Origin of the sequence: Pseudoalteromonas mucoides, assembly GCF_049257175.1 — a bacterium.
Lineage (GTDB): Bacteria > Pseudomonadota > Gammaproteobacteria > Enterobacterales > Alteromonadaceae > Pseudoalteromonas.
The window spans coordinates 1-184,331 of the sequence record NZ_JBMMUC010000011.1 but is presented as its reverse complement, the minus strand read 5'-3'; the positions used below and the strand labels follow the sequence as shown (position 1 = coordinate 184,331).

135 protein-coding genes and 4 pseudogenes are annotated in these 184,331 nt (G+C 40.6%); 56 read left to right on the top strand and 83 right to left on the bottom strand.

Features of this window, described 5'->3' with window-relative positions:
• Window positions 1–310 precede the first annotated feature (310 nt).
• From AAEU30_RS13605 to AAEU30_RS13595, 3 genes are all read right to left on the bottom strand, one after another.
• Window positions 311–2,227, bottom strand: coding sequence for an arylsulfatase (locus AAEU30_RS13605; RefSeq protein ID WP_421960954.1), 1,917 nt, complete (start codon window positions 2,225–2,227; stop codon window positions 311–313).
• A gap of 809 nt (window positions 2,228–3,036) precedes the next feature.
• A complete protein-coding gene (locus AAEU30_RS13600) occupies window positions 3,037–3,828 on the bottom strand; it encodes an IclR family transcriptional regulator (RefSeq protein ID WP_421960953.1) in 792 nt (263 codons plus the stop codon).
• Between the two features lie 110 nt (window positions 3,829–3,938).
• Window positions 3,939–5,180, bottom strand: coding sequence for an acetylxylan esterase family protein (locus AAEU30_RS13595; RefSeq protein ID WP_421960952.1), 1,242 nt, complete (start codon window positions 5,178–5,180; stop codon window positions 3,939–3,941).
• A 652-nt stretch (window positions 5,181–5,832) separates the two neighbouring features.
• Between AAEU30_RS13595 and AAEU30_RS13590 the strand changes: the two genes are divergently transcribed.
• The 4 genes from AAEU30_RS13590 to AAEU30_RS13575 all read left to right on the top strand — a co-directional run bounded on the left by AAEU30_RS13590 (window position 5,833) and on the right by AAEU30_RS13575 (window position 13,289).
• Window positions 5,833–7,401: a sulfatase-like hydrolase/transferase gene (locus tag AAEU30_RS13590; RefSeq protein ID WP_421960951.1), complete on the top strand. Its 1,569-nt coding sequence runs from the start codon at window positions 5,833–5,835 to the stop codon at window positions 7,399–7,401.
• Between the two features lie 144 nt (window positions 7,402–7,545).
• Complete coding sequence (locus tag AAEU30_RS13585; protein ID WP_421960950.1) at window positions 7,546–8,940, top strand: TolC family protein; 1,395 nt, start codon at window positions 7,546–7,548, stop codon at window positions 8,938–8,940.
• A gap of 1 nt (window position 8,941) precedes the next feature.
• Window positions 8,942–10,183, top strand: coding sequence for an efflux RND transporter periplasmic adaptor subunit (locus AAEU30_RS13580; RefSeq protein WP_421960949.1), 1,242 nt, complete (start codon window positions 8,942–8,944; stop codon window positions 10,181–10,183).
• Window positions 10,173–13,289, top strand: a complete 3,117-nt coding sequence (locus tag AAEU30_RS13575) for an efflux RND transporter permease subunit (protein WP_421960948.1) — start codon at window positions 10,173–10,175, stop codon at window positions 13,287–13,289. Before AAEU30_RS13580 ends, AAEU30_RS13575 begins: the two co-directional genes overlap by 11 nt.
• A gap of 849 nt (window positions 13,290–14,138) precedes the next feature.
• Here AAEU30_RS13575 and AAEU30_RS13570 read toward each other — a convergent pair.
• The 12 genes from AAEU30_RS13570 to AAEU30_RS13515 all read right to left on the bottom strand — a co-directional run bounded on the left by AAEU30_RS13570 (window position 14,139) and on the right by AAEU30_RS13515 (window position 35,193).
• Window positions 14,139–15,611 (bottom strand): tetratricopeptide repeat protein, encoded by a 1,473-nt coding sequence (locus AAEU30_RS13570; protein ID WP_421960947.1) that lies wholly within the window; start codon window positions 15,609–15,611, stop codon window positions 14,139–14,141.
• Between the two features lie 236 nt (window positions 15,612–15,847).
• The gene (locus tag AAEU30_RS13565) at window positions 15,848–15,970 is read right to left on the bottom strand and encodes a hypothetical protein (protein WP_421960946.1); all 123 of its coding nucleotides are present in this window, start codon (window positions 15,968–15,970) and stop codon (window positions 15,848–15,850) included.
• A 23-nt stretch (window positions 15,971–15,993) separates the two neighbouring features.
• Window positions 15,994–16,293: an EF-hand domain-containing protein gene (locus tag AAEU30_RS13560; RefSeq protein ID WP_421960945.1), complete on the bottom strand. Its 300-nt coding sequence runs from the start codon at window positions 16,291–16,293 to the stop codon at window positions 15,994–15,996.
• Window positions 16,294–16,906: 613 nt separating this feature from the next.
• Window positions 16,907–18,808, bottom strand: coding sequence for a sulfatase (locus AAEU30_RS13555; RefSeq protein ID WP_421960944.1), 1,902 nt, complete (start codon window positions 18,806–18,808; stop codon window positions 16,907–16,909).
• Window positions 18,809–18,861: 53 nt separating this feature from the next.
• Complete coding sequence (locus AAEU30_RS13550) at window positions 18,862–21,321, bottom strand: hypothetical protein (protein WP_421960943.1); 2,460 nt, start codon at window positions 21,319–21,321, stop codon at window positions 18,862–18,864.
• Between the two features lie 232 nt (window positions 21,322–21,553).
• On the bottom strand, window positions 21,554–23,986 hold the full coding sequence (locus AAEU30_RS13545; RefSeq protein WP_421960942.1) for a glycosyl hydrolase family 95 catalytic domain-containing protein: 2,433 nt from the start codon (window positions 23,984–23,986) through the stop codon (window positions 21,554–21,556).
• 336 nt (window positions 23,987–24,322) lie between these two features.
• Window positions 24,323–25,516, bottom strand: coding sequence for a putative glycoside hydrolase (locus tag AAEU30_RS13540; RefSeq protein ID WP_421960941.1), 1,194 nt, complete (start codon window positions 25,514–25,516; stop codon window positions 24,323–24,325).
• A 168-nt stretch (window positions 25,517–25,684) separates the two neighbouring features.
• Window positions 25,685–26,026, bottom strand: a complete 342-nt coding sequence (locus AAEU30_RS13535) for a hypothetical protein (RefSeq protein ID WP_421960940.1) — start codon at window positions 26,024–26,026, stop codon at window positions 25,685–25,687.
• Between the two features lie 684 nt (window positions 26,027–26,710).
• Complete coding sequence (locus AAEU30_RS13530) at window positions 26,711–28,357, bottom strand: sulfatase family protein (RefSeq protein ID WP_421960939.1); 1,647 nt, start codon at window positions 28,355–28,357, stop codon at window positions 26,711–26,713.
• A gap of 128 nt (window positions 28,358–28,485) precedes the next feature.
• A complete protein-coding gene (locus tag AAEU30_RS13525; protein ID WP_421960938.1) occupies window positions 28,486–30,414 on the bottom strand; it encodes a sulfatase in 1,929 nt (642 codons plus the stop codon).
• A gap of 296 nt (window positions 30,415–30,710) precedes the next feature.
• The gene (locus AAEU30_RS13520) at window positions 30,711–32,387 is read right to left on the bottom strand and encodes a VCBS domain-containing protein (protein ID WP_421960937.1); all 1,677 of its coding nucleotides are present in this window, start codon (window positions 32,385–32,387) and stop codon (window positions 30,711–30,713) included.
• A gap of 70 nt (window positions 32,388–32,457) precedes the next feature.
• On the bottom strand, window positions 32,458–35,193 hold the full coding sequence (locus tag AAEU30_RS13515) for a TonB-dependent receptor (protein ID WP_421960936.1): 2,736 nt from the start codon (window positions 35,191–35,193) through the stop codon (window positions 32,458–32,460).
• A gap of 364 nt (window positions 35,194–35,557) precedes the next feature.
• Between AAEU30_RS13515 and AAEU30_RS13510 the strand changes: the two genes are divergently transcribed.
• Window positions 35,558–36,334, top strand: a complete 777-nt coding sequence (locus AAEU30_RS13510; RefSeq protein ID WP_421960935.1) for an IclR family transcriptional regulator — start codon at window positions 35,558–35,560, stop codon at window positions 36,332–36,334.
• 59 nt (window positions 36,335–36,393) lie between these two features.
• Here the strand turns inward: AAEU30_RS13510 and AAEU30_RS13505 are convergent, their stop codons facing one another.
• The 4 genes from AAEU30_RS13505 to AAEU30_RS13490 all read right to left on the bottom strand — a co-directional run bounded on the left by AAEU30_RS13505 (window position 36,394) and on the right by AAEU30_RS13490 (window position 44,370).
• Window positions 36,394–37,968 (bottom strand): alpha-L-fucosidase, encoded by a 1,575-nt coding sequence (locus AAEU30_RS13505; protein ID WP_421960934.1) that lies wholly within the window; start codon window positions 37,966–37,968, stop codon window positions 36,394–36,396.
• Window positions 37,969–38,512: 544 nt separating this feature from the next.
• The gene (locus AAEU30_RS13500) at window positions 38,513–40,354 is read right to left on the bottom strand and encodes a sulfatase (RefSeq protein ID WP_421960933.1); all 1,842 of its coding nucleotides are present in this window, start codon (window positions 40,352–40,354) and stop codon (window positions 38,513–38,515) included.
• A gap of 85 nt (window positions 40,355–40,439) precedes the next feature.
• Window positions 40,440–42,293: a sulfatase gene (locus AAEU30_RS13495; RefSeq protein ID WP_421960932.1), complete on the bottom strand. Its 1,854-nt coding sequence runs from the start codon at window positions 42,291–42,293 to the stop codon at window positions 40,440–40,442.
• A 697-nt stretch (window positions 42,294–42,990) separates the two neighbouring features.
• Entirely contained in the window at window positions 42,991–44,370 is a 1,380-nt protein-coding gene (locus tag AAEU30_RS13490) for a sulfatase family protein (RefSeq protein ID WP_421960931.1), read from the bottom strand.
• Between the two features lie 524 nt (window positions 44,371–44,894).
• Here AAEU30_RS13490 and AAEU30_RS13485 point away from each other — a divergent pair.
• Both AAEU30_RS13485 and AAEU30_RS13480 read left to right on the top strand, forming a co-directional pair.
• Window positions 44,895–46,508 (top strand): sulfatase family protein, encoded by a 1,614-nt coding sequence (locus AAEU30_RS13485; RefSeq protein ID WP_421960930.1) that lies wholly within the window; start codon window positions 44,895–44,897, stop codon window positions 46,506–46,508.
• 300 nt (window positions 46,509–46,808) lie between these two features.
• Complete coding sequence (locus AAEU30_RS13480; protein ID WP_421960929.1) at window positions 46,809–49,352, top strand: LamG domain-containing protein; 2,544 nt, start codon at window positions 46,809–46,811, stop codon at window positions 49,350–49,352.
• Between the two features lie 950 nt (window positions 49,353–50,302).
• On the opposite strand, the gene AAEU30_RS13475 is transcribed toward AAEU30_RS13480, so the two are convergent.
• The 5 genes from AAEU30_RS13475 to AAEU30_RS13455 all read right to left on the bottom strand — a co-directional run bounded on the left by AAEU30_RS13475 (window position 50,303) and on the right by AAEU30_RS13455 (window position 57,799).
• Complete coding sequence (locus AAEU30_RS13475; RefSeq protein WP_421960928.1) at window positions 50,303–51,985, bottom strand: sulfatase-like hydrolase/transferase; 1,683 nt, start codon at window positions 51,983–51,985, stop codon at window positions 50,303–50,305.
• A 116-nt stretch (window positions 51,986–52,101) separates the two neighbouring features.
• Window positions 52,102–53,982, bottom strand: coding sequence for a sulfatase (locus AAEU30_RS13470; protein ID WP_421960927.1), 1,881 nt, complete (start codon window positions 53,980–53,982; stop codon window positions 52,102–52,104).
• A gap of 9 nt (window positions 53,983–53,991) precedes the next feature.
• A complete protein-coding gene (locus AAEU30_RS13465; RefSeq protein WP_421960926.1) occupies window positions 53,992–55,893 on the bottom strand; it encodes an alpha-L-fucosidase in 1,902 nt (633 codons plus the stop codon).
• A gap of 131 nt (window positions 55,894–56,024) precedes the next feature.
• Window positions 56,025–57,428, bottom strand: coding sequence for a sulfatase-like hydrolase/transferase (locus AAEU30_RS13460; RefSeq protein ID WP_421960925.1), 1,404 nt, complete (start codon window positions 57,426–57,428; stop codon window positions 56,025–56,027).
• A gap of 95 nt (window positions 57,429–57,523) precedes the next feature.
• Complete coding sequence (locus AAEU30_RS13455; RefSeq protein WP_421960924.1) at window positions 57,524–57,799, bottom strand: EF-hand domain-containing protein; 276 nt, start codon at window positions 57,797–57,799, stop codon at window positions 57,524–57,526.
• A 448-nt stretch (window positions 57,800–58,247) separates the two neighbouring features.
• On the opposite strand from AAEU30_RS13455, the gene AAEU30_RS13450 reads away from it, so the two are divergent.
• From AAEU30_RS13450 to AAEU30_RS13440, 3 genes and pseudogenes are all read left to right on the top strand, one after another.
• Window positions 58,248–59,831, top strand: a complete 1,584-nt coding sequence (locus AAEU30_RS13450; RefSeq protein ID WP_421960923.1) for a sulfatase family protein — start codon at window positions 58,248–58,250, stop codon at window positions 59,829–59,831.
• A gap of 331 nt (window positions 59,832–60,162) precedes the next feature.
• Complete coding sequence (locus tag AAEU30_RS13445) at window positions 60,163–61,071, top strand: GntR family transcriptional regulator (RefSeq protein WP_421960922.1); 909 nt, start codon at window positions 60,163–60,165, stop codon at window positions 61,069–61,071.
• 100 nt (window positions 61,072–61,171) lie between these two features.
• Window positions 61,172–61,282, top strand: a pseudogene (locus tag AAEU30_RS13440) (IS3 family transposase); the annotation flags it as partial.
• Window positions 61,283–61,393: 111 nt separating this feature from the next.
• Here AAEU30_RS13440 and AAEU30_RS13435 read toward each other — a convergent pair.
• Complete coding sequence (locus AAEU30_RS13435) at window positions 61,394–61,456, bottom strand: helix-turn-helix domain-containing protein (protein WP_421960956.1); 63 nt, start codon at window positions 61,454–61,456, stop codon at window positions 61,394–61,396.
• 98 nt (window positions 61,457–61,554) lie between these two features.
• Window positions 61,555–61,620 (bottom strand): annotated as a pseudogene (locus tag AAEU30_RS13430) (hypothetical protein); the annotation flags it as partial.
• A 388-nt stretch (window positions 61,621–62,008) separates the two neighbouring features.
• On the opposite strand from AAEU30_RS13430, the gene AAEU30_RS13425 reads away from it, so the two are divergent.
• A complete protein-coding gene (locus tag AAEU30_RS13425) occupies window positions 62,009–62,542 on the top strand; it encodes an Arm DNA-binding domain-containing protein (protein WP_421960921.1) in 534 nt (177 codons plus the stop codon).
• Window positions 62,543–62,628: 86 nt separating this feature from the next.
• Here the strand turns inward: AAEU30_RS13425 and AAEU30_RS13420 are convergent, their stop codons facing one another.
• The 8 genes from AAEU30_RS13420 to AAEU30_RS13385 form a co-directional block, all read right to left on the bottom strand.
• Entirely contained in the window at window positions 62,629–64,503 is a 1,875-nt protein-coding gene (locus AAEU30_RS13420) for a hypothetical protein (RefSeq protein WP_421960920.1), read from the bottom strand.
• 9 nt (window positions 64,504–64,512) lie between these two features.
• Entirely contained in the window at window positions 64,513–65,604 is a 1,092-nt protein-coding gene (locus AAEU30_RS13415) for a hypothetical protein (RefSeq protein ID WP_421960919.1), read from the bottom strand.
• Between the two features lie 62 nt (window positions 65,605–65,666).
• Window positions 65,667–68,801, bottom strand: a complete 3,135-nt coding sequence (locus AAEU30_RS13410; RefSeq protein WP_421960918.1) for a hypothetical protein — start codon at window positions 68,799–68,801, stop codon at window positions 65,667–65,669.
• Window positions 68,802–69,187: 386 nt separating this feature from the next.
• The gene (gene prpF / locus AAEU30_RS13405; protein WP_421960917.1) at window positions 69,188–70,378 is read right to left on the bottom strand and encodes a 2-methylaconitate cis-trans isomerase PrpF; all 1,191 of its coding nucleotides are present in this window, start codon (window positions 70,376–70,378) and stop codon (window positions 69,188–69,190) included.
• 9 nt (window positions 70,379–70,387) lie between these two features.
• Window positions 70,388–72,994, bottom strand: a complete 2,607-nt coding sequence (gene acnD, locus AAEU30_RS13400; RefSeq protein WP_421960916.1) for a Fe/S-dependent 2-methylisocitrate dehydratase AcnD — start codon at window positions 72,992–72,994, stop codon at window positions 70,388–70,390.
• Between the two features lie 132 nt (window positions 72,995–73,126).
• The gene (gene prpC / locus AAEU30_RS13395) at window positions 73,127–74,251 is read right to left on the bottom strand and encodes a bifunctional 2-methylcitrate synthase/citrate synthase (protein WP_421960915.1); all 1,125 of its coding nucleotides are present in this window, start codon (window positions 74,249–74,251) and stop codon (window positions 73,127–73,129) included.
• Window positions 74,252–74,280: 29 nt separating this feature from the next.
• Entirely contained in the window at window positions 74,281–75,153 is an 873-nt protein-coding gene (prpB, locus tag AAEU30_RS13390; RefSeq protein WP_256825780.1) for a methylisocitrate lyase, read from the bottom strand.
• Window positions 75,154–75,232: 79 nt separating this feature from the next.
• Entirely contained in the window at window positions 75,233–75,934 is a 702-nt protein-coding gene (locus AAEU30_RS13385) for a GntR family transcriptional regulator (RefSeq protein ID WP_421960914.1), read from the bottom strand.
• Between the two features lie 256 nt (window positions 75,935–76,190).
• Here AAEU30_RS13385 and rsmF point away from each other — a divergent pair, with 256 nt between their 5' ends.
• Together rsmF and AAEU30_RS13375 are read left to right on the top strand one after the other, a co-directional pair.
• The gene (rsmF, locus tag AAEU30_RS13380; RefSeq protein ID WP_421960913.1) at window positions 76,191–77,633 is read left to right on the top strand and encodes a 16S rRNA (cytosine(1407)-C(5))-methyltransferase RsmF; all 1,443 of its coding nucleotides are present in this window, start codon (window positions 76,191–76,193) and stop codon (window positions 77,631–77,633) included.
• Between the two features lie 320 nt (window positions 77,634–77,953).
• Complete coding sequence (locus AAEU30_RS13375; protein WP_421960912.1) at window positions 77,954–78,766, top strand: polysaccharide deacetylase family protein; 813 nt, start codon at window positions 77,954–77,956, stop codon at window positions 78,764–78,766.
• On the opposite strand, the gene AAEU30_RS13370 is transcribed toward AAEU30_RS13375, so the two are convergent.
• The 14 genes from AAEU30_RS13370 to yceD form a co-directional block, all read right to left on the bottom strand.
• Window positions 78,763–80,613 (bottom strand): alkaline phosphatase D family protein, encoded by a 1,851-nt coding sequence (locus AAEU30_RS13370; RefSeq protein WP_421960911.1) that lies wholly within the window; start codon window positions 80,611–80,613, stop codon window positions 78,763–78,765. The genes AAEU30_RS13375 and AAEU30_RS13370 overlap by 4 nt on opposite strands.
• A gap of 6 nt (window positions 80,614–80,619) precedes the next feature.
• Complete coding sequence (locus AAEU30_RS13365) at window positions 80,620–81,399, bottom strand: TatD family hydrolase (RefSeq protein WP_421960910.1); 780 nt, start codon at window positions 81,397–81,399, stop codon at window positions 80,620–80,622.
• Window positions 81,400–81,411: 12 nt separating this feature from the next.
• Entirely contained in the window at window positions 81,412–81,738 is a 327-nt protein-coding gene (locus tag AAEU30_RS13360) for a PilZ domain-containing protein (protein ID WP_421960909.1), read from the bottom strand.
• A 17-nt stretch (window positions 81,739–81,755) separates the two neighbouring features.
• A complete protein-coding gene (gene holB / locus AAEU30_RS13355; protein ID WP_421960908.1) occupies window positions 81,756–82,643 on the bottom strand; it encodes a DNA polymerase III subunit delta' in 888 nt (295 codons plus the stop codon).
• A gap of 1 nt (window position 82,644) precedes the next feature.
• Window positions 82,645–83,271, bottom strand: a complete 627-nt coding sequence (tmk, locus tag AAEU30_RS13350; protein ID WP_421960907.1) for a dTMP kinase — start codon at window positions 83,269–83,271, stop codon at window positions 82,645–82,647.
• Window positions 83,272–83,304: 33 nt separating this feature from the next.
• Window positions 83,305–84,300, bottom strand: a complete 996-nt coding sequence (gene mltG / locus AAEU30_RS13345; protein ID WP_421960906.1) for an endolytic transglycosylase MltG — start codon at window positions 84,298–84,300, stop codon at window positions 83,305–83,307.
• Window positions 84,294–85,115 (bottom strand): aminodeoxychorismate lyase, encoded by an 822-nt coding sequence (pabC, locus tag AAEU30_RS13340; RefSeq protein WP_421960905.1) that lies wholly within the window; start codon window positions 85,113–85,115, stop codon window positions 84,294–84,296. The genes mltG and pabC overlap by 7 nt, the downstream gene beginning before the upstream one ends.
• A 54-nt stretch (window positions 85,116–85,169) precedes the next feature.
• The gene (fabF, locus tag AAEU30_RS13335) at window positions 85,170–86,411 is read right to left on the bottom strand and encodes a beta-ketoacyl-ACP synthase II (protein WP_290208906.1); all 1,242 of its coding nucleotides are present in this window, start codon (window positions 86,409–86,411) and stop codon (window positions 85,170–85,172) included.
• 113 nt (window positions 86,412–86,524) lie between these two features.
• Window positions 86,525–86,761, bottom strand: a complete 237-nt coding sequence (gene acpP / locus AAEU30_RS13330; RefSeq protein ID WP_016707440.1) for an acyl carrier protein — start codon at window positions 86,759–86,761, stop codon at window positions 86,525–86,527.
• Between the two features lie 240 nt (window positions 86,762–87,001).
• Window positions 87,002–87,748, bottom strand: coding sequence for a 3-oxoacyl-ACP reductase FabG (gene fabG / locus AAEU30_RS13325; RefSeq protein WP_087531875.1), 747 nt, complete (start codon window positions 87,746–87,748; stop codon window positions 87,002–87,004).
• A gap of 13 nt (window positions 87,749–87,761) precedes the next feature.
• A complete protein-coding gene (gene fabD / locus AAEU30_RS13320) occupies window positions 87,762–88,688 on the bottom strand; it encodes an ACP S-malonyltransferase (protein ID WP_421960904.1) in 927 nt (308 codons plus the stop codon).
• A gap of 61 nt (window positions 88,689–88,749) precedes the next feature.
• Entirely contained in the window at window positions 88,750–89,793 is a 1,044-nt protein-coding gene (gene plsX, locus AAEU30_RS13315) for a phosphate acyltransferase PlsX (protein ID WP_421960903.1), read from the bottom strand.
• Between the two features lie 12 nt (window positions 89,794–89,805).
• Window positions 89,806–89,976, bottom strand: coding sequence for a 50S ribosomal protein L32 (gene rpmF / locus AAEU30_RS13310; RefSeq protein ID WP_008109865.1), 171 nt, complete (start codon window positions 89,974–89,976; stop codon window positions 89,806–89,808).
• Window positions 89,977–89,985: 9 nt separating this feature from the next.
• Window positions 89,986–90,510: a 23S rRNA accumulation protein YceD gene (gene yceD, locus AAEU30_RS13305; protein WP_421960902.1), complete on the bottom strand. Its 525-nt coding sequence runs from the start codon at window positions 90,508–90,510 to the stop codon at window positions 89,986–89,988.
• 142 nt (window positions 90,511–90,652) lie between these two features.
• Between yceD and AAEU30_RS13300 the strand changes: the two genes are divergently transcribed.
• Window positions 90,653–91,249: a Maf family protein gene (locus AAEU30_RS13300; RefSeq protein WP_421960901.1), complete on the top strand. Its 597-nt coding sequence runs from the start codon at window positions 90,653–90,655 to the stop codon at window positions 91,247–91,249.
• On the opposite strand, the pseudogene AAEU30_RS13295 reads toward AAEU30_RS13300, so the two are convergent.
• Window positions 91,246–91,847, bottom strand: a pseudogene (locus AAEU30_RS13295) (HAD-IA family hydrolase). The gene AAEU30_RS13300 and the pseudogene AAEU30_RS13295 sit on opposite strands and share 4 nt — an antisense overlap.
• 41 nt (window positions 91,848–91,888) lie before the next feature.
• Entirely contained in the window at window positions 91,889–92,854 is a 966-nt protein-coding gene (rluC, locus tag AAEU30_RS13290) for a 23S rRNA pseudouridine(955/2504/2580) synthase RluC (protein ID WP_421960900.1), read from the bottom strand.
• Between the two features lie 614 nt (window positions 92,855–93,468).
• Here rluC and rne point away from each other — a divergent pair.
• Entirely contained in the window at window positions 93,469–96,756 is a 3,288-nt protein-coding gene (gene rne / locus AAEU30_RS13285; RefSeq protein WP_421960899.1) for a ribonuclease E, read from the top strand.
• 187 nt (window positions 96,757–96,943) lie between these two features.
• On the opposite strand, the gene yejK is transcribed toward rne, so the two are convergent.
• The gene (gene yejK, locus AAEU30_RS13280) at window positions 96,944–97,957 is read right to left on the bottom strand and encodes a nucleoid-associated protein YejK (RefSeq protein WP_087531867.1); all 1,014 of its coding nucleotides are present in this window, start codon (window positions 97,955–97,957) and stop codon (window positions 96,944–96,946) included.
• A 62-nt stretch (window positions 97,958–98,019) separates the two neighbouring features.
• Here yejK and AAEU30_RS13275 point away from each other — a divergent pair, with 62 nt between their 5' ends.
• The 6 genes from AAEU30_RS13275 (at window position 98,020) to AAEU30_RS13250 (ending at window position 103,719) form a co-directional block, all read left to right on the top strand.
• On the top strand, window positions 98,020–98,232 hold the full coding sequence (locus tag AAEU30_RS13275; RefSeq protein ID WP_058558974.1) for a YejL family protein: 213 nt from the start codon (window positions 98,020–98,022) through the stop codon (window positions 98,230–98,232).
• Between the two features lie 5 nt (window positions 98,233–98,237).
• On the top strand, window positions 98,238–99,743 hold the full coding sequence (locus tag AAEU30_RS13270; RefSeq protein ID WP_421960898.1) for a DUF3413 domain-containing protein: 1,506 nt from the start codon (window positions 98,238–98,240) through the stop codon (window positions 99,741–99,743).
• 113 nt (window positions 99,744–99,856) lie between these two features.
• Window positions 99,857–100,342, top strand: a complete 486-nt coding sequence (locus AAEU30_RS13265) for a DUF4124 domain-containing protein (RefSeq protein ID WP_421960897.1) — start codon at window positions 99,857–99,859, stop codon at window positions 100,340–100,342.
• 85 nt (window positions 100,343–100,427) lie between these two features.
• On the top strand, window positions 100,428–102,152 hold the full coding sequence (gene aceK / locus AAEU30_RS13260; RefSeq protein ID WP_421960896.1) for a bifunctional isocitrate dehydrogenase kinase/phosphatase: 1,725 nt from the start codon (window positions 100,428–100,430) through the stop codon (window positions 102,150–102,152).
• 15 nt (window positions 102,153–102,167) lie between these two features.
• Entirely contained in the window at window positions 102,168–103,106 is a 939-nt protein-coding gene (locus AAEU30_RS13255; RefSeq protein ID WP_421960895.1) for a LysR family transcriptional regulator, read from the top strand.
• A 166-nt stretch (window positions 103,107–103,272) separates the two neighbouring features.
• Complete coding sequence (locus AAEU30_RS13250; RefSeq protein ID WP_421960894.1) at window positions 103,273–103,719, top strand: ferritin-like domain-containing protein; 447 nt, start codon at window positions 103,273–103,275, stop codon at window positions 103,717–103,719.
• A 68-nt stretch (window positions 103,720–103,787) separates the two neighbouring features.
• Here the strand turns inward: AAEU30_RS13250 and AAEU30_RS13245 are convergent, their stop codons facing one another.
• The 4 genes from AAEU30_RS13245 to AAEU30_RS13230 all read right to left on the bottom strand — a co-directional run bounded on the left by AAEU30_RS13245 (window position 103,788) and on the right by AAEU30_RS13230 (window position 109,461).
• Entirely contained in the window at window positions 103,788–106,787 is a 3,000-nt protein-coding gene (locus AAEU30_RS13245) for a TonB-dependent receptor plug domain-containing protein (protein ID WP_421960893.1), read from the bottom strand.
• A gap of 41 nt (window positions 106,788–106,828) precedes the next feature.
• Window positions 106,829–107,905 (bottom strand): FecR family protein, encoded by a 1,077-nt coding sequence (locus AAEU30_RS13240; RefSeq protein WP_421960892.1) that lies wholly within the window; start codon window positions 107,903–107,905, stop codon window positions 106,829–106,831.
• The gene (locus AAEU30_RS13235) at window positions 107,902–108,456 is read right to left on the bottom strand and encodes an RNA polymerase sigma factor (RefSeq protein ID WP_421960891.1); all 555 of its coding nucleotides are present in this window, start codon (window positions 108,454–108,456) and stop codon (window positions 107,902–107,904) included. The genes AAEU30_RS13240 and AAEU30_RS13235 overlap by 4 nt, the downstream gene beginning before the upstream one ends.
• Before the next feature lie 108 nt (window positions 108,457–108,564).
• Window positions 108,565–109,461 (bottom strand): LysR family transcriptional regulator, encoded by an 897-nt coding sequence (locus AAEU30_RS13230; protein ID WP_421960890.1) that lies wholly within the window; start codon window positions 109,459–109,461, stop codon window positions 108,565–108,567.
• 170 nt (window positions 109,462–109,631) lie between these two features.
• Here AAEU30_RS13230 and AAEU30_RS13225 point away from each other — a divergent pair, with 170 nt between their 5' ends.
• Complete coding sequence (locus tag AAEU30_RS13225; RefSeq protein ID WP_421960889.1) at window positions 109,632–110,396, top strand: haloacid dehalogenase type II; 765 nt, start codon at window positions 109,632–109,634, stop codon at window positions 110,394–110,396.
• A 63-nt stretch (window positions 110,397–110,459) separates the two neighbouring features.
• Here the strand turns inward: AAEU30_RS13225 and AAEU30_RS13220 are convergent, their stop codons facing one another.
• Entirely contained in the window at window positions 110,460–111,059 is a 600-nt protein-coding gene (locus AAEU30_RS13220; protein ID WP_421960888.1) for a TetR/AcrR family transcriptional regulator, read from the bottom strand.
• Between the two features lie 224 nt (window positions 111,060–111,283).
• Between AAEU30_RS13220 and AAEU30_RS13215 the strand changes: the two genes are divergently transcribed.
• The 8 genes from AAEU30_RS13215 to AAEU30_RS13180 all read left to right on the top strand — a co-directional run bounded on the left by AAEU30_RS13215 (window position 111,284) and on the right by AAEU30_RS13180 (window position 123,031).
• Window positions 111,284–112,480, top strand: a complete 1,197-nt coding sequence (locus tag AAEU30_RS13215; RefSeq protein ID WP_421960887.1) for an efflux RND transporter periplasmic adaptor subunit — start codon at window positions 111,284–111,286, stop codon at window positions 112,478–112,480.
• A 14-nt stretch (window positions 112,481–112,494) separates the two neighbouring features.
• A complete protein-coding gene (locus AAEU30_RS13210) occupies window positions 112,495–115,668 on the top strand; it encodes an efflux RND transporter permease subunit (RefSeq protein WP_421960886.1) in 3,174 nt (1,057 codons plus the stop codon).
• Window positions 115,669–115,790: 122 nt separating this feature from the next.
• A complete protein-coding gene (locus AAEU30_RS13205) occupies window positions 115,791–116,405 on the top strand; it encodes a PilZ domain-containing protein (RefSeq protein ID WP_421960885.1) in 615 nt (204 codons plus the stop codon).
• 61 nt (window positions 116,406–116,466) lie between these two features.
• Entirely contained in the window at window positions 116,467–117,519 is a 1,053-nt protein-coding gene (locus AAEU30_RS13200; protein WP_421960884.1) for an agmatine deiminase family protein, read from the top strand.
• Entirely contained in the window at window positions 117,519–118,412 is an 894-nt protein-coding gene (locus tag AAEU30_RS13195; RefSeq protein ID WP_087531852.1) for a carbon-nitrogen hydrolase, read from the top strand. Before AAEU30_RS13200 ends, AAEU30_RS13195 begins: the two co-directional genes overlap by 1 nt.
• Before the next feature lie 43 nt (window positions 118,413–118,455).
• Window positions 118,456–121,929: a transcription-repair coupling factor gene (gene mfd, locus AAEU30_RS13190; RefSeq protein WP_421960883.1), complete on the top strand. Its 3,474-nt coding sequence runs from the start codon at window positions 118,456–118,458 to the stop codon at window positions 121,927–121,929.
• Window positions 121,929–122,765 carry a peptidoglycan binding protein CsiV gene (locus tag AAEU30_RS13185; RefSeq protein WP_421960882.1) on the top strand — a complete coding sequence of 279 codons (837 nt, stop codon included), beginning with the start codon at window positions 121,929–121,931 and terminating at the stop codon, window positions 122,763–122,765. Before mfd ends, AAEU30_RS13185 begins: the two co-directional genes overlap by 1 nt.
• A gap of 14 nt (window positions 122,766–122,779) precedes the next feature.
• Window positions 122,780–123,031, top strand: coding sequence for a DUF3862 domain-containing protein (locus AAEU30_RS13180; RefSeq protein WP_421960881.1), 252 nt, complete (start codon window positions 122,780–122,782; stop codon window positions 123,029–123,031).
• Between the two features lie 46 nt (window positions 123,032–123,077).
• On the opposite strand, the gene AAEU30_RS13175 is transcribed toward AAEU30_RS13180, so the two are convergent.
• From AAEU30_RS13175 to aceK (AAEU30_RS13155), 5 genes are all read right to left on the bottom strand, one after another.
• Window positions 123,078–123,626: an HPP family protein gene (locus AAEU30_RS13175; RefSeq protein WP_421960880.1), complete on the bottom strand. Its 549-nt coding sequence runs from the start codon at window positions 123,624–123,626 to the stop codon at window positions 123,078–123,080.
• Window positions 123,627–123,720: 94 nt separating this feature from the next.
• Entirely contained in the window at window positions 123,721–123,975 is a 255-nt protein-coding gene (locus AAEU30_RS13170; RefSeq protein WP_087531847.1) for a DUF2999 family protein, read from the bottom strand.
• 82 nt (window positions 123,976–124,057) lie between these two features.
• Window positions 124,058–125,020, bottom strand: coding sequence for a zinc-binding dehydrogenase (locus tag AAEU30_RS13165; protein WP_421960879.1), 963 nt, complete (start codon window positions 125,018–125,020; stop codon window positions 124,058–124,060).
• Between the two features lie 19 nt (window positions 125,021–125,039).
• On the bottom strand, window positions 125,040–125,432 hold the full coding sequence (locus AAEU30_RS13160; RefSeq protein ID WP_421960878.1) for a hypothetical protein: 393 nt from the start codon (window positions 125,430–125,432) through the stop codon (window positions 125,040–125,042).
• A 45-nt stretch (window positions 125,433–125,477) separates the two neighbouring features.
• On the bottom strand, window positions 125,478–127,289 hold the full coding sequence (gene aceK / locus AAEU30_RS13155) for a bifunctional isocitrate dehydrogenase kinase/phosphatase (RefSeq protein WP_421960877.1): 1,812 nt from the start codon (window positions 127,287–127,289) through the stop codon (window positions 125,478–125,480).
• 104 nt (window positions 127,290–127,393) lie between these two features.
• On the opposite strand from aceK (AAEU30_RS13155), the gene AAEU30_RS13150 reads away from it, so the two are divergent.
• From AAEU30_RS13150 to cobA, 4 genes are all read left to right on the top strand, one after another.
• Complete coding sequence (locus AAEU30_RS13150) at window positions 127,394–128,341, top strand: LysR family transcriptional regulator (RefSeq protein WP_421960876.1); 948 nt, start codon at window positions 127,394–127,396, stop codon at window positions 128,339–128,341.
• Window positions 128,342–128,625: 284 nt separating this feature from the next.
• Window positions 128,626–131,202, top strand: a complete 2,577-nt coding sequence (nirB, locus tag AAEU30_RS13145) for a nitrite reductase large subunit NirB (protein WP_421960875.1) — start codon at window positions 128,626–128,628, stop codon at window positions 131,200–131,202.
• The gene (gene nirD, locus AAEU30_RS13140) at window positions 131,189–131,545 is read left to right on the top strand and encodes a nitrite reductase small subunit NirD (RefSeq protein WP_421960874.1); all 357 of its coding nucleotides are present in this window, start codon (window positions 131,189–131,191) and stop codon (window positions 131,543–131,545) included. The genes nirB and nirD overlap by 14 nt, the downstream gene beginning before the upstream one ends.
• Before the next feature lie 21 nt (window positions 131,546–131,566).
• Window positions 131,567–132,430, top strand: coding sequence for a uroporphyrinogen-III C-methyltransferase (cobA, locus tag AAEU30_RS13135; RefSeq protein WP_421960873.1), 864 nt, complete (start codon window positions 131,567–131,569; stop codon window positions 132,428–132,430).
• 116 nt (window positions 132,431–132,546) lie between these two features.
• On the opposite strand, the gene AAEU30_RS13130 is transcribed toward cobA, so the two are convergent.
• Both AAEU30_RS13130 and AAEU30_RS13125 read right to left on the bottom strand, forming a co-directional pair.
• Window positions 132,547–134,247, bottom strand: a complete 1,701-nt coding sequence (locus tag AAEU30_RS13130; RefSeq protein WP_421960872.1) for a bifunctional protein-serine/threonine kinase/phosphatase — start codon at window positions 134,245–134,247, stop codon at window positions 132,547–132,549.
• 6 nt (window positions 134,248–134,253) lie between these two features.
• Window positions 134,254–135,105 carry a formate/nitrite transporter family protein gene (locus AAEU30_RS13125; RefSeq protein WP_421960871.1) on the bottom strand — a complete coding sequence of 284 codons (852 nt, stop codon included), beginning with the start codon at window positions 135,103–135,105 and terminating at the stop codon, window positions 134,254–134,256.
• A 484-nt stretch (window positions 135,106–135,589) separates the two neighbouring features.
• On the opposite strand from AAEU30_RS13125, the gene AAEU30_RS13120 reads away from it, so the two are divergent.
• Window positions 135,590–136,861: a nitrate- and nitrite sensing domain-containing protein gene (locus AAEU30_RS13120; RefSeq protein ID WP_421960870.1), complete on the top strand. Its 1,272-nt coding sequence runs from the start codon at window positions 135,590–135,592 to the stop codon at window positions 136,859–136,861.
• A 115-nt stretch (window positions 136,862–136,976) separates the two neighbouring features.
• Window positions 136,977–137,426, top strand: a complete 450-nt coding sequence (locus AAEU30_RS13115) for a hypothetical protein (RefSeq protein ID WP_421960955.1) — start codon at window positions 136,977–136,979, stop codon at window positions 137,424–137,426.
• A gap of 1 nt (window position 137,427) precedes the next feature.
• On the opposite strand, the gene icd is transcribed toward AAEU30_RS13115, so the two are convergent.
• The 6 genes from icd to AAEU30_RS13085 all read right to left on the bottom strand — a co-directional run bounded on the left by icd (window position 137,428) and on the right by AAEU30_RS13085 (window position 147,755).
• Complete coding sequence (icd, locus tag AAEU30_RS13110) at window positions 137,428–138,687, bottom strand: NADP-dependent isocitrate dehydrogenase (protein WP_421960869.1); 1,260 nt, start codon at window positions 138,685–138,687, stop codon at window positions 137,428–137,430.
• A gap of 113 nt (window positions 138,688–138,800) precedes the next feature.
• On the bottom strand, window positions 138,801–141,491 hold the full coding sequence (locus AAEU30_RS13105) for a 7TM diverse intracellular signaling domain-containing protein (protein WP_421960868.1): 2,691 nt from the start codon (window positions 141,489–141,491) through the stop codon (window positions 138,801–138,803).
• 33 nt (window positions 141,492–141,524) lie between these two features.
• Complete coding sequence (locus AAEU30_RS13100) at window positions 141,525–143,792, bottom strand: TonB-dependent receptor (protein ID WP_421960867.1); 2,268 nt, start codon at window positions 143,790–143,792, stop codon at window positions 141,525–141,527.
• Between the two features lie 154 nt (window positions 143,793–143,946).
• Complete coding sequence (locus AAEU30_RS13095) at window positions 143,947–146,190, bottom strand: NAD(P)-binding protein (protein ID WP_421960866.1); 2,244 nt, start codon at window positions 146,188–146,190, stop codon at window positions 143,947–143,949.
• 20 nt (window positions 146,191–146,210) lie between these two features.
• Window positions 146,211–147,089: an acetoacetate decarboxylase family protein gene (locus AAEU30_RS13090; RefSeq protein WP_421960865.1), complete on the bottom strand. Its 879-nt coding sequence runs from the start codon at window positions 147,087–147,089 to the stop codon at window positions 146,211–146,213.
• Window positions 147,090–147,212: 123 nt separating this feature from the next.
• Window positions 147,213–147,755: a dienelactone hydrolase family protein gene (locus tag AAEU30_RS13085; protein WP_421960864.1), complete on the bottom strand. Its 543-nt coding sequence runs from the start codon at window positions 147,753–147,755 to the stop codon at window positions 147,213–147,215.
• Window positions 147,756–148,140: 385 nt separating this feature from the next.
• Here AAEU30_RS13085 and AAEU30_RS13080 point away from each other — a divergent pair, with 385 nt between their 5' ends.
• Together AAEU30_RS13080 and AAEU30_RS13075 are read left to right on the top strand one after the other, a co-directional pair.
• Complete coding sequence (locus tag AAEU30_RS13080) at window positions 148,141–148,308, top strand: hypothetical protein (RefSeq protein ID WP_167850818.1); 168 nt, start codon at window positions 148,141–148,143, stop codon at window positions 148,306–148,308.
• A gap of 120 nt (window positions 148,309–148,428) precedes the next feature.
• A complete protein-coding gene (locus AAEU30_RS13075) occupies window positions 148,429–149,280 on the top strand; it encodes a TIGR02285 family protein (RefSeq protein WP_421960863.1) in 852 nt (283 codons plus the stop codon).
• Between the two features lie 36 nt (window positions 149,281–149,316).
• Here AAEU30_RS13075 and AAEU30_RS13070 read toward each other — a convergent pair whose 3' ends face one another.
• The 5 genes from AAEU30_RS13070 to rnm all read right to left on the bottom strand — a co-directional run bounded on the left by AAEU30_RS13070 (window position 149,317) and on the right by rnm (window position 153,048).
• Window positions 149,317–149,895: a YceI family protein gene (locus AAEU30_RS13070; RefSeq protein ID WP_421960862.1), complete on the bottom strand. Its 579-nt coding sequence runs from the start codon at window positions 149,893–149,895 to the stop codon at window positions 149,317–149,319.
• Window positions 149,896–149,908: 13 nt separating this feature from the next.
• The gene (locus AAEU30_RS13065) at window positions 149,909–150,451 is read right to left on the bottom strand and encodes a cytochrome b (RefSeq protein ID WP_421960861.1); all 543 of its coding nucleotides are present in this window, start codon (window positions 150,449–150,451) and stop codon (window positions 149,909–149,911) included.
• 281 nt (window positions 150,452–150,732) lie between these two features.
• Complete coding sequence (locus AAEU30_RS13060; protein ID WP_421960860.1) at window positions 150,733–151,557, bottom strand: segregation and condensation protein A; 825 nt, start codon at window positions 151,555–151,557, stop codon at window positions 150,733–150,735.
• A 20-nt stretch (window positions 151,558–151,577) separates the two neighbouring features.
• Window positions 151,578–152,198 (bottom strand): L-threonylcarbamoyladenylate synthase, encoded by a 621-nt coding sequence (locus tag AAEU30_RS13055; RefSeq protein WP_087531825.1) that lies wholly within the window; start codon window positions 152,196–152,198, stop codon window positions 151,578–151,580.
• Entirely contained in the window at window positions 152,191–153,048 is an 858-nt protein-coding gene (rnm, locus tag AAEU30_RS13050) for an RNase RNM (protein ID WP_421960859.1), read from the bottom strand. Before rnm ends, AAEU30_RS13055 begins: the two co-directional genes overlap by 8 nt.
• Before the next feature lie 422 nt (window positions 153,049–153,470).
• Here rnm and AAEU30_RS13045 point away from each other — a divergent pair, with 422 nt between their 5' ends.
• Genes AAEU30_RS13045 through trpA form a run of 6 tightly spaced genes read left to right on the top strand, consistent with a single transcriptional unit; the run spans window position 153,471 to window position 160,107 of the window.
• Window positions 153,471–155,039 carry an anthranilate synthase component 1 gene (locus tag AAEU30_RS13045; RefSeq protein WP_421960858.1) on the top strand — a complete coding sequence of 523 codons (1,569 nt, stop codon included), beginning with the start codon at window positions 153,471–153,473 and terminating at the stop codon, window positions 155,037–155,039.
• 1 nt (window position 155,040) lies between these two features.
• A complete protein-coding gene (locus AAEU30_RS13040) occupies window positions 155,041–155,658 on the top strand; it encodes an aminodeoxychorismate/anthranilate synthase component II (protein WP_421960857.1) in 618 nt (205 codons plus the stop codon).
• Between the two features lie 8 nt (window positions 155,659–155,666).
• Complete coding sequence (gene trpD / locus AAEU30_RS13035; RefSeq protein WP_421960856.1) at window positions 155,667–156,734, top strand: anthranilate phosphoribosyltransferase; 1,068 nt, start codon at window positions 155,667–155,669, stop codon at window positions 156,732–156,734.
• Window positions 156,727–158,091 (top strand): bifunctional indole-3-glycerol-phosphate synthase TrpC/phosphoribosylanthranilate isomerase TrpF, encoded by a 1,365-nt coding sequence (gene trpCF / locus AAEU30_RS13030; RefSeq protein ID WP_421960855.1) that lies wholly within the window; start codon window positions 156,727–156,729, stop codon window positions 158,089–158,091. Before trpD ends, trpCF begins: the two co-directional genes overlap by 8 nt.
• A 7-nt stretch (window positions 158,092–158,098) precedes the next feature.
• Entirely contained in the window at window positions 158,099–159,283 is a 1,185-nt protein-coding gene (gene trpB / locus AAEU30_RS13025; protein WP_087531947.1) for a tryptophan synthase subunit beta, read from the top strand.
• Window positions 159,280–160,107: a tryptophan synthase subunit alpha gene (trpA, locus tag AAEU30_RS13020; RefSeq protein WP_421960854.1), complete on the top strand. Its 828-nt coding sequence runs from the start codon at window positions 159,280–159,282 to the stop codon at window positions 160,105–160,107. Before trpB ends, trpA begins: the two co-directional genes overlap by 4 nt.
• Before the next feature lie 58 nt (window positions 160,108–160,165).
• On the opposite strand, the gene AAEU30_RS13015 is transcribed toward trpA, so the two are convergent.
• A complete protein-coding gene (locus AAEU30_RS13015) occupies window positions 160,166–160,744 on the bottom strand; it encodes a type 1 glutamine amidotransferase domain-containing protein (protein ID WP_421960853.1) in 579 nt (192 codons plus the stop codon).
• 136 nt (window positions 160,745–160,880) lie between these two features.
• Window positions 160,881–161,150, bottom strand: coding sequence for an HU family DNA-binding protein (locus AAEU30_RS13010; RefSeq protein WP_421960852.1), 270 nt, complete (start codon window positions 161,148–161,150; stop codon window positions 160,881–160,883).
• A gap of 157 nt (window positions 161,151–161,307) precedes the next feature.
• Here AAEU30_RS13010 and AAEU30_RS13005 point away from each other — a divergent pair, with 157 nt between their 5' ends.
• On the top strand, window positions 161,308–161,886 hold the full coding sequence (locus AAEU30_RS13005; protein ID WP_421960851.1) for an inner membrane-spanning protein YciB: 579 nt from the start codon (window positions 161,308–161,310) through the stop codon (window positions 161,884–161,886).
• A 78-nt stretch (window positions 161,887–161,964) separates the two neighbouring features.
• Window positions 161,965–162,603 (top strand): CPBP family intramembrane glutamic endopeptidase, encoded by a 639-nt coding sequence (locus AAEU30_RS13000; protein ID WP_087531946.1) that lies wholly within the window; start codon window positions 161,965–161,967, stop codon window positions 162,601–162,603.
• 62 nt (window positions 162,604–162,665) lie between these two features.
• On the opposite strand, the gene AAEU30_RS12995 is transcribed toward AAEU30_RS13000, so the two are convergent.
• Window positions 162,666–164,090, bottom strand: coding sequence for a sodium-dependent transporter (locus tag AAEU30_RS12995; RefSeq protein ID WP_087531815.1), 1,425 nt, complete (start codon window positions 164,088–164,090; stop codon window positions 162,666–162,668).
• A 176-nt stretch (window positions 164,091–164,266) separates the two neighbouring features.
• On the opposite strand from AAEU30_RS12995, the gene AAEU30_RS12990 reads away from it, so the two are divergent.
• The 5 genes from AAEU30_RS12990 (at window position 164,267) to AAEU30_RS12970 (ending at window position 167,396) form a co-directional block, all read left to right on the top strand.
• Window positions 164,267–164,569, top strand: a complete 303-nt coding sequence (locus tag AAEU30_RS12990; RefSeq protein WP_421960850.1) for a YciI family protein — start codon at window positions 164,267–164,269, stop codon at window positions 164,567–164,569.
• A 151-nt stretch (window positions 164,570–164,720) separates the two neighbouring features.
• On the top strand, window positions 164,721–164,984 hold the full coding sequence (locus AAEU30_RS12985; RefSeq protein ID WP_421960849.1) for a PepSY domain-containing protein: 264 nt from the start codon (window positions 164,721–164,723) through the stop codon (window positions 164,982–164,984).
• 3 nt (window positions 164,985–164,987) lie between these two features.
• Entirely contained in the window at window positions 164,988–165,662 is a 675-nt protein-coding gene (locus AAEU30_RS12980; protein WP_087531813.1) for a response regulator transcription factor, read from the top strand.
• Complete coding sequence (locus tag AAEU30_RS12975; protein ID WP_421960848.1) at window positions 165,656–166,993, top strand: ATP-binding protein; 1,338 nt, start codon at window positions 165,656–165,658, stop codon at window positions 166,991–166,993. The genes AAEU30_RS12980 and AAEU30_RS12975 overlap by 7 nt, the downstream gene beginning before the upstream one ends.
• Complete coding sequence (locus AAEU30_RS12970; RefSeq protein WP_421960847.1) at window positions 166,980–167,396, top strand: hypothetical protein; 417 nt, start codon at window positions 166,980–166,982, stop codon at window positions 167,394–167,396. Before AAEU30_RS12975 ends, AAEU30_RS12970 begins: the two co-directional genes overlap by 14 nt.
• Window positions 167,397–167,464: 68 nt before the next feature.
• On the opposite strand, the gene AAEU30_RS12965 is transcribed toward AAEU30_RS12970, so the two are convergent.
• Window positions 167,465–168,505, bottom strand: coding sequence for an AI-2E family transporter (locus tag AAEU30_RS12965; protein ID WP_421960846.1), 1,041 nt, complete (start codon window positions 168,503–168,505; stop codon window positions 167,465–167,467).
• Between the two features lie 131 nt (window positions 168,506–168,636).
• On the opposite strand from AAEU30_RS12965, the gene AAEU30_RS12960 reads away from it, so the two are divergent.
• Window positions 168,637–169,527 carry a TIGR01777 family oxidoreductase gene (locus tag AAEU30_RS12960; protein WP_421960845.1) on the top strand — a complete coding sequence of 297 codons (891 nt, stop codon included), beginning with the start codon at window positions 168,637–168,639 and terminating at the stop codon, window positions 169,525–169,527.
• 16 nt (window positions 169,528–169,543) lie between these two features.
• Here the strand turns inward: AAEU30_RS12960 and AAEU30_RS12955 are convergent, their stop codons facing one another.
• The gene (locus tag AAEU30_RS12955; protein ID WP_421960844.1) at window positions 169,544–170,350 is read right to left on the bottom strand and encodes a sulfite exporter TauE/SafE family protein; all 807 of its coding nucleotides are present in this window, start codon (window positions 170,348–170,350) and stop codon (window positions 169,544–169,546) included.
• A gap of 365 nt (window positions 170,351–170,715) precedes the next feature.
• Between AAEU30_RS12955 and AAEU30_RS12950 the strand changes: the two genes are divergently transcribed.
• Both AAEU30_RS12950 and AAEU30_RS12945 read left to right on the top strand, forming a co-directional pair.
• Window positions 170,716–171,690, top strand: a complete 975-nt coding sequence (locus tag AAEU30_RS12950) for a DUF1852 domain-containing protein (protein WP_421960843.1) — start codon at window positions 170,716–170,718, stop codon at window positions 171,688–171,690.
• A gap of 59 nt (window positions 171,691–171,749) precedes the next feature.
• Complete coding sequence (locus tag AAEU30_RS12945) at window positions 171,750–172,829, top strand: methionine synthase (protein ID WP_421960842.1); 1,080 nt, start codon at window positions 171,750–171,752, stop codon at window positions 172,827–172,829.
• A gap of 47 nt (window positions 172,830–172,876) precedes the next feature.
• Here the strand turns inward: AAEU30_RS12945 and AAEU30_RS12940 are convergent, their stop codons facing one another.
• Complete coding sequence (locus AAEU30_RS12940; protein ID WP_421960841.1) at window positions 172,877–173,590, bottom strand: deiodinase-like protein; 714 nt, start codon at window positions 173,588–173,590, stop codon at window positions 172,877–172,879.
• 107 nt (window positions 173,591–173,697) lie between these two features.
• A complete protein-coding gene (locus AAEU30_RS12935) occupies window positions 173,698–174,708 on the bottom strand; it encodes an alpha/beta fold hydrolase (protein WP_421960840.1) in 1,011 nt (336 codons plus the stop codon).
• Window positions 174,709–174,943: 235 nt separating this feature from the next.
• Between AAEU30_RS12935 and AAEU30_RS12930 the strand changes: the two genes are divergently transcribed.
• A complete protein-coding gene (locus AAEU30_RS12930; protein WP_421960839.1) occupies window positions 174,944–177,142 on the top strand; it encodes a TonB-dependent siderophore receptor in 2,199 nt (732 codons plus the stop codon).
• A 167-nt stretch (window positions 177,143–177,309) separates the two neighbouring features.
• Here the strand turns inward: AAEU30_RS12930 and AAEU30_RS12925 are convergent, their stop codons facing one another.
• Both AAEU30_RS12925 and AAEU30_RS21460 read right to left on the bottom strand, forming a co-directional pair.
• Entirely contained in the window at window positions 177,310–178,110 is an 801-nt protein-coding gene (locus AAEU30_RS12925; protein WP_421960838.1) for a YqjF family protein, read from the bottom strand.
• 611 nt (window positions 178,111–178,721) lie between these two features.
• Window positions 178,722–179,648 (bottom strand): annotated as a pseudogene (locus AAEU30_RS21460) (alpha-amylase family glycosyl hydrolase).
• Between the two features lie 389 nt (window positions 179,649–180,037).
• On the opposite strand from AAEU30_RS21460, the gene AAEU30_RS12905 reads away from it, so the two are divergent.
• Window positions 180,038–183,811, top strand: a complete 3,774-nt coding sequence (locus tag AAEU30_RS12905; protein ID WP_421960834.1) for a TonB-dependent receptor domain-containing protein — start codon at window positions 180,038–180,040, stop codon at window positions 183,809–183,811.
• Window positions 183,812–184,331 lie beyond the last annotated feature (520 nt).

The following is a 184,331-nucleotide window of genomic DNA, read 5'->3' as shown; positions in this document are numbered from 1 at the left end:
GTAATTTAAGTTGGTAATGTGATGTAGTGTATTTTGAAACTGCTTGGAAGCCATGTTGCACCTGCCGTTATTAGGTTTCATTATATTGAATATAGTTCACCAACACTGAAATACAACATAGCCATATAATAACAGTAGTTAATGCTAGAATTTTTGCAAAAAGATTTGCAAAAGATATATGCCTGTCCCTTTTTTATCTCAAAAATAACAACGGTCGTAAATGAGTTTAACACTAAACTCATTTACTACCGTTGCCGAGGTTTTTCTATGTTGACGCGTTTAGATTGCTATAAAAATTAAGCTTTCTAATTTAAATTCTTTCCACATACATATAAAACGCCGGTAAACCTTTCGCTAAGCCACTTTCATCCGTTATATCATCAAACCAAGCTCGAACATCTAACTCGCCAGTTTCTAAATGAGTTTCGAAATTTACCGACGTCGCGCCAGGCTTAATAGGCAGGGTTATTGTTTTGCCATTAAGCTGTAAGTGAGCGAACTTTTTACCGATTACTTTATTGGCTGGGATATCATGTAAATATAAGGTCATTTTATATGTGCCTTGCTTATCTACTTTTAAAGCCCAAGGTGAAACCATAAATTTGTCTTCGTTACCTACCCAACCATGGCCTTTACCCCATTTATCGGTGCCAAATCCCGGCCACCATGGTACTTGTCCTGTATTAGGCGACAACCAATCCATACCGGTTAATCGAGATGGGTTTTCATGTTCAGAGCCAATAATAGGACGTGTAGTCGGTGTACCTTTACTAGTTGTGTGCTCCCACCACTGATCATAAGCTTTGGCCATCGCTGCAACACGTTCTGGGTATTGTGCACTGACATCAAGTTGCTGTCCTGGATCGGTACTTAAATCGAATAATTCAACTCCCCCATTTTGCTCGGCATGAACATAGCGCCAGTTACCTTGCATTACGGAATAAGGGCGCTGAGGGCTTGGGTTTAACACCCGCTGATTAGTCACCACCATGGTTCTATCTGGTAAAGGCGTGCCCTCTTTTAGTAGAGACACTAATGAAATACCATCTACGTCGATGCCTTGCGCTTCTATTCCTACTAAATCTAGTAAAGTGGGTAATAAATCAATATGAGCAGCCAGATCAGTAAACTCACCTGGTTGACCTAAATTACCATTCGGCCATCTAATAAAAAATGGTACTCGGTGGCCACCCTCATAGGTTGAGGCTTTACCCCCACGCATAAAACTATTAAGCGTGCGTAATTTTTTCCCTGTTTTAGCTTCAATAGCAGACTTCACTTCGGCAGAAAGTCGAGTCAGCGGTTCACCATTACTTTTAGTCGCCATTGATGAGCCATTATCAGTCATAAAAATAAAGATTGTATTGTCTTCAATATTATCATCACGCATGGCTTGACGAAGGCGTGCGACATTATCATCAATATTGGTGATCATAGCGTAAAATTTAGCTAAGTCATCATCAAGACCTAATGCTTTATAGGGTTCTATATATTTTTCGGGTGCCCGCCAAGGAGTATGGGGAGCGTTGGTAGATAGGTATAAAAAGAAAGGGGCATCTTGTTTAGCTTGCTGATGTACAAAATCAATGGCTTCATCAAACCACACATCGGTAGCAAAGCCGGTATATTTCTTTTCTTGACCGTTAAGGAAATAGGTATCATCAAATTGATCATTTTCCCAATAGTCAGGAGCTTGGCCAACACCGCCTCCTCCATGCATTAACACATGGTCGAAGCCTTGGTCTTCAGGTCGAAATGGGTAGTTCTCGCCTAAGTGCCATTTACCAAACATCGCAGTTGTATAACCTGCATCATCCAAAATTTCCGGCAGAATATTATGTTGGTTCGACAACATATGTCGCCCCATTACGGTATGCCATACCCCAGCGCGCAATGAATATTGACCACTCATTAATGCGGCTCTCGTTGGTGAACAAGTAGGGTCAACATGAAAATTGCTAAAACGTTGACTTTCTTCAGCCAACGTCGCAATATTTGGGGTTTGCACAATTGGGTTATCATGCATACTAAAATCACCATATCCCTGATCATCTGTCATCAGCAAAATAATGTTCGGTTTTTGAGCAGCGGATGCAACCTCGCCAGTTGGCTCATTTGCATCTGAACGACTACTTTCCCCACACCCAGCCAGACCTATCATTCCAGCGATGGCCAAGATAAAAATATTCAACCTTTTACGCTGAATGGAATACATACTTAACTTCATAACCTTTCCCTTAACTAACTTTTTATGGAAAAAAATTTCATTGGTCCATGTATAAAATCTCGAGGCGTTCATGCTAAATAACATGCAACTAGCAGAGATAAACTAACAACATTGATAACAATTTAAGCTTAGTCACCACTAATAGAATACAAGTGACAATAAGGTTTTATTATATATAAAAAGATACACAGGGTTTTTTAATATGTCAACAATTTGCACCGCCCACAAATAACAAATATTTAACTCATCCAGTGGTTTTATAACCACTAATTAAACCGCAGTGTCAACAGTGTTAAGCTCTTATATAATAAGCATACTGAGCTTTCAACTGATTAACTATTTAAAAATAAAGTCCGTGATAAATGAGCAAAAATAGCTTGTATCCACGAGCTCCCTCTCTCTAACTCCCCTCAGTCGTTAAAATTGGCAGAGAATAATAAACCTTAATTTCTGTTATTAAGCTTTAGTTTTTGTGCATTTTTAAATATAAAAATATGCAAAGAAAGATATTTGGGGTAGTAACATCTTGCCAGCAAGTGAGCAACGACTAAAACAAACTTCGTTTAAAACGTGTAAATCTGTTTATTTTTTACTTTGGCTAACAGTCACTGTATGAAGGCTTGTATGTTACATAGAATAACTAGATGGGCAGCTCACTGCTGAAAAAATGAGCCTTATTTTAACTGGTATGGGTGCCGTGTTCGGTTAATTTAACAACAGAGAGCTTTCCAAACACAGCAAAAATATTTACAACATCATCAAGGCACATTGCTTAGAGTACCGCCAAATAATAACTACTTAAAGGCGAGCTAAGCAGCATCAAACCCTAACGCAGTGGATATCTCAAGCGCAGCTTGTTTAATTAGTTTATGGGCATCGTCGATACTCGTTTGATGTGAGCCATCTAAGTATGCAAAGAAAGGAACAACTAAAGCCGCTACTGCTTGGTCTTGGTAGTCAAAAACTGGGTATCCAATATCTTGTATACCCTGAGCCTGTGCACTGTGAATGCTTTCGTAACCTTGCTTGCGTACTTTATTTACCATTTTATCAAGATCAAATTCAGTATCATTTGCATGATGGGCAGGAATACGACTTAACATTTGTTCGCGGGTATGTTGATCGGCAAATGCTAATAACAAATGTCCAGAGCAAGTGCGCATTAGAGGAGCTTCAGCGCCTAATCGTACACTAAACACTCTTGTTGATGGTGAGTCTTGTTGCACCACAACATGCCCTTTGCCTTCATAATATATCACCAAATGACAAGACTGCTCTATCGCGTACGACAAGCGCTGCAATACAGGCGTTGCGATACTGGTCAAGCGTTTAACTGGCGGGAAACGATGCGCTAAACCAAATATTTTTAAGGTTAGCACATATCTATCACTACCCGGTTGCAGTGAAACATAACCGCGTTGCTCTAACACCACTAACATCCTAAATAACTCACCGACTGATCTATTTAATGTTTTGGTGATCTCACCAATGTTTAAACCTTCAGCCTGATTTGCCAGTAGTTCCAGAATATCTAATCCTTTTTCAAGTGCGGGTGCACTGTATGTTTTGCGCTTAGATTGTTCCGGCTTATCATTTGTCATTTTTTAACCCTGTTTAGTCTTTGCTAATATTCGCTGTGTAATATGATGCTTTACATTTTTTATAAGAACAAGCCTGTTTTCTGCAACACCAATATCAAAATCAACCTTGCTTAATTTGAATAAAGAGTGCTGCTCACAGTGTATGTTTTATTTTCATTCACTAGCTGCACTTCTAAATTAACAAACCAATGGCGCACCTCCATAGCAAGTACATCTGACGTTGCCGTATATCGTCCAGGCTGTATTTCTGAAGCCACCAGCTCCGTATCAGCCTTAAGCCATTTCGCATTGCCGGTATGGCCCTTATCTTTTGTGTAGTGAATTGTTGCTTTTGTCACTTGGTACTCTTGATTGCCTAGGTTAACTATAAACTCGGCTTGTGCTTTGCCTGAGTTAAGATTTTTAACTGCAAGCGATTTAGCCCAAACGCTGCCTTGACGCACAACTTGCGTAGCAAAAAGATAAGGCTCGTGCTGCTGCCAACCCACTCTGTGACCATGTTTAATACCCGGCTTAATACTCACCGAATAATCAGTCGTTAATTGATAATAAGTACGCGCCTGAGCATCTAAAGAAAAATGTTTATCTGCTCGCCACGTTAACCACAAAGAAGGCTTTAAATAATGATCAATCGCCAGCCCTGGCTCCCAAAAAGATTGGTATGCAAAGTTCCCCTGTAAGGCTTCTTTATATTGATTCTCCATGCTGTCTAAAAAGCCACAGCCATATATAGGAATTGAAAAATCGAAGCCATTATCAAATCCCATAACCGTTGCAGTGATCACCCCGCCCCAAGAAATCCCAGCTAAGCCAATATGTTGCTCGTCAATATCCGTTTGCGATGCTAGAAAATTCTTGGCACGGATCACTGCTGACACGGCATGAAACATCCATTGCTCTGTTAAGGGTTTATCAAAGTCAGCGTAAATTCCATCTCGAGAGGGTCCTGAGTTTAAATGTTTTTGCCACTTCAAACGGCCTTTAATTTTTGTTGTGTTAAGGTTATCAACAACCGTATCAGTTTGCCCCTCAACAGCGATAGCCATTGCTGCGAATCCCGCATCATTCCATTTTTCTACCCATTGTTTAAAGGCGGTGCCTCCCCCACCATGAACGAGCACCATCGCAGGCGTTTTACCCTTGGCTGTTTTTAACGGCATAACTGGCAGCTTATAAAGAGCAAAAATCTGCGTGCTTGTCGTATTGCCATTGGCTACGGTGTAGGGCTCTCCTTCTAAATAGAGCTCCATCATACCGTCTGCTCTACGTTTAGAAGATATAACCTTTGCGCTCGTGTTTGTCGATAGCTGGGAAAAATACGCCTCTAATTGCGCTCTTGTATTAATCTGCATAGAGTTTGCAAATGCGCACGCGCTCAATAGGCTGCTACATAAAATGCTAACCAGCAAAATGTTAAGTCTTTTCATTAATTATCCGGCTAAATTTCAAAAAGGTGTTGTTATTGTTCGATTAATAAAGAGCAAATAACAATTAATGGTCTTGGCTTTCATCTATAAATTAACGCCCATAGCAGCAAATTTAGATGAGCACTAATGAGCAAAGTCCTCATCACTATCGAACAGCCCATTTTTAAACAAGTCATTCGTTGTTGTATTTCATACAAAAAATTAACATACATGATTAATTTTATATACTCAATTAAATTTTATATTTGAAAAGAAGCCGGTGCTGTACTGTTAAATAATAGCCAAAACGAACTTTAAAGGAATTGCGAATTCAATAGCCATGCAAATAAAGATTTGACAAAAAAGTAACATCAAAATATATTTCATATACAACTTGGTGTTTCATATTTAAAAACCCCACTAAAATGGGATTTTCATCCGCTGTAGCTGCATATTTAATAAGCTAAACAGCATAACGTTTAATTAATTGCTTGCTCTATGAGTGTTCAAAGCAATGACGACTGACAACTTAAAGTGTGATGACTAAGCCACTAGTTACCACAAATCGTTTGACTGATTATCACAACAGGTAAATACAATGCGCCGAAATTCGATATCCCTATTCCACTGTTTAGCTTTTGTGTCGCTACTTACTTTGAATATGCCAGCGTTTGCTGAGTCATTAAGCGCCGCTGGCAGTAATGAAGGCAAGCAACCGAATGTGATTTTCATTTTTACCGACGACCAACGCTTTAATTCGCTTACCATGACCGGCGATCCCTTATCGCCAACTAAGCATATCGATCAGTTGGCTAAAGAAGGCATTTTCTTTGATAACGCTTTCATTACTAGCCCTATTTGTGGCCCAAGCAGAGCGATCATGTTTACCGGTCAGTGGGAGCGAAAAAATAGAATTGGCTTTCACAAGATGTCTCACAATGTTATTTCAAAAGAATCTTTTAATGACAGTTGGTTAATGCAGCTTAAAAAGCACGGTTACTCCACGGCTTTTATTGGTAAACATCATACAAGAATTGCCGATAAAAATGACACACCTTTACGTGCAAATATCGATTTTGCCTACTTTGGCAATGGCCATTTGGGATTTCATTTTAAACGTAAGCATAAAGCCTTCTCAAATTTAAAAAATCAAACACAAATTGAAGGCTTGATGGAGGCGACTAAAGCTTATTTATCTCAAAACGAAGAATACGATTATTTTTATGAAAATGCCGAGCCTTTAACTAAAAAAAGTATACAACGTAGAGATCCCAACAAACCATTTGCAGCATGGATCAACTTCAATTTGCCTCATGCATCAAGCATAGGTTCAATGGGTAGTCTGAAAAGCGACCCCGCTATTTATAAAACCCTTTTTGAAGATAAACGCGCTCAAATAGACTTACCTGCGGGTTATCCTGTGCCAATTAGTTTACCTAAAGACGTTTATGGCACAAGTGACTTAACCAAATACTATGTCACTAGTAATAAGAAAAAATTGTTAAACGATAAATTAAAGATGACACGAGCAGTACATGCCATAGACCTGTTTGTTGGTGAGCTGCGTGAACAGCTAAAAAGTATGAATGAAGATCAAAATACTATTATCGTTTTCACTTCAGATAATGGCTTGTTACTAGGCGAACATGGCTTGGGTGGGAAAACGATACTCTATGACGAATCGGTGCACGTTCCACTTATTATCTACTCTCCGTTTTTTGACAATAACACCCAAGGTAAGCGCGTAGATGAGTTAGTGGTTGGCCAAGATATCGTGGCAACTATTTTAGATATGGCCGGTGCAAATGTACCTTCGTCATATCAAGGTCAAAGTCTAGTGCCACTAATAGAAGGAAAGAAAACAGACTCACCATGGAGACAAGAGGTGTTTCTTGAAAACTTGTTTACTGACCAAGGCTACCCACGACAAGAAGGCGTTCGTGACAAGAAATTTAAATACATTCGCTCGTTCAGTAAAAAACAAGACAGAATGCAATATTTACCGGAACAGTCTTTTACTACCAACGAAAAACCTATTTATGAAGAGCTATTTAATATCGTTGCAGATCCGAACGAATTAACCAACCTCGCTAAAGACCCTAACTATGCGAAAGAGCTAGAGTACTATCGCGCGAGAACCCAGTCATTGGTACAAGAGCTTTACTAAAAGCCAATTTAAACGCTTTATCTGTATTTACACCGCTAATAAACTGTGAAAACGCATGTTTATCAAGTTGTTTTAGCTATCAATATAAGTGAAAAGAAGTTGCTGTGCATTTTACATTTACCGAGACAAGGATGTCCTACCCTCATGTATCAACTTGTTGTTTTAATCACTGTATTATTTATGAGCGCGTGTAGTTCCTCTGTAGAAACAGCGAATAGCGAACTCTCACGCAGGCAAAGCATTCCTGCCGACTGGTTTAATGCTGGGCAACTGGCGGGGGGTGAAAATAAACTCAGTGACGAGCCCTTAATAAGCATCCCTAAAGCACTACAACACATTCTCAAACAGGCTCAGCTAGATAATCTAACCATTAAAATGGCATTAGCGCGCCTTCAAATTAGTCAAGCTACTAAGCAAAGCGCTCAGGCCACTACCTTACCCCAGGTGGATGCCATTTTAGGTTCTAGCCGAGAGCAATTCATATGGACTGATGAAAACAGGATACAAAGTCAGTATTCAACTAATTTTAGAGCAAGCTGGGAATTAGATTTATGGCAAAAATTAGCCAATACGCGTGCCGCTACCCAGGCAGAACTTTCCGCCTCCGAGTTTGACTTAGCAGCTGCAAAGCAATCTGTAATGGGGCAAGTGTTATTACGCTATTTAGATATCCAACAAGGGAATGAACTGGTTTATTGGTCTAAACAAAACTTAGCCCGCCAACAACGAAGAGTAAAAATGACTGCCCAACGCTTAGATTCTGGACTTTCTAGTACTCAAGATTACCGCTTAGCACTAAATAGCTTACACACCATTGAAGCGGATCTTAATCAACAAAAATTGACTCTTAATCTAGCCAAACAGAGATTTAACCTTTTAGTCGGGCGCTACCCCAGTACGCCCATTGCCAGTAACGACTTAGAGATTGGTTTACCTACACTCATCAAGGTTATCTCCCCAAAAAAAGTATTAACGCAAAGACCTGATTTATTAGCAGCAGAATTTCGCTTAATGAGCGCATATTATCAAAGTAAAGCGGCAGACAAAGGGCATTTTCCCGACATTAACCTCAGCGCTAACTTGCAAGTAAACCGCGCCGATTTTAGCCAGTTATTCGATTGGCAGTATTGGCTCGCAAACTTAACCGCTAACTTAGTGCAGCCTTTATTTAGCAACGGTGCTATTGATGCACGTATAAAACAGCAACAGGCCAGGCAGGATTTGGCCCTAGCCCAATATCAACAAAATTTACTTATAGCTTGGCAAGAAATAGAGCAAGCCTTATACACCGAGCAGCTGCAACGTCAGCGCTTTGTTGCCTTAAAAAATGCGTATACACAAATTGATAACGCTGAAAAACGCACGCTAGAAAACTATCACAATGGTTTAGCCAGCAGTTTTGAATTACTCAATATACAAACGAGGCGTATTGCTGCCAAAGTCAATTTGATCCGAAGCCGTTTTGCGATTTTATCAAACCGAGTGAACTTAATTTTAGCGCTAGGTGAACCCTTCCCTATTTCTAGTGAGATTTTGTAACATGTCTGGCACATATTTTTTCATTGGCAACCTGCCCCCTGCTCAACGTAAAATATTAATCGGCAAAATAATTAAATGGTTACTATTACCGCTTGGGTTATTTTTGCTTAGCTGGGCCGTAGTCAAGTGGCTAGATGAAAATAAACCTCAGCCGAGTGAGCGTCCCTCTCGGGTTAAGTTACATAAAGTATTTGTCCATAAAGCCCAGCAAACGAGTGTGGCTTTATTGGGCTATAGCCAAGGTCAAATGTTGCCCAAATACGATTTAGAAATTCGTAGCGAAGTAGCGGGAAAAATAGCGAAGTTATCTGAAAACTTAGTGAGTGGCGGTAAAGTTTCAAAAGGTGAACTGTTAGTACAAATCGACCAACAAGATTATCAATTGCAAGTGATCCAAAAGCAGTCAAGCGTTGCCCAAGCAGCCCAGCAATTAATTAAAGTAAAAGCCGAGTCACAATCAGCACAAGCGGAGCTGGCCGACTTAGGCCGCCAAAACCCATCTGATTTAGCATTAGGTATTCCACAACTAAAACAAGCCGAAGCCGCTTTAAATGCTGCAAAAGCAAATTTAGCTATCGCTGAGCTAGCCTTGGCTCGCACGCAAATATTTGCGCCCTTTGATGGCCGTATCGAAAAAGAAAACTTAACCGTGGGTCAATATATCAATCGCGGCGGATTAATCACGCAATTACATGGCACAGATATCATGGAAATAAGGTTGCCAATGACCTCTGAACAATTTAGCCAAATAGGCTTACCACTTGATTATTACACTGATCATACTCGCTCTGAGTTTCCGGTTAATCTTAGTGCCACCATTGGCAATCAACATTATCATTGGCAAGCACAGGTTACCCGAGTAGAAGCGGCCATTGATCCCCAAACACATAGCCTTTATGCGGTGGCCGAAATACATCAACAGCAAAACCAGCAGCAGCCGCTGCTAAAAGGCTTATATGTTAATGCAGAAATTACGGGCCAATTAGTCGAGCATGTTACGCCACTACCTAAGCTGGCTCTGCGTAGTAACGAGCAATTATGGATAGTAGATCAAAACAATCAGTTGCAAGTACACATGGCTGATATCGTGCAGCGCACTCCGGGCTCTATCATAGTGAAAAATTTACCAGACCAAAGCTTAGTGATCACCTCAGCCTTAGCCATCCCCACACCGGGGATGCCATTACTACCGTTATTTAAAAATGAGCAACTGGCTCAACTAGGCAAAAGCCATGCACAATAACTCTATTCTCGCATGGTGGATACGTAACCCTATCGCCGCTAATCTCGCAATGTTAATACTGGTTGTAGCAGGCAGTATGTCTTATTTATTAACCATAGAAAAAGAACCCTTCCCGACCGTTCGGTTACCTATCATGGATGTACGTATGACGTGGCAAGGAGCGAGTCCTAGAGATATCGAAGATCAAATAATCGTCCGTTTTGAAGAGGCAGTAAAAAATGTAGAAGGAATAAAATCTATTGTCTCGAATGCCTTCGAAGGGCGTGCCCAAGTTACCATCACTGGGGAGGAAAGAGTCGACCGACGTAAGTTTTCTGATGATGTGCGTGAAAAAATTAACTCTGTTAATGGCTTACCCTCTGACGCCGATAGACCCATAGTCACAGAGCGTATAAAACGTGATCAAATGATCAGAATCGCCTTACATGGCAATATTAATGAGCTCACACTCAATAAATTGGCTCAAGAAATTCGTCGAGAGGTGGCAGCACTGCCCTTAATTACCAATGTCGATATCAGCGGCAATATTAACGAAGAAATATCTATCCAAGTCACAGAGCGAAAATTACGTCAATTTGGCTTATCGTTTAATGAAATAGAGTCAGCGGTACGTAATAACTCGATTAATACTTCCGCTGGTAGCGTCTATGGCGAAACTGAAACCTTTCGATTAAATGTACGCAACCGGGCTGAAAAACAAATAGACTTCGAAAAAATCATCTTACGCCATTCAGCTGACGGCGCCATATTAACATTAGGCGATGTCGCCACCATCTATGATGGCCTGGCCGCCAGTAAACGTTATTCCTCCTTCGACGGTGAAACCGCTTTACTGATCGATGTGTACAACGGCGACTACATGGATATTGTGCAGATGTCAGCCAATGTCAGAGAATATATAAAAGAAAAAATTCAGCACTTGCCCACAGGAGTCAGCTTAACCATTTGGGAAGACTGGAACGATGCTTATCAAAGTCGTTTAGATACGATATTTAAAAGCGCGCTGAGTGGTTTAATTTTGGTCTTTAGTTTGTTGTTATTGTTTTTACAACCTCGTATTGCCGTGTGGGTATCTATTGGTATAGGGACAACATTCGCCGCCGCTTTTTGGTTATTGCCTAGCTTTTCGGTCTCGCTCAATATGCTGTCCTTATTCGCCTTTATGATGGTTATTGGCATAGTGGTAGATGATGCGATCGTAATTGGAGAAAGTATTCATAAACAACATGAGTTGGGGCATCACGGAGCAAAAGCCGCCTTATTAGGCGTACAAGCGGTTGCTAAACCTGTGGTGTTTGGCGTACTCACGACTATCATTGTTTTTATGCCCATGGCATTTTTGCCTGGCAGCACCGCAGAGTTCACCCGTACTATTGCCATCGTGGTTATGTTGGCCTTAGCTTTTTCATTATTTGAAGCTTTGTTTATTTTGCCTTCTCACTTACGTCATTTACCCGATGATGATGCTGACAATAGCCCGTCTAAACTCGCTCTATTGCAACAAAAATTTGCTGACTTTTTAGCCTGGTTAGGTAATAACATTTATGGCCCTGTTATCGACGTTTTATTAGCGTACCGTTATTTAGTCGTTGCGGTGTTTATTTTAGTGTTTAGTTTGTCAGTTAAATTATTGAATGACAATTTTATATTGCAATCTTTTGAGCCAAAAATTGAAGCCGACACCATTAGGCTAAACGTCACCTTACCCGAAAATGTCTCATTTGAACGTATGAACCAAGTACTCGATCAAATGAATGCAGGCCAAGCTCTGCTTACTCAACATGTTGCAAAGCTTAGCCTGGACGGTAATGGGCAATTTATCGATCATCATTACAGTCGAATATCCGGCAGTCGAATTTCAAGTTATTTAAAACTAGTGCCGTATGAACAACGAATAATTGATACCGACACCGCGACTAAGCGATTAACTGAATACATTGGCGATATTCCTGATGCCGAAGAAATAGAGTTTAAAGCCACATTAAACGAACGAGAGCCTAGAGTGGCGTTTATGGTACAAAGTCATAATTTAGATGCCATGACAGTTGCGGTAAAAGAACTTAAAAATCATTTAGCCGAATATGACGATGTATATTTAGTCAGAGACAGCTTAGCCCGTGGTAGTAAAGAGATCATGCTCACCATGAAACCTGGTGCAGCAGCATTAGGAGTGAGCTTAAAAGATATCAGTCAACAAGTGAAACAAGCTTTTTATGGCCAAGAAGTACAACGCCTGCCCAGAGAAGGCGGCGATTCAAGGGTACGAGTGCACTATAGCCGGGCAGAAAGAGAAGACATTGACTCACTGTACGCATTAAAAGTTAGAACCCGAAATAAAATAGAAATTCCGCTAATTAACCTGGTGAATATTGAACTCAAGCCCGGTGTTAGCCGAATACAAAGACGAGATGGCATGAAAGTCGCTTGGGTCTGGGCCGACTATGCCGGCAACAACTTAAATGCATTAAAAGAAAGCATTCGCAAAGAATACTTAGTCGCTTGGGCTAAACGCCACCCCGAAGTTAATATGGATAGAAAAGGCCGTTCACGTAACCAAGATGAGTTTATGGATAAAGTGTATCACTATGAAGGGTTAGCACTGCTTATCGCTTACGTATTAATGGCCGTGGCCTTTAAATCTTATAGCCAACCTTTACTGATCATGTCGGCGATACCCTTTGCATTCACTGGCTCTATTTTCGGCCATCTAGCCCATCAGGTTTATTTTGGCGCATTTTCGATGCTAGGCATTTTAGCGGCCGCTGGTGTCGTGGTAAACGACAATATTGTGCTAGTAGACTGCTTAAATAATTTACGGGCTAAAGGCAGCAGCCCACTTATGGCGGTAAAAGCAGCGTGCCGTGCTCGTTTTCGCGCTATTACTCTCACCTCTTTTACCACCTTTGTCGGCTTAATTCCTATGCTTTCTGGTGATACAGAGCAAGCCAAGTTTTTAGTGCCAATGGTGGTATCACTTGCATACGGCATTATATTCGCTACATTGACTACCCTGATTTTAACGCCATGTTTATATTTAATTGGCATAGATATCAATATCGTAACAAACAAAGCTCACCACCTCTGGAAACATTTAGATAAAGCATAAATATTAAAGTGTTAACTAAATTAGCTAATTTGTAGGAAGTCATTGGTAAAGAACTTTATTAATATTTATTAATAATAGTGTTATAGGCTTTCACGTTTAGGTTATTCAACTAAAAGGAATCAACATGACAATACTCAATAGAGTCACCATTGGTAACATGTTTATTAGAACTGAACACGCTCTTGAAATAGATTCACGTCATTGGCCAAAACAGACAATGGTTTTGCCATAGAGGTTATTTTCGAATTTTTTTGCGATTCAGAATCGTCGGTTGTACCCAGAAATTACGGTGGTGTTAAGCAAATCCATATAACAAAGGCAGACAGAATACTCCGGCTCTAGCGAAACCTCCGTGTTTCGAACGGTAATCCCCCATCTTAATCATGGCTCTGCTTATATCAAAAAGTTAGGACATCGCTTTAACGTTATCTTGGGTGTTACTAGGGCGTGTTGACCTTTCGCGATTGATTTTGCAGCAGTATGTTTGGTATTTAGGCAAGGCAGAGCCTATGTAGTGTGGTTGTTCCCCATAAATAGGCGATAACGTAGTATAAATGCCAAACATGCGCTGCCCAAAGGGTTCTTCCTAGGGGCGATTAACTCTTTGTTGCCTACATGGATTGTAGGTAAGGGGCGTGAGCAGGACGCGGAAGCTTTGCTCGGTTTTTACTTAGCCCGCTAGGTTACAAACCTCGCGCCGCGATTAAATCGCCCCTAGGTTGAACAAATTTCAATCCACAAAGGTCAACACGCCCTAATCAATTGTTATCATTACTGGAAGGTTTAAAGTAAATGCGTAAACCTTCAGCATACTTCCAAAATAACAGCTTGATATTATATTGAAATTTCTTAACTTTTTTCACTAATAAACACTTTCCCAATGGTGAGTTGTGCTAACAGCGTTTGCCATGGCTCAATGTCCCAGTTGACTCTTTCTCCCATGCTTATTGCACGTTTTAGATTTTGAATAACTTGTTGGAAGTCACGCTGTTCCCCAAAACGATATGCTTGTGACAGTAAATAGTAGTATTCTGGATTCCATTTTTGTTGCTCGCCTATTTTTGTTAGATATTCTAGCGCCAAAGAAAAGTTGCGTAATGCTTTATCTTGAGCAAATAGTCTCAATTCTGCAGCCTTTAAGCTAGCCGAAATATCATCTTTCTTCGCTGCAGATTCTAACCAAAACAAGGCTTTCGTTTCGTCTTTGTGCACCCAAGGGCTACTAATCAATAATTTACCTAAGCGAGATTCTGCTTTCGCCAAACCATAAGTACTGGCTTGCGTAATCCAATCAATGGCTTGTTCAATATCATCCTGTTCTCGATAAAGCTTAAGACCGTATTCATACATAGCGTCAGGAAGGCCCTCTTCGGCCAAGCTTTTAAGGCGTTCGTTTGCTTCTCCTTCATACTGCTCTAACCAACCAAAATATTGCAATAGCTGCGCATATTGAAAACGGTCTGTTAAGCTAGAACTCGCCTTGAGTTTTTCACTCTGGCGAAGCAGCGATTGGTACATTTGCACGTTTTTTCTACGCAAAGTGAGTTTATCGTAACTAGCAATACCTAAATTGACTCTAGCAACAAACTCAACGGTTTCGTGTTGAATTGTAGGCTTAGCGAAAGAATACTGAGAGAATTGACCAAGCAAAGTAGTGGCACGCCCATCGCGCTGCACTTCTACAATATTTCGAACAGAGCCGTCAGGCGCAAGGTCAAAATCTATAATGACAAAGGGCTCGCTAGACGTCATCGTGAAACTGAAATCCATATCCAACGAGTCTTCACTGTCATCGCCCATTTCGTAATCAGAATCATCTAGAAAGTCATTGTCAGCAAGGTCTAATTCAAAGTCGTCTAATTCTAATTGCGCCTTTCCGTCAAAGGTAATCTTGTTTGCCAATTTATTGGCTGCAAGTTCAGGCAAATATTTTTTACTGATGTATTGTTTACCTTTTTCGCTTAGTAACTTATTCAGAAACTTTTGAATGTTTAGCCTTTCTTGAGTAGGCATGTTACTTAATATTTTCTCTACTAACGATTTTGAATCATGAAAGTCGTACTCGGCCGCGAATGAAAAATATATAAGTGCTTTGAACGCATCTTTATCGGTCCCTAAGCCTTTGAAATACATAGTAGCAAGCCGATGGTATGCATAAGGGTTACCTACTTTTGCCGCTTCCGAATAGCTAGCTTTTGCGAGTTTAAAATTTTTCGCAGTATAATATTCTTCGGCCTTAAAAATATCATGGGCAAAGGCTAGCGATGAAGAGAAACAACATAGGGTTGTTACAATGCCAATTAGCTTAATTAAAAACACCATAATTCTTTTTCCATTTCAGCCCTAATGTAAATAATAATTTTATCAGTCATCACAATATTGTCTGTTGATATAACGGCAGCAAAATTTTATGGATGGATTTATTTTTATGTGCAATGAAGCATTGTCAATATATTTAAGGATAATCAATCTTTTTTATAGAACAGCGTAATGCAAATTTGAGTGGGTGTTCTATTAATTTATGGCCAGAAACTTATGCATCGCAAGGTAACCTAAAGTTAGTTTATAACCGCAACTGAATCATCCATTTTTGCTATTAGAGCAACCACATGTGATTCAGTTGCGGTAAACCGAGCCTTGTCGATATGAACAATACCAGTAGTATCGTTATCAAATATCACGGCATTTTTACCAAATCATTCTATTAATTTTTTTTCTTGTTTTTCTTGTTCTTTCTTTCAGCCTCAAGTTCGGCTCTATTAAGGTAGCCGTTTTTATCAACATCGAGTCGGTCGAAGCGCTTTGGTCCATTTTTAGGCTTTTTAATACTAGACGAAAATTCTTCGACGGTTACGCGACCATCAGAATTAGCATCTACTTTGCTAAATCGGTCTTGCTTAGAATTTGAGGTTGGTGAGGTTGTTGAGGTTGTTGAGGTTGTTGAACATGCACATAATGTTGTTGCAAATGCTGTAGTAACCATTGTTTTTAATAAAATTTTCAAAATAACACCTTCTTTTTTATGAGAAGTTTATTGTTAGCGTCAATCCAGCTGTCGCTATAAACTTCTTCGTTTAACATTTAACGACCCATTCACAATGTGCTCGTTATACAATTCAGATGAAGCTCAAAAATTCTTCCTGTCACTTTTCAAGTCTCTAAACGAATAACTTTCAATAACGAGATCGCAAAATAACAACAATAGGTTAACATAATGTCGAACCACATGTAAAACATCATTTCATATTTTAATTGGTAAGTATACCTTATCGTGATAGTAAGGAGAATGGTCGACTGTGGCGCTACCACGCGTAACATAATAATTTCATATCATTAATTACCATCCTTTTTTACAAGCGCTAAACTTGGCGAATAAAGTCGGTTTTGCTCAAGCTGCCAGAGAATTGAATGTCGCATAGTCTCAGCTTTATTATTGGCGAACTTCTGCTCTTAAAAAAGATATCTACATCAGATAGAGAAGCATAGTGCATTGGGCTAACTAAGCCCTGAGAAATTTGAACAACTAAATATCGCTTAACGCAGTGTCCACTATTGATGGTTCAGATCGCAAAAAAAGCCTACTTTTCAATAGGCTTTTAAACATTTATTGCTTTAAGTTATTTCTTTTTCTTCTTTTTCAAGTTTTCCTCAACAGACGGCGCTACTTTCGACGGTAGGTTGTTGCCCCGTGATGATTTTTTCACGTATGGATAACTCACGAGGAAATTGTTCTCATCAATTAAGTTAATCAGGTAGTGAGTCGTCCCCTTAGGCAAAGTAGCAGTCACTTTATTACCAGGCAATACCTCAGCAGGCATTCTGAACCACTCTTCCTTCTTAGCGCCACCATTTAATGTATACATCAGTTGCGCTCGTGCTAACTTTGCACCATTTTCTTGATAGCGATACTCAACCACTTTGCCATTTCTTTGATGAGACAATACTGTTGGTACTGTTTCTTTATGAGGCAGTGCATCTTTAAAGTGTGGATTATAATATGGATAGCTTGCGCCCATGGCTTCTAACTTCTCGGTTAGTATCTCATTCATAGCTTGCGCTTTTTCAGGCATCTTTTTCGCTAGATTTTTAGCTTCTTCGATGTCCACGCGCGTTTGCTTCCTACCTTCAGTATTATAAAGTTGATATAGCTCTAGCTCGGTATTTTTAGGATTTAGATGATCATAGTTACGTATCAGCTTATAGTCACCAATTCGAATGGTACTTTCCAGTGCTAAGGCGTTAGGAAAATGCCACATGAGTGTATCACGTACCTTTCCGTCAGCTTCTTTCACTAGTTGTGGATCGGTAGCATCTGTCGCTAATAGTTCGGAAAGATCGCTGCCATCAAACTGAAGGCTTTCAGGCTTTTGTGTATTCGTCCAAGAGAGAATAGTCGGATAAAAATCTAAGCCGTTAGCCATAACATCGGTTTGCACACCTGCTTTAATATCTGGGCCAACAATAATTAGAGGCACACGTGTGCCGCCTTCCATAGCAGAAATTTTGCCGCGATCTAATGGGTAGTTTTCGGCGATTTTTTCGCCTGGCATGTTTTCCATACCACCGTTGTCTGAGGTAAATATAATGTAAGTGTTTTCACTCAACATATGTCCAGGCCAGCGTGGATCTTCGGTCGTTTCCAAATAGTCGAACATTTGCCCTACGTAATAATCAAGCTCTTCAACCATAGCAGCATAGAAAGGGTTTGTTTGTCCCTCGCCTTTCCATTCTTGAGGGTTCTCTGGTAATTCAACTCCCATTTTTTTCACATATTTTTTCAGCAAACGCTCGCTACGTGTATGAATAGGCGCATGCACTAGCTTAGTGGCATAAAAAAGAAAAAATGGATCCGCTTTATTTTCGCGCACAAAGGTCAAAGCATCTTCACTCAGTGCGTGCGTGGCAAAGCCATTTTCATCAAGACGATACTTGTCTTTAGGGTTGTTGGTCGCAAATCCGGTCAAACGATGCGGTGTCATCCGTCTAGTGGTGCCTTGGTTAGTCCGCGTCCAATCGAAGCCAAGATCCTGTGGTTCAGGGTAAGTTCTAGACATATGCCATTTACCACTATGCCCTGTAGTGTAGCCATTATTCTTGAGCGCTTGTGGCAGTGAAGCATATTCGGTTGAGACACGTCCACTATACCAAGGCGGCATCATGCGATGATTGCTTTTACTATAAGGTGCTGGCGGTGTGCCACCGATCACATGGGTATATTGTGTGCGGGCTGGATGTAAACCCGTCATAATGGCACCACGACTTGGTGCACAAGACGGAGCGGGTGAATAGCCCTGCCAAAACATTGCGCCTTTACCTGCTAGCGCGTCGATATTTGGTGTTTCAAATGGTGACGGTTCATCAATGTCATAAGCTTTTACATCCTGCCAACCTAGATCATCTGTCAGCAACAAAATCACATTTGGTTTTTCAGGACGTGGTTGTGAAGTCTCCCCCTGAACAGTGCCGCAACTTGAAATCAAGACGACGCTAAGGAGTGCTATTTTATTAATGATTTTCATAGTATGGTTCTCATAGTAGTTTGCTCAACTCGTGTTATTTTGAAAAATGTTTATTATTGTTCGGTAGCCGATCTTGGCATTAACTTTAACCTACGGGCTGAATTATTATCAGGTAATGAGCGTAGGCTCAATATGCTGTTCCAAGTATGGCTATCGGGTTGCCAATTCCACTGCCCTTCAACTTCTTCTGCGAAGCGCTTCCCTAATGGAACATAAGCAGCATTGATCGCTTCGGCCCAATAGACACTGGATGGTTGTGGCAACCCTGTAATTTTAATTGGGTACCAACCTTGTCCGCCTGACACACTAAACCCTTGTTTAGCGTCAGCATAGGTGATCTCAGGCAGTGTCGAGTTTAGTTTAGTACCATCTGCTTTTATAATCGTAACTTGGTTATTAACCGCTTCATTAATGGTTAGGGCTTGTATGCCATTAGCCGCGTTAATAATTTTTTGCGTAATGGCGTCATTGCCAACATAATAATCAGCACTGGCAGGCAGTGTAAGCACCTCAATAGTGGCATTGATCGTATCGCCAGGCATCAACTGTTTTATTTGTGGATCAATGCCCAGTTCAATATTTACATTCCCAGCCTCACTACTGCTACTCACCTCGTAAGAATGTAACCAAGCATTGCTGCGTGTTTCACCACCAATAGTGGCGCTAAAGTCACGCAGTATTGCCGCACGGTTACCATAGCCGGTGCGCAAGTTTTTTGGATTAAGTTCTGCAGGTAATAACGCCCACGGCGCATGACCAAGCCAAGGAGCCGACGCTGTTTTGATTTTTTGCGTACTTTGCAGCGGCCGTAATTGCTGTGTATTTTCGTTAACGTGATCACCACGTCCGTATTTCACTGACAATGACTGACCAGATGCATAGTAGTCTGTGCCAAATTGAAATAACGCAAAACGAGAAATAGCTAAAGGTTTCAGCACTGCAAATTCGAGCTTTATATAATTTCGATTTATATCATCACTGCGTGGCATGACAAAAGTACTGCGCAGCGTGGCTGCATCATTACTAGTGATTTCTGCTACCGACACTTCAGATAAAATAGGCCCCAAGGAATGAAATTCAGTGGTTGCTTGTTTCCATTGAATGTAGCGTCCGTTTTCATCATGTAATAAACCGGTGTCACCGCCACCAATATTGCTAGTCCAGTCATACCCTGTGTCATTGCTTTTGTTTTTCATACTTTTTTGGAACAGTGGTCGCATATCGGTGATCATCGAACGACGAAGCGCTCGCCCTGGCTGAAAGCAAAAATGTTCACTCCAGTTGCCTAACGCAGCTTGTAACCAAAACCCATTGCCGCCCCACCCAACTAAGCTCAGTTGCGCCACAGATGCTGCGGGTACACCATTCCAATAGGCATGCACTATTTCATAGCTATAGTTATAACTGCTTTTTGCGGGTACTTTTAAACTAATTGAGGTGTGTATCCACGTGCCATCATTGTCTATTCGGGGCAAACCTGCACGCACGTGCCAGTTTTTGCTAACCTGAATCGGCCACCCTGTTTGCTGGTTATTATGGTCACGTAAAATAGGCACAAACCCTATTTTTCCATGATTAGGATGGATAAACCGTAAATTCACTGTTTGTTCTTCAGCACTGTCGTTAACCACCGTAAAACGATTGCTTGTTCTTCGGTTTAAAGTGTCAATAGCGGTTCGGCTTTGGGTCTTTCTTTGCGCTAGGTTAGGAAGCTTTACGTGCCACGCATTATTTGCAGCGGCAAACGAAACACTGGCCCGTTTTGAGACAATGCTCACTCCATTAACTGGTTTTTGTGGCTCATTAAACCATTCTACCTGCTGGTTTTCAGCCAGCTTATACGCCAGTGATAACGTAACGCCTTGCTTCGTTTTAGCTGACATAGCAGTGTCAATGGCATGTTCTTTCCCGCTCCATATGGGTTTAATCGCACTAATCTGAAGCTGCTTAGTTGGCTTTAATAGTAAAGAGAGCGAACCAGAGTTATGCCACGCTTTCCAATCTAATTTGCCTGCTATATTGATGATGCGATCGACTTTATTATCAGGGATTAAGGTAAACTCATGAAACGACAAATATTGAAACCAATTACCCGTTTCAATAAAACGAATCGGAAAAGCATGATTAAGCTTAGGCGGCCGCTGTAAAGTTAATGAATATTGCTCTCCTGTGGTGGTTAACACAGCAAATGATAAAGTCTTCGTTTGTTTGTTATCTGTATCGCCAAAGTAAAATTGCATTGCCACAGGATTAACTTCAATTTGCTGCTGCCCTGCTTGCCACACTAACTGTGTTTTCAGTTCATTAAAGCCATGCAAATAGCTGTCTTCTGCTCGGGACACATTTAAATATGGCACGCCATTTTTCCACATTAATGAGGCAGGATAAGCACTGGTATCTGGAAGTATAGACTTTAATGGCACGGCGAATGGTTGTGACCACAGAGAGTGAGGTTGTGTGCTGCTACAAGCAGCTAGTATTAGACATAATAAAGGGATGACCAAAAATTTCATTCGATATTCCTAAGGCGTACAGTACAATCGATTTAAGCCTGTCGTTAATCGCAGCTTTTCAGGCATCAAAAGGTTTAAGGGTGACGTTTGCGGCATTACTTTTACACATGAAGCAACCTGTCTGAGGCTATTTATGCAGAATGTATTAGCGCTTACCCCACACAGAGTGTTGTAGTAATACCAACCTGCATCAAAATTTGAGCAGGTTGGTATACTTCTTTAGCTTCGCAGACTACTCACCATAATAAAATGTATGAGATGGTAAACGTGTGGTTTTTTCGCTTAAGCCAAATAAGTTCTGTTTTGACTTTTCAATATCTTGCGAATTAATAAATAAGTCGCGTTGCGAAATGTGTGGCGACATCAATAACACACGTTGCCCCTTGGCTAGTTCTATATGCAGGAAGCCATTCTGTGCTTTTTTCAACAAAGCTGGATCCGCTAACTGGCCATCAATATAAATGATTGGGTTTGCAATATCAGGGCTAATAACTAACGGTGTTCCCACTAGACTTTGCAGCTCGACAAACTGGGTTTTTCCCTCAGACTTTTTAGCCGTTACCAAAAAAGCACCTTGGGTTCGTAGTTGATGAAACGCTATATCTTGCCAATGGCCAGGAACAGCTGGAAACACTCGCACTTTGCCGCCCCAACTTTGCAATAACATATCATGCACTGAGGTAGCATAAGACAATGGGCTTTCTATAACCGGTTGTGTTTTCACCTCAGCGTACATCGTCGTGGGTGAAACATTTTTATGATTAATAAAGAAATCTAAAAACTCATAGGCTTTTTCGCCGTCACCTAATGTTGCGTAAATAGAGCTTGCCCCTGTTGCGGTGTAACCCGTCACTTTCATCGCGCCTGCTTTTTTCTTACTATGCATAGTAACGTCTAGCCAATGATCTACCGATGTGCGTGCTAACTTCGCATCTTTCTCGTTATCAACATTCAATTGTGCTAAAGGATAAATAGGCAATAAGTGAGAATAATGACGATGCGGCTTATCAAACGGAATATATTTGCCGATCCTCAAGCCATTTTCATCAACTTGAAAAGGGACTAGGTTATCTAATACGCGTTTCCATTCACTAAACAGTGGATCATTAATATTATTTGCTTCATCAAGTTCAATTAAGGTTTCAAATGTCCAACGCAGTAGCCCAATGGTAAAGTTAATATCTTGGCCACGACCCGGCTTATATTCAGGTGACCAACTGTGTTTGATATGAATAGTGCCATCGTCAGAGACCAGTGCGTTATCTTTTAAATAATTTAGGTAACTATTACCTGTTTTTCGCAAGATAGGAAATAAGCCATCACGTAACTTTTGTTTGTCACCTAAATAAGTGTAATGCAACCAATAGTCGTGTAATAACCAAGCCAACATATCAGGCACTTTACCACCATTGGTAGACACCATATCTTGCGGGAATAAGGCACCAACTGCAGCGCTGTCTTTCCAATGTTTAGGCACATTACCTGTTAAATTATCGTGGTATTTATCAATATTATTAACTAAAGACTCACCTAGCTCCATACGGTTTGCAGTTAAGTGGGTCCAGTAAATTAACTGAACATTTAAATCGCCCCACACCATTGGCCAAAAAGTATCGTTGTACCAAGGTCCCATTAAGTCAAGAATAGGGCCGTCGCCACGGCTCGCCGACGCGAGTTTGTACATTTGGATCCAATAAAACGCTTCTTTTTCAGGTTCACCAATTGTTAAAAAGCTTTGTGGGTAATAGTTGTGCCACCACGCTTGATGAGTTTTAAAGAACTCATTTTTTGCGAATAAGTCACGAGCCGCTGCAAGGTTAGCTTTGACTTTTTCATGACTATTTTTTTCAGGAAAACTATGATGCACACTGGCTGATAGATATTGCTTACCAGACTCTTTACCTTCTATTTCCCAACCGACTGTCGTTTCACCTCGGTGTTTATATAACGGTTGAAAACTAAAGTTCATGTTCCCTTCTTGGAACAGGGTTGCTTTTGGCGGCATGGGCATGGGCGCATTGCGCATGCGATCCCAAAGAGCCGATTTAGGCCCTCTGCCTCTGTCAAAAAAGCCTTTTACTGGTGGATAGGGTTCATCGGGATGCCAAGTAATTTTAATTGATTCGCCATTTTTTGCATCAGTTTCAAAATAAATAACATCTTCTTCACTATGGGTGAGGCCTTTAATCGCATATGAACCCAAACTGGTGGTAATTTCACCAGTAAGCTCAGCATCATACAAGCCCAGTCTCAGGTCGACGTTTTCTATATCGCCTTTAGAAGTAAGATTAAAATGCCCTAATGGCAGTCGACCTCTGTAAATCCATAGCATTTCCTCACCTTTGTAAGGTAAGCGGTGGTCATAATAATCATGCCTTCCTGTGTGTATGGAAATAACATTTTTGGCTTCATTTTCAGCCTGGTAGAATAAAAATCCGATATTGCCGTTGCCGGTATATGGCGCAACAGTCCATTTATTGGGAATACGATCCCAAATCAGATCCTGTTGCGATAAAAATGATTTGTAGTCTATGTTTACAGCGACTTCAGGTTTAGCCAAGCCTCCTGCGGCGACCTCTTCACTGCCACTTGAGCAAGACACTAATAACAAGGTTCCCAACGCAAAGCCAACAGATTTAAGCTGCACGGTTTTAAGGGTTTTCATTTTATTTTTTATAGAGTGATAATTAACCAAGGTATTTCCCTACTTTATATTCTCATTCAGTTCTTAATTCGAATAACTATAAAAATGAATGATTGCTTTGTGTACGAATATTATAGCAATAACAATAATATTTAAAACATTATTTAACATATGAAACGAAATATTTAAAAATACTTTAACTTCATGTCATTAAATACGACATCACAGACATGTAAGCCCCGCTACTGCCCTCATCGCGATAAGACTTGGTATGTACATTGCGCTTAGCATCGATTAGCATAAATGCTTTACAGCCCTCGTTACGGGCTGATTACCTGATCTGTCAATACAGCACCCTTACTTCCACGTTAACCTGGCCTCGCCAGTTTCAACATTGAGGTACACAGAACAGTATTCGAATTCCCGAGTAAAAATGTAACCTGTTCTTTTGGCAGGTCCTTTTGGTGCACCAAGGCGGTTTTTAAATAAAGGGAAAGTACGCATCCAGGCGCGATTCAGTTGTTCCCCCTTGTTATTTGTTCTTACTCCAAAACCATCATGAGGGTAAAAGTAACTATACTTTTCAGCCATCACCAAAAAAATTGCTGTTAGATAATCTAAACGCTTTTGAATATGTTGGATACTGTCTACTTTCTGGCGAGCTTCATCGAGTCCAATCCCTGAACTATCTTGTTTTAATGCTTTACCAAGTCCTGCGGTAAAGGCCAAGATTTTGCCTGCTTGCGCGGCCTTTTGACCCGCCTCAATCCCCTTTACAAGATAGTCCGGTTTAGAGATCCCCCCCACGTTATGCTCGAATCCTTCAAAGTATGAGCCATCAAAATATTCCATATATTCCAGGCCCGCATTAGCAAAGCGTGCTCTAATAATATTTCCTAAAATAATATTGTCTTGGCCAAATTGTTCATTTATTTTACCGAGTAGCTCATGGTATCCAGCAATTAATGCATCAGCTTTAGGTTCTCCCAGCTTCTTTGATTTGGCAAAGTAATAGCCAATCAGTACTTTGATATTAGCATCAATAAATAGGCCATCTATTGCTGCATCTGATACCATTGCCTTCGCATCTTTGAGCCACCACTGTTGCACTTCTGCTTTTGAGATATCAAAAAACTTCGCTTTACTTTGCTCGTTCACCACAGGGTAATCGCCATTGGCAGCTTGTAAATACCCATTGGGGATACTGGCGAGTGCTTGGCTTGCCCCACTATGCCAGTCTATAATGATATTCTTGTAATAAAGTATCTTGCTATTTGGGTTGATCTGCTTAATTTCACGCGCAGCTTTTAAGGTGCCAGCTTGTATTGTTCCTTCTTTTTTACCTTGCGCTTTTTCTATGGTAATAAGTGGAAATTGTGCCAAATAGTTTAGTTCGTCCTTGGTATATGACGTATGTTTCCAAACGTGCATATATAGTGGCATCGTATCCCAGGAAAACTCTGGATACTTATCTGAATTTGCTGCTAAAGCCTGATTAACAAATACAAAACCGGCAAACAACGATATAGATTTAATGGTTTTTTTTAACATGATTTATTCATCTTCCCAGTTATTTTTTAATAATTTATCCAGCACGACTGTCATGATGACTCGTAAGGTAAAGTAATTTTGTATGCTTTTTTATGTAAACTAGTTTGCCGATCCCGCCGAGGTTAAATGGGTTAAGGGTTCTGCACAGCCTATGTTTTTTTCTACCTTCTACGATCGTGTAATACATACCGTTTTATAGCTGGCATCATCACTGCCAAGCACTTTTCCAACTAAGGTGTAAGGACCATCGGGGCGATCCGCAACCCAGTGCACAATTTTACTTCCGATAGCCCATTGAGTATTTTTAGGGACACTCACGTCAAATATGTGTAATTTACCGTCTTCATCATAAATCGGCGCCATCCCCACTAGCCAACTAGCTTGTGGCGCTGGCATGGTAGTCGCTTCGGACAAAGTAGATTTCGTTTCCGCTAATTTTTCGCTAGTAACCACTGGCTGCGGCAGAAATCCGACTACAAACGCAGCAATCGCAATATAGAATGTGCCCATCAACTCACCACTTTTGTTTAACTAAAATTGAATAACCACCACCAGCAGCACCACGAACACTCAAGTTTTAATTGCTGTTAATTGCCTATCACTAAGCAAATTATGGATCAATAAGCTTGATAGCACTGACATTACAGCGTTAGATGCCGCTAACTTTATACCACATATAAATCATCGTTGTATATATAAAATAAATATCAAGTTAAAATTGTAACTTGCAGGAAAAATATACGTGCAACCTGGCCTTTTTATGCAACCTTTGAATACGAGTTCAGCGCTTTAAACGCCTTAGCTAGGCTAAGCGAAGTGAGAACCTACGCACAGGTTTATCTTCATCAAAAGCTGGCAATACTTTTTAGCTAATACAATAGAACGGGGAGACTATCGGTAGGCTTTTTGTACAGTGTCGTGCTGGTGCTTGGCGTCGGCTTTATCAGCACGTATTTAATCATTTACGGCGTTTAAGGGTAGAATAACTAGTCATCGCTAGCGGTAATAAATGTAGCAGCTAAAGCAAAAAGAGTCGCAATGGGAGGGCAACACATTGCCCTCAGTATTTGCTAATGACTAAACTGGGTGCCCATCATTCACTACAACCGACAGTCAATGTCAACAATGCACTCAAGCACGCTAATAATGTCTGTTTGGCAGCGCTTATTACAACACCATCGTCATTTATTAGCCTTAGAGACTTAAACTATCAAGTATCGTTAGACGACGTTGTTGATCAGTATCTATGCCATGATTCACAGCCCAGTTAATGTTTGGTCTTGGCGAGCCTTTCGTCGTACGTTGATCCGCTATAGCCTTTCGCACCGCAGCATGCAGCCGAGCAACGATCTCTGGGTTTTGTTGGGCAACATTAACCGTTTCACCTTGATCGTCTTTGAGATTGAAAAGCGTAATATGCTTGTACCAGGGTTCGTTACTTTTTGGAGTAAAATACCCAGCATTGAGCTTTTTAGCATTTTCTCGATTTCCTTGTCGGATCTCTGCTATTTCAGCTAATGATTTATAGGTAAGTTTCCATTCACCATCCCGGGCTATCAAAATGTTATGTAAACTACTGATAATAACGTCTCGTTGCTTATCAGTGGTTTTTTTAGCTTGTAATTGCGGTAAAAAACTGACGCTGTCAACGGCATACTCAGGCGTTTCTTGACCTAAAATGTCAGCAGCGGTAGCAATAAAATCTTCAAGCGTAATATTGGCATTTTCTCTGCGATTTAATTTACCTTTAATACCTTGTGGCCATTTGACTAAAAATGGCACGCGATGGCCGCCTTCAAATAAAGTCGCTTTTTCGCCACGCCGCCCGTCATGGGTGTCGTGCCCTGCTTCTTTAAATTCTTTTGTTGCACCTGGGTAGGTGCCATTATCTGCAGTGAAAATAACAAGAGTATTGTTTGCCAAACCAGTTTGTTCTAATGCATCGAGCACTTGCCCAACGGCCCAATCAATTTCCAAACGATAGTCGGCATTGGGGCCTATTTTACTGAGCCCTTGAAATGCTTTAGAAGGAACGACAGGTGAGTGCGGCGCATTCAAAGGCATATATAAAAAGAAAGGTTCATCTTTATTTTGTTGTTCAATGGTTGCAACGGCACGTTTTGTAAACTCTCCCAGCACTTGAGAGGGTTGCAAATCGGGGTCCGCGAACCCCGTACGATTACCAAAGCGATGCTTACCAACAAGACGTTCCGTTGGAATTTTAGTAGCTTTGTTATCTACTAGATAAACATAAGGTGCAAAATCTAAACTACCCGCGATACCAAACCAAGAATCAAAGCCATACTCCGTTGGTCCACCATAAAAAGGGGCGCTAAAATCAATGTTTAGATCATCTGTAAGTGTCGGATTATTGCTCATACTTTGTCGTGATTTCATCACGGTACCATCTTTCATGGTCCAACTTGTACCAAGGTGCCATTTACCCACCATTAAGGTTTTATAGCCTTGACTGCGTAAGAAAGTAGCAACAGTTTCTTGTCCTTCAGGCATGATACGAGAGCCATAATTAGCAGCTAATTTAACACTTTCTCGCCAAGGATATCGACCCGTCATCAGACCATAACGCGTTGGCGTACACACCGATGAGCCCGTATACGCATGAGTAAAAGCCAGCCCTTGTTCAGCAATGCGATCAATATTATTGCTCACTATTTTACCCTGTGGTGCAAGTGCCTTAACATCTCCATAACCCATATCATCAGCCAGAATATAAACAATATTCGGTTTCGCTGCATGAGCCAATACACAGCTAGACAATATCAGTGACACGCACAGTAAGATAAACTGGCGTAGTAATAAATTATTCTTTGATATTTTCATTGTCATTCCATCTATCCAAACTAAACATTCACTATTTGCAAGCTGACGCTATTTAGCAGCGTTTAGCATCGCAAAAAAAAGCCCACTGCATCTCAGTGGGCTAAAGTCTTAGCAAATGGCGAAATAAATTAATCTAATTTATGAAATTTACTTTTTACCATAAAGCGATTTTCATCAATTAGAATGATACCGTATTCTTTTGCTTCTTTAGGCACTGTAAAAGTGTACTCCAATTTATTATCAGCAACCTCTACTGGTATTTTTACATACGTAGAAGCAACTTTACTTTTCTTAACTTTTTTACCTTTTTTAGCTTTTTTTCTTTTCTTCGATTTTTTATCTTCTTTAGCCTCGTCTGATATTTTTATAAGAGCATAACTCTCAACAACATCAGTGTTGCCCTTTGCTAATGTCACCGAAACTTGACGAGATTTAGCATCAAAATCATCATTAACAATGCTAGGAATCGAGGCTACTTGTTCTTGATGTGCTTTATCTTTAAATCGAGTAGGATCTTTATAAGGATATTTTGCATCGTAATCTTTTAGGTATTTCTCTAATTTTTGCGACAACACTTTTACAACGTTAGGCTCTTGTTTGGCGATATTATACATTTCTTCTAAATCGTGGCGTTTGCCATTTTTGTAAAGACGATATAGAAGGTAATCCCCGCTCAAAAAGTTTTTATATAATTTAAAGTCTCCTGATCTTATCGCTGACTGTTGTGTAGAATCTAGACCAAATGGGTAATGCCACCATAACTCTTCTCTCACATTGCCAGCACTATCTTTGACGTCATCCTCATTATTGAGTAACACTGTCGAAATATCTAATCCATCAAAGTCCGAGCTATATTCTTCAGGGATTTTACTGTTTGTAAGGTTTAAGATTGTAGGAAAGAAATCTAACTGATTGATTAACACATCCTTTGTTATTCCTTTAGCAATGTTTGGTCCCGAAACAAGCATGGGCACTCTGATCCCACCTTCTTGAGTGTATTTTTTACCCTTATCCAAAGGTGCATTATCTGACATTACTTCGAATCTACGCTGTTCCGCGCCGCCATTATCAGATGAGAAAAAGATGTAGGTTGTCTCGTATAACTTTTTACCTGGATTTCTAGGATCATCTGTTTTCTTTAAAAAATCGACAACACGCCCTAGGCTCCAATCCAAGGTAGTCACCATGGCACCAAAATAAGGGTTATTTTGTCCGCCCTTAGTCATGTCTACATCTTCCGTAGGAAAGTCCATCCCTAATTTATCAGAATAATATTGTAATAACTCTCGATTTTTAGTGTGAATTGGGTAATGCACCATCCAATGGGCTAAATATAAAAAGAACGGCTCTTCTTTATTTTTACTCATGAATTCTAGTGCACTTTCAGTCACTTCGTCAGTTGGATATGAAATTCCATTAGGTGATTTTTTTGTGAACGGGTAGTATTTTTCGTCACTTAAACGATATTTATCATTTTTATCATGAGTAGCAAAATAGTTTACGCGATTATTTGAACCTTTAGGACCTTGATGTGCGCCTCTAGATTCATTTACAAAATCAAAGCCTTGATTTTTAGGACCTTGAATTTCTAGTTTTCCCAAGTGCCACTTCCCGACATGTCCCGTTTTATAACCATTCATTTTTAACGCTTCTGCGATAGTAAAATGCTCTGGCATTAAGCCACTAGGGAAATAGGCGGTAATGTATTTTTCCGATTTCTTCGCGGCAGGAACCTCTCCTCCAACCACATTGGTTATACCTGTTTTCGCCGGATGTAATCCACTTAAAATAGCAGCACGAGAAGGCCCACAAGTGGGTGCAGGGGAATATCCATTAGAGAAATTGACAGAGTCTTTTGCTAATTCTGTAATATTGGGGGTTTCCCAAACAACCGGATCATCTAAATCATTTAATGATGTGTCTTGCCAACCTAAATCATCGGCATAAAATATAACCACATTAGGTTTGATTAACTCATTCTGCTCCTGACTATTTGCATAGTTAGAACAAAATAATGCTAGTGAAACTAGACTTAAGATTGTTTTATAGTTTTTCATTATCTGTATTACTCCACTTTACAGCTACCCAATAAGCTGGCCATTGTTACTACTTTGGTCAGGATCATCGGATAACAGTAATGCTTGCTGTAAGGTATGCTAACGAAGGATTAATACTAAAGCTGTGTGTGAACCTTGTTCAGTATTGCCAAAAGTTATCGTCCCTTAAAATTTCATCTAATTAATGTCTCGGGAAACAAAATAATAGCGCTATGAGAGAAGTATTAACCTTCACTTCAATAGCGCTATTGACGTCTTACTCATATTCACTTAATAAGTGAACAATAACCTAATACTTATGGCAATATCATTTCAGTAACAATAACCGCTTCATTTGAATTAGTTGTGTAAGTAATATCATCACCATCAATAAAAGCACCTTCAGCGAAAGCCTCAAAGTCATCTTCAAACACAGACGCAGTACCTGCTATATCAGAGTATACTTTTACGTTATCAACATAAAAAGCACTATCTACTACAATGCTCTTACCTGCACTCATTTTCAACGATGCACCCTCCATACCATTTACAACCAAAGCAGGAGAAATACTAAGTGAAGAAAATGAACCATTAGTTATCGTTAACGCAGTATCTGATGTTGAAACAGGTGTATCGTCAATTGATACGTTAATAATAGGCGTAGTATCTGTATCGTTAGCACTTGTTGCATCCCATGTTATTGCAACATCAACCCAGTCACCTATAACAAATGTTTGGTCAAGAACAAGCGCCGCTTTATCGTTACGAAGGCCAATCTCTCCGCTTCTGTCAAAATATAATTCAAGTAAAACTTCTCTAGCATTACCATTTTCACCAGACAAGGTAACTCGTGAGCTTTGAAGTCCCGAGAAACTTGAATTTATCTCGTCATTAGCTGGGTCGTTCTCAACTTTGAATGAAAAGGTCATTTTTCCACTTTCGAATGGGGTTCCAGCAACGATAGGGTTTATTTGACCGAAGAAATTACCTTCTTCCTTTGTACTTGTGTCTATATTGTTATCCGTCATTTTAACAACTTTAGTGGCAACAATTTCTGCACCAGTAATTGTTATTTCTAGTGCCGTGTCGGTGTCATCATATGAAGAGATAAGAATCGTATCGATTAAATCATCATCATCAGCTGTTAATGCCGCAACCGAATCATTACTCGTATCTAAAGTGTACGTCCATTTTCCACTTTCTGTGATACTAAAAATACCATACGTTGTTGTTATTTCATTTAGAGCTTGAAAAGAGTCTTCACCCTCATTTAAATCGGTAACGATAGCCGTACCGGTAACTGACTCAGTTTGACTAGATGTAATTTTAGTGCTTAAATCACCCGAAAACTCTGCATCAGTAGGTGCAAGCGGTGCAACAGCTGCTGTCGCTTCTGACGTTACCGTTTCGGCAAACTCATCATTATCAACATAAGTTACTGTCACAGTGACCGTTTTGCCAACCTCTTCGTTAGTTAGCGTCACTGTTGGAGCGTCGGTGCCGATAGCGTCAGTTCCTGCTAACCAAGCATAACTTACATCTTCAAGTGCTAAACCATTCTCATCAGTGACCATTGCTATTAACTCATGTCCGGCCTCTGCAATCCCCGAAACAGAAACAGCGCCTTCAAAGTTGACCGCAATTGCTTCAATCACGTCTGTCGCAGCTGACATCACCGCTTCTTCAAAATCATCATTATCAGTATAGTTTGCAGTTACCATAATCGTGCTGCCCACATCGCTATCTGTTAAAGCATAACTACTCGCAGTTGCCCCAGATATTGCGACACTGTCTGATAACCATTGATAAGATATCGTTGCTTCATCAACCCCATTCACATCGCTCACTTGGGCGGTTAACGTTTGGCCTACAGTCGTTTCACCAGTGATAGACACCCCACCTTCGACATTAAGTTTAATGTTAGACTCATTGTTACAAGCCGTTAACGCAAGAGTGAGTGCTGATACTGTAAAGATCTTTTTTAAATTATTCATTTTTTTTCATCCTAAACTATTGTTTTTTTTAATTACAATTTAGTATTTATAAAATATTTATATAGTCACATTAAAATTTATACTTTACTGAAAGAGAGTAACTTCTACCCCGATCAAAGTAATCTAAGAACGTCGATTCATCACCATAAAAGTCACGGCGTGTTTGGTCTGTTATATTATTAGCACTTAACTTAACTGATACATTTTTCATAGGTTTAAGGCTAAGGTTTACATTTAGCTTTTCTTGCTCGCCGCTAAAGCGTGACGTGCTTGATTGCGAACCCGTGCCTCCTAATGAGCGGAAGAATGAGCCGCGATAGGTGTACGCAAGTCTGATTGTATAAAAATCGGCTTCATAAAAACCAATAAAGTTAAAGTTATCTTTAGATGAGCCAGGAAAACCAAAACCCGCATCACCCACATCTTTATCAAATTCAGAATCAACATAGGTATAGTTAGTAGAAAAACCAAAACCAGCTAAAGCAGGTACTAATTTTTCAAGTGGTTGTAATAAACCTATTTCAACCCCTTTAGCATTACCATCTGAAAAGTTAACATTGGTCGTTAGCTCCCAAAGGCCTTCGTAACCATTTAGTGGCTGATCTACGAGCGTATCTTTAATAATGAAATCATCAATTTCTTTGTAAAAAGCACTTAATATAAAGGCACCGTCATATTTCGAATACCATTCAAAGGTAATATCAAGATTTTCTGAGCTCATCGGTTTCAGTGAAGGGTTGCCTATTACCGCCGAGTTTTCTACACCCTCATCATCTAACTTAATTCTATTTATAGGCGCGGTATCTTGATAATCAGGACGAGACATGGTTCTTGATAGGCCAAGACGCAATGCCATATCATCATTTAAAGCAAGGTTTAAATTTAAGCTAGGTAAGTAAGTCCAGTAATCATTAACTGTAGTGACCATCCCTTGGGCAATATTGCCATCCGGTAACTCTAGCTCCTGAAAAGCAGTGGATTCATTGTAAGTATAAACAGCACGGATCCCTGCGTTACCGGTTAATAGCAAATCAAAAATTTCTGTATATATATTGAATTGACTATAAATAGCAAAAATATCTTCCCTCATTTCATAAGATTGCAGCGGGTCTACCCCTATCTCATCCCAGCTATTAGTTTCAATTCTTGGGTCAATTGTCACGGCAGACGAATAAAGAGGGACTAGATAATTTGAAGGCGTAATGTTTTCTTCACTAATAAATTCTTCGGGTAACCTGTCGCCAATCAATGCTGCACCTAACATCTCATCAGCAAAGTCATTTAATGTGTGAGTATTAGAGCGTTTTGCATCAATATTGGTGCGATCATAGTGGCTTCCGAAATGAATAGATGAAATTAAATCACTATCATAAATTGCATACTCAAATGCAGCCGTTAGTCCAAAATTGGTACCTTCGCTAGAAATTTCTCTGATGCTCGCCTTTGAATATTCCCAGCCCTCCAGCTCATCAGCGTCGGGCGCGGTAACCATAGGTAAACTACCTGTTCCATCATAAACAAATGTACTAGGGTCGAGCTCTTTTTCGAATCGAACAAAGCGTAAATTTTGGTTGTAATCGAGGGTAGATATGTAAGCATCAAAGTTTGCAGTAAGCACATCATTAACAAGCCAATCAACATTGAAACCCATTACTAAATTTTTAGTTTCATTATCATATTTGGTCGAGGTCGTTCTAGCTGCAAGCCCCGCTCCAGTTAAATCTGATTGAGCAAGATTAACATAACGAGTGGTGCCATTTTCATCAATAACGATGCCCGGATTTCCTGCTTCAGATTGATCGAATACAGTACTATTCCAGACCTTGTTTTGATTCATATTAATTTGAAATTGGTTACGTGTAGATTTTTTGTTGTAGTGTGAGTACATAAAATCCCAATTAATATCTACGTCTTCATTTGGCTGATATTGGATACCGGTAGCAACGGCTAAACGTGATGGGCTTTCACGAATGGGGTTCATTGTTATATTTTTGGGAGCTCTTGCTTGTACTGTTTCGGTTTCACCATTTACTTGTTGTTTAATATCATAGTCATCTCCCCAGTTAATTCTTAACTGGTCGCGGGCTTTACTTTCTTCACTTGCAACGATTGCAATGTAACCTCCTAAATCTTTATCATCGTTACGAAATGCACTCAGCGCATTAAAACGGACCCCTGTCCCGTCATCAATATCATTAAGATCTGTACGTACGCCAACGGTGGAATATACATTCTTCTTTTTCAATTTCCGTACTTCCAACGGCTTCATTGTCTCTAAGTCAATTTGTCCTGCCAAACCACTTTCAGGGCGGCTAGCCGTTGATCCTTTCGTTACCTTCACACCAGATAAAACACTGGGTGGGAAAGCGTTAAAATTCATTTTACGTAAATTTTTACCTTCAGTCCCTGATGATAATAACCGGCGACCATTAATCGTAGAATTTACAAACTCTGGCCCTAGTCCGCGTATAGAAACGCGATCACCATCAGTACCAGCATCGTCCGTTTCAATTTGCACACCAGGAATACGTTGAATAGCACCAGCAATTGAGTCATCTGAAAACTCACCAATATCTTCTGAGGTAATGGCATCAACAACCGTATCTGCATAACGCTTTAACTGTGCAGCATCTTTTAAACTACCTAGAATCCCCTCAACTTCAATCACTTCAAACTCTTCTGGTTCAGCAACCTTCTGTTTAGACTCTTGCGCTGCAGCAATATTCGCAGTTAACAGACCCGTAGAAAAAATTGCCATTGATATAGCAATTGTCAGCTTCTTCTTCTTATGAAAACTCAAAGACATTGTGTGTGTACCCCTGTATAAATTTCATTCATCTACTTACCTACTGTTCACATGGTAAACAATGTTTCACATTTAAAACAGTTTTTTTTGTTATTTTTTTAAAATGATTTTGCAATAAAAATAAAACACATTATTTACAATATCTTAGAGTACGTTATTCAGCAGGGTATATTTACTTAAAAAGGCTGTTTTTAAGGTTTCTGCCTCTATAAAGCGTTTAAAAAAAGATCAGAAGATTGGATTTCGGCAATTCAACTTAACACGAAGTTAACAATGCAGCATAAGCTAGAGGAATAGCTATTGACCATTAGTAGAATATGAAACACTATATTATATACAAACTAAATTAGAGGTTGTTCTTCAAATGGAAGAGAAAAAGAAACGAAGTTATTCTGCTCCGGCTTTAGAAAAAGGGTTTGAAATTTTAGAACTATTGGCTGAAGTACAAGAGCCGATGTCACTTGCCAAAATCTCAACGACTTTAGAGCGCTCTAAAAGTGAAATATATAGAATGATTTCGGCTTTAGAGCATAGAGGCTATTTATCTAGAAATGAAGGCAGCGACTCATTCCATATCACCAATAAATTATTCGACTTAGGAATGAAAGTGCCCCCTGTTGGCACCTTGGTGGAAGCCGCTTTCCCTGTTATGCATAAACTGTCTGCAGATATTAAGCAATCTTGTCATATCGCGGTTGCAAACCAGCAACGTATGGTAGTGATTGCCAGAGTACAGAGCCCTGGTATTGTTGGCTTATCTGTTCGAGTAGGTCATCATCTTGATTTATATAAAACAGGGTCGGGAAGAGTGCTGCTATCTTATATGCCTGAAAAAGCCAGAGCCGACAGTCTAAATATGTTCGAAAAAACCGATAATGATTTTAATCGTGATGAATGTGAAGAATTGATTGGCAGGATTTTAAGTAAGGGCCATGCAAGATCACAAAGCCCCATTGTTTCTGGTTTAATTGACCTATCTTTCCCCATTTTTCTAGGCAAAACTAAAGAAGTGATTGCGTGTATCACCGTCCCTTATATTGTCGAAAAAGGTATTTCCTTAAGCCTCTCAGAAACGGAATCTTATGTTCGAGAAGCCGCCGCAGAGCTTTCGGAGTTAGCACAAACCTATAGTGGCTTTTAGACAATGCAAGACTGGCGCGTTTGCAAAAAACGCGGCACAGTCATGCAAGCTTGGCCGCTTTAATTTAGTAAAAGCTTAAATCCAATCACAGGTTGTGGGGCTAAGATTTTAGGTAATCTGATAGTCAGTCCAGCTTCACTTCGATGCCAATCAACCTTTTCACTGGAGCCAAGCATAGAGATCGATTGAATGTTTTTTGCTAACAGTCCGTCGGTTTTTAATGTTTTAATGTGAATATCTTGGGTGGGCAATGCCAGCACAAAAGCAAATAAGCTATTGTCTTTTTGGGTAAAGCGAATATCTTCAGCTGAGAACTGTTTTAGGTTTTCGCCTGCTCGTTTCGTGACTATTTTTAATGGCCCTTCACCGTATATTTTCCAAGGTCGAGTACCATAGATACCTTCGCCATTAATAGTGATCCAATCACCAAAAGCGCGAATATATGCGGCTTGTTCTGCTGGTAATGAACCGTCGCCCCGCAGTGCAACGTTCATCATCACCACACCATTCTTACTAATCGCATCGACGGCGTTCCCCAGAAGTACTGGCACAGTCATTTTCGTGATTAAGTTTTTGCGATAAAACCAGTTACCAGATACATCAGTCGCCCATATCCACGGCTCTGCTTGTATTTCACCAAACATACCCCGTTCAAGATTGTAAGTAAAAGCTGATTTATTAGCCTTGCTATCTTTAAATGACAATACCTTAGTTTGTTTACCATTATTCGCCACTAAATCTTTATTAAGAAAATCAGTAAATAAACTGACACCTGATACCTTGCCAAAATTATCAGCAGGATAAGGTGAATCATTGTTAAACATGTCTGGATCATATTTTTCAATTAACTCCCAGCTGCGGTCGTACCAATGCTTGTTCCAAGACTGCTGAGTAGCAAACTCTGTAGAGTGATAATCCATCGCAAACAGTTGCCACTCTAAAGTTCCAGGCTTTTGGTATTTTCGCGCCGCGTTAAAAAAACGTGGTGCCCAGTATAAATGAGTAGACACACCAAATTTAAGCCCATGTTTAATGGTGGCATTTTTCCATTCTTGAAGCGTATCTCGCTTAGGTCCCATATCAACGGCGTTCCATGGATGAGATGAATCATACATGTCAAAATTATCATGATGCGTTGCGACCGGCATGACAAAACGCGCCCCATTATCTTTAAAGAATTTGACTAACGCATCCGGCTCCCAATTTTCAGCTTTAAACGCGGGAATTAATTTTTCATAGCCAAACTCTGAAGGATGGCCATATCGCTTAGTATGCCACTGCGTTAACGTCGCTGTGGTTTGCTTGTCCCGTTCAGGGTTTTTAGACGGAGTGATAAAACCATCGACTCCATACATTCTACAACCATAATGCGAACCGTCATGAGGACGATTATCATCAATGCTAGAAGGCACTCCCCAATGAGTCCAAATGCCAACCTTGCCGTCAATAAACCATTCGGGCACTTGATAATATGTAGCCAAATCACTCCAGTTTGCTGCAATAAGCGAAACACTTCCACTTGCCTTCGGTTGTTTTTCATTGCTATGAGAAGCAGCACAGCTTATAGCACTAAAACAAAGAGATATTGCAATCACTATGCGGGATGTTTTTACTAAATTTTTACTGTATGTCATCAGGGCTCCTGTGAAGCATTCTACTTTCATCATTCGTTTTTATATGGGATAGCAAGGGATAATCGCCATATTGAGCACACAGAACGCTACATACCGCTAAAGAGCTACTGTGTTTGGGTCGTTGGCTGACGTGTTGCTCTGCTTAGCCCAATCAGCCTGTCAGCGGGTCAGCTGCTAAATATTGCCGTTATCCAATACCACCTGTGCCGGGGTGCATACAAGACTAACTTGAACGTTTTACAACCTCTTCAACGCTAAGAAAATTAACAGCTTTAAATGTCTTATCGTGATCCGAAAAAGAACACGCCCCTGCCCGCTCCTCCGCCATGGCTAAAATTATATTGGCTTTGCTAAACAGGTAAGCGTATGGTGTGAGGGATTGTGCAGTTACAGCCGCTATTGAGTTAAATGCAGCAGCGGTCCGAAAAGGTCCGCGTTTTACACCGTGATTAATTTTAACGAGCAAGCTGTATTGCCAGGCTCGTCACACTCATACTGTGGGCGAAATAAGTTCAACCATCAGTATTTATGTGCCGAATCGAGATTATTTTACTGCAATCGCTTTTGGCGAAAATACTTTTGTTTCTTTCAAGTAACCCGGCGTTGGGTAACTAATTAAGTAATTATTTTCATCCATCAGATTAAACACATAGTGTGTTGTTCCTGTAGGTAAAGTCACAGACACTTTATCATCATTTACCTGCATAGTTAGCGGCACCCAAATTTCGCCTCGTTTACCGCCATTTTTAGTGTAAATGAGCTCTGCGTTTACAATTTTAGCGCCATTATTTTTGTATTTTAACCAAACAGTTTTGTTGTCAATGCCATGTTCAATAACACTCGCTACTTTATCTTGATTAGGTAGCGCTGCTTTACTGTTCGGGTTTAAGAATGGGAATCGAGCATTTAACTGTTGTAAACGCTGTTCTAATATTCGATCCATTGCTTGCGCTTTAGCAGGCATTTTTTCCGCTAGATTTTTCGACTCTTCAATATCAACCCGTTTCGAACCATTTTCATAAAGCTGGTATAACTCTAGCGATGCTTGCTCTTTCGTTGGCGTATATTGGCGCACCAGTTTATAATCGCCAATGCGAATCGTTGACTGCATAGAACTGTTCGGGAAATGCCAAAACATGGTATCACGCGGCTTGCCAGTCCAAGGGTCAATGAGTAATGACGAGTCATTCGGCGCCGTTGCTAATAAGGTTGATAAGTCAGCCCCATCCAGAATTTGATTGTCAGATTTTTTTGTATCAGTCCAACTAAGAATTGTCGGATACAAATCCACACCATTAACCATGACGTCAGATTCTTTGTTAACCGCCACTTTAGGCCCTGTTATAATTAAAGGTACGCGAACTCCTCCTTCTTTAGCATTTATTTTACCTTTATCTAGAGGGTAGTTATCGGTAATAATTTCTTTTGTATGGCGCTCCATCCCGCCATTGTCTGAGGTAAAAATAACATACGTATTTTCAATCAATTTATGTCCAGGCCATCTTGGATCATCAGTGTGTTCAAGATACTTGATCAGTAAGCCAGTGTAGTAATCGAGCATTTCGACCATCGCCGCGTAATAAGCATTCTTTTGACCCGCTTCGTCCCAAAGATCGCCTTTTTTAGGATAGTCTACGCCTAACTTTTTATAATATTTACGCAGTAGCTCTTCACTTCTTGTTTGTATTGGCGTGTGCACTAAACGCGTTGAGTAAAATAGAAAAAACGGATGCTGTTTGAATTGCTCCATAAAATCGAGGCCATCTTGAGTAATATCATCAAACGGAAACCCTTGTTCATCTAAATAATAAGGCGTACTAGGATCTGTTGATGCAAAGTCTTTGGTGCGATCTTTCATTTTTCTATGCGCGCCAAATCCATGTTTTGAAAAATCAAAACCTTGATCTGTAGGCAAAGGGATATCAGTTCCTGGAATACCCACGTGCCATTTTCCAGAGTGACCTGTTTTATAACCATTGGTTTTTAGCGATTCAGCAATGGTAATTTCTGAAGAGGCTAAAGCCCCAGTTTGCCAAGGACTGATCAAAGCCGACGCTTTATTAAACGGTAAAGGAGGGTGTCCTCCTCTCACCGCGGTTCTATCAAGACGAACAGGGTGCTTGCCCGACAATATTGCTCCCCTTGATGGTGAACAAGTCGTGGCCGGTGAGTAAGCTTGCCAAAAAAGTACGCCATCTTTTGCAAGTTTATCAATATTTGGGGTTTCAAATGGAGAAGGTTCGTCAATATCGTAACTTTTTACGTCTTGCCAACCTAAATCATCTGTTAATATTAGTAGTACATTAGGTTTTTGTGGCCTTTCGCTTGCCAATACATATGACAAATTCAGACAACAGAGAACGGTGAACCAAATTATTTTAGACATAGTATTTACCTGATATAAGCTTAGAATAATATTTGCTTTACTAACTCAGTACTTTTGTGCATCCGTGCACCTCAATGAAAGTAATTTATAATGATGTATACCTTTCACTGGTCACTAAAAAATTGTTTTCATCAATTAATACAAAAAGGTAGGCATCATGACCTGCTGGTACATGCGCAGTGATTGTCATCGCCTCTGAATTAAGCATTACTGGTAATTTCTTGTAGGTAATTATTAACTTACCTCGCTTATTACCACTTTTCGGTTTTGCAATTTCAGCTAATAAATAAGCGTCTTTTACAGCTGTCTTGCCCGTAACTAAGCTTATTTGAGCTTCTCGTTTTACTTTATTAAATTTACTTGATAACACTGCAGGAACTGACGTTCTCGCTGCTATATTGTCCGTATTTTTAGGGTTTAAATGCGGATAAACTGCATTATTTTCTTGTAGCAGTCGATCTAAATTTGCCGCTAGCGTTTTTACTACACTGGCATACGCTGGATCTGTGGCTAAGTCTTTACTTTCCTCAAGGTCATATCGTTTGCCATCTTTATAAAGTCGATATAATGAGTATCGGTTTCCTACGTAATATTTATACAGCTTATAATCGCCTTCACGAATAGCGCCGCGCATGGAATCATCGCCATAGTGAGGAAAGTGCCAAAACAAACTTTTTCTCGCTTCGCCATCCTTGTCGGCCACTCTTTCGCTATTTCCTCGTAGCACAGGCGATAAATCTAAACCGCTCAATTTATCAGTAAACTGCTTGTCTATACTCGACTCTGTTAATGCTAAAATTGTCGGGAAGTAGTCTAGCTGACTCACTATTTCGTGAGACTCAGTGCCACTATTGACTGTAGGCCCAGCAACCACCATGGGCACTCTGACGCCACCTTCTTCGGTGTGCTTTTTGCCTTTATCGAGCGGATAATTATCTGTAATGATCTCCGTGTCTTTTGTCTCTGTGCCGCCATTGTCTGAGGAAAAGAAAATATAGGTCGTTTCGCTTAGTTTTTTTCCTGGATTACGGGGATCATCGGTTGTTTCAAGTAATGACATTAACCGGCCTAAACTCCAATCAACGGTTGTTACCATTGCCCCGTAATAAGGATTGGTTTGGCCTGGGGTGGTAATTGGCTCCGCTGTTTGTGGAAAAGGGATAGCCAATTTGTCGGTATAATGCGTTAGCAATGCACGATTTTTGGTGATAATTGGCACGTGAACCATCCAATGCGCTAAATAAAGAAAAAACGGCTCTGCTTTACTCTCTGTTACGAAGCTCAGCGCATTTTCTGTGACTAAGTCCAGTGGATACGCAATACCTTGAGGGTTATTCTTACTGTAAGGCGGGTACTTCTGTTTGCTTAACGGGTACGTGCTATCGTCAAATATTTTTGCGCGATTTTTTGAATTGCGATGTGCTCCTCTTCCCCCATAGGTAAAATCAAAGCCATAAGTAGCTGGTGAGTTGCTGCGATAATGACCTAAGTGCCATTTACCCACATGTCCTGTTTTATAGCCATTCGCTTTTAATGCTTGCGCCAGTGTTAGAGTATCTGCAGATAAATGATCGTTATAATACGGAGAGATTGCCCGGGCGTGTTGATTCATAGCAGCCGGGATCCCTGCCCCGCTCACATGGGTAAAATTAATTTTTGCCGGATGCTGACCCGATAATAATCCAGCTCTTGATGGCGCGCAGGTCGGTGCAGGAGAGTAGGCTTGACTAAAATTCATGCCCCGCTTAGCTAACGCTAACATATTAGGTGTTTCCCAAGGTGTCGGCGCATCAATATCATTTAATTGCGTGTCTTGCCAGCCTAAATCATCAACGTAAAAAATGATAATATTAGGCTTTTCAATTGCGTCTTTCACTTTAGAAGCTTGCGTGCTTTGACTCAAAAGCGTAATGGCAATAATTGCTAAAAGTTTGTACATAAAACACCCTTCATAAAAAAATTACTGATAACATTAACTTGGGCTATTTGTCGTCTGCTTCCCTCTTAACGACGCTTTACCAGCTTAAAGGTTTAGTTGAATATCTATACATAAAATCGACCTGACTTAAAAACACCCATTTTTAACCATGGCACTTAGATGACGTATTGATACATACTCACTTTTTTACAAAGCTGCTATCGCAATTTTATTGGCCAACAGCTTTATGTTTGCAGCCAATTGCTTCGCTGTGAAAAATGCCCACCCCACTCCAACCTGATAAATAGGGTAAGCAAAGAGGCAATAGTCACTTTATTCTCACGGGCTGCATGATAGCAAGTTACAACCAAGCCAATCCATATACAATACATCATTTCATATTCGAAACACCATTCTATATTAATAAAAATATAAATTACAAGTAAAAGTAGCTTTTGCATTTAAAAAATGTATTGAGTGCTAATAGATAGGGTTATACATATAGCATCAATTGGCAGAGGCGTTGATTTAGTAGGAGTTAAGCGTTCGTATCGTCATACCAGCAGCAATAGCAATTTGATATTTAAAGTATTTTAAACATTACTCCAGCAATACCAAGCATATGCTAAAGAGCGATGCGGTTGCCTCGTATGAGTGGAGCAATTGTCGAAATATTAGCTGCTTAACAGCCATTTATATATTCACCACTTAGCGTATATTAGTAATTGAGGGTGGCTCCCTTTCTTGGCGGGTTTGTTTCATTTTCCCACCATTGGTTTGGTCCATCCGTTTTGATGTCTTCCCATGTTTCAAGTAATTTGGCTTTCATTGTTTGGAGTTTATCTGGCATGACAGCCGCCAGATTATTTTTTTCTTGCCAATCTTGTTGCACATTAAACAGCATGAATTCAGTTAGCGTATCGTTAGCCACAATTTTCCAATCGCCAATGCGCATAGCAACACGGTCTTGCGCTGGGGATACATGAGTTCGCCAAAATAACGGACTGCTGCGCTGCAGCTTTTTGCCTTGCAGTGCAGGTAGAAAATTAACGCCATCGATTTTGCGATCAGTCGGTGCGGCAATACCCGCAACCGCTAAAACAGTACTAAAAATATCTGAACCAATTATCGGGGTATCGTTCACTGTGCCCGCATCAATATGTCCTGGCCAACGTACTACAAATGGCACCCTAATACCGCCTTCAAAATCATTACGCTTTTGACCTCTTAATCCACCTGCACTCCCTCCCACTCCTATCAATGGGCCGTTATCTGATAAGAACATAATGAACGTATTGTCGCTAAGCTGTTGCTCGTCGAGTGCATCCATGATTTGCCCTAAAGCAAAATCCATTTGCGTAATATTCCCAAAGTACTCCTTGTTTAACGCATTTTCATTCGGGTAAAGTTCAGAAAATTTAATATCTGTTGTAATTGGCTTATGCGGCTCATGAAACCAAACCGACATCATAAATGGTTTACTGGCATCTCGGCCTGTTTCAATCCAGCGAATCGCTTCATCAGCGACCAATGGCGCAGAGTATCCTTGTAACTCCCCCACAGCTTTATGGTTACGAATAAAATTATTTGGGTTTTGATGACTGGGCTCTGCATTGTTTTGCGTTGCAAACCAATAATCGAAGCCATGATCATTAGGGTGAGGGTATGCTGCTTTTTGGAATTGTTGTCTAGATAACAAGTGCCATTTACCGAAATGGCCCGTGCTATAGCCCGCTTTTTTTAATAACTGAGGATAGGTAGTTTCGCTGGCGCGTAAGTGCGCTTGGTGAGAGCCCGACAGGTGACGCCATACACCATTACGGTACGGTGTTCTGCCGGTTAAAATTGCTGAGCGTGCCGGTGAGCATACTCCAGCTGCCGAATACCCTTGCGTGAATTTAACGCCTTGAGCTGCTAACTTATCTAAATTTGGCGTTTTTATCGTTTGGTGACCATAGGTTGCAGAGTCTCCCCACCCCATATCATCGGCCATCACCACTATAATGTTTGGTTTTGATGCAGCAGAGACGTCATTAGTCGCCAGTGCTATAAATGGCAATACCCACAGCATAACCCCTACTAGATGTATCTTTTTCATACTCCACCCTAACATTATTGGCTGCTTAACATTATTTAATATTAGACAAAACAAAATCACTGTTTTATATTTAAAACAATATTCTATATTGAAAATAAAGCGTATAACAACATAAAAGCATCTTGTTATTAATAATTATTTAAATTACTAATTAAATTAAAGGTAAACTACTCGCAGTCACTGCTAGATTTAAATTATTAATCAACGCTAGGGCAAAAATAGAATATTTAATTAATTGTGTCGTAGCACAGATAAGCGATAGAACAGAGGCCGCTTAACTTAAAAAATGACATAAAGTCGTAACTGCTCTTTGCTAAAATAACCAGCCTAGTGCCGTTTATTCACGTAGTGGGTGCGCAAGGCTCGAGTAAGGAACCTTATATTAAGCTTAATATTTAAGCAGAATGTTGTGTAACAAGGAAAAATTAAACAGCGATTAACACACGTTATCGCAACAGAATTATTTTCAACAGCACATACATCATATAAGACATCACATTAAACTGAAACTAGGTACACGAACTATGAAAAGAATAAATTTTGCTCGAGTTGATTTGTCCGCAAACGGCATTCTGAGCAGCAAAACCTACCAAGCAGGTTTAAATAAATTAAAGGAAACCACCACAGGTACCTCAAAAACTCTTTGTAGGTTAATGGTCACATCTGGCTTTTTACTCGCTCCCCTCTTTTCGTATGCAGAAGTAAGCAAGCCAAACATTATATTTATAATGAGTGACGATCAGGGTTACGGAGATGTATCTGCATTTAATCCTAATAGTAAAATTAACACTCCCGCCATTGATCGTTTAGCAGCAGAAGGCATGATGTTTACTGACGCACATAGTGCTTCTGCCGTTTGCACGCCTACTCGGTATGGTTTACTGACAGGTCGTTATCCGTGGCGTACTCGCCTGCAAAGGGGAGTTTTAAGCGGCGAAACCCGCAGGTTACCCGATGGCACTCTGAGCGTGGGTGATGAACCTTTAATTGATGAAAAAACTTTAACGGTCGCACAATTTTTAAAAAGCCAAGGTTATGATACGGCCATGACAGGTAAGTGGCATCTTGGTTTTAAATATTTATTACCTAAAGGGTCGCAAATAGACAAAAGTCGCGGTAAATTTTACGATGCGGTTCCTATAGGCACCAAAATAGTGGGTGGTCCAATAGAAAGAGGATTTGATCAATACTGGGGCTTTCATCATGCTAGACAAATGGGTACATGGATTGAGCAAGATAAAGTAACGTACAACTTAGAAAATACCGATGAAATGTTAAATCGTATCACCGAAAAAGCGGTAGAGTATGTCTCTGATCCAGCAAGAAAAGCCACTCCATTCTTCTTATATGTGCCCTTAAGTGCACCGCATAGCCCAGTCGTCCCGAGTAAAGAGTGGGTGGGTAAAAGCGGAATTAATAAATATGCTGATTTTGTACTGGAAACTAATAATTCTGTTGAGCGTATCTTGCAGGCGTTAGACAAAGCTAAACTCACAGATAACACGATTGTTATTTTTACTACAGATAATGGTACATCTCCCAGTGCAAACATCAACCAATTGCACGCTGCGGGTCACCATCCAGCCGCAGACCTACGCGGTAACAAAGCTGATATATGGGAAGGTGGCCATAGAGTGCCTTACATTGTGCGTTGGCCTAATCACGTTATGGCAGGGACAACATATGATAAACCAGTCGTCCACAATAGTTTATTTGCCACCAGCGCAGACATATTAAATGTCACCTTGGCAAATAATGTTGCGGTTGACAGCTTTTCAATATTGCCGGCGTTAAAAGGCTCTGCGGAGCAAACCCACCCTATCGCGATTCATGCTTCAGTATCAGGCCACTTTGCTGTGCGGGTCGGTGATTGGAAGTTAGCCGCTTGTAAAGGTTCATGTGGCACCAGTGCAGGCGGTGATAACAGCATACCGATGCAGTTATACAATATGAAAACCGACCGGGCAGAAACCACTAATTTGTTTAACGAAAAACCTGAAATAGTGGCACAGCTTAAAAAGCAATTAGAACAAGCAGTCTATAATGGTTACAGCGTTGATGGGAAAACAGGGAGTAATGATGTCCCTGTCACTATTTACAAGAAGAGCAAAGTAAAAAGTAAAAAAAGAGGCTATTAAAAATATACCCGCTCATTCTCTTGCATATCAGCAAGTAATAGCTGATATGCAACGCTAGGCGCCATTTAATTTATCGTCCTAGCGTTGTCTGTCGAGCTGTTAACATTTATGAATATGTTCGCCGTTGCTGAAGACCACCAAACAACCCCCGCCTATAACAATTGCAAAGAAGTAAAAGTCCTAGCCCCCTAAAAGCAATAAATATAACATTTTATTGACAATTAACAGGCTCCGACATACCGTATATAAAACACTGTTTCACATACACAAAAAACAGATAAACACACAATAGGATCTGATATGAAATTACGAACAGCTTATTACACAGTATGCTACGCAGCGTTAGCCTTAGGACTTGTGTCTTGTAATAGTCATACAGAGCCCAACGCTGATAATAACCAGACAGAAATCAAGACTGATAATAGCCAAGAAGAACTCGAAACTGAGGATACCCAAGAAGCTCCCGAAACTGAGGATACTCAAGAAGAACCTGAAGCTGATAAGGGCCAAGAAGACCCCGGAGCTCAGCAGAGCCAAGCAATAATAAAAGCGCATTGGATGCAAGGTCACTGGGGTATTAGTTACCGGATCCCAGGTGGCGATACAGCCTATTCTGGCAGTGTGGTTGCTGACTATCAAGTAACGGCTGCCGTTGATAAAATTGCTTCTTTTCCAGGGCTGAAATGGGTACAGCTTAACTTAACAAATGGTGCTTTTGGTGACCGTTTTATTGTACCAGTCGCTGAAGTTGAAGCCGTCAACCCCCTGTCAGCCCCTAACAGCGTAAATGATTTGTATGATCCGACTTTACCCGGCTCTGACCTCTTCGGCCAAATAGCGCTGGCACTGCAAGACAAAGGGATCAAAGTGATTGCTTATATTGCCACCCAAGGACCAGCGATGCTGAAACATGGCGCGGATAAAGCAATGGATCTCGATGATTCGATTGCCAATTGTAAGTCAACACGACCCACCGTGTCAGATCCTGACACACAAGTATACTGCTCTGAGAATATGAACCGCTGGCGAGACCATGTATTAGCAAACTACCCAGCAACTAGCTTGCATCGCAGTTTTGAATTAGCCATGGTAAATATCGTAGAAACGTTATCACTGCGTTACGCAAATCTTATTGATGGCTGGTGGTTTGATCATGCAACCTATGGCGATATTGACTTACTGCACGCGGCCGCTTTAGCTGGAAATAGCGATGCTGCGGTCTCATTCAATCAAGGGGAGAAAGTACCGTTAAGCAATAACCCTGATATCATGGAAGATTACACCTTTGGTCACCCAACTCCTTTGGTAAATTCCGTGTCGTCTGATGATAAAAACTTACCCATGCTCACCTCTATTGAAGCGACTGCCAATGGCGTGTTTGTCGGCTCTGAGGGCGATACAGATTCTCTAGGACATGTGTTTATGCCACTGCAACAAGCATGGAATGGCGGCACAGTGGTGTTTTCTGAAACTAAAGGCTCTGATTGGTTAAATAGAGCTTTAAAAGCTGGTGGAGCGCTAACATGGGCGTTGAGCCAAGAAGGTAGCACAGCTAATGGTGAAGCAAGAGTAATTTCAGAACCTCAAGCAAAATTACTCAGACGAATGCAATTTAACCGTGCACAACAATTACATTTGAATTTAGACGGGGCTGACGGTACAACGGCCTATGATGATTCGGTAAACCAAGATACTGCAACCCTAAACGGGGTCACTTTTGTTAATGATGGGGCACGCGGTAAAGTCGCTAGTTTTACGCAAACTGATCAGTTAATCCTTGATAATTATAAAGGTATTTCAGGCAAGAGCGCGCGTACCACCATGGCATGGATAAAAACATCAGGCGCTCAAGGCAGCATCATCAATTGGGGAGCAAATGCCACCGCAGAACATTGGGGATTAAGTTTAGACAACGGCAAGTTAAAGCTTAGCTTAGAAGGATCGGATGTAACTGGCACCACGGCACTTAATGACAATGAATGGCATCACCTGGCAGTCGTTGCTGCTGATAATGTTGTTGACAATATTCGCGTATATATTGATGGGGTTTTAGAAAACGTGAATGTTAATAATGACGCATCCGCCACATTCAATACCCAATTAAGCAGCAATGTTGAAATAGGCGGACAATTTACAGGCTTGATCGACAAAGTCACGGTGCACCAGCGAGCTTTAGCCGTCAGTGAAATAGAGTACATCGCTCTCGATGATGATGCTGATTTAGACTTAGAACATGCATTACACCTTCGCTTTAATGAAACTGCCGGCAATACTGCTGAAGATAGTTCTATTTATGCACGTTCGGCTACCAACAAAAATGTTATCGTCGGTGGGTATGACAGTTTCCGTGACAGCGAAGTATATGCCTTTGACGGCGACTCTACAGTGACAAATAAAGGATATAACGGTGTTAACGGCAGTGACTCACGTACAACAATGGCGTGGATAAGAGCTGAAAATGGCAACGGCATTATTGCCAAATGGGGTAATGCGTCTGTAGTCGATGGCCAACAGTATGTTGTTCGGGTAAAAGGCAATGCACTGAGATTAAGCGTGACAGGTGGCACACTAACCGGCACCACCAACCTTAATGACGGTCAATGGCATCATATCGCCGTAGTGTCCCCCGATAATCAACTAGCCAACGCTAAATTATATGTCGACGGTCAATTGGAAACGACAACACTTGGCGGAACACAAACAACTTTTGACACAGAAGCGACTGATGGAAAAGGCATAAATGTAGAAATTGGCTCAGGCTTTATCGGCGCAATGGATGAGGTCATTATTCATCAACGTCCATTAAAATTGTTTGAAATCAAAGCTATCGCGGGCCTTCAATAAATTACTTTGCTGATGTCAGTTTCTCTTTAATCTCTCTTAGTTAAAGAGAAACTAAATCATCAACAAACCCGTACTGCAAACAAGCTTTTCATCGCTCTCATAGTGCTAAGCGTAACGACATTATGTGACTGATATTAACAGTGGCACTACACAGCAATCCTATCGACAAAATCAACAGCGCTTAAAGGAGAGTAAGCGCTTTGATGCAACACTAAGTGCACCCCTGATGTGCTCCCGATACGATGTATCTAGGGCCATTCAAGTGATTATATCATACCAATAACAAAGCCTAAACTAACTCCAGGCTATTTATAGCCGCCCTGCCAATCCCTAAGCCTATATCCAAATGAGTTGCTGATATCACATGGCTTACTATTAGGCTCGTTGTCATTCATCGACAGCATTGCCTATGTAGCGTATGTATCACGATTAAAAAACGGCTAAGTTAAAACATCGGTCATTAACTTGCGCCCAAGCACACTGGACTCACCAGTCATCCGCCACTTGAATGACAAAGTTACCGTATAAACCACCAACAGTGGTTACTTTACGACGTGGAGAACGTAATCATGAAACACTACGCAAAGGCTGCTGGACTACAACCAGCAACGGCTACATACGTCATGCAGGAGAACAGGCCAGCAGCTAACGAATAATGTGTACAGCTATAGAGCCACCTACTTTTTATTGTCATACAACAGAGCAAGTCGCTGCAATTGAGGGTATTCAGCTATCTATTATTATTCCGGTGAGGATTACCTAATAAGCTAGGTGTAAAATAAATAATGCGCTGTGGATATGATGCAGACTAATTCGAAAAGGTAATATTACAATAAAAAAGCGCCAACTTGTGTGGCGCTTTTTGAGCATGTATATCCTTATATCTCGCAATTTAGCAGTTTGACAAGCAATTTTGCCTATACTGCCAGACCAAGAAACATTAAATAAATTTAATGTTTCTTTCTCTTTTTACTGACATAATTTGCGTAGGGCTGATCACCACGAAGCTCTTTCACTAGCATTGCATTTTTGCTGCGTAAAAACTCTACAACCTCGGTGTTTTCAGGCGCATTAATGACGTTGCTTATCTCATTCGGATCGTTTTCCAAATCAAACAATTCCTCATACACCGGTTTTTCGCCCTTAATAGAAGCCACGCTCATTTTTGCATACGACTGGTCTTTTTTCTTATTAAAATAGCGAATGTATTTCCATTTATGGGTACGAACTCCTTCCATACGCGGGTAGTTTTGTATTGTCATCATATTTTCGAGGAACAGTGCTTGACGCCAATCCTTATTAGCATCCGCATTATTCTGTGCTAGCATAAGCGGCTTTAAACTCTGTCCTTGCATTTGTGCAGGAATGTCGTTGTTGGTTAAATCCAGTAAGGTAGGAGCAATATCAACCAAGGCAACCAACTCATTACTTTTATCCGCTTTGTTATCTTTTAATCGTGGATCATAAACCACCAGCGGTACTTTTACTGACGGTTCATATAAGTGTACTTTTCCACCTAAACCAAACTGGCCATGCATTAAGCCGTGATCAGAGGTAAATACAATCACCGTGTTTTCTGCAATGCCTTGTTCATCTAGGTGACTTAAGAGCTTACCTATCAACTTATCAATGCCCGAAATGGCTTGCATTTCTCTTATTTTTCGCTCTTTTAATGCCGCAGGTGATTTAACGTAATCATAGCCTTTATTAAATTTGCCGTTATAAACATTTTTAGGAATTTTAGGCGACTTTATTTCTTTTCGTGCTACGTAAGTATCGGGCAGATTTATTTCATCAATCTGATCTCTATACGCGGATTTATACAGCTCTAAATCACTCTCACGCAACTTCATTCTAGACGTACTATTACCATGAGGCACATTGAAATTAATCATCAGCGCAAATGGTTTATCTTTTGGTCTACTGTCAAGAAAGTTATAACCGGCCTGGAACGCTTCATTGGGCTGCATGAAGTTATCTAAACCTTCCTCTAAAATCTCAACTTGCGTATCAGCGGTGGCATTTTTGAAAATAGCGTGCTTTTTTCTCTCTTTAGGATAAAAACCTAAGTGCCCATGACTGGCGTACCAATAATCAAAGCTATTGTCCATAACGCCGCTGTCATAACCCGTTTGACCAGCCTCATTCTTACCAACTGGGGTATGATTTTTACCAATCCAGCCAACAAAATAGCCGGCATCTTTTAATAACATTGGATACGTTTGCGACCATGCTTGCTCGGTCATACTACTATTAGAGTTAAAATTGATCCCATGACGGCGCTCGTACAAGCCTGTCAGTAAACTGGTGCGGCTTGGCGTACACACAGCACTGGTAGCAAAGCTCTTGGCAAACACAGTACCATTGGCAGCTAAGTTATCAATATTAGGGGTTTGAATGACCGGATGACCTTCATATCCAGTAACCCCGGCACGCATATCATCAGCTAAAATAACAATCACATTTGGCGGTGTAGCTGCGCCGGAATCGGCGTGGTTACTCACTAAATCATTACTTACGCTGTTGCCGTTATTACTATTTGAGCTGCACGCTGTAATTCCCAGTGCTAGCGAAATACCTATACATATTAACGCATTGCGATTCATCGACTTTCCTTCATTATTTTTGTTCATTACTCAGCTGCGTTTAAGGCTACTAACAAATCAGCTAACCAGCAGGGAGCTTAAAATAACTGTAACGGCTTGGGGCATAAGCCTAAATTAAGCGTATGCCCCTACTAGCCTAACAATTACAATTGATACCTATCCGATTTAACTAAAAAGTTATTCTCATCAATGAGTACAAATACATAAGCTTCATGCTCTTTAGGAACAACACCCGAAACAGTCATTTGTTGTTGATCAATCTCTACAGGTACTTTTTTATAAGTAATAACTAGCTTTCCGCGTTTTTCACGTTTGTCGCTACCTTTAGTTTTTGCTATTTCTAAAAGCATATACGCTTCTTTAACCTTCGTTTTACCCGGCACTAATTTAATTTGTGCAACGCGATCGGCTTGATTAAATGTACTTGAGGCAACTTTAGGAACCAATAATCTAGTCACGCCGTTGGCTGCATTTTCCGGATTTAATTTTGGAAAAATAGCATTATTCTCAGCCAATAGTTGCGCTAAATTTTTCGATAATTGCTGCACTACGTCAGCATATTCAGGCATTTTTGCTAAATCGTGCTTTTCTTCAATATCAAAGCGTTTTCCACCTTTGTATAAGCGATATAACGAATAGCTATTATCTATGTGATGTAACGTTAGTTTAAAGTCACCTTCACGAATAGCACTTTGCATAGACGGATCACTATTGTGTGGAAAATGCCAAAAGAGATTTTCCCGAACCTCACCATTATCATACGTTGCTGGCTTATTTTCGTCTTGCAGTACCGGCGACAAGTTAACACCGCTTAACTTTTCTTTGTCATTTTTAGCTATCGTTGAATCCGTGAGTGCTAAAATAGTTGGGTAATAATCAAGCTGATTAACGATCCCGTGATGACTAACATTTTTCTTGACCGTTGGGCCCGCTACCACCATAGGCACTCGGATCCCGCCTTCTTCAGTATGTTTTTTACCCATGTCTAAAGGAAAATTATCGGTAATGATTTCTTTACCTGACTTCTCAGCTCCACCGTTATCCGAAGATAAGAAGATATAAGTGGTCTCTATTAACTTTTTACCTGGATTGCGCGGGTCATCAGTTTGCTCCAATAACGACACCAAACGACCTAAACTCCAATCAACCGTTGTCACCATCGCGCCATAATACGGATTAGTTTGACCAGCTGTTGTAACTGGATCTGCCGTGGTTGGGAAAGGGATACCCAGTTTATCGGTATAGTATTCAAGCAATGCTTTATTTTTAGTAATGATTGGCGTGTGTACCATCCAATGTGCTAAATAAAGAAAGAAAGGTTGATCCTTATTTGTTTGGACAAAATTTAATGCATTTTCAGTTACCAAATCAAGTGGGTAAGCAATACCATCTGGATGCTTTTCACTGTATGGCGGATACTTTTCCTTGCTTAGTGGAAACTTCGCGTTATCAAAATCTTTATGGCGTTGTTTGCTGTTTGAGTGCACACCGCGTTTATCAAATGAAAAATCAAAACCAGCCGTTTTCGGTGCATTACTGGCGTAATGCCCTAAATGCCACTTACCTACATGACCTGTTTTATAACCGTTTGCTTTTAACGCATCTGCCAAGGTTAAAATATCATCCGCCAGATGATCGTTATAGAAAGGTTCGATAAGTTGAGTGCGTTTATTTCGAGGGGCTGGCAGCCCAGCACCTAAAACGTGGGTCAGATTTGTTTTTGCAGGGTGCTGACCCGATAACAATCCGCCTCTTGATGGCGCACATGTTGGCGCCGAAGAATAAGCTTGTGTAAAGTTCATGCCCTGCTTCGCAAGCTCTACCATATTAGGAGTTTCCCACGGAGTAGGCTCATCGATATCATTGAGTGGGGTATCTTGCCAGCCTAAATCATCCACATAAAAAACGATAATATTTGGTTTTATAAGCTCAGATTTCTCTGCCTTCGCGGTGCCGGCTAAGGCACCCGCGGATACACTCATTAGCATTGAAAAGCTAAATGATGCCAGTAGTATTTTTTTCATCAGAAATCCTTATTCTACAATAGGCGTTAAATGAATAGCGCGAAGATTAATACCACCACCGACAACCTGACCTTTCGGGGTAACAGTAATAGATTGTTTACCTTGTTTAAGCGTAACCACGCCTACTTCATCAGTGCGGTAACGATATAGAGTTTTTCCTTTGCCTTGACGCTTAGAATTTTTTCGTTCACCCGTATCGAGCGCTTGCATCATTAAGATTTCACCATTAAATGAGAACACCCACTCACTAAAGTCAACGATGTCATCAGCTGAGTACTCCACCTCTATAAAGTAATCGCCCGGCTCAGCCACATCGACTTTCCATTCGCCTTTACCATTATCTTGCCAATTTAATAAATTGTTTGCGTAATTCCAATCACCAAACTTTTGCATCCAACGAATTTCTTTTTTAGTACAGCCATCACAGCTTGCGAAAACCGAATTAATCGTTGTTTTAATACTGGGATCGATACCAATCGTGGTATCTACTTGCGGCTCACCGGTTAATTCAACAACAATAACCGGAACTAAAGAGTCAGGTTTTTCCATCGTTAATGTGAAGCTTGTCCAGCCATTATCCTGCTGCGTGTAGCCAACTTCCCTTTGCTCTGAATCAAATAAGCTTTCCATAAACCCTGGCTCTTGCGCATTTAATAGTCGAGCCGAGCTGATCTCGTTTTTTAAACCCGCTAAGTGAATCTGATCGTTTTCAGGCCATTCAAACACATGCAAATATAGCTTATTACCCTTAACTGTAATATCTCCCCATGCTTGCGCTCGTCCCCACGGTGAGCCTTTTGCTCCATAGATAGTTTCACCACTATGTGATAACCATTGTCCAGCTCGGCGTAAACCTTTAGCTGCCATTTCGGGTACTTCACCGTTTCCTCTCGGCCCAATATTGAGCATGTAATTACCGCCACGCGCCACGGTTGAAATTAAACGATGTAATATTTCTGTTCCCGACTTCCAATTTTTATCATACCAGGCGTCGCCCCAACTATTGTTCGTTGTATCTATCGTTTCCCAAAGGCCTGGGTGATTTACCTGTGACAAGCTATGATCCCCTAAGGTAGAAAAGTCGCCCACCCCATTACCGATACGGCTATTAATCATAGCTTGGGGTTGTAAACTACGGGTTAAATCAACTAATTGCTGAGATTGCGCCTTTGTCATATCCCCTGGGGTATCGAACCAAACTGTGCGAATAGGCCCATATTCAGTCAATAACTCAGTTACTTGAGGGATAACTTTACGCTCAAAGTATTCCGTAAAATCGCCTTCTTGCTTTTCAGATGACCATGGAATACTAGCGCTACCTTGTTCGTACCAATCCTGCATTTGCGAATAATAAAAGCCCAGCCCTATTCCCGCTTCAGCACATGCATCCGCTAATTCTTTTAACGGATCACGTTTATATGGGCTTGCATCTTCAATGTCATAAGTGCTGCTTTTCGAATGATACATAGCAAAACCTTCATGGTGTTTTGCGGTAATTACAATATTTTTCATTCCCGCATCAACAGCCAATTGCACAATGGCTTTTGCATCAAACTCTGTGGGGTTAAATTGTTTAGCTAATTCTTTATATTCTTGTTTTGGAATATCAGCAACGCGCCCCGACATTAACCACTCAGAAATCCCATAGTACGTCTTTCCTTGCCACTCACCCGCAGGAATAGAAAACAATCCCCAATGTATAAACATTGAATATTTGTCTTGTGCAAACCATTCGCCACGTTCTGCATTGGCATGCTTGGCCTTGTCGATAGCGCTATCGCCCCACAACTCATCCATAGATTGCGTTGCTTCTGCGTTATTTTGTTGTGCGTATACGGGGATAGACATCACACTAGAAAGAAGTAATGCGCTGGCAATTGAGACTGCAAGCTTTTGTCTTATTAATTTCATTGCTATTCCTATAATCTATATATTTAGTACGTGTCGTTTCTTTGCACTCGAAACTGTTTTTACCCAAAGTAAAAGTGCTAAATTCAGTGTTCGACTGCAGTGTTGAAACCACTTTTTTAATTGTGAATAAATTACTGTCTTAATTCTGAGAATGTCGATGGCTTAGGCGATGTAGGTAATGTCTCGTTCCAAGCGATTGCTAAGCCAGTTAACTTTTTAACAATTGCTGGATACTGACTGGCAACATTCATCGTTTCACCGCGATCTCTCATAATGTTGTAGAGTTCGATACGGTTTTCATGTTGAAAATAGAATAACTTCCAGGGTCCTTCACGCACCGCAAGCATTGGTTTTTTGCCCGACTTTTTGCCATATTGCCATTGCCAGTACAAAGGTTTTTCACGCGTCAAAGTGCCACCTTTTAATAAAGCCAGAATACTTTGCCCGTCAGGTTGGTAATTTTGAGGTAATTTTGCACCCGCAATGTCTGCAAAAGTAGGTAATAAATCAACCGCGGTCACAACGGATTCAGTATCTACTCGCCCTGCTGGTACCGTGGTCGGCCAACGCACTAAAAAGGGAACCCGTAATCCACCTTCATAAGTGTCACGTTTCTGTCCGCGTAATCCTGCAGTTGTACCAACACTAAAATATGTGCCTAAGGGGTCAATACCTTCTACTTTTCCGTCTGGGTCATGATGGTGAAAATGCTTATTTTTCGACCCCGTCACTTCAGGGCCATTATCGCTTGAAAACACAATGAGTGTATTTTCAGCTAAATTTAATTCATCTAACAGGTTTAGTATTTTGCCTATACGTTGATCGGCTCCATCTACAACCGCAGCATAAACTTGATCTTGCTCGTTTAAATGGGTGTACTTTGCCATGGAATCCTGCGGCGGATAATGCGGCGTATGTGTTTCGTGGATCCATAAATTAATAAAAAAAGGGACGTCTTTATTACGTTTAATAAAATCGGTCGCATCATCATATAATTTAAAGGTATCGGTTTGTGGACCCGGCCCATTAAATACAGCCGCTTCGTCGTACCCATACTCAGTGGGTAATGGCGCATCTTTAATATTTCGATTGGTTAAATGCCATTTTCCGAAGTGAGCCGTTTTATAGCCCGCCTGTTGCAAAACTCTTGGCATGGTCACAACATTTTTATCTAGCCAATCTGGCATGGCATAATTATCGTGGTGCTCATAAGTGGCAAAGTGACGATGAACACTGTTTCTTGCCGGATACTGACCGGTTAAAACCGCTGCTCGACTAGGAGAACATACAGGGTTAGACACACTAAATTGATAAAATTCAGAACCTTCATTTGCTAACCTATCAATGTTTGGAGTTCGAATATCTGGATGGCCATGTTTACTGATATCTCCCCAACCTAAATCATCAGCGAAAATGAAAATGATATTTGGCTTTTCTGTCTGTTTCGCAGAGTCAACTTTAATAGCTGCACAAGACGCCGAAGCCATAAATATGCCTGCAACCGCAACAAAGATTTTTATTTTATTAAATGTCACTACTATTCCCCTACATCTTTTAAGGAAGTTAAGCTGATAAGTTAAGGCCTTTGCATACAACAAGGACCTTAACTGTTCAAAGACTGCTATTTAACTTACTTATTTTTTTTCTTTTTCTTCTTTTTTGCTTGGGCTGCAAATTCCTCTGGCGTCAGTGAACCATTTCCATCCACATCTAATCGAGCGAAACGCTTAGGACCTTTTTTAGGATTTTTAATTTTTGCGGAAAACTCTTCTACTGACAATGCGCCATCAGAATTAGTATCGAGTTTACTAAAGCGACTTTTTTTAGCGTGTGCCTCTGTAGAAACTACAAATAATAGTGCTGTGACAACTACACTTGATAATGTTGTTTTTAAAACATTTTTCATGGTGACATCCTTATTTAACTGTTTGTGTGTGAAATTTTTAAACTGATGACAACTCATCTGTCACCCAGTAACTATATCTAATCCATCGAGCTTTAATGCGGGTTGAAACGTTCGATTAAGCAATATAAACATTCGGCTCGCTCACTTGTTTTTACAATCCTTTAAATCACGAAAGATCTAGATAACATCAGATTAACACAAGATAATCTCGTATGTAAAAATATATTTTATATATAAACAAGGTATCGTAATTTTACATTTACCTTTATATACAGCGATAACTTAACAGTGGCATTTTATTATTCACTGCCACTATAAAAGTGATCACTCGTTTAATATCAGTGTTGAATCTTTGTTAAAACCAATTAAAGCTGTTATCTTTTAAATTTACCAGTAAAACTTTAATTTAAATATAAACCGAAGTGTGAGTCTGCAGGAATATCTCAATATGATTTTTAATAATAGACATAGAAAAATACCGGTACCGTTTGTAAAGAAGCTACTATTAATCGTCGCTATCGCATTCACGTCAGCATGTTCAAACGATAACCCGGTCAGCCAGGCAAAGCCCAGTGCTAAGCAGTTACCTAACATCGTGATTTTATATGCCGATGATCTAGGGGCTGGCGATTTAGGTAGTTTTAATCAAAGCTCTAAAATACCTACCCCTAATTTAGATAAATTAGCGATGCAAGGGCTAAGCTTTACCGATGCTCATTCGTCATCGGGTGTCTGTTCCCCTTCTCGATATGCATTACTGACTGGGCAATATCATTGGCGTAAATTCCACGACATTGTAAAGACATTCGGAGAGTCTGTTTTTGACCCTGAGCAACTTACTCTGCCAGAAATGTTGCAACAAAAAGGCTACACCACGGCAGCCATTGGCAAGTGGCATTTAGGTTGGGATTGGAGCTCTATCAGAAAGCAAGATGCGCCGCTAAGCGCAGTTGCGCCCAACGATTTTGATTGGCACAAAGCAATAGAAAACGGGCCAACCGCCCATGGCTTTGACTATTACTTTGGAGACAACGTAATTAACTTTCCGCCCTATGTCTGGATCAAAAATAACCGCGTAACCCAAATACCCGACACGATGGTCGATGGTACCTTATGGAAAAATAAAGAAGGAAAAATGCGTTATCGAGAGGGCCCAATGATAACCGGGTGGGATCCTTATGAAAATATTCCCACCACCACCCAAAAAGGCATCGATTTTATTACTGAAAAAGCCAAACATCAGCAACCTTTCTTTTTATACTTTGCCTACCCTTCTCCTCACGCCCCTATCATTCCAAATGACGAGTTTGACAATACTTCGCTGGCAGGGCCGTATGGCGATCTGATAGTGGAAACCGATGATTCGATTGGTCAACTCCTTAGTGCTATCGATAAAGCTGGCATTACAGACAATACGCTAATTATTTTTAGCTCCGATAACGGCCCTGAAAATTACGCATACCTTAGAGATCAAAAATTTGATCACTGGTCATCTTATCCTTTTCGCGGCTTAAAACGAGATACCTATGAAGGCGGCCATAGAGTGCCGATGATAGTGCGCTGGCCAAATCATGTGCAAGCCAATAGCAAGACCGATGAATTAGTGTCGCAAATTGATTTAATGGCCACCATTGCTGCCATTATCGATTTTAGCCTACCAGGCGATGCTGCCGAAGACTCCTTTAACTTATTGCGGCTCTGGACAGGTCAATCTGCTAAAAGTCCTCGTCACGCTTTGGTTCATAATACAACTAAAGGAAAATTTGCCATTCGTAGCAATGATTGGACCTTTATTGATGCCCCCTCGGGCAATCAAAATGGTAATTTGGCACGCTTCAATTATGAAAATTGGCAAAAAAAACATGGTTATCAAACTGACGATAACGAAAAGGGCCAATTATTTGATATGCAAAATGACAGTGGGCAGCGCTTTAATCTCATTGAAAAGCACCCAGAAAAAGCCCGTCAGTTACGCCAGCTATTAGAACAAATAAAAACGCAAGATGGGTCGGCTCCCCATCTAAATAAATAACCATAATTCATTGCGCCACCCCTTAGTTCGGGTGGCGTAGCGGCAACTAACATGACAGTAAAAGTGCCGTTAACCTTAAACTGCTCTAAAAATGGATGACACGTTATCGCCAATGGGTATTAAAGAAGCTCAACTAAAAACCAGTAACTTAAACAACCACTTCGATAGAAATGCCGCGCCCCTTCTAATACCTCAAAAGCAATTGTTTTATAAATAACTCCAGTTTAAACTAAAAGTGGTGTTAAAGTACGTGCTAATTAACTATAAAATTCTGCTTAAATAATGATATTTCTCAATAGTATGGATGACGTTTACAACAAGCGAGATAAAAATGGAATCGAATAAAACATATCTGTTCAAACAATCTATCAACCTGATGTTGGACCATATCCAAGAACTACCTGAAGATCAGAATATTATGGCCAATGATATGGAATTAACGAGGCAACTAAAAATAAGTCGTACGACTGTTAGAGCCTGTGTTGAGCATCTAATAGAAAATGGCTTAGTTAAGCGACAAGGATCTCACAAAGTTGTATTGCGCCAACCTCAAGACAGTGACTTTTTTGATATTGAAGATAAAGCATCAACGAAGGATAAGCAGATAGAAAAATATTTCATGAGCCTAATACATCATGGAAAATTACTACCCGGAGATCGATTTTCTGAACTAAGCCTAGCGAAGAACTCCGGCTGTACCACCATTAGTGTTAGGGAATTTCTGATTAAATTTTCTAATAATGGTCTCATTGAGAAAATACCGCGTGGCCGCTGGAAAATGGTTAAATTTGACGAGGACTTTGCCCGAGAACTCATTTCATTTAGAGAAATGGTGGAGATGCGTGCTATCACCGAGCTATTAAAGCAGCCTAAAGACCATCCTGTCTGGCAAGAATTAAGAGAGCTTTTAGTTAAACATCAGGAAGTTAGCTTAGATATGAAAAATCGGTATTTAGAATTTCCAGATCTTGATAGAGAGCTACACTTTATTATTCTTAAAAGTGCAAAGAACCGCTTTACAAAGCAATTTTTTGATATTGTGTCCTTTGTCTGTCACTACCATTATCAATGGGATAAGACTGGAGAGCTTGAGCGCTTTACTATCGCCATCCATGAGCATATTGATTTATTGAATAATTTAGTCACCCATAATAATGCCGGGGCCATCTTAAGTTTAGAGAAACATTTACAAACGGCTGAAATTACTTTGTTACGTTGTGTTCATGGCCTAGAAAGTTAATAAACAGCGTGTATAAGCATTACAGCTGTATTAGTCCGCTTGTTTACAACTGTGCTGAGTACTCATTAGGCTACTCACGGTGTTAAATGTTTACTGACTAGTTAACGAGCACATAAAATATTATAACCATGAAAGACTGCATACAACACTTGGTAACTTAACGCCAATTCATTATGAGAAATTACAAAATGAAGTGTCCGGTTGGACTTAACCAGAATACTTTAGAATGTCGTGGTATTGAGGCAATGAACAAGCCGGGTATTTATCAAGATATTCTATCTGGTGCATAAACTGATATAGCAACGAAATTATTTTGATCTCATTACTTTTCATACGTAATTATTTCTTCTATTTTACAATCGAAGTAAGCACATAATGCATCCAAAGTACGCGTAGTTGTTGAGTAATTATTTCTTCTATTTTACAATCGAAGTAAGCACATAATGCATCCAAAGTACGCGTAGTTGTTGAGTAATTATTGTTATTAGCCATTTTTGACATAGCGGCTTTATTTACTCCTGCGGCATTTGCAACTTCATCTAACGTAATTTTACGTCATTCTTTCAATGACTTAGCTTCGATTAATTCCTTTAAGTTATAAACAATCATTTTAATACAACCAATTATTTAAAAATTTCTTTACAGGATACTTTATGTATAATTCAATCACTTTAGTTTCTTGTAAAGATGCTTTTATGATTAAAAATGAATTTACTTTGCTTTCTGCTAAAGAACTTTCAAGCCTTATTAAGTTCAGCCCAGATTACATTAACCGTAAGTTGAAAGACAATATTTTTTGAGGGTGAGCATTACATTAGACCTTTTGGATCAAGAAAAATACTTTACCTTTTAGAAAGTGTAATGGAAGAAATGTACAACACCACGTCTAAAGCTGAACGCGAATTTGTCATTCCTCTCGCAAGTGGAGGTGTATGTTATGGCTAGTGTAAGAAGCCGAAACGATAAGTTGTTTTTTGATTTTTATTATCAAAATATACGATGTCGTGAGCAGACCTTACTCAAGGATACAGAAGCTAATCGTATCAAACTTGAGAAAGTTCTAGAAAATATTGAAATTCAAATTATGCTCGAGCGTTTTGTTTACCGAGATATGTTTCCGAATAGCAACCGCTACAAGGCTTTTAAACTGTTTGATGACCAGATAAAAGCTAATGCAACGAATAGAGCTGATGTTACTTTACAGAGCATACCTAATTTCGATACGGTCAATTATAAGTGGCTAGAAGAAAGTAAAATTCATTGGAAAATTAGTCATATTAAAAATGTGTCTATGATCTTTGAGCGTTATTTAATTCCTGAATTTGGCAAGTTTAATCTCAGGGCAAGATCACGAATAGAGAGTGCTTTATTACCTGAGGTCACACGACAAGCGTCTGACGGTGTGTTGTTTAATGAAGCCGATAATCAGAAGCGAAAAAGCAATTATTGTTGGAGTAAAATATGCCTTTAAAATAAGCTTAGGGTATGAACAGTGGTTATAAGGTTTAACTACTAAAATTTATGGCCACCTCCCTCAGTGAGGCAGCCAAAATAGGTTTAAAACAACGATTCAAATGTGCCATCAGGAAATAATATCCCCGGAACACCTCTAACTGCGGTAACATCAGCAATTTGGGTATCACCGAAATATAAACCGCCGCTGTAATTTCGACCCTTTTGTTTAATATCAAGCCACCTACCATGTTGTCCCTTGATGACTGCATTGATATTTTCACCCACTTGACGCAGTGTGAGTTCAAGAGCTCGTTGCTCCAGAGTTAAAAATAAATCTGCGTTACTTATATTATCTAACTCATCAAGCTCGCCAACATAAGCTAGCTTAAAACCAGGGGCCCCTTGCAAAGGCATATCTAGTTGTAATGAGAAATCGATATTGGCATTCACTTCATTAATAAATGGCGTAGTTTCAATAGCCTGAAAAGTTATTCCCGTAGTCTGCAAATCAGAATTTATTTCACCATCAAAATCAAAGCCTGACACTACAGTTAACAATTCTTCAAATGGACTTACAAACCTATCAATAGATGCCGTAATTTTACCTACCAGCTGACTATTGCTTTTTTCAAGCAAAATATCAGTAGTAATCGTGCCAATGCCTGTGACTTCATCTTGCTCAAGCTCAAAAGGATCATCTGTGCCATCAAAACTAATAACAAGTTCACTTACATCAACAGTCAGAACTGTTGAATCATTACTAATTTTTGCATTCAACTGACCAATAATTTGATTGCCCAGCACGCTGCTGATTTGCCATTTTGGTACATTCATATCAATAGCAATTTGCTGATTATTATATTGTCCGGTGATCTGCCATGTATAAGGGGAATCTGTATAAACAATATTTAGATCACCCAAACTATAAGTACCAGAACCTGCATCTGAAATAGGTGAAAAATTTGAGAGTACATCATAAATTACATTACTCAGTGCAAGAACTGTTTGCTGAGAGTCAGAGTCGAGTAATATTTCAGCTTCATTTAACTTCGCTTCAAGTTCATCGCTATACTTTTGTTCTTGTAGTCGAATAACACCGATTACATCACGAACATCTTCAAGCAACGCTGTTGATTCAAGAGCTTGATCACTGGTATCAAAAGGTTGTGTTTGGCTAAGCTGGCCAATTGAAAACACACGTTGTTTAACATCCCCGATGACGGCTTGGATCAATTGATTACCTTTGATATTTAGTAGGTTTTCTGTGGCGTATTGCTGCGCATAGAGCGCATAATCTGCGATACCTGATAATTCAGGCGTGATGGAAGTTTGCGGGTCAATATCTGTGCCAAGGTTCGCTTCCACCTCTTTTGCAGCTTGCAGAATCACGCCATAAGTTAGTGCATTAGTCAAAATTTCAGCTTCAAGGTTATCATTCAGCTGACTATGCGTTAAATGATAGAAAGGTGTTGCACTTAAGCTTGCAAGGCTCATATCTAAGCTTTCATCGACAGCAAGTGAGCTCAAAGGTGAAAGGTATACTTTATTTTCCCCAGGCGCGGTAAAGAATATAGCTTTATAACTTAAAGAAAACGGCATTACTTCTTCAAAATCTAAAACACGATTGCCATTAAGATCATTTTCGTTATCTCTAAGGGTACGGCCGCAACCATCAAAGCTCGGACACGTTAAACTGGTTGATTCAGAGATAAACTCAACGCGATGATAATTTAAACTATCAATCTGCAATGTCACTGAATTAATGTCTTCAACAATGAGCGTTTCAACTTCAGAAGAGTCTTCGCTACTAATAATTAGCGTTCCAGCTGAACTTTGCCAAGGTGCAATATAAAAGCTAACCGTCGATGATGTTTCAACAGTAAGCGAAGTTGAATCGGTGTTAGATGAGTCATCAGAAGAACTACCACATCCTGTTAGCGCCAAAATGAAGCAGCTTGATAATATTTTTTTCAACATAGGTGATCCTTAAAACGCTAACTTCATATACCAATTCAAATTGGCATAATAGGCTTTATCAATATTTAGATTATCTGTTTGTACATTTAACCCAAAATAATCATTTTCTATACCAACTAAAAATGATTCACTATTAGTTTCATAACCACCAATTAAAGCCCAATGATCCCAAAAGTGAAAACGCCCTTTTACTTGTGAGAAAGTATCTTTATCGTAACGCTTTATCATTATTTCGCTAGAGAACTGTGAATTAATACGATAATCCACATAGGCTTTTAACCGGACAGGCATTTCATAAGTGTGCGTTTTTTCGTGGCCCAGTTCAGATGTGGCTAGGCGTATAGTCGGTTCTGTAGCAATGCCACCGTCTGAAGTCTCTGTAAATGGTACCTCAGTGGTATAACCATTAACAAAGCCGCTGTCTTTATATTCTGTTTCGTAAAATAAATCCTGTGCCAAGAAACCTAGAGTTAAATCTTGATTTATCTTCCAATCAGCGGCTAAATCAAAGCTGTAACCTATGCCTGATGGATTTTCATCGGGAGTAAAACGCTTAAATAACACATCTTTTGAAAAATAATAATCAACCTCTAACGCCCCTTGGATTTCATCACTGTATACTGTGCCCTCTACATTTGCATCTTGAAAATGAGTACTGGCGAACACAGTAAGTTTAGGCGTGATTGTAAGCGCATCTGACTCTAAAAATTTAAAATCATAAGAGATAAATAAACCATTGGTAGTCGATTGTTTACCATCTAAATAATAAACATAATCGCGCTCTTCAAATGGCAGGTCATTTTTTTCGGTATGCAAGTATTTAGCCGTGTCAGGATCAAAACTTAATACATAATCAAAACGGCTTTGATAACCAATTTTAAAATTACCGTAACCAACACCAAGTTCAAATACATTATAAGTGAATGCGCTATCACCGGAGGTTAGCGGTGCATCAAAATCATCAATAAATGCTTTAACGGGTTGTGCTTCGGTATAAACTTCAGAATCAAACGTTGAGAAAATTTGAAAATCGCTATCTGCGTAGCTAAATGGGGAAATTAGTAGTGTGGAAAATCCTAACGTAAGAATTTTTTTTTTCATACTTTTATCACTTGTTATTATTGTAGTTAAGAGGGAGAGTATTTCTCCCTCTTATCGTTACATTACTTAGATTCGTCTAAGAATGTAATATCGGTATAATCAATCACTGTACCATCAATGTACTCTACTGAAATACCATTTGTGATTTCAGTTACAGTACCAAACTGCATCATCATGTCGTTATATGTCGCTTCTACAGAGCCTTTAAACTCTTCATCACTATCAGAAGCTGACATTGAAATACTGTAGTTAATTTCATTATGGAGTTTAACGTCAACACCATAAGTATCATCTTCTTCTGAATCATCTAGCCAAAGCATAGCTGTGAAATCAAGCTCACTCGCCACACCTGAAGCAGTAATATTTACCATTTCAGTCATATCATTACCACTGATATTAACAGTACCAATGAAACCGACATCGCCATCAGTGAAGCTTAACTGATTCCCCGATTCCATGTTAACTAAAGAGCTGTCAAAAATATCATCAAATGAAACATCACCACTAAAATCAAACACAGCGCATGTATCACCTGGCTCTGCATTACCAGCTAAACACGCTGATGCAACTATTGATAAGTCATCGTTTGAATTACCTAAGGATGCCATTACTGTGTGAGTAACTTCATCGTTGTCATCAAGCACATCAACTGCAAGGTAACCTTTATAGGCTAACGCTAAACGCGCAGGTGCCTCGGTTTTACTTGAGTCATAGATATACTCACCTTTTAATTCAACAAATTGCTCACCATCTTCGTGGCTAAGTGTTAAAAACAGACGTTGGTCACCTTGGTTTGTCTTATTAAAGCTATATGTCCATTGTGGGTAACGAGTTGATACAACATCAGTGGCTTCATCACCTAAGTCATAAGCCTCATCTAAAACGTCATACACCATTTCACCTACATCAAATGCCGCTTTACCACCTGTTTTAGTCACAAGTGAAACGTCGCTTATAGTTGCTGTATCCGCTTTAACTTGAGTAAGGAACTCAAACTTAGCAACGGCCATGGTTGCATCATTAAGTAATGTTTGTGCTGTTGATAAAGCAGTTGCCGCTTGGCTTACAAGTTCTGTTGACGAAGTCATCGCACTCGTTGCTGATGCAGCAAGTTCTGTTGCTAAATTTTTATCAGCCTCTTCTTCTGCCAGCGCTTCTAAGGCAACTGCTGCTGATGAGCCTGCTGTAGCAGCAAGCTCAAGCTGCTGAGCATCAGCTGCTAGCTGTTGTGCCGCTATAATCGCAGTGTTAGCAACTTCAATTGCAGATGCGGCTATCTCAGAATTAGCGAGCATAGCAGCATCCACGGCTATCATCGCGGTTTCTAATGCTGCAGCAGAAGTCTCAACTGTACTTTGCGCTGTAGCGATGCTCGTTGATGCGGCTGTCGCATTTGCAATAGCTACATCGAGCTCTAGGCCCAAAGCGGTAACCGCATCGCTGGCACGAGTTACTTGCGCCTCAACACCTGCAATTATCGCGTTTACTTCTGCAAGACCCGATGTTAAATCAGTTTCAAGGGTTTGTGCGGTAGCAAGTAGCTGATCATAGTTATCATCTTTATCCGCAAGGATTTGCGCAGTGGCTACCAAACCATTTGCTTTCGTTAAGGCTGTTTGAATTGCAAGTTGCCACTCATTGTATTGTGGTAGGTTAGTAGACAAAGCAAAGACAGCATCATTAAAGGCTAAAACTTGCTCTGATGTTTCAAGGCCAGCATCACCTAATTCGACAACTGTCTCTAATGCTGTTTCTGCACCTTCTACTTGCGGAGCAACTAACTCAATAAAACCTTGGGTAGCCATAATTTGTGCTGTTACTTCGCCAGCAACTTGAGCATCAAAGTCTTCTCCTACATCACAGTTGTCTGTACAGCCAATTTCTTCAAGCGCATCTTTAACTTCTTTCGCAGTCTCAATTAAATCTTCGCCAACACCGGCTTCAGTTGCTTTCGCTTTTACATTTTCAACGGCAGCGGTTGCATTGCTTTTTAATTTTGCAATCGCTTCAGGGTCAGTGATCCCCATATTCTCTGCAACTTTGGCAAACGCTTCATCAATACCTTCACCTGTAATTACGGCAGCAAAAATTAAGCTTGTATTCTCAACGGCTTTTTGTAGCTCAGCCGCAATATGTTTTATCGCGTCATTATCATTATTTGCTACTTTACCTTCTTGCACCGCGGTTGAAAGGTTAGCAATAACATCGCTCAACGAGCCATTTTCCTCGGTCCCTGCAAGTGACTGCAATGATACGGCAGTTTGAACAAGTGCTAATGTTCCAGCATCTAACGCATCGCCTTCGCTAATATCGGTAAAATCGACTGCACCGCCCAGTGAAATATCTGCAAGTAAAGCAGATGCCTTTATTGCCGTATCTGGGCCGAGTACTTGCACTAAAGTTTTAAGGCTCGCTGTTGCAATTGTGTCATCTGATACAGCCGTTCCTTCTTTTGCTGAATCAAGTAGCATTTTCGCAGCAATACTTGTGTATAAAGTCACGTTTGCAAAATATGAGTTGACTGATGCATCCCCTTCGGCAAAATTTGCGTTTCGTACATTACTAGCCGCTGTTTCCGGTGCTTTAATATATTTAACAACTTGCAGTGTTAAATCATCTTTATACCACTCGCCAAAATCAATGCTTGCATCGCCATTATTTACCATTCCTGCTTCTTCAGATGCTGCTGGCGTTTCTGCGTAATCACCACAACCAACAAAAGAGTCACACTTAACGTAGCTCTCATCGCCTTCTTTTGCAGCGGTTACTGTAATAGTAAGAGGTCCGGTAAAATCATCTTCGATAAAGATACTATACGCACCATTTACCGCGGTCATCACCGACTCAGGGTTAGATTCTAAAACTTTAGCTTGTGCGCTTGCATCGGCATCAGCTTGAGATGTCGTTGATTCAGCAGTAAAGCTTTCATCTGCGGCTTGTAAACGAAAAGCGACGGGGATTTCTTCGCCAGCATCGTTAAGCGTTGTTACGCTCAGTTGTGCTTTACTTAAAGCACCTTTTACCGCTTTACCAGATACTTGCGTATTAAAGTTAGTAGATACTTCGGCGTTATATACTGTGACAGGATCCGGTTTAACATATTTATTGTTGTCATTATCCGAACCACAACCTGTTAGGCCGAGTGTCAGTGCAACCGAGGCTGCGATTGGAGTAAATTTTATTATTTTAGTCGCCATGTAAATCTCCTTGAGCGCTTGTTATTAAATAGTACTATTTAAGATAAGACTACATCAATATGATTGAACTATTAAGTTAAAATTTTGTATCAGGCTGTACATACTTATGTAATGAGCCATTAATTCTTATGAGTTTTCTAATTTAGCATTGATTTATGACAATTTGCGGTAATTACTAATTTAAAATTCAATCTCTTTTAAGCTCTTCAACACCATTGCAGGGATAAATAAAAGTAAATAAAAACAAGGAGATGTATTCAAACTCTAGCTAGTATAATTTGTCGATCTAATTTAATAGATTCTTTTTACTGTAGATTGGGGGGATTCCCCCCCTTTGTTGGACTATTTACATTCTTTCACATATGTAAAATCACTTTGCAGTTATTTTAGTGATTTGCTCCATTGAGATCGTAAGGTACACGCACAACCCCTTCCATCAATACCCTTGCGCTGCGGCTCATACTGGCTTTTGTTACTTGCCAATTACCATTGACTAACTTAGCCTGCGCGCCGACTTTTAAGGTGCCTGATGGATGACCAAAATTTATTTCGCTTAACTCACCGCCACCCGCAGCTAAATTCACTAAAGTGCCTTGTATTGCAGCAGCGGTGCCTATTGCAACCGCCGCTGTGCCCATCATGGCGTGATGCAGCTTACCCATCGACATTGCGCGTACTACTAAATCAATACTGGAATCAGTTATCTCTTTTGCGCTTGATGCTGTGTAAGAAGTAGGCTTATTAACAAATGCCACCTTAGGTGTGTGTTGGCGACCTACGGCTTCATTTATATTGCTGATTAACCCCATCTTAACGGCGCCATGGGCACGGATAGACTCAAGCTTAGCTAGGGCTTGCTCGTCGTTATTTATATCGTCCTGTAGCTCTGTACCGGTATAGCCAATATCTTGTGCGTTCACAAACACAGTAGGAATACCTGCGTTGATCATCGTCGCTTTGAGTGAACCAAACTCTGGCACTTCAAGCTCATCAACGACATTTCCTGTTGGGAATAATGCACCATCACCGTCTGCTGGGTTCATAAACTCAAGCTTTACTTCAGCTGCTGGAAATGTCACACCATCGAGTTCAAAATCTCCGGTTTCTTGTACTTCGCCTTGTGTAATTGGCACATGCACTAAGATAGTTTTTTTAATATTAGCTTGCCACACTCGTACTATAGCTATCCCGTTTTCTGGAATACGTGCGCTATCAACTAGTCCGTTACTTATTGCAAAAGCACCGACAGCTGAGGTGAGATTGCCGCAATTACCACTGAAATCTACAAAAGGCTTATCAATCGCCACTTGGCCAAATAAGTAATCAACATCGTGTTCGGGCTGCTCACTTTTACTTAAGATAACCGTTTTACTGGTACTTGATGTCGCCCCGCCCATGCCATCTGTTTGTTTGCCATAAGGATCAGGGCTGCCAATAACACGAAGTAGTAACTCATCACGGGCAGAGCCCGCTACTTGGGCGGCCTCTGGTAAATCCGTTAAATTAAAAAAAACGCCTTTGCTAGTACCACCGCGCATATAGGTTGCGGGCACTTTAATTTGTGGTTTAAATGTCATGATTGCTCCTTACGCGCTTTGGCTAGCTTCTAAAAAGTCTTGTGCAAAGCGTTGTAATACGCCCCCAGCAGCATAAATAGACAGCTCTTCTTGTGTATCAATTCGACACTTAGTTGCAACGGTAACTACATCGCCATTTGCACGAGTAATCGTTAGGTTAACATCGCCCCCGGGTGATAACTCACCTTCAACATCATAGCTTTCGCTACCATCCAGTTTGAGCGTTTTACGTGTAGTGCCAGATTTAAATTCAAGGGGCAACACCCCCATACCAATTAAGTTAGTACGGTGAATACGTTCAAACCCTTCAGCTGCAATAACTTCAACGCCAGCTAAGCGTACACCTTTTGCGGCCCAATCTCGTGACGAACCTTGGCCGTAATCAGCCCCCGCTACAATAATCAGTGGTTGTTTACGCTCCATATAAGTCTCTATTGCTTCCCACATGCGGGTAACTTGGCCTTCAGGTTCAATTCGTGCGTAAGAGCCTTGTTTAACTTCGCCGTTTTCAATGACCATTTCGTTGAGTAATTTAGGGTTTGCAAACGTCGCGCGCTGCGCCGTTAAGTGATCGCCACGGTGTGTTGCATAAGAGTTAAAGTCTTCTTCTGGCACCTTCATTTTTGTAAGGTACTCACCTGCCGCACTGCTGGCTAAAATCGCGTTAGAAGGTGATAAATGATCAGTGGTAATATTATCGCCAAGCACAGCCAACGCACGCATCCCTTTCATGGTGCGCTCACCGGCAAGTGCACCTTGCCAATACGGTGGACGGCGTATATAGGTACTTTGCTCACGCCAATCATAAAGTGGGTCGTTATCTTCACCATAATCAACGGTTAAATTAAACATTGGCTCATATACTTTTCTAAACTGCTCAGGTTTAACGCTTTGTGCTATTACTGCATCAATTTCTTCATCTGATGGCCAAATATCTTTAAGGGTAATGTCGTTACCTTGTTGATCTTGCCCGAGGACATCTTTTTCAATATCGAACCGAATAGTGCCTGCAATGGCATAAGCCACAACAAGCGGCGGAGATGCCAAGAAGGCTTGTTTTGCATAAGGGTGAATACGACCATCAAAGTTACGATTACCTGATAACACCGCGGTCGCGTATAAATCACGGTCGATCACTTCTTGTTGAATAACGGGGTCAAGCGCGCCACTCATCCCATTACAGGTAGTGCATGCAAAACCTACAATACCAAAGCCGAGCTGTTCTAATTCAGGCAATAATTTGGCATCTTCAAGGTAAGATTGCACAGCTTTTGAGCCCGGTGCGAGGGATGTTTTAACCCAAGGTTTACGGCTTAACCCTTTTGCGTTTGCATTACGTGCAATAAGGCCCGCAGCAATCACATTACGCGGATTACTGGTATTGGTACAACTTGTAATAGCGGCGATAATACATGCACCATCGGGCATCAAGCCTTGTTCATTCTCAACAACACCTGAGATCCCCGTTGTCGCTAAATCTTTAGTGGCAACACGACGATGAGGATTAGAAGGGCCTGCAATATTACGGCCAACACTGGATAAATCAAATTTAAGCACACGCTCATACTGAGCTGTTTTTAAGCTGTCGCTCCACAGACCTGTGGTTTTTGCATAGTTTTCAACAAGGGCTATTTGCTCTTCATCACGCCCTGTCAGACGCAAATAGTCTATGGTCATCTGGTCGATGTAAAACATGGCAGCTGTTGCACCAAATTCTGGCGTCATATTTGAGATAGTTGCACGATCACCTAATGTAAGCGCGTCTGCGCCTTCACCGTAAAACTCTAAATACGTTGATACTACGCGTTGCTCACGTAAAAACTCGGTGATCGCCAATACAATATCTGTTGCGGTAATACCAGGCTGGCGTTTACCTGTAAGTTCAACACCGACGATATCAGGCAAGCGCATGTATGATGCACGCCCGAGCATAACGCTTTCGGCCTCAAGGCCACCCACACCAACGGCAATCACGCCTAATGCATCAACATGAGGCGTGTGGCTATCAGTACCCACTAAGGTGTCTGGGAAAGCAATACCATCACGGTTTTGGATCACTGGCGACATTTTTTCAAGATTGATTTGATGCATGATGCCATTACCCGGCGGGATCACATCAATATTTTTAAAAGCAGTTTTGGTCCAATTAATAAAATGGAAACGGTCATCGTTACGTCTATCTTCAATGGCGCGGTTTTTCTCAAATGCGTCAGGATCAAAACCTGCATGCTCCACAGCTAATGAATGGTCGACAATTAACTGAGTAGGCACCACAGGGTTTACTTTAGCCGGATCGCCCCCTCTCTCAGCAATTGCATCCCGTAGACCTGCTAAATCAACAAGGGCTGTTTGTCCTAAAATATCGTGGCAAACAACGCGTGCTGGGTACCACGGAAAATCTAAATCTTGCTTACGTTCAATCAATTGTGACAAGGCAGCATTGAGCATATCAGGCTCACAGCGGCGAACTAAGTTCTCTGCTAATACACGCGAAGTATAAGGCAGTGTTGCATAAGCGCCCGGTTTAATGGCATCAACGGCGGCTTGCGTGTCAAAGTAATCGACATTGCTGTTCGGCAGCGGTTTTCGAAATTGGGTATTATTAATAATAGTCATGATGAGACTCGCTAATTGGGTGACGGTGTTTGCACACAGGTAGCGTGTTTAAGGAGAGTTTGAAAAACTATCAGCTAATAGCTATGTGCAATAGAAAAAGTGAGCACTGTGTTGCTGTGCTCACTGAGTCTTTTAACGTGATTCGATTGGTGTATAGCTACGTGCTTCTGGGCCAGTATAGTCAGCACTTGGGCGAATGATACGGTTATTCGCACGCTGCTCTTTAACGTGTGCTGTCCAGCCTGTTACACGGCTCATAACAAAAATAGGCGTAAACAGTTTGGTCGGAATACCCATAAAGTGATAAGCCGATGCATGGAAAAAATCAGCATTACAGAATAGTTTTTTCTCACGCCACATAACGTCTTCACAACGTACTGATACCGGGTAAAGCACATCGTCACCTACTTCTGCCGCTAATTTTTCAGACCATTTTTTAATGATCACATTACGCGGATCCGACTCACGGTAAATCGCATGACCAAAGCCCATAATTTTGTCTTTACGCTCAAGCATACCCATAATTTCTTGCTCAGCATGTTCTGCACTCGTAAACCCTTGGATCATGTCCATTGCAGCTTCATTAGCACCACCGTGTAATGGACCACGTAAAGTACCAATTGCGCCCGTTACACATGAATGAATATCAGACAAGGTTGACGCACATACACGCCCTGTAAAGGTTGATGCATTAAATTCATGCTCGGCATATAAAATAAGCGATACATTCATGACTTGAGCAAAAAGCTCAGATGGCGCTTCATCATGCAGCATTGTCAAAAAATGCGCGCCGACAGAGTCATCATCCGTTTGTGTTTCAATACGCACACCATCATGAGTAAAGCGGTACCAATAACAAATAACACTTGGGAATATTGCAACCATACGGTCAATTGCATCATCTGCGCCACTAAAGTCGTTTTCCATTTCAAGGTTGCCCAGCATTGAACAGCCTGTTCGCATTACATCCATTGGGTGAGCATCTTTTGGAATATTCTCAAGCACTGTTTTAAGTGCATCTGGCAAACTACGTAGGCTTTTAAGTTTAGCTTTATATTCTGCAAGTTCTGAGGTAGTTGGCAACTCGCCACGTGAAAGTAAAAATGATACTTCTTCAAATTGTGCTTTGTCTGCAAGCTCGCTAATATCGTAACCACAATATGTTAAACCTGAGCCTGTTTGCCCTACTGTACATAATGCTGTTTGACCTGCTACTTGCCCGCGAAGTCCTGCGCCACCTAATACTTTATCGACCATGAGTATTCTCCTACTATTTTTTATTGTTATTATTTATTTGCTGAAAAAAGGTTATCAAGGGTGTTTTCATACGTGTGATAATCTAAAAAGTCATAGAGTTCAGCACGTGTTTGCATGTTCTCGATTTGGCTTTGTTGTGAGCCTTCATTCAAAATAGCTGAATACACGTTTAACGCTGCTTTATTCATCGCTCTAAACGCACTTAACGGGTAAAGTACCATTTGCACGCCAACATCACTTAACTGCTCTTTAGTATAAATTGGTGTTTGGCCAAATTCGGTGATGTTTGCCAAAATTGGCACATTTAACGCTTTAGTGAATGCTTGATAATCAGCAAGGTCATGCACGGCTTCAGCAAAAATGGCATCAGCGCCCGCTTCAACACAGGCCGCAGCACGGTCAATCGCCGCGTTTAAGCCTTCTTTTTGAAACGCATCAGTACGCGCCATAATGTAAAAGTCGCTGTCAGTTTTAGCATCAACTGCGGCTTTTATACGGTCAACCATTTCACTTTGGCTTACGATTTCTTTGTTTGGACGATGACCACAACGCTTTTGCGCAACTTGGTCTTCAATATGAAAACCTGCCGCGCCAGCTTTAGTCATTTCTTTTACTGTGCGCGCAATGTTAAATGCCCCGCCCCAGCCTGTGTCTGCGTCAACCAATAAAGGTAAGTCACTGGCACCGGTGATACGGCGGATATCTTCAAGTACGTTATCAAGGCTGGTCATACCTAAATCAGGCATGCCGAAAGAGGCATTCGCGACACCGGCGCCAGATAAATAAATTGCTTGGTGACCCATTTTTTCAGCCATCATGGCTGTATAAGCGTTGATAGTCCCCACCACTTGCAATGGCTGGTTGTTTGCTATCGCCTGTTTAAACTTTGATCCTGCTGACATTGCTGTCTCCTTTGAACGGTCACTGCTCGAGGCAGCGTTTATTTTTAAATACTTACTATGACAGTGTGACTGTCTTAAATTACTGTGCAGCCTTCTTTTGTGCTGCTAACAAGTCGAACTTTGTTTGGATGTTTGCTTGCGAGGCACTTATGTGGCGCTTCATCAATAACTCTGCTAATTCACCATCATGGTTTTCAATCGCGTTAATAATGGCTAAGTGCTCATCAAACGCTTTAGATACCCGCGGCCCTACCATGCCCATTTGCACACGGTACATGCGAATTAACTGATATAAACCGTTGCTTAATAAATGAATAAGGTGCTCATTTTTACTGGCTTTGATAATTCGATAATGAAAGTCTAAATCACCCGCTTCTTGGTAATAAGACTCGCCTTCTTTTACTCGTTGTGTTTGCAAATGCTGGTTGAGTAATTGTTTTAAGCTTTGCACTTCATCAGCTGCCATATTGTCGGCAGCCAAGCGGCATGCTAAACCTTCAAGAGCACTGCGAACTTGATACACTTCGATTAATCGCTCCGCGGTAAGTGCAACTACTCTACACCCTACATTCGCCTTTCGTTCAATTAGATAGCAACTTTCAAGGCGGTTCAGCGCTTCCCGAAGCGTTGCGCGGCTTACACCATAACGCTTTGCCAGCTCAGGCTCTGAAATTTTACTGCCTTGCTCAATACTACCCTCAACAATCTCACGGCGCATATCGACAAACACCTGATCCGATGCGGTAGTAATAAGCGTTTTGCTAAAAGCGTCTTGTGTCATTATTTACTTCTTTAAGATTGTCGACAATTTATGGTTACACTATGGTCTTTATGTGAAATTGTGTCAACCTTAAATCGACAAAAATGGAGCTTAAAACGAATTATTGTCGACATAAACTAAGTAAATACTAGTTAACATCTCTAATAACTAGTTAGTCCCCCTTTAAGTGTCGACAGGTCATATCATCAAATTTATGTTTATGAGTACACATTGAAAATGATAGAATACGCTTTTATTCTTCTTCGTGAGCACAGCCTTGAACGCCAACACGTATATTCCTCAACACTTTATAAATGATGTAGCCAGCTACTTACCTGCGCACCTAACATTAGATGACTTTATTAATGCGTGTCGCCAGCCACTTCGTAAGTCCGTACGTGTAAATACATTAAAAATGTCAGTTGAAGAGTTTAAACTTGCGGCAAAACAAAAAGACTGGCAGTTAACACAAATTCCTTGGTGTGAAGATGGTTTTTGGCTAGAGCGTCCTGCAGATGAAGAAAATGCCCTGGCCCTCGGTAATACCGACTTACATTTAAGTGGCGCAATGTATGTTCAAGAAGCAAGCTCAATGCTACCACCCATGGCACTTAAAGAGTCACTCCTTGATGCTACGCATGTGCTCGATATGGCGTCAGCACCTGGCTCAAAAACATCACAATTAGCAGCATTGATGAACAATCAAGGTGTGCTCGTTGCCAATGAGTTATCGTCATCTCGTTTAAAGGTGCTTAGTGCTACGTTAAAGCGAATGGGTGTCGGTAATTGTGCACTCTCGCATTTTGATGGCGTCGTATTTGGTGATTACATGTTCGAGTGCTTTGACAGCATATTGCTCGATGCGCCTTGCTCGGGTGAAGGCACAGTACGTAAAGACGCTGACGCCCTAAAAAACTGGTCGATTGAGTCGAATATAGATATTGCTAAAGTACAAAAAAGCTTAATTAAAAGCGCCTTTTATGCGTTAAAACCCGGTGGCACCTTAGTGTATTCAACCTGTACTTTAACACCGCTTGAAAACCAACAAGTGTGTGATTATTTGCTTGAGCAATTCCCTGACTGTATTGAAGCTCAAAGCTTAGCCAACTTATTTCCAAATGCAGAGCAAGCAACCACTGACGAAGGTTATTTACACGTTTGGCCGCAAACATTCGATAGTGAAGGCTTTTTTATCGCCAAGTTTAAAAAAGTTGCAAGTGCTGATAATCCTAATCAAAAGATCAAAAAAGGGGCCTTCCCTTTTCAACCATTTGATAAAAAAGCCAGCCAGATTTTTAGCGCGACTATAAAAAAACAGTTTGGTTTAAGCTCACTATCAGGGACCTTGATGCAGCGTGATAAAGAGCTTTGGTTATTCCCCGATGGGTTTAACGCAATTGAAAATAAAATTAAATATGCGCGGTTGGGGATTCAGCTAGGTATGATCCATAAGAACGGTGTACGGCTAACGCACGAATTTGCCACTGTATTCGGTGGGCATTGTGTAAAAAATACCTATGCCTTATCTGATCAGCAAGCAAACGATTACTTTCAAGGCAAAGATATCCGCTTAGCTGAGGTAACAAATGCAACCGATGAGGTGGTATTAACTTTATGTGGTTGCCCTATTGGCTTAGGTAAATGGCAAAAAAACAAAATTAAGAACTCACTACCACGAGATTTGGTACAAAATAGTCAACTAATCACGTGGCAAGCATAAACTGTGGGTAAGTTGCAAATAAACCCTGTATAAAAATCACACTTTTTATGAATTAATTATGCAACCGCTTGTTTTAATGTAGTATAAAAAAACAACAATTATTGGGCGTTTTTACGTTTGTTAACTACACTTAATATTACTTTCTACTTCTCCCTTAACGAATAGAAGGTGTTTTTTAAAGTTAGCGCAGGCTCGCCAAGAGCCACCCCTAAGCCCAGAACAATGCGGATTCGTTCTGGGCATTTTTTATCTTTAATATGCTTAAGTAGCATATATTTCACTTGCTTAATTTGTTTCCATAAAAGAAAAAGGAAACAAGTATGTTCAAACAATTACTGTTAATTTCTACTGCACTTTTTTGTGCCCAAAATGTAGCAGCTACGAATAAATACGTTGGCTTTGGTTACCCTGATCAAGCTCAAAACGCTATTAGCATTACGTTTGATGATGCCCGCCACAGCCAAGTTGATACCGGTTTAGCAATTTTAGATAAACATAATGTTAAGGCCACATTTTATGTATCACCTTTTAATGTTAAAGAGCGACTCGCTAAATGGAAAAAAGCAGTGGCTGCTGATCACGAAATTGCCAACCACACAAGTTCGCATGTATGCACAGGTAACTTTGAATGGCTGCGCCAACTAGATCTATCGCTTGAAGAAACAACCTTGAAGTGGCTAGAAAAAGACATTTTAGATGCGCAAGTGTATATAAAAGCTAATTTAGGGGTTACTCCTCGCGCGTTTGCCTACCCTTGCGGTAATACCTTTGTTGGTCGGGGTATAAATACGCAAAGCTATGTGCCGTTAATTGCCAAACATTTTGATACCGGCCGTACTTGGCTAGACGAGACAGCAAACAACCCGAATTTCACTGATTTTTCCCAATTAACGGGCCTTAGAATCGACGGCATGAGTTTCGATGAAATCATAAGCATGCTAGATCAACTTCGTGGTAATAATAGTTGGCTGATCTTAGCTGGCCATGAGATAGGAAAAGGCGACCAATTTACCACCGATGAAAAAGTACTTGAGCAACTAATTAGCTATATTAAAGATCCGAAAAATGGATACTGGCTAGGCACTGTGAGTGAAGTTGCGGATTATATTAAACACCGTAGAGATGAGATTTAATGCTCTAAATCAAACTCAGTGGTGCGCCCATCACCATGAATTAGCTCATATTTAGTAAGGTTACCTTGTTCTAAGCTAATTAAGCTTATTGCGGAGTCGCTTACTAAGTATTTTTGACCTTCGCCTACTGTTTGGTGTTTATCAACTTCCATTTGCCAGCGTTTGGTAAAAAAGTTTAATGGACTTTTAGGGGCATATAAAATTGAATCAAGCTTATCAAGAATATTAATTAACTTACGCGGGAATTCATTTTTAATCCCGCTGGCGGTGAGTTGCCATATACGGTTAGGGTGTTTGCCAAAACGTTTTTGCACAGAAAAACAAAATGAGTAATGCACGTCGCCGGATAAAATAAGCGTTTCTTTGGGAGTGTCTTCACGGCGGAAGGTATCGAGTAATTTTTTTGCAGAGCCTTCATGTGCCATCCAGTTCTCAACATCAACCAACAATGGTTGGCCGCAAATATTAAACATTGCTTGGATAGCTTCTATCGATTTAACACCAAAAACCGGTGCAGGCGACACGATAATAACTTGCTCATGAGTTAATAAGCTGTCTTCAAGCTCTGTTAGGCGCTCCCAATCTAATAAACCTGATGGTTCATTAAAGTTTTGCTCGTTGCGCCAACGATGGGTGCGTGTATCAAGCACCACCACTTTAGGCACGGTATTAAGCTCATAATGCCAATGATTAAACTCTAAAATGGTTTTATCAAAGGGCTTAAATTGCCATTGCTTGTCATTAGTAAAGCTTTGTTGAAATGGTTTTAGAAGGCTCTTGGTTTTATGCCCTGCATCATTGCCAAACCCTTGAAATAGCCAATAACTAATTAAACCATTATTAACGATTCGCCTACTAACTGGGTGCTGATAGATAACTTTCTCCCACCCTGCGGTTAAATTCCAGTCATCGGTCACATCGTGATCGTCAAACATCATAAAGCTGGGTACATTGGCAAATAAAACTTGTGCGTCTTTTAGGCCATCTTTAAAACCTGATAAGGCCGCTTTTTCATTATCAAATATTTGCTGGCATTTAGCTGTGCTAGCTTGATAGTCAGTGCTGTCAAAATCGATTAACTGCCAAACCGATGGGCTGAAGTTTAATAAATAAAGGGCAATAAACTCTTCAAAAAACACTAAGTGGTTATCGGCTTTTAAACTTGAAAAATGTGGTACGTCTTTTTTCAGCCAATACCCTATCCCAATTTTATTTCGCTTTTGCCAAGGTACTTTGGGTAAATACAAATGGCGCTGATACAGCTGTTGTTGTAAATTTTGGGGTAAGTCTATATCAAGCGGTTGTTCTTTATAAATACCCAGTACATCGATTAAGCGCGAAATCGCGATTAGCATGGCACCGGCGACATCATCGGCATAAACTTGATCCCCCGATAGCAGCAAAATATCAGCGCCTATTTCATTATCACTGCGCTTTGCTTGTACAAAGTGATTAGCAGCAACCAAACTATCTTTTGCAGGATGATGTGGGTTTCGACACGAACCGTGTAAAATTCGCCTTAGCGTGTTGGGTATTGCAAATTCTGGGGTATGTTTATTCGGGTAACAAAATGCGTTGAGATCAATTTCTTTGTCGTTATTAAACAACCGGTAACTTATTAATTCATCAAGGGGAAATTCAACACCGATAGGCTTAATAATAACGAAGTGTAAGAATAGTTGCTCACCTAAACGAATCGGCTCATGCTCACAATAGGTATCATAATGAGCAAGTTCAATACGACAGTTAATTGGGCTTGAGGTTGCAAATTGAATGCAAACCTCGTTTATATCAGCTCGGCGCACCATTGGCCCCATTAAAATTAGAGGAAGTGGTGCTTGGCTCATAAAGTGTTAACCCTGCTTTGCTAAATTAAATAAGGAATAAAAGTTAGCTGTGGTCGCCGTAGCAAGCTCTTTATAACTAATGCCTTTAAGTTCACTGATATAATAAGCCACATCTTGCACATACGCTGGCTGATTTGTTTTACCACGATAAGGCACGGGTGCTAAATAAGGCGAGTCGGTTTCGATAAGTAGTCTATCGAGTGGAATTTGTTTAACGACGTCTTTAAGCTCTGTAGCATTTTTGAATGTAACAATACCAGAGATAGAAATATAAAAACCCAAATCGATGGCTTTTTTAGCCATGTCCCAGTCTTCAGTAAAGCAATGTAATACACCACCGCATTTTTCAGCGTTGTGCTCGCGCATTAAATTAATCGTGTCGGCGCGGGCATCACGGGTATGAATAATTAACGGCTTTTGTAATTGGTTTGCCACTTCAATATGACCAACAAAACTCTCTTGCTGAATTGTATGGGTGTCTTTTGAATAGTAATAATCAAGGCCTGTTTCGCCAATCGCAACCACTTTATCGTGGCTTGCTAAATCTATTAAGCGCTGTTTATCAAGGGCATCTTTTTGATCAAGTGGGTGTACGCCGCACGAGGCCGATACATCATTATAGTCTTTAATTTTATCAAGCATACTCGGGAATTGATCTAACGTGACGCTCACACATAAAAAGTGCTCTACTTGTTTTGCACGTGCGCTATCAAGTACTTGGTCTAGGTTTAAATCAAGTTTGTCAAAATCGAGTCGATCTAAATGGCAATGAGAATCTACAATCACGGTTACTGCTTACTACATGGTATAAGTTGGATTACCAGAGTTTAACATAGTCCCTAGTAGTTTTTCGATCTTCGCATTAAGGTTAGTTTTATCATCTAAAAAGCTGATACCTATACCCGGTGGGTTTGAACTTTGCGCACCTTGCGGTGTGATCCAGGTTACTTTACCTGTTACAACATCGTCCTCAAGGGCATCTGGTAAGGTTACTTTTAATGCCAGTGAATGGCCCATTTCGTAACGCATATTTGTCCGTACAAATAAACCACCGGTTTTTAAATACGGCATATAGCTGCGATATAGCTCATCTAAGTCTTCTAAATCAACAAGTAGTTCTTGCATAAAAATCCTAATTATTGTTATTTACGTAGTGAGTACGCCAAACGAGAAATAGCTAAAGGCAGATTGAGCCCCAGCACTTGCGTACTATTTTGATAAAATTCCGTTAAAGCCTGTTGTGACTGCTGATAAGTATCAAAATCCATGCCAGACACAAGTTGCTGCTTTAACTGCTCACTAATAAATAAACAAAAAACCCGTACTAGTTCACTGTCTTTATTTATTATATCTACTAACGCACTGAAATTATGGCCTTGTTTTAATTCAGTTGCAAACTTATAGAGTTGATCAACGCTCTCTAATTGTTCTGCTTCTTGCCAAGCTTGGATTAATAAGGGCTGTTTATAAAACAAACTAAGCCAAGGGTAGTCAATTATTTGTAATGATGCGAGCCATTGTTGAGCACTCATTTGATCTGACACTTGTACATCTGTACGCGAACAACGGCTTAATATGGTTGCGGGCAATTGCGTTGTTGCCGTGCTGGTAAGTAATAAAAATCGCTCAGGGCTTGGTTCTTCGAGTGTTTTTAACAGTGCATTTGCCGCAGCTGTGGTCATTTTGTGGCAGTCTTTTATGATCACCACCTTATTGCCGTTTTGCGCCGCTGAATGACTCATAAAGTGACTCACCGTACGAATATCATCAACCCCGATACTTTGTCCTTCAATTGCGACATTAAATTTATCTGGGTGTGTACCCGCTTGATTTAACTGACAACTCTTACATTGCCCACAAGGCTGAACACCGTTTGGTTGTTGGCACAATAACGCATTGGCAAGTTGCTCAACTAAGGCTGATTTACCAACACCTTGCTGACCATTAAATAATTGACCATGATGAAACCGCCCAGCTGCAAAGCTGGTGCTGAGTTGTTGTTCAATATCTTTGAGCCATGGGTAAGTCATGTTAATTATTACTTTGTAAAAACTGCTCTAACACCGCAATAATATCATTATGAACTTGCGTCATCGTTTGATTTGCATTGACCGTTTTAATAGAGTCATCGGTATTAGCAAGCGCTAAATAGCGTGCACGAGTGCGCTCAAAAAAACTCAGCGCTTCTTGCTCAATTCTATCTAACTCGCCACGGCCTTTCGCTCGGGCTAAGCCGATTGACGGCTCAATATCTAAGTAAATTGTTAAATCAGGCTTAAGCCCTTTTAATACAATATCAGAAAGTGCTTTTAAAGTTGTGTGCTCGATTTCTCGCCCACCACCTTGGTATGCTTGCGATGATAAATCATGGCGATCACCAAGCACCCACTGACCATTATTCAGCGCAGGACGAATAACATTATTAACTAATTGAGAACGCGCCGCGTACATGATCAACAATTCAGTTTCGCTGGCTATCGCCTCTTGGTGGTTTGCTTTTACCAAACTGCGAAGTTGCTCAGCAAGCGGTGTACCACCGGGCTCTCTTACATTGACAAAATCAACATTATGCTGGGTTAAAAACTGCTGACAAATTGAAATAGCAGTTGATTTACCCGCTCCTTCTAGCCCTTCGATCACAATAAATTTTGCTGTCATGGTATCTCTTTTAGTAATTCAGATTGCGACTGGCTAGTTACTTAATTGTTTTTGATAACGTAAGTAATCTTGCACAGCTTTGTTATGTGCTTTAAGTGTTTTTGAAAATTGATGGCTACCATCTCCTTTCGCAACAAAATACACATAATCAGATTTTGGTGGGTTGACCGCTGCTAAAATCGCCGCCTTCGAGGGCATTGCGATTGGCGTTGGCGGTAAACCATTTATTTTATAGGTATTATACGGTGTGTAACTGGTTAAGTCTTTGCGTTTAATATCGCCATCATAATCAGTCCCTAGACCATAAATGACGGTAGGATCGGTTTGTAAACGCATTTTTGAATTAAGTCGATTAGTAAACACAGACGCTATCATAGGTCGCTCGCTGGCAAGGCCGGTTTCTTTTTCGATGATTGATGCCATGATCAACGCCTCGTACGCAGAATTAATTGGCAAATTATCGGCACGTTGCTGCCAAGCATCAGCTAAAATCTGTTTCATTAAAGTGTGCGCACGCTTGAGCAATAAGCTTGCACTATCGCCAGCATGGTAGTGATATGTATCTGGGTATAACCAGCCTTCTAAATGCTGATCTGAGCCTAAGATTTGTTGACTTAAGTTATCCTGAGTTAAATCTTGGTTTAAATTAGCTGCATTTTGAATTGCCGCTAGCACATCCCTTACTGTCTGCCCTTCGATAATGGTAAAACTAAAGCTAACTTGTTCACCTTCATTAATACGACGAATATTATCAAGTACTGTGCCTTGGTTTAGCTCGTAAAGGCCTGCTTTTAAATCAGTGAGACTAGGGTCTAACTTTGCCACTATCTGATACTTAAAACAGCTATTAAGCCATTTTTTTGCCTGCCACTGCTGGCATAGCTGATTAAACCCTGTACCATTTTTTACTTCAAATTGAGTATTAGCGGGAACGGCTAAGGTGCTGTTAATAGTAGCTTTTAATTGCTGATAGCCAATTGCTGTCGTTAGCAAGGCTAGGACTATAATGCCCATTATCACTTTTAACACGTAAACTCCTTGGCGATTAAACCATTTAATACGCTTAAACTATTATCAATATCAAAGTTAACATTATCAATTGTTTTTACAGGTATAACAGCCATTAAGCTATTACAAATAAATACTGCATCCATTTGTTTTAATTGTTTTAATGTTAAATTCACAAACTCTATAGGCAATTTAGCACATAACGATTGCAGGTAAACCCCTTTAATTCCACACTCATTAAGTAAAGGGCTAAAGAGTCGTCCGTCTTTAATTGCAAATACATTGGCTGTAGAGGTTTCTATAACATTGTTTTGATAATCAAGAACCAGTACATCATCACTATCTTGTGTTTGCATGGCTTGCTTGATCATGACTTGCTCTAACCTGTTTAGTGTTTTTAGGCCAGCAAGTAATGGTTGAGATGCCAATTTAATGGGGCTTACAGCTAAGCTAAGACCTTTTGTAGCCAATGCTTCATAATGAGGTGGAAAATCAACAACGCTGAGCACAATGTTTAATAACGGTTGCTCAGGTAAACCGTACCCACGCCCACCTTCGCCGCGCGTAACGAGCACTTTAAGGACTGCACATTTTTGTGTTGCAATAAGTTGGCTGATTGCAGCTTCGAGTTCAATAAAGTCTATTTCAGGAAATGCTAAACGGCTTGCGCACTCAATTAACCTCGCACGATGTAATGACCAATGCTCAACATTGCCGTCAACAACCTTTGCTGTAGTAAAAAAGCCATCACCATAGTTTAAGCCGCGATCACGGTTACTAACAACACTAGGCTGTTCAGTGATTATATTTTGTTGTATTTGTTGTGTATTCTGCATATAAAAAAGCCCAGTCACAACTGGGCTATTATTCTGTCTCGTTGTTTAAAAATATTATACCTTTTTAAACAGCAACGAGCCATTAGTACCACCAAAACCAAACGAGTTACATAATGCGTAGTCTAATTTCGCATCACGTGCTGTGTGAGGAACATAATCCAAATCACAGCCTTCATCAGGGTTATCAAGGTTAATTGTTGGACTTACTTTTTGATCTTGTAACGACAAAATAGTAATGATTGATTCAACTGAACCTGCAGCACCGAGTAAGTGGCCCATCATTGATTTAGATGAACTGACCATCACATCTTTAGCAGCATCACCAAAGATAGATTTAACCGCTGAGGTTTCTGCTTTATCACCTGCGTTGGTAGAAGTACCGTGAGCGTTAATATAACCCACCTGATCAGCATTTACGCCTGCATCGTTTAACGCATTTTCCATCGCAAGGGCTGCACCTGCACCATCTTCAGGAGGCGAAGTCATATGGTATGCATCACCACTCATGCCAAAGCCAACGAGCTCTGAGTAAATTTTAGCGCCACGTGCTTTAGCGTGCTCATATTCTTCAAGTACAATAACACCGGCGCCGTCTGCAAGTACAAACCCATCACGGTCTTTATCCCAAGGGCGCGAAGCTGCTTGTGGGTCATCGTTACGAGTTGAAAGCGCGCGAGCCGCATTAAAGCCACCCATACCAATTGGTGTCGAGGCTTTTTCAGCGCCCCCTGCTACCATGGCATCAGCATCACCGTATGCAATCATACGAGCTGCATGGCCGATGTTGTGCAAACCTGTAGTACAGGCTGTGACAATCGAAATATTTGGACCACGTAGACCGTGCATTATCGATAAATGACCCGAGATCATATTGATAATAGTCGATGGCACGTAAAAAGGAGAAAGCTTACGTGGGCCACTGTTTAATAGTTTTATGTGGTTTTCTTCGATTAACGTTAAACCACCAATGCCTGAACCAACAGCAACACCAACGCGCGGTGCGTTTTGCTCTGTGATTTCAAGGCCAGAATCTTGTAGTGCCTGAACACCCGCTGCTATGCCATATTGGATAAACAAATCCATTTTTTTAGCATCTTTAGGCGACATATTAAAGTCAGACGCATTAAAATCATTCAGCAAGCCTGCGAATTTGGTGCCAAAACTTGAAGTATCGAAATGCGTGATAGTTTGAATACCACTTTTGCCGTTTAACAAGCCTTGCCAGGTTGATTCAACATCGTTACCTAGCGGTGTCAACATTCCTAAGCCAGTTACGACTACTCGACGTTTAGCCACGGGTTGCCTCCAATAAGGGAATTATTATTTTAGGTGGGGTGTGTACTAAATTAATTAGTATCATATTACGGATAGATTAAGGGCAGCGAATGCTGCCCTTAATTTGCGATTGATTACTCAGCGTGAGCTGTAACGTAATCGATTGCAGCTTGTACTGTTGTGATCTTTTCAGCTTCTTCGTCTGGGATCTCAGTGTCAAACTCTTCTTCAAGAGCCATTACTAATTCAACAGTATCAAGTGAATCTGCGCCTAAGTCATCAACGAAAGAAGCTTCGTGCTTTACTTCTTCTTCTTTAACACCTAGTTGCTCAATGATGATTTTCTTTACGCGTTCTTGGATGTCGCTCATTCTTCTTTCCTTTATTAAAAACGCCAATGCGTTATTTTCAGATTGCGGCGTAGTTTACGGCGCATAATTCTGTGATTCAAGGATTTGCTGATAATTATTTATCTGGTCAAACCTCTTGAGGGTTATTTGTGTCTTTTATCGCTTATTTTCACAGCGAATTCAAGTATGTTTAAAGCAAGATCACAAAAAATTCAACATTTTTCGACAAACTCGCTTAAAACAAATTAGGAACAAAGTTCCTTAAACCATATACATCGCGCCGTTAACGTGCAGCGTTTCGCCCGAAACGTACGCAGCAGCATCTGATGCTAAGTAACAAACAGCAGCCGCAATTTCGTCTGGTTGGCCTAAACGACCTGCAGGCACATTAGCAAGCGTTGCTGCTTTTTGCTCTTCTGTCAACTCATCTGTCATGTCTGTTTGAATAAAACCAGGCGCAACAACATTCACGGTAATACCGCGCGACGCTACTTCACGCGCCAATGATTTAGAAAAACCAATCACACCCGCTTTTGCCGCAGCGTAGTTAGCTTGCCCAGCATTACCCATAGTGCCCACTACTGAGCCAATGTTAATGATACGGCCATTCTTTTTCTTCATCATTGGGCGTAATACCGCTTTAGATAAACGGAATATAGAGCTTAAGTTGGTGTCGATGATATCATCCCACTCACCGTCTTTCATACGCATCAATAAGTTATCACGGGTAATACCGGCATTATTGACTAATACATCAATATCGCCTAAATCTGCTTTTATTGCAGCAAGTGTCGCCTCAATCGATGCAGGATCGGTTACGTTTAACGCATAACCTTTACCATTATCACCTAAATATTCACTGATTTTAGCAGCGCCTGATTCACTCGTTGCAGTACCTGCAACTTTAGCACCTTGTGCCACTAAGGTCGTTGCAATTGCTTTACCGATACCACGGCTCGCGCCAGTAATAAGGACAACTTTGCCCTCTAGTGAAAATAAATTTGCCATTATTATCCTACTCTTATTTAGCTTCATCAATGGCAGCTTGGCTATTTACCGAACCACATACCATTGCTTTATCAATACGTTTTGCTAACCCAGTCAATACTTTACCTGGGCCAAATTCATAGCTTTGGGTAATACCTTGGGCTACCAATGCTTGTACTGTTTCGGTCCAGCGAACTGGGCTATATAATTGACGTACTAATGCATCTTTAATTGCATCAGCTGCATTTTCTGCACTAACGTCAACGTTATTAATTACATCACATTTAGGTGTATTAAATGTTAAAGCGGCTAAATCAGCTGCTAGTTTCTCTGCAGCAGGCTTCATAAGCTCACAATGCGAAGGTACGCTTACTGACAGTGGCAATGCACGTTTGGCACCTGCCTCTTTACACGCTTCTGAAGCTCTATCTACGGCCGCTTTATGTCCAGCTATAACAACTTGACCTGGCGAGTTATAATTTACCGGTGCTACAACTTCATCTTGCGCTGATGCGCTACAAGCTGCTTTTATTTCATCATCGCCAAGACCGATGATTGCAGCCATAGATCCCACACCTGCAGGTACTGCTTCTTGCATATATAAACCACGATTTTCTACAAGCTTAACAGCCTGCGCAAGGCTCAGTACGTCTGCACACACTAGTGCAGAGTATTCACCTAAACTGTGACCAGCCATAGTAACCTCTGCGTCTGGGTTAGCAGCTAACCACTGACGATAAATAGCAACCGAAGCGGTTAATAAAGCAGGTTGGGTACGGTGGGTTTGGTTTAATTCTTGTTCTGGACCATTCAGTACGAGTGCTGCTAAGTCATAACCAAGTGCTTCTGATGCCTCAGCAAATGTTGCTTTTACAATGTCAGACTCTGCAAGTAATTCACTTAACATACCCACAGATTGTGAGCCTTGACCTGGAAAAACAAGTGCGATTTTTTGTGCCATACTTTGCTCTTTTTTATTAAACAAATAAATAAATGTTTAAGTAAGCGCCTGACATAATTAATTACTCGTCAGCCGTTACTTTTTTAGTTGAATGTGTTTGCTCGAAGATAGCGGCTATTTTCTCTGGAAGTTGGCGTTCTACTTCTCTGGCAGCTTCATCGATTGCAGCATGAAATGCTTTAGCTGATGCATTTCCATGGCTTTTTACAACAATACCGCGCAATCCTACCAGAGAAGCGCCATTATACTGGTCGGGGTTCACCCTTTTATAGAGTTTTTTTATGACAGGGCGTAGCATAAAAGCCATGCATTTATAGAAAAAGTGTTTTCTCAGCGCTTTTGTAAGCTTAAACATAATCAGCTTTGCGATACCTTCACAGGTTTTAAGCGCAACATTACCCACAAAACCTTCACACACGATGACATCTGACTTACCCGTGAATATATCACTGCCTTCACTGTAACCCGTGTAATTAATGTAATCACATTGCTGCATGAGCTGTGCGGCTTGTTTAATATCTTCATGGCCTTTTATGTCTTCTGAGCCAATATTTAATAAGCTGACTTTCGGATTATCACAACCGAGTGCTTGACCTGCAACCACTGAACCCATTATACCAAACTGATATAGGGTTTGCGCATCACAGTGCACGTTTGCCCCTAAATCAAGTAAATATACTGGGTGTTTTTGCTCGGTTGGAACCGCTGAAATCAATGCAGGGCGTTTTACTCCCGGCAGCATTTTTAACACATAATGCGCCATAAAAAGTAATGCACCGGTATTACCAGCACTTACGCACGCTTGTGCCTCACCTGATTTAACCAAATCAAGGGCTACGCGCATTGAAGAATCTTTTTTAGAACGTACTGCTAAAGCAGGCTCACAGCCATTAGTAACCACTTCACTGCAGTGACGAATAGTTAATCTTGGATGAGATAAAGAATCGAGGGATTCAAGTTCTTTAGATATTACTTGCTCATTACCACATAAGATGAGTCTTAAGTTGGCATTGGCATTTACCGCGTTAACGGCTGCGGGGATAGATGAACGGGGGCCATAATCGCCCCCCATCATATCTAACGCAATGGTTAGATTGGTCAGCATATAAGCAATCTCTTAGTTAGAAATTACTTGAACGCCTTTGTAGTAACCATCTGCAGTCACATGGTGACGACGATGAGTCTCACCAGATGTTTGGTCTACAGTTAAAGTTGGACCACTGATCGCATCGTGTGAACGGCGCATGCCGCGTCTTGCACGAGACTTTTTGCTTTTTTGTACAGCCATAGTCTTCTCCTAAGAATCTTTCTTAAGTTGTTTCAAAATATCAAATGGATTTGGTTTATCATCTTCCGCCTTTAATACACCAAAGCTGGCAGGCTTTGCTGAATAACTGCATGAAGCTTCGTTGTGTGTAGGCACTAATGGAACTGCTAATAATAGTTCGTCTTCGATTAAATCAAAAACGTCTATTTCACCATTTTCATCAAGTGCTACTTCATCGTAGTCTTCTGGAAGATCATCTGACTCTGCATCCAAACCGACTGGCGAATACACAAAGTCTTGTTCCAAATCCAACCCTAAATCACCATTACAACGTTGACAAGTTACAGTTACGTGTGTGGACAAATTGCCACGGATCACAACTAAACCTTGCTCATCATTCTTGCAATGAATTTTTACCGCTATTTCACCTACTTCTTCCTGGATAACTTCTCGTAAACGAGTCAGTTTTTCAAGCTGTACAATACCGTCATAACTTAAACGGTGCTGAGCTGCTTTACCTGGATGAAGAGTGATGGGAATTTTCACCTTTTGCATAGGGGCTGCATCATATAGATAGTTACTTGGTTAGTCAAAGTAAAAAACCATTTTTAGCTGGTTTTTCCTTATTCATTTCTTTGTTTTGCCAACGGATCTGATTTATCCTAACTCAATCTGATTTTCATTAGGAAAATAATCCATGCAGCACTCACTTATTTTAGCTTCAAGTTCACCCTTTCGTCAGTCTTTATTGCAAAAATTTAATCTTCCATTTGCCAGTTTTTCCCCTGATGTTGACGAAACACCCATCGCCAACGAATCATCCAGCCAGTTAGTTATGCGCTTAAGTGCATTAAAAGCCCAAGCCGCAAAAGGTCAATTTGACAACGGGCTGGTCATTGGTTCAGATCAAGTCGCGGTTTTTAATGGTCAAATATTAGGTAAACCACATAATAAAGAAAACGCCATTAAACAGCTCAGCTTATTTAGTGCAAATACGGTTACGTTTCTAACAGGTTTAACTGTATACGATTTAAATACCGACAGGTCAAAAACCATTGTAGAGCCTTTTGAGGTCACATTCAGAACACTCACATCAGCACAGATAAGTGCTTACTGTGATGCTGAACAACCGTATAACTGCGCGGGGAGCTTTAAAAGTGAAGGGCTCGGTATTTGTTTATTTGAAAAGCTAAGCGGCGATGATCCAAATAGCTTAATTGGACTACCACTCATTAAACTCAGCCAAATGTTGACTGAGTTTGGTTTAGATGTACTAGACAACCAAGCCCGCTAATCGAGTAAAAGCGCAGATAATTGCTGATATGAGCCAATCGTAGCAATTGGCTCAAATTCATTTAGTTGCGCTTCATTATGCACCCCCATGGTGACACCAATTCGGTCAATATGTGCAGCCTGAGCCATCGCCATATCAATTTTAGTATCACCAATCATCAGCGCTTCATTGGCACTTACATCAAACTCATTAAGTAGCTGAAGCAACATCTCTGGTGATGGTTTAGATTGAGCATCATCACTAGTGCGTGTGGCCGAAAAATAATGACCAAGCCTTGTTTCTTCCAATAAACGCTCAAGCCCTACTCGGCTCTTCCCTGTCGCTACCGCTAACATAACGCCTTTGGCTTTTAAACTTGCCAATGTCTCTGCTACACCTGCAAATAAAGGCGTAGGTGTTACATCAATATATTTATACTGATGCTTATATTGTGCAATCAAATCGGCATATAAATTGGCGTTATCAGGAAATAAAGTCGCTACAGCATGCTCAAGTGATAAGCCAATAATATTTTTATTGCCTCATCACTTGGCGGCACTAAGCCACATACTAATGCAGATTCGCGCATACAATTGACGATTTTAGTCACCGAATCCATTACGGTGCCATCCCAATCAAATATCACTAACTTATAATTTTTCACGATTTAGCTGCGCGTAATGTTTTTATGCAATTAGTTAACGTTTTATCAAGTGGCGCTTCAACACGCATAGTGGTTTCGTTTTTAGGGTGATAAAAACTCAAATCATGGGCATGTAAAAATAATCGATTCAAACCAATTTTACGCATGCCGGCATCAAATGCCTGATCGCCGTATTTATCATCACAGGCAATTGGGTGACCTTGGCACTGAGTATGGACCCTAATTTGGTGAGTGCGCCCTGTTACGGGTGATGCTTGTACTAACGAACATTCATCAAAGCGTTCAAGTACTTTAAAACGGGTATGTGACGGCTTGCCTTCATCGCTATTATCTACCCTGACAATGCGCTCGCCGGATTGCAACGTATTTTTGCGTAAGCCCTCTTTCACATTTTTAGTTTTAGACTCCCATTGCCCATCGACAAGTGCCCAATAGTTTTTTTCCATGGTTTTTTCACGCAATTGCTCATGTAAAGCTGTTAGTACAGAGCGGCGTTTTGCAATTAATAGGCAGCCAGAAGTGTCACGGTCAAGTCGGTGAACGAGTTCAAGGCTACGCTCATCTGGGCGCAATGAACGTAACGCCTCAATTAAGCCATAACTTAAACCACTACCACCATGCACAGCCATACCCGAAGGCTTGTTGATAACAATAAGGTATTTGTCTTCAAATAAAATGGCATCTTCAAGCTGCTTAACTTTTTCAAGTTTGCTTGGTACAAAGTCGTCTTGACGCTCTGCAATTTTAATCGGAGGTATACGTACCACATCATCAAGCTCGAGTTTATATACTGGTTTAATGCGTTTTTTGTTAACTCGCACTTCACCTTTGCGTAAAATCTTATAAACAGCGCTTTTAGGCACCCCTTTTAAATGGGTAATAAGAAAGTTATCAATCCGTTGACCTAGGTGGTCTTCGGTAATCGTGACGAAAGATACTTGTAAGCCGGTTTTTTCTGACATTGCCTAATCACTGATTTAAGTAAAATAATTTAGTTGCTAACACGGTTATAATAGTGGGATAATCACCATTGCAAATTTAAATTTGCAATAACAACGGTGCTTTTTAACACATTAAGACATTCGTGATGCACATTCTAGGTAATTGATCATACAGATCCGAGATAAGTTTTCCAAAGCTTTTATACAGACCTAGTTTACACGTGCGTTCAATTAACTACGGTGCGCGTAATATATCGTAAGTTAAGTTTGAGCATGAACAGCCTTAATTGCAGAAATAAAAGCAATTTGAACAGATAATTTGTCTGATCGTGACGGCGTTAAACGCCGTTCAGCAGATGTGCTGTAAATACACAAGTTTATTTAATAAATGGTCGACTCTGGACAAAACACTAATACGATGCTGTAAAACAGCCGCTAGTTTTGTCGCCATTATGAATCTAATAACGTGACAACACGTTATTGTCAGCCAGCACCATAAAGATACTTGTATTTAAATACAGCACCAAGCTCCGCCACAGTTCCAGTCGTGAGACTGCATAAAAAGAAGCGAAAGGGGCAACTGAACAGGCGAAAAGTTTCGTCATGTCAGCGACATAACACAGTAGAGTAACAATATGAAACGTATGCTAATCAATGCGACGCAGCAAGAAGAAATGCGCGTAGCACTGGTTGATGGCCAGCGCCTGTATGATTTAGATATCGAAAGCCCGGGTCACGAACAAAAAAAAGCCAATATTTATAAAGGCAAAATCACACGTATTGAACCGTCATTAGAAGCTGCCTTTGTAGATTACGGCGCTGAACGACACGGTTTCCTTCCTTTAAAAGAAATCGCTCGTACTTACTTTCCGCAAGGTTACACCTTCCAAGGTCGTCCGAACATTCGTGACGTAATAAAAGAAGGCCAAGAAGTTATCGTACAAGTTGATAAAGAAGAACGCGGCCAAAAAGGCGCGGCACTTACTACCTTTATCAGTGTTGCCGGAAGCTACTTAGTACTTATGCCGAATAACCCTCGTGCTGGCGGTATTTCACGTCGTATCGAAGGTGATGAACGTACTGAACTAAAAGAAGCATTGAGCCGTTTAGAGTTGCCTAAAGGCATGGGCTTAATTGTTCGTACAGCAGGTGTAGGTAAATCGTTTGAAGAACTAAACTACGATTTAAAAGCACTACTTGTACACTGGGATGCGATTCAACAAGCATCAAACAGTGGCAAAGCGCCGTTTTTAATCCACCAAGAAAGCAACGTGATTTTCCGTGCTATTCGTGATTATTTACGCCGCGATATTGGCGAAATCTTAATTGATAAGCCACGTGTATTTGAAGAAGCTAAAGCTCATATCGAGCGTTTTCGCCCTGATTTTATGAGCCGTGTAAAACTTTACTCTGGCGAAGTGCCATTGTTTACACATTATCAGATTGAAAGCCAAATCGAATCTGCGTTCCAACGTGAAGTACGTCTGCCTTCTGGTGGCTCAATTGTGATTGACCCTACTGAAGCGCTTACTTCTATCGATATCAACTCTTCAAAAGCCACTAAAGGCGGTGATATCGAAGAGACCGCACTAAACACAAACTTAGAAGCCGCAGACGAAATTGCTCGCCAATTACGTTTACGTGATTTAGGTGGTTTAATTGTTATCGACTTTATCGATATGACACCACCGCGTCATCAGCGTGAAGTAGAAAACCGCTTAAAAGATGCTGTTCGCCCAGATCGTGCCCGTGTACAAATTGGTAAAATTTCACGCTTCGGTTTACTTGAAATGTCGCGTCAACGTCTTCGCCCTTCACTAGGTGAAGCAAGTCAAGGACCATGTCCTCGCTGTAGCGGTCAAGGCACTATTCGTTCAAACGAGTCAATTGCATTATCAATTCTGCGTTTAATCGAAGAAGAAGCCATTAAGGACAATACGGCACAAGTTAATGCACAAGTGCCTGTTGCTGTTGCTGCTTACTTACTAAACGAACAGCGCCGTAGCGTACACCGTATTGAAAAACGTCATAGCTGTGATGTAGTGATCATTCCGAATCAACACATGGAAACACCGCACTACGAAGTTATGCGCTTACGTAAAGATGAAACACTTGAAACAGTGAGCTATGACCAAGTTGTAGCACCTGAACCAGAAGTGTTTGAGACATCTAAAACACCTGCTGTTGCAGTACGTGAAGAGCCAAGATTGAAAGGTGTCGTAATGCCTTCAACCCCTGCTCCTCAAGCGGCTGAAAAACCAGCTCCAACGCAACAAACAGCTGTACCTAATGCTACCGAGCAAGTAGGCCTGTTAGCAAGCATTGGTAATTGGTTTAAGTCTTTATTCGCTGACTCAAGTGAAAAGCAAGAGCCAGAGAAAAAAGAACAAAGTAACAAACCAAATACGCGTAATAACCGTAATCGTAACAACGAGGGGGATAACCGCCGTCGTAATAACCAACGTCGTCGTAATAACAACTCACGTAACAAACCACAAAATGAGCGCAATGAACGCTCTACAGAGGAAGTTACTGCAGTTGATAGCAGCAACACTGAGCAAAAAGAGAACAGAAACGAGAACCGCAATAAGCGCCGTCGTAATCCGAACTCTCGTAAACGCAATGAAAACCGCAATGATGACAAAAAGCCAGCAACTGACGTTAAAGAGTCTGTAGAAAATAAAGACGCTAACGTTGAAAAAACTGAGCAAAAGCCAAAAGCACGTCGTCAACGTCGTAATATTCGCAAGAAAGTTCGTGTGCAAAATGACGAAACTACCGCTGTAGATTCAACAACTGAACAAACGCCAGTACAACAGCCTGTAAAAGCCGCTGAAGAAAAGCCTGAGGCTAAACCTGTTGTTGAAACTGAAAAAGTTGAAGCACAAACAAATGCAACTGCGGAGAAAGCAGCTGAAACAGCAAAATCAGAGCCAGTGCAAACTGTTGCTCCTGAGCAAGATTCATCAGCTGATGAAGAGCAAGGTCAAACACGTACTCGCTCACGCCGTTCACCTCGCCATTTACGCGCAGCAGGTCAACGTCGCCGTCGTCCTGAACAAGGTGAAGAAGGCAGTGAAACACAAAGTACTCAACCACCTGCGTTTATTCCAGTTGCGGATCAAGCCGCTGCAGAATATGAAGCAGAACTAAAAGCGAAATCAGAAGAAGCAGCGACTGATGCATCAGAGCAAGTAGAGCAAGCACTTGCGACTGAAGATTTAGCAAAGGTTGAAGTAACTCAAGAAGCCCCTGCTGCAACTGAAGACGCACCTGCTGCAACTGAAGATGCACCTGCGGTAACTGAAGATGCACCTGCGGTAACTGAAGATGCACCTGCTGCAGCTGAAGAAGCACCTGCTGCAACTGAAGACGCACCTGCTGCAACTGAAGAAGCACCTGCTGTATCTGAAGAAACACCTACTGCAACTGAAGAAGCACCTGCTGCAACTGAAGAGACAACTGTTGTAACTGAAGAAGCACCTGCTGCAACTGAAGAAGCGCCTGCTGCAACTGAAGAAGCGCCTGCTGCAACTGAAGAAGCGCCTGCTGTAACTGAAGAAGCACCTACTGCAACTGAAGAAGCACCTGCTGCAATTGAAGACGCACCTGCTGCAACTGAAGAAGCACCGGTTGAAGCCGAAGTAGCGCCAGTAGCTACAGTAGAAACGCCTGTTGAAGCTAAAACAGCACCTGTTGCCCAAACCGTTTCTGCAAACACCAAAACAGTGATTGCAGCGGGCCATGCAAGTGCCCCAATGGCGCAGCCAACACCTGTTGCAGACAGCGAAGTTACTCACACGCCACAAGCGATGGCTCATGACCAACGTGAAGCTATCCCTGATAGCGGTTTACGTGCCGGCTCTATCAAGCCTGCTGGTCGCGCAAGCGCTGCAATGACTAAAACCATGAGTGTTGACTAACACTCTGGCTTTAGCCAAAAGTAAAATAAAAAGCCGCGTTAATGAAAATTAACGCGGCTTTTTAATATTCGTTACACCCAATTTAAACTCAAAAAAAAAGCGAAGTGCAAGCACTTCGCTTTCAACTAACTCAAATTTGCTTAATACGTACCGCATGTGGCATAAAGCTATGACTGAAAACTAAAATCTAATCTTCACTTTCCATAAACCGTTGCAGCTGATCTTTTAAGTTAGGCGGGATGCCTTTAATAACCAGGGTATCTGTTGCTTCATTGTAGGTTACGCGCTCACCTAAATGTTTGCGCTCAAAGCTGATACTCACACCGCCGCCAAGGCCGGAAAACTTCACCATGCTAGTGACGGTTTTTTTATCTACCGGAAATGACTCTTCTAAATCGTAACTTTGCTCTTTGCAAAAGCTGTCAAATGGGTTGTCATCGCCTTTTGTGAGAGCTTGTGATAACTCACTGACATTGGCATCTTCCCCTGTGGTTACACAGTCATTACAGTAATCAAACACTTGTTTGCGTAAGTCATCTTTCTCTGACTTATCAAATTGCTGCTCAGATAAGTAATCTTCAACGGCGTTAAGCATTGCTTGGCTTTGCTGTTTTGGATCAATACCTTCTTCACAGCCTAAGAAGTCTAAGAAAAAGTCTGCCACTTTACGCCCAGCACGTCCTTTTATAAAAGAGATATAACGGTTGTCATCGGCTTGAGTATCCCAACCTGTTAGATCAATTCGCGCTGCTAACTGCATACGAGAAATATCTAAATGGCGTGATGAGGCTAAATCAAGCTCAGAGGTAATTGAGTAATGCTCTTTAATATTGATCATGGCAATCAACATATAATCAGTGGCAACATACTGGTAATGACAAAAAATCAAATAACCGGTTTCATTAAACGCGTACTTATTTAACTCTTCTTTCAGTACTGTTGTCGCTTGCTCTGTCATGTGCCAAAAACCAAGCTCGTCATTACGATAGCTTTGCATTGCTGATGCAACAACACTATTTTTATCGCCACTGAAAGCACAATAGCCTTTACCTGGTTTGCCGTTGTATGCGTGATGTAATTGCTCAATAAAAACGGCAACTTTATCATTAACTGCCATTTCATCGTTGCGTAAATGGATCTGCGTATCGTCGTCTTTTTTGTCTACATAATGAACGACTAACTTTTTAACATCTATTGTCATCTTTGTTTTTCACGCCTCTGGTGTTAAAATACGAGAATATAACTCTTTTATTGAACCAACTGATGCCAATCTTATCAAAATATTCTAATGATGAAGTAGAACAAATCGTCGATCAGCTCATTGATGTGTTAACTGAGCACAATGCGCCGGTTGATTTAAGTCTTATGTGTTTAGGAAATTCTATCACGCATATCCTAAAAGAGCATGTACCAACAGGGAAAAGACAAGCCGTTGCTGATAACTTTGCAAAAGCATTAGCGCAATCGGTTAAATAACATATATGAATTTATCGCAGCACAATCAGTTTTCGTCTAAAGCGAGTCAATTACTAAGCTGGGGGCATTGGTTTACCTTTGCTAACATCGGTTTAGTATTATTTATTAGTTTAAGCTATTTATTTGCTGACTCGCCACCGACAACAGCAATGGGTACCCTGTACATGCTGGTTACCTGGCTTAGCCACACTAGCTTTATTACCTTCATTGCATTTGTGCTGACGGTTTTTCCGCTCAGTTTAGTGTTTCCATATCCTCGTCATATTCGTGGTATGGCAGCAGTATTAGCAACTTTAGGGGCATCGCTATTAACCTTAGATGCCTATGTATATTTTAATTTAGGGTATCATCTAAGTAGCTCAGCGCTGCCTGAAATCGTCTCTCTGTTGTGGCATCGTTTAACAAGCTCACCAGCGCTTACTACACTGTTGGCAGGCGGGATTGTTATATTAATTTTAGCGTTCCAACTACTCGTCAGTAATTATACGTGGCATCATTTAGCACGCTTAAAACAATATAAGTTTGGTCGTTATGCTACATCTGTGTTGGTTACTTGTTTTGCACTAAGCCACAGTATCCATATTTGGGCTGATGCAAACCTAGAGTTTGACATAACAAAACAAGATAACGTTTTACCATTGTCATACCCAACTACCGCCAAAAGCTTACTGGCAAAAAATGATTTACTCGATATTGAAAGCTATAAACAAGCACATAACGTGAAGCTGTCTAATCAAAACATTAATTATGTTTTGCCCACACCGCTCCCGCGTTGTGAAGCCAATGACGCGGCTAACATTACAATTTTAGTATTTAATGATACTGAACTATTAACTCGCTTTGCTAAGCAACACGGTAATTTACATCAAACAGAGCAATTTCTACAGCCAGTAAATACCCAAGATACTTTATTTAGCTTGATTTATGGCTTACCCGCTTATTACAAACCCGCCTTGTTTACACAGCAAACGCTTCCGGCTTGGCAAAATAAACAGCGTAGTTTAACAATAACAGGGTTTGCAGATTTTGATTATATCAATGAGACAGCATCTAAAAACGCTGCGATTAATATAATTAATGCAAATAATACAGACATTGAATCTCTCGTATTCGATGATGCAGCCCATATTTTTGCATTTAACTTAGCTAAAAACAGTAATGACGTAGTGGCTACTTCAATACTTTATAGTTCAGATGATAAAATCAACCAAGTAGAAGGGCTTATTCAGCCTAGTGATATCATTGCAACCAGTATTGGAGAGTACTTAAATTGCTCGCAAATAACGAAACAAAGTATGCTGGGTGTGAACTTATACGCTAAAAAAGATGATACTGGGGTTACTTACTCGCAAGGTGTCTTTATTGCGTATAAAAAAGATCGAATTACATTAATAGACTCCGACGGGAATTATAAAAATATCTCTGCCGCGCAAGGTTTTTCAATTGAGCAAGGCTTGGATATTCCGTTTTTAGTGCAAAGTATTAAAAAGCTAAAAACGTTTACTAATTAAGCTTAAGTTTTATAACGATGGCCACTTTAATTATTTTAAGTGGCTTTGCCCTTGCCTTGTCATTTACCTATTTTGGGTTATATTCATAAGATACCCAATGCAAGGAAGCTGATATGAAAACCAACCTCCCCCTACTTTTATCTTTATTACTTATCTTGCTGTTTTCGAGCTGTTGTTTTGCTACTCAGGCGCATTACTATAAATGCACAACAGATAGAGGCACCGTATTTAGCCAATTTCCCTGTGGTTCCAATGCAACTGAGCACAAAATTAAACAAACCAATGTGGCTTTTTCTGATCCCAATGCAAATCATGTAAAAACACTCAATGAGCTTGAACGAAAACAGATAATTCGAAATATCAATGCCGAAATACGAAGCCAAAACCATACACTTGCTATACTTTCTCGTGATAGGGATCGTGCTGAATTTAATCAGCAACAGCGCTTGAAGCGTATTTTAAGTGACAGTGAAATAAAAAAAGTTACTAAAGATATAAAAAAACAACTCAAAGAAATTAATAAGCGTTATGCTAGAGATGTTAAAAAAGTCGAAAAGCAAATAGATAAGCTTGAAAAAAAACTAAAACGTTATGAATAAGCTATTGGGTTTTACTATTATTTAGCATACTCTTAACAAACATAGAGCAATAACTCTATGTCGTTTTTTAGGAGTACTCTCACACATGCACGCACACACAATTGCAGAGTTCATATTAAAGGGCTTTAAAAAGCACTATCGGTTATTTCAAAAAATCACTTCACAGGCGCCAATAGCTTTTTCAGAGCAGGATTGGCCGCAATTACATGAAATCAGCCGCCTTAGAATTAGCCACTACGATGCTCGGGTTAATGAAACAATTGCACAATTAAAAGAAGCCCATCTTGCCTCAGCAAATCAACTAGATGAAACACTCTGGCTTGAAAGTAAACGACACTATCAACAGTTTTTACAATTCCACCCGCAGGCTGAACTTGCTGAAACATTCTATAACTCCGTTTTTTGTAGGCTGTTTCATCGGCGGTATTTTAATAATGATTTTATTTTTGTTGAAACCTCACTTGCTGATGCCCCTGCTTTGCCGATCGAAGCTGAATATAGAAGTTTCTTTCCTGTTGTTGATGGGTTAAAGCCCACAATCCGTAAAATAATAAACCAATTTGATTTTAAGGCCCCTTTTGTAAACTTAGAACGTGATATTCGCCTACTCGTAAAAGCATTTTATAATCAAGCACCGGATACCCATCACAGCGCATGGCAAATGCGTTTTGATATATTGCAAACTCCTTTTTATCGCAACAAGGCGGCTTATATTGTCGGACGCGTTGTATCAAGCAGTGGTATACAACCCTTTATTATTCCAGTGTTACATCATAAAGAGGAAGGCCTCTACCTAGATGCACTACTTACGAACTCCTCACAAATGCGGGTTATTTTTGGCTTTGCACGTGCATATTTTATGGTTGAAACACATGCCCCTTCGGCATTGGTTCGCTTTTTAAACCAGCTAATGCCAAATAAAACTTTAGCTGAGCTTTACAACGCAATTGGATTTCACAAGCAAGGTAAAACAGAATTTTATCGCGAGTTTTTAACTCACCTTGCCCGTTCGAATGATAACTTTATGATAGCGCCAGGAACGCCTGGTATGGTCATGATGGTGTTTACTCTTCCTTCATTTGGCTATGTATTTAAAGTTATTAAGGATAAATTTGGTGAGAGCAAACCATTTGGCAGAGACACCGTATTAAAGCGCTACCAGCTTGTAAAAAGTCATGATCGGGTCGGTCGTATGGCGGATACCATAGAGTATTCGAACGTCGTATTTCCTTTATCCCGCTTTGACGATAACTTACTCCTACAGCTTAAAAACACCATTGGCGAATCAATGGTTATCGACGATGATTTAGTCATTATAAAGCACTTATATATAGAGCGGCGCATGACTCCGCTGAATTTATTTTTAGAATCAGCCACTGACGAAGAAGCCGTAACAGCAATCAATGAATACGGGCAAGCGCTTAAAGAGATGATTGCAGTGAATATCTTCCCTGGCGACATGTTACTTAAGAACTTTGGGGTTAGTAATCATAATCGTATTATTTTTTATGACTACGATGAAGTGCAATACCTAACTGACATGAACTTTCGGGCACTGCCTAAAGCTAAAAATTATGATGACTACTTAACTAATGAGCAAAGTTACTCTGTAGCGCCGCAGGATGTATTTCCTGAGCAGTTATGTACATTTGTAATGCCTAATCCACGTTATAAGGCGGTTTTTACACAGTCTCATCCGGAACTTTTAGATGTAAATTATTGGCAACAGGCTCAAAAGAATATTAAAAATGGCATAGTGAGTCATATTTATCCATATCCGAACACACAACGGTTTATCCAGCACTGGTAAACGCAAGGACAGACAATGAACATCAGCAAGATAGATTTAAATTTACTGGTATATTTAGACACACTGCTACGTGAATGCAATGTTACTCGAGCAGCAAATCAACTCAGTATCACCCAGCCAGCAATGAGCAATGGCCTAAAACGACTGCGCAATTTATTTAATGATCCGATTTTAGTACGTACCAGTGATGGCATGGTCCCGACAGAGCGCGCTATTGAGTTACAGCCAGTGATCCGCGGGATTTTAATGACGCTAGAGGAAACCCTCGCACCTAATAGAGAGTTTGAAGCGAGTCAGAGTAAACGTGTGTTTAGAATTATGGCCAGTGACTATGCTGCCAGCACGCTCGCGCCACGTTTACTAAGTAAATTACATGAAGAAGCACCCGACACCACCTTGGATATACTCACACCCAGTGATGTTACCTTTCATGATGTTGAAAACGGTAAAGTAGACATGGCAATCAACCGCTTTGAAAACTTACCGCAGTCTTTTCATCATAAACGCATCTGGAAAGACAGCTTTTGCTGCTTAGTAAAAACCGATAATCCAATCATTGAAAATTTTAGCCTTGATAGCTATTTAAAAGCACGCCACATTTGGGTAAGTAAAACCGGTTTTGGGGTTGGTGTAGGTATGGATCCTAAAGACGTGCAAAAGCTTGGTTGGGTAGATGAAGCCCTTGCCCACTTTGGCAAACACAGAAACATTGCCACATTTACCCGTAACTATCACGTTGCGATTCATTTAGCTAAAGAACAAAACTTAGTTGCTACACTGCCATCAAAGGCCGCCAATATATATGTAGACGATCCTGGGTTAACAATTCTTGAGCCACCTTTTCCCATCCCACCTTTTGAGTTAGATATGATATGGAGTCCATTACTTCATCGTGACGCGAGCCATGTTTGGCTAAGACAAAAAGTGGCGGAAGTAGCTGACGAGTTGAAGTAAAACAATTACATAATAGCTTGTAAAATTTGCGAAGCTATTGAGTAAACACAATGAAGGTTTAAAATAAGTTGTTTTAAATCATATTATTAAAAACAAATACAGATGGAACAGGCCTTGCTTTAAGTTAAATGACATTTAATTCATTTAACTTAAAGAGGTCATTATTATGAATACCCATCAAGGACAAGACGCAAATCATATCACTGACATTATCCAAGTAATGAACAGCGGCATAGATTTTTATGAAAAAGCACAGGACAAAGTTGAAGATCCGGCCGTAGGCGCACTTTTTCAACGTATGATAGATGCCCGTAAAGTAAGTGTTGAAAGCTTACAACCATACGCCATCAACGAGCAAGGTGAACGCGAAGATGGTTCATCGTTTGCTGTAGAAGCACGCCGAGCATATACGTCATTAATTACTAAGTTCAGCTCAGACAACGATCAAACATACGTTAAAGAGCTCGAAGAAGTTGAAGATAAAACACTAGAAGAAATCAAAGCCGCTATGAAAAAACCCCAGCCTCATGATTGTGAAGCTGCATTATCTAAAGTTTTACTCACAATGCAAAGCTGCCATACTGAGATGAGCCGCATGCAACAAAAGCACTAATATAATTCGTTAAGTCAAAAAAAGGGCCTTACGGCCCTTCAAAAGTTAAATAACGTAGGAGAAGTTATTTAGAAACGATATTCGGCACCTAAATAGTAGTAAGCACCGTTGAAGCCAAATGGCGCAGAACGACGAGAATAATCAAATACACCCGTTGAACTAACAATTGTATTCCCTGATGCGTCTACAATAGTGCCTGAGCGAGAGTTGCCAATGGTGTTTTTATCTGGGTAGACGTCAAATAAGTTATTAGCACCAATATTTAATGATAGGTTATCGGTAACATAGTAGTTTATTTTCACATCTGTAAGCACTTCTGCCCCATAGGTTTGGCGGCCGCCATCTTCCACAGTGTATTCACCATAACGGTTCAGTGATAAATTCACAGTCCAATCTTCTAAGCGATATAGCGCACTTAAGTTCACTCGGTCTTGTGGTTGCCACTCTTCGATAATCGATGTTTCTTGAGCTGAAAAGACATCTTCTACCGGTATGGTTTCAAGGCCACTGCCTTGTGGAGTAAATAAATCAACCACATCAGTTTCAGTAAAGTTTGCTGCTAAAGTAAAGTCAAGCGTACCGCCCAGCCCTTCGGTGTTCCACGTTGCAACAAAATCAACACCTTGTGTTTCAGTGTCTGCACCATTTAAGAAAAACTGACCTGCACCAGCACCTGAACTCACCAATGCGGCATCAAGTGTGGAAGATAACCCTTTACCTAAGCGATTACTGATCACAATACGGTCATCGATATCAATTGAGTAATAATCGATAGTGACATTAATGTTATCGGTCACGTTATAAACAATACCTAGGCTGAGATTGTCTGACTTTTCTTCTTTTAGCTTTGGAATACCAATGCTTTGTGCAAGGGTACTGTCATTTCTAAAAGTGCCCACTTCTTCTGCGATTAAATCTCCATTAGGGCCCACAACAAATTGCGTACTAATATTATTAAAGTACAATTGCTGCATTGAAGGTGCTCTAAAGCCTGTGCTCACTGCACCTCGTAATGAAACATCATCAGTCACTGACCAGTTACCGGCAAGTTTAAAGTTTACCGTGTCACCAAAACCTTTATAGTTATCGTAACGCAATGCACCTGAAATGATCACATCATCAATTACATAAGTTTCAGCATCAACATAGAACGAAATAACATCTCTAGATTCATCTACTGATGATTCTGGCGAAGAACCACCAAAGCCTTGAGTACCACCCGCTGCATTTTCGCTGCCGACACCACCACTTAGGCCATCATAAATATTAACACCATTATTGGTGTCGTAATCGCGGTATGCATATTCGCTGCCTTCAAGTATTCGATATTCATCTGTACGCAGCTCTGCCCCCATGGCTAATGAAAAATCATCATAATCTTTCGTGTAGTCCAAGTTTAACGTTTGCAGAGAAAGCTCCATACCATAAGCATAAGCCTCACGTGGGATGGTTGTGCGAATATCATCAGCACTAAGTCCCTGTTCGTAGCGTAATAAATTAGCATATGAGCCATTGATCGTATCACTGGTCGTGTAATCTATACTATTTTCACCATAGGTATATGAAAAGTCGAGGCTTGAGTCATTATCAAACTCTTTCTTAAAACCAAAGTTATATGAAATGTCGTCTATCGTGGTGTTTATTTTTGGTAAGAAACCCATCGGGATAACAGCATCACCATCTTGTAAGACAGGGTTACCATCTGCATTAGCATTATGACGGAAGAACGCAGCAGACTCATTATCTCGAGTTGAATAAGTGATAAAACCATAAAGCTCGCCACCAGCTAATTCGTAGCCTGTATTTACAGTTAAAGCAAATTGTTGTGAGTCAGCATCACCAATTCTGAATGTATCTCGCGGTGCTGTGAGTTCACGTGGATCTGAAGCAAGTAAAGTACCATCGCTTAGCTCCTCACAACCGTAAAATTGACAAGAACCATGCAGGCCTGCGCGATTAGTCGGCGCACGATCGCGATAATTAATCGTGGTATTTAAATATCCATCATCACCCAGAGCAAAGCCTTTATTAAAGTCAATGTTAACGGTTTCGCCATCACCTTCTGAGTATTGACCATAGTTAATTGCCGCTTTTCCGCCCTCTTCGGCATCTTTAAGTACAATATTGATAACACCTGCAATCGCATCAGAGCCATACTGTGCGGCAGCACCATCACGTAACACTTCGATACGTTTAATTGATGCAGCAGGAATGGCATTCATGTCTGTTCCGGCAGTACCACGCCCAACGGATGTATTAATATGAATGATACTGGCTTGGTGACGGCGCTTACCATTGATAAGTACCAGCGTTTGATCGGGCCCTAAGCCACGTAACGTTGCAGGGCGCAGTGCATCTGTGCCATCACTGATTGATGAGCTAGAAAAGTTAAATGAAGGCGCAATGGCTTGTAACATTCGGCCAACTTCTGTTTGTCCTGTATTCTCAAGTGCTTCAGCGCTTAAAATATCGACAGGAACAGGTAAATCTTCAACTGAACGACCCGCGACACGGCTACCAACAATAGCTATTTTTTCAATATTTTCTTGTGCGGCTTGTTCTTGTGCATTTACCGTTTGGCTGTTTGTTGCCATTAAAAGTGGTAATACGGCAGCACTGACCCCAGAAAGCTTTTTCATGTTGTTATCATTCCTATTGATTTGTTTGAGTTTTACGCTCAGTAAACCATTTTGATCAACAACCGCATCGAGTTCAGTATTTTGCAACATCGTATAAAGTGCATCCAACTGGGTGTAATAACCAAACACTGATTGAGCTTGATATTGCTTTGCCAATTCAAATGAAAAAACCACGGTTTGTTCAGTTTGCTTAGCAAATTCAATCAGTGCTAGGTCTGCTCGTTGCGCTTTAATATCAAATTGCACCATTTGTGAATCAACAGCATTAGCATGCACATTTAGGCTACAAACTAAAGGTGCTAGTGCTATAAACCCACATAATGGATACGTTTGGTTACTACGCAACTTATACAAACAGTTGAGAACGAATAATCCCCTACACAAATTTGACTTTTTCTTTATTATTTTTTTACTTTTATTTATCAGCATCGTTACTTTTCATGCTTTAAGTCAGTGTTTAAGCAGTTTACTTAACTATGATTGCCTTGTGTTAGGCTAACAATATGCTCACCTAATCGCTCATGCTCTATTGCTAAATTGGCTTGTAGGCTATCTAATAAACCTATGATATCTCCGGCTTTAAAAACACCAGCCACCTTGAGCGAAGCTAAACTAGGGTCTTTTAACTCAAACCGTGTCGCGGTATAGCGACTCACTTCTTGTAATGCTTCACTCAGTGGTTCGCCGTTGAAAATTAACATGCCATGCTGCCATGCCAAATCTCGCTGCACATCATCCATAGATAATTGTTTAATTGGTGCAGTGATGCTTTCCTTAATAAGTGCTTTTTCACCTGAAATAACAATACTTGCATTTATTTTTCTAACTTGTGCCGTGTCGTTATTAGCCTGTTGTAATTTCACAAAATCATCCGCGTTTACTGCAACGCTCGGGTCGGTGATCATTACCTTGCCCTCAGTAACTACCAATTCTAAATCTGATGATGCATTGCGCTGTACGTTAAACACTGTGCCCAAAGCTGTAAATGATTTATCACCCGCCATAACACTAAACGGCCTTGAAGCATCTTTAGCTACATTAAAGCGCCCTTCACCACGACTTAAAATGAGCTGTCTGCGTCCTTGGGTGTAAGCCACTTCTAATAAGCTATTAGTGTTTAATTGCACTATGGTGCTATCGGGTAATACGTAGGTAGCCTGCTCCCCCACTTTAGTGCGGTAGATTTTGCTGTACTTGGCCTGCTCTTGCACTGAGTTCGGGTAATAGTTGTGTCCTGCAAACATAAATGTCGCCATTAGCATCACTGCAAAAATACTTGCGGCTATTGTAAAGCGAGTATTTGAAATTGAATTTTTTGAAGGCACTTGTTTATTAGGGAATAAGCTACTTAACTCATTGAGTACACTTAGCTCATCCCACAGCTGCGCTAAATCAAATACAGCATCTTGATGTGCTTTACTTTGTTGTACCCACTGCTGGAATTGTGCTCTTTCGTCGTCATTTAAACCGCGATCCATAGCGCTGATCCATCGGCTTGCTTGTGCTTGAATAACGTCTTTAGATGAAAATTGATGAATATTGCTCATTTACCCACCCTCCTGGTAGTCGCATTTACTTGCTCAGTGCCTGTGGATACTTGCTCTTGTTGCTGCATATATTGCATCGACTTTAGCAGCCCTTTAGCTATATGTTTCTCAACCGTACTTTCGCTTAACTTCATTTGCTGTGCAATTTCTTTTTGGCTCAAGCCATAGACTTTTTTTAAAATAAAGCACTTACGTACAGGTTGGCTTAACTGTTCAGTCGCGCGGCAAAAAAGTAAAAACCGTTCTTTCGATGTTACTTCGTCTTCGAGCTGCATCGATTTTAGATGCTGCTGATAATCATCACCCGTATCAAGTGAATCGTTATGCTTATTATCCCACTTAGCTACGTGATTTAGCGCCAAGTTTTTTGCGGTTTTTAGCATGTAGCTATGGGTATATTTAATATCTTGTTTTAAATCAGCTTCATAGCTTTTCACGAAGGTTTCTTGAACAATGTCTTCAACGTCGTCGGGTAATACTATGCGGGAAACAAAACGTCGTATTTGTGACGACAGCTCAACAAATGCGCTTGGTACTTTACTTTGTGCCATCCTATCACCCCATAATATTATTATTACGCTAAGGTTACGAGTTTTAGCACTAATTACAAGACAAATTGTTAAATTGTCGTTATTTTAGGGTTACCATATTTACTTTAGCTAAGATAAGCTATTTTGGCTTACAAATAATGACTTCATAAACTCATAAAATACTTCTGTTTTACGTGTTGTTAAGCTGTTCTGTGGTTTTAAAAACCAGACTGGTGCGTCACCATCCGCTAAAATGCCAGGTAATACCTCAAGCAATGTTCCATTATCTAACTCATTTTGAATAGCTAACTTAGATTTAATTGCAATACCGTGCCCTGCAATAGCCGCTTGGGTCATATTGTCTGAGTTTGAAATAGTAAAGCGCGTCTTGGCGTTGAAATTAACTATTTTTCCCTTGTCATCTTTCAACTTTAATTGCCGCTGCCAAGGTAAACATACCCAAAAATGTGTTTGGAGTTGCTCAAAAGACGCAGGCATACCGTATTTTTCAACATAACTTGGCGCAACACATAAGACACGATGATTATTGACTATTTTACGTGACAGTAGCGCCGAATCATTTAACTTACCGACTCTAATGGCAATATCTTGTGCATCATCTACCACATTGACAAAATTATCAGAAATTGAAAAATCCAATTGCAATTCAGGGTATTGCTGTTCAAAAGCGATTAATTTAGGCATTACAAACTTTGAAAACACCCATGGCGGCATGGTTACTCTCAACAAGCCACTCACCGATGACCCTCGTGCACCTATATTGTATTCAGCATCATGCAATGCCTCTAGAATGGTTGCCACTTTGTGATAAAACACTTTACCTGCTGGCGATAAACGAATTCGTCGGCTATCCCTAAATACCAATACTGTCGCTAATTCACGCTCTAGTTTTGCTAACCTGTGGCTGACGGTCGCAGCTGAGAGTCCTTGTGCACTTGCCGCTGCCAGTACACCTTTGTTTTCGACGATTGCAATAAATGTTTCGAGATCACTCACACTATACATAAACACTCCTCAACAACATTTAATATTTTCGAATATAGCTTTTAGTTTTACAGAGTTTATTTATAAAATCCAAACATTATACTGATCAAAAGTTTTATACTAGAGGGTTTGGAAAGTTTTTATCTTTAATTACTACTCCTCTGTAACTGTGACTAAAAGGCATTAAATATATGACTATTTTTAAATCGCTAACAAAACTAAGTCTATCATTAGTTCTGTTGGGCCAATTAATTGGAGGGGATGCGATGGCAGCAGAATCTGTTCAACCTAAACCTAAGGTAATTATTTTTGACGTAAATGAAACTTTACTTGATCTAGATTCAATGCGTGAATCGATTGGTGAAGCGCTTGGTGGACGAGAAGATTTACTCCCACTTTGGTTTTCGACTATGTTACACCATTCTTTAGTAAGCACTGCGATTGGTGATTACCAGGACTTTGGAAAAATTGGCGTTGCTTCACTATTAATGGTGGCACAAAACAATAATATCAAAATTAATGCCGAACAAGCTAAAACAGCTATCGTCACACCATTATTAAGCCTACCTGCTCACCCTGATGTTAAAGCAGGCTTGCAAGCTTTAAAAGACAGTGGTTATAAATTAGTCAGCTTAACTAACTCATCTAATAATGGCGTAAAAGCTCAATTTGAAAGTGCAGGTTTAACTGATTACTTTGAAGCTAGATACAGTATTGAAGATATCAAAATATATAAACCTGACCTACGAGCCTACGAATGGGCACTTAAACAATTAAACGTTAAAGCTGAAGATGCCTTAATGGTCGCAGCTCATGGTTGGGATGTAGCTGGAGCGAAGGAAGCTGGCTTACAAACTGCGTTTATTGCTCGTCCAGGTAAAGCATTATACCCTCTAGCACAAAAGCCAGACTACAATGTGCAAAATTTAACTGAGTTAGTCGAACTACTAAAATAACGATTGTGCATTGAAATAAATCAATACCCTGAGGTTGAACTTAAGGATAGGCTCAACCTCTTTTTATTTATTTAATTTAATACCACTGATAAAAAATCGCGAAGTAAGATCAATCAACTGTTCTAAGCGTTGTTCATCAAGAGCAGGCTTCCACATAATAACTTGCTCCCAATAGCCCATATTTTTTAACCCACCGTAAAAAAATGAAGCAGCAATATCCGCAGGTACATCGTTTAAAACGCCCGCATGATGTGCTTGCTCAAACCACGTAAGTAGTCCCTTCTCACAGTCTAAAAACTTTTCTTCTAATCGTGCGGCCTGCTCTTTATCTCGCATTGACTCAATGATCACAATACGCGACAAGGTTAAGTAGTTTTCATCATTACCAAGTGACAAACATACTTTTGCTAACTCTTTTAATTGCTCGTAAATACTGACATCAGCTTGATACTGATATTTGTGTAATTGCGAAAAACGTTCTAATAGTAATGCAACAACGTCGTCAAATAGCGCATTTTTATTCGGATAATGTTTATATAAAGTTCGTTTTGAAACATTTGCTTGCTTGGCAATTGTTTCCATAGTGGTCCCGAGCAAGCCAAATTGTGCAAATTCTTGAATCGCGGCACATAACACATCATTTTGTTTACTATTACTTTCCACATTGCCCCCCAATATTAATCCCCCCTAATCTACCACATTAATGTAGAAAAAAGTAAACGCAAGTGTATACCTCCTTTAAATTTGGGTATACACTTGCGTTTACTTAAGCTGAATATCATTTATTATTTTTAAATGTCATGGTTATAAATCACACAACAAACCATACTCAACCAGCTTAACTTGCTTTAAACCTATACTTATACAATTGGAACTGTGGAGTAACCATGCGTCAGCCTTTCGCACTATCGAAATTGTCATTATTTTTATTTACCTCTGCCTCGCTCTTTCTTCAAGGATGCAGTGAAGCACCTAAAGCACAACAAGCCGCTATGCATCCTGCATCAGTGTCGACCATTTTAGCAACAACAGAAGATGCGCCTTTTACTATTGAATTACCTGCGACACTGTCAGGTTCTAAAGAAGTTGAAGTAAGAGCGCGGGTCACTGGTATACTAGAATCACGTAATTTTGATGAAGGCCAAACAGTAAGAAAAGATCAGTCTTTATTTACAATCAACCTAGAGCCGTATCAATTGGCCGTTGAGCGTGCTCAAGCAGCCCTTGATGGCGCGAATGCATCACTTATCCAAGCACAACGTGATGTAAAACGTTTAGCAAAACTTCGTGCAGACAAATCCGTTTCACAACGTGATTATGATAATGCAAGTTCAACACAAGATATTGCTAATACAAACTTAGCCGCTGCTAAAGTAGCGTTAAAAGAAGCGGAACTTAACCTTGAATATGCCCAAGTCAAAGCGCCTGTAGCTGGTGTTATGGGCCGAGAATTTGTTTCTGAAGGGACCTATGTCTCTGGTCCTGATTTATTATTAACGCAAATCACACAACTTGACCCTATTCGCTTGCGTTTCGGTATTTCTGAGCGCGAGCAACTACAAATGCGCCAAGATATGGCTAATGGCTCACTCAATCTACCTGAAAATGGCCAATGGAAAACCAGCATAAAACTACAAGATGGTTCAATATACGGTCAAACTGGTCAAGTGAACTTTTCAGATGTACGTATTAATCCAAATACCGGCACCAGCGAGTTACAAGCTATTATCCCCAATCCTGATTTTAAACTACGCCCAGGCCAATTTGTGCGTGTTAGTTTAAATGGCGCTGTGCGTAAAGATGCATTTGTTATTCCTCAGCGTGCAGTGCTTGATAATGGCACAGGCAAATTTGTTTACCTTGTCGCTAAAAATGAACAAGGCGGCACGATTGCTCGCCCTGCCCCTGTAGAGGTTGGTGAATGGATCCAAAAGCCAGAAAACCAAGGTGATAAAAACTTTTGGTTGATTAAGTCAGGGCTTAACAAAGGTGACGAAGTGATCATTGACGGCATGGCGAAGATTTTCTTCCCAGGTATGCCAGTCGCGGTAAATAATGCATCAAACAGTGCTAACGCTGAATAAGCACAGGGAGTCTTATGTTTTCTCGTTATTTTATAGACAGACCCATATTTGCGTTTGTTATATCCATTGTAATTGTACTCGCAGGCCTTGCAGCAATGCGCAGCTTACCTGTTGCACAGTATCCTGAAATTGCCCCTCCTGTAGTACAGGTTACAGCAGCCTACCCCGGTGCGTCAGCGCAAGTGCTTGAACAAACCGTTGCTGCACCGATTGAAAATGCAATTACAGGTGTTGAAGGCATGATGTATATGGCATCAACCTCAACCAGCTCAGGCGCGACCACCATTGAAGTAACCTTTGAAATTGGCACTGATATTGACCAAGCAGCTGTAAACGTTAATAACCGTGTTAAACAAGTTGAAGCCCGTTTGCCAGAAGAAACACGCCGTCAAGGTGTGGTGGTGCAAAAAGGGTCTTCAAGCTTTTTACAAGTTCACGCGTTTTACTCACCCGATGGCAGTCGAGATAGTTTATGGACCTCAAATTACGTTACCCTCAATATATTGGATCGCATAAAACGTATTCCAGGTACCACTAGCGTACAAATATTTGGTGCGAAAGATTACGCCATGCGAATTTGGCTTCGTCCTGATGTTATGAGCCAACTCGGTGTGAACGTTGAAGAAGTCGCTGGCGCAATTCGTAGCCAAAACTCACAATATGCCGCGGGATCTATTGGTGCAACGCCCACTTCTCAGTCAGCTCAAGAGCTTGTTTACAGTGTTACGGCCCAAGGGCGCTTATCTGAACCTGAACAATTTGAAGAAATTATTATTCGTTCAAATATTGACGGCAGTAGTTTACGCTTAAAAGATATTGCTCGCGTGGAGCTTGGCTCAAAAGATTATAACTTTAGTGGTACAATTAATGGCAAAGAAGCTGTTTTATTAGGCATATTTTTACAACCAGGTGCAAATGCGTTAGATGTTGCAGCTGAAGTAAACGGTGTACTTGCTGAAATTAAACAACAATTTCCCACCGGGCTTGCTCATTTAAATTCATACGACACCACACGCTTTGTTGAAGTATCTATTCGAGAAGTGGTCATCACCCTCATCGAAGCCATGATCTTAGTATTTTTGGTGGTGTATCTATTTTTACAAAACTGGCGTGCAACGCTTATTCCTACATTAGCTGTACCCGTGTCATTGCTGGGCACTTTTGCTGGCATGTACATGTTGGGCTACTCAATTAACTCGCTGACATTATTTGGTATGGTGTTATCAATTGGTATTGTTGTCGATGATGCGATAGTTGTGCTCGAAAACGTCGAGCGAATTATGCACGAAGAGCATGTAAGTGCTCATGAAGCAGCTATTAAAGCAATGAAAGAAGTATCAGGACCTGTTGTCGCCATTGTACTGGTGCTTTGCTCAGTATTTGTGCCCATTGCATTTTTAGGTGGCCTAACAGGAGAGCTATTCCGCCAATTTGCAATCACCATTTCAATTGCAGTGAGTTTATCTGGGGTTGTTGCACTAACAATGACGCCTGCTTTGTGTGTACTTATTTTGAAACAAGAGCACAAACAAACCGCACGCTTCTTTTTATGGTTTAATCGAGTCTTTACGCAAATAACCAGTAAATACGTTGGCACTGTTGGCTTTATGGTTCGTCGCGGCGCACTTGGCCTTTTATTAATGATTGGCATGGTATCAATCACTATTGGGCTTTGGAAAAACACGCCAAGTTCACTCGTTCCAGATGAAGATCAAGGCTATTATATTTCGGCTATCTTCTTACCTGATGGCTCTTCCCTTGAGCGCACTGAAGAAGTGGTAAAGCAAGTCGTTGCAGCGGTGCAATCAAACCCTGCGAATGAAAATGTTGTTGCATTTACCGGGTTTGATTTTATTGGTGGTGGCTATAAAAATAGTGCGGCAACCTTATTTGTCACGCAAAAACACTGGGATGAACGAGAAATAGATACTAAAAGCTTGGTTAATGAGTTATTTATGAAAACCGCTCATATAAACGAAGCACTGGTACTGGCTTTTAACCCGCCTGCTATTTTTGGTTTAGGAAACACCGGTGGTTTTGAATTTTATATTCAAAACAAAGGCGCTGGTGGCCCCGAGAAACTGCAACAAGCCATGGGATTAATGATGGCAGAAGCGCAGAAAAGCCCCGTTCTAAGTGGCTTACAAACACTTTGGCGCCCTAATGCGCCACAGCTAAAAGTGGATGTTGATCGCGAACAAGCCCGTGCCATGGGCATTGAAATTGATGATGCTTTCACTGCTCTTGCCGGTACGCTAGGCACATACTACGTTAATGATTTCAATAAATTTGGACGAGCATGGCAGGTACTTATGTCTGCTGAGGCTGAATTTAGAATGAAACCCGACGACATCGGCCGTATCTATGTTAAAAACAGCCAAGGTACTATGGTGCCTATGTCTGCGTTCACTAATATAGAATTTAGCCGCGGGCCAGAGAGTCTTAATCGTTATAACAACCTTTCAGCGGTTAAGTTATTGGGTAATGCAGCACCAGGCTACAGCTCTGGGCAAGCCATTGCCGAAGTGGAGCGTATTGCAAAAGCTGTGTTGCCACCTGACATGACTTACGATTGGACTGGCTCTGCCTATCAAGAAAAACGCAGCTCGGGCACAACCGGTATTGCGCTTGGGCTTGCTGTTATCATGGTGTTCTTAATTCTTGCTGCACTTTATGAACGTTGGTCACTGCCATTATCTGTGATGCTGGCTCTGCCATTTGGTACCTTTGGCGCGCTAGTGTCAATCTGGTTGGTAGGCATGACTAACGATGTGTATTTCCAAATTGGTTTGGTTACTTTACTTGGTCTTGCCAGTAAAAATGCCATTCTGATAGTTGAATATGCCTTAATGAAACACCAACAAGGTTGGAGCGCAAGTGCGGCAGCTCTTGAAGCAGCACGCCTTAGATTTAGACCCATTATAATGACATCGCTGGCGTTTATATTAGGCGTTGTACCATTGGTGCTTAGCTCAGGTGCGGGTGCCGGTGCGCGTCACAGCGTTGGTACAGGTGTTATGGGCGGTATGATGGCTGCAACTTTCTTAGCCGTATTCTTTGTACCTTTGTTTTTCTACTGGCTTACAGATCGTAAGCTCAGTGAAAAGCGCTCACGCAATGAACTGGCCGATGAGATAGCCGCGCATCATAAACGCGAAAACGTAGATACACTCGAAGGTAATTTATAACCATTAACCTTTAAAAAATGAAGGGCAAACATAGGTTTGCCCTTTTTTTATAACGGTTACATCACTAGCAATTTAGGCTTGTCAGCGCTACTATTAGTAAACGCGCGTTGTGGAGCAAACTAATGAGTAGTGAAAAAATAACCGAGTTTGAGCAGTATTTTCAAATAGCAGAAAGTAACAGAGTCAATTTATTTGCCGTTGACAAGCAAAGCGTGCCGCAAAGCCCTGCTCAATTGGAAGCCGATATTCCCCCACTATTTAAACTTGCTAATGAAGTAAGTGAGCTTGAGCAAAGTTCATTAAGACCATTGCGTAATTTAGGTGATGTTGCCCAAGAGCTGGCTGTTTTTTTACAAGCCCAATCGCGTAAAATCGACCTCATAATGAGTCATATACTCGCTTCTGAACAGCCACAAGATAATGCAATGTACTGTGATAGCTATGGCGGCGGTGGTGTTAAATTTACCACCAGCGAGCAATACACAATAGGCCAAGCATTTCGCACTAAACTATTTTTGCAACATGAAGCCTCTGCGGTTTATTGTTACACAGAAGTCGTGGCAATCGACAAACTTGATGATGAGCAAAACCAATACACGCTTTTATTTACTGCTATCCGTGACTCTGATCAAGAGTTAGTGGTTAGAGCGAGTTTACACGCGCAAACAAGGCAACTAAAAAAGCGCCAACAGCAACAACTAGACAAACCTGAAAATGAGCAACCGACAGAGTTATAAAAAGCTGACATATCTGTTTGAAATGCTAAACTAGGCACACCTTTGTTTGTTTATTAAATTCATGAACTTTAGACTTTTACCTGAATGGGCTGAGCAAGATGCAGTTATGCTTACTTGGCCACACCAAGATACTGATTGGCGTGATAACCTCAATGCTGTAGAGCCTGTTTATATTACCCTGTGTAAACATATATGCCAGCATCAATTGGTTGTTATTATTGCACATAACACTGCATTAAAAACACACATAAGCCAATTATTAGCCAGCAATGAAATTGACCTTGCTCGGGTGCACTTTGTGATCACCCCTTGTAATGATACTTGGGCGCGTGATCATGGCCCGTTGACCTGTGCCAGCACGCATGATGCAGACCAATTAGCTATTCTTGATTACACCTTTAACGGCTGGGGTAACAAGTTTGAGAGCTCCCTTGATAATCAAATTAACAAAGTACTTGTTAAACAGCTGGCTGCACCTGAAAATCAATATCAACAAATTGATTTAGTATTAGAAGGCGGCGGGGTTGAAATAAACGAGCACGGTGTACTGCTTACCACCAGCGAGTGTTTACTCAATCCAAATCGTAACCCAGCACATAGCGCTGAGCAAATTGAAGCACAATTACAACAGCAATTAGGTGTCAGTTCATTTTTATGGGTTGATCATGGTTATTTAGCCGGTGACGATACTGACAGCCATATTGATACCCTTGTGCGCTTTGCACCGAACAACACCCTAGTTTATGTAAAGTGTAATGATACTACGGATGAGCATTTTAACGCGCTCGATAAAATGCAAACACAATTGAAAGGTTTTCAAACGCCATCAGGTCACCCTTATACCTTGATTGATTTACCTTGGCCAAAAGCGGTGTATAACAACGATGGCGATAGACTGCCAGCAACCTACGCAAACTATTTAATTATCAATGATGCCGTATTAGTACCCACTTACAATGATAAAAACGATGCCCAAGCACTTGAGCAAATTCAGCGTGCCTACCCTGAGCATTCAATTATTGGGGTAAACTGTTTGCCTATTATTCATCAATTTGGCAGCTTACATTGCATAACCATGCAATTACCTCGCGGATTTTTAGTTGGAGCAGCATAATGACTTCGTCAAATAAATTAACGGTTGCCTTAGTGCAGCAAAGCAATAGTGATAACGCAGAGCAAAACATGGCAAAATCAATTGCCGCCATACGCGACGCTGCAAGCCAAGGTGCTCAACTTGTAGTGCTACAAGAGCTTCACCGTAGCCTTTACTTTTGCCAAACCGAAGACGTTGATGTTTTTGATTTAGCAGAAACTATCCCAGGGCCAAGTAGTGACGCACTGGGTGCATTAGCAAATGAGCTAAACATCGTTATAGTGGCCTCATTATTTGAAAAACGTGCCACAGGCCTTTATCACAATACCGCTATTGTGCTGGAAAAAGACGGTACGATTGCAGGTAAATATCGCAAAATGCACATACCTGATGATCCTGGGTTTTATGAAAAGTTTTACTTTACCCCAGGCGATTTAGGCTTTGAGCCGATTCAAACCTCTGTAGGTAAATTAGGTGTATTAGTGTGCTGGGATCAATGGTTTCCTGAAGCTGCACGCTTGATGGCGATGGCGGGTGCTGAGTTATTAATTTACCCAACCGCGATTGGTTGGGACCCACGTGACGATGACGGCGAAAAAACGCGACAAAAAGATGCATGGGTTATTTCACAACGTGCCCACGCTGTTGCCAATGGCGTGCCTGTTATCAGTGCCAACCGTGTAGGCCATGAAAGTGATCCAAGCGAGCAAAGTGACGGTATTCAATTTTGGGGCAATTCATTTATTGCAGGCCCTCAGGGTGAAATGCTCAGCGAAGCAAATAATACTGACGAGCAAATTTTAGTGGTAGAACTTGATCAAAAACGCTCAGAGAACGTAAGACGTATATGGCCTTATTTACGTGATCGCCGAATTGATCACTATCAAGACCTCACTAAAATTTACCGTGACTAGAATAAATTAGCGCCTCAGTTGAGGCGCATTTAAGGAGTAATAAATGGCGTTTGCGCAATGGGCAGCCTTGCCTTGGGTAAAATCTCAAAAAGATAAAATTCAATGGGGGCAACTCACCGGTAGCGGGTTAAGTATCGCTATTGCACAAGGAGTAAAACAACAAGACAGCTTAGTGCTGATTGTTACCCCAGATACACCCAGTGCGCTGCGTTTAGAGACGGAACTTGATTATTTATTACCTGATAACCCGGTGATGGTGTTTCCTGATTGGGAAACCCTACCGTATGATCATTTCTCGCCTCACCAAGATATTATTTCGTCGCGTTTAGCGACCCTCAATACACTAAAAAAAGAACAACAAAGTGTATTAATTGTACCTGTATCTACCTTAATGCTGCGTACTGCCCCGGCCTCGTTTATTTATGGCTCTACACTTAACTTCAAAGTTGGCGATAACCTCGACACACACAGCTTACGCAGTAATCTTGAGCAAGCAGGTTATTTGCATGTTCAGCAGGTTATGGAGCACGGTGAATACGCAATTCGTGGCTCAATTGTAGATTTGTACCCTATGGGGAGCCCGCACCCATTTAGATTAGATTTTTTCGATGACGAGCTCGACACAATTCGCCTATTTGATGTGGAAACTCAACGTTCTGACGAAAAAGTAGATAAAATAGAGTTACTCCCTGCCCATGAGTTTCCGACTAATGAAAGTGACATTGAGCGCTTTAGAATAAACTACCGCGAAAAGTTTGGCGCCAGTGCAGAGCAAGATTCCGTCTACATGCAAGTCACTAAAGGAAACTGGCCGGCGGGTATTGAATATTATATGCCGCTGTTTTTTGAGCAGCTTGCGACCATATTTGAATACTTACCCGATACCACAACGGTCATGCAATATGGTGATTTAGAACATGCTGCTGATCAATTTTGGCATGATGTAAATGTTCGCTATGAAAACCGCCGAGTCGACCCATTAAGACCTTTACTTGAGCCGACTGAGCTTTATCAGCCACTCAATGAGTTGTTTTCAAACTTAGGTAACTTTGCCCGCATACGCTTAAGCCAAGCAAAATTACCGACCAAAGCAGGGAATAAAAACTTAGCCACAAGCGATCTCCCTGCGGTACGAATTGATCATAAGCAACACGAACCGTATCAAGCATTTATTGAATATATAGCGACGCAAAAGAAACAAAAAGGCCGCGTGCTGATCTCGGTAGAATCTGACGGACGTCGTGAGTCTTTACTTGCATTACTCAAACCCAGTGGCTTAAAACTCAAAGAGTTTGACTCGTTTGATGACTTTACCGCTAGCAATAGCGATGTCGGTTTAATCGTAAGCCCCCTTGAGCAAAGTGTACTATTAAGTGCAAAGCCCGCGCTTAGTATTATTACCGAACAAGAATTACTGGGAATTAAAGTATCTCAGCGCCGTCGTCGAAAGCATAAATACGAAGCAAGCCAAGATGCGCTGATCCGCAACTTAGCTGAGCTTAAAGTTGGTCAACCCATTGTGCATTTAGATCATGGTGTTGGGCGTTATCAAGGGCTACAAACTATTGATGCTGCTGGACTCGTCACTGAGTTTGTCACCATAACCTATGCTGGTGAAGCTAAACTTTACGTGCCCGTATCGGCACTGCACATGTTAAGCCGATACTCTGGTGGTGAAGAAGCCACGGCGCCGCTGCATAAGCTCGGCTCTGACGCTTGGGAGAAAGCCAAAAAACGCGCTGCTGAAAAAGTACGTGACGTCGCCGCAGAGCTGCTTGATATTTACGCTCAGCGCCAAGCAAAACCCGGTAATGCTTTCGCCCTTGATGGCAGTGCATACCGCGTATTTAGTGATGGCTTCCCATTTGAAGAAACCGATGACCAACGCAATGCCATTGAAGCTGTGCTTGGTGATATGCAAAGCAAACATGCCATGGATAGACTGGTGTGTGGTGATGTTGGCTTTGGTAAAACTGAAGTTGCTATGCGCGCCGCATTCATCGCAGTGAACGATAACAAACAAGTGGCCGTATTAGTCCCTACTACATTGCTTGCCCAGCAACACTTTGAAAACTTTAAAGACCGTTTTGCTGATTTTCCTATTGAAGTTGGTGTGCTTTCACGATTTAACTCACCTAAAGAGCAAAAAGACACCCTTGAAAAGATGGCCGAAGGTAAACTCGATATTGTCATCGGCACGCATAAATTAATACAACAAGATATTAATTTTCGGGATTTAGGTCTACTTATTGTTGATGAAGAACACCGTTTTGGAGTGCGTCAAAAAGAAAAGATAAAATCATTACGCGCCGATGTCGATATTTTAACGCTTACCGCAACACCTATCCCACGTACATTAAATATGGCAATGAGCGGCATGCGTGACTTATCAATTATCGCCACTCCACCAGCTAAACGCTTGGCAGTAAAAACCTTTGTTCGTCAGCGCGATGCAGAACTTATTCGCGAAGCTGTATTACGTGAAATAAAGCGTGGCGGCCAAGTGTACTTTTTGCACAACAATGTAGAAACCATTGACCGCGTGGCTCAAGAGATCAGCGAATGGGTGCCCGAAGCAAGTGTCGCCTCAGCGCATGGACAAATGCGTGAGCGTGAACTTGAACAGTTAATGAGTGAGTTTTATCATCAAAAATATAATGTTTTAGTGTGTACCACTATTATTGAAACCGGTATAGATATACCAACCGCCAATACCATCATCATGGACAGAGCAGATAAATTAGGCCTTGCGCAGTTGCATCAGCTGCGTGGTCGTGTGGGTCGTAGCCATCACCAAGCGTACGCTTATTTATTAACAGGTCACCCTAAGTCATTATCTAAAGATGCGGTAAAACGCTTAGAAGCCATCGAATCTCTTGAGGATTTAGGCGCAGGCTTTGCGTTAGCGACACACGATTTAGAAATTCGTGGTGCGGGTGAATTACTCGGTGATGACCAATCTGGTCAAATGCAAACCATTGGCTTTAATTTATACATGGAAATGCTCGAACAAGCAGTGCAATCACTGCGCGAAGGTAAAGAGCCAACTCTTGATAATTTATTACAACAACAAAGCGAGGTCGATTTAAAACTCGCCGCATTATTACCTGATGACTATATTCATGATGTAAACGCCCGCTTGGGTATTTACAAACGTATTGCAAGCTGTGCTACTGTAGATGATATGGATGAACTTCAAGTTGAACTAATTGACCGCTTTGGTTTACTGCCCGATGCAACTAAAAACCTATTTAGTTTGCAGCAACTTAAGCTAAAAGCCAGTGAATTAGGTATTAAAAAGATTGAAGCAAATCCAAAAGGTGGTTATTTTGAGTTTAGCCAAGATACAAAGGTTAACCCAAGCTTCATAATTGGTTTGATACAAAGTGCACCCCATGTGTACAAAATGGATGGCGCAAATAAACTGCGCTTTGCGATCAGCGAGGCTAATGCTCGTGAACGCTTAAAGATGGTCACTGCAATGATTGCAGATTTCTCTAAAAAGGTTAGCCATTAATGTTGTTAAAAAAATCATTATTAATTTTGTGTTGTGTATTTAGCAGCGCAGCATTCGCAGAGCGATGGTTTGAAGTCGAAGTGCTTATATTTAAACAACGCCCCGCTCCTTATTTACAAGAAGATTTTAGCCTTAAAAAAGAACCTATTAAGGCAAGCAACAAAGTAGACTTACTCACTCCGTTATACACTCAGCAAGCGAAACAAGACTGTATCTCGGGCGATAGCCGCTTTAACTCTAACTCACTAACAGATTCAGTCATTGGTGCCAGTCGATCAAACTTATGTGATGATTCGATAGACTATATTGCAAGCTTTGATTCTTTGCCGCTGAGCCCAGAAGCAGAAGCCAGAGATGACATGGTCAGCACCTATTTGTTAAACCCTGAGCAGCTACAGTTTAAAAGCCAACAACGCGAGTTGCTGCGTAAAGGTTTAAAACCTTTACTGCACACCGGTTGGCGGTTCGAAGGCGCAAGTAAATCGCGTTCACAAAGTATCAAACTCTTTGGTGGACAACACCTCACTACACCGCCTGTTGCAAACACAAGTGTAGCGAATAACGCGAACTTTATAAGCCTAGTTAATCCAAGCCAAACGTTTGAACCTGCTATGCAACATGCTTCTGATAAATGGGAGTTAGACGGTTTTTTTAATATATACCTACGCCACTACCTGTTTATTAATGCAAATATCGATATAAGCGAGAAGCTCGATAATGGAGAGATTCAAAGCGCACGTTTTTCTCAGTTTAAACGTGTGATCAGTGGAGAAGTGCATTATTTTGACCACCCTAAAATGGGCATGATTGTACAAATAAGAAAATTTAAACATTAAAAAGGACACTATTTATGAAAAAAATCTTAATAATTGCAGCAACTTTATCACTCGCTGCTTGCTCAAAAGTAAGTTTAGAAAACTACGAAAAAATCACTATTGGTATGGATAAAACTGAGGTTGAAGCAATTCTAGGAAGTGCTGATAACTGCGTTGAAAAAACCCTTCATACTAATTGTACTTGGGGTGATGAAGCAAAAAATATCGAAATTACATTGGTTTCTGATAAAGTTTCTTTATACAGCAAGACAGGTTTAGAAAAGTAAGTAATAAAAAAGATGGTAGCCTGCTACCATCTTAAACCTTTGTGCATTACCACCAATACACAGGGTAATGCCGTTTAGGGTTACGCGATAAATTATTAACCAATAGGCCCACCATTAACATAATCAACGCACCAAATAAAACAGGGCTAATCACATAATAATAACCAAGTTGATGAATTCCTTCACCACCTATAACTGCAATCAATGCTGTTGCACCTCCTGGAGGATGCAAAGTTCGTGTTAAGTGCATCACGGCGATTGACAGTGACACAGCAATAGCACTTGCTAACATTAAATCAGCAGTCAAAAATTTAGCCACTGTAACACCCACCAAAGCACTAAAAACATGCCCACCAATAAGGTTTCGCGGCTGTGAAAACTCAGCAAGTGGTGCTCCGTATATAAGTACAGCCGTTGCGCCTAAAGAACCAATTAAAAATAAATTAGTTAAGGGATCAAATTGCAACGTTTTACCAATTAAGGCTACTAAGTAAATACCTAAAAAAGAGCCTAACAACGACCACATGATTTTACTCACGGGTTTGCGTGGTGGGCACTGGCTCGTTGCAGCCATACGGGACAAAAACAATCGCATTAATATCTCTAAAAAATAAATACATAAAAAAGAGCAGTACCAAAGCAATGCTCTATTAGTTATTTGATTGGTCAAACAGCTTAAAAACTAATTATTACTGATTTTGATATTGCTCTTTAGCTTTTTCAAGTTCGCCATCAGAAATACCTAATGATGCAGCAGCTTCTTTGATTAGCTGTGGCTGGGTCATAACAAGACCCATTAACGCTTGTAGTTTCTCTGGTGGAATACCTAATTGTTGTACTAACCCCATTGCCATCATTGGGTTTTGCGTAAATGCTTGAAAAAGCTCGTGCACTTTTTCATCACTCACATCATGTTCTTTTAATGTTGCTATAATTGGGTTCATATTTTTACCTTACATCACTTTTAGTTGCACTAATTATATGGGCAAATAATTAGTTTTAAATAGGTATTAATTTTAAAGGTAATTATTTAACCTGTAACACGACTTTACCGGCATTTTCATTGCGCTCTAAAATTGCATGGGCTTCATTTGCTTGTTGCCATGACATGGTTTTATAAATATTAAAATCAAAACGTTGGTTAGCAATATCATCATAAAATTGGTTTACAAACTCATCGCGTAGTTGGCGTTTAAATGCTTTGCTACGATTACGTAAAGTAGAAGCATGGAACGAAATACGCTTTTGTAAAAGCTTTGCAAAATCAACTTCTGCAAATCGACCATCTAAAAACGCCAGCATAATAATTTGACAATCCATTGCCGCGATTGCTGCATTCTTATTTAAGTATTGGCCAGATACCGGATCAACAATGACATTAGCTGTTAATGTATGGGTTTGCATATATTCAACAAAGTCATTTGTTTTATAATTAATGGCATGATCTGCACCCAGCTCTTTGGCGTGTTGGCACTTTTCGTCGCTCCCTGCGGTAATAACCACAGTCGCACCAACACATTTTGCCATTTGAATTGCTGCTCCACCTACTCCACTGGCACCCGCATGAATAAGTGCGGTTTGCCCCTGTTGTAAGTTACCTAACCCAAAGAGAGCACCATATGCAGTTAAATACACTTCACTTATAGCCGCACCTTGCGCCATCGATATATTATCTGGTAAAGCCATTATTTGTGCAGCATCTACAGCCACATATTCACTATACGCACCACCTGCACACAATGTAAAAACACGTTGATTAAGCCAACTTTTTTCTACATCAGCGCCAAGCTCAACCACAGTACCAGCACATTCAAGCCCTAAAATAGGGCTATCGCCTTTTGGTGCAGGATATTTACCTTGTCGTTGCATACAATCGGCACGGTTAACGCCAATTGCAGCAACTTTTATTAGTACTTCACCTGCTTGTAAGTTTGGTTTTGTTGTTTCACTCAGTGATAGTGTTTTGTTTTCGTGTGCAATATATTTCATAGGCTCCTCAGTGTGGTCTTTAGTCTAACTTTCGCCATATTTCAGCTTCAACTAATTTACCATTTTCAGTGAGCGAATGATGCCACAAATCACCTTCAATTTTGTAATCAAAAGCCATCGTTTTTCCCAATAATGAAGGAATATTGCCATAACCAAATTTTTCTATAAATTGTTGATCTTTAATTATGTATTTACCGCCACCAGCATAATGAAACTGGCCGTTCTTTTGTGTTATGTAGTTGAAGTGTGTTTTTGTTATTAATTTTACTGAGGTTAACTGCGGGGCTTTTGCTGTTACATAGCCATCATCAACCGCATATTTTCCCTCTACAAACTCCCAACTCCCCAAAAATGGGTTTGCAAATATTTGCCCCGATACAAGTAGTAACCCCGTTAGTAAATAGGCTTTCATAATATTTCCTTTAAAAGTTTTTGCAAATTGTACCTCTTAGTGAAATTAATCCCTATCATACTTCTGGTTAGGGTGGATACTCTTAAACCGCCAACTAGTTTTATACGGGTAAACGTCGTATATGTGCCCTGCGGTTATATTCGCTTGGCATTGTTGCCAAAACGACGCTGAAAAAATATCGCTGTGATGTTGCTTAAACACAGCAAATGCCGTGTCGTTAGCGCTAAAAAAAATGTTAAATTGACTCGGAAACACATCGTTATCAGCAATATCAAAATAGCTGTGCGCACTTAATTCATCATGTTGACTGTCACTTTTTGGAATATCTCTAAAATTGCACTCAGTTAATGGACAAATTTCATCATAATCATAAAATACCACACGACCCCAGCGGGTAACGCCAAAGTTTTTCATTAACATATCGCCTGGAAAAATATTTGCTCCGGCTAAGTCTTTGATAGCCTTACCATAGTCAATCATCACTTTGGTTAGTTCTGTGTCATCACATTGATTCAGGTATAAATTAAGCGGGGTCATTTTACGCTCAACATACACATGCTTTAAAATAAGTGCTTTTTCTGAGATGACCATACTGCTACCAATCATTTGGTGCATATGGCTTAAGAGTTCATCACTAAAGCGAGATAAGTCAAACGCTAAATACCTAAACTCATGTGTATCGACCAGTCGGCCCACTCTGTCAGCTTGTTTTACAAAATCATACTTAGCCATAACTTGGGCTTTTGTCGCTGTTTTGGGGGCGTTAAATTTATCTTTTATTACTTTATAAACGTATTCAGAACCAAGGGTGGTAAACACTAACATAACCATACCAGGCGTACCTGGGGCGCTGATATACTTATCTGATTTTGGACTGTTTTTAGTGGTGTCTACCTTGTAACGATAAAACTCAGTTTTTGCATGTTTAATAAACCCAATCGCATTAAACAGCTCAAACCGCTGCTTATGTGGCAATAGCACTGATAGATAATCTACATAGCGCGCTGGTTGGTCGGTATCTACCATAAAATAAGTACGAGCAAAGCCAAACAGTAAACTGAGTTGATCTGCCCCCATCATCACCGCATCTAACTTTAAGCCATCCTCGGTATTTAATATGGCAATCGCAAAGGGCATGTTATCCCCATTTTTAGCAATGCAACGGCCTATCAAATAACATGCTTTATTTCTAAAAAACAATGAATTAGCGTATTCTATATAACCATTGTTTAAGTTTATAAGTTCATATACTTGGCGGCACTGGTGTTTTGCCCCCATTGTTAAAGTATGTTGTAACTGGGTAACATCATGCTCAAAATTACTAAACTTGACCCGAAATGATTGCGCTAAAATAAGCTGTTTAACAGCCTCAGCGAAACCAGATTGTAATGATATTCGCCTTACTAAACTATCAAATGGTCGTGGGGCTGTGCGATATTTTGCCTTTAAAACAAACAAATGTACGGTACGAATTTTTTTATCATGCCAAATAGCACCAAATATCGAATTGAAAAATGTATGTGCTATCGGTTGGTTTTCATGATTCGACACCATTGCAGCATAGACATTTTTTGCTTGTTGCCAGATTGCAGCATTATCATATTCATTGTAAGCAATGAGTTTTACCGTATCGCTAACATTGGCAACTTGGCGCTCGTATACTTGTAAGCGTGCTCGCATAGCGGCCTGTACATCTAGCCACTGCCTTTGTTCAAAACGGCTTTGTGCGCCCAAGGTGATATTTAAAAACTCTGCAAACATGGCTTCAAAGCCTGCAAATACTGCTCGGGCAAGTTTAGTTGCAATAACGTGTTCAAGCGCACAATTGTAAGATGATGCAGGCTGTAGATTTGGCATATTTTTATCACTTATGACGACTATTTTATTTTAGCTGTTTACACACCATAGCAAGCAGGTTTTAATTTAGATAATTAATAAAGCGAATGAATAAGATTGATCAGATGAATATAAGAAATGTCGATCTCAACTTACTGGTGTATCTCAATGTACTCATTGATGAGCAAAATGTATCAAAAGCTGCAAATAAACTTGCGTTGACTCAACCTGCCATGAGTAATGCACTAAAACGCTTACGTGATTTATTTGATGATCCACTACTCGTTCGCGCTGCAGGTAATATGACGCCAACAGCAAAAGCATTGAGCCTCAAGCCTGAAATAGAAGCGCTTCTCAAAATGGCTGAAGCGATAACGCAGCCCAGTGACTTATTTGACCCAACCGATGCCCAAGTCACTTTTAGGATAATGGCTAACGATTATTTAGAGTCGACCTTAGTTGCGCCCTTTATTACTGAACAACTCGAAAAATACCCTGGCCTTAACTTTGATGTGCTCAGTCCCAGTGACGTAAACCTACAAGATATGGAAAAAGGCACTATTGATTTAGCAATCAATCGCTTTAATGGCATGCCTCGCTCATTTCATCAAGCCAGTGTATGGCGCGATAATTATTGCTGCTTAATGCATCCTAATAATCGTTATTTAAATAAACCGGATCTGCAAAGCTACTTAGCTGCGCAGCACATATGGGTTAATAGAGCCGGTTGGGGGGCAGAGGCCGCCGTTACGAATAAGTCAGGCAGTCAAAAGCTCGGCTGGGTTGATGAGGCACTGTGGCAGTTAGAGCAAACACGACATATTCGGGTGTTCACCCGCCACTATATGGTGGCAAGCTTACTTTGCCAATCGGCAAAACTTATCGCCACTTTGCCTCGTCGACAAGCCATGCTCCTTGCTAAGCATACAGATTTAGTTATCAGCCCAGTGCCATTTCAAGTGGTCCCGATTGAAATAAAGATGTTGTGGAGCCCACTGCTACATCATGCCAGCCCGCACCAATGGCTACGCCGTGAATTACTGAACTTTGCAAGCACCGTCGCCGATCGTTAAGTATCATTGTACCGACCAAGATGGTGCTAAGGCGCACTAAAATAGATCAATACTTCGTTATGATTTCATTCCCACTTTAGTATTTGTATTTAAATTCAACAACTTAACAAATTGGCATTGTATCTGCTTTGTAAAGGTTAAGAGCGTATGATTGCGCTTACTAAAACAATAAAAAACAAAACAACTTAAATTTTAGGCAAAGAAGCCCGCACACTTACTGTTTTATTACTTTAAGTGGCGGGCTTTTTTGTGTTTGTAAAACCGTCAAAACTAAGGAATACCACATGCAAACACCCCAACAAATTCTCGTCATTGGTAATGGCATGGTCGGTCATCACTTTGTAGAGCAAATGCGTGCCAGCGATGCGAATGCTGTCATAACCGTTTTATGTGGTGAGGTTAATTTAGCCTATGACCGCGTATATTTATCGAGCGTTTTTGATGGTAAAAGTCCTGCTGATTTAGCTTTAACAACTGCAGAAAACTATCAGCAACTCAATATAAATGTACACACTAATACATGGGTTGATCAGATAGATAAACAAAATAAAGTTGTTAAAACAACAACTGGTCAGCAATATGACTACGATAAACTTGTTATAGCAACCGGCTCATACCCATTTGTACCACCAATTCCTGGTAATGATCAGCCCCATTGTTTGGTTTATCGTACATTAGAAGATTTAGAAGCAATTCAACAAAGCGCCAAAGTGAGTAAAGTAGGTGTGGTAGTGGGTGGTGGTCTATTAGGTCTTGAGGCCAGTAATGCCCTAAAACAACTTGGTTTAGATACGCACGTGGTCGAATTTGCGCCACAACTTATGGGTGTACAGCTTGATGAAGTCGGCGGTGAATTACTTAAAAATAAGATAGAACAGTTAGGTGTAACTGTTCATACAGGTAAAACCACACAAGAAATTGTTAAAGGAGAGCAATGCCGTTACCGAATGAACTTCAGCGATGGCAGTCACCTTGAAACAGATATTATTTTATTCTCAGCAGGCATTCGCCCATACGACCAACTAGGCCGTGCCACAGAGCTTGAAATAGGTCCCCGAGGCGGTATTGTTATCAACAATCAATGCCAAACATCTGATCCGGATATTTATGCTATCGGTGAATGTGCCTTGTGGAGCAATTTCATATTTGGTTTAGTTGCACCTGGTTATAATATGGCGCGTGTTGTCGCAAGTCAGTTCAGTGGTGGTGATTTAGCCTTCTCTGGCGCCGATATGAGCACTAAATTAAAATTACTTGGTGTTGAAGTCGGCTCAATTGGTGATGCTCACGGCAAAACCGAAAACTGTAAAGAGATGGTCTATCAAGACCCTATTCGTGGTAGCTACAAAAAAATCGTTTTTAATGAGCAAGCTGACAAGTTAATTGGTGCAGTGCTCGTTGGCGATACCAGTGATTACGATACATTACTGCAATACATGTTGAACGGCATGACCCTACCAGAAAACCCTGAATGTTTAATTTTACCAGTAACTGGTGACGCTCCAACACTTTCTAGTTCAGCACTTCCAGATGCCGCAACGATTTGCTCTTGCCACAATGTCAGTAAGGGCGACATCATCAGCGCCATTGATGGGGGGGCCTGTGAGCTTGGCGAAGTTAAAAGTTGTACAAAAGCTGCCAGTGGCTGTGGCGGATGTGCCGCCTTACTAAAAACAGTGGTTGATCAAGAATTAGAGTCTCGCGGTGTTGAAGTTAACAATCACATTTGTGAACACTTCGCCTACTCTCGTCAAGAATTGATGCACCTCGTAAAAGTTGATGGCATCAAAACTTTTGATGACCTACTGAACAAGTTTGGTCATGGTAAAGGTTGTGATATTTGCAAACCAGCAGCGGCTAACATATTAGCTGCAACATGGAATGATTTCATTCTCGATAAACCCCATGTTGGCTTACAAGATACCAATGACACCTTCTTAGCTAATATGCAAAAAGATGGCTCATACTCAGTTGTTCCACGAATTGCAGCTGGCGAGATCACACCAGATAAACTCATTGTTCTTGGTGAGGTAGCACAAGAGTTTAATCTGTACTGTAAAATTACAGGTGGTCAGCGGATTGATTTATTCGGTGCCCGCCTTGAGCAGCTACCAATCATTTGGCAAAAGCTGATTGATGTTGGCTTCGAAACCGGTCACGCATATGGTAAATCCTTGCGTACGGTTAAATCCTGTGTTGGCAGTACATGGTGCCGTTATGGAGTACAAGATAGTGTTGGCCAAGCGATAGACATTGAAAATCGCTACAAGGGCTTACGATCACCACATAAAATTAAAATGGCTGTGTCTGGCTGTACCCGTGAATGTGCTGAAGCACAAAGTAAAGATATTGGTGTAATTGCCACTGAAAATGGCTGGAACCTCTATGTGTGTGGTAATGGCGGCATGCGTCCACGCCATGCTGACTTATTTGCCACTGATCTCGATACGCAAACGCTGATCACCTATATTGACCGCATACTCATGTTCTACATTAAAACAGCAGACAAACTACAACGTACATCTGTGTGGATGGAGAACCTTGAAGGAGGTTTAGACTATTTACGTAAAGTTGTTATCGAAGACAGCTTAAATATTTGTTCCGAGCTTGAAGCACAAATGGAACATGTAGTAGCGACCTATCAATGTGAATGGAAAACCACTATTGAAAGCCAAACAGCTGTCAAACGCTTCCGCCAATTTGTGAATAGTCCAGAGCAAGACAGTAATATTTTGTTTGTTCAAGAGCGGAACCAAATCCGCCCTGCAACAAAATCAGAAAAACGAAACCATTCGCGTAGTAACGAGCAATTAATTCCAATTGTTGAAATTGAAAAGGAGCAAGACAATGTTGTGGCATGATATCGCATCAATTGATGATCTAGTAGCAGACAGCGGCGTATGTGCATTAGTTGAGAATACACAAATCGCTTTATTCTATATTCCACAAGAGCCAGCAGCGGTTTTTGCCATCAGTAACTATGACCCTATCGGTGATGCTAATGTTTTATCAAGAGGTATTATCGGCAGCATGCAAGACACCCTAGTAGTTGCCTCTGCGTTATATAAACAGCATTTCTGCCTTCAAACAGGGCAATGCTTAGAACAAAGCGATGTTTGTGTTGCAACGTATCCCGTCAAAATTGAAAACGACCGTGTATTTGTCCAAGCACAAGCCTGTGCAGAGCAAACTAGCGCAGCTTAGTTAATTGTTTAGGGGAAACTTATGAGTGTACTTTCTTATTTTATGGGGTCAGAATCAAACTGGCTAGCTAATTTGATCAGCAAACCATTTAATCAATCTAAAACCGGTCAAAAGCGAGGTCGTGTCTATTTAATTGGAGCGGGACCTGGCGACCCAGAGCTGATCACAGTTAAAGCTCAGCGGTTAATAGAAAGTGCCGATGTTATTTTGTACGATTGGTTAGTCTCGGTTGAACTGTTACGTACCCTCCCAGAAAACGCACAACGCGTGTTTGTTGGCAAGCGTGCTAACAAACACTCAATGCAGCAAGCTGATATAAGTAAGTTATTAGTCAAGTATGCTCAACAAGGACACACAGTCATTCGGTTAAAAGGGGGCGATCCTAGTATTTTTGCCCGTGTAAACGAAGAAGCTGATGCCCTCGCAGAGCATAATATTCCCTTTGCCATAGTGCCGGGTGTAACTACCGCATGTGCAGCATCTGCTTACACAGGGATCCCTCTTACAGCACGTGGAGTTGCCCGTAGTGTTACCTTTATGACAGCACAATTTGCAGACCCAAAACAACAGCCCAAATGGGAAAATTATCGTCATCTGGCTAATCAAGATAACCCAACTTTAGTTGTTTACATGGGTTTAGGTCGCCTTAATCAGTTAGTAGATGGTTTGCGCTCTGTAGGCTGGCCTGTCAATACCCCTATTGCTTTACTAGAGCAAGTCACAACTGCAAGCCAACAAGTAATTAGTGCAACGTTTGAAGATATAGCCGATAAATCAGCAACAGCAAACCTTATGGGGCCCACGCTGATTATGATTGGAGAGGTTATAAATCATCAAATGGCTATTGAAAAACAGTTACTTGAGATAAGCACAGCGCAGGTTTAACACCTTTATTACTAGATTCCCTATTCCCTTCCTAACCACTTTATGATGGGCCTTCAGGCCCACTTTTTCACGACTGTTTTTTGCTAATAGCTATATTTCTGCGGAAACAAAATTACCTATGTGATTAATGACACAGCAAGTAATAAAGCTAATAGCACCGACAAGCCTTGATAAAACCGTAAAGGATTTTTCTCGACCCATGGTGGGTTCAAATTAGTTAGAAAAGCAGGGTTTGGGTTATGTAAATCAAACACAAACTCAGATAAAGCCTGATAGCGTTTAGCAGGGTTTGGTTGTAACGCTTTTTTAAGAGTCGCATCAAGCCACAGTGGAATATCACGTTCAGGCTCAACAACTGATTGATAATTTAATTTATATTGCGCTGCTAGAGTGCGTGCTTTAGCAACATTTACTCCATAAGGGTAGCGACCGCAGAGCATATAGTATGTGAGTACTGCCAATGAAAACAGATCTGAGCAAGCACTGCCACCACCGCCAACAAAATACTCAGGGGCTGTATACATCGCAGTGCCAAGTAACTGTGGGTCTTCAAGTTCAGCAATACCCGCTACACGTACTGAGCCTAAATCAATAATTTTTACTGTACCATTGCTATCTATCATAATGTTTTCTGGGCGTAGGTCTTGATGCAACATATCAGTTCGATGCAAAGCCATTAAGCCTTTAGCTACTTGGCTAATAATGGCACGTATATCTATAAGACTCGGCTGGGGGTGATCAACAAGCCACTGAGCTAAGGTCTCACCTTGTATGTATTCACTCATTGTGTACCAGTAATTACGCTCCCGGGATATACGAGGAATCGAAATGATATGTGGGCTATTAACTCTCTTAGCTGCCCATTCTTCAAGCATTAGACGCTCTAAATATTCATGATCATGGGATAAATCAATTGAAGGTGTTTTTATAATCAACTGCTGGTCGCTAATTAAATCAGCTGCTAGGTATACATGGCTGCGACTAGAGCGATGAATTGCACGTAGTATTTTATAGCCATCAAATTCATCGTTACTTGATAGCATTGGCGGCAGTGGTAAGGGGTTATCAAATAAACCATGCTGGTTGTTATCGTCGACATGATCAACCACGACAATTTGCACTGTGAGGTTATCATCGCTACCAGCTTTAATAGCTGTTTCAACAAATGCCTCAGCACAGGCATCTAAGTCATTCAAATAATCGGCGTATAATTGCTGCATTTTGCTAGGGGTTAAATAATCACTAACCCCATCAGTCATCAGAAAAAACACATCATTTTGAGCAAGTTCGACACTGTGATGATCCAGTTGTAGATGCCCTGCTGCACCAAGAGCACGACTTAAATAACTTGTATCACTCCCCTGATACAAGCGGTGATCGCGGGTCAACTGCGTTACATTACCCTCTGTAAAGTGATAAATTCGACTATCACCAAGATGTAAAATATGGGCATGTTGTTTTTTAAAAATGACCGCTGAAAAAGTGCAAACATAACCTTTTTCTACATCAAACCGATAAGGACCTTGTTGATTTTGCGCATAGAGCCACGCATTCGTGCTGGTTAAAACTTGTTGCGCCGCATGGCTAACCGACCACGCATCACTGGTACAATAATAATCAGATAGAAAACTTTTTATTGCTGTTTCACTTGCAACTTGACTGACTTGCGAGCTGCTCACTCCGTCGCTTAATGCAACAACAGCACCTTTAAGTTCAAGTTCAGGACTATTTGGCACAAAAGCGCCGTAGCAATCTTGATTAATATCTTTGCTACCGGCGCTTGAGTGTTGCCCTATCCGTAGGCTTAGCTGTGTCACTATGCGTTAACCCGTAACAGGTTTACTAATAGGCTCTTTTACTTGCGTATTTAAAGAGCGCTTTGGTGCAGTTCTATAATGCGTGGTATATAAAGTTAACCCAGTAAATGCCAACCCGCCCACTAAATTACCTAGTGCAGTTGGTATTTCATTCCATACTAAATAGTCCATTACTGAGAAATCGCCACCCATCATAAGTGCAAACGGAAATAAAAACATATTTACGACAGAGTGCTCAAAACCCATAAAAAAGAACAGCATCACAGGCATCCACATCGCAATCACTTTACCACTAACATGTGTTGAGATCATCGCACCCACAACACCCAGCGAGACCATCCAGTTACACAACATACCGCGAATAAAAATAGTTAACCAACCAGCAGTACCATATTCCGCATACCCTAACGTACGTGCCTCACCAATGTGACCAACCTTTGCTGCAATTGCTCCCCCATCAGTATTAAAGCCATAGGTAAATATAAACGCCATCATAAATGCTACAGTTAATGCGCCTAAAAAGTTCCCAACGAATACCTTGCCCCAGTGTGGCAAAATTTGCGACCAAGTTACTCCAGGACGTTTGGCAAGCCATGCTAATGGTGTTAATACAAACACCCCTGTAAGCAAATCAAAGCCCATCAAGTACAGCATGATAAATCCGACAGGAAATAACACTGAGCCTAACAAATGTGAGCCTGTCGCCACCGCAACACTTACCGCAAATACTGCGGCTAATGCTAAAATAGCGCCCGCCATAAATGCACGTATTAGCGTATCGCGAGTCGACATATAAATTTTTGACTCACCAGAGTCGACCATTTTTGTAACAAATTCTGTGGGTATTAAATAAGCCATAGTATTCACCTTCGTTGTTATTGATTAATTACCACTGTGCGTTGCTATATTTCAGGCAAAAAAAAACGCCTACTACTTGCTTATTGAGCAAGTAAGTAGACGTCTTCGTCTTAACTAAAACACACTGTAAGGGCACACAACCCGATTGACTTTATTACTAAAGCAACAACAGTGCCAATATAACCATCTGTTTAAAAGTCACTTTTAAACAGATGGTTATACACTTTTAATCAGAATAAACGGTGAATTCATTTGCGCCAACATAGTGCGAATTTCCATTTTACGCACCAAAAAGATCAAATAAAGTGAGTGTTTTATATTACTAAGTGCCAAAAGTTGCTTAGTTAAAATAGACTATATACTTTTTAATTCTCATTATTTCATAACCTTAAAAAGCGATGCTTTATTCTGACCTAATATTTTTGCTGACTGGAACAAGGGTTGCACTATTATTAACAATAATAATATAAACATATTAAATTTTATGCCCAGCGTCAGCCCTCTCACAGAACAATTTTTACTTGCAGCAAAACATGAAGAAATTAATGCGCTACAGCACTTAGCCATAAGTTGTAAAACATTAATAACTCTAGGCCACTTTATTCATCAACTTCAAAAAGAACGTGGTATCAGTAATATTTTTATTGCTTCAGGTTGTGAGCGTTTTGTACAGCAACGTCGTGAACAAATTGCGCAAAGTATTGAATCCGAGCAACAACTTTATACTGAGTTAAAGCAACATTACTTAAATTCAAAACACAGCACAGGTAATACACGTTTATTTAATCGAATAACTTTTAGCTTACAATGCCTTGCACGATTACCCATTTTACGAGAACAAATTCACAATCAAAAAGTAACGGCAGAGCATGCTAGCCAAGCTTTTTCACAACATATTAGTTCATTATTAAATATTCTATTAGAAGCCGCTGATGGCGCAAGTGATCCACTGATCACCCGACTTTTAATTGCACTATTTAATTTTGTGCAAGCAAAAGAACATGCTGGACAAGAGCGTGCTTGCGGTGCTATCGGTTTTGCATCAGGTGCATTTAGCACACAACGCAAAGACCAGCTAGCTCACTTACAAAATACACAGCAAGACAATTTTATTATATTTTTAAAATATGCCGGTAATGATTTAACTACAGCGTACGCACAACTAACTGAAGACGAAGCAAGCGTTCAACTACAAAGGCTGCGCAATTTAATACAAGAGTTACCGCAAGGTAGTTCACAGCTCAACGAATTAAGTGAAGTCTGGTACGACATCACAACCACACGTATTGATCATATGCATAGAATCGAGAAGTTAATCGCAGAGCAACTAACAACTAGTGCCGAGAAACAGATTCATATTGCTAAACGTCAATTACATGAACATAAAAATCATATAAAAGCACTGAGTGACATTCCTTTAGATGGGTCTGGTTCGAACGTTGATTACACCTCTAAAAATAGCAACTTAGCGCAGCATCGACTCACAAGTAACCGCACTTTTTACGATTTAATCATGGAACAAAGTGAACACCTAAAACAGATGAACGATGCCTTGCAAGATGCCAAACAAGTAATAAGTGAACAAAAAACATTAAACAGAGCAAAGTTAATCTTGATCCAACATCTAGATATCACTGAAGAACAAGCGCACAAACGTTTGCAGAAACAAGCAATGGACCAACAATGTTCTCTGTTTGAGGTCGCAAAACACGTGCTCAAAGCCATGAATAAAGACCAACACATTATAAGCTCTTAAATATTGATAAAATCAATATCAGTTATTGAAAACAATAATTTCATAAATAGTACTCTTAGCGCTAGAGTGAAGTCATACAAATGATTCACTCACACAACAAAGAGATATAGTTATGATGCAAACTACAGCAAGCTTTACTCAACAAGATGGTTTATTCATTGATGGTAATCTACATTCATTTATTGAACAGCAACTTTGCCAAAAAACAAGGTTAACGAGCGAAGAAGTTTACCAAGCATTAGCAACATTAGTAGATGAATTTGGCTGTCAGTGCCGTAAAAACAAACATGAAGATGATGCAGCTTTAGATGCACAAACTCTGCTTCACGCGTATCAAGTCGAGCATGAGCACCCGCATTGCCATGTAGATGCTCAAACCACAACGGCCGTTTTAGATGAGTTTTGTTGTCAAGTTCCTGCGATTATTGTTGTAGCTTTAATGGACACACTTAGTGCCACGCCAAGCAATGAGCATGATGCTAAAGTTATTTATCAACGTGCAGCTCAACTTACTAATCGCCCTTGCATGTACCGCGAAAGTTTTACAAATAGTAACGCAGCTTAAATTATGACTGCTTTACACGCTCGATGATCTTCATTGCAAATTCACTGCAGCTGAGGATCGTCGCGCTATGCGATTTTGTATCAAGATCAAATGTTATTTCATTCGCATCTAATGTAGCGGCAAGTGCATTTTCTATCGCTTGTGCAGCATCATGCCAATTCATAAACCGCAACATCATCACCGCACTTAAAATACTACTACTAGGGTTTGCAGTATCAGTGCCAGCAATTCGTTCAAATGGCCCATGTGTCGGTTCAAAAAACGCAACGTCATTATTTAAATTTGCCGCTGGCATAATACCAATGCCGCCCACTTGTGCAGTCAGCATATCCGCTAAGTAATCCCCATTTTGATTTGTCGTTACAACTACATCAAATTGCTCGGGGGTCATTAATGCTTGTTGTAACATATTATCTGCTATCACTTCTTTAATAATAAGTGGGGCTCGCTGAAGACGCTCTATAATAAGCCAACGACCATTTTCATGCTCCTTCGCACCGAATTCTCGTTTAGCTAAATCAAACCCCCAGCGTTTAAATGCACCTTCTGTAAACTTTAATACATTGCCTTTATGAACCACGGTAAGTGAATCGCTTTGCTGTTCAAGTGCATATTCAAGAGCATAACGCATTAATCGCTCAGCGCCTTCTTTAGAAATATTCTTTATCCCTATTGCACATTGCTGATCAAAACGTAATCGTGTCACGCCCATCTCTTGAGATAAAAAATCCAACATTTTTTCGGCTTCAACACTACCTGCTTGCCATTCAATACCAGAGTAAATATCCTCAGAGCTATCTCTAATAACAACAATCTTGGTTTTTTCAGGATATTTTAACGGTGAAGGCAGTGCACTATAGCCTTTGATTGGCCGCATATTAACAAATAAGTCCATCTCCTGGCGTAGCGCTACATTAAGTGAGCGGAAACCTCCGCCTAAGGGAGTAGTCAACGGGCCTTTAATCGCGATTTTAAATTGCCTTATCGCGTGAATTGTCTCTTGTGGGAACCAATCACCGTCGTATAACTTTGCAGCTTTTTCACCATTAAACACTTCAAGCCAGTAAATTTTTTTAGTACTGCCATAACAATGAGCTATTGCATTATCAACAATCTGGCGTACTAAGGGGGAGATATCTGCGCCAACACCATCACCATCAATAAAAGCAATGATGGGCTTATTCGGAATATGCCATTGCCCTTCGGCATTTATGCTAATCTGTTCGCCTTCGCTTGGCACTGAAATGTGTTGATAATCCATTAAGCCTCTTACATGATTCATACCAGAGAAGATAATATATTAAATCATCTACTTACTGACTTGTCTGCATTCAAAAAGTGATATCGACTATTCAACAGTTAAATAGTTAACCATTAAGATGGCTCAGCCAGAACATCATCAATGGCTGTAAACAAAGCATTCACTAACTGAAAATCAAGCGTGACTGAATCAGCTTTTATAACTTTATCTAATTCAACTGACTTTTTATAAAGGCTTAAGCAATCAAACATCCCTGCAGTCCCTTTTATCATGTGCACGCTTTGGGCAAAGCCCGTCATATCACCGGATTTAAACTGTTGCAATAACGTTTCTTTTTGCATGCGTAGCCCTTTAATATAATCATGTTTGAGTAATTCAAATTCATGATCAGGGAGCTTCACATCATCAGCTATTTCTATATCCAAGTAACTGGCAATCTTGTGACTAAACTGCGTTCTATCAATTGGTTTAGCGATATGATCAATAAACCCCTGCTTTAAATAGCGGTCGATTTCATGTTTCATGGTGTTTGCCGTTAAAGCGACAATGGGTGTGGAAAGTCCTGTTGCTTGCATAATATGAATCGCTTGCTCACCATCCATAATTGGCATTTGTATATCAAGTAAAATTAAGTCAAATTGCTCATCAAGGGTTGCTTGAACAGCATCTTGACCATTTTCGACGGCTGTTACTGTTAAGCCCATTCGTTCCAAAATTCGTTTTATAAGCTGGCGATTCTCAGGATGATCTTCTGCAATTAACACCTCACCCACTAAATTTCGTTGGTAAGTATTATCAAAAACGTCTTTTGATTCATGCTTACTCACCTCATCAAATGAATTAACCCACTTCGTTTTATCGGTAGTCTTCAATTTAAATGTTAAACAAAACTCACTACCACTACCTACTTCTGATCTAACCGCAATGTCACCGTCAAGCTTATGCGCTAAACTCTTAGAGATATTCAAACCAAGACCCGTCCCGCCATATTTACGCGATATTGATGAATCGGCTTGATAAAAAGGCGAAAACAATTCTTTTTGCTCGTTTTCTGTCATGCCGATGCCAGTGTCTTTCACTGTAACTTTGAGCAGGTCTGACGAGCAAGCAACAACTAACTGAATATGCCCTACCGTAGTAAATTTAAGCGCATTTGTTGCTAAGTTTAATAAAATCTGTCTGAAGCGGGTTGGATCAGAAACAATCCAATCGGGAAGTGGAAACACATAATCAACACCAAATTTAAGTCCTTTATCTCGAATTTGCTTCCCGAGTAGCGATTCAATTTCAGCGATAGTGGCAAATAAGTCAGTTTCAACTAAATCAATTTCTAAACGATTAGCCTCGATTTTCGACATATCTAATATGTCATTGATTAAGCCCAACACATGGCGGCTATTTTGCAAAATAACTCGAATTCCGTGATTACGTTCATGCGGCTTAATATCACCCAAAATTATACCATCTGCATAACCAATTATAGAGGTCATGGGGGTGCGAATTTCATGACTCATATTTGCTAAGAAGCGACTTTTCGCTTCGCTAGCATCACGCAGTTCTTCAGCTAATTGTTGCAACTCTCGCGTACGTAACTGTACTTTCTGCTCTAAGTTTTTCGTTAGCTCAATATTTTCGTCATGCAATATTCTCAACTTATTCGCAACGGCAAATGCAAGTAACATGGCATCGAGCGCTGTTCCTATTAAGCCAAGTAAGTATAAATCGAATGGCATTGAGGCAATTAAACCAAGGTTGGTTAAATTACCAATCATATTTGGTATCGCCATTGCTAAATAAGCAAGCACAAAGTATCGGGCAGGTTTAAAGCCACTCATCCAACTTCGGATACCCACCAGCATACCCAAACATAGAGTCGCTGCGGTCACAAGTGTTGCCCAAATAAAACCAAAGCCTGGCCAAATCATTGCTAAAGGAACCCCAGCTGTGGCGACATAGCCCAACGATAAAGATGCAAAAGACAATTTTGGTGAAGTGTCTTTTAATCTGAGAAAGCTGTTATAAAATAATATATTAGCTAAAGGAATAAGACTAAAAGCAAGCCAGTGAAAGTGAGCATTATAAAAACCAAAAATCTGGTCTGGGATATGAAAAAACTGGCTCCATGCAAGCACCCAACATGCAGTAAATAACGCATAATATAAGTGGGTTACATCACGTGCAGCAAAGTATATTAGTAAATTGTATAAGCCAAGAGCAATGCCCACTCCAAAGCACAGCAGCATGATCATATTTTGAATAGTCGCTTTAGCAAAAAACTCATCATAGGGTGTAAGCACTAGCTTAGGAGGAGTGTAAAAGTAGTCACTTTGGAATTTTGCGATTAGAAAGTAGGGTTTATTGGGCGTAAGCTGTATTTTATTACCATAATGAAAGGCGAATTCATTTTTGACTAACCCGCCTGTTTCATAACGTTCTACAGCACGACTAGAGTCTGACATGTCATAAATGCGCGTTTCAATTTTTGACAACAAGGTATTGTAAGGAAATAACACTAACTCCTGTAACTGGCTTTGATTTTCGAGCTGAATAACAAACCAAAAACTGCCGCCAAAAAAGGTGGTTCTGTTCTGAGGCTTTTTATTTTCAAGCCAAGCGGATATATTGGCACTACTACTAGGAAAAGCGCCATTTCGAACTTCAAGTACACGGCCTTGATTTAATAAGTTTGCACTTTGGTTGGGCGTATTATAAATATATACATCTGAATTATTTGCTACAGCCACATGCGAGCAACAAATCATTAAAATGTATAGCAATTGTCTTAGCATTGCCCGAGCTGGCATACAGCGCACCTTAAGTTAATAAACATGTCACGACTAAAATTGATAGCTAATGTCCAACCCATAGCGTCGCCCCTCTCCTTTAAAATCTTCGAGCATGCCTAAAAAGGAGCTTAAATCGAACTTTAAATTACTGTAATGAGTATCAAACAAATTTTTACCCCAAACAACAAATCCCCACTCATCTAATTGATAACGGATGTTACCATTAACAATACTATAACCATCTTGCATCGCATACGGGTTCTGGTTTTGATCAAAATAATAATCTGACTGGTAGTCTATAAGTAACTGCGCAGTTAAAGGGTTTTTCGCAAGATCAAGCGTGTATTCAAACCCTGCGCTTACATTCCATTTTGAGGTAAATGGGAGTCGCTTATTTGTTAATTCGTTGCCAAGTGGGTCTATATACTCTTTAAATTCAGCATGGGGTATATAACCTACGGCAAAGCGTAGATTAAGTTCATGCGAAATAGCGTAATCGAGCTCAGCCTCTAAGCCATAAATTATCGAGTCTCCTACATTTTCCAACAGTTGCACTGGCGGGCTCTGTGGAGATTCTGATGGTTGATTCATAAAGACTTGTTGATCGTTATAGTCATAATAAAATGCTGCCCAATTGAAACGCACTCCTTGTTCAGGCCACCACGACTTAGTACCCACTTCGTGCGCGTTTAAACGTTCACTTTGATAGTCAGCAAGCTGAGCTTGTTCTGGTGATGATAAAAATCCACCATTATAACCTCCGCTCTTTGCGCCATTAGCAAAGCGGTAATAGCCATGCGTGTAATTATCAAATTGGTAATTTAACCCCAGCTGCCCTGAAAAACCATTATCGGACTGTTCGCCTTGCACTTGATAAAAAGGCACCCGTACACCATTTAAATCACTTGGCGTGACAACAATATTAAGCTCTGCTAGTGAGTCGTAGTTCAATGACTCATAAGAATAACGCAAGCCTGCTGTGAGTAACCAGTTTGAGGAGAGTCGGTAATCAAATTGCGAAAAAGCAGCAATGCTTTGCGTGGTTATTTGATTATTGTAAAAGAAAGTCGCAGTGAGATCCGTAGGCAGAACGCCGCGAAGGTCACGTAAAATATCGTTCACGTTATCTTGCTTTATAGATTCATCAGCAAAATACAACCCTGCTGTTAAAAAGTGATCATTTAGTTGTGACTCCAAGCGAAGCTCTTGCGTAAATTGATGCGTATCTAAACCAAGATTCCCTTCACATAAGCGAGCAGGTGAGCCATCACAATTGAAAGCATGTTGACGCTCCAGCTCATTAAAGCTAGTTAAAGAGATCAACTCATTATTATCACTAAGTTGCCAATTTAAATGCGCACTTACGCCTTTCCCATTACTTTTATGAGGTGAATCATTATTAACACTCACAGTATAAAAGTCATCGCTTGCATCATTAAAGCCAAAGTTATCAAAACATTGTGTTGAACCTGCTTGAGCTGGACTACATCGCTCTCCCGTTAACGGGTTGGTAACCACCCCTATACTCCCAACAGGTTGAACTATTCCATCCCAATCTTGAATATGGCCCTTGAGCAACAGTTGCACTGAATCAAAATCGGCTAAAAAAGAAACGCGTGCATTTATTTGCTCCATCCCTGCTGTGGGAGCCGCAGGATAAGTATTTTTTGTTGAATAGTCATAGTCTTGGTAGTTAAATGCTACCCGCAAGGCCGTATTATCACTCAACGACCTGTTGAACATAGCATCAACACTATTGGCATTATTATTAGCAACTCCTGCTGTGAAATAGCCTTTTTGCTCGAACTCTGGGCGTTTTGAACGAATTAAGATCGCCCCACCCGTTGAGTTACGGCCAAATAATGTGCCTTGGGGGCCGCGTAATATATCAATCTGCTCTATATCAAATAGGTTAACTATTTGATTACTGGCGGAGCCAACAGCAATATCATCAACATAAATAGCAACCGGCGACGTATTTGCCGTGTTGTAGTCAACTAAACCAACGCCTCGAATATTCACCGCAGGTGGAGTGCCTTCGGCAGCATTTTGGCTAATTTTTAAATTAGGTGAGAATACCGATAACTCTGTTGAATCCTTGTAATGCTGCGCTTTAAGTACATCACCTTTTACTTGGCTGATAGCAATACCGACTTCTTCTATTTTTTGCGCTCTTTTTTGTGCATAAACTTCAATGACTTCCATGTTACTGTCATGTAAAACCTGCACGCCAGTCGCTTGCAAGTGTAGAGGAAACAATAAGCCAAATGAGCTCATAAACCCTATGTTTTTTGACATAAAGCTATTGTGGGTTTTCATTATGCAACCAACCTTATTACGAGTGTATGTAAATATGCTGTTATGTCATTGATTATAGACTAACTCATTGAGTACATCCAAACCAGCTCCCTATGCAGAACTCAGTGTTTCATAGAGCCTTAGGTATAAAACTGCACCTAAGCAAAAAGTTAATTTAATACTTAGGGGGTTCAAAGGCATTTTCTCCACTTATATATTCTGGATAGCCACATATCGCCCTTGCAGTTTGCATTCCTGCCATCACCGCGGCCTCTACACACCCTGCATTCACACCCGTTTTGATCCAATCTCCTGTAATAAATAAGTTGTTAAAAATCGTTTCATCCGTTGCAATGCGATACTGGCTAGAGCCTGTAACCGATAACACATACCGCTCGCTAGGATCGACATTAACCCGCCAATATTGTTCATCAACTCTTTGCTCTGCCATGTTTTTTCCGTACAAAACAGACCAATCAAATTCATTGTCATGGTAACTAAGTGGCCACAATGGCTGCATTTTCTCTTTTAGCATACTTATGAGGTTCGCTTTAACCTGCGCCTGTGCTTTTTTTACAAAGTTATGATCTGTTTTTGGCGGGGTGTCATCACACGCAAATGCACTACAAAAGTATGCAATATTGCTTGGCTGATTTGCATTAGGCCAGCACTCTTTATCTAATAAATTCCCCATTGAGGCCCAAGTATCAAATGGTTCACTAAAGCCGCTCAGTATCGGCCCTTCTTTACTCGCAGGTGAAAACTGCCAACCAAGTTGCTCATCTGTTTTATTCAACCATAATTGGCTCGCTTGCGTCGCCACGGTTTTAACGTAGTTTGCCTGATCTGATAACTTAGCGTCCACTGAGAGTAACTCAGGACAAACATGCTTTAATGATGCAACAGAAACCCCCAATACAACACAATCAAAATCAACTTTATGTTGTAATTTAACGCACGGTAAATCTTCGCTAAAGTGTAACCTATAAATAGATGGCCAATCACTCCAAAAAGACTCCAAATTAACGCTCTTTTGTTGCAGTAACGTCGCTTGTTCAGGGGATATTTGTTCGTACAAAGGTTCACTTGGCCAGCAAGGTAGGTTCTTAACCTCGATTAATGGGTCATAATGTGAATGCTTTAGTAATACCTGCTGTTGTATTTCAAGAGACTTAATATAGTTATCACCCTGACTATTAATACCTGGGCTGATATTTTGCAATTGATGAAAGTAGTGAAATGTAACTCCCCGCTTTTTTAACAGCTCATAAATGGGTGCAAAAATAACATCTCCCATGCCTGCTTGCATCTTCCACATTACGCCACCACGATAACACAGCGCTATACGCAGCATTGCCAACGCGGCGACCCCCGCCTCTACATTAGGTTTACTAAAATCGCCTTTAGGGTATGCAAAAACTAAATCGTAAAATCCGCGCACAGGGGCAGAATCAGCACTGTATTTTTCGTTTGCTCCATTTCTGATCAACCACTGACGGAAGTCGTATTTATTAATAACGCCAAAGCCGTCACGATACACTTTATCCTTAACGAGCCCTACTAACATCGCAATAGCTAAATCGGCGCAAATATATAAACGTCTAAATTCAGCATTTTCATCCATTAATTCGATAAGCTCTTCATTAATCCAGCGCTTAAGCTTTCTCACTATATACCAAATAACTAAACCGTCTTTTTTTTCATGAAGCTGTGGGAGTAAGGTTTTATCAGCATGCACAAAACTATTTAACTTAGCGATTAATAAACTCGGAGTCGAGCTAATCGTTTTTGCTCGCTGATGTATGTCATCACTGAATCGTTGCCAAAGTTCTTGGCTATCTTCAACCACGTCTTCCACCTGTTGATATAGATGCCTTAGCAAAGATTGGTCTCGATTTTTGGTTGTACTTAATTGTGTTTTTCTATTAGCGTGAGCAGCGACTGTTTGTAATTCAAAAATCCATTTTTTAAGCCACGCTAAGGTCATTTTCACAAAATCCCACGGGGTGATATCTAGGCTTCCTTGTGCTGGATTACCAGGTAGAAAAGGAAAGTCAATTGGCCATGTTTGCCATTGGTTATCTATAAACTCCTCAAGAGCAATAAAACTGTGCGACTTTAACGCATGCTGCCACGTGGCAAGTGGGCTGGTTGCAGGCCGATTTAACTTATCATAAACCGTCTCAATGGTTTTAAAGCTGTTCACATAAGCACCAAACCAAACGTGTAATCCATGCTCTTCTATACGCTCTCCTTTGGCACTGTTACGCCCACTTGCTCCCTTTCCACCAAGTCGCCACCCTTGTTGGTACACTGTGATTTGACGTTTTTTTTGCCAATCATCCTGCTCTGTAAGGTACACAGCCGCTGTCATAGCGGCAACTCCGCCACCTATGATAACTATCTTTTCTTGACTCATGTTTTTCTCAATATAACCGGTTAAAGGTGATTTGCTTCAAGCTGATCAAAGTCCATTTCAATATAAAACGGTAAATAAAGCGGTTGCTTCCCTATTTTAAAACCAAACATGTCTGCCAACGGGAAGCTATCAAGTTGGTTCAAGGTTAAATTAAAATCTGGTTTTAATAGTTTAAAACTATGCACCTTTTTAATTTCAGACGGTGAATATAAAACGGCTTGGTACACCGCTTCATCGCCTTTGCCATCAGGAAATTGCTTAAACAATATTTGATCCATTTGGGGATTAACAAAGCCACTCAACAACTGCTTTAATAAAGCTGTATCAATTGTTAAATGCTTCTGTGCGAATAAATCCGCTATATCCTCACCAAAATTTTCAAGCATTGAGAGTAAACTATGACCATCACTTTCACCCGATACAATGGTAAAAAGCTCGTGCTGTTGTAATTTTGAATCTGGAGCAAAGTACTTAAAGCAATCCATGGAAATCGAAAAGTTGAGTTCATGGGAAGGTGTAAGGGGCATTGTATAATCACACATGTACTTGTTATAACCCCATGTTTCACGGCCATTGATCAAGGCATAAATATTATTTACGCAAATAAACGCCGGGTACCAATACAAGTGAGTAATACTTTCATCACCCCCCTGCTCTACCACTTTAGCCACAGGTAACCAAATGATTATGTCAGTTTCTTGCATCCAGCCATGTTGATCATAAGGTGCTGTCAGGGAGGCTATTTTTTCGATATCCGTGAATGTAATAAGGCCATATTCACCAACTCCCTCAAATCGAGTATGAGGTGGTGCGGCGACATTCAAGGTGTTATCAATTAATCGCTGCACTTTTACTTCATCAATTTGAGCAAAAAAGCCATACATCTTGGCGTTAGTCATTCTGCAAGGCGGCTTAGCAATTGGGTTAGATAAAAAGTGTTGGTACTGCTTAGGACAAGAAATCATAGTCAATATTTTCAATTAAAAAAACAAGTATAGACCCCTTTGTGGGTAACACTTATTTTAAGCTAATAAATATTGGCTAAAATATTGGTAGCCAGCACTATTAAACCCTGCAGATAACGGATTCATAAAGCCATGTTGGTAGTCACTAACTTTGCAAGTTATTTTATGTTGTGTACTGACTTTTTCCATCACTGTATACACATCAAAATGGGGTTCTTGTCTTGGGAAAATTATTTCACAGGGAATGGGCGCAGCAACATCAAGATGATGTCGAATTTGACTCGGGTAAAAGGCGATGAGCTTTTTAATATGGGGATTTTTCACTTTAGCTACGCTACGCCAAGCAGCTGCACCACCTGCACTAAAACCAATTACCGTAGTAGATTCACTAACCTTAGTTAAAATAGAGTTGAGTTTTTGAAAGTAGCCATCGTGGTCACATTTATCAACAAAATGTGCGTACTGTAGAGGCTCATCAACAACGGCTTGAAGTTGCCCATTGTATGGATCAATAATTTGGTGCTCAGCATTAAACTGCCTAGCAAAGTGGCTAAGAGGGGCGGTCTTACCAAAAATATCACTAACAAATATGTATTTCATGAGTTGGTTACTTTATTGTTATTTACTCATCCGACTGTTACCTATTTAAACTACAATGAAATGAATCTAAACACCAGAAAAAATAAATAATACTTGCCTAAAGTAAAAAACTGGCATAGGATTATCTCTTGGTCCTAAAAAGCCTAGCGGTTAACCCCTTTACCCTGATCCAGTAAGCCCGCAAAAACGTATATTATAAAGCTAAGTTATTGTACGGCGAGAACCCTAATTCAGATTACGACATATTTTTTATATGGTCGCATAAATGTCATAAAGATCGTCAACACTATAATGAAGCTAAACACAAATGGTCTATCTATATGTGCTTTTGAGGCTAATAAAAAATTAGCAGCGCATAGATAACAAGAAAAAAGTGAGTTTTATTATGTCTTATAGTTATAACGGATCTATGATCCAAATTGCCCATCCGGTGCAATCAATTTCAGTGAATAAACAACGTGTCATTTTTTCTGATACACAAGGTTTAAAAAACGCCTTATTCACTAAAGCGAGTGATGCTCGTCAATTTGTTAAATGGCTTAAAGCTAATTAATCTATTTTGATAAACACATTCAATACCATATTCGCCAGCTTTTGCTGGCGTTTTACTTTTTACTTAAATAATTCCCCTGCTACACTCTATTAATGAATCATAAAATCAGTAGAGTATTCAATGCTACGTGTTTTCATTTTTTCTATTGTATGTGGTTGTGTTTCTCTAAACGTGCAAAGCAAAACAATTAACTGGGTCATAGTCGACTTTGCACCATACTATATATTAAATGGGCAATATGCAGGTACAGGTCGTGACGAAAGTGTGATCTCGTTACTAGAAACACAACTACCTCATTATACGTTTAATAGGGTCATACTCCCGTCAAGTAGAGCTTTACAAGAAGTGTCTAACCCGAATAAAACATTCTGTATGCTCTCTTTATATCAAAGTAAACATCGCCGCCAACATATTAGCTTCAGTGAGGAAAGCTCCACAACTGGTTTGTCGCCATCGCTATCAATTCATAAAGAACTTCTTAGCCAGCTACAAATAGATGCTGCAGACCCTATATCTTTTAGTCAACTACTCAACGAGCAGAAACTCACGCTTGGTATTTCAATGAGTCGCTCTTATGGCGTTGAAATAGATAAAATAATTAATAATAGTGCCGATGCCTCTATCATTATTAGACCAGGGCGAGACACATTGGCAAGTCTTACTTATATGTTAAAAAAGAAACGTATTGATATTTTATTAGGCTACCCAAGTGAGCATTTTTATATTGCAAAATCGATGGGATACGATGATGAGTTAACCCAATTACAACTTATTGAAGCCGCAAAATTGAGTGATGGATACATTGGTTGTACAGATACTACCCTAGGTAATGAGCATGTTAATGTGTTGAATGAAGCCCTTATCGCAGTAAAACAACAGCAAGCTTACAATGAAATCTTATTACGTTGGCTACCCGATAATTTAAGGCCCATTTTGGCCCAGCGCTTACAAAAAAACGCCTCACGAAAATGAGGCGCTCAATGTCAACTTAGCGAGTTAGGTTAAAGGTTATTTACGTACACCTTCAATATATAAGCCAATATCAACATGAGTCGATGCTAGGCCTAAGTTATAGTCAATGCCATAGTCGGCCAGCTTCAAGCTTGTTTCACCTTCAAAACCAACGCGATAACCACCCCATGGATCTTTACCTTCGCCAATTTTGTCAATTTCAAAAGTAATGGTTTTCGTCACGCCGTGTAGAGTAAATTCACCGGTTACATCTGCTTCGTCACCATCATCATCAAATTTTATTGATGTGCTTTTAAAGCTCGCTTTTGGGAATTTATCAACATTTAAAAAGTCACCGCCACGTAAATGCTTGTCACGCTCTGCATGATTTGAATCGATGCTTTTTGTATCAATATTTACTATGATCGTTGATGCATTTGGGTTTTTAGCATCATAACTAAATTCACCATCAAATGTATTAAAACGACCATGCAACCAGCTGTATCCTAAATGCTTAATTTTAAAATTAACGAACGCGTGAGCACCCTTAGTGTCAATAACATAATCAGCGGCTTGTGCAGCTGTGGCACCAAAAAGTGTTGCAGCAACCGCTGCAGTAACAAATAATTTTTTCATTCTAATCATCCTTTCATGGTTTGATCATTCTAATTAAGGTTTTATCTTTATCGATAAAGTGATGTTTTAATGCCCCAAGTGCATGCAAAATTACAAGGCCAATTAAACTGCATGCTGCCCAGTAATGAACTTTACCTGCAATATCTGCCTGATTTTCAACTGAGAACTCAATGGCGGGAATACTAAATAACGTAAACACGTCAATTGAGCGACCATCTGCAGTTGAAATCAAATACCCTGAAATCACGATGCCAATCAATAACACATAGATCACTAGGTGTGCACTGTGCGCTATTTTATTGACTAACTTACTTGAGCCTGCAACTGGATCAGGTTGTGTACCTAATGCCCGCCATGCAAACCTAAAAATAAGCAAAGCTGCGAGTGTAATACCCACACTTTTATGTAAATCCATTGACCCTTTATACCAGCTATCGTAATAGGTCAATTCAACCATATACAGCCCTAAGCCAAATAACCCTATAACCATCACAGCCATAAGCCAATGAAGGAAAATTGCGACTAAGCCATAACGTGACTGAGTATTTTTAAACATACTGAACGGCTCCTTGATTTGATGGACCTAGAATAGCCCGTACCGAATAAAAAGAAAATAGCGAATAACAAACAAGTTATGTGCGTATATGCACAATAAAAATCGTAAGTTTGTCGCTGTATGGGGAGTTTGCGAGTTTGCGAGTTTGCGAGTTTGCGAGTTTGCGAGTTTGCGAGTTTGCGAGTTTGCGAGTTTGCGAGTTTGCGAGTTTGCGAGTTTGCGAGTTTGCGAGTTTGCGAGTTTGCGAGTCAGGGGAATGGTACTCATCATTTAGTAAAACACTAATTATTTTCAACTAAGCCTATATATATTTGTGTGGCAGGCTCTACTTGTAGACAAGTGATCAAACCTTCTTTAATGAGCTCTAAAATGGCGATAAAGCTCACAACTACGCCACTACGTCCTTCATCTAGGGTGAATAACTCAGTAAATGGCAGTTGTGTGCCCGCACTCGACAGCTTAGCTAAAATTAAGCTCATACGCTCTCGGGTTGAAAGTGCTTCAGCAGTTATTTGATGGTGCTCAAAGGTTTTAGCTCTGGCCATCACATCACTGAGCGCTAAAAGAAGATCTTTTAATTCTACATCCGGTAATAATTGACTCGGCTCTTCTTGCTCGGCCATTAAAGCATGGGCGGTAAATATCTCTCGCCCTACTCGTGGGATTTCATCTAAGTTTTCAGCGGCTTTTTTAAATTGTTCATATTCTTGTAAGCGTCTAATAAGCTCAGCACGAGGATCTTCCTCTTCTTCCAGCTCTTCGTGTTTTGGTAACAATAATCGCGATTTTATTTGCGCTAAAAGCGCCGCCATTACTAAGTATTCTCCCGCCAGTTCAAGTTGAAATTCGCTCATCATTTCTACGTACCGAACATACTGTTCAGTGATGCTAAAAATTGATAATTCAAGAATATCTAATTTATGCTTTTTTATTAAATAAAGCAGTAAATCAAGTGGCCCTTCAAATGTTTCAAGAATGACTTCAAGGGCGTCAGGGGGGATATATAAATCTTCAGGGGTATCAATAACCGCTTTACCATGCAAAAAAGCCAGCGGCAGCTTTTGCTGCACTGGCTCTTGAGGCTTAACAGGACTTGGGTTATTCACATCGATCACATCAATTTTCGCTATTCAAACGGTGCTGTGTCACCACACCCAACTCTTAGCACTTCAACGTCATCTTCTGATAAATCTATTACCGTGGTCGCCTGCTCAGCTAAATAGCCGCCGTGAATAATTAAATCAACCAATGGGCCAATGCGATCGCGAATTTCATCGGGATCTGATTCTGTGAATTGTTCATCAGGTAAAATAAGTGAGCACGACATTAACGGCTCACCTAATTCAGCCAATAACGCACAGGTAATTGGATGTTCAATTACGCGGATCCCAATGGTTTTTTTCTTATCGTTTAATAACCGTTTAGGCACTTCTTTAGTACCTTTAAAAATAAAGGTATAAGGCCCTGGTGTATTATTTTTTATTAACCTAAATAACTGATTATCTACTCTGGCATAAGTCGATAACTCAGATAAGTCGCGGCAAACCAAAGTGAAATTATGGTGTTTTTCAATACCACGAATGCGTTCAATACGCTCTTTTGCTTGTTTGTTACCCAAATTACAGCCAATTGCATAGCCAGAATCTGTTGGGTAGACAACAACGCCGCCTTTTTTAATAATATCAACCGCTTGCTTTATTAATCGCGGCTGTGGATTATCTGGATGAATATGAAAAAAATCACTCATGTGCGTCTCCTTCTTGGCCTTCCCAAGTTTGCCAAACACCTTGGCAATCTTTTGGCAAATATAAATTTTTTCCTAGTTCTAACCAGCTGGTAGGAAAATGAAAATCAGACCCTTGTGAACAAAGTAAGCCGTATTCTCGGCTTAACTCACCTAAAAACTGGCGTTCACTGGGTGCTTGCTGCGGCTGTGCAACTTCCATTGCATCGCCACCAGCTTCTTTAAATTGTAACAATAACTTGCGTAGCCATTTATTAGACATTTGATAGCGCCCAGGATGCGCGATAACCGCGACACCACCAGCAGCATGAATTGCGCTAATAGCCGTTTGCATATCACACCACGTACTTGGTACATAACCCGTTTTAGCGCGGCCTAAATACTTTTTAAACACACCCGGAATCGTTTTAGCAACACCGCGATCTATTAATGCTCTGGCATAATGCGCACGGGTTATTTGAGCATCTTCTGCAAGTGCTTTTGCCTGTTCATAAATGCCATCAAAGCCATTTTTTTCAAGGCGTCGACCAATCTCTTTTGCGCGCTCTGCTCGCTTTTGTTGCTGCTGTGATAGTAAATCGCAAAGTTCGTTCTGTTGTACGTCTACGTTGAGCGCTACAATATGGATCTCGAAGCTTTCCCACTTTGTTGATATTTCAACACCCGGTATCAATGACAGTGGTAATTGTTGGCTTTTTATAAATGCTTGAGCAGGCCCAATAGCCGCCACAGTGTCATGATCAGTGATTGCAAACACATCGATATTTTTTTCAACCGCGCGCAGCAATAATTGCTCAACACTTAATTGCCCGTCAGAATGTGTGGTGTGGCTATGTAAATCGTATTTTATCAAAAGAGATGACTACTAAAGTTATAATCGTTTAATTGTTATGAAGTATAACAAATTTTTTAAATAAATTGTTTTAAATAAACACTTGACACTAACGCCTCAGGTACGGTTTACTGTAGCCACTTACAGACACATAAAGAATAAAAACAATGATCAATTCAATCCAAAACACTATCTGGTGGTGGCACTCGTAAATTATCGGGTGACGAATTGTCGTGTCTAACACATTCTAAACCCGCTTAATGCGGGTTTTTTTATATTTAAATTTTAGGGTAACAAACATGAATAACGTAACAACTCTTACACATCGTTGGTGGTGGCGCCTGGTATAGCGGGACGGTAATGGTCTATCTAAAATATAGATATCGTTATTCAAACCCCGCACAGCATAGCTTGCGGGGTTTATTATTTTGAGGGAATGAGGTTTGATTTTTAGTCACATAACAACAATGCCAGGTGAAGTTACTAGCATCACCGAAATGCGAGAATACATACACAGCCCACTGGCATTGTATGCGTTACTCGATACTGATAATTCATTACTATTAGAATCAGCAGAGATCGATTCAAAAGACAGTGTAAAGAGTTTAATTTTAGTCGATTGCGCATTAAAAATTACCTGCACAGGTAAAACCGTCACGGTCACAGCACAATCTAACAATGGTATGCAATTACTCCCTTATTTAAACGATAAGTTAGAAAATTGCATCACAACATTAAACCAGAGCACATTAACCATTGAATACCAAAGTACTGCGGCTGATATTGATGAAGCCAGTAAGTTGGTTGCTGATAACGCATTTAGCGCCCTGCGCTGTTGTATCAATAATATAACTAGCACCACGCACAATCCGTTTTCTTTATTTTTAGGCGGCGTATTTGCCTACGATATGGTAGCTAACTTTGAACAGCTCAGTGACGTACCTGATGGTGAAAATACCTGCCCTGATTATGTATTCTACCTTGCAGAAACACTCGTTGTTATTGATCATCAAGCAAAAACAACTGAGTTAATCGGTAATGTATTTAATGGCCCTGATGTTCATGCTAACTGCTTTGAAGTAGGCAAAAAGCTCGAACGTTTAAACAAAGTATGCGATCAAGCGTGCGATTTCAGTGCAGAACAAACAAGCGGCAACAGCACGGTTAATGTCGATATTAGTGATGAGGTATATTGTGAGCAAGTGCAAGACTTGAAAAAGCACATTGTTGATGGTGATATTTTTCAAGTCGTTCCCTCACGGACATTCTCATTGCCATGTGCAAACCCACTTCACGCTTACAGCAAACTTAAGCAGCAAAACCCAAGCCCCTATATGTTTTATATGCGCGACAGTGAATTTGCTCTATTTGGTGCATCTCCTGAATCAGCATTGAAGTTTTGCCCAACCAGTCAACAGGTTGAGGTTTATCCTATTGCGGGCACACGTGCACGTGGCAAGTTTGCTAACGGCCAAATCAACCCAGACTTAGACAGCCGTATTGAGCTTGAATTACGTAATGATCAAAAAGAACGTGCAGAACATTTAATGTTGGTCGATTTAGCACGTAACGACGTAGCACGTATTAGTGTACCGGGCACTCGCCATGCGAAAGAACTATTAAAAGTTGACCGCTACTCGCAAGTGATGCACTTAGTGTCACGTGTTGTTGGTACTTTAAAGCCCGAACTTGATGCTTTGCACGCCTATCAAGCTTGCATGAACATGGGGACGCTTGTTGGTGCACCTAAAGTCAGTGCAGCTGAGCTTGTTCGCCAAACTGAAGGCAAACGTCGCGGTAGTTACGGTGGCGCAGTAGGTTATTTAACAGGTGATGGTACGATGGACAGCTGCATTGTGATTCGCTCTGCATTTGTTAAAAATAACACCGCATACGTTCAAGCTGGTGCTGGCGTAGTGCATGATTCAGATCCACAGTCAGAGGCCAATGAAACGCGCGCTAAAGCACAAGCGGTTATTACAGCCATTCAATCGACGTACCAAGGACAATAAAATGAGCTTAAATAACAGCAGCCTTGCCGATGTAAAAATTTATTTTTTAGATAACTTTGATTCATTTAGTTATAACTTAGTCGATGAACTTTCTATGTTAGGCAGCGATTTAGTGGTATATCGTAACAACATGGATGCGCAGCTTATTTTTAATAAAATGTGCAGTGAGACAAAACCTGTCATTTTAGTGTTATCACCCGGTCCTGGTACACCGTCAGATGCGGGTTGTTTAATGGCACTGATTGAATTGTGCAAAGGGAAATTTCCAATGCTAGGAATATGCTTAGGGCAACAAGCATTAACGCAAAGTTACGGTGGTATTATTGGCCATGCAGGCGAAACCGTTCATGGTAAGTCATCAATCATAGAATTGCGCGAACACCCCGTTTTTAACGGTATGGGCAAGCGTATGCCAGTTGCACGTTATCATTCACTAATGGCCACTATGGTCCCTGAAAGTGTAGCCGTGATTGCAAACTTTGGCGCTATTCCAATGGCAATTTACCACCAGCAAGATAACGCCCTTGGCTATCAGTTTCACCCTGAGTCAATTTTAACGCCTAATGGCGCGGCACTTTTGCAACAAAGTATGCAATTTTTAGCTAACGCAAAGCAGTAGAGGATTTTATGTCAGTAAATCAACAATCAACAACACATAACACCCATGCTCTTATTGATGTGTTACTCGCGCAAACATCATTAAGCTTTAGCCAAAGCCAACAGCTGTTCAATGCAATCATGCAAGGCGAAGTCAATGAGATTGAGTTATCTGCTTTACTCGTCGCATTAAAAATTAAAGGTGAAGTCAGCGATGAGATAGCTGGCGCCGCTGCCTCTATGCGTGCCAATGCAGTGCAATTTGAAACACAATTAACGCAGCTTGCAGATAGTTGCGGTACTGGTGGCGATGGTTCAAACACCATCAATATTAGTACAACGGCAGCTATTGTAGCCGCAGCTTGCGGCATAAATATGGTTAAACACGGCAATCGCAGTGTATCGAGTAATTCAGGCTCTGCCGATTTACTCAAAGCACTGGGTATTAATATTGATATGAGCCCAGAGCAAGCCGTTGCATGCCTTGAGCAAACAGGCTTTACGTTTTTATTCGCTCCTCATTATCACAGTGGTGTGCGCCATGCGATGGGCGTTCGTACTACATTAAAAACACGTACAATCTTTAATATTCTAGGGCCTCTGGCTAACCCAGCAGCCCCACAAGTACAACTACTTGGTGTCTACGATGAAAGTTTATGCCTGCCTATGGCACAAACACTGAAGACGTTAGGCACACAGCGGGCGATGGTCGTTCATGGTGCCGGCACGGATGAAATTGCATTACATGGCACCACCACTGTTGTTGAGCTTGATAATGGTGAGCTTAAAGAATACACACTTACTCCTGAAGATTTTGGTCTTGCAAACTATTCACTTGAATTACTAGCCGGTGAAGGCCCAGAATACAACGCAAATGCCAGCCGAGCTATTTTAGCTGGTACAGGCACGCCAGCACACAATGCAGCGATTATAGTTAACGTCGCAGCGCTGCTGTATTTAACTGGTAAAGTGGATGATTTTAAAACAGGCGCACAGCAAGTTGCCGATGTTTTAAAATCTGGTCAAGCCTTAAACACATTAAACGCCATTGTTGAGCAAAGTAATAAAGTCATAAACCCAGAGGTAACCAATGGCTAATGTATTAGACAAAATAGTCGCCGATAAAAAAATAGAGTTAGCTGAGCGAAAAGCCAAACGCCCGCTTGAAAGCTTCAAAGCACAAGCAATACCAACAAACCGTGACTTTTATAAAGCGTTAGCGGCCCCTGGCACACAGTTTATATTAGAGTGTAAAAAAGCATCTCCCTCGAAGGGACTTATTCGTGAGCCCTTTGATTTAGCCGAAATCACCAGTGTCTATAAAAATCATGCAAGTTGTATCAGTGTGTTAACCGATGAAAAATATTTTCAAGGCAGTTTTGATTATTTAGAATTTGTTCGCAGTCAAGTAGAGCAACCACTGATCTGTAAAGACTTCTTCATTGATGAGTATCAGATTTACATGGCTCGAATTTATGGTGGCGATGCAATTTTACTGATGCTTTCAGTGCTCGACGATAGCCAATATGAAGCTTTAGCAAGCGTTGCCAAAAGCCTTAATATGGCAGTACTAACCGAGGTGAGCAATGAAGCTGAAGTACAGCGAGCTCTTGCTCTTGATGCACAAATCATTGGTATTAATAACCGTGATTTACGTGACTTAAGCACTGATTTAGCGACGACTGAAAAATTACGTAAGCTGATCCCTAATGACAAAGTCGTTATCTCTGAGTCAGGTATTTACACTCACCAAGATGTTAAACGCCTTGCGCCTTTATGTAATGGGTTTTTAATTGGTAGCTCATTAATGGCTGAACGCGATTTAGAACGCGCATGCCGTAGCGTCATCTTAGGCGAAAACAAAGTGTGTGGCTTAACCCGTAGCCAAGATGCTATCGCTGCCTATAACAGTGGAGCTGTGTTTGGCGGACTTATTTTTGCGCCTAAATCCCCCCGCTTTATAGACCTTGATTGTGCATTACAAATTACTCAGAGCGCGCCTCTTGCGTTTGTCGGTGTGTTTGTAAATGCCAGTATTGGTGAGGTTACTGAACATGCTCAAACCCTAAAGCTAGCAGCAGTGCAGTTACACGGACAAGAAACCCAAGCTTACATTGACGAACTACGCCCGCTGTTACCAAACAATTGTGAAATCTGGAAAGCCCAAGCGGTCAAAGATAATTTGCCTGAGCAACTCACTGGTGTTGATCGCCACCTTTACGACACCTACAGCGACACCCATGAAGGTGGCACAGGTAAAACATTTGATTGGTCAATTCTAAACAATGCGAAACAGCCATTTATGTTAGCAGGTGGACTAAACGCAAGTAATATCCAAGGCGCTTTATACCAAGGTGCTCAAGGTCTAGATCTAAACTCTGGGGTTGAGCTAAGCGCAGGCAAAAAATGCCAAAACAAATTAAATGATGCATTTAACAGCATCCGTAAATATTGAGGTTAAAATGAACAATCCAGCATATTTTGGTGAGTTTGGTGGCATGTTTGTGCCAGAGCTCCTAGTTCCTGCGCTTAAGCAGTTAGAAGATGAATTTAATAAATCACAAACTGATGCAGCCTTTCAGGCAGAGTTTGAAAAATTACTGAATGAATACGCAGGTCGCCCTACACCGCTAACGCTTACACGTAATTTAATTAAAAACCCGAAAGTAAAATTATACTTAAAGCGTGAAGATTTATTACACGGTGGCGCGCACAAAACCAATCAAGTATTAGGCCAAGCGTTATTAACTAAGCGTATGGGCAAAAAAGAAGTAATCGCTGAAACAGGCGCAGGCCAACATGGCGTAGCAACAGCGTTAGCGTGTGCTTTACTTGGCTTAAAATGTCGTATTTACATGGGTGCAAAAGATGTTGAACGCCAGCAGCCAAACGTATTTCGTATGAAGTTAATGGGCGCTGAAGTCATCCCAGTAACCGCAGGCTCTGGCACACTTAAAGATGCCGTAAACGAAGCACTTCGCGACTGGTCTGCTAATTATAAAGATGCACACTACCTACTTGGTACGGCCGCTGGACCACACCCGTTCCCAACCATGGTTCGTGAGTTTCAAAAAATGATTGGTGAAGAAGCCAAACAACAGGTATTAAAAGCAGAAGGCCGTTTGCCTGATGCCGTACTTGCCTGCGTTGGCGGTGGCTCAAATGCCATTGGTATGTTTACAGATTTTATTGGCGAGCCGAGTGTAAAACTCATCGGTGTAGAGCCTGCTGGTAAAGGGTTAGACACCCATGAACATGGCGCAACTATCTGTAAAGGCACTAAAGGTATTTTACACGGTACATATACCTATATTATGCAAAATGATGATGGCCAAATTGAAGAATCATACTCTGTATCTGCGGGACTCGATTACCCAGCTGTAGGTCCACAGCACGCATTTTTACACGAAACAGGCCGTGCCCAATACGTGGGTATAACAGATACCGAAGCACTTGAAGCGTTTCAGCTACTGGCTAAAAATGAAGGGATCATTCCAGCACTTGAATCAAGTCATGCTCTTGCATACGCATTAAAATACGCTGAGCAACAAACAGAAGAAACTGTTTTAGTGGTTAATTTAAGTGGCCGAGGTGACAAAGACTTATCACATGTAATGGATGTACTGTCAAAAGGAGAGCAATCATGAGCCAAGCACCTCAACAATCTGACCGTTACGGTAAAACGTTTGCAGCCTTAAAAGAGCAAAATCAAGGTGCTTTCGTCCCCTTTGTGACCATTGGCGATCCAAATAAAGAGCTAAGTGTAGAGATAATTAAAAGCTTAATTGACGGTGGTGCTGATGCACTAGAGCTCGGTATTCCATTTTCAGACCCGATTGCCGACGGTCCAGTGATCCAAGCTGCAAATATTCGCGCGCTTGATGTAAACATTAATACCCAAGACTGCTTTGATATCATTAAACAAGTTCGCGAATATAATGCTGATATTCCAATCGGCCTATTACTGTACTCTAACTTGGTTTTTAAGCGTGGCCTTGAAAAGTTTTATACTGATGCAAAAGCTGCTGGCGTTGATTCAATCTTAGTTGCAGATGTGCCCCTACATGAATCAAAAATGTTTCGCCAAGCTGCAATGAGTAACGGTATTGATCCTATCTTTATTGCTACGCCAAACGCCTCAGATGATACTTTACGTCAGTGTGCTTCATATGGCCGCGGTTATACTTACTTGCTATCTCGTGCTGGTGTGACTGGCACTGAAACTAAAGCACAAATGCCCGCATCGTCAATCGTTACTAAATTAAAAGAATACCACAGTGCTCCAGCACTATTAGGCTTTGGTATTTCAACACCAGATGATGTAAAAGCGGCGCTAGCAGCTGGCGCTGCAGGTGCTATTTCAGGCTCTGCAGTCGTTAAAATTATCGAAACAAACCTCGATAACCCAGATGCTATGCTGACAGGCCTGAAAGAGTTTGTCGCATCAATGAAAGCAGCGACACAGCTGTAAGGTTTGCCAATAAAAAGGGGCGCACAAAGCGCCCCTTTTTATTATATTTTAAATGCCGTTAATGCGCTTGATGCTTGCCTTCGATAATTTCTTCAATAAATTTACGATTAAACGCAGCTAAATCAGCGGGACTGCGGCTGGTTACTAAACCTTTATCCACTCTCACTTCTTCATCAACCCAGTTAGCGCCTGCATTCATTAAATCTGTTTTAATGCTTGGGAATGAAGTCACTGTACGGTCTCGTAGTTTATTGATTTCGGCTAATAGCCAAGGACCATGACAAATTGCCGCAACGAGTTTATTCATCTTCGCACCAAAAAAGCCATCCACAAACGCTTTTGCGTCTTTATCTTGACGTAAGCTATCTGGGTTAAATAATCCACCAGGTAAAAGTAAAGCATCGTAATCATCACTGTCAGCTTCGCTTGCGAGCTTATCAACAGTGACTTTATCGCCCCATACATCTTCATCCCAGCCAGTAATTTCACCTTCTTTGATTGAGATGATCTCAACTTTAGCGCCCGCATCTAATAATGCGCTGCGCGGTGAAAATAGCTCACTTTGTTCAAAGCCATCGGTTGCTAATATAGCAATGGTTTTACCGCTAAGTTGTGTACCTGTTTGTAATGTAGACATATTATCTCCTTATTTAAAAACCTTTTAGAATTAAAAGCAGACAACATGCCACATCTAATCTATTGAAATTATTAAAGGTATTGAAAAGGTAGGAGCAACACCCTGTAATTGCGTAACAGGGTGAGAATAATCTACATTATAGTGCGTCTTTAAGCGCTTTGGCGGGTTTGAAAACCGGTTTGTTCGCACCTTCAATTTCGATAGTTTCACCTGTTTGCGGGTTACGCCCTGAGCGCGCAGGATGATAACTTAAAGCAAAAGTACCAAATCCGTTTACTTGTACTTGATCACCCTGTGAAAGTGATGTTGTAATTGTTGTCAGCATGCTAGCCAAGGCTGCTTTTGAATCTTTTTTAGTTAATTTACTGTGCTCAGACATTGCGCTAATAAGTTCTGCTTTATTCATAAAATGCTCCTAAATCCCCGTCGCGAAACGTTACGGTTCAAATTGGTCTAAAAATCAAAGGCACGCAGGCTAAGCCTTACACACGCGTAAGTCAACCTTGTATCTAGGTAAATAACTTGGTAAAACGTCAACCCTAATTTTATTTACTAAGCGCTGTATGCACGCAATTATTGAATTTATTCCGCTACTGTTATTTTTTATTGTATTCAAGTTAGCTGATATTTATTGGGCAACCGCTCTATTAATGGCTACCACATTTATCCAAGTTGCCTACAGCTATTTAAAAGTAGGCAGAGTCCCAACCCGACAGTGGTTATTTTTAGCTTTAGCGATAATACTCGGTACGCTTACACTGGTATTTCATGATGCACAATTCGTAAAACTAAAAGCGACAATTATTTATGCAGGGTTAGCAATTTCATTAATCGTTAGCCGGTATATTTTTGCTAAAAACTTAGTACAAAAAGCATTAGAGTCGATGCTAAACAATGCCTTTGATACGCAGCAACCGATTGCTGTACCAAAGGCTACCTGGGAAAAGCTTAATCTAGTTTGGATAATCATTACCGCAAGTGTGGCAGCGCTTAATTTATACATTGCTTATAACTTCCCCCTTGATATTTGGGTCAACTTTAAAGTGTTTGGTTTAATGGCAATCACCTTTGTTAGTATCTTTGCCAGTATTTTAGCGCTTTACAAATACTTCCCCGAGGATGACGTGAAGCCTAGTAAATAAGCAAAAATCGCCGTCCATGTCATAAATATGTCGTTTTAGCTTGATAGCCTAGCGAGCAAAGTCAAAGCCGAGATGACCTTGAACGCCTCTCAATACCGTTGGTTTGAATTTACCTTAATATTTATTGCCTTACCCTTAATCGGGTTTGGCCTTAGAGCTCATTTAGCAAATTGGCTTATTCCTGCACTTATCATTTTGATGAGTGTATGTGGTATGTTGTTATTAGGCGATCCTCACTTTAAACGTTTTCGATTAACCAGCTTAGGGGAGTTTTCAGCTGTTAAGCGCAGGTTATTTAGTTTCTTTTTTATCGGCGCATTATTCTCAGGCGTGTTTTATTCAATTATGAATCAAGGCAACTGGTTTATAATGCCCCGTACATCGTTTAATGATTGGCTATTACTGCTTGTACTCTACCCGTTACTTTCAGTATTACCGCAAGAACTAATATTTCGAACTTATTTTTTTCACCGCTATAAACGCATAATGCCAAATAAAACAGTACGTATTGTGATCAGTGCATCTGTATTTGCGTTAGCCCATATTGTGTATGCTAATTGGGTTGCTGTGCTGTTAGCTTTTTTGGGCGGGTTGTTATTCTCTTATACCTACGCCCAAAGCCGCTCAACCTTTGTTTGTGTGATTGAACATAGTTTATGGGGGCTTTGGATGTTTACGCTTGGCATTGGCCAGTATTTAGATGCAGGAGCGTTATGACACTTATAAAAAAGCCGCACTATAAACAGTACGGCTTGATTATGGGAAGTTATTATCTAGAACTAAAAACCAAAAATACTCACTGCAAAAAACTTAGTTGCAACGGTATTGATAAATATCAGTACTAAAATGACAGGAATAAAAGTAGACAGTGAAAAGTTCACGTACTTTTCAGTGAAACTACCGGCGTAACTTGGGCAACCTTGGCTTAGTTCTTCAGTTAAGCGTGCTTTTTTCCAGCGATACATTACAAATAAGCACACCATTAAGCCATTGAGCGGTAAAATTGTGTCATAAAAAACATCGTACACAAGGTCAAACATGCTTTTTGAACCGCCGCCATAGTTAACAAATGATGTTAACCCTTCAACCATCCCAAATGACATGGTACACAAAACAGTGAGTAAACCCACAGTGGCAGATAAAATTAATAATGCCATCTTACGGCTGATGCCTTTGCGCTCACTGAGTGTTGCTGTAGGTACTTCAACTATTGAGACCAAAGAGGTGATCGCAGCAAAAAACACCAACAAAAAGAATATAAAGGCCACTACTGATGCACCCAGATAACCAATATCAGTTTGTAATGCGAGTAAGATCTTAGGTAAAAATTCAAAAATCATAGATACTGATGAATCAGATAGCTTTGCTGGATCCGTATTTGGGTTAAAACTAAAGATAGCTGGCAACACCATTAAACCTGCAATGAACGCTACCAAAGAGTCGGTAACAGCAACCATTTTCGCACTACCAACTATATCGTCTTTTTTCGATATATAAGAAGCATAAGTCATTAAAATACCCATACCTAATGACAACGAAAAGAACGCTTGAGCCAATGCGCCATTGAGCACACTTGCATTCATTTTTGATATATCAGGAATGATATAATACTTAACACCGGCCATCGCGTTATCAAGTGTCAGTACATAAACAACCAGAGCAATGAGTAATACAAACAAAGCCGGCATTAAGAATTTAGCCGCCTTTTCAATACCTTGCTTAACCCCACCCATGAGTATTAAGTTTACAATTATTGCAACAACGGCCATGTAACCAAATACGCTGGTACTATTTATAAACGCACCAAAACTTTTAGGATCCGCAAGTTGATCGAGATTACCCATTGCGACCTGACTTAAATACCCAAAAATCCATACGGTGATAACCATATAAAATACTGCAATCATAAAAGGCGTTAACACAGCTAAAAAGCCAGCAAATGTCCATTTCTTATCATTGCCAGAAAGCAGCTTGTACGCATTAAGTGGATCTTTTTGCGCTTGGCGGCCCATTGCCATTTCAGCCATCATCACTGGTAAGCAAATAAAAATGACAAACAGTGCATAAATAAGCAAAAAAGCTCCACCACCATTTTTTGTTGCAGAAACAGGAAAGCCCACTAGGTTACCAATACCTACCGCAGAACCTGCAGCTGCTAATATAAATCCGAGGCGGGAGCTAAAGTGCTCACGATTATCGCTCATTTAAAAACCTTATTATTATTTTGTACTATCCCAGCGACTCTACCAGTGTTCTACTGGGCTTTTCAAGCAGATTCAGTTTAAAAATAGTTACACACTGTAAAGCTAAAATCTTCGCCGACTAAATTCCCTGTGCTAATATGGGACTTATTCTTACTCGCAAACACAGAGCACACATTATGTTGTATATGATTTACTCTAAAGATATAGAGAATAGTTTAGAATTTAGAAAAGCGGCTCGCCCTGCTCACCTTGCTCGATTAGAAGAGCTTGATAGCCAAGGCCGCTTGTTAACAGCAGGCCCTTTACCTGCCATTGACAGTGAAGACCCAGGAGAAGCTGGTTTTACAGGCTCGTTAGTAGTTGCACAATTTGACTCGTTAGAAGAGGCGCGTGAATGGGCTGCTGCTGATCCTTATGTAAGTGGCGGTGTTTACGATAGCTCCGTAGTAAAACCATTTAAAAAAGTGTTTGGTAAATAAAAACCAAAAAGTTCAATAATAAGTTCAGGGTTTGTTCACTGGTTGTTAACTAGACTAGTTAAAATGAATCACACTATTTTACGGTTTTTACTTGAGTTTTAGTTGCTTGGTTCATTAAACTAATAAGGTCTGGTTTAGGAGTTTCCCCATCATGCGTACTGTATTTGCCCTCAATCTTGCGGCGTTTGCGTTATTATGTAGCGTTTATTCGAATAATAGCTTTGCAGCTCCTCAAGTTACAAAAGCAGAAATAAGCAAAAAGCAAGCTGTTGAGCTTGCTAAAAAAAACGAAGATGGTAAAACACTAAAAATTACTGACCAAAACGATATTTATACCGTAAGAATATTAAAAAATGACGGCCATGTAGTCGACGTTCACGTTAATAAAAAAACCGGCAAAGTGAAAAAGGATTAAGAAATGCGAATTTTAGTAATTGAAGATGATTTACACTTAGCAGATAACCTGCGTAATGCTTTAGAAAAAGAACGCTACAGTGTTGATCTTTGTCACGACGGTGAGGCTGGTTTATTCCACATTACAGAGTACCCACTTGATATGGCCGTTGTCGATTTAGGCCTACCTAAAATTGACGGTATCGAGTTAATCAATAAAGCACGTGCACAAGGCGTGACTATTCCTATTTTAATCCTGACAGCGCGTGACCGCTGGCAAGACAAAGTTGAAGGGCTCGATGCCGGTGCAGACGATTACCTTACTAAACCGTTTCATGTTGAAGAGTTGATTGCCCGTTGTAATGCGTTAATTCGCCGCAGTGCTGGTAAAGCAAACCCTGAAATGACCGCTGGCCCAATCAAAATTCATACTCGTTCACAACAAGTATGGGTTGACGATAAAGAGCTAAGCTTAACGGCCTACGAGTATAAAGTACTTGAATACCTGATGGTAAATCCACAAAAAGTTATTTCTAAATCAGAGTTAACTGAACACATTTACGACCAAGATTTTGACTTAGACTCAAATGTAATTGAAGTATTTGTACTGCGTTTACGTAAAAAACTTGACCCTGATGGTACCTTAAACCCAGTTGAAACACTGCGCGGACGTGGATATAGGCTCAAAAGCCAGTGGTAGCTTCGCAAATCCCGTTAAAAGTAAGGCAAGGATTTATCCTTGTCTTTGTTTTATTAGTTGCCTTACCGATTCTGTTTTTCTCTATAGGCAAAGCCTATTACGCTTCACTTGTTGAAGCGACAGAAAAAACACTTGAAGCACATTTATATTCCCTGATATCAGAAGTCGACTTTACTGAGCGCGGCATAATTATGCCTAGCACAATTTTGGCGCCAGAACTCAATCGGCTCAACTCAGACACCTACGCCATGATCTATCGTGATGATCAGCCAGTATGGCACTCAGAATCTGCTGTTAATGTGAACTTTGTTCCTGACTATGTAGAAACAAAAGCCGGTGCAGCTGATTTTAGACGAGTACAATACAAAGACACAATTTATTGGCAATTAAGTCTTACCGTTATTCTCAATAATATTGATCAATCAGAGCAAGCTCGGTTCATTCTGTTAAAGCGCAACGATGCATTGCTGCGCTTAATGGATGGCTTTAAGCAAACGCTAGTGAATTGGATGTATGTCATGGGTGTTGCCATTGCAGCATTAATGGCTGTTGGTTTTGTGTGGAGCGCACGCCCTTTACAACGTTTAGATAAAGAGATAAAAGCAATTGAATCCGGCGATATTCAAGAAATAAAGGGACTTTACCCTGTTGAATTACAAACGATTAAATCTGACCTAAACCTACTGCTTGAATCACAACAACGCCAAAAAGAGCGCTATAGAGCCTCCCTAAGTGACTTAGCCCATGCGCTAAAAACGCCACTTGCTGTATTAAAATCAAGTCCGCTGGCCAATGATGCCGACGCGCAAGAGCAATTAGACCGTATTAATGTGATGATCGAACATCAATTAAAACGTGCTGCAACAGGTGCATCTGACACCTGGAAAAAGCAAACGGCTATTAAGCCTGTTCTTGATTCAATTTTAAATGCGATGAGCAAAGTTTATCGCGATAAAGACATTATTTTTAATTGTGCTGTGTCTGACAAAGATTACTTTTTAGGTGACAAAACAGATTTACTAGAACTACTTGGCAATTTAATTGATAACGCTTGTAAAGCTTGTCGCTCTCAGGTCGATATACAAGTTATGCAAAGCAAATCACTTCAAATTGTTATAAGTGATGATGGTCCAGGTATACCCCAAGATAAACGTGAATCATTACTTACCCGCGGCACCCGCTTAGATACCTACGAAAGCGGACATGGAGTAGGAATGGCTATTGTTTCAGATCTTGTGAAGTCGTACCACGGTACGTTAACAATTGCCGATTCAGAGCAACTTAACGGCGCACAATTTACTTTAGAGTTTAATTATAATGGCAAAAAATAACCGCTTAAATCTGTATATGAGCGCACTGTGTATGATGTTTAGCTCTGCATCATATGCAAATGATTGCACCTTAGCGGAACAATCAACAACAGATGAAACCAAGAAATACATTCAATGTTTGGATAAAGAAATCGCCTCTTTAGAGCGCAGCCAGCAAACTTGGATCACTAAACTGACATTGGATTTAGGGAAAATTCAGGACGACACAGGTAACACCCAGTTAATGCCAATCTTTAAACGCAGCATTAAAAGCCAGACCCGCTTTTTAGAAGACAGCTGTCGTTGGCGTTACCTGCAAAAAATGCCCAACGCGACCCAAGCTGCTATTGTTTATAAACGCTGTGAAATAGCTATTTTAGAGCAGCATATCGAGGTATTAAAGCAACCACTTAAATTGTTTTAATAAGCTGCTTAATCCAGTACTAAAAAGCCACGCATCAAAGCGTGGCTTTTTAGTTTAGCCCAGCGTAATTAGCTTTGTTCTTTTTCTATCTCTTCACCATTACCAAGTAAGGTAGCAAGCCAACGCCCTTCGTCGCTGGTCTCCAGTGCAATTTTTACTATCATCGTTAAAGGCACTGATAACAGCATACCCACCGTGCCCAATAACCACCCCCAGAAGATTAAAGATAAAAAGACAACGAGCGTTGAAAGCCCAAGCCCTTTGCCCATAAACCTTGGCTCGACAATATTACCCATTACCGTATTGATAGTTAAATAACTAGCGCCTACAACCCCCGCAATTAAAGGACCCTGTGTAATTAACGCAAGTAAAACAGCTGGTATTGCCGCGATAATCGAACCAATATTAGGAATGTAGTTAAACATAAAAGCAACCACTCCCCACAATACAAAGTAGTCAACGTTTAGTATCCACAATATTAATGCAGCTAATACACCGGTCCCTAAACTCACCAACGTTTTGATAGCTAAATATGAATTAATCGAATTTAAAAACCGATCGATTTGTTTCATTTTCATATCAGGATCATCAAGGGCCATATGTATTTTTTTGCTAAACATCGGTCCTTCAAATAACATAAACACCACTGTTAAAATGATTAAGAACAAATTGGCCATTACGCCACCTAGTCCTGTAAGCATATTTGTAGCCACATCTATCATTTTTCCAGGGTTGAACATTGAGACTAACTGTTCTTTATTAATTAATATATTGTAACGCCCTGCTACATCCACCAGCCAAATGAATTCTTCTTGTAACTTAGCTTTGTATTCAGGTAAATCCTTTGAAAAATCAGTTAGTGACTGCCCTACAAGTCCACCTAAACTAACGCCAACCCCAATTACCATCAGCATTACTAACATAATAGCAATGCCTTTAGGGATGTTATAACGCGCAAAAAATCCTAACAAAGGGTTACAGATGATCGCCAAAAATGCCGCTAATACAAACGGAATAACGATGACACTTGCAGCTTTAATACCTGCAAGCCCTACAACCAATGCCGCAAAAATAACTAAACTTTTGTTTACTCCAGTTAGTCCCGCCAAACCACAATCCTTGAAAATAAAAACAGCAGTCAGTGTATGTGAAAAGTTAATAAAATGAAATGTTTGCAAAGTGATCAAAAGCAGCTTTACTTCGTATAACAATTTAATTGAATAATCGCTGAGATAGGCAAATGAACATATTCATCACTGGTGCAACAGGCTTGGTTGGGAGTGCATTGTGTAAAAAATTAAAACGCGTTCACACATTGAGCGTCTTAACTAGAGACACAAAATCAGCCAAACAAAAACTTGGTAACGAACTATGCTATGTAAATGATGTAAGTAATATTAACTTTAACACCATTGATTGCGTAATTAATCTTGCTGGCGAACCTATTGTTAATAAACGCTGGAGCTCACAACAAAAGCAAAAAATCAGAGATAGCCGCATCGGCTTAACTCAACAAATTAGTGATGCAATAATGCAATGTGACACTCCCCCACACACTTTTATATCAGGCAGTGCCATTGGCTATTACGGTCGTCAAGGCTCTCAACTTATCGACGAACAATATGAAAAAATCCATCCAGAATTTAGCCACACTCTATGTGATGATTGGGAACAAGCAGCACTACGCGCGCAATCACAGCACACCAGAGTATGCGTGATCCGCACAGGTATAGTCCTAGCAAGCCATGGCGGTGCTTTGGCTAAAATGCTGCCGCCATTTAAACTAGGCTTAGGCGGCCCTATAGCAAATGGTGAGCAAGGTATGTCATGGATCCACATTGATGACATGGTTTCGTTGTTAGAATTTACTCTTGAAACACCCCGCCTAAGTGGTGCAATAAACGCCACAGCGCCATCACCTGTGAGCAATTATAATTTTAGTAAAATACTCGCCAAAGCACTTCACCGCCCTGCTATATTACCTATGCCAGCGTGGGTGCTTAATATTTTGATGGGTGAAATGGCTGATTTACTTATTTATGGTCAATTTGTTTTACCACAAAAGTTAGTAGATAACGGGTTTGTCTTTACTTACCCAACCTTGCCAAAAGCGCTAGATCATCTAACTTAGATGGTTAAAAAAACAGTTAACCCATAATCATTTTTATGGCAGTCACAACCAATAAACCGGCGAAGATTTTTTTAATCGTCGGAACTGGTAAGTAATTAGTTGCCTTTGCGCCAACAGGCGCCATAAACCAAGATGTACATACAATGCCAAAAAGCGCAGGTAAATATACAAATCCTGCAAAGCCATCTTCAAGCGAAAAATAAGCACTCCCCGAGCTGACATACCCTAAAGAGCCAAATAATGCGATTACAATGCCGCAAGCAGATGCGCAACCAATAGCTTTTTTCATATCAACTGAGAAGAACGTTAACAAAGGCACTAATAATGCACCGCCACCGATGCCTATCATGGCAGACAGACCACCTGTGAGTGTTGTAAAAATAGTAAGCACGCCTTTATTAGGAATGTCGCGCTCATTCGTTGAGGTACTTTTACTAAAAAACATCTTGATTGCGATAAGCACCACACTCACTGCAAACACCAAACGTACAACTGATTCCGGTAAAAGTGCAGCAATAAAGCCGCTGATCAGCGCACCTAAGGCTACACCAGTCATTACCCATGGCGCTAAACCCCAAGGCACGTTACCATTTTTATGGTGAGCAATTGCAGATGACGTTGATGTAAATAATATGGATGCTAACGATGTGGCAATTGCGCCTATTACTACTTGTTCAGCTGGTAAAATCTCGAAATGAAGCAATATACTGCTCAGTATTGGTACAATAACAAGCCCTCCACCAATACCTAGTAACCCAGCTAAAAATCCCACACCGCACCCAAGTATTGCGCAGTATATTATCAATAATATCATTTCACTCATTCAACTTATCTCTTATTTTAATAGTTACAGTGCTCTTACCATAGGCGCAACTAACTCCACCCAGCGCGAGTATATCAATATAAATGATGCCCATTCAGGCTTAAATCGATGATAACTGCTGAATAATCCTCATGTTTCACATGAAAAAAATACACATCAAAAAATAGAAGTCTAGATACCTGGATTTCTACTATGGTATTCAGCTAAAAATTTTGAGTAAAACGCACAGTCACTCAATAAAGGAGTGTATATAAAAAAATAGCATGAAGATGATTCATGTTTTATGTGAAATTAAACCGTTTTTATTCATGTACCGATGCACGTATAAATAACCCAAGTTTTAAACCAGATTGGATACCGCAGCAATGAATACAAATTTCACATTTACAGTTAAGAGTGTTTGCCTTGATGAAAACTACCACCCATCTAACAGCACACGAATTACCACCAACTTTGCTAATTTAGCAAGAGGTAGTTACCGCCAGCAGAACCTTCGTAACGCGTTAAAGATGATCGATAACAGCTTTAATGCTCTTGCTCATTGGGATAACCCCCAAGGCGACCGCTATACAGTTGAACTTGAGATTGTATCTGTCGATATGGATGTTCAAGGAAGCGAGGAAAGCTTCCCATCAATCGAGGTTTTAAAAACGAATATTGTCGATCATAAAACCAATAAACGTATTGAGGGCATTGTAGGCAATAACTTCTCTTCATATGTACGTGATTATGATTTTAGCGTATTGCTGCCAGCTCATAACAAAGGAAAAACAACATTCAGTATTCCTGATAATTTTGGTGAGCTTCATGGAAAGCTATTTCAATACTTTGTTAACTCAGAAACCTATAAACAGCACTTTAAAAAACCACCTGTGATATGCCTTAGTGTATCTGATAATAAAACCTATCATCGCAGTGAAAATCAGCACCCTGTTTTAGGCGTTGAATATCATCCAAATGAATCCTCGTTAACTGAGCAGTACTTCAAAAAAATGGGTCTACAGGTACGCTACTTTATGCCGCCAAACAGCGTTGCGCCTTTAGCATTTTACTTTTTTGGTGATTTACTTAATGACTACACGCACCTAGAGCTAATAGGCACAATCAGTACGATGGAAACCTTTCAAAAAATCTATCGACCTGAGATCTATAACGCCAATGCGGTTGCTGGAAAATGCTATCAACCTAATTTAAAAAACCTTGATCACTCATTAACACAAATTGTTTATGACCGAGAAGAGCGCAGCCAGTTAGCGAGTGAGCAAGGTAAGTTTGCTGAGCAACACTTTATAAAGCCATACCAGAATGTGCTTGAGCAATGGTCTCAAAATTACGCCTAGGTGCAGCACTAAGAACGGCAAAATTTAAAAATTAACTAAATAGATGGCTCAATTTTATTATGAACACAGTTAACAGCAAAATACTCTTACCCACTTCAACTGCTGGCAGTTTACCTAAACCTGTCTGGCTTGCAGAGCCTGAAAAACTTTGGTCTCCTTGGAAACTGCAAGACGAGCAACTCATTGAAGGCAAACAGGATGCACTGCGAGTGTCATTGCAAGAACAAAATCAAGCGGGTATTGATATTGTCAGTGATGGCGAACAAACACGTCAGCATTTCGTTACCACATTTATTGAGCACCTTAATGGTGTTGACTTTGAAAAGCGAAAAACAGTTAAAATTCGTGATCGTTACGACGCCAGTGTGCCAAGTGTTATAGGCCCTGTTTCACGACAAAAGCCAGTGTTTGTCGAGGATGCTAAGTTCCTACGACAGCAAACAGACAAACCAATTAAATGGGCATTACCTGGGCCAATGACCATGATAGACACCCTCTATGATGATCATTATAAGAGTCGCGAGCAGCTGGCATGGGAGTTTGCCAAAATACTCAATCAAGAAGCGAAAGAGCTGGAAGCCGCGGGCGTTGATATTATTCAATTTGATGAGCCTGCATTTAATGTTTTTTTTGATGAAGTAAACGATTGGGGCATTGCCACTTTAGAAAGAGCAATTGAAGGCCTTAAATGTGAAACAGCTGTGCATATTTGTTACGGCTATGGCATTAAAGCGAACACTGACTGGAAGAAAACGTTGGGCACCGAGTGGCGACAGTACGAGGAAGCCTTTCCTAAGCTGCAAAAGTCTAATATCGACATCATCTCATTAGAATGTCATAACTCTCATGTTCCAATGGAGTTACTTGAACTAATACGTGGTAAAAAAGTAATGGTGGGCGCAATTGACGTTGCCACTAATACTATTGAAACTGCTGAAGAAGTAGCAAACACCCTAAGAAAGGCATTGCAATTTGTTGATGCAGATAAACTCTACCCATGTACAAACTGTGGCATGGCTCCCCTGCCTCGCTCTGTAGCAAGAGGTAAGCTGAATGCACTCAGTGAAGGGGCAAACATTATACGTAAAGAGCTTTCGTTAAAAAGCAACTCAAAACAGCTTTGTGCGCAAGGCGTATAAAAACCAAACTGTACCGTGAGGCATGACCTTGCGTCTCGCGGTACAGTTCAGCACCTTTTATCTGGCGAGACAGTTTTTGTTAAATTAAAGAAAAGTAATACATTTCTTTTAATTACATTTTTCCATATCAAAGTTGGTAGCCCCAGCAAAAAATCTTTGATAGCACCTTGACCACTTCGCTTCAATGTTTTTAAGGCTATTGTAGGTTTCACTGGCAAAAAGTAACTCTTCGAATTAGCAGGCTTGCCGCTCAAAAGTCTATTAAGTGCCTTTTTTATAGCCGACACATTATTCCAATCACTTCTATACACAATACAACCATTACGATTAATAATGAATACGGCATTCGGGTAACCACCATAAGCATCATGTGCAGTTCCTTTAATGTCATCAATAAGGATCGATCTTATTTCTTGATCATTTTTTAGTGCTATCGCACAGCTAATTTTCTCAGCTGCCGATTTATGTGAAGGTATATTACTTCCGGGGTGTGCTTCTCTTACATATAAAACTGAAAAATTAACCGTGGGAAATAAACTAACTAACCTTGCCATTCCCTCTCGTCGTCCTTGAAATAACGGGCATGTAATACTGCCAAGCTCAAGTACCAAAAACTCGTTAGAAAAATCAAGTAAGTGGACGGTTTGCCCATCAGTGTTCGTTAATGCAAAATCCATGGCTTTTTCACCAATATCTGGCCCGTAAAAATTATCTAAGTCATAGTTTTTACTTGTAAACTCATCATAATTATAATTTTTCATAGGCTAAATCTCGCAACTTGATAGAAGGCGACACTTATTGCATAGAACCCAGATACACTGAACAATGGCCTTGTCCACCTTATTTAAACAAGTATAGAGCAAAAATTTTACTGTGATAAGAAATCCAATACCGCACGATTTACATGCTCTGCTTGATCCACAGTTAAAAAATGGCCCGCACTTTGAACTTGCTCAACCTGAACTGATTTCAACATTTTCCTTGCCCGATCGAGGCTATCTTGATTGTTCATTATGTCATTATCACCAATCATAACTAATGTTGGTAAGGTTATTTGCTGTAACTGCTGATCTGAAAACGGTCGCATCTCAGTAATTAGATCGGGTATCGGGTCGTTATCCAGTGCCGCTACGTATTGATCAAGATAGACAGGGTCAATCTGATGTGCATTGCTCGACAAACTTTGTAAGCTCTCTCGCACGGTATCCCGCTCAGGGTTTAACGTAAACAGAATGCTCGAAACAAGATCACCGCTAAACTCAATCCAACCAAAGGTTTGTGCTGGGCTAAGTAATACCAAACTTGCTATACGAGAGGATTCTCTATTTAACTCAGCTAAAGCAATCGCTGTTGCCTGCCATCCACCGCGAGAAGCCCCAACTAAATGGATTGAATCTAACCCCATAAGATTAAACAATTCTTGATACCAGCTTACTACCTGCGTCATGTCCGTAATATCAGTATTGGCAAGCGAACCACCGGAGCCAAGTAAATCATCAATAGCATACACCCGATAATGCTCTGCTAATGCTGTAATATTGGGATACCACATGGCCGAGTTTGCTTGCATACCATGTAATAGTACAACAGGTTCAGCATCTATAGGCCCCGCAACGATAACTCGAGCTTGACCAAGTGAAGTAGGAATACTTAACTCACGATAATCAATAGGCCATAAACTCAAAGCGCGTTGATAAAGTTGCTCATGAGATAATCCATTAGCCGATTGCTGCTGTAACTGAGCATTTTGTGTCTGGCGATCAGGGAGTAAATAAGCCTGCTGCTCAGCAGACACCTCAACTTTATCGTCAAACTTATCACAGCCGATCAATAATATTAGCGTGCTAAATATCGCAAACATTCCTCTGAACAACCCCATCTGTACTCCTGTAATCGCAAATATTTAGTTTATATAAGTTACTACACCTTCTATTAACGAACACTTACTGCTACCGACGTTTGCCCTTAACTATTTAATTATAGTCATCAATGCCATAGCTGTTTATCTGCCTTTCTTACCCTTTTTGCTGGGATCTTCGATTGACTCGTAGACCACAAACCATGATAATACAAATAATTATCATTAATATAATCTTTTAAGGAAAAATAGACATATGAGCTTTAACAAAAAACACAGCTTGCAAAACAGATCAACGACATCAGCTCCCTGTTTAAAAAAAAATCGGTACTCTATAGCCTTAGCTGTCACTGCTGCTCTTTATGGGCAAGCACTTTGGGCACAAGAAGCTAAAGATATAAGCAAAGACAACCAAGATATAGAAATTATAGAGGTAAAAAGCTCACCTTTTTCAAGTCAAAACCCTACTAGAATACCACTGTCAGCCAAAGAGCTACCACAGTCTGTTACGAGTATTTCGCGCGAACTGATGGACTTAAGCGGCATTACTGACATAAACGATATAATGCTAAATGTGCCAGGGGTGAATGTCACAAAATATGATAGTCAACGTCCACTCTACTTTGCTCGAGGCTTTCAAATTACCGACTTCCAAGTAGATGGCATTCCAACTTATAGTGGCTCAACCAATCAAGAATACGACACCTCACTCTATCAACAAGTCGAAGTGATCCGTGGTGCCAATGGCCTATTAAGTGGTGTTGGTTCACCTTCGGCCACGGTTAATATGATACGAAAACGCCCAAAACAAGAGTTCGACGCGTCTATATCAGCAGGCATTGGCTCATGGGATCGACGCCGTGGTGTTGCTGATATTTCTTTACCCCTAACCGCAGATGGCAGCGTTAGAAGTCGCCTAGTCGTTGCTTATCAAGACTCTGATAGTTATCTTGAGCGTTATCAAGAAGACAAGTTAGCTATGATGGGCATTATTGAAGCCGACATAACCCAAAACACAACAGTATCGCTGGGTTATCAAAACCAAGATAATAATCCTGTGGGCAGTACATGGGGTACCATCCCAATTTTTGCCAGTGATGGTAACGAAGCAAACTTACCCGTTACTACCAGCTATGCGCCTAAGTGGACAAAATGGCAGCGAGAATCATCGACTGTATTTGCTGATATAAACCACCACTTCAATGACTATTGGCAACTACGTGCTGCACTAAACCACACCGAGGGTGAGGTTGAAAGTTTACGTGTTTATGCTTCTGGTCTTCCTGATCGAGACACTGGCGAAGGGGTATTCTTGCGAGGTGCAGTAGGCTCCACTGAGGACACTCGTGACAGCCTAGATTTATACCTTACGGGCAGTTATAACCTATTTGAGCGCGAACATGAACTTATGTTCGGTCTTAATATTAGCCAACAGGAATCAACAAGTTTAGGTTACTCTTCGCTATCGGACTGGACTTACAATGTGCCAAATGCATGGGATTATGATGGTGAGGCTCCAAAACCCAGCTATGCTACAACTGGCGCGTACCGAACAAGCAAAACTGATCAATATGGTTTTTATGCAGCAACACGCTTTCGGGTAACCGAGACCTTATCTTTTGTCGGGGGCGCACGAGTTACCTCCTGGGAAACAGGCACCGACAATTATGATACCGACTCTGCATATACCATTACGACTGGTGATTATAAAGTAAGTAACGAAATTACCCCCTATGTAGGTATCGTTTATGATCTAACACCAGCGACGAGTCTATATACGAGCTACACCGATATTTTTACACCACAAAATTACAAGGATAAAAATAATAACTTGCTTGCACCCGTACTCGGTAGCAATTTAGAAGCAGGTGTCAAAAGTGAGTTTTATGATGGTCAACTTATGGCAACCTTTGCCATATTTAATACCAAGCAAGACAATTATGGTGTACGAGATCTAACTCAACCTGATTACTCATTGCCAGATGGCAGTTCTGCTTATAAAGGTGTTGATGGCACAGAGAGTAAAGGGGTTGAAATTAGTTTAAGTGGCCGCGTTAGCAATGAATGGCAGATAAATGCTGGATACACCTATGTTGACACCACTCGTAATGAAAACGACCGCATTTGGACCAACTTGCCAGAGCACTCAGTTCAGCTTTCCACGCATTATCAATTCACAGGATCGTTAGAGAAATTAAATATAGGTGGTGGCATTAATTGGCAAAGTGAAATCACTGGGTATGGTGTGAATCACCCACTCGAAAGTGAAGGAGTAACTTACCAACAAGGTGCTTACATGCTGGTTAACTTATACGCTAACTGGCGCTTTAATAATTCATGGAATGCAACACTAAGTGCAACCAATATAACTGACGAAAAATATTGGGCTAATATTGATTTTGCCAACTACGGTGAGCCTCAAAATATCGACTTTACAATTAAATGGACGTATTAACTCATAAGCCATAATAAATACCACGCGATTTTATAATCGCGTGGTATTTACCAGCAAAGTAAACTAGTTGGTTGTTCGGGTATAACTAACATTCGTCATTGTTACTTTAGAGATGGTGATACCTAAGTCTTCAAAACATTCTTGAAATGAATTTGAATAATATATTTTTATTTCTCTACTTTAGGCGGTAAATAAATAGTGAATTCATTTATCGGCTCAATTAGCACACTGTGCGGTAATTGTTGCTCTTTTTCTGTAACTAAAGCTAAGCGAGATAATAAACCAAAACGAGCAGACTTTACGTTTGCAGAAGCTACTTCTAATTGCTTGTGCCACACCCTGTATGTACCTAGCTTCCCATCACGACGATAATAAAAGCCAGCTAATGGATGTGTTAAATACACAAGCCCCGTTTGCGTATCTGGGAACCCCAACAATTCAATTTTTGCACCTTTGCTCTGTGTTAGTTCGACGCTTGCAGGAGCCCAGGCAGCTTCTGTCGTCATTTTATATTTACGGTATATTTGTTCTGTTTCATCAAACTCACAATCAAACTTAACTTTACCTGGGTACCAGGGTAAGTTCCAAAGTAACCTGGGTACTGCAAGCGTCCATGAATCTAACGTGGTTCCCAAAAACCAAACGCAGCGTTCATTGGTTTGCTTATCAATTATATAGATCCGGTAATTAGTTTGCCCCATAGTAAATTTAGGAAATGGATAAACTGCGGAAGTAAAGTCAACATCAATAAATGGCACTACTGAAATAAGCGCTTTTTCTTCACCGTTGATTTGTAAGGTGTCTAACTTAAAACGTGCAGGAAACATCCCATCGAACCTTGAAGGGTCTACTGCATAAGTGATGATTGCAAAATGTTGCAACTTACATAAAACATCAATCCCTTTAGGAGGAGGTCTCGAGTGAAGAAAATCGCTTAGTTTGATTGGTTCCAATACTGGGTCATCCATTTAGTAAAACGAGCCCGAACAATCGCTCGTATTTAATTTATCTTTATTGATTAAGCAACCATAACCGAGTTCCTATTTTGGTTCAATTTATAACAGCTCTTTTTGCAAGGGATCTTTCACTGAATTACCCACAAAGATGTTACCAATAAGGTTGAACCTGATTATATGCCTGTAGGCCTAAGTCATTTACCTGCTTAGGTTAACCGGTGAATATCTCAGCTCAAGCATCTTGCTTCGCTCTACCTTCTAAATCCATTTAGTCGTAGTGCCCAGTAAGCTCAAAAGGATATGGGAAAAGCCTGGCTGCGATGAGATCGCAATAATCGATTACTCCGTAACGCGCCTATATGTAAATATAAAAAAGGACAGGCATAATAAATAAAAAAGCAGTAAATAAAAAAGGACAGGCATATTTTGCTGTTAAAAATTTAACAACTCTCTCATCGTGGATAACGTTGTAATTATTTTTTATGCGCTGTTTGTTGCAAAACGTAGAGTTGAGTTGCTTGGAATGAATTTTAGGTAATAAATATGTTCTAGAGATTTAATTTTTATCAATAACTTAATTGTATTTTTTTGACAATTTACTTGAAGAGACTTCCTCTCTTTACTCAACCTGCGCCTTTATACCATTTAACGTCATTGGTTGCAGCTTGTTGCTTTAACCGTTGTTTGCTGCCTGCAAAATTTGAGTATTGCTGCCTGAAACGTTGAATTGATTCAAGCCAGTGCGCTTCTTCTATATTCAAATTGAGCACCACTTTTGACACAGCCTTGATGATGTGTCCTTTTTTCTTTGGATCTATGTGACGGCCACTCCAATCGACTAATTCAATGTAATCCAATAAGGCAAAAGGGAGCGTGTCTTTAATGTGGTTTGAGCTTTGAAATACGCTATACGCTTTTGAATTGACGTAAAATCACTGTCTTCAAGCGTATCGGCCATGTTTGCTCTGATAGGGTTCAAATCAACGTAGGCCATGCAGCTGAGCACTGCGGTTTCATCTAATAATGCTTGTGATTGCTCTTTATTGAAAGAAAAGACCCTTCCCACAAATTTTTTAATGCCGCTAGGCAGCCCGGAGGGAGAGCGCCAGGGATAGCTGCGAATAATACTTTCCTGTGCAGCTATCTTCTTTATTGGCCTCACGGGCAATGTACTCATTGAGGTTTTTCATATATCAGCTGATGTCATACAATCTTTCTCGCCATTTTACGATGACTTCATTAAAAAATAAGTCACTTACCTTATCTAACTTCTCTCCATTTAAGCAGCGTTCAACCAAAACATGAACATTATAAAGCTGATACCAGTGGTTAATTACTTCATCATCAGACCAATCAAGTGCTTGACGTCTATTGACATTCACAACAAGGTAATAGTGATTGCTCATTATCGCGTAGGCGGCAATTTCTATGGCAAACACACTACTTAATAGCTTTATCCGTTCTACTAGCCACTCCCGACGATGATCACAGTTTTTACCTGTATATTTATCATCTTCACACAAAAACGTTCGCCTAACACATCGCGAAATTAAGTACTAATAAGATGTGGATGCTAAATCAATCAGCTTTTTTCTTGCGCGAGTCATAAAATATCAACCTTACCTTAACTGTATATGATCACAGTGGTTGATACTATAATTCTTGCAAAAATTTTTATGCCTGTCCTATTTTATTTATTGTACTGCGGCACAGTAGCATCCGATGACCCCATATATTCAGTATCTCGTTTTTCACAAGAATATAAAACAAAAGAAAAAAAGAATTGGTGGAATATTATATTCTTGATATTTATTTTTTTTACACTATATTAATACTTCAATTCAGTAACAATAGAGTTGTTCAAGGGGTCATTCGTAATAAACCTTTCATAGAAAAGGTGCGATGGCATTAAAATAAGAAATAAATCAATAGGAAAAACATGAAACCTCGCTTATCCAGAATAACCGTTGCACTTCATTCGGCTATATTTTTTACTGCTAGTGTCTCTACCACTGTTTTCGCAGAGCAAACTAATACAGAGGAAGTAGAAAATAAAATATTAGAAAATAAATCACAGGAAGAAATAGAGGTTATTCAAGTAACCGGTATTCGCTCCTCATTGCGTGAGAACTTAAACAATAAACGCTTTGCTAATACCGTTGTTGACTCTATTAATACCGAGGATATTGCCAAAAATCCTGACAAAAATATGGCCGAAGCTTTACAGCGTGTTGCAGGGGTGCAAATTGAACGGGAATTTGGGGAAGGCTCAAAAGTTTCAATTCGAGGAACATCACCTGAACTAACAAATACTCTCGTTAATGGCCAATCAGCAAAATCTGTTTCCTATTTACCTGGTCAGTCGGAGAGTAATGCTTTTGACTTTTCTAACATCCCTGCTGATCAAGTATCGAAAATTGAAGTCTATAAGTCAGCGCGCGCTGATTTAGATGCCGGCGGTATTGGTGGCACTGTTGTACTGCATACTAAAAAACCGTTAGAGCAGGAAGATGGTTATGGTTACTTCAATGTTGAAGCGGAATACAACGACTCTTCAGAAAAGTCATCGCCACAAATTTCCACCGCATATAATTTTGTCAATGACGAGCAAACTTTTGGTGCTTCAATTAGCGTTAGCTTACAACAACGTAATGCGTTACGCTCTGGCTTTGAATCTGGTGGCGTAGGCAGTGGTACAGGGTTTCAACAAACTAATCCTATCGATTGTCCAACCGAAGAATGTTTAAGCAGTGATATTAAGTTAAGACATATGAGTGGGCATAATTTAATTGTCACCCGCCATATGGCCTTAAATGGTTATACCTATGGTGACTTAGAAGCCGTAGCAGGTAATGGCTTCAATGCTGATGGGCTATATGAAGGGTACTGGCCATTTGCACAAGCAGGCGTTGAGTCAAATAACTCGGGCGTCTGGAACAATAACACCCAAAACTGGGGACAGCTTAATGAAGTGATGAATCCCACTTATATAGACCCTGATTGGGGGCTATTCTGGGGCAGCCGTAGAGATGGCGGTTTAGGTCAAACCGCACCTTTAAATATCGGTGATATGCTTTATTCACCAGCCTTTTCGACTGACGAAAGCCGTCTTGATACAACAATAAATTTACAGTGGGCGCCAACCGATGCGTTAAGCTTTAACCTTGAATTAAACCAAAACAGCTCAGATCGCGACAATCAGAGTGATAACTTATACGCGCAAACCTACAGAGCCAGTCAGCTACTCTATAGCAATGGCGTACCCGGTGTTGATCCCCGGTTAGTGATGGATCCCGTTCAAGATATTATTTTATCAGCAACCTATCCTGTTGATGGCGTATACTTAGTGGGTAATGCTGGTGAAGTTTGGGATGGCAATGGTTATCGTACTAACCCAGCTACATGGGGTGAAATGGTGCGTAGGGATTCCAATGATCGCAGCGGTACCGAAACCGACCAAAATAGAGTCCATCTCACTATGGACTACACGGCAGATCAATTTGAGATTAAACTTCAAGCAGGACGCACAAGCGCTAAAAGCACCGTATTAGATCGTGCAACCACCTTAGCTAGCCGATATGGCGACTCTGAAACCCCCTATTCTGGTGATGATACAGCCCTTAAAATTCCAACCTATGAAGGTGTCAACCTCGGCTACGGTTATAACCCTGATACAGGTAAAGTATATTGGGGCGTAGAAGCCGACCCTTCTTTAACTGGTGATGAATTAGCAGCTGCACAGCAGCGCGCCCAAAACTTCTTACTTGCCCCAACCAATGAGTTTTACTTGCTAACGGGTGGTTTACGCAACACAGCTCGCTACCGTGAAAATACCGAAGACTTCTTTCAGGCTGATATCACTTGGGAACTGGACAACAAGTTCTACATTGACAGTGTGAAATTTGGTGGCAAACTTCGTAAGCTAAACCACACTGAAGACTACTTTACTGAAGATGCAAGATTTCACGGTTATTCCAACGAAGTCAGCGCGTTCCCAGTTATTTTAGCCGGAGAAATTGCAGGCGGCACCGTATCAGGCCTAGATACTGCCGGCCATGATATCCCAGATGAATATTTTGCTATTGATCAGAATAAGCGAGATTCATTACTAAATGAGCACTTTTTAGTATTACACTCAGAAGGCACGCCAAACAAAGGCAGTTGTGAAGACGCCATTGCCGCCTACTCAGGCCCGAATAACTATTACGGTTGTCGCTCAGGTATGACAGAATCTGCTGGTGACTATTACGATGTAAACGAAGAATATTTAGCTTACTATGCAATGGCCAACTTTAGCGGCGAAAAATTTCGCGGTAATGTTGGCTTACGTATTGTAGACACCGAACGTGAATCTATCGGTAACGAAATAGCCAAAGATGAAAATGGCCAGCCGTTATCTTACCCTTTAGATTCAAGTGAAGCAGGTTATGTAGAACAGTTGGCTGGCTTTAATATTTACACACCTCTAGTACAAAAAAGTAGCACAAAGGATTACTTACCGAGCTTCAATATTTCTTATGATTTGGCCGATGATCTGATTTTAAGAGCTGCGGCGTCGAAAAATATTTCTCACCCTAGCCTAAACCAGATGAGAAGCACCTTTTACCTAGCCACCGAACGTTATAGGTTATATAACGATGGACGCCAGCAAGACCTAACCGAAGAAGGTTTAGCCGAGCGTTTAGCTATGGACTCACAACGTAGGGGCTCGGTGGGTAATCCAGATCTCGGCTCTTACACTTCAATTAACAGTGAAATTGGGGTTGAGTGGTATTTTGATAAGTCTTCAATATTCTCTGTTACGGCGTTCCAAAAAGATATCAAGGATATGGTACGCGCAACATCTAAAGTGCAAAACTTAGATTATTTAGGAGACGAAGGCAGAACAGATAATAACGGCTACCCTGTTTTTGGTGACTACGTTGTCAGTTCTTACTTCAATACCGGCGAACAAAAAGTAAAAGGTCTTGAGATGCAACTTCAACACGACTTTGGCAATGGCTTTGGTGGTTTGGTGAACTATACCTACACCGACGTACCAGATCAGATGTTCACCAACTCGACATTCGCCTATGAAGTCGGTGATATGAGTGATATTGAAACTCATGTGAGCGACCCATCACAACGTGATTATTTTGAAGTAACAGGCTTTAGCACCAAGACAACAGTCCAATCGGAACCTATGTTTGGTCAATCTCAAGATACGTTAAATGCCTCTGTGTATTTTGAAAATGAAACGTTTTCAGCACGACTTTCGTATAACTATCGTAGTGAATTTGCTAACCAAAGCGATAGCGAGGGAATACGTTACACAGACGCTCGCTCGCAGTTAGACTTTAAAGCGACCTATCAAATCATGGATAACGTAGTAGCTAGTTTCGCTGTGACCAACTTGACCAACGAAAATGTCGTGCACTACTTAGATCGTTCACAAATTGTCAATGATCCTGTCATAAATAATATGAAGTGGGTAGATGAAATTGGTGAGGATGGTGTACCAACTGGTAACCGTGTTGTTGCAACTGATAATAATGGCAATGAAATTGTTGAATCTTCAGTGACTGGCGATGCTGCATTCGCCATACTATCTGAAGCAAGTGGTATCTCTGTTGAAGAGCTTAAACCTTACTATGAAAACCATTTAGACAAGGTATATGTTAACGAATGGACTAACGGTCGTCGTTACTATGTGGGACTAAACTGGACTTTCTAAAATAACTTTGCGAGCTTACCTCAACTATGGGGTAAGCTCGTGCATATACCCTGAGGGGTTATTAGGCTTAAAGCAAAATAAAAAGGACAATAACTACAATGACACCCACTTCAATTAACTACAATGACACCTAATAACTACAATGATAATAACTACAATGACACCCACTTCAATTAACTACAACAACTACAACAACTACAACAACTACAACAAACTACAATGACACCCACTTTAAATTATTCAAATAGCACTACAAAATTTAAATGCTGAATGTACGCACATATCACTTTGTGAAACTAGCTTATGTTTCAAAATAAGTGAATTTCGTTGTAAAACTTAAATAACAGACATGAGAATACCTGCGTTATGCAGTGAAAGTACTTCTATGGGGATTTCGGGTAGTGTTCAAAAATCTGTGTCATTTCAGTAAACTGATAAAAACAGGAATGACACATGACAAATCAATTCAACTTCGAAGATGCAGTTAAGGCACTTCAATCCGGTAAAAAACTTAATGGTA

What these genes read in the sequence shown, in the direction of transcription:
- AAEU30_RS13605 (WP_421960954.1), bottom strand. Translation starts at nt 2,227, where the DNA reads ATGAAGTTAAGTATGTATTCCATTCAGCGTAAAAGGTTGAATATTTTT.
- AAEU30_RS13600 (WP_421960953.1), bottom strand. Translation starts at nt 3,828, where the DNA reads ATGACAAATGATAAGCCGGAACAATCTAAGCGCAAAACATACAGTGCA.
- AAEU30_RS13595 (WP_421960952.1), bottom strand. Translation starts at nt 5,180, where the DNA reads ATGCAGATTAATACAAGAGCGCAATTAGAGGCGTATTTTTCCCAGCTA.
- AAEU30_RS13590 (WP_421960951.1), top strand. Translation starts at nt 5,833, where the DNA reads ATGCGCCGAAATTCGATATCCCTATTCCACTGTTTAGCTTTTGTGTCG.
- AAEU30_RS13585 (WP_421960950.1), top strand. Translation starts at nt 7,546, where the DNA reads ATGTATCAACTTGTTGTTTTAATCACTGTATTATTTATGAGCGCGTGT.
- AAEU30_RS13580 (WP_421960949.1), top strand. Translation starts at nt 8,942, where the DNA reads ATGTCTGGCACATATTTTTTCATTGGCAACCTGCCCCCTGCTCAACGT.
- AAEU30_RS13575 (WP_421960948.1), top strand. Translation starts at nt 10,173, where the DNA reads ATGCACAATAACTCTATTCTCGCATGGTGGATACGTAACCCTATCGCC.
- AAEU30_RS13570 (WP_421960947.1), bottom strand. Translation starts at nt 15,611, where the DNA reads ATGGTGTTTTTAATTAAGCTAATTGGCATTGTAACAACCCTATGTTGT.
- AAEU30_RS13555 (WP_421960944.1), bottom strand. Translation starts at nt 18,808, where the DNA reads ATGAAAATCATTAATAAAATAGCACTCCTTAGCGTCGTCTTGATTTCA.
- AAEU30_RS13550 (WP_421960943.1), bottom strand. Translation starts at nt 21,321, where the DNA reads ATGAAATTTTTGGTCATCCCTTTATTATGTCTAATACTAGCTGCTTGT.
- AAEU30_RS13545 (WP_421960942.1), bottom strand. Translation starts at nt 23,986, where the DNA reads ATGAAAACCCTTAAAACCGTGCAGCTTAAATCTGTTGGCTTTGCGTTG.
- AAEU30_RS13540 (WP_421960941.1), bottom strand. Translation starts at nt 25,516, where the DNA reads ATGTTAAAAAAAACCATTAAATCTATATCGTTGTTTGCCGGTTTTGTA.
- AAEU30_RS13535 (WP_421960940.1), bottom strand. Translation starts at nt 26,026, where the DNA reads ATGGGCACATTCTATATTGCGATTGCTGCGTTTGTAGTCGGATTTCTG.
- AAEU30_RS13530 (WP_421960939.1), bottom strand. Translation starts at nt 28,357, where the DNA reads ATGAAAATATCAAAGAATAATTTATTACTACGCCAGTTTATCTTACTG.
- AAEU30_RS13525 (WP_421960938.1), bottom strand. Translation starts at nt 30,414, where the DNA reads ATGAAAAACTATAAAACAATCTTAAGTCTAGTTTCACTAGCATTATTT.
- AAEU30_RS13520 (WP_421960937.1), bottom strand. Translation starts at nt 32,387, where the DNA reads ATGAATAATTTAAAAAAGATCTTTACAGTATCAGCACTCACTCTTGCG.
- AAEU30_RS13515 (WP_421960936.1), bottom strand. Translation starts at nt 35,193, where the DNA reads ATGTCTTTGAGTTTTCATAAGAAGAAGAAGCTGACAATTGCTATATCA.
- AAEU30_RS13510 (WP_421960935.1), top strand. Translation starts at nt 35,558, where the DNA reads ATGGAAGAGAAAAAGAAACGAAGTTATTCTGCTCCGGCTTTAGAAAAA.
- AAEU30_RS13505 (WP_421960934.1), bottom strand. Translation starts at nt 37,968, where the DNA reads ATGACATACAGTAAAAATTTAGTAAAAACATCCCGCATAGTGATTGCA.
- AAEU30_RS13500 (WP_421960933.1), bottom strand. Translation starts at nt 40,354, where the DNA reads ATGTCTAAAATAATTTGGTTCACCGTTCTCTGTTGTCTGAATTTGTCA.
- AAEU30_RS13495 (WP_421960932.1), bottom strand. Translation starts at nt 42,293, where the DNA reads ATGTACAAACTTTTAGCAATTATTGCCATTACGCTTTTGAGTCAAAGC.
- AAEU30_RS13490 (WP_421960931.1), bottom strand. Translation starts at nt 44,370, where the DNA reads ATGAAAAAGATACATCTAGTAGGGGTTATGCTGTGGGTATTGCCATTT.
- AAEU30_RS13485 (WP_421960930.1), top strand. Translation starts at nt 44,895, where the DNA reads ATGAAAAGAATAAATTTTGCTCGAGTTGATTTGTCCGCAAACGGCATT.
- AAEU30_RS13480 (WP_421960929.1), top strand. Translation starts at nt 46,809, where the DNA reads ATGAAATTACGAACAGCTTATTACACAGTATGCTACGCAGCGTTAGCC.
- AAEU30_RS13475 (WP_421960928.1), bottom strand. Translation starts at nt 51,985, where the DNA reads ATGAACAAAAATAATGAAGGAAAGTCGATGAATCGCAATGCGTTAATA.
- AAEU30_RS13470 (WP_421960927.1), bottom strand. Translation starts at nt 53,982, where the DNA reads ATGAAAAAAATACTACTGGCATCATTTAGCTTTTCAATGCTAATGAGT.
- AAEU30_RS13465 (WP_421960926.1), bottom strand. Translation starts at nt 55,893, where the DNA reads ATGAAATTAATAAGACAAAAGCTTGCAGTCTCAATTGCCAGCGCATTA.
- AAEU30_RS13455 (WP_421960924.1), bottom strand. Translation starts at nt 57,799, where the DNA reads ATGAAAAATGTTTTAAAAACAACATTATCAAGTGTAGTTGTCACAGCA.
- AAEU30_RS13450 (WP_421960923.1), top strand. Translation starts at nt 58,248, where the DNA reads ATGATTTTTAATAATAGACATAGAAAAATACCGGTACCGTTTGTAAAG.
- AAEU30_RS13445 (WP_421960922.1), top strand. Translation starts at nt 60,163, where the DNA reads ATGGAATCGAATAAAACATATCTGTTCAAACAATCTATCAACCTGATG.
- AAEU30_RS13425 (WP_421960921.1), top strand. Translation starts at nt 62,009, where the DNA reads ATGGCTAGTGTAAGAAGCCGAAACGATAAGTTGTTTTTTGATTTTTAT.
- AAEU30_RS13420 (WP_421960920.1), bottom strand. Translation starts at nt 64,503, where the DNA reads ATGTTGAAAAAAATATTATCAAGCTGCTTCATTTTGGCGCTAACAGGA.
- AAEU30_RS13415 (WP_421960919.1), bottom strand. Translation starts at nt 65,604, where the DNA reads ATGAAAAAAAAAATTCTTACGTTAGGATTTTCCACACTACTAATTTCC.
- AAEU30_RS13410 (WP_421960918.1), bottom strand. Translation starts at nt 68,801, where the DNA reads ATGGCGACTAAAATAATAAAATTTACTCCAATCGCAGCCTCGGTTGCA.
- prpF (WP_421960917.1), bottom strand. Translation starts at nt 70,378, where the DNA reads ATGACATTTAAACCACAAATTAAAGTGCCCGCAACCTATATGCGCGGT.
- acnD (WP_421960916.1), bottom strand. Translation starts at nt 72,994, where the DNA reads ATGACTATTATTAATAATACCCAATTTCGAAAACCGCTGCCGAACAGC.
- prpC (WP_421960915.1), bottom strand. Translation starts at nt 74,251, where the DNA reads ATGGTCGATAAAGTATTAGGTGGCGCAGGACTTCGCGGGCAAGTAGCA.
- prpB (WP_256825780.1), bottom strand. Translation starts at nt 75,153, where the DNA reads ATGTCAGCAGGATCAAAGTTTAAACAGGCGATAGCAAACAACCAGCCA.
- AAEU30_RS13385 (WP_421960914.1), bottom strand. Translation starts at nt 75,934, where the DNA reads ATGACACAAGACGCTTTTAGCAAAACGCTTATTACTACCGCATCGGAT.
- AAEU30_RS13375 (WP_421960912.1), top strand. Translation starts at nt 77,954, where the DNA reads ATGTTCAAACAATTACTGTTAATTTCTACTGCACTTTTTTGTGCCCAA.
- AAEU30_RS13370 (WP_421960911.1), bottom strand. Translation starts at nt 80,613, where the DNA reads ATGAGCCAAGCACCACTTCCTCTAATTTTAATGGGGCCAATGGTGCGC.
- AAEU30_RS13360 (WP_421960909.1), bottom strand. Translation starts at nt 81,738, where the DNA reads ATGCAAGAACTACTTGTTGATTTAGAAGACTTAGATGAGCTATATCGC.
- holB (WP_421960908.1), bottom strand. Translation starts at nt 82,643, where the DNA reads ATGACTTACCCATGGCTCAAAGATATTGAACAACAACTCAGCACCAGC.
- tmk (WP_421960907.1), bottom strand. Translation starts at nt 83,271, where the DNA reads ATGACAGCAAAATTTATTGTGATCGAAGGGCTAGAAGGAGCGGGTAAA.
- pabC (WP_421960905.1), bottom strand. Translation starts at nt 85,115, where the DNA reads ATGCAGAATACACAACAAATACAACAAAATATAATCACTGAACAGCCT.
- acpP (WP_016707440.1), bottom strand. Translation starts at nt 86,761, where the DNA reads ATGAGCGACATCCAAGAACGCGTAAAGAAAATCATCATTGAGCAACTA.
- fabG (WP_087531875.1), bottom strand. Translation starts at nt 87,748, where the DNA reads ATGGCAAATTTATTTTCACTAGAGGGCAAAGTTGTCCTTATTACTGGC.
- fabD (WP_421960904.1), bottom strand. Translation starts at nt 88,688, where the DNA reads ATGGCACAAAAAATCGCACTTGTTTTTCCAGGTCAAGGCTCACAATCT.
- plsX (WP_421960903.1), bottom strand. Translation starts at nt 89,793, where the DNA reads ATGCTGACCAATCTAACCATTGCGTTAGATATGATGGGGGGCGATTAT.
- rpmF (WP_008109865.1), bottom strand. Translation starts at nt 89,976, where the DNA reads ATGGCTGTACAAAAAAGCAAAAAGTCTCGTGCAAGACGCGGCATGCGC.
- yceD (WP_421960902.1), bottom strand. Translation starts at nt 90,510, where the DNA reads ATGCAAAAGGTGAAAATTCCCATCACTCTTCATCCAGGTAAAGCAGCT.
- AAEU30_RS13300 (WP_421960901.1), top strand. Translation starts at nt 90,653, where the DNA reads ATGCAGCACTCACTTATTTTAGCTTCAAGTTCACCCTTTCGTCAGTCT.
- rluC (WP_421960900.1), bottom strand. Translation starts at nt 92,854, where the DNA reads ATGTCAGAAAAAACCGGCTTACAAGTATCTTTCGTCACGATTACCGAA.
- rne (WP_421960899.1), top strand. Translation starts at nt 93,469, where the DNA reads ATGAAACGTATGCTAATCAATGCGACGCAGCAAGAAGAAATGCGCGTA.
- yejK (WP_087531867.1), bottom strand. Translation starts at nt 97,957, where the DNA reads ATGACAATAGATGTTAAAAAGTTAGTCGTTCATTATGTAGACAAAAAA.
- AAEU30_RS13275 (WP_058558974.1), top strand. Translation starts at nt 98,020, where the DNA reads ATGCCAATCTTATCAAAATATTCTAATGATGAAGTAGAACAAATCGTC.
- AAEU30_RS13270 (WP_421960898.1), top strand. Translation starts at nt 98,238, where the DNA reads ATGAATTTATCGCAGCACAATCAGTTTTCGTCTAAAGCGAGTCAATTA.
- AAEU30_RS13265 (WP_421960897.1), top strand. Translation starts at nt 99,857, where the DNA reads ATGAAAACCAACCTCCCCCTACTTTTATCTTTATTACTTATCTTGCTG.
- aceK (WP_421960896.1), top strand. Translation starts at nt 100,428, where the DNA reads ATGCACGCACACACAATTGCAGAGTTCATATTAAAGGGCTTTAAAAAG.
- AAEU30_RS13255 (WP_421960895.1), top strand. Translation starts at nt 102,168, where the DNA reads ATGAACATCAGCAAGATAGATTTAAATTTACTGGTATATTTAGACACA.
- AAEU30_RS13250 (WP_421960894.1), top strand. Translation starts at nt 103,273, where the DNA reads ATGAATACCCATCAAGGACAAGACGCAAATCATATCACTGACATTATC.
- AAEU30_RS13245 (WP_421960893.1), bottom strand. Translation starts at nt 106,787, where the DNA reads ATGCTGATAAATAAAAGTAAAAAAATAATAAAGAAAAAGTCAAATTTG.
- AAEU30_RS13240 (WP_421960892.1), bottom strand. Translation starts at nt 107,905, where the DNA reads ATGAGCAATATTCATCAATTTTCATCTAAAGACGTTATTCAAGCACAA.
- AAEU30_RS13235 (WP_421960891.1), bottom strand. Translation starts at nt 108,456, where the DNA reads ATGGCACAAAGTAAAGTACCAAGCGCATTTGTTGAGCTGTCGTCACAA.
- AAEU30_RS13230 (WP_421960890.1), bottom strand. Translation starts at nt 109,461, where the DNA reads ATGTATAGTGTGAGTGATCTCGAAACATTTATTGCAATCGTCGAAAAC.
- AAEU30_RS13225 (WP_421960889.1), top strand. Translation starts at nt 109,632, where the DNA reads ATGACTATTTTTAAATCGCTAACAAAACTAAGTCTATCATTAGTTCTG.
- AAEU30_RS13215 (WP_421960887.1), top strand. Translation starts at nt 111,284, where the DNA reads ATGCGTCAGCCTTTCGCACTATCGAAATTGTCATTATTTTTATTTACC.
- AAEU30_RS13210 (WP_421960886.1), top strand. Translation starts at nt 112,495, where the DNA reads ATGTTTTCTCGTTATTTTATAGACAGACCCATATTTGCGTTTGTTATA.
- AAEU30_RS13205 (WP_421960885.1), top strand. Translation starts at nt 115,791, where the DNA reads ATGAGTAGTGAAAAAATAACCGAGTTTGAGCAGTATTTTCAAATAGCA.
- AAEU30_RS13200 (WP_421960884.1), top strand. Translation starts at nt 116,467, where the DNA reads ATGAACTTTAGACTTTTACCTGAATGGGCTGAGCAAGATGCAGTTATG.
- AAEU30_RS13195 (WP_087531852.1), top strand. Translation starts at nt 117,519, where the DNA reads ATGACTTCGTCAAATAAATTAACGGTTGCCTTAGTGCAGCAAAGCAAT.
- mfd (WP_421960883.1), top strand. Translation starts at nt 118,456, where the DNA reads ATGGCGTTTGCGCAATGGGCAGCCTTGCCTTGGGTAAAATCTCAAAAA.
- AAEU30_RS13185 (WP_421960882.1), top strand. Translation starts at nt 121,929, where the DNA reads ATGTTGTTAAAAAAATCATTATTAATTTTGTGTTGTGTATTTAGCAGC.
- AAEU30_RS13180 (WP_421960881.1), top strand. Translation starts at nt 122,780, where the DNA reads ATGAAAAAAATCTTAATAATTGCAGCAACTTTATCACTCGCTGCTTGC.
- AAEU30_RS13175 (WP_421960880.1), bottom strand. Translation starts at nt 123,626, where the DNA reads ATGCGATTGTTTTTGTCCCGTATGGCTGCAACGAGCCAGTGCCCACCA.
- AAEU30_RS13170 (WP_087531847.1), bottom strand. Translation starts at nt 123,975, where the DNA reads ATGAACCCAATTATAGCAACATTAAAAGAACATGATGTGAGTGATGAA.
- AAEU30_RS13165 (WP_421960879.1), bottom strand. Translation starts at nt 125,020, where the DNA reads ATGAAATATATTGCACACGAAAACAAAACACTATCACTGAGTGAAACA.
- AAEU30_RS13160 (WP_421960878.1), bottom strand. Translation starts at nt 125,432, where the DNA reads ATGAAAGCCTATTTACTAACGGGGTTACTACTTGTATCGGGGCAAATA.
- aceK (WP_421960877.1), bottom strand. Translation starts at nt 127,289, where the DNA reads ATGCCAAATCTACAGCCTGCATCATCTTACAATTGTGCGCTTGAACAC.
- AAEU30_RS13150 (WP_421960876.1), top strand. Translation starts at nt 127,394, where the DNA reads ATGAATATAAGAAATGTCGATCTCAACTTACTGGTGTATCTCAATGTA.
- nirB (WP_421960875.1), top strand. Translation starts at nt 128,626, where the DNA reads ATGCAAACACCCCAACAAATTCTCGTCATTGGTAATGGCATGGTCGGT.
- nirD (WP_421960874.1), top strand. Translation starts at nt 131,189, where the DNA reads ATGTTGTGGCATGATATCGCATCAATTGATGATCTAGTAGCAGACAGC.
- cobA (WP_421960873.1), top strand. Translation starts at nt 131,567, where the DNA reads ATGAGTGTACTTTCTTATTTTATGGGGTCAGAATCAAACTGGCTAGCT.
- AAEU30_RS13125 (WP_421960871.1), bottom strand. Translation starts at nt 135,105, where the DNA reads ATGGCTTATTTAATACCCACAGAATTTGTTACAAAAATGGTCGACTCT.
- AAEU30_RS13120 (WP_421960870.1), top strand. Translation starts at nt 135,590, where the DNA reads ATGCCCAGCGTCAGCCCTCTCACAGAACAATTTTTACTTGCAGCAAAA.
- AAEU30_RS13115 (WP_421960955.1), top strand. Translation starts at nt 136,977, where the DNA reads ATGCAAACTACAGCAAGCTTTACTCAACAAGATGGTTTATTCATTGAT.
- icd (WP_421960869.1), bottom strand. Translation starts at nt 138,687, where the DNA reads ATGGATTATCAACACATTTCAGTGCCAAGCGAAGGCGAACAGATTAGC.
- AAEU30_RS13105 (WP_421960868.1), bottom strand. Translation starts at nt 141,491, where the DNA reads ATGCCAGCTCGGGCAATGCTAAGACAATTGCTATACATTTTAATGATT.
- AAEU30_RS13100 (WP_421960867.1), bottom strand. Translation starts at nt 143,792, where the DNA reads ATGAAAACCCACAATAGCTTTATGTCAAAAAACATAGGGTTTATGAGC.
- AAEU30_RS13095 (WP_421960866.1), bottom strand. Translation starts at nt 146,190, where the DNA reads ATGAGTCAAGAAAAGATAGTTATCATAGGTGGCGGAGTTGCCGCTATG.
- AAEU30_RS13090 (WP_421960865.1), bottom strand. Translation starts at nt 147,089, where the DNA reads ATGACTAACGCCAAGATGTATGGCTTTTTTGCTCAAATTGATGAAGTA.
- AAEU30_RS13085 (WP_421960864.1), bottom strand. Translation starts at nt 147,755, where the DNA reads ATGAAATACATATTTGTTAGTGATATTTTTGGTAAGACCGCCCCTCTT.
- AAEU30_RS13080 (WP_167850818.1), top strand. Translation starts at nt 148,141, where the DNA reads ATGTCTTATAGTTATAACGGATCTATGATCCAAATTGCCCATCCGGTG.
- AAEU30_RS13075 (WP_421960863.1), top strand. Translation starts at nt 148,429, where the DNA reads ATGCTACGTGTTTTCATTTTTTCTATTGTATGTGGTTGTGTTTCTCTA.
- AAEU30_RS13070 (WP_421960862.1), bottom strand. Translation starts at nt 149,895, where the DNA reads ATGAAAAAATTATTTGTTACTGCAGCGGTTGCTGCAACACTTTTTGGT.
- AAEU30_RS13065 (WP_421960861.1), bottom strand. Translation starts at nt 150,451, where the DNA reads ATGTTTAAAAATACTCAGTCACGTTATGGCTTAGTCGCAATTTTCCTT.
- AAEU30_RS13055 (WP_087531825.1), bottom strand. Translation starts at nt 152,198, where the DNA reads ATGAGTGATTTTTTTCATATTCATCCAGATAATCCACAGCCGCGATTA.
- AAEU30_RS13040 (WP_421960857.1), top strand. Translation starts at nt 155,041, where the DNA reads ATGAGCTTAAATAACAGCAGCCTTGCCGATGTAAAAATTTATTTTTTA.
- trpD (WP_421960856.1), top strand. Translation starts at nt 155,667, where the DNA reads ATGTCAGTAAATCAACAATCAACAACACATAACACCCATGCTCTTATT.
- trpCF (WP_421960855.1), top strand. Translation starts at nt 156,727, where the DNA reads ATGGCTAATGTATTAGACAAAATAGTCGCCGATAAAAAAATAGAGTTA.
- trpB (WP_087531947.1), top strand. Translation starts at nt 158,099, where the DNA reads ATGAACAATCCAGCATATTTTGGTGAGTTTGGTGGCATGTTTGTGCCA.
- trpA (WP_421960854.1), top strand. Translation starts at nt 159,280, where the DNA reads ATGAGCCAAGCACCTCAACAATCTGACCGTTACGGTAAAACGTTTGCA.
- AAEU30_RS13015 (WP_421960853.1), bottom strand. Translation starts at nt 160,744, where the DNA reads ATGTCTACATTACAAACAGGTACACAACTTAGCGGTAAAACCATTGCT.
- AAEU30_RS13010 (WP_421960852.1), bottom strand. Translation starts at nt 161,150, where the DNA reads ATGAATAAAGCAGAACTTATTAGCGCAATGTCTGAGCACAGTAAATTA.
- AAEU30_RS13005 (WP_421960851.1), top strand. Translation starts at nt 161,308, where the DNA reads ATGCACGCAATTATTGAATTTATTCCGCTACTGTTATTTTTTATTGTA.
- AAEU30_RS12995 (WP_087531815.1), bottom strand. Translation starts at nt 164,090, where the DNA reads ATGAGCGATAATCGTGAGCACTTTAGCTCCCGCCTCGGATTTATATTA.
- AAEU30_RS12990 (WP_421960850.1), top strand. Translation starts at nt 164,267, where the DNA reads ATGTTGTATATGATTTACTCTAAAGATATAGAGAATAGTTTAGAATTT.
- AAEU30_RS12985 (WP_421960849.1), top strand. Translation starts at nt 164,721, where the DNA reads ATGCGTACTGTATTTGCCCTCAATCTTGCGGCGTTTGCGTTATTATGT.
- AAEU30_RS12980 (WP_087531813.1), top strand. Translation starts at nt 164,988, where the DNA reads ATGCGAATTTTAGTAATTGAAGATGATTTACACTTAGCAGATAACCTG.
- AAEU30_RS12970 (WP_421960847.1), top strand. Translation starts at nt 166,980, where the DNA reads ATGGCAAAAAATAACCGCTTAAATCTGTATATGAGCGCACTGTGTATG.
- AAEU30_RS12960 (WP_421960845.1), top strand. Translation starts at nt 168,637, where the DNA reads ATGAACATATTCATCACTGGTGCAACAGGCTTGGTTGGGAGTGCATTG.
- AAEU30_RS12955 (WP_421960844.1), bottom strand. Translation starts at nt 170,350, where the DNA reads ATGAGTGAAATGATATTATTGATAATATACTGCGCAATACTTGGGTGC.
- AAEU30_RS12950 (WP_421960843.1), top strand. Translation starts at nt 170,716, where the DNA reads ATGAATACAAATTTCACATTTACAGTTAAGAGTGTTTGCCTTGATGAA.
- AAEU30_RS12945 (WP_421960842.1), top strand. Translation starts at nt 171,750, where the DNA reads ATGAACACAGTTAACAGCAAAATACTCTTACCCACTTCAACTGCTGGC.
- AAEU30_RS12940 (WP_421960841.1), bottom strand. Translation starts at nt 173,590, where the DNA reads ATGAAAAATTATAATTATGATGAGTTTACAAGTAAAAACTATGACTTA.
- AAEU30_RS12935 (WP_421960840.1), bottom strand. Translation starts at nt 174,708, where the DNA reads ATGGGGTTGTTCAGAGGAATGTTTGCGATATTTAGCACGCTAATATTA.
- AAEU30_RS12930 (WP_421960839.1), top strand. Translation starts at nt 174,944, where the DNA reads ATGAGCTTTAACAAAAAACACAGCTTGCAAAACAGATCAACGACATCA.
- AAEU30_RS12925 (WP_421960838.1), bottom strand. Translation starts at nt 178,110, where the DNA reads ATGGATGACCCAGTATTGGAACCAATCAAACTAAGCGATTTTCTTCAC.
- AAEU30_RS12905 (WP_421960834.1), top strand. Translation starts at nt 180,038, where the DNA reads ATGAAACCTCGCTTATCCAGAATAACCGTTGCACTTCATTCGGCTATA.